This window comes from Streptomyces sp. NBC_00210, assembly GCF_045160975.1.
In the GTDB taxonomy this organism is placed as follows: Bacteria; Actinomycetota; Actinomycetes; order Streptomycetales; family Streptomycetaceae; genus Streptomyces.
In genome coordinates this window covers 2,829,943-3,058,876 of record NZ_CP108120.1, presented here as the reverse complement: position 1 = coordinate 3,058,876, position 228,934 = coordinate 2,829,943, and the positions used below count along the sequence as shown (strand labels likewise).

203 protein-coding genes, 2 tRNA genes and 2 riboswitches (1 of these 207 cut by a window edge) are annotated in these 228,934 nt (G+C 70.4%); of the genes, 121 read left to right on the top strand and 84 right to left on the bottom strand.

Features of this window, described 5'->3' with window-relative positions; genetic code table 11:
- Positions 1-147: 147 nt before the first annotated feature.
- Positions 148-1,104: a lipase family protein gene (locus tag OG729_RS13685; RefSeq protein WP_405806258.1), complete on the bottom strand. Its 957-nt coding sequence runs from the start codon at positions 1,102-1,104 to the stop codon at positions 148-150.
- Between the two features lie 1,694 nt (positions 1,105-2,798).
- Between OG729_RS13685 and OG729_RS13680 the strand changes: the two genes are divergently transcribed.
- Complete coding sequence (locus tag OG729_RS13680; protein WP_405806256.1) at positions 2,799-3,494, top strand: pentapeptide repeat-containing protein; 696 nt, start codon at positions 2,799-2,801, stop codon at positions 3,492-3,494.
- 60 nt (positions 3,495-3,554) lie between these two features.
- Here OG729_RS13680 and OG729_RS13675 read toward each other — a convergent pair whose 3' ends face one another.
- Positions 3,555-4,787, bottom strand: coding sequence for a multiprotein-bridging factor 1 family protein (locus OG729_RS13675; protein WP_405806254.1), 1,233 nt, complete (start codon positions 4,785-4,787; stop codon positions 3,555-3,557).
- A gap of 152 nt (positions 4,788-4,939) precedes the next feature.
- On the bottom strand, positions 4,940-5,302 hold the full coding sequence (locus OG729_RS13670; RefSeq protein ID WP_405806253.1) for a GntR family transcriptional regulator: 363 nt from the start codon (positions 5,300-5,302) through the stop codon (positions 4,940-4,942).
- A 186-nt stretch (positions 5,303-5,488) separates the two neighbouring features.
- Here OG729_RS13670 and OG729_RS13665 point away from each other — a divergent pair, with 186 nt between their 5' ends.
- The 13 genes from OG729_RS13665 (at position 5,489) to OG729_RS13605 (ending at position 13,976) form a co-directional block, all read left to right on the top strand.
- The gene (locus tag OG729_RS13665) at positions 5,489-5,824 is read left to right on the top strand and encodes a hypothetical protein (protein WP_405806252.1); all 336 of its coding nucleotides are present in this window, start codon (positions 5,489-5,491) and stop codon (positions 5,822-5,824) included.
- Positions 5,824-7,182 (top strand): FtsK/SpoIIIE domain-containing protein, encoded by a 1,359-nt coding sequence (locus OG729_RS13660; RefSeq protein ID WP_405811123.1) that lies wholly within the window; start codon positions 5,824-5,826, stop codon positions 7,180-7,182. The genes OG729_RS13665 and OG729_RS13660 overlap by 1 nt, the downstream gene beginning before the upstream one ends.
- 78 nt (positions 7,183-7,260) lie before the next feature.
- Positions 7,261-7,458 (top strand): hypothetical protein, encoded by a 198-nt coding sequence (locus OG729_RS13655; RefSeq protein WP_405806250.1) that lies wholly within the window; start codon positions 7,261-7,263, stop codon positions 7,456-7,458.
- 13 nt (positions 7,459-7,471) lie between these two features.
- A complete protein-coding gene (locus OG729_RS13650) occupies positions 7,472-7,660 on the top strand; it encodes a hypothetical protein (RefSeq protein WP_405806249.1) in 189 nt (62 codons plus the stop codon).
- 78 nt (positions 7,661-7,738) lie between these two features.
- The gene (locus tag OG729_RS13645) at positions 7,739-8,401 is read left to right on the top strand and encodes a DUF2637 domain-containing protein (RefSeq protein ID WP_405806247.1); all 663 of its coding nucleotides are present in this window, start codon (positions 7,739-7,741) and stop codon (positions 8,399-8,401) included.
- Positions 8,398-8,592, top strand: coding sequence for a hypothetical protein (locus OG729_RS13640; protein WP_405806245.1), 195 nt, complete (start codon positions 8,398-8,400; stop codon positions 8,590-8,592). The genes OG729_RS13645 and OG729_RS13640 overlap by 4 nt, the downstream gene beginning before the upstream one ends.
- Positions 8,593-8,616: 24 nt before the next feature.
- Positions 8,617-8,901, top strand: coding sequence for a SpdD protein (locus OG729_RS13635; RefSeq protein WP_405806243.1), 285 nt, complete (start codon positions 8,617-8,619; stop codon positions 8,899-8,901).
- 92 nt (positions 8,902-8,993) lie between these two features.
- Positions 8,994-9,230, top strand: coding sequence for a hypothetical protein (locus OG729_RS13630; protein WP_405806241.1), 237 nt, complete (start codon positions 8,994-8,996; stop codon positions 9,228-9,230).
- Entirely contained in the window at positions 9,230-10,738 is a 1,509-nt protein-coding gene (locus OG729_RS13625) for a DNA cytosine methyltransferase (RefSeq protein ID WP_405806240.1), read from the top strand. The genes OG729_RS13630 and OG729_RS13625 overlap by 1 nt, the downstream gene beginning before the upstream one ends.
- On the top strand, positions 10,738-11,181 hold the full coding sequence (locus tag OG729_RS13620; RefSeq protein ID WP_405806238.1) for a hypothetical protein: 444 nt from the start codon (positions 10,738-10,740) through the stop codon (positions 11,179-11,181). Before OG729_RS13625 ends, OG729_RS13620 begins: the two co-directional genes overlap by 1 nt.
- Positions 11,174-12,541: a replication initiator protein RepSA gene (repSA, locus tag OG729_RS13615; RefSeq protein WP_405806237.1), complete on the top strand. Its 1,368-nt coding sequence runs from the start codon at positions 11,174-11,176 to the stop codon at positions 12,539-12,541. Before OG729_RS13620 ends, repSA begins: the two co-directional genes overlap by 8 nt.
- 2 nt (positions 12,542-12,543) lie before the next feature.
- The gene (locus tag OG729_RS13610) at positions 12,544-12,741 is read left to right on the top strand and encodes an AlpA family transcriptional regulator (RefSeq protein ID WP_175289943.1); all 198 of its coding nucleotides are present in this window, start codon (positions 12,544-12,546) and stop codon (positions 12,739-12,741) included.
- Positions 12,741-13,976, top strand: a complete 1,236-nt coding sequence (locus tag OG729_RS13605) for a tyrosine-type recombinase/integrase (protein ID WP_405806236.1) — start codon at positions 12,741-12,743, stop codon at positions 13,974-13,976. Before OG729_RS13610 ends, OG729_RS13605 begins: the two co-directional genes overlap by 1 nt.
- A 135-nt stretch (positions 13,977-14,111) precedes the next feature.
- On the opposite strand, the gene OG729_RS13600 is transcribed toward OG729_RS13605, so the two are convergent.
- Both OG729_RS13600 and OG729_RS13595 read right to left on the bottom strand, forming a co-directional pair.
- A complete protein-coding gene (locus OG729_RS13600; RefSeq protein ID WP_405806234.1) occupies positions 14,112-15,701 on the bottom strand; it encodes an alpha/beta hydrolase in 1,590 nt (529 codons plus the stop codon).
- Positions 15,702-16,009: 308 nt separating this feature from the next.
- Entirely contained in the window at positions 16,010-18,712 is a 2,703-nt protein-coding gene (locus tag OG729_RS13595) for a lysylphosphatidylglycerol synthase domain-containing protein (RefSeq protein WP_360873547.1), read from the bottom strand.
- A 215-nt stretch (positions 18,713-18,927) separates the two neighbouring features.
- Between OG729_RS13595 and OG729_RS13590 the strand changes: the two genes are divergently transcribed.
- From OG729_RS13590 to nudC, 6 genes are all read left to right on the top strand, one after another.
- Entirely contained in the window at positions 18,928-19,299 is a 372-nt protein-coding gene (locus OG729_RS13590; protein ID WP_360873544.1) for an MGMT family protein, read from the top strand.
- Between the two features lie 176 nt (positions 19,300-19,475).
- Positions 19,476-22,871 carry an ATP-dependent helicase gene (locus tag OG729_RS13585; RefSeq protein ID WP_405806232.1) on the top strand — a complete coding sequence of 1,132 codons (3,396 nt, stop codon included), beginning with the start codon at positions 19,476-19,478 and terminating at the stop codon, positions 22,869-22,871.
- A 64-nt stretch (positions 22,872-22,935) separates the two neighbouring features.
- A complete protein-coding gene (locus tag OG729_RS13580; protein ID WP_360873538.1) occupies positions 22,936-23,787 on the top strand; it encodes a hypothetical protein in 852 nt (283 codons plus the stop codon).
- Positions 23,788-23,895: 108 nt separating this feature from the next.
- Positions 23,896-27,390, top strand: a complete 3,495-nt coding sequence (locus OG729_RS13575) for a UvrD-helicase domain-containing protein (protein ID WP_405806231.1) — start codon at positions 23,896-23,898, stop codon at positions 27,388-27,390.
- 10 nt (positions 27,391-27,400) lie between these two features.
- The gene (locus tag OG729_RS13570) at positions 27,401-28,813 is read left to right on the top strand and encodes a dipeptidase (RefSeq protein WP_360873532.1); all 1,413 of its coding nucleotides are present in this window, start codon (positions 27,401-27,403) and stop codon (positions 28,811-28,813) included.
- A gap of 32 nt (positions 28,814-28,845) precedes the next feature.
- Positions 28,846-29,802 (top strand): NAD(+) diphosphatase, encoded by a 957-nt coding sequence (gene nudC / locus OG729_RS13565; RefSeq protein WP_405806230.1) that lies wholly within the window; start codon positions 28,846-28,848, stop codon positions 29,800-29,802.
- A gap of 81 nt (positions 29,803-29,883) precedes the next feature.
- On the opposite strand, the gene OG729_RS13560 is transcribed toward nudC, so the two are convergent.
- On the bottom strand, positions 29,884-30,126 hold the full coding sequence (locus OG729_RS13560; protein WP_404724215.1) for a mycoredoxin: 243 nt from the start codon (positions 30,124-30,126) through the stop codon (positions 29,884-29,886).
- A 184-nt stretch (positions 30,127-30,310) separates the two neighbouring features.
- Between OG729_RS13560 and OG729_RS13555 the strand changes: the two genes are divergently transcribed.
- The 5 genes from OG729_RS13555 (at position 30,311) to OG729_RS13535 (ending at position 34,177) form a co-directional block, all read left to right on the top strand.
- Positions 30,311-32,494: an ATP-dependent DNA helicase UvrD2 gene (locus tag OG729_RS13555; RefSeq protein WP_405806228.1), complete on the top strand. Its 2,184-nt coding sequence runs from the start codon at positions 30,311-30,313 to the stop codon at positions 32,492-32,494.
- Positions 32,495-32,659: 165 nt separating this feature from the next.
- Entirely contained in the window at positions 32,660-32,986 is a 327-nt protein-coding gene (locus OG729_RS13550; RefSeq protein ID WP_405806226.1) for a hypothetical protein, read from the top strand.
- Positions 32,987-33,156: 170 nt separating this feature from the next.
- A complete protein-coding gene (locus OG729_RS13545) occupies positions 33,157-33,525 on the top strand; it encodes a WhiB family transcriptional regulator (protein ID WP_360873518.1) in 369 nt (122 codons plus the stop codon).
- Positions 33,522-33,845 (top strand): hypothetical protein, encoded by a 324-nt coding sequence (locus OG729_RS13540; protein ID WP_405806225.1) that lies wholly within the window; start codon positions 33,522-33,524, stop codon positions 33,843-33,845. Before OG729_RS13545 ends, OG729_RS13540 begins: the two co-directional genes overlap by 4 nt.
- A gap of 131 nt (positions 33,846-33,976) precedes the next feature.
- Positions 33,977-34,177, top strand: a complete 201-nt coding sequence (locus OG729_RS13535; protein WP_307661257.1) for a hypothetical protein — start codon at positions 33,977-33,979, stop codon at positions 34,175-34,177.
- A gap of 33 nt (positions 34,178-34,210) precedes the next feature.
- Here OG729_RS13535 and OG729_RS13530 read toward each other — a convergent pair whose 3' ends face one another.
- Both OG729_RS13530 and OG729_RS13525 read right to left on the bottom strand, forming a co-directional pair.
- Positions 34,211-35,575, bottom strand: coding sequence for an ABC1 kinase family protein (locus OG729_RS13530; RefSeq protein ID WP_405806222.1), 1,365 nt, complete (start codon positions 35,573-35,575; stop codon positions 34,211-34,213).
- A 65-nt stretch (positions 35,576-35,640) separates the two neighbouring features.
- Positions 35,641-36,789: a ThiF family adenylyltransferase gene (locus OG729_RS13525; RefSeq protein ID WP_360873509.1), complete on the bottom strand. Its 1,149-nt coding sequence runs from the start codon at positions 36,787-36,789 to the stop codon at positions 35,641-35,643.
- Positions 36,790-37,026: 237 nt separating this feature from the next.
- On the opposite strand from OG729_RS13525, the gene OG729_RS13520 reads away from it, so the two are divergent.
- From OG729_RS13520 to OG729_RS13505, 4 genes are all read left to right on the top strand, one after another.
- Complete coding sequence (locus OG729_RS13520) at positions 37,027-37,650, top strand: M48 family metallopeptidase (RefSeq protein ID WP_360873507.1); 624 nt, start codon at positions 37,027-37,029, stop codon at positions 37,648-37,650.
- Positions 37,651-37,758: 108 nt separating this feature from the next.
- Positions 37,759-39,384 carry a TerD family protein gene (locus tag OG729_RS13515; RefSeq protein ID WP_405806220.1) on the top strand — a complete coding sequence of 542 codons (1,626 nt, stop codon included), beginning with the start codon at positions 37,759-37,761 and terminating at the stop codon, positions 39,382-39,384.
- Between the two features lie 13 nt (positions 39,385-39,397).
- A complete protein-coding gene (locus tag OG729_RS13510; protein ID WP_360873501.1) occupies positions 39,398-40,078 on the top strand; it encodes an AIM24 family protein in 681 nt (226 codons plus the stop codon).
- A 19-nt stretch (positions 40,079-40,097) separates the two neighbouring features.
- Positions 40,098-40,853, top strand: a complete 756-nt coding sequence (locus OG729_RS13505) for an AIM24 family protein (protein ID WP_360873498.1) — start codon at positions 40,098-40,100, stop codon at positions 40,851-40,853.
- Between the two features lie 91 nt (positions 40,854-40,944).
- On the opposite strand, the gene OG729_RS13500 is transcribed toward OG729_RS13505, so the two are convergent.
- Together OG729_RS13500 and OG729_RS13495 are read right to left on the bottom strand one after the other, a co-directional pair.
- On the bottom strand, positions 40,945-41,475 hold the full coding sequence (locus tag OG729_RS13500) for an NUDIX hydrolase (protein ID WP_405806218.1): 531 nt from the start codon (positions 41,473-41,475) through the stop codon (positions 40,945-40,947).
- Entirely contained in the window at positions 41,472-42,914 is a 1,443-nt protein-coding gene (locus OG729_RS13495) for a zinc-dependent metalloprotease (protein WP_405806216.1), read from the bottom strand. Before OG729_RS13495 ends, OG729_RS13500 begins: the two co-directional genes overlap by 4 nt.
- Before the next feature lie 219 nt (positions 42,915-43,133).
- On the opposite strand from OG729_RS13495, the gene OG729_RS13490 reads away from it, so the two are divergent.
- From OG729_RS13490 to OG729_RS13475, 4 genes are all read left to right on the top strand, one after another.
- The gene (locus OG729_RS13490; RefSeq protein ID WP_360873490.1) at positions 43,134-44,261 is read left to right on the top strand and encodes an SDR family oxidoreductase; all 1,128 of its coding nucleotides are present in this window, start codon (positions 43,134-43,136) and stop codon (positions 44,259-44,261) included.
- 115 nt (positions 44,262-44,376) lie between these two features.
- The gene (locus OG729_RS13485; RefSeq protein WP_360873487.1) at positions 44,377-44,835 is read left to right on the top strand and encodes a molybdenum cofactor biosynthesis protein MoaE; all 459 of its coding nucleotides are present in this window, start codon (positions 44,377-44,379) and stop codon (positions 44,833-44,835) included.
- Between the two features lie 140 nt (positions 44,836-44,975).
- Complete coding sequence (locus tag OG729_RS13480; protein ID WP_360873484.1) at positions 44,976-45,146, top strand: hypothetical protein; 171 nt, start codon at positions 44,976-44,978, stop codon at positions 45,144-45,146.
- Positions 45,147-45,266: 120 nt separating this feature from the next.
- Positions 45,267-46,355: a PDZ domain-containing protein gene (locus OG729_RS13475; RefSeq protein ID WP_405806213.1), complete on the top strand. Its 1,089-nt coding sequence runs from the start codon at positions 45,267-45,269 to the stop codon at positions 46,353-46,355.
- Positions 46,356-47,081: 726 nt separating this feature from the next.
- Here the strand turns inward: OG729_RS13475 and OG729_RS13470 are convergent.
- Entirely contained in the window at positions 47,082-47,639 is a 558-nt protein-coding gene (locus OG729_RS13470) for a PPA1309 family protein (protein WP_360873478.1), read from the bottom strand.
- A gap of 136 nt (positions 47,640-47,775) precedes the next feature.
- Here OG729_RS13470 and OG729_RS13465 point away from each other — a divergent pair, with 136 nt between their 5' ends.
- The 4 genes from OG729_RS13465 to OG729_RS13450 all read left to right on the top strand — a co-directional run bounded on the left by OG729_RS13465 (position 47,776) and on the right by OG729_RS13450 (position 53,350).
- Positions 47,776-50,685, top strand: coding sequence for a UPF0182 family protein (locus OG729_RS13465; RefSeq protein ID WP_360873693.1), 2,910 nt, complete (start codon positions 47,776-47,778; stop codon positions 50,683-50,685).
- An 89-nt stretch (positions 50,686-50,774) separates the two neighbouring features.
- A tRNA-Met gene (locus OG729_RS13460) sits at positions 50,775-50,848 on the top strand.
- A 275-nt stretch (positions 50,849-51,123) separates the two neighbouring features.
- The gene (locus OG729_RS13455; protein WP_405806211.1) at positions 51,124-53,178 is read left to right on the top strand and encodes a sel1 repeat family protein; all 2,055 of its coding nucleotides are present in this window, start codon (positions 51,124-51,126) and stop codon (positions 53,176-53,178) included.
- Positions 53,179-53,276: 98 nt separating this feature from the next.
- Positions 53,277-53,350, top strand: a tRNA-Met gene (locus OG729_RS13450).
- A 202-nt stretch (positions 53,351-53,552) separates the two neighbouring features.
- On the opposite strand, the gene OG729_RS13445 is transcribed toward OG729_RS13450, so the two are convergent.
- Positions 53,553-53,969: a Fur family transcriptional regulator gene (locus tag OG729_RS13445; RefSeq protein WP_360873472.1), complete on the bottom strand. Its 417-nt coding sequence runs from the start codon at positions 53,967-53,969 to the stop codon at positions 53,553-53,555.
- A 128-nt stretch (positions 53,970-54,097) separates the two neighbouring features.
- On the opposite strand from OG729_RS13445, the gene OG729_RS13440 reads away from it, so the two are divergent.
- Positions 54,098-55,567 (top strand): catalase, encoded by a 1,470-nt coding sequence (locus tag OG729_RS13440; RefSeq protein WP_405806209.1) that lies wholly within the window; start codon positions 54,098-54,100, stop codon positions 55,565-55,567.
- A gap of 125 nt (positions 55,568-55,692) precedes the next feature.
- On the opposite strand, the gene OG729_RS13435 is transcribed toward OG729_RS13440, so the two are convergent.
- The gene (locus OG729_RS13435; RefSeq protein WP_360873467.1) at positions 55,693-56,094 is read right to left on the bottom strand and encodes a CBS domain-containing protein; all 402 of its coding nucleotides are present in this window, start codon (positions 56,092-56,094) and stop codon (positions 55,693-55,695) included.
- 173 nt (positions 56,095-56,267) lie between these two features.
- On the bottom strand, positions 56,268-57,068 hold the full coding sequence (gene hisN / locus OG729_RS13430; RefSeq protein ID WP_360873464.1) for a histidinol-phosphatase: 801 nt from the start codon (positions 57,066-57,068) through the stop codon (positions 56,268-56,270).
- A gap of 151 nt (positions 57,069-57,219) precedes the next feature.
- Here hisN and OG729_RS13425 point away from each other — a divergent pair, with 151 nt between their 5' ends.
- On the top strand, positions 57,220-57,864 hold the full coding sequence (locus tag OG729_RS13425; RefSeq protein ID WP_360873461.1) for a TetR/AcrR family transcriptional regulator: 645 nt from the start codon (positions 57,220-57,222) through the stop codon (positions 57,862-57,864).
- Here OG729_RS13425 and OG729_RS13420 read toward each other — a convergent pair.
- The 4 genes from OG729_RS13420 to OG729_RS13405 form a co-directional block, all read right to left on the bottom strand.
- The gene (locus OG729_RS13420) at positions 57,830-58,153 is read right to left on the bottom strand and encodes a multidrug efflux SMR transporter (RefSeq protein WP_360873691.1); all 324 of its coding nucleotides are present in this window, start codon (positions 58,151-58,153) and stop codon (positions 57,830-57,832) included. The genes OG729_RS13425 and OG729_RS13420 overlap by 35 nt on opposite strands.
- A gap of 93 nt (positions 58,154-58,246) precedes the next feature.
- A complete protein-coding gene (gene rsgA, locus OG729_RS13415; RefSeq protein WP_405806205.1) occupies positions 58,247-59,260 on the bottom strand; it encodes a ribosome small subunit-dependent GTPase A in 1,014 nt (337 codons plus the stop codon).
- A gap of 4 nt (positions 59,261-59,264) precedes the next feature.
- Positions 59,265-60,605, bottom strand: coding sequence for a 3-phosphoshikimate 1-carboxyvinyltransferase (gene aroA / locus OG729_RS13410; protein ID WP_360873455.1), 1,341 nt, complete (start codon positions 60,603-60,605; stop codon positions 59,265-59,267).
- A gap of 202 nt (positions 60,606-60,807) precedes the next feature.
- On the bottom strand, positions 60,808-61,548 hold the full coding sequence (locus tag OG729_RS13405) for a M50 family metallopeptidase (RefSeq protein WP_360873452.1): 741 nt from the start codon (positions 61,546-61,548) through the stop codon (positions 60,808-60,810).
- Positions 61,549-61,597: 49 nt separating this feature from the next.
- On the opposite strand from OG729_RS13405, the gene OG729_RS13400 reads away from it, so the two are divergent.
- From OG729_RS13400 to def, 8 genes are all read left to right on the top strand, one after another.
- Positions 61,598-62,413, top strand: coding sequence for an SOS response-associated peptidase (locus OG729_RS13400; protein WP_405806203.1), 816 nt, complete (start codon positions 61,598-61,600; stop codon positions 62,411-62,413).
- Between the two features lie 76 nt (positions 62,414-62,489).
- Positions 62,490-63,209 carry an alpha/beta family hydrolase gene (locus tag OG729_RS13395; RefSeq protein WP_405806202.1) on the top strand — a complete coding sequence of 240 codons (720 nt, stop codon included), beginning with the start codon at positions 62,490-62,492 and terminating at the stop codon, positions 63,207-63,209.
- A 237-nt stretch (positions 63,210-63,446) separates the two neighbouring features.
- Complete coding sequence (locus tag OG729_RS13390; protein WP_360873443.1) at positions 63,447-64,112, top strand: sigma-70 family RNA polymerase sigma factor; 666 nt, start codon at positions 63,447-63,449, stop codon at positions 64,110-64,112.
- Positions 64,109-64,399, top strand: coding sequence for a mycothiol system anti-sigma-R factor (gene rsrA / locus OG729_RS13385; protein ID WP_360873441.1), 291 nt, complete (start codon positions 64,109-64,111; stop codon positions 64,397-64,399). The genes OG729_RS13390 and rsrA overlap by 4 nt, the downstream gene beginning before the upstream one ends.
- 156 nt (positions 64,400-64,555) lie before the next feature.
- Positions 64,556-65,875, top strand: coding sequence for an HD domain-containing phosphohydrolase (locus OG729_RS13380; RefSeq protein WP_360873438.1), 1,320 nt, complete (start codon positions 64,556-64,558; stop codon positions 65,873-65,875).
- A 196-nt stretch (positions 65,876-66,071) separates the two neighbouring features.
- The gene (locus OG729_RS13375; RefSeq protein WP_360873435.1) at positions 66,072-67,361 is read left to right on the top strand and encodes an HDOD domain-containing protein; all 1,290 of its coding nucleotides are present in this window, start codon (positions 66,072-66,074) and stop codon (positions 67,359-67,361) included.
- 105 nt (positions 67,362-67,466) lie between these two features.
- The gene (locus tag OG729_RS13370; RefSeq protein ID WP_360873432.1) at positions 67,467-68,468 is read left to right on the top strand and encodes a hypothetical protein; all 1,002 of its coding nucleotides are present in this window, start codon (positions 67,467-67,469) and stop codon (positions 68,466-68,468) included.
- 80 nt (positions 68,469-68,548) lie between these two features.
- Complete coding sequence (def, locus tag OG729_RS13365) at positions 68,549-69,181, top strand: peptide deformylase (RefSeq protein ID WP_360873429.1); 633 nt, start codon at positions 68,549-68,551, stop codon at positions 69,179-69,181.
- Positions 69,182-69,202: 21 nt separating this feature from the next.
- On the opposite strand, the gene OG729_RS13360 is transcribed toward def, so the two are convergent.
- Positions 69,203-70,171, bottom strand: coding sequence for a GlxA family transcriptional regulator (locus OG729_RS13360; protein WP_405806199.1), 969 nt, complete (start codon positions 70,169-70,171; stop codon positions 69,203-69,205).
- A gap of 82 nt (positions 70,172-70,253) precedes the next feature.
- Here OG729_RS13360 and OG729_RS13355 point away from each other — a divergent pair, with 82 nt between their 5' ends.
- Positions 70,254-70,598, top strand: coding sequence for a hypothetical protein (locus tag OG729_RS13355; RefSeq protein ID WP_405806198.1), 345 nt, complete (start codon positions 70,254-70,256; stop codon positions 70,596-70,598).
- A gap of 151 nt (positions 70,599-70,749) precedes the next feature.
- On the opposite strand, the gene OG729_RS13350 is transcribed toward OG729_RS13355, so the two are convergent.
- The 8 genes from OG729_RS13350 to OG729_RS13315 form a co-directional block, all read right to left on the bottom strand.
- Positions 70,750-71,763, bottom strand: a complete 1,014-nt coding sequence (locus OG729_RS13350) for a ribonucleotide-diphosphate reductase subunit beta (RefSeq protein WP_360873420.1) — start codon at positions 71,761-71,763, stop codon at positions 70,750-70,752.
- Positions 71,763-74,141: a ribonucleoside-diphosphate reductase subunit alpha gene (locus OG729_RS13345; RefSeq protein WP_405806197.1), complete on the bottom strand. Its 2,379-nt coding sequence runs from the start codon at positions 74,139-74,141 to the stop codon at positions 71,763-71,765. The genes OG729_RS13350 and OG729_RS13345 overlap by 1 nt, the downstream gene beginning before the upstream one ends.
- A gap of 141 nt (positions 74,142-74,282) precedes the next feature.
- Positions 74,283-74,450: riboswitch (cobalamin riboswitch) on the bottom strand.
- Positions 74,451-74,480: 30 nt separating this feature from the next.
- Positions 74,481-74,939 (bottom strand): GNAT family N-acetyltransferase, encoded by a 459-nt coding sequence (locus OG729_RS13340; protein ID WP_405806195.1) that lies wholly within the window; start codon positions 74,937-74,939, stop codon positions 74,481-74,483.
- A gap of 40 nt (positions 74,940-74,979) precedes the next feature.
- Positions 74,980-75,648, bottom strand: coding sequence for a hypothetical protein (locus OG729_RS13335; RefSeq protein ID WP_405806193.1), 669 nt, complete (start codon positions 75,646-75,648; stop codon positions 74,980-74,982).
- A 104-nt stretch (positions 75,649-75,752) separates the two neighbouring features.
- Entirely contained in the window at positions 75,753-77,381 is a 1,629-nt protein-coding gene (gene mctP / locus OG729_RS13330) for a monocarboxylate uptake permease MctP (RefSeq protein ID WP_405806192.1), read from the bottom strand.
- Entirely contained in the window at positions 77,378-77,632 is a 255-nt protein-coding gene (locus OG729_RS13325) for a DUF3311 domain-containing protein (RefSeq protein WP_360873407.1), read from the bottom strand. The genes mctP and OG729_RS13325 overlap by 4 nt, the downstream gene beginning before the upstream one ends.
- Before the next feature lie 123 nt (positions 77,633-77,755).
- Positions 77,756-77,956, bottom strand: coding sequence for a YbdD/YjiX family protein (locus OG729_RS13320; RefSeq protein WP_360873688.1), 201 nt, complete (start codon positions 77,954-77,956; stop codon positions 77,756-77,758).
- 360 nt (positions 77,957-78,316) lie between these two features.
- Positions 78,317-79,081: a GntR family transcriptional regulator gene (locus tag OG729_RS13315; protein WP_360873404.1), complete on the bottom strand. Its 765-nt coding sequence runs from the start codon at positions 79,079-79,081 to the stop codon at positions 78,317-78,319.
- Positions 79,082-79,361: 280 nt separating this feature from the next.
- On the opposite strand from OG729_RS13315, the gene OG729_RS13310 reads away from it, so the two are divergent.
- The 6 genes from OG729_RS13310 to OG729_RS13285 all read left to right on the top strand — a co-directional run bounded on the left by OG729_RS13310 (position 79,362) and on the right by OG729_RS13285 (position 87,051).
- On the top strand, positions 79,362-80,642 hold the full coding sequence (locus OG729_RS13310) for an extracellular solute-binding protein (protein WP_405806190.1): 1,281 nt from the start codon (positions 79,362-79,364) through the stop codon (positions 80,640-80,642).
- A 75-nt stretch (positions 80,643-80,717) separates the two neighbouring features.
- Positions 80,718-81,713: a sugar ABC transporter permease gene (locus tag OG729_RS13305; protein ID WP_360873398.1), complete on the top strand. Its 996-nt coding sequence runs from the start codon at positions 80,718-80,720 to the stop codon at positions 81,711-81,713.
- Between the two features lie 23 nt (positions 81,714-81,736).
- Positions 81,737-82,594: a carbohydrate ABC transporter permease gene (locus OG729_RS13300; protein WP_405811121.1), complete on the top strand. Its 858-nt coding sequence runs from the start codon at positions 81,737-81,739 to the stop codon at positions 82,592-82,594.
- A gap of 9 nt (positions 82,595-82,603) precedes the next feature.
- Positions 82,604-84,145 carry a glycoside hydrolase family 3 protein gene (locus OG729_RS13295; RefSeq protein WP_360873395.1) on the top strand — a complete coding sequence of 514 codons (1,542 nt, stop codon included), beginning with the start codon at positions 82,604-82,606 and terminating at the stop codon, positions 84,143-84,145.
- Between the two features lie 30 nt (positions 84,146-84,175).
- Positions 84,176-85,237 carry an SIS domain-containing protein gene (locus OG729_RS13290; RefSeq protein ID WP_405806188.1) on the top strand — a complete coding sequence of 354 codons (1,062 nt, stop codon included), beginning with the start codon at positions 84,176-84,178 and terminating at the stop codon, positions 85,235-85,237.
- Between the two features lie 341 nt (positions 85,238-85,578).
- Entirely contained in the window at positions 85,579-87,051 is a 1,473-nt protein-coding gene (locus OG729_RS13285) for a PAS domain-containing sensor histidine kinase (RefSeq protein ID WP_360873680.1), read from the top strand.
- Positions 87,052-87,199: 148 nt separating this feature from the next.
- On the opposite strand, the gene OG729_RS13280 is transcribed toward OG729_RS13285, so the two are convergent.
- Together OG729_RS13280 and OG729_RS13275 are read right to left on the bottom strand one after the other, a co-directional pair.
- The gene (locus tag OG729_RS13280) at positions 87,200-87,457 is read right to left on the bottom strand and encodes a WhiB family transcriptional regulator (protein WP_003953983.1); all 258 of its coding nucleotides are present in this window, start codon (positions 87,455-87,457) and stop codon (positions 87,200-87,202) included.
- Between the two features lie 318 nt (positions 87,458-87,775).
- Positions 87,776-88,744 carry a diacylglycerol kinase family protein gene (locus OG729_RS13275; RefSeq protein WP_360873389.1) on the bottom strand — a complete coding sequence of 323 codons (969 nt, stop codon included), beginning with the start codon at positions 88,742-88,744 and terminating at the stop codon, positions 87,776-87,778.
- Positions 88,745-88,814: 70 nt separating this feature from the next.
- Between OG729_RS13275 and OG729_RS13270 the strand changes: the two genes are divergently transcribed.
- Entirely contained in the window at positions 88,815-89,243 is a 429-nt protein-coding gene (locus OG729_RS13270; RefSeq protein WP_360873386.1) for a hypothetical protein, read from the top strand.
- Between the two features lie 56 nt (positions 89,244-89,299).
- On the opposite strand, the gene OG729_RS13265 is transcribed toward OG729_RS13270, so the two are convergent.
- The 3 genes from OG729_RS13265 to OG729_RS13255 all read right to left on the bottom strand — a co-directional run bounded on the left by OG729_RS13265 (position 89,300) and on the right by OG729_RS13255 (position 91,150).
- Positions 89,300-90,238: an RNA polymerase sigma factor SigF gene (locus tag OG729_RS13265; RefSeq protein ID WP_404724170.1), complete on the bottom strand. Its 939-nt coding sequence runs from the start codon at positions 90,236-90,238 to the stop codon at positions 89,300-89,302.
- Complete coding sequence (locus tag OG729_RS13260; RefSeq protein WP_018845530.1) at positions 90,235-90,648, bottom strand: anti-sigma regulatory factor; 414 nt, start codon at positions 90,646-90,648, stop codon at positions 90,235-90,237. Before OG729_RS13260 ends, OG729_RS13265 begins: the two co-directional genes overlap by 4 nt.
- Positions 90,649-90,889: 241 nt before the next feature.
- Positions 90,890-91,150 (bottom strand): UBP-type zinc finger domain-containing protein, encoded by a 261-nt coding sequence (locus tag OG729_RS13255; RefSeq protein WP_360873380.1) that lies wholly within the window; start codon positions 91,148-91,150, stop codon positions 90,890-90,892.
- A gap of 57 nt (positions 91,151-91,207) precedes the next feature.
- On the opposite strand from OG729_RS13255, the gene OG729_RS13250 reads away from it, so the two are divergent.
- On the top strand, positions 91,208-92,803 hold the full coding sequence (locus OG729_RS13250) for a Na+/H+ antiporter (protein WP_405806186.1): 1,596 nt from the start codon (positions 91,208-91,210) through the stop codon (positions 92,801-92,803).
- Here OG729_RS13250 and OG729_RS13245 read toward each other — a convergent pair.
- Together OG729_RS13245 and OG729_RS13240 are read right to left on the bottom strand one after the other, a co-directional pair.
- A complete protein-coding gene (locus tag OG729_RS13245) occupies positions 92,785-93,759 on the bottom strand; it encodes a 1-aminocyclopropane-1-carboxylate deaminase/D-cysteine desulfhydrase (RefSeq protein ID WP_405806184.1) in 975 nt (324 codons plus the stop codon). The genes OG729_RS13250 and OG729_RS13245 overlap by 19 nt on opposite strands.
- 22 nt (positions 93,760-93,781) lie before the next feature.
- Positions 93,782-94,372, bottom strand: coding sequence for an N-acetylmuramoyl-L-alanine amidase (locus OG729_RS13240; RefSeq protein WP_405806182.1), 591 nt, complete (start codon positions 94,370-94,372; stop codon positions 93,782-93,784).
- A gap of 305 nt (positions 94,373-94,677) precedes the next feature.
- On the opposite strand from OG729_RS13240, the gene OG729_RS13235 reads away from it, so the two are divergent.
- The 4 genes from OG729_RS13235 (at position 94,678) to OG729_RS13220 (ending at position 98,043) form a co-directional block, all read left to right on the top strand.
- On the top strand, positions 94,678-96,108 hold the full coding sequence (locus OG729_RS13235; RefSeq protein ID WP_405806180.1) for a family 2B encapsulin nanocompartment shell protein: 1,431 nt from the start codon (positions 94,678-94,680) through the stop codon (positions 96,106-96,108).
- Positions 96,109-96,206: 98 nt separating this feature from the next.
- Positions 96,207-97,238 (top strand): family 2 encapsulin nanocompartment cargo protein polyprenyl transferase, encoded by a 1,032-nt coding sequence (locus tag OG729_RS13230; RefSeq protein WP_405806179.1) that lies wholly within the window; start codon positions 96,207-96,209, stop codon positions 97,236-97,238.
- 54 nt (positions 97,239-97,292) lie between these two features.
- Positions 97,293-97,553: a hypothetical protein gene (locus OG729_RS13225; RefSeq protein WP_405806177.1), complete on the top strand. Its 261-nt coding sequence runs from the start codon at positions 97,293-97,295 to the stop codon at positions 97,551-97,553.
- Between the two features lie 49 nt (positions 97,554-97,602).
- On the top strand, positions 97,603-98,043 hold the full coding sequence (locus OG729_RS13220) for a DUF6304 family protein (protein WP_405806176.1): 441 nt from the start codon (positions 97,603-97,605) through the stop codon (positions 98,041-98,043).
- A 15-nt stretch (positions 98,044-98,058) separates the two neighbouring features.
- Here OG729_RS13220 and OG729_RS13215 read toward each other — a convergent pair whose 3' ends face one another.
- A complete protein-coding gene (locus OG729_RS13215; protein ID WP_360873361.1) occupies positions 98,059-98,523 on the bottom strand; it encodes a group II truncated hemoglobin in 465 nt (154 codons plus the stop codon).
- Positions 98,524-98,598: 75 nt separating this feature from the next.
- Positions 98,599-99,273 (bottom strand): snapalysin, encoded by a 675-nt coding sequence (gene snpA, locus OG729_RS13210; RefSeq protein ID WP_360873359.1) that lies wholly within the window; start codon positions 99,271-99,273, stop codon positions 98,599-98,601.
- 209 nt (positions 99,274-99,482) lie between these two features.
- Here snpA and OG729_RS13205 point away from each other — a divergent pair, with 209 nt between their 5' ends.
- The 3 genes from OG729_RS13205 to OG729_RS13195 all read left to right on the top strand — a co-directional run bounded on the left by OG729_RS13205 (position 99,483) and on the right by OG729_RS13195 (position 102,871).
- Positions 99,483-100,445 carry a LysR family transcriptional regulator gene (locus OG729_RS13205; protein ID WP_360873356.1) on the top strand — a complete coding sequence of 321 codons (963 nt, stop codon included), beginning with the start codon at positions 99,483-99,485 and terminating at the stop codon, positions 100,443-100,445.
- A gap of 86 nt (positions 100,446-100,531) precedes the next feature.
- A complete protein-coding gene (locus OG729_RS13200; RefSeq protein ID WP_405806174.1) occupies positions 100,532-101,482 on the top strand; it encodes a hypothetical protein in 951 nt (316 codons plus the stop codon).
- Between the two features lie 213 nt (positions 101,483-101,695).
- Complete coding sequence (locus tag OG729_RS13195) at positions 101,696-102,871, top strand: low temperature requirement protein A (RefSeq protein ID WP_405806172.1); 1,176 nt, start codon at positions 101,696-101,698, stop codon at positions 102,869-102,871.
- 111 nt (positions 102,872-102,982) lie between these two features.
- On the opposite strand, the gene sodN is transcribed toward OG729_RS13195, so the two are convergent.
- Positions 102,983-103,378 (bottom strand): superoxide dismutase, Ni, encoded by a 396-nt coding sequence (sodN, locus tag OG729_RS13190; RefSeq protein WP_215095254.1) that lies wholly within the window; start codon positions 103,376-103,378, stop codon positions 102,983-102,985.
- Positions 103,379-103,528: 150 nt separating this feature from the next.
- Here sodN and sodX point away from each other — a divergent pair, with 150 nt between their 5' ends.
- Positions 103,529-103,948, top strand: a complete 420-nt coding sequence (gene sodX / locus OG729_RS13185; protein WP_360873346.1) for a nickel-type superoxide dismutase maturation protease — start codon at positions 103,529-103,531, stop codon at positions 103,946-103,948.
- Here the strand turns inward: sodX and OG729_RS13180 are convergent.
- Complete coding sequence (locus tag OG729_RS13180) at positions 103,852-104,481, bottom strand: CGNR zinc finger domain-containing protein (protein ID WP_404724156.1); 630 nt, start codon at positions 104,479-104,481, stop codon at positions 103,852-103,854. The two genes, sodX and OG729_RS13180, sit on opposite strands and share 97 nt — an antisense overlap.
- Before the next feature lie 80 nt (positions 104,482-104,561).
- On the opposite strand from OG729_RS13180, the gene OG729_RS13175 reads away from it, so the two are divergent.
- Entirely contained in the window at positions 104,562-105,335 is a 774-nt protein-coding gene (locus OG729_RS13175) for a class I SAM-dependent methyltransferase (protein ID WP_405806171.1), read from the top strand.
- Between the two features lie 62 nt (positions 105,336-105,397).
- On the opposite strand, the gene OG729_RS13170 is transcribed toward OG729_RS13175, so the two are convergent.
- From OG729_RS13170 to OG729_RS13160, 3 genes are read right to left on the bottom strand one after another with little or no spacing between them, the layout of a single operon-like run.
- On the bottom strand, positions 105,398-106,159 hold the full coding sequence (locus OG729_RS13170) for an amino acid ABC transporter ATP-binding protein (RefSeq protein WP_360873337.1): 762 nt from the start codon (positions 106,157-106,159) through the stop codon (positions 105,398-105,400).
- A gap of 1 nt (position 106,160) precedes the next feature.
- Positions 106,161-107,111, bottom strand: a complete 951-nt coding sequence (locus OG729_RS13165; protein WP_405806168.1) for an amino acid ABC transporter permease — start codon at positions 107,109-107,111, stop codon at positions 106,161-106,163.
- A gap of 43 nt (positions 107,112-107,154) precedes the next feature.
- Positions 107,155-108,120 carry an ABC transporter substrate-binding protein gene (locus tag OG729_RS13160; protein ID WP_405806167.1) on the bottom strand — a complete coding sequence of 322 codons (966 nt, stop codon included), beginning with the start codon at positions 108,118-108,120 and terminating at the stop codon, positions 107,155-107,157.
- Between the two features lie 530 nt (positions 108,121-108,650).
- Between OG729_RS13160 and OG729_RS13155 the strand changes: the two genes are divergently transcribed.
- The 3 genes from OG729_RS13155 to OG729_RS13145 all read left to right on the top strand — a co-directional run bounded on the left by OG729_RS13155 (position 108,651) and on the right by OG729_RS13145 (position 112,534).
- Positions 108,651-109,862 (top strand): NADP-dependent malic enzyme, encoded by a 1,212-nt coding sequence (locus OG729_RS13155; RefSeq protein WP_360873329.1) that lies wholly within the window; start codon positions 108,651-108,653, stop codon positions 109,860-109,862.
- 227 nt (positions 109,863-110,089) lie between these two features.
- On the top strand, positions 110,090-111,055 hold the full coding sequence (locus tag OG729_RS13150; protein WP_405806165.1) for a zinc-binding dehydrogenase: 966 nt from the start codon (positions 110,090-110,092) through the stop codon (positions 111,053-111,055).
- 33 nt (positions 111,056-111,088) lie between these two features.
- Complete coding sequence (locus tag OG729_RS13145) at positions 111,089-112,534, top strand: glycoside hydrolase family 5 protein (RefSeq protein ID WP_405806163.1); 1,446 nt, start codon at positions 111,089-111,091, stop codon at positions 112,532-112,534.
- Here OG729_RS13145 and OG729_RS13140 read toward each other — a convergent pair.
- The gene (locus OG729_RS13140; protein ID WP_405806161.1) at positions 112,512-113,357 is read right to left on the bottom strand and encodes an MBL fold metallo-hydrolase; all 846 of its coding nucleotides are present in this window, start codon (positions 113,355-113,357) and stop codon (positions 112,512-112,514) included. The two genes, OG729_RS13145 and OG729_RS13140, sit on opposite strands and share 23 nt — an antisense overlap.
- A 71-nt stretch (positions 113,358-113,428) precedes the next feature.
- On the opposite strand from OG729_RS13140, the gene OG729_RS13135 reads away from it, so the two are divergent.
- Complete coding sequence (locus OG729_RS13135; protein ID WP_018571396.1) at positions 113,429-113,638, top strand: helix-turn-helix domain-containing protein; 210 nt, start codon at positions 113,429-113,431, stop codon at positions 113,636-113,638.
- Positions 113,638-114,201, top strand: a complete 564-nt coding sequence (locus OG729_RS13130; RefSeq protein ID WP_360873316.1) for a Clp protease N-terminal domain-containing protein — start codon at positions 113,638-113,640, stop codon at positions 114,199-114,201. Before OG729_RS13135 ends, OG729_RS13130 begins: the two co-directional genes overlap by 1 nt.
- Positions 114,202-114,919: 718 nt before the next feature.
- Here the strand turns inward: OG729_RS13130 and OG729_RS13125 are convergent.
- The gene (locus OG729_RS13125) at positions 114,920-116,893 is read right to left on the bottom strand and encodes a collagenase (RefSeq protein ID WP_405806159.1); all 1,974 of its coding nucleotides are present in this window, start codon (positions 116,891-116,893) and stop codon (positions 114,920-114,922) included.
- A gap of 295 nt (positions 116,894-117,188) precedes the next feature.
- Between OG729_RS13125 and OG729_RS13120 the strand changes: the two genes are divergently transcribed.
- Positions 117,189-117,605 (top strand): hypothetical protein, encoded by a 417-nt coding sequence (locus OG729_RS13120; RefSeq protein WP_405806157.1) that lies wholly within the window; start codon positions 117,189-117,191, stop codon positions 117,603-117,605.
- 225 nt (positions 117,606-117,830) lie between these two features.
- Here OG729_RS13120 and OG729_RS13115 read toward each other — a convergent pair whose 3' ends face one another.
- Both OG729_RS13115 and OG729_RS13110 read right to left on the bottom strand, forming a co-directional pair.
- Positions 117,831-118,757: a helix-turn-helix transcriptional regulator gene (locus tag OG729_RS13115; protein ID WP_405806156.1), complete on the bottom strand. Its 927-nt coding sequence runs from the start codon at positions 118,755-118,757 to the stop codon at positions 117,831-117,833.
- A gap of 1 nt (position 118,758) precedes the next feature.
- Positions 118,759-119,610 carry a DUF4097 family beta strand repeat-containing protein gene (locus tag OG729_RS13110; protein WP_404724147.1) on the bottom strand — a complete coding sequence of 284 codons (852 nt, stop codon included), beginning with the start codon at positions 119,608-119,610 and terminating at the stop codon, positions 118,759-118,761.
- A 188-nt stretch (positions 119,611-119,798) separates the two neighbouring features.
- On the opposite strand from OG729_RS13110, the gene OG729_RS13105 reads away from it, so the two are divergent.
- A complete protein-coding gene (locus OG729_RS13105) occupies positions 119,799-120,605 on the top strand; it encodes a hypothetical protein (protein ID WP_405806154.1) in 807 nt (268 codons plus the stop codon).
- Between the two features lie 41 nt (positions 120,606-120,646).
- Here the strand turns inward: OG729_RS13105 and OG729_RS13100 are convergent, their stop codons facing one another.
- Positions 120,647-120,829 (bottom strand): DUF6104 family protein, encoded by a 183-nt coding sequence (locus tag OG729_RS13100; protein ID WP_055509879.1) that lies wholly within the window; start codon positions 120,827-120,829, stop codon positions 120,647-120,649.
- A gap of 143 nt (positions 120,830-120,972) precedes the next feature.
- On the opposite strand from OG729_RS13100, the gene OG729_RS13095 reads away from it, so the two are divergent.
- From OG729_RS13095 to OG729_RS13080, 4 genes are all read left to right on the top strand, one after another.
- On the top strand, positions 120,973-121,407 hold the full coding sequence (locus OG729_RS13095; RefSeq protein WP_405806153.1) for a CU044_2847 family protein: 435 nt from the start codon (positions 120,973-120,975) through the stop codon (positions 121,405-121,407).
- Positions 121,404-123,389, top strand: coding sequence for a trypsin-like peptidase domain-containing protein (locus OG729_RS13090; RefSeq protein WP_405806152.1), 1,986 nt, complete (start codon positions 121,404-121,406; stop codon positions 123,387-123,389). Before OG729_RS13095 ends, OG729_RS13090 begins: the two co-directional genes overlap by 4 nt.
- A gap of 186 nt (positions 123,390-123,575) precedes the next feature.
- Positions 123,576-124,577, top strand: a complete 1,002-nt coding sequence (locus tag OG729_RS13085; protein WP_360873292.1) for a MoxR family ATPase — start codon at positions 123,576-123,578, stop codon at positions 124,575-124,577.
- A 3-nt stretch (positions 124,578-124,580) separates the two neighbouring features.
- Positions 124,581-127,850, top strand: a complete 3,270-nt coding sequence (locus tag OG729_RS13080) for an SAV_2336 N-terminal domain-related protein (protein WP_405806150.1) — start codon at positions 124,581-124,583, stop codon at positions 127,848-127,850.
- Positions 127,851-127,913: 63 nt separating this feature from the next.
- Here the strand turns inward: OG729_RS13080 and OG729_RS13075 are convergent, their stop codons facing one another.
- From OG729_RS13075 to OG729_RS13060, 4 genes are all read right to left on the bottom strand, one after another.
- A complete protein-coding gene (locus OG729_RS13075; RefSeq protein ID WP_405806148.1) occupies positions 127,914-131,783 on the bottom strand; it encodes a multifunctional oxoglutarate decarboxylase/oxoglutarate dehydrogenase thiamine pyrophosphate-binding subunit/dihydrolipoyllysine-residue succinyltransferase subunit in 3,870 nt (1,289 codons plus the stop codon).
- A 344-nt stretch (positions 131,784-132,127) separates the two neighbouring features.
- Positions 132,128-133,273 (bottom strand): ATP-binding protein, encoded by a 1,146-nt coding sequence (locus OG729_RS13070; RefSeq protein ID WP_360881820.1) that lies wholly within the window; start codon positions 133,271-133,273, stop codon positions 132,128-132,130.
- Positions 133,270-134,007, bottom strand: coding sequence for a response regulator transcription factor (locus OG729_RS13065; protein ID WP_404724139.1), 738 nt, complete (start codon positions 134,005-134,007; stop codon positions 133,270-133,272). Before OG729_RS13065 ends, OG729_RS13070 begins: the two co-directional genes overlap by 4 nt.
- Before the next feature lie 91 nt (positions 134,008-134,098).
- A complete protein-coding gene (locus OG729_RS13060) occupies positions 134,099-134,785 on the bottom strand; it encodes a spermidine synthase (protein WP_405806145.1) in 687 nt (228 codons plus the stop codon).
- Between the two features lie 328 nt (positions 134,786-135,113).
- Between OG729_RS13060 and OG729_RS13055 the strand changes: the two genes are divergently transcribed.
- Positions 135,114-135,938 (top strand): rhomboid-like protein, encoded by an 825-nt coding sequence (locus OG729_RS13055; protein WP_405806143.1) that lies wholly within the window; start codon positions 135,114-135,116, stop codon positions 135,936-135,938.
- On the opposite strand, the gene OG729_RS13050 is transcribed toward OG729_RS13055, so the two are convergent.
- Entirely contained in the window at positions 135,894-136,430 is a 537-nt protein-coding gene (locus tag OG729_RS13050; RefSeq protein ID WP_405806142.1) for a protealysin inhibitor emfourin, read from the bottom strand. The two genes, OG729_RS13055 and OG729_RS13050, sit on opposite strands and share 45 nt — an antisense overlap.
- Positions 136,431-136,641: 211 nt before the next feature.
- Between OG729_RS13050 and lon the strand changes: the two genes are divergently transcribed.
- Positions 136,642-139,065 carry an endopeptidase La gene (gene lon / locus OG729_RS13045; RefSeq protein WP_405806141.1) on the top strand — a complete coding sequence of 808 codons (2,424 nt, stop codon included), beginning with the start codon at positions 136,642-136,644 and terminating at the stop codon, positions 139,063-139,065.
- A gap of 78 nt (positions 139,066-139,143) precedes the next feature.
- Here the strand turns inward: lon and OG729_RS13040 are convergent, their stop codons facing one another.
- Both OG729_RS13040 and OG729_RS13035 read right to left on the bottom strand, forming a co-directional pair.
- Positions 139,144-140,175, bottom strand: a complete 1,032-nt coding sequence (locus OG729_RS13040) for a trypsin-like serine peptidase (RefSeq protein ID WP_405806139.1) — start codon at positions 140,173-140,175, stop codon at positions 139,144-139,146.
- 26 nt (positions 140,176-140,201) lie between these two features.
- The gene (locus tag OG729_RS13035; RefSeq protein ID WP_405806137.1) at positions 140,202-141,209 is read right to left on the bottom strand and encodes a helix-turn-helix domain-containing protein; all 1,008 of its coding nucleotides are present in this window, start codon (positions 141,207-141,209) and stop codon (positions 140,202-140,204) included.
- A gap of 186 nt (positions 141,210-141,395) precedes the next feature.
- On the opposite strand from OG729_RS13035, the gene OG729_RS13030 reads away from it, so the two are divergent.
- Together OG729_RS13030 and OG729_RS13025 are read left to right on the top strand one after the other, a co-directional pair.
- Entirely contained in the window at positions 141,396-144,203 is a 2,808-nt protein-coding gene (locus tag OG729_RS13030; RefSeq protein WP_405806136.1) for a M4 family metallopeptidase, read from the top strand.
- Between the two features lie 63 nt (positions 144,204-144,266).
- Entirely contained in the window at positions 144,267-145,091 is an 825-nt protein-coding gene (locus tag OG729_RS13025) for a pentapeptide repeat-containing protein (RefSeq protein ID WP_360881838.1), read from the top strand.
- Between the two features lie 105 nt (positions 145,092-145,196).
- Here OG729_RS13025 and OG729_RS13020 read toward each other — a convergent pair whose 3' ends face one another.
- Positions 145,197-146,021, bottom strand: a complete 825-nt coding sequence (locus tag OG729_RS13020; RefSeq protein ID WP_405806134.1) for a lysozyme — start codon at positions 146,019-146,021, stop codon at positions 145,197-145,199.
- A gap of 243 nt (positions 146,022-146,264) precedes the next feature.
- On the opposite strand from OG729_RS13020, the gene OG729_RS13015 reads away from it, so the two are divergent.
- Positions 146,265-146,747 (top strand): MarR family transcriptional regulator, encoded by a 483-nt coding sequence (locus OG729_RS13015; RefSeq protein WP_360881842.1) that lies wholly within the window; start codon positions 146,265-146,267, stop codon positions 146,745-146,747.
- A 38-nt stretch (positions 146,748-146,785) separates the two neighbouring features.
- Here OG729_RS13015 and OG729_RS13010 read toward each other — a convergent pair whose 3' ends face one another.
- On the bottom strand, positions 146,786-147,574 hold the full coding sequence (locus OG729_RS13010; RefSeq protein WP_405806132.1) for a hypothetical protein: 789 nt from the start codon (positions 147,572-147,574) through the stop codon (positions 146,786-146,788).
- Positions 147,575-147,939: 365 nt separating this feature from the next.
- Between OG729_RS13010 and OG729_RS13005 the strand changes: the two genes are divergently transcribed.
- The 5 genes from OG729_RS13005 to OG729_RS12985 are packed head-to-tail and all read left to right on the top strand — an operon-like array spanning position 147,940 to position 153,667.
- Complete coding sequence (locus tag OG729_RS13005) at positions 147,940-150,834, top strand: nitrate- and nitrite sensing domain-containing protein (protein ID WP_405806131.1); 2,895 nt, start codon at positions 147,940-147,942, stop codon at positions 150,832-150,834.
- Positions 150,831-151,310, top strand: coding sequence for a roadblock/LC7 domain-containing protein (locus OG729_RS13000; protein ID WP_405806130.1), 480 nt, complete (start codon positions 150,831-150,833; stop codon positions 151,308-151,310). The genes OG729_RS13005 and OG729_RS13000 overlap by 4 nt, the downstream gene beginning before the upstream one ends.
- On the top strand, positions 151,307-151,720 hold the full coding sequence (locus OG729_RS12995) for a DUF742 domain-containing protein (RefSeq protein ID WP_360881850.1): 414 nt from the start codon (positions 151,307-151,309) through the stop codon (positions 151,718-151,720). Before OG729_RS13000 ends, OG729_RS12995 begins: the two co-directional genes overlap by 4 nt.
- Positions 151,701-152,384, top strand: a complete 684-nt coding sequence (locus OG729_RS12990; protein WP_405806128.1) for a GTP-binding protein — start codon at positions 151,701-151,703, stop codon at positions 152,382-152,384. Before OG729_RS12995 ends, OG729_RS12990 begins: the two co-directional genes overlap by 20 nt.
- Positions 152,385-152,407: 23 nt before the next feature.
- Positions 152,408-153,667 (top strand): styrene monooxygenase/indole monooxygenase family protein, encoded by a 1,260-nt coding sequence (locus OG729_RS12985; protein WP_405806127.1) that lies wholly within the window; start codon positions 152,408-152,410, stop codon positions 153,665-153,667.
- Here OG729_RS12985 and OG729_RS12980 read toward each other — a convergent pair.
- The 3 genes from OG729_RS12980 to OG729_RS12970 form a co-directional block, all read right to left on the bottom strand.
- The gene (locus tag OG729_RS12980; protein ID WP_405806125.1) at positions 153,616-154,782 is read right to left on the bottom strand and encodes an NlpC/P60 family protein; all 1,167 of its coding nucleotides are present in this window, start codon (positions 154,780-154,782) and stop codon (positions 153,616-153,618) included. The genes OG729_RS12985 and OG729_RS12980 overlap by 52 nt on opposite strands.
- 290 nt (positions 154,783-155,072) lie before the next feature.
- Positions 155,073-157,508, bottom strand: coding sequence for a PQQ-binding-like beta-propeller repeat protein (locus OG729_RS12975; protein WP_405806124.1), 2,436 nt, complete (start codon positions 157,506-157,508; stop codon positions 155,073-155,075).
- A gap of 271 nt (positions 157,509-157,779) precedes the next feature.
- Positions 157,780-158,055: a hypothetical protein gene (locus OG729_RS12970; protein WP_360881858.1), complete on the bottom strand. Its 276-nt coding sequence runs from the start codon at positions 158,053-158,055 to the stop codon at positions 157,780-157,782.
- Between the two features lie 297 nt (positions 158,056-158,352).
- Here OG729_RS12970 and OG729_RS12965 point away from each other — a divergent pair, with 297 nt between their 5' ends.
- The 7 genes from OG729_RS12965 to OG729_RS12935 all read left to right on the top strand — a co-directional run bounded on the left by OG729_RS12965 (position 158,353) and on the right by OG729_RS12935 (position 166,153).
- Positions 158,353-160,284: a hypothetical protein gene (locus tag OG729_RS12965; protein WP_405806122.1), complete on the top strand. Its 1,932-nt coding sequence runs from the start codon at positions 158,353-158,355 to the stop codon at positions 160,282-160,284.
- 147 nt (positions 160,285-160,431) lie between these two features.
- Positions 160,432-161,688, top strand: coding sequence for an ABC transporter substrate-binding protein (locus OG729_RS12960; protein WP_405806120.1), 1,257 nt, complete (start codon positions 160,432-160,434; stop codon positions 161,686-161,688).
- A gap of 140 nt (positions 161,689-161,828) precedes the next feature.
- Complete coding sequence (locus tag OG729_RS12955) at positions 161,829-162,647, top strand: sugar ABC transporter permease (RefSeq protein ID WP_360881920.1); 819 nt, start codon at positions 161,829-161,831, stop codon at positions 162,645-162,647.
- The gene (locus OG729_RS12950; protein ID WP_360881864.1) at positions 162,647-163,450 is read left to right on the top strand and encodes a carbohydrate ABC transporter permease; all 804 of its coding nucleotides are present in this window, start codon (positions 162,647-162,649) and stop codon (positions 163,448-163,450) included. The genes OG729_RS12955 and OG729_RS12950 overlap by 1 nt, the downstream gene beginning before the upstream one ends.
- Positions 163,447-164,223 (top strand): amidohydrolase family protein, encoded by a 777-nt coding sequence (locus OG729_RS12945; RefSeq protein WP_405806118.1) that lies wholly within the window; start codon positions 163,447-163,449, stop codon positions 164,221-164,223. The genes OG729_RS12950 and OG729_RS12945 overlap by 4 nt, the downstream gene beginning before the upstream one ends.
- A complete protein-coding gene (locus OG729_RS12940; RefSeq protein WP_360881868.1) occupies positions 164,220-164,972 on the top strand; it encodes an amidohydrolase family protein in 753 nt (250 codons plus the stop codon). Before OG729_RS12945 ends, OG729_RS12940 begins: the two co-directional genes overlap by 4 nt.
- Positions 164,969-166,153 carry a DegT/DnrJ/EryC1/StrS family aminotransferase gene (locus tag OG729_RS12935; protein ID WP_405806117.1) on the top strand — a complete coding sequence of 395 codons (1,185 nt, stop codon included), beginning with the start codon at positions 164,969-164,971 and terminating at the stop codon, positions 166,151-166,153. Before OG729_RS12940 ends, OG729_RS12935 begins: the two co-directional genes overlap by 4 nt.
- On the opposite strand, the gene OG729_RS12930 is transcribed toward OG729_RS12935, so the two are convergent.
- Positions 166,101-167,099, bottom strand: coding sequence for an LLM class flavin-dependent oxidoreductase (locus tag OG729_RS12930; protein WP_405806116.1), 999 nt, complete (start codon positions 167,097-167,099; stop codon positions 166,101-166,103). The two genes, OG729_RS12935 and OG729_RS12930, sit on opposite strands and share 53 nt — an antisense overlap.
- Before the next feature lie 80 nt (positions 167,100-167,179).
- On the opposite strand from OG729_RS12930, the gene OG729_RS12925 reads away from it, so the two are divergent.
- Positions 167,180-168,160, top strand: a complete 981-nt coding sequence (locus OG729_RS12925) for a dihydrodipicolinate synthase family protein (protein ID WP_405806115.1) — start codon at positions 167,180-167,182, stop codon at positions 168,158-168,160.
- 276 nt (positions 168,161-168,436) lie between these two features.
- On the opposite strand, the gene OG729_RS12920 is transcribed toward OG729_RS12925, so the two are convergent.
- The 3 genes from OG729_RS12920 to OG729_RS12910 are packed head-to-tail and all read right to left on the bottom strand — an operon-like array spanning position 168,437 to position 171,071.
- A complete protein-coding gene (locus tag OG729_RS12920) occupies positions 168,437-169,195 on the bottom strand; it encodes an amidohydrolase family protein (protein WP_405806114.1) in 759 nt (252 codons plus the stop codon).
- Positions 169,195-169,938 (bottom strand): hypothetical protein, encoded by a 744-nt coding sequence (locus OG729_RS12915; protein WP_360881880.1) that lies wholly within the window; start codon positions 169,936-169,938, stop codon positions 169,195-169,197. The genes OG729_RS12920 and OG729_RS12915 overlap by 1 nt, the downstream gene beginning before the upstream one ends.
- Positions 169,935-171,071, bottom strand: coding sequence for a DegT/DnrJ/EryC1/StrS family aminotransferase (locus OG729_RS12910; protein ID WP_405806112.1), 1,137 nt, complete (start codon positions 171,069-171,071; stop codon positions 169,935-169,937). The genes OG729_RS12915 and OG729_RS12910 overlap by 4 nt, the downstream gene beginning before the upstream one ends.
- 145 nt (positions 171,072-171,216) lie before the next feature.
- Here OG729_RS12910 and OG729_RS12905 point away from each other — a divergent pair, with 145 nt between their 5' ends.
- On the top strand, positions 171,217-172,446 hold the full coding sequence (locus OG729_RS12905) for a hypothetical protein (protein ID WP_405806111.1): 1,230 nt from the start codon (positions 171,217-171,219) through the stop codon (positions 172,444-172,446).
- Between the two features lie 42 nt (positions 172,447-172,488).
- On the top strand, positions 172,489-173,565 hold the full coding sequence (locus tag OG729_RS12900; protein WP_405806110.1) for a mandelate racemase/muconate lactonizing enzyme family protein: 1,077 nt from the start codon (positions 172,489-172,491) through the stop codon (positions 173,563-173,565).
- Positions 173,566-173,688: 123 nt separating this feature from the next.
- Here OG729_RS12900 and OG729_RS12895 read toward each other — a convergent pair whose 3' ends face one another.
- The 3 genes from OG729_RS12895 to OG729_RS12885 all read right to left on the bottom strand — a co-directional run bounded on the left by OG729_RS12895 (position 173,689) and on the right by OG729_RS12885 (position 176,147).
- Positions 173,689-174,054, bottom strand: a complete 366-nt coding sequence (locus OG729_RS12895) for a hypothetical protein (RefSeq protein WP_405806109.1) — start codon at positions 174,052-174,054, stop codon at positions 173,689-173,691.
- A gap of 378 nt (positions 174,055-174,432) precedes the next feature.
- Positions 174,433-175,161 (bottom strand): TetR/AcrR family transcriptional regulator, encoded by a 729-nt coding sequence (locus OG729_RS12890; RefSeq protein ID WP_405806107.1) that lies wholly within the window; start codon positions 175,159-175,161, stop codon positions 174,433-174,435.
- Positions 175,162-175,211: 50 nt separating this feature from the next.
- On the bottom strand, positions 175,212-176,147 hold the full coding sequence (locus OG729_RS12885) for a diiron oxygenase (protein WP_360881892.1): 936 nt from the start codon (positions 176,145-176,147) through the stop codon (positions 175,212-175,214).
- 166 nt (positions 176,148-176,313) lie between these two features.
- On the opposite strand from OG729_RS12885, the gene OG729_RS12880 reads away from it, so the two are divergent.
- The gene (locus OG729_RS12880) at positions 176,314-177,435 is read left to right on the top strand and encodes a ferritin-like domain-containing protein (RefSeq protein ID WP_405806105.1); all 1,122 of its coding nucleotides are present in this window, start codon (positions 176,314-176,316) and stop codon (positions 177,433-177,435) included.
- A 152-nt stretch (positions 177,436-177,587) separates the two neighbouring features.
- Here OG729_RS12880 and OG729_RS12875 read toward each other — a convergent pair whose 3' ends face one another.
- The 8 genes from OG729_RS12875 to OG729_RS12840 all read right to left on the bottom strand — a co-directional run bounded on the left by OG729_RS12875 (position 177,588) and on the right by OG729_RS12840 (position 186,662).
- On the bottom strand, positions 177,588-178,040 hold the full coding sequence (locus tag OG729_RS12875; protein WP_405806103.1) for a DUF3291 domain-containing protein: 453 nt from the start codon (positions 178,038-178,040) through the stop codon (positions 177,588-177,590).
- Complete coding sequence (locus OG729_RS12870) at positions 178,037-179,086, bottom strand: amidase family protein (RefSeq protein WP_405806102.1); 1,050 nt, start codon at positions 179,084-179,086, stop codon at positions 178,037-178,039. Before OG729_RS12870 ends, OG729_RS12875 begins: the two co-directional genes overlap by 4 nt.
- A gap of 33 nt (positions 179,087-179,119) precedes the next feature.
- Positions 179,120-180,592 carry a penicillin-binding transpeptidase domain-containing protein gene (locus OG729_RS12865; protein WP_405806101.1) on the bottom strand — a complete coding sequence of 491 codons (1,473 nt, stop codon included), beginning with the start codon at positions 180,590-180,592 and terminating at the stop codon, positions 179,120-179,122.
- Positions 180,589-181,974, bottom strand: a complete 1,386-nt coding sequence (locus OG729_RS12860; protein ID WP_360881902.1) for an FtsW/RodA/SpoVE family cell cycle protein — start codon at positions 181,972-181,974, stop codon at positions 180,589-180,591. The genes OG729_RS12865 and OG729_RS12860 overlap by 4 nt, the downstream gene beginning before the upstream one ends.
- A 63-nt stretch (positions 181,975-182,037) precedes the next feature.
- Positions 182,038-183,324 carry a HAMP domain-containing sensor histidine kinase gene (locus tag OG729_RS12855; RefSeq protein WP_360881904.1) on the bottom strand — a complete coding sequence of 429 codons (1,287 nt, stop codon included), beginning with the start codon at positions 183,322-183,324 and terminating at the stop codon, positions 182,038-182,040.
- Entirely contained in the window at positions 183,321-184,040 is a 720-nt protein-coding gene (locus tag OG729_RS12850) for a hypothetical protein (RefSeq protein ID WP_405806098.1), read from the bottom strand. Before OG729_RS12850 ends, OG729_RS12855 begins: the two co-directional genes overlap by 4 nt.
- A 223-nt stretch (positions 184,041-184,263) precedes the next feature.
- The gene (locus OG729_RS12845; RefSeq protein WP_360881908.1) at positions 184,264-184,572 is read right to left on the bottom strand and encodes a zinc-ribbon domain-containing protein; all 309 of its coding nucleotides are present in this window, start codon (positions 184,570-184,572) and stop codon (positions 184,264-184,266) included.
- Positions 184,569-186,662 (bottom strand): HEAT repeat domain-containing protein, encoded by a 2,094-nt coding sequence (locus tag OG729_RS12840; protein ID WP_405806096.1) that lies wholly within the window; start codon positions 186,660-186,662, stop codon positions 184,569-184,571. Before OG729_RS12840 ends, OG729_RS12845 begins: the two co-directional genes overlap by 4 nt.
- A gap of 114 nt (positions 186,663-186,776) precedes the next feature.
- On the opposite strand from OG729_RS12840, the gene OG729_RS12835 reads away from it, so the two are divergent.
- On the top strand, positions 186,777-187,601 hold the full coding sequence (locus tag OG729_RS12835; RefSeq protein WP_405806095.1) for a nuclease-related domain-containing protein: 825 nt from the start codon (positions 186,777-186,779) through the stop codon (positions 187,599-187,601).
- 86 nt (positions 187,602-187,687) lie between these two features.
- Here OG729_RS12835 and OG729_RS12830 read toward each other — a convergent pair whose 3' ends face one another.
- Together OG729_RS12830 and ligD are read right to left on the bottom strand one after the other, a co-directional pair.
- Entirely contained in the window at positions 187,688-188,593 is a 906-nt protein-coding gene (locus tag OG729_RS12830) for an RNA ligase family protein (RefSeq protein ID WP_360881914.1), read from the bottom strand.
- Positions 188,594-188,609: 16 nt separating this feature from the next.
- Positions 188,610-189,494 carry a non-homologous end-joining DNA ligase gene (gene ligD, locus OG729_RS12825; RefSeq protein WP_405806093.1) on the bottom strand — a complete coding sequence of 295 codons (885 nt, stop codon included), beginning with the start codon at positions 189,492-189,494 and terminating at the stop codon, positions 188,610-188,612.
- Positions 189,495-189,543: 49 nt separating this feature from the next.
- Between ligD and OG729_RS12820 the strand changes: the two genes are divergently transcribed.
- Positions 189,544-190,572: a Ku protein gene (locus OG729_RS12820; protein ID WP_405806092.1), complete on the top strand. Its 1,029-nt coding sequence runs from the start codon at positions 189,544-189,546 to the stop codon at positions 190,570-190,572.
- A 64-nt stretch (positions 190,573-190,636) separates the two neighbouring features.
- On the opposite strand, the gene OG729_RS12815 is transcribed toward OG729_RS12820, so the two are convergent.
- Positions 190,637-191,227, bottom strand: coding sequence for a TetR/AcrR family transcriptional regulator (locus OG729_RS12815; RefSeq protein WP_360872397.1), 591 nt, complete (start codon positions 191,225-191,227; stop codon positions 190,637-190,639).
- 45 nt (positions 191,228-191,272) lie between these two features.
- Here OG729_RS12815 and OG729_RS12810 point away from each other — a divergent pair, with 45 nt between their 5' ends.
- The 3 genes from OG729_RS12810 (at position 191,273) to cobM (ending at position 194,274) form a co-directional block, all read left to right on the top strand.
- Complete coding sequence (locus tag OG729_RS12810) at positions 191,273-192,169, top strand: DUF2867 domain-containing protein (protein ID WP_405806090.1); 897 nt, start codon at positions 191,273-191,275, stop codon at positions 192,167-192,169.
- An 81-nt stretch (positions 192,170-192,250) separates the two neighbouring features.
- Positions 192,251-193,498, top strand: a complete 1,248-nt coding sequence (gene cbiE / locus OG729_RS12805) for a precorrin-6y C5,15-methyltransferase (decarboxylating) subunit CbiE (protein ID WP_405806089.1) — start codon at positions 192,251-192,253, stop codon at positions 193,496-193,498.
- Complete coding sequence (cobM, locus tag OG729_RS12800) at positions 193,495-194,274, top strand: precorrin-4 C(11)-methyltransferase (RefSeq protein WP_405806088.1); 780 nt, start codon at positions 193,495-193,497, stop codon at positions 194,272-194,274. Before cbiE ends, cobM begins: the two co-directional genes overlap by 4 nt.
- A 106-nt stretch (positions 194,275-194,380) precedes the next feature.
- On the opposite strand, the gene OG729_RS12795 is transcribed toward cobM, so the two are convergent.
- The gene (locus OG729_RS12795; protein ID WP_405806087.1) at positions 194,381-195,532 is read right to left on the bottom strand and encodes a cobalt-precorrin-5B (C(1))-methyltransferase; all 1,152 of its coding nucleotides are present in this window, start codon (positions 195,530-195,532) and stop codon (positions 194,381-194,383) included.
- 18 nt (positions 195,533-195,550) lie between these two features.
- On the opposite strand from OG729_RS12795, the gene OG729_RS12790 reads away from it, so the two are divergent.
- Positions 195,551-196,291: a cobalt-precorrin-6A reductase gene (locus OG729_RS12790; RefSeq protein ID WP_405806085.1), complete on the top strand. Its 741-nt coding sequence runs from the start codon at positions 195,551-195,553 to the stop codon at positions 196,289-196,291.
- Here OG729_RS12790 and OG729_RS12785 read toward each other — a convergent pair.
- Genes OG729_RS12785 through cobG form a run of 3 tightly spaced genes read right to left on the bottom strand, consistent with a single transcriptional unit; the run spans position 196,270 to position 199,698 of the window.
- Entirely contained in the window at positions 196,270-197,775 is a 1,506-nt protein-coding gene (locus OG729_RS12785) for a precorrin-2 C(20)-methyltransferase (RefSeq protein ID WP_405806084.1), read from the bottom strand. The two genes, OG729_RS12790 and OG729_RS12785, sit on opposite strands and share 22 nt — an antisense overlap.
- On the bottom strand, positions 197,772-198,413 hold the full coding sequence (locus OG729_RS12780; RefSeq protein WP_360872379.1) for a precorrin-8X methylmutase: 642 nt from the start codon (positions 198,411-198,413) through the stop codon (positions 197,772-197,774). Before OG729_RS12780 ends, OG729_RS12785 begins: the two co-directional genes overlap by 4 nt.
- Positions 198,414-198,417: 4 nt before the next feature.
- Positions 198,418-199,698 (bottom strand): precorrin-3B synthase, encoded by a 1,281-nt coding sequence (gene cobG, locus OG729_RS12775; RefSeq protein WP_405806083.1) that lies wholly within the window; start codon positions 199,696-199,698, stop codon positions 198,418-198,420.
- A 110-nt stretch (positions 199,699-199,808) separates the two neighbouring features.
- A riboswitch (cobalamin riboswitch) is annotated at positions 199,809-199,901 on the top strand.
- A gap of 53 nt (positions 199,902-199,954) precedes the next feature.
- On the opposite strand from cobG, the gene cobN reads away from it, so the two are divergent.
- The 16 genes from cobN (at position 199,955) to OG729_RS12695 (ending at position 223,934) form a co-directional block, all read left to right on the top strand.
- Entirely contained in the window at positions 199,955-203,542 is a 3,588-nt protein-coding gene (gene cobN, locus OG729_RS12770; RefSeq protein WP_405806082.1) for a cobaltochelatase subunit CobN, read from the top strand.
- Positions 203,543-203,576: 34 nt separating this feature from the next.
- On the top strand, positions 203,577-204,284 hold the full coding sequence (locus OG729_RS12765) for an RraA family protein (RefSeq protein WP_405806080.1): 708 nt from the start codon (positions 203,577-203,579) through the stop codon (positions 204,282-204,284).
- A gap of 843 nt (positions 204,285-205,127) precedes the next feature.
- Positions 205,128-205,718, top strand: a complete 591-nt coding sequence (locus OG729_RS12760; RefSeq protein ID WP_405806079.1) for a carbonic anhydrase — start codon at positions 205,128-205,130, stop codon at positions 205,716-205,718.
- A 221-nt stretch (positions 205,719-205,939) separates the two neighbouring features.
- A complete protein-coding gene (locus tag OG729_RS12755) occupies positions 205,940-207,394 on the top strand; it encodes a SulP family inorganic anion transporter (protein WP_405811119.1) in 1,455 nt (484 codons plus the stop codon).
- Positions 207,395-207,949: 555 nt separating this feature from the next.
- Positions 207,950-208,225 carry a hypothetical protein gene (locus OG729_RS12750; protein ID WP_405806077.1) on the top strand — a complete coding sequence of 92 codons (276 nt, stop codon included), beginning with the start codon at positions 207,950-207,952 and terminating at the stop codon, positions 208,223-208,225.
- Positions 208,225-209,256, top strand: coding sequence for a phosphate ABC transporter permease subunit PstC (pstC, locus tag OG729_RS12745; RefSeq protein ID WP_405806075.1), 1,032 nt, complete (start codon positions 208,225-208,227; stop codon positions 209,254-209,256). Before OG729_RS12750 ends, pstC begins: the two co-directional genes overlap by 1 nt.
- A gap of 1 nt (position 209,257) precedes the next feature.
- Positions 209,258-210,637, top strand: a complete 1,380-nt coding sequence (gene pstA, locus OG729_RS12740; protein ID WP_405806073.1) for a phosphate ABC transporter permease PstA — start codon at positions 209,258-209,260, stop codon at positions 210,635-210,637.
- A gap of 133 nt (positions 210,638-210,770) precedes the next feature.
- On the top strand, positions 210,771-212,441 hold the full coding sequence (gene pstS, locus OG729_RS12735; protein WP_405806072.1) for a phosphate ABC transporter substrate-binding protein PstS: 1,671 nt from the start codon (positions 210,771-210,773) through the stop codon (positions 212,439-212,441).
- Positions 212,438-215,005, top strand: a complete 2,568-nt coding sequence (locus OG729_RS12730) for a hypothetical protein (protein ID WP_405806070.1) — start codon at positions 212,438-212,440, stop codon at positions 215,003-215,005. Before pstS ends, OG729_RS12730 begins: the two co-directional genes overlap by 4 nt.
- Before the next feature lie 97 nt (positions 215,006-215,102).
- The gene (locus tag OG729_RS12725; protein ID WP_405806069.1) at positions 215,103-216,101 is read left to right on the top strand and encodes a hypothetical protein; all 999 of its coding nucleotides are present in this window, start codon (positions 215,103-215,105) and stop codon (positions 216,099-216,101) included.
- Between the two features lie 113 nt (positions 216,102-216,214).
- Complete coding sequence (locus OG729_RS12720; RefSeq protein WP_405806068.1) at positions 216,215-217,789, top strand: Ig-like domain repeat protein; 1,575 nt, start codon at positions 216,215-216,217, stop codon at positions 217,787-217,789.
- Positions 217,790-217,949: 160 nt separating this feature from the next.
- Complete coding sequence (locus OG729_RS12715) at positions 217,950-219,833, top strand: WxL protein peptidoglycan domain-containing protein (RefSeq protein ID WP_405806066.1); 1,884 nt, start codon at positions 217,950-217,952, stop codon at positions 219,831-219,833.
- 60 nt (positions 219,834-219,893) lie between these two features.
- Complete coding sequence (locus OG729_RS12710) at positions 219,894-220,787, top strand: hypothetical protein (protein WP_405806064.1); 894 nt, start codon at positions 219,894-219,896, stop codon at positions 220,785-220,787.
- A gap of 12 nt (positions 220,788-220,799) precedes the next feature.
- Entirely contained in the window at positions 220,800-222,098 is a 1,299-nt protein-coding gene (locus OG729_RS12705) for an Ig-like domain-containing protein (protein ID WP_405806063.1), read from the top strand.
- A complete protein-coding gene (locus OG729_RS12700; RefSeq protein ID WP_405806062.1) occupies positions 222,095-223,042 on the top strand; it encodes a sortase domain-bontaining protein in 948 nt (315 codons plus the stop codon). Before OG729_RS12705 ends, OG729_RS12700 begins: the two co-directional genes overlap by 4 nt.
- A gap of 91 nt (positions 223,043-223,133) precedes the next feature.
- Complete coding sequence (locus OG729_RS12695) at positions 223,134-223,934, top strand: phosphate ABC transporter ATP-binding protein (RefSeq protein ID WP_405811118.1); 801 nt, start codon at positions 223,134-223,136, stop codon at positions 223,932-223,934.
- Between the two features lie 12 nt (positions 223,935-223,946).
- Here the strand turns inward: OG729_RS12695 and OG729_RS12690 are convergent, their stop codons facing one another.
- The 4 genes from OG729_RS12690 to OG729_RS12675 form a co-directional block, all read right to left on the bottom strand.
- A complete protein-coding gene (locus tag OG729_RS12690) occupies positions 223,947-224,798 on the bottom strand; it encodes a sulfurtransferase (protein ID WP_405806060.1) in 852 nt (283 codons plus the stop codon).
- Between the two features lie 68 nt (positions 224,799-224,866).
- Entirely contained in the window at positions 224,867-226,219 is a 1,353-nt protein-coding gene (locus tag OG729_RS12685; RefSeq protein ID WP_405806059.1) for a rhodanese-like domain-containing protein, read from the bottom strand.
- A 47-nt stretch (positions 226,220-226,266) separates the two neighbouring features.
- Entirely contained in the window at positions 226,267-227,361 is a 1,095-nt protein-coding gene (locus OG729_RS12680; protein WP_405806058.1) for a molybdopterin-dependent oxidoreductase, read from the bottom strand.
- 358 nt (positions 227,362-227,719) lie between these two features.
- The gene (locus OG729_RS12675; RefSeq protein ID WP_405806056.1) at positions 227,720-228,079 is read right to left on the bottom strand and encodes a hypothetical protein; all 360 of its coding nucleotides are present in this window, start codon (positions 228,077-228,079) and stop codon (positions 227,720-227,722) included.
- Between the two features lie 161 nt (positions 228,080-228,240).
- Between OG729_RS12675 and OG729_RS12670 the strand changes: the two genes are divergently transcribed.
- Both OG729_RS12670 and OG729_RS12665 read left to right on the top strand, forming a co-directional pair.
- On the top strand, positions 228,241-228,315 hold the full coding sequence (locus tag OG729_RS12670) for a 50S ribosomal protein bL37 (RefSeq protein WP_099504217.1): 75 nt from the start codon (positions 228,241-228,243) through the stop codon (positions 228,313-228,315).
- Between the two features lie 279 nt (positions 228,316-228,594).
- Positions 228,595-228,934 carry the start of a helix-turn-helix domain-containing protein gene (locus OG729_RS12665; protein WP_405806055.1) on the top strand. The gene runs 410 nt beyond the window's last position, so 340 of the gene's 750 nt are visible here — the first part of the coding sequence; it begins with the start codon at positions 228,595-228,597; its stop codon lies off the right edge, out of view.

Below are 228,934 nucleotides of genomic sequence, written 5' to 3'. Positions count from 1 at the left end.
ATACGGACAGTATGTGTTCGATGCAACCGTGAGGCCCCCCGCCGTGGTGTCACGTCATCTCTGGGAATCATCCAGTGACGGTTGCCGATGCTGGCTGCGAGCAGAACCCGGCTAGCGCCAGCCTAGCGAAGCATTACTGGATGTCGGTTACGGCTTGAGCAGGTTAATGATCGCCTGCATGGCCTCTGGCTGGGCGAGGTATCCGAAGTGGCCGCACGGGTCGCTCATGGTCTGGCCCTCGCCCACTGCCGTCGCAGATTTGACCGTTACGAGTAGGTCATTTGGTTGAATCGTGCGGTTTTCGATGAACAGGTTACGGCCCTGGCTATCGAGGAACGCGACACCGCGGCTGCGAGGGTTCGTGCCTTTGTGATAGGTCGCTCCGTAAGCTCGCAGCCGGAACGGGACAGGACGCCTATTAATCTCCCGAAGAACACTATTCCCCTTTGCCATGACGCTGATGCCTTCTGGGAGCTTTTTGGCGTTTCCGAAGAGGTACGTCACGAGCGGCGTCGCCGGATCGGGAGTCACTGACCTGACGGCGAATGTGGCCAACGTCGCCAGCCCGCTCAGGACCCTTCTGCTGGCATTGACAATGGGTGTTCCCTCGTGCGGTGTACCGAAGGTCACAACACGGATACGGTCGGGTGCGTACCCCGCATCTAGCAGATCATTCGCGACCCAGCGGGCAACGAGACCGCCGCGAGAGTGTCCGACAAGTACCACCTTTGCCCGTGAGTCGGCGGACAATTTCTTCCTGAGGATCCGAGACAGTTGCTCGCCGTTGTTGTCGATCGGGAGGAACGTGTCGTGCTCAAAACGCAGAATTCGCCGATGCGCGGCAACCCGAGCTAGTTCTGATTTAAGTGAGGGTAGGTTCGCGAGCCCGCAAGAGAGCGCCCCATGAATAAAGACGATCTCGTTCGCTAGTGACCGGTCCGGCAGGTCAGACACCTCTGGGTGTTCGTCAGCATCTCCTTCGAGCTTGGCGAGCCAGTGCGCTAGGCGCTTGTTGAATGTGGGATCGCGTCGCTGTTTCTCGGGGGCGCCCAGCCGCTGGAACACCGAGGCTCTGACGATGCCGGCGCGTCCGTCGTGATCCACGCCAAGGGTCCTGTTCCAGATTCGTCGTACCCTCCCTTCGCCCGCCTCGGCTGTCGTGTTATCCCCGCAATAGGCAGTCCATTCGACGACCGATTCTCCATGCCACTGCGCACGGAGGCGGTGGAGCGAGGTACCTCGCCATTCCCGTAGTATGGCCCGTCGCTGGCGACGAGAGCGAGGAGACTCTGTATAGGCGATCTCAAATCGCCTCACTCCGGGGGGAAGGTAGAAAGCCAGGACAGTCTCGTCATGCCAAGCGGCCGTGATCTGGCGGCTCCCCTCTAACCAAGCGAGTCCCGTTTCAATAAAGATAGGACGGGCGGCGTCAGGATCCTGCCCGGTCCTTTCCCATAGGTTGACGGCATGCTGGCCCCATTCGCTGATGGCATCTCGACCCGGGACCGGTCCCTGCGAACTACCGAAGTCGTCAAATAGTTCGCCTCGCTGCGGCAAATCTACGCCCATCACGGTCTCAAGGCTGCGTAGCGCCCTCATCGTGCGCTCGCCGGTGGCCGGCCCGTCAATCTCAACCATTTGAGCCGGGAATCGCTCGCCCTTGTGGCCTGTCAAGGTCACGGTCCACTTGGCTCGGCCTTCGCCGGGAGGAAGAGATGCTGGAGACTCTCGAATCAACGTCACATGAGCATGATCCCCAGTCAGCCCGGGCAGCCACCCCAACCAGGACTACTCTCGCCCGAACGAAGCAACCAATCCCCGGCTGATCCCTTGCATCGACGCGGCAGTCTGTAGCTGTGTCTTGGCAGGCCGCATAGTAGGCGCTTTTTGTGAGGTCGGTGGAACGGCTTTGGCCGGTGTCCTGCCCGGTTTGGGGTCGTGCATGATCAGGGGGCCGTACGCTTTCCGGCTACTCGGGCAGGCTTGTCCCCTGCCCGTAATGTGTCCGAGTGGCCCCCTGGTCTTGCTCGACGTGGGTCCCGGATCGGGGAGTGTGGGTAAAGCCGTGGAGCCGTCCGTCCCCACCCCCGGCCTGGTTCTTTCGCCCCCTTTGTGGGCGCGGGCGGGCGACGACGTGCGGCCCCGGTGGCGTAGACATGGAGGGGCAAGCGCGGCGGCGTCCGGCCGGCGCCGCCGCGCTGTGCGCGGCACCTCTGATCTCTGATCAGACTGCTACGCAGTTCAGGAGGTCGGGAATGCAGACGCCCGAGCGTCCAATGTGGTGTTCTCCCGAGCGTCCGCCTCTTCCCCCGGGCTGGTGCGCTGGTGTCGTTGGCGTCTGCCGGGGGCCACTCGGGCGCATGGCAGGCATGGGACAGGGCCGGTCCCGTTCGGTTGGGCTGGCAACGATCCTCGCTCGCTGACCGAACCCGGGTCGGGCAGCGAGCGCAGCGAGCCTTGATAGACGTAGGGAAACTCTGTCCGCGTCGTCTCAACTAGCTTGCTTAGCTTGCTGTCCGGACTCGGTTGATGCTTCAAGCAGTGGCTCACCCGACGTTTGGGACCGCTTGCCAAGGCAAGGACCCGGGACGCTGACTGGGTAGTCGAGCAGCCCCGGCCGAGCGTGATCGGTTAAAAGTCGCGGGTGAGAGGGTCACGCCGTTCGGCCTGCCAGAGGCTTTCATTCAGCGCGTCGCTGGGGCGGCGGCGAAATGCAATAGTTTTCCGTTTGCGATCGAGGGTCGTCAGGCGTACGACTGAAGAGAGAGTGATTTACCCACGCGCTGGGGAGGATCCCCATGCCCGTTGCAGGCCCATGGCAGTGGACTCTTGTCGGCGTACTGGTCGTGCTCGGAATCATGTTTGCGCTGCTCGCATGGAAGATGGCGGTCAAAGAGCGAGAGCAAGAGCCAAGAATCGAAGTGCTCTCCGCTGTGGGTGGCGGACTGATTACTGGGCTTGCCGTTGGTCTGGCAGTGCTATTTCTTCAGAAATCATTTGAAGAGTCACAAAAATATGCGACATGGAGAGCGAGTGTGGAGGTTGCTGAAAGCATCCCAGGGTTCGACCCAGCCGGGCGGGACATCAAGGGGATCAACTTTAGCGGCAAGAAGCTGCATGCCGCAGACTTCACCGGTGCTGACCTGCAAGGATCCAAACTTAGAGACGCCGACCTGGAAGGGGCGGTCTTCGACAATGCTGATCTCCGGGGTGCGAACCTTATAGGCGCTAACCTCAAGGAAACGAGCTTCAATGGCGCAAACCTTGAGGGCGCGCTCTTGCAAGATGCCGATTTCAGCTATGCAACTGTCTCTGTCAAGGTCCAACACGCGGAGGTAAACGCACGCACATGCTGGCCGCTCACTCTAAAGCGCGAGGTACTCGAGAAAGTCACCGTGAAATCTACTTATGACGAGAACGGCGTACAAGTAGATGACAAAGCGGATGGCCTTGTCGGGGGACAAAGATTCCCGTGCCTGCTGAGAAAGGAATAGCGATTTACCAGAACCACCCGACGTCAAGTTTTCAGATATCACCTGAGCATCGGCAGTGACTCAGCTGGCGCGGCTGAGCGTGTTCAGGTGATCCAAGTAGTCGCGGCCCGATGCTTCGCTGGCGTAGTCACGGTTGACGATCGCGGCTAGCTCTCGGCTGACCATGAGGAGCGACGGCAAGGACTGCCGATCGCCCTTGAGCGCCCATGCTCCGTAGTTCACGGCTTGGTCCAAGTCGCCCTGTCGAGCCGCAACTACCCCGAGAGTGATCCGAGCTTCTGCCATCCTCATCGGTGCGCGCTCGGTTCCGTCGAAGTCCGTCCCCGCGCGGATAACCTCGTGAGCAAGGTTCTCCGCGAAGCGGTCCTCTCCGAGGAGTCGATAGCAGTCCATTGCGTAGAAGTCGAACTTCGCCGGGTCCACCACAAAGTGGTGATCAAGGTTCTCGGGATATGGCATCCCTTCGAGCAACTTCCGACCGCGGTCGAGCGCAACTTCAGCCTGTCGACGATCGCCGACTCGGGCCCATCCCTTGGCTTCCTGCGCTGCGAGCTGGACAGCCACACCGTGACTCGGTGCGGCGTCTGTGCCTGCCTGTGCAGCGGCAAGGATGCCGCGGTAGTCGCCGGTGGTCAGAGCGAACCATGCGCGCATTTCATGAGCCCAACCGGCGATCTCCGAGTTGCCCGCCTCGTTGGCGAGCGACAGCGCGGCGCGGCGCGTGCTCTCGGCGGCTCCTCGGTCCCCCATGTCGTACTCGACGCATCCGATCAAGAGGGCGAGCCATCCAGAGAGCGTGAGTACCTCGCGGTGCTGGGCAAGGGTGAGCCGCTGTGCCTGGAGGCCGGCCACACGCTTGAGCCATTGTCGTCCCTCCATCGCCAGCTGGCCGCTCGGCAGATGCGGATACTCAGAGCACAGCCGATCAGTGGTGATCCGCAGAGCGTCCAGAGTGGCGCTGTCGACGTCGGAAGCCTGCAAGCGGCTGATGATGTCGAGCGTTTCCATGCCGCTGGCCGCGATGATCTCGGCGTTTCCGTCTCGTCGGCTGGTGACCGGGAAGATCGCGTGGGTCACCGTGCCGAAGGTTGCCGCAATGATCGGCTGGTAGAACTCGCTCGGCGTGACTTCGCCGGACTCCCAGCGCTTCCACTGCCGGACCATGTTCGCGCCCTCAGGCAGCCGCTTCGGGGCGTGTGCTCGCAGGGCGGCCACGGCCTCAGCTTGTGACCACTGTCGTGCCTCTCGCTCCGCCGCGATACGTCGCGCCCATGCCGGACGGTCGTCGCTCATGTGCCCTCCTATCGGGGTGCCTGCTTCGAGTCTGGCATCCCGGAGACCGGTGACACGGGGGGTGACAGGGGGTTGGCACCAGGGCTGTCCCCCAGTGACACCAGGCCTGTCACTAGTTGCAGGGTCACGTAGCGCGCATGGTGGGTCACCAGTCAGGCGCTGCCCTTCTGGCCAGCTCGCTTCTCCAACTCGGCTACTCGGGCGGCAAGTTCTCGGATCTCGGAGTTGATTGCGTTGATCTCGTCCCGCTTAACAGGCCCGGTCGCTTCGTCAGCGTCGATCGGAGGCGTCTGTACGAAGTACCCCCTTGTGGGCACGGACGTGATCAACCCTTCGTCCATGAGGATCTGGAGCGCGTTGCCAATGGTGACCGTCGTGACCTCGAACCTCTCGGCGAGATCGCGAAGTGATGCAAGGCGATGTCCTGTCGGAAGTCGGGCGTCTGTGATCTCGGTGCGCAACGCGTCGGCGATCTGCACCTTCTTGGGCCTCGGATCGTGGGCAGCAACGGTCATGGACCGAGGGTATCGAGCGCCAAGATCTAGCGCACTCTATTGCGCACTACCCCTTGTGCTCTAGTCTGCTATATAGCAACATGACTCATGACGCTCCAGTCATGAGAAGCCGAGAGGGCGACGCCCAACCGCCAAGTAGTTCGCCGCCCTCCCAATCCCCTGAAAGGGAGTTCCATCATGCGCAGGATGCCTCTGAAAACTGAAGCCATGACGCTGATGCTCATCCAGGCTCCGGAGAAGAAGGTCAAGAACCAGAAGACCGGTGAGATCGCGATCGACAAGCAGTCCGGCCAGGTTCAGTACAACGTGAACGTCGCCGTGATCGTGGACGGCCGGCCGGATGCAGTGACCGTCGTCGTTACCGAGGACGGTATTCAGCCGGACCTGATCCCCGGTATGCCGGTGGCTCTGCCCGGTCTGTACGCCACCAAGTGGGAGAACGAGTTCGGGCACGGCATCAGCTTCAAGGCCACCGCGGTGATGGCCGCGGAGGTTCCGGCGGCTGCGAACGGTCAGGGCTGATCGCCGTGACGGAACTGCTGCTGTGCATAGGCGCGTTAGCCGTCTTCGCGCTCATCGTTCGGGTCAAGGCTCCCGCCGTGTACTGGATGCTGTTCGGTCTTCCGGCCGCGCTGTACCGGGTCCTGTCCTCCTACCGCCGGACCATGGAGGCCTGTGAGCTCACGGTCACTCCGCCGTGGTGGCGGGTGTTCGCCCACAAGCTGTCCACCAGCGACACGGTGACCCGCCCCGGAATCCCCAAAATCCGGGGAATCCGCCCCACCACCACGGGGCTTAGGCTGCGCTTGCGGCTGGCTGCGGGCCTGGCTCCGGAAGACGTGGTCAAGTCGGCTGAGCGGCTGCGGCACGCTTGGGGCATCTACTCGGTGCACGTCGCTGAGATCAAACCCGGTGTGGTGGACCTGCGGCTGACCGGCTTCGACGTCCTGGCCCGTGTGCGAATGCCGCGCCGGCTGCCCATCGGCTCTCTGTCCGTCACGGTTGCCCTGCGGGAAGACGGACTGCCCTACGTCCGTGACTACCAGGACATCCCGCACTCCCTCACACTGGGTGCGAACAAGTCGGGCAAGTCGATGTACCAACGCTGCCTGATCAAGGGTCTCGCACCGCTGGACGTCGCCATCGTGGGCATCGACTGCAAACGCGGCGTGGAACAGGGCTCGTTCGCCCCACGTCTCTCCGCACTGGCCATCACTCCCGATCAGGCCGATGGGCTGCTGGATGCCCTGGTCGTGGAGATGGAAGAGCGTTTCGACCTGCTGTGCCTGCACCAGGGCATCACCCCGGGCACCCCGCTGGAGGACATCACCTCGGACGTCTGGGGCCTGCCGAAGAAGCTGCGTCCGGTCCCGATCGTGGTGTTGATCGATGAGATCGCCGAGCTGTTCCTGATCACCTCCAGGGCGGACGCTGCCCGGCGGGACCACATGGTCACCCAATTCGTGCGTCTGGCGCAGCTGGCTCGTGCGGTGGGGATCTATCTGGAGGTGTGCGGGCAGCGCTTCGGCTCGGAGCTCGGCAAGGGTGCAACTGCCCTGCGGGCTCAGCTGACTGGCCGTGTGGTGCATCGCTGCAACGACAAGCAGACCGCCGATATGGGCCTGGGCGACGTCAACGAACTCGCGGTCGTGGCGGCTACGAACATCGCTCCTGAGCGGGCCGGTACTGCCATCGCGGGCGACTCCTCGGGTGGCTGGTCCCGCATCCGCACCCCGAAGACCACGTTGGGTGAAGTCGCCGCGGTGTGCCGCGAGTTCGCGCACCTGACCCCGCACATCCCGGCCCTGGACCCGTTCCGCCCACAGCCCGCGGTCCCCGCCTCTGCGGCCGTGCCGATGGCGGCTCCAAGCACTCCGTAGTTCCCCGCTCCATTCCGGTTGGCGTGACCGTCTCGCGCCAGGTCCCTACCCCTGCCATGCCCGAAAGGAGAAAGCCCCGTGACCGCAGCGAAGCGCACCACCCGCCGAACGGCCAAGCCCAAGGCCGCTCCCGAGGCCGCGCCGTGTCCGGACTGCCAGACCGGTCAGGTCTCCGAGTCCTTCAAGGTCGGCGGCCGCAGCAAGCGCGAGAGCACCGACCGGCAGGAAGCCCTGTGCCTGACCTGCTTCGGTACCGGCCAGGCCCCGACTCCGTAAAGGAGCGACCGTCATGTGTCCTCACGCCCTGGACGCCAAGCTCACCCACGCACTGACGATCCTCGCGGTCGGCTACCTGATCACCCCGGATGCGGATGAACAGTTCGCCCACCTGGTCTGCGGTGCCCTGTCCACCGAGGCCGAACAGCGCACCCACGGCCTCTACCCGCCTCCCGGTCACACCTGCCCCGGCACCTACTGACCCGCTGGGACCGGGCGGCAGGACCTGTGAGCCCCGCCCGGCCCCGGCCCTCAACCCCCTTGAAGGAGGTGAAGACCCGTGACCCGCTCGATCCACCCCGATGCCGTACTCATCCAAGCGGTGATCGCCGGTGCGCTGTCCTTCGCCCACCTGCATGACATCGCTGCCGCTGCCGGACAGGACGGCTGGAAAGCGTGGGCCTACCCCATCAGCGTGGACCTGCTCCTGGTCGCTGCCTGGCGACGCCTGCGCATCCTCCGCAGTACCGGAGGGGCGGTCCGTGCCGCGTGGACCTGGTTTGCCGTTGCCCTGGCTGCATCGCTCGGTGCGAACGTCGCGACCGCGGGCCTGCTCGACCTGACGGCCGTGCCTGCCTGGCTGCGGATCCTCGTGGCCGGCTGGCCCGCCCTCGCCTTCCTCGGCGGCACCCTGCTCGTCCACACCCCCGCCCAACCGCGCACCGAGACCGTACGGACTGCCGAACCGGCTGCAGACATCGCCGTCACTCGTGACGTGCCTGCCCCGGTCCCGACTACCGAGACCGAGCCGGTTCCGGCCCTGCCGCCCGCCGTCACGGTGCCTGCCGCGCTGCTGGCTCACGCACGCAAGGTCGCCGACGCCCACCGCACCGCCACCGGCAGCCCGATCGACCCCGCAACGCTGCGCGCCCGTCTTGGTGTTGCTCCGCAGCTGGCGGACGCCATTGCCCACCAGATCACCGAAGGGACTGACCCGTCGTGACCGTCGAACTGCCCCTGATCCTTGTGGTCGCCCTCGTCGGCTACTTCGGGATCAAGCTCAGGCGTCCGCCGACCTGGCTGATCGTCGTGCTCCTCCTCGGCGGCTTCCTCCTCGCCGACACCTTCCTCGCCCCCGCCATCGAATCCGGCACCAAAACCGGTGTCGATGTCATCGACAAGACCGGCAAGTGACCTGACCCGAAAGGAAGATCCGCCATGTTCAAGCCCAAGTACCCGGTCCCCGACACCTACATCCCAACCACGCATGCCGTCGTTCCCGCTCAGCAGGGCGAGGCTCCCTCGCTCTCGTCGACTGCCGTGCCGGTGACGCGCACCAGCGCGGTCGTGGAGCTGGTCAAGAGCAAGCCGCTCGCGGTCGTGGGCGGTGTGGTGGTCACGGGTGCGGTGCTCACGTCGATGTTCCTTGCCATCGCCATCACCGCGGGATCACTCGCGCTGCTGGCCGTGGTGATCCGCTCTCTCATGAGCAACCAGCGCTGACCGGCCCTCCGGGCGGCTCCGATACCGCCAAGCATCCGCCGCCCGGACGGCCGTGCCCCTGTCCGATCTCTCAACCGGAAGGAATCTCCATCATGCCCGACCGCCCGCTGTCGACCGCGCGGATCTGCCCGGACTGCGACGGCTTCCCTGTTGTCGCCGTCACCACCGGCAGCCGCAACCTGGACGGCACCCGCACCACGCTGTCCGTTGTCTGCCCGGCCTGCCACGGCACCGGCCACGCGCCCCGCTGGCTCGTCACCACCCGCCGCCCGACCGTGAACGTCCGCCAGCTGGTTGTGGTCTCGTCCGGGCGGGAGGCACTGCGGTGATGCGCCGATCCGCCACTTCCCGCGCCACGTCCATCCATCTGTTCTGCGGTGCGGGCGGGGATTCCGACGGGTTCCGCCGGGCCGGCTTCGATGTGGTGCTGGGTGCCAACCACTGGGCACGTGCGGTCGAGACGCATGCGGCCAACTTCCCCGAGGCCGAACACCTCTGCGTGGATCTGGACCACTACGACATGCGGCGTCTGCCGAAGGCCCGGGTCCTGGTCGGTTCCCCGATCTGCACCGAGGGCAGCCCCGCCGACGGCGTCAGCCGTCCCAAGCCCCCGCCCACCCCCGGCCAACTGGACCTGCTCGAGGAAGGACCGATCCAGGACGCGGCGTGGGAGCGCACCAGGGCCACCGCCTACGACATCCTGCGCGCCGCCGAGGTCCACCACTTCGACGCCGTGGTGTGCGAGAACGTCCCCCGCTTCGCCACCGCGTGGCCGCTGTTCTCCTGGTGGCTGCACGCCTGGGAGATCCTGGGCTTTCGCCACCAGATCGTGTCGGTCACCGCCGCTCACATCGGCGCCGATGGCAACCCGCACGCCCCGCAGTGGCGGGACCGCATCTTCATCGTCTTCACGCGCAGGGAGCTGCGGGCACCTAACCTCGATGTCCGGCCGCCCGCCTGGTGCCCCATCTGCGAACGAGACGCATTAGCGGTCCAGTCCTGGCGCAACGGCCGGAAGATCGGCAAGTACCGGCAGCAGTACGACTTCCGCTGCCCCAACACTCGTTGCCGCCACCGGATCGTCGAACCCTACGTGCGGCCCGCCGCCTCCGCGATCAACTGGGCCGATCCCGGTATCCGGATCGGGGAGCGGCCCACCCAGGGCATGAAGCCTCTGGCCGCGTCCACCCTGCGCAAGATCCGGCTCGGGCTGGAGAAGCACCGGGTGCCGTCCGTGGTCACGGTCAACCACTCCGATCAGGGCGACGGCCGTGCGTTTCCCGCGCTCGCGGCCCCTCTGCCGACCTGCACGGTGCGGATCGGTGACGGGATCGCCATCCCGCCGATGCTGGTCCCGGTCGGCGGCAGCTGGAACACCGACGCCGCCGCTGTCACCGTGCCGATGCGGACCCGCACCACCCGTGAGAGCGAAGCCCTGCTGTGGCCCGGTCCGTTCATCACCGAGCACCGCGGCGGCGGCTCCACCACACGGGGAATCGGCGACCCGCTGGCCGCGATCACCGCCGGGGGCAACCACCACGGCCTCGTCATCCCCTACCGCAAGGGCGGCCCGACCACGACCGGAACCCCCCTGCACACCATCGCCACCCGCGAGTCAGCAGGCGTGGTCCTCGGCGCCGACCCCACCCCCGAAGACATCGAGGTGGAGGACTGCTACTTCCGCATGCTGTCCGCCCGCGAACACCTGCGCGCCCAGCGCTTCACCGACGACTACACCGTGACCGGCCACGGGGGCGAGCAGACCAAGCAGGCCGGAAACGCTGTGCCCGCCAACGTCGCCCAATGGATCGCCTCCGCCCTCCTGGAGGTGCTCTGATGCCCCAGCCCCATGCCCGCGAATTCGACACGGCGCCTGTCCTGGCGCTGACGATCTGGCAGCCCTGGGCAAGCGCCATCGCCTACGCCACCAAGCGGATCGAGAACCGGGACTGGCCCACCGACCACCGCGGCCTGGTCCTCATCCACGCCGGACGCACCCTCGACCCGAACGCGCACGAGGTGCCGCTGTCCCGTCCGTTCCTGCGCCGCCCGCAGCCCAAAGGCGCGATCGTCGCCGTCGCCCTGCTCGACGACTGCCACCCCGATGACGGCTACTGCACCCTGTGGTCCGCCCGCGGCCGCTACCACTGGCGACTGACCACTGTCGTCCCGCTTGCCCGGCCGCTGCCCTGGCCCGGTGCGCGTGGCCTGTGGACCCCGCCGCCCGGCCTTCTCGCCTCCCCGCCCCTCGCCGATGCGCTGGAGGTCGCCAGTGCCTGACACGCTGGATCCGACCACCCTGGGCGACCTGCTCAGGGTGGCTTCGGCCCCCGACTTCGACCGCTGGCAAGAACAGATCCGCAAGACCGGCGGCTGCGCCCAGCCCATCCACCTCACCGGCTGGTCCCTCACCCGCGACAAGACCACCGGGCAGATCCTGCACACCTACTCCACCCAGGACGAACCCGGCGGCCGGCTCCGCATCGCCTGCGGCAACCGCCGCGCCTCCCGCTGCCAGCCCTGCGCCTACCTCTACGCCGGAGACGCCTACCGCCTCGTGCGCGCGGGCCTGTCCGGTGACACCGCCATGAACATCCCCACCGCCGTCCGCGAACGCCCCCGCGTCTTCGCCACCATCACCGCCCCGTCCTTCGGACGGGTCCACAACCGCCCCGACACCGGCCGCTGCCACTGCGGCACCCGCCACCAGGACGGTGATCCTGCACTCGGCACCGCCCTCGACCCGACCACCTACGACTACGCGGGCGCGGTGCTGTTCAACAACCACGCAGGCGAGCTGTGGCACCGGTTCATCAACCGGCTCCGCCGCGAACTCGCCGCTGCCGCCGGACTCACCCAGAAGGCGTTCAAGGAATCGGCCCGGCTCTCGTTCAACAAGGTCGCCGAGTTCCAAAAGCGCGGAGCGATCCACTTCCACGCCGTCATCCGCATCGACGGACCCGATGGGCCCGACACCCTTCCCCCGACGTGGGCCACGCTCGACCTGCTGACCCAGGCGATTCGCGAAGCGCGGGAGCACCCCTACACCGCGGTGACCGTGCCCGCTGCCGAAGATGAGCCTGCCCGCACGCTGTGCTGGGGCGAGAAACTCGACGTCCGGCCGATCCAGGCCTTCGACGACGGTGACGACATCAGCGAACAGAAGGTCGCCGCCTACGTCGCCAAGTACGCCACCAAGGCAGCCGAGTCCACCGGCGCTCTCGACCGCCGCATTGGCGAACTCGCCGAACTCGACCAGCACCACGTGTCCGACCATGCTCGGCGGCTCATTCGCGCCTGCTGGGACATCGATGCCCTTTATCCCGAACGCAAGCTGTGGGCCTGGGCGCACATGCTCGGCTTCCGCGGCCACTTCCTGACCAAGTCACGCCGCTACTCCTCCACCTTCACCGAACGCCGACAGGTCCGCGCCGAGTACCGCGCAGCCGAGCAACGCCGAACCCTCGGCCTGCCCGAACCCGACACGACGCTCGTGCTCGCGGACTGGCGCTACGCCGGAAACGGCCACACCCCCGGCGAATCCGCTCTGGCCGCATCCATCGCCGAAGACATCCGCATCAACCGAGAAACCGCCCGCGAAGTCCTACTCGACCAGCTCACCAATGAAGGGGAGTACTGACCATGGCCTCAGAGCTGCCGAACCGGTTCCTGACCCCTGAGGACCTGGTCGAGATGTTCGAGCTTCCCAGCGTCGAGACCGTCTACCAGTGGCGGCGCAAGCGCACCGGGCCTCGCGGATTCCGAGTCGGTCGGCACCTGCGCTTCGATCCGGGTGACGTGCGGGCCTGGGTGGACTCCCAGCTTGGGGAGGCTGCCTGATGGCCGGGCACATCCAAGACCGCTGGTATCGGACCGAGCCTGGACCCAACGGCAAGGTCGTCAAGGTCAAGACCCAGCGGTACGGCGTCGGTCTGCGCTACCGCGCCCGCTACATCGGTCCCGACGGCACCGAGAAGTCCAAGAGCTTCCCCGATCGTCAGAAACGGCTCGCTGAGCAATGGCTCACGCAGATCGAGGCGGACATGTCTCGCGGCCAGTACATTGATCCGCAAGGCGGTCGCCTCACGGTTCGACAGCACGCCGAACGATGGTTGGCGTCGCTCACCATGGACCCCGGCACCTTCGTGGGCACCGAGCAGCGCATCCGCCTGCACGTCCTGCCGTACCTGGGCAGTCGCACGCTGGGCTCGCTCCGGCCGACGCACATCCGCGAGTGGCTGCGGAAGCTGCAGGACGGGGGAGTGGCGCCCGCCTATCAGCGAGTGATCTTCGCGAATCTTGGCACCATGCTCACGGCGGCCGTCGATGACCGTCTGATCCCCGACAACCCCTGCCGCTCGTCGTCCGTGCGTGCGCCAAAGCTCGACCTTCGCCGGATCGTTCCTTGGCCGCGAGAGCGCGTGCTCGCGGTGCGCTCGGCGCTGCCTGAACAGTACCGGCCCATGGTGGACTTGGCCGGCGGCTGTGGCATGCGGCAGGGTGAGGTGCTTGGACTGGCAGTCGACGACGTGGACTTCGTCGAGGGGTTGGTTCACGTGGCTCGGCAGGTCAAGCTCATCCGCAACCGGCCGGTGTTCGCGTTCCCCAAGGGGGGCAAGACCCGCACGGTCCCGCTGCCGGAGAGCGTCGCTCGATCGCTTGAGGAGCACATCACGCAGCATCCGCCGACTGCCGTGACGCTGCCGTGGAGGATGGTCGACGCCTCGCCGGTCACGGCCACCATGCTTTTCTACCGCGACCGAGAGCGCCCGGTGAACCGCAACGACTTCAACCGCCACGCGTGGCGCCCCGCGCTCGACGCGGCGGGCATCCCGTATGGACGGGAGAACGGCATGCATGCGCTGAGGCACTTCTACGCGTCCGTGCTGCTGGACGCGGGCGAGAGTGTCAAAGCTGTGTCGGAGTACCTGGGGCACCACGACCCGGGCTTCACGCTGCGGACGTACACGCATCTGATGCCGATCAGCGAGAAGCGGACTCGGGAGGCGGTGAACCGCGTCTTCGACGACGGCCCGAACGCGGATGACGGCCCCACCACGGCCCAGGGAGGCTGAGGGCGCAGAGAACGCGCAGGTCAGGCTGCAAGTGGCCTGACTTGCCGATCTACTGACGCAAGCCTTGTGCGATGGGCCCCGGACCGCAGTACTGGTCCGGGGCCCTTCACGCTGCTGAGGGGTGCTGCCGGGGGCCTACGTGCACGTCGTGCCGTTCGCGGGGACCTTGCCGTCCAGCAGATACGCGTTCACGGCCTGCTGTACGCACTTGTTGCCGCTGTCGTACGCGCCATGACCCTGGCCCTTGTATGTGAGCTCCACGCCGACGCCCTTGCCGAGCGCGTTGACCATCGCCCTCGCGCCTTCGTACGGGGTCGCCGGGTCGCCGGTGTTGCCGATGACGACGATGGGCGGCGCACCGGGAGCCGAGACGTCGGGCGTGGACCAGGCCCCGGGCACCGGCCATTCGGTGCAGCCCATCAGGGACCAGCCCAGGTAGTCGCCGAAGACAGGCGAGGCCGCCCGGAACTGAGGCAGCTTCGCCTTTGTCTGCTCCAGGGAGTAACGGTCCTTGAAGTCCACGCAGTTGATGGCCGCGTTGGCTGCCTGGATATTGCTGTAGTCACCGTCCTCGCTGCGCCCGTTCATCGCGTCGGCGAGTGCGAGCAGCAGTGCGCCGTTGCCGCCGTCGGCTTCGTCGAGCCCCTGCTCCAGATACTTCCAGTACTCCTTGGAGTACAGAGCCTGCGCGATGCCGCCGGTGGCCAGGGACTGGGTCAGCATCCGGTCGCCGCTGCCGGGGATCGGCTTCTTGTCGAGCTGCTGGAGGAGCGCGATGATCCAGTTCTGGATCTCCTGCGGTGTGGAGCCGGGCAGCAGGCACTTGTCGCCGCGGTTCACGCAGTCCTGGGCGAAGTTGGTGAGCGCGAGCTGGAAGCCCTTCGTCTGGCCCAGGGCGCCCTGCTCGGAGTTCTTCGTCGGGTCGACGACGGCGTCGAAGACGGCCCGGCCGACGTTCGACGGATACAAGTGGGCGTAGACACCGCCCAGTTCGGTGCCGTACGAGATGCCGAAGTAGTAGAGCTTCTTGTCGCCCAGGACCTGGCGCATCAGGTCCATGTCGCGGGCGGCGTTGGTGGTCCCGACGTACGGGAGTTCGCCTCCGGAGTGCTTCTTGCAGGCTTCGGCGAAGGACTTCAGGCTCTTCGTGAAGGTCTTCTCCTCGGCGGCGTCGTCGGGCGTCGCGTCCTGTTCGTAGTACGCGTCGAGCTGCTTGTCGTCCTCGCACTCCACGCCCGCGCTGCGGCCGACCCCGCGCGGGTCGAAGCTCACGAGGTCGTAGCGGGCGTGCAGGGCGGTGTAGTCGGGAGCGGCGGCGGGCAGATTGGCGACCCCGGAGCCGCCGGGCCCGCCGAAGTTGAAGATGAGGGAGCCGATCCGCTTGTTCGGATCACGGGCCTTGGCGCGGATCAGGGCCAGTTCGACGGTTTCGCCGTCCGGCTTGTCGTAGTCGAGCGGGGCCTCCATGAAGGAGCATTCCCAGGCGATGCCGCCGGGTAGCGGCGACGGCGGGGTCCCGCCACCCTCCGCCTCCGAGGGGGCCGGGCACGTCTGCCACTTCAGCGTCTGGGTGGCGAGTTCCTTGGCCCGGTCCTGGTCCGTGCCGCCCTTGTCGCCGCTGTCGGAGCAGCCGGCGGCGGCCAGCAGCACGGAGACCGAGGCGACGAGGGCGACGGCACGGGCGCCTGCGGAAGCGGCGCGCACCGCCGGGCAAGAGGTCGGCATGCAGCCATCGTGCGCCGCGGGGGAGGGCGGCGCCCGCGACGACGGTCCATGCGGGTGGTCCGCCTCGTGTCCTCAATCGCCGGACGGGCTCACTTCCGACCCTGTCCGGCGTTTGAGGACGGCGGGTCGGCGGGGCTGTCTGCGCGAGTTCAGGCCCGTCGGGCGTTTGAGGACGGCCGGTCAGTGGGACCGCCCGAGCGAATTCAAGCCTGTCCGGCGTTTGAGGACGGCCGGTCAGCCGGACTGCCCGCGCAAAATCAAGCCCGTCCGGCGATTGAGGACAAAGCGGCCGCCGGACGACCCCGGCACTACAGCGCGCCCTTGCGCGTCAGGTGGTTGAACGCGAACCACCCCGGCAGCACCGGCAGCCACAGCGTCATCATCCGGTACAGCAGCACCGCCGGCGCCGCGACCTCCTTCGGCACCCCGGCCACGATCAGACCGAAGGTGAGCGCACCCTCGACCGCGCCCACACCGCCCGGCGTCGGCGCCGCCGAGCCCAGCGCGTTGCCCGCCAGGAACACCACAGCGATGCTCGCGTAGCTGAGCGGCTGGTTGCCGTTGTCGAAGGCCCGGATCGACGCGTCCAGACACATCACGAACACACCGGTCAGCAGCAGCATCCCGCCGATGCCGGTGAGCAGCTTCATCGGCCGCTGCAGTACGTCGAGCATGCGCGGCACGACCCCGGCGAACAGCGAACGCAGCCGCGTCGAGACGAACTTGCGCAGGAACGGGATCGCGGTCACCACCAGCACCAGCACGGCGACCGTCAGCAGCCCCGCGATCACCGTCCTCGACGGGGTGAGCGACGCGGTCTTCTCCGTACCGGTCAGATAGCCGAAGGAGAGCAGCAGCAGGATGTGCGCGCCGAGGCCGAAGAGCTGGGAGGCGCCGACGCTGGCCACCGCGAGCCCGGGCCGTACGCCCGAGCGCTGCAGGAAGCGGGTGTTCAGCGCGACGCCCCCGACCGCCGCCGGGGCGACGATCTTGACGAAGGAACCGGCGACCTGCGCGACGACGGTCCGCAGGAAGGCCACCCGCTCCGGCACGAAGCCCAGCAGGCTCATCGCCGCCGCGAAGTAGCTGAGCGCGGAGAAGGCGACCGCGGCGGCCACCCACCCCCAGTGGGCCCGGCCGAACACGGTGCCGAAGTCGATTCCGGCGAGCTGCGAGAGCAGGAAGTACGCGGCGACCGCGCCCGCGATGAAGCTGACGAGCGTACGCGGCCTGATCCGTTCGAGACGGACCGGCTCGACCGGGGCCTGCGGCCTGATCAGCAGCATCTGGCGGCGGATCTGGGAGAGCAGATCCTCCTCGCGCGCCTCGTCCATGGCCTCGTCCATGGCCTTCTTGTCGGCCTGCTTCTCCGCGCGCTCCGTCTTGCGCGCGGACTTGGGGTCGGCGTCGGCCCCTTCCGTACGGGCCTGCTTGGCGGCTTCGGACGCCGCGAGCACCGCCTCCCGCTCGCGCTGGGACCGCTCGCGGGCGAGCTTGCGCAGCGTCGCCCGGGTCGAGCGGCTGAGCGCGATCGGCTGCAGCAGGGGCAGGCAGTCGGCGACCTGGTCGGGACCGAGCACCTCGACCGCGGTGGCGACCGCTCGCTCGGCGCCCACCCGCAGGCCGATCGTGGTGAGCAGCTGGGCGATGTCCATACGCAGCACCACGTCGCCCGCCGCGATCTCGCCGCCGCGCAGGTCCGTGAGGATCACCTTGCCGGAACGATCCACCAGAATCGCGTCGCCGGTCAGCCGCCGGTGCGCGATACGTCTCGACTGGAGCGCCTTCACCTGCTGCCAGGCCCCGCGCACCACGTCGTCGGTGACCTCGTCGTCCGCCAGGGAGTCCAGGGAACGGCCGCCCAGGTGCTCGTACACCAGCATCACGGCGTCCGGACCGAGCTCGGAGGTGGCGATCAGTTTGGGGGCGTTGGCCCCGGCGGCGATCGCCGCGTAGGCGAGCAGCGCCTCCTGCTCCAGGGCCTGGCGCAGCGACTGGATGGAGCGGCGCGTGGTGATGGAGCGCAGCGTCAGCCGGCGCCATACCCGGTAGAAGAAGCCCTGCGCCTGCTGCTCGCGGTCGACGACCGTGACATCGAGGGGCGAGCCCTCCTCCAGCGTGACCAGATAGCGGCGGCCGCGGTCGCCCTGCTCGGCCGAGTCGGGGACGTCCTCGGCGCGCATGGCGGTGACCGGGCGGAAGCCGACATGGCGCAGACCGGCCAACAGGGTCTGGCCGGTGGGGCGTACGTTCGGCGAGCCGACGGCGTACAGCGTGCCGTACGCCACGGTCCAGCCGAGCAGCACGGTGAGGATGATCGAGAACGGAGTGGTGTACCCGGCGACCAGCATCGCGAAGGCGTCGAGCAGCAGCACCACCCACAGGACCACGCGCCATCTCGGTCTGCGGGCCATGCCGACGGCCGTCATATAGGCGATGACGGGTGCGAGATAGCCGTGCACGGGATCGGTGAGGCCGCCGCCCGTCTGGGTCTGGGTCAGCGCCTCCTGGAGGGTGCTGGGCGCGGCCCGGGCGACCCAGAGGTCGGTGGCGAGGGTGACGCCGTGCGCAAGCACGGCGGCGAGGACGCCGTCCGCGATACGCAGGCCGTCCCGCTTGATCAGCCGCTCGATCGCGAAGGCGACCGGGACGAGCAGCACGGCGATGCTGGAGACCAGACCGGCGATCTTGACCAGCAGGTCGGGCGCCTGGCCGGTGCCCTTGTTGATGTCCTGTTCGAGGCCGGAGGTGGTGCCGTGCGCGAAGGCGGCGATGGCGAGCACGACGGCGATCGCGAGGATGCCGATGAGGAGGCGCAGCAGATCGGAGGGGCGGTGGACGCGGGCGGCGAGCAGCGGCTCGTCCCCCGAGACCCGGTCGACGCTGCCCACGTCGGTTTCCTCTGCTGGCTTGGGCTGGTGCTCGTGCTGCCTTCCTTCCGAGGCTACGGGGGAGGGCGCGTCCGGGTGCGACTCGGCCTCAGGGGTGCTTGCCGCCTGCTGAGGCTGCACGCCCTGCTCCTTCGCCGTCTCGGTCTCTTCTTGATCTCGTATCACCAGTCACCGCCCGCATGATGGTGGCACGACCGGAAGACAGAGGGGTGCATCAGGGTGCATCGAGGGGGCGCAAGGTGCGTAAGATACGCCCCTTTGCTTCCTGCGGTCCACTGTGTGCGCCGGGTCCGCAGGCCGGGGCGTTGTCGGTGGCGTGCGGCAGGATGGGCCGGATGGAAGAGCTGCCGGAGTACGCGGAGCGGGTGCTCGAGGTCACCGAGCTGATCCCGCCTGGCCGGGTGATGACGTACGGGGACGTCGCCGAGTGGCTGGACGAGGGAGGCCCGCGCCAGGTCGGCCGCGTGATGGCGCTGTACGGCGGCGGGGTGCCCTGGTGGCGCGTCGTGCGTGCGGACGGCACGCTGCTGCCCGGCCATGAGCTGAGCGCCCTCGCGCAGTACCGCGCGGAGGGGACGCCCCTGCGCCCGGCCGCACGCAGCTCCGAAGGCCATGTGCCGCGCATCGACATGAAGCACGCGCGATGGGACGGCGGCGAGGGTGCGGTCGAGGGCGACGGTCCCGGGGACGACAGCGCTCACATATGACAGCTTCCGCCAAACGACGGCGGCGCGGGTGCTCCGGGGACCGTACGGATTACCAGGAGCACGCGGAGTGCGCGACAGACTCACTGCGTCCCTGCCGGGCGCTGGCGTAGCGTCTCCAGCGCGCGGCACGAACCGCTCCATCACCACCAGCACACCCACCAGGACCGGCGATCCACGTGAGCTCCTCCTCCACCTCCGGGCGTACGCCGTACCGGCAACAGGTACGGCAGGGGGTCCCGTCACGCCCGCAGGGGCGTAGGGGGAGGACCCCCGGCGCGTACCGACTGGTGCGTACCCCGCCGGGACCGGGGGATCCCCCTCTCCTGGACGCAACTCAGCGCGCGGTGGTTGACCACGATCATGGGCCGCTGCTCGTGCTGGCAGGTCCGGGCACCGGGAAGACCACCACGCTGGTGGAGGCGGTGGCCGCGCGGGTGGCCAAGGGGGCGGATCCGGAACGCATCCTGGTGCTCACCTTCAGCCGCAAGGCGGCGGTGGAGCTGCGCGACCGGATGGCGCTTCGGCTGGGCGGGGCGCGGGGGCCGCAGGCGACGACCTTTCACTCTTTCTGTTACGCGCTGGTGCGCGCTCACCAGGACGCCGACCTTTTCTCGGAGCCGTTGCGGCTGCTGTCGGGTCCCGAGCAGGACGTCGCCGTGCGCGAGTTGCTGGCGGGTCAGCTCGACCTGGAGTCGGAGGGACTGGCGCGCAACCAATGGCCGGACGAGCTGCGGGCGTGCCTGACGACGCGTGGCTTCGCCGACGAGGTACGGGCGGTGCTCGCCCGGAGCCGCGAGCTGGGCCTGGGCCCGGACTCCCTGGCCCGCTTCGCGGCCCGCACCGGTCGCCCCGACTGGGGGGCGGCCGCGACGTTCCTCGCGGAGTATCTGGACGTCCTGGACATGCAGGGGGTGCTGGACTACGCGGAGCTGGTGCACCGGGCGGTCCTGCTGGCGGAGCGTCTGCAGTACGGCTTCCCCTACGACGCGGTGTTCGTGGACGAGTACCAGGACACCGACCCGGCACAGGTGCGGCTGCTCCACGCCCTGGCGGGGAGGGGCCGGACGCTGGTCGCCTTCGGCGACCCGGACCAGTCGATCTACGCCTTCCGCGGCGCGGACGTGAACGGCATCCTCGACTTCCCCGACGCCTTCCGGCACGGGGACGGAAGGCCCGCGGGGGTGGCGGTCCTGACGACATCCCGCCGCAGCGGATCGGACCTGCTGGCCGCGACCCGTCTGCTGACCCGCAGGATGCCGCTGCCCCGCCTTCCCACGGAGAAGGCCCGGGCGCACCGGGAACTGTCCGCGATCCGGGAGAGCGGCAGGGTCGAGACGTACACCTTTCCGACGGCCTCCACGGAACTCGACAACATCGCGGACATCCTGCGCCGGGCCCACCTGGAGGAGGGCGTCCCCTGGCACGACATGGCCGTCCTGGTCCGCGCCGGCGGCCGCACCATCCCCGCGGTCCGCCGGGCCCTCACCTCGGCAGGCGTCCCCCTGGCGATCGACGGCGACGACGTGCCCCTGCGCCACGAACCGGCGGTGACCCCGCTGCTGACGGCGCTCCGCGCGGTGGCGGAGGCGGCGACGGAAGGGAGTACGACGCGCGAGGCGGGGCCGCAGGACGAAGCCCCCGAAGGGTCTGGGGGGCCCGCCCTCCAGGTGCGGGAAGGGGCCGGGGAGGGGAGCAACACCTGGCTCAGCACCGAGAACGCCCTCACCCTCCTCACCTCCCCCCTCGGCGGCATGGACGCCGCCGACCTCCGCCGCCTCGGCCGCGCCCTCCGCGACGAGGAGCGCGCCGGCGGCAACCGCGTCCCCGCGCCCTCCGACCAGCTGCTCGCCCGCGCACTCGCCGAGCCCGAACGGCTCGTCGCGCACGACCCCGCGTACGCCCGCGGCGCGCAGCGGCTCGGCGCGCTCCTGCGCAAGGCGCGCGAGCTCCTGGAAGGCGGCGGCACGGCCGAAGAGGCCCTGTGGGAGCTCTGGGACGGCACCCCATGGCCGCAGCGCCTCGAGCGCGCCGCCCTCCGCGGCGGCGCGGCCGGCCGCAACGCGGACCGCGACCTCGACGCCGTCTGCGCCCTCTTCGACACCGCCGCCCGCGCCGAAGAACGAACCGGCGGCCGCGGCGCCCTCAACTTCATCGAGGAGATCGAGGCCCAGGACATCGCCGCCGACACCCTCTCCAAGAGAGCCGTCCGCACCGACGCGGTACGCCTGATGACCGCCCACCGCTCCAAGGGCCTCGAATGGCGCCTCGTCGTCGTCGCCGGCGTACAGGAGGGTCTCTGGCCCGACCTGCGCCGGCGCGGCTCCCTCCTGGAGGCCGACCGCATCGGCCGCGACGGCCTCGCCGAACCGCTCACTCCCGGCGCCCTCCTCGCCGAGGAACGCCGGCTCTTCTACGTCGCGGCGACCCGCGCCCGTGACCGCCTGGTCGTCACCGCCGTCAAGGCTCCGGCCGACGACGGCGATCAGCCCTCCCGCTTCCTCACCGAACTCGGCGTCGAGCCCAAGGACGTCACCGGCCGCCCCCGCCGCCCCCTCGCCGTCGCCGCGCTCGTCGCCGAACTGCGCGCCACCACCGTGGACCCGCAGGCGACACCCGAGCTGCGCGACGCCGCCGCCCGCCGCCTCGCCCGCCTCGCCGCGCTCATCGACGACGACGGCCAGCCGCTCGTGCCCGCCGCACACCCCTACCGCTGGTGGGGCCTTTACGAGCCCACCCACAGTCGGCTGCCCCTGCGGGACCGGAACCAGCCCGTCACCCTGTCCGGCAGCGCACTGGACCAACTCGCCAACACCTGTGCCCTCCAGTGGTTCCTGGGGCGCGAAGTGAAGGCGGACGCCCCTGCCACCGCCGCCCAGGGCTTCGGCAACGTCGTCCATGTGCTCGCGGACGAGGTCGCTTCCGGACAGACCCCCGCCGACCTGGCCGTACTCATGGAGCGCCTGGACTCCGTCTGGGACGCGCTCGTCTTCGACGCCCCATGGAAGTCGCAGCAGGAGAAGGCGCACGCGCGCGTGGCGCTCGAACGCTTCCTGCGGTGGCACGTCATGGACCGCGGCGGCCGTGTCCCCGCCGCGACCGAGCACGACTTCGACGTGACGCTGGAGGCGGGTGAGTACGAGGTACGCATCCGCGGCTCCATGGACCGCGTCGAGCGGGACGCCGAAGGCCGTGCGTATGTCGTCGACTTCAAGACCGGCAAGCAGACCCCGACCCGCGACGAGGTCGCCCGCCACCCTCAACTCGCCGTCTACCAGCTCGCCGTCCGCGAGGGCGCGCTCGACGAGGCCTTCGACGGCCGCCGTCCCGAGCCCGGCGGCGCCGAACTCGTACAGCTGCGCCAGGCCGCCGCCAAGAAGGAGGGCGGCGAAGCGCTCCCCAAGATCCAGGCGCAGGAGCCGCTCGCGGGGGAGTGGGTCGGCGAACTGCTCGCCACCGCCGCCGGCCGCGTCCTCGACGAACGGTTCACCCCGACCTCTGGAGCGCACTGCACCCACTGCTCGTTCCGTGCTTCGTGCAGCGCACAGCCCGAAGGCCGCCAGATAGTGGAATAGGCGGCGCTGTGAGGCAGATCACGAGGGCCGTTCGGCAAACCACGTGATCCACGAGGAGAGACACATGGCGGCCAAGCGGAAGTTCCTGGTCACGGCCGTGGTCTGGGCAGCCACGGCCGCCGGCCTTGCAGGTTGCTCCACCGGCGGTGAACTCAAGGCCGAGGGCAGCGTCGAGAAGAAGGACGCGGTGGCCGCCGCGACGACGAAGGCATCGGATGACCCGTTCGGCGGCCTGGGCGCCGACCAGATCGCCGACAAGGCGGTCGCGGCCACCAAGGAGGCCGCATCCATCAGGATGGCGGGCCGGGTCGTGAGCGACGGCGAACCCCTCACCATCGACTTCGCCGTGGACACCAAGGGCGCCTGTACCGGCAAGCTCGGGATGAAGGGCGGCAGGGCCGAGCTCCTCCAGGTCAACAAAGTGCTCTACATGAAGGGCGACGCGAAGTTCTGGGATGCCGCGCTCGGCGCCGAGGCCAAGGGACTCACCTCCCTGCTGAAAGGCCGCTGGCTGAAGGTGCCGGCGGGCACTGCGGGTGACATGGACGGGGTCTGCAACCTCAGGGCCATGCTCGACGGCATTGACAAGGACAAGTCGGATCGCCGGGGCATGACCAGGGGCCCCGACGCCGAGGTCGACGGCAGGCCCGCGGCGACCCTGGTGAAGAAGAAGGCCGGCGGCAAGTCGACGACCTTGTTCGTGGCGAAGGAGGGCGAGCCCTATCTGCTCAAGGTCGTGAAGACCGGCGGGGACGAGCCCGGCACGATCGTCTTCTCCGAGTACAACAAGCCGGTCAAGGCAGTCGCTCCGCCGGCCGACGAGATCGTCGACCTTCAGGACCTGAGCACGGACGCGGCGGCGGTCGCGGCCCTGGACCTGGACCTGGGCAATGCGTTCGGCGGCACCAGCGCCTGACTCGGCCGAAGGCCCGGCCTGGCCACCCGGCCCGGCGGGGGTCCCACCCGGCTCGGCCGAGGCCCGTGGGGGTCCTCGCTGTCAGTGGTCCCCACTAGCCTCACTGAGGTGACCCCACGCATCACCGATCCCGAGCAGCTCAAGGAGCTTCTCGGGATCCCCTTCACCCCGGAGCAGACGGCCTGCGTCACCGCGCCGCCCGCCCCGCAGGTCATCGTGGCCGGAGCCGGGTCGGGGAAGACGACGGTGATGGCCGCGCGGGTGGTGTGGCTCGTCGGGACCGGCCAGGTCGCACCCGAGCAGGTCCTCGGCCTCACCTTCACCAACAAGGCGGCCGGCGAGCTCGCCGAGCGCGTCCGCACGGCGCTCGTACGGGCCGGGGTGACGGACCCCGACGTCATCGACCCCGACAACCCGCCGGGCGAGCCCCGCATCTCGACGTACCACGCCTTCGCCGGACAGCTCCTCACCGACCACGGCCTTCGGATAGGCCTGGAGCCGACCGCCCGCCTGCTCGCCGACGCCACCCGCTATCAGCTCGCCGCGCGCGTGCTGCGCGAGGCACCGGGCCCGTATCCCTCGCTCACCAGATCCTTTCCGTCCCTGGTCAGCGACCTGCTGGCGCTCGACGCGGAGCTCGCGGAGCATCTCGTACGCCCCAAGCAGCTCGCTGCGTACGACGCGGAACTGCTGCACACCCTGGAGAGCGCCCGGCTCAGCAACGCCGAGCTGCGCAAGGTCCCCGAGGCGGCCGCGGCCCGCCGCGAACTGCTCGATCTCACCATCCGTTACCGCGAGGCGAAGCGCGCCCGCGACCTTCTCGACTTCGGCGACCAGATCGCGCTCTCGGCCGAGCTGGCGCTCACCAGGCCGGAGGTCGGATCGATCCTGCGGGACGAGTTCCGGGTGGTCCTGCTCGACGAGTACCAGGACACGTCGGTGGCCCAACGGCTGCTTCTGTCCGGCCTGTTCGGGCAGGGCACCGGCCATGCCGTGACCGCGGTCGGCGACCCCTGCCAGGCCATCTACGGCTGGCGAGGGGCCTCCGTCGCCAATCTCGACGATTTCCCGGCGCACTTCCCGTACTCCGACGGCCGCCCCGCCACCCGCTTCTCGCTGAGCGAGAACCGCCGCAGCGGGGGCCGGCTGCTGCACCTCGCCAACGGCCTGGCCGCCCCGCTGCGGGCCATGCACGAGGGCGTCGAGGCGCTGCGCCCCGCCCCCGGTGCCGAGCGCGACGGCATCGTCCGCATCGCACTCCTGCCCACCCACACCGAGGAGATCGAGTGGCTCGCCGACTCGATCGCCCATCTGGTGCGTACGGGCAAGGAGCCCGGCGAGATCGCGGTCCTGTGCCGTACGGCCGGCGACTTCCCCGAGATCCAGGGCGCGCTGGTCGCCAGGGACATCCCGGTCGAGGTCGTCGGCCTCTCCGGACTGCTCCACCTCCCCGAGGTCGCCGACCTGGTCGCGATGTGCGAGGTCCTGCAGGACCCGGGTGCCAACGCCTGCCTCGTACGTCTGCTCACCGGACCGCGCTGGCGGATCGGCCCGCGCGACCTGGCGCTGCTGGGCCGCCGGGCCCGGCTGCTCGTCCACCGCGAGGCGTCCGACGGGACGGACCCCGACGAGCGACTGGCCGCGGCGGTCGAAGGCATCGACCCGGCGGAGGTCATCTCGCTCGCCGACGCGCTGGACACGTTCCTGGAGTCGGCGGGCGGCGATGACGACGACCTGCCCTTCTCAGCGGAGGCACGGGTCCGCTTCGCCCGCCTCGCCGCGGAACTGCGCGACCTGCGCCGCTCCCTGGCCGACCCCCTCATGGACGTCCTGCATCGCGTCCTTGCCACCACCGGCCTTGAGGTCGAACTCTCCGCGTCCCCGCACGCGCTGGCCGCCCGCCGCCGCGAGACCCTCGCCAACTTCCTGGACACAGCGGCCGGTTTCGCGGCGCTCGACGGGGAGGCCACGCTGCTCGCGTTCCTCGGCTTCCTGCGTACGGCCGCGCAGTACGAGAAGGGCCTGGACAACGCCCTGCCGGGCGGCGAGAACACGGTCAAAGTCCTGACGGCGCACAAGTCCAAGGGGCTGGAGTGGGACGTCGTGGCGGTTCCCGGACTGGTCGCCAAGCACTTCCCGAACGACCAGGCACGCGAGGCCTGGACCTCCCAGTCCAAGGTCCTGCCGCACGCGCTGCGGGGCGACGCGGTCACGCTCCCGGACATCCCGTCCTGGGACGCGAAAGGTCTGAAGTCCTTCAAGGACGCCATGAAGGCCCACCAGCACACGGAGGAACTGCGCCTCGGCTACGTCACCTTCACCCGCCCCCGCTCCCTGCTCCTGGGCTCGGCCCACTGGTGGGGCCCGACCCAGAAGCGCCGCCGGGGCCCTTCGGAGTTCCTGCAGGCGCTGTACGACCACTGCGCGGAGGGCTTCGGCGAGATCGAATGCTGGGCCCCGGAACCGGACGAGGACGCGGAGAACCCGTCCCTTCACAAGACGAGGGGCGAGCAGGCCTGGCCGCTCCCACTGGACCCCACATCGCTGTCGCGCCGCCGCGAGGCGGCGAACACGGTGCTGTCCTACCTGGACGCGCTTTCGCAGACCCCGGACGGCGTGGATGAACCGGAGGACCGGGGGGACTTCGGGGCGCCGGACGAAGTGGAGGACCTGGGCGAGCCGGGGAACCTGGGCGAGCCCGAGGACCTGGACGAGCCCGAGGCCCTGGGCGAGCCGGAGGACCTTGAGGACATCGACTGGACGCCGTGGGACGACGACGAGCCGGTCGACCTCCCGCACCAGCGCCGCGAGTCTCCAGCGGTCCGGGGCGAAGCCCCGGTTTCGGGAACCGGCGGGTCGGGGGAACAACCCCCCACCCCCGAAGACGCGCGCACGATCGCCTCCTGGGACCGCGACCTCACCGCCCTCACGCGCGAGCTCCACCGCACCCGCGCCTCCGTCCGCGACGTCCCCCTTCCCCCCTCCCTCTCCGCCTCCCAGCTCATGCGCCTCGCCGCCGACCCCGACGGCTTCGCCCAGGAGCTGGCCCGCCCCATGCCCCGCCCCCCGCACCCCGCCGCCCGCCGGGGCACCCGGTTCCACGCCTGGGTGGAGTCGCGGTTCGAGGAACTGCCGCTTCCGATGCTCGGCCCGGACGAGCTCCCGGGGGGCGACGAGGACGACCCCGAGATCGCCGACGAGCGCGACCTGGCCGCGCTCAAGGAGGCGTTCGAGCGCACCCCGTACGCCCGCCGTACCCCGTTCCGTGTGGAGTCTCCGTTCCAGATCACCCTCGCGGGCCGAGTGATCCGGGGCCGCATCGACGCGGTCTATCTGACCGACCCCTCACAGGGCGCCCCGTACACGCACGAAATCGTCGACTGGAAGACCAGCCGCACCCTTACCGCCGACCCTCTCCAGCTCGCCATCTACCGTCTCGCCTGGGCCGAGCAGCACGACCTGCCCCTTGAAGCCGTCAACGCAGCGTTCGTCTACGTACGCAGTGGGGAGATCGTGCGCCCCGACGCTCTCCCGGGGCGCGCCGAGCTCGAGCGCATCCTGCTGGGCGAGACGGCCGACGAGACACCCACCGGCGCCCGTTAGGCTCAAGTGCATGAGCGACACCCCGGACAGCGCCGTCCGTACGTACATAGAGCGGCACCGCGCAGCCTTCCTCGACGACCTTGCCGACTGGCTGCGCATTCCGTCCGTATCGGCACAGCCCGACCACGCGGCGGACGTACGGCGCAGCGCCGACTGGCTCGCGGCCAAGCTCAAGGAGACCGGCTTCCCGGTCATCGAGGTCTGGCCCACGCCCGGCGCCCCCGCGGTCTTCGCCGAGTGGCACTCCGGCGACCCGGACGCACCCACCGTTGTGGTCTACGGCCATCACGACGTCCAGCCCGCCGCCCGCGAGGACGGCTGGCACACCGACCCGTTCGAGCCGCAGACCGTCGACGGCAGGATCTACGCCCGTGGCGCGTCGGACGACAAGGGCCAGGTCTTCTTCCACACCCTGGGTGTACGGGCCCACCTCGCCGCCACCGGCCGCACCGCGCCCGCGGTCAACCTCAAGTTGCTGATCGAGGGCGAGGAGGAGTCGGGCTCGCCGAACTTCCGCGCCCTCGTCGAGGCGAACGCCTCCCGGCTCGCCGCCGACGCCGTGATCGTCTCGGACACCGGCATGTGGTCCGAGACGACTCCCACCGTCTGCACCGGCATGCGCGGCGTCGCCGACTGCGAGATCGAGCTGTACGGCCCCGACCAGGACATCCACTCCGGCTCCTTCGGCGGCGCGGTCCCCAACCCGGCCACCGTCGCCGCCCGTCTCGTCGCCGCGCTGCACGACGCCGACGAGCAGGTCACCATCCCCGGCTTCTACGACGGCATCACGCCGCTGACCGACGCAGAGCGCGAGTTGTTCGCGGAGCTCCCCTTCGACGAGGCGTCCTGGCTGAACACCGCCAAGTCGCACGGCACGCTCGGCGAGGCCGGGTACTCCACGCTGGAGCGCGTCTGGGCCCGCCCGACCGCCGAGCTGAACGGCATCGGCGGCGGCTACCAAGGCCTCGGCGGCAAGACGATCATTCCGTCGTCGGCCCGGCTGAAGCTCTCCTTCCGGCTGGTGGCAGGCCAGGACCCGGACCGTGTCGAAGAGGCCGTCCGCACCTGGGTCGCAGCCAGGATTCCCGCCGGCATCCGCCACGAACTGACCTTCGGCGCCTCGACCCGCCCCTGCCTGACGCCGCTCGACCACCCCGCCCTGCAGTCGGTCGTACGGGCCATGGGCCGGGCCTTCGACGGGCAGAAGATCCGTTTCACCCGCGAGGGCGGCTCAGGCCCCGCCGCGGACCTGCAGGACGTCCTTGAGGCGCCCGTGCTGTTCCTGGGCATCTCCGTACCGTCCGACGGCTGGCACGCGCCCAACGAGAAGGTCGAGATCGACCTCCTCCTCAAGGGCGTGGAGACGACCGCACACCTGTGGGGCGACCTCGCCGCCGCCCTGAGCCGAACGTCGCTGAACTGACACCCAATCCACCCGGGGGAGTTGGAAGTACCGTGAGCACCAACAGCTACGCCGTCCCAGACCGCCCGATCGGTCTCACCGCGCCGAGCGGCATCGACCGCGAGGCACACCACCGCCTCGATGAGGCCTGGCTGGCGGCGGCGTGGAGCCACCCGACGACCCGGGTCTTCGTGGTCTCCGGCGGTCAGGCGCTGGTCGACGACACCCCCGACGGCCGCACCGAGCTCGTCATGACGCCCGCCTTCGAGGCCCCTGTCACCGAGACCCACCGCTACTTCCTGGGCACCGACGAGGACGGTGTGCGGTACTTCGCGCTCCAGAAGGATGCCCTCCCCGGCCGTATCGACCAGTCCGCGCGTCCCGCGGGGCTGCGCGAGGCCGGACTGCTGCTCGGCCCGCGCGACGCGGGCCTGCTGGTGCACGCCGTCGCGCTGGAGAACTGGCAGCGGTTGCACCGCTTCTGCTCGCGCTGCGGCGAGCGCACCGTCATCGCGGCCGCGGGTCACATCCGCCGCTGCCAGGCGTGCGGCGCCGAGCACTACCCCCGTACCGACCCCGCCGTGATCATGCTCGTCACCGACGAGGACGACCGCGCGCTGCTGGGCCGCCAGTTGCACTGGCCGGAAGGGCGCTTCTCCACGCTCGCGGGCTTCGTCGAGCCGGGCGAGTCGATCGAGCAGTCGGTGCGCCGGGAGGTCTTCGAGGAGGCGGGAGTCAGCGTCGGCGAGGTCGATTACGTCGCCAGCCAGCCCTGGCCCTTCCCGTCGAGCCTGATGCTCGGCTTCCTGGCGCGGACCGATCCCTCGGGGTCCTCCGAGATCAATGTCGACGGCGAGGAGATCCACGAGGCGCGCTGGTTCTCCCGGGACGAGCTGCGGGCCGCATTCGAGTCCGGGGAGGTGCTGCCTCCCTTCGGGATCTCGATTGCGGCCCGCCTCATCGAGCTCTGGTACGGCAAGCCGCTGCCGAAGCCCGGAGATGTCGCTTAGCGACTGCTCGGCGATCGCTGAGCAACCGGTGATCGCTGAGCTGTCGGTGATTGTTGAGCTCGGTGATTGCTGAGCTGTCGCTCAGACGCCGATCTTCTGCTTGACCTGGGCCAACGAGGGGTTGGTCAGCGTCGAACCGTCCGCGAAGAGCACGGTCGGCACGGTCTGGTTGCCCCCGTTGGCCTTCTCGACGAATGCCGCGGAGTCGGGGTCCTGCTCGATGTTGATCTCGACGTACGTGATGCCCTCCCGGTCCATCTGGCTCTTCAGCCGACGGCAGTAGCCGCACCACGTGGTGCTGTACATCGTCACAGTGCCCTGCATCGTCTCTCTCGCTCCTCGGTCTCGTCTCGCTGTGTCATCGGGTGTGCTCGATACGTGTTCGCTTGTGCGCACCGAGTAGGTGAACGTACGCGAACTGGCCACCATTCCCGCATTAGTACGACTGCCCCCGCCCCCCTGTGGACAACGGCCCCAGCCACCTCCCGGGACCTGGCAGCATGGCGGTGTGACAGCAGCAACGCACTCCTCCCTTTTCCCGCAGGTCCCCGAGTCGGCGGACGCGGTGCTCGACGGGCTCGACCCCGAGCAGCGCGAAGTGGCGACCGCCCTGCACGGTCCGGTGTGCGTGCTGGCAGGTGCCGGCACGGGCAAGACGCGCGCGATCACCCACCGCATCGCGTACGGCGTGCGCGCGGGCATCGTCCAGCCCTCCAGTGTGCTGGCCGTCACCTTCACCAACCGCGCCGCGGGCGAGATGCGCGGCCGGCTCCGCCAACTCGGCGCCGGCGGCGTCCAGGCCAGGACCTTCCACTCGGCCGCGCTTCGCCAGCTCCAGTATTTCTGGCCGAAAGCGGTCGGCGGTGAGCTGCCCCGGCTGCTCGACCGCAAGATCCAGCTGGTCGCCGAGTCCGCCGCCCGCTGCCGCGTCCGGCTCGACCGCAATGAGCTGCGGGACGTCACCAGCGAGATCGAGTGGGCCAAGGTCACCCAGACCGTGCCCGCCGACTACCCGGCCGCGGTCGCCAAGTCGCACCGCGACGCCCCGCGAGACCCGGCGGAAATCAGCCAGATCTACGGGATGTACGAACAGCTCAAACGCGACCGCTCAGGCATCGACTTCGAGGACGTTCTGCTGCTGACGGTCGGGATCCTCCAGGACCGGCATGACATCGCCGATCAGATCCGCCGCCAGTACCAGCACTTCGTGGTGGACGAGTACCAGGACGTGAGCCCCCTCCAGCAGCGGCTCCTTGAGCTGTGGCTGGGAGACCGGGACAGCCTCTGCGTGGTCGGCGACGCCAGCCAGACGATCTACTCCTTCACCGGAGCCACCCCCGACCATCTGCTGAACTTCCGCACCCGCCACCCCGACGCGACCGTTGTCAAACTGGTCCGCGACTACCGCTCCACCCCGCAGGTCGTCCATCTCGCCAACGGCCTGCTGAGCCAGGCCCACGGCCGGGCCGCCGAGCATCGCCTCGAACTGATCTCGCAGCGGGAGGCCGGCCCGGAGCCCGCCTACACCGAGTACGCGGACGAGCCGGCCGAGGCCGAGGGCACGGCCCGCCGTATCCGCGACCTGATCGCCGCGGGCGTCCCGGCCGGTGAGATCGCCGTGCTGTACCGGGTCAACGCCCAGTCGGAGGTCTATGAGCAGGCGCTCGCCGACGCCGGAGTCCCCTACCAGCTGCGCGGCGCCGAGCGTTTCTTCGAGCGCCAGGAGGTGCGGGAGGCCGGCGTCGCCCTGCGCGGCGCGGCCCGGGCTGGGGGCAACGACTCGCTGCTCGACGACGCCGAGGACCTCCCCGCCCAGGTCCGGGCCGTGCTTTCGACGAAGGGCTGGACCACCGAGCCGCCCGCCGGTTCCGGGGCGGTGCGCGATCGCTGGGAGTCGCTGGCCGCGCTGGTCCGCCTCGCCGAGGACTACGCCCGGGCCAAGCCGGGCGCGACCCTCGCCGATCTGGTGACCGAGCTGGACGAGCGCGCCGCGGCTCAGCACGCCCCCACCGTTCAGGGCGTCACGCTCGCCTCGCTCCACTCGGCCAAGGGCCTGGAGTGGGACGCCGTGTTCCTGGTCGGGCTCACCGAAGGCATGATGCCGATCACCTACGCCAAGACCGAGGGGCAGGTCGAGGAGGAGCGGCGGCTGCTCTATGTCGGCGTCACCCGGGCGAGGCTCCATCTGTCCCTGTCCTGGGCGCTGTCCCGCTCACCGGGCGGCCGCGCCTCCCGCCGCCCCACCCGCTTCTTGAACGGGATGCGACCGGGTTCCGTGGCCCCCGGTGCACGCGGCGCGGGTGGCGCGCGTGGCGCGGGCGGCGTCGAGCGCGGCAGCGGCGGCCGCCGCAAGCGGCGCAGCCCTGTGCTGTGCCGGGTGTGCGGCAAGACGCTCACCGATGCGGGTGAGATGAAACTGATGCGGTGCGAGGACTGCCCCTCCGACATGGACGAGGCGCTGTACGAGCGGCTTCGCGAGTGGCGCTCGGACCAGGCGAAGGAGCTGGGCCAGCCCGCGTACTGCGTGTTCACCGACAAGACCCTGATGGCGATCGCCGAGGCCGTGCCGGGTGACGAGGGCGAGCTGGCCGGGATCTCCGGCGTCGGCGGGCGCAAGCTGGAGCGTTTCGGCGCCGATGTGCTCGCCATCTGTGCAGGTCAGGAGCTTGAGGGTGCCGACGAAGAGGACTGATACAAACTCGTCGAGAAAATAGTTTGCGCCCGCCCCAGCACGCCCCATAGGTTCTTAACCACGGGAACAGCGACTTCTCTGAAGCCCTGTCCTCGTGCTGTACTTATCCGAATACGCGTGATCGGCCCCGGCCGGTCCTCGAGACGCCGAGAGGAGGCGATTCCAGTGATCAGCATCAAGACCCGCTTCACCAGCACCGACAAAATGACCGATCGCTCGGTCGTCTCCGCCTGCTCGCTCGGCTTCTCCGCGGCGCTCAACGGTACCGGTGTGTCCGGCATCTCCGCCGTGCGTCCGGTCTCCGGTCTGGGCGGACTCCCCGTCCTGGAGCGCAATGAGCGACAGACCAAGGCACTGGAAGCAGCAGTAGCAGCGGCAAAGGCTCGGGCCTATGCCTTTGCGGCGGCCAGTGCCGGCACCAAGAAGCAGCAGACGCAGCACCACACGATGTGGGCCTTCCGTGGGCTCGAACCCTGGAGTGATCCAGCCTGATCCAGATCAGGCCGGCGCCTTCAGGGCCGCGGAACCCCACCCGGGATCCGCGGCCCTTCTGTTTTCCCCGAACGGGGATGCCAGAGCGAAGGGGCCTCGGGACAAGAAGCACCCGGTACCAGCCGACACCCGGCCAACAAGCCGGACCGACCAGACGAGGAAAGACCACCGTGCAACTCGAAGCGCACGCCCCGTCCGTACCGCCTTCCGAGACCATTCCCCCGCCCGCCCTCACGGAGGACTCCACCTTGACTCCGCTCACTGCGCTGACCGCGCTCGACGACGCCATCGAGAACCTCGGCGTACCCGTCCCCTGCCGTGCCTACGACCCGGAGGTCTTCTTCGCCGAGTCCCCGGCCGATGTCGAGTACGCCAAGTCCCTCTGCCGCACCTGCCCGCTGATGGAGGCCTGCCTCGCGGGCGCCAAGGAGCGGCGTGAGCCGTGGGGCGTCTGGGGCGGCGAGCTCTTCGTCCAGGGCGTGGTCGTCGCCCGCAAGCGGCCGCGTGGTCGCCCGCGTAAGAACCCGGTCGCGGCATGAACGCCATCGGAACCATCGACCGACCCGTCACGCACGATCCCCAGAAGCTGGCCCCAATGACCCCTTCCATGAGCGAGCCGTCCGGCTCCGCGACCTCAGACGTCACCACCACCGGCGCGAACGCCTCGCGTCAGAACAGGACCCGTGAGATGCAACTCATCCCAGAAGCCATGGCACGTGCGCATATGCACGAGCGCCTGCGCGAAGCCAACGCGGAACGCCAGGCCGTGCGCCTGATCGCCGCCCGGAAGATGCAGCGCCGCGCCGAGCGTGTCTCGATGCGCGCCCGCCGCGCACTGGCCATGGCGGTCATGCACTGACCGCACACATGCACTGACAGCAGAAGCAGAAGCAGACCCGCGGGGGCCGGTCCGAACGGACCGGCCCCCGCGGTGCGTTGTCCCGGTGCGTTGTCCCTGCGGCCGGTCCCCTGCGGGGTTATCGTCACGAGGTGGACCAGCAGCAGACTCCTCACCCTGCGCAGCCGGGTGCCGAGAGCATCGTGTGTTCCCACTGCGGCGCCGTCGCCGAGGGACCACCGCCCACCTGGACCTGCTCCGTGGAGAACGGCACTCGTCACTACTTCTGCGACGACTGCGCACGCGCCAACATCAGAGCGATCGAGGGCAGGCTCGACTCCGCCTGGTGGTGACGGCCACGCGTCGACCAGGTCCCGCTGACCGGATCAGGCCTGCGCCTCGACCGCCTCGCCGTCCTCCTCGACGTCCGCCAGAAACCCGGGGAGCCAAGAGTCCAGCTCGTCGCGCAGCCGCACCGTAGCGTTCAGCTGGCACAGCACGCCGATCGTGCTCAGCGTCACGCGGTGTATGAGCAGATACGAGGGCGGCAGATTGAGCTGCTTGCCCAGCTGATGGGCGGGGGAGCGGATATCGGCGATCCGGGCCGCCTGATGGCGCATCCAGCTCCGGGTGAAGGTGAACTCCTCGGCCTCCGCGGGCTCGATGATCGGCAGCAGATACGCGAGCACGGCGTCGGGGTCGAGCTTTATGGCCTCCTTGACGAAGCCCGCCTCGCGCAGCAGCTCGTAGACCGCTTCGGCCTCGCCCTCGAGGGTCATCCGCAGACAGTCGCCGATGGTCCCCGGCAGCCCACCGGGCAGCCGGTCCACGGTGCCGAAGTCCAGCACCCCGAGCCGCCAGCCCTCGCGGTCCTCGTCGGGAAGCAGCCGGAAGTTCCCCGGGTGCGGATCGGCGTGCAGCAGCCCCGTGCGCGCCGGACCCGAGAACAGGAAGCGGGCCAGCAACTGCCCCGCCCGGTCCCGCTGCTCGTCCGTGCCGTCGGCGATCACCTCGGCCAGCGGGATCCCGTCGATCCACTCGGTCACCAGCACTTGGTCACACTGATGGACCACGTCCGGCACCACAACATCCGGGTCGTCCGCGAACTCGGCCGCGTGCTCCCGCTGTGCCTGCGCCTCCAGCTCGTAGTCCAACTCCTCCGACACCCGGTCGCGGAGCTCGGCGATCAGCGGCTTGATGTCCATCCCCGGGATCAGCGGACCGAGCAGTCGGGCGAACCGGCTGAGCTGCGTCAGATCGGACAGCAGCGCATCCCCCGCCCCCGGGTACTGCACCTTCACCGCGACCTCGCGCCCGTCGTGCCACACCGCCCGGTGCACCTGACCGATGGACGCGGCGGCCGACGGCTTGTCCTCGAAGTTGAGGAACAGCTCCCGCCACTCCTGGCCCAGCCGCTCCGTCAGGACCGCGTGGACCGTGCGCGTCGGCATCGGGGGCGCCGCGTCCTGCAGCTTGGTGAGAGCCGCGCGGTAGGGGCCCGCGATCTCCTCGGGGAGCGCCGACTCGAAGACGGACATGGCCTGCCCGAACTTCATCGCACCGCCCTTGAGCTCACCGAGGACCTTGAAGAGCTGTTCCGCCGTGCGCTGTTGCAGCTCTCTCGCCACTATCTCCGCGGACTTCCCACCGATCCGCTTGCCCAGACCCCACGTGGCACGGCCGGCGAAGCCCAGTGGCAGCGCGGCCAACTTGGCGGTCCGGGTGACCGCCTTCCGGGGAAGATCAGACATGCGCCCCTCCAAATCCCAGACAGCCGTGCCGCGTTCGCCTGATGGCTTTACCTCACTGACGGCGGTCACCCGGCCATTGTCTCGTGCGACGGCCCGAACCCTGAGGTGTGCCCCCTCTCACTTTTCCCGGCTGCCCTGCAGAGGCAGTCGAGGTGCGGTGTGATCGTCTCCGACCGCCAGTCCAGCAGAGGCAGGGATGTCTCCCACCGCACTCCCGTGCTCGCGGGCAGCTCCCCGTCGAGAAACGACAGCGCGTGAGCCGCCGTCATCCCAGCCACCGCAGTGGCCAGGGCAATATCGCAGGCCGGAGCCGCGCTGCGACGGCCGCCCGAGCGCCACTGTGCGAGCAGCCTCGCCCTGCCCGGGTCGCGCTCGGCCCGGCGCAGCTCCAGGCAGCCGGCGCAGGCCGTGCCGCCGGGCAGCACCAGCGGGCCCACCACGCCTGAGGCTTCGACAACTCCCGCATACAGATGGGGTGTGCCGGTGGTGATCCAGTCCTCGGCCGCGGCCGGCTCGGGCGCATAGGCCGCAAGCCCGTCCCGTGGAGCCACGACGACCAGCGAGAGGCCGGGCTCGGCCCCGGCCGATGCCGTCGCCGACTCGGCCGCGCGCGGCGGGCGGTCCGGCGCGGACCGCCGCACCAGCTGCCGTGCTGCCGCGTCCCGCCGTTCACCGACGGCCTCCGGCGGCAGGCCGCCGGGGGCCACGTCCCACGGCTGCGCACATCCGCCGTCCAGCACCTCGACCCGGCCCACTCCGGAGGCGGACAGCACGGCGGCGACCGTCGCACCCACCCGGCCGGCGCCCCGGACCTGGACGCGCATCGCGCGCCTCGCCGCCAGGCGCTGCATTCCGGCGCCCGGTTCCGGATGGACCACGGACAGCGATGCCAGATCGGGGCGCAGCCGGTCGAGCGCGCCTGCCCGTTTCCGTAACGCATCGGCCGCAGGTCCGCCGGCCGTCGGATCGTCGAGCAGTCCGGCATTCGCCAACCGCTTGACCAGAGCATCCACTTGTCCCTCGGGCAGACCTCTCACCCGTGCCTCCTCGCGCAAGAGGGGCAACCCCCGTGTGCCGTCCAGCAGCTCCAGCAGTGAGCCCGTCGCCGTGTCCACCGGGCCGACGGCCACCGCATGCGCAGGAGTCACCCCGAACTGCACGGTCTGCCGCTCCCGCCATGCCCGCCTCAGGGCAGGCTTCACCATCGGATGCATTTCCACTTCCCCGTTCCCCCGATCCCCCGTCGAAGTGTTGTGAAGGTCTTGTCGGATCTCTGCGCAAGATCTGCGGACTGATCTGCTGTCAGAATGCACGGTCCCGCCGACAGCTGTGAAAAGTTGTCCACAGGCACCCGGTATTAGTCGTTCAAATGGTGCACGCCATGGAGTGGATCATGCTCGAACCGTCCCGGAGTCGGGACTTCCCCCACTGACAGCGGGTAACGTCGGGGCGTGTCCGTCGACCCTTCCCCTCGCCTCGCTGGGGAGACCCCACCGCACAGCTCCGGGAGTCAACAGCGCAGCGCGATCAGCCGCCCGTCCCGCGGATCGGGGACGAGTGCGGTCGAGGTCCGCAGGAGCGCCCGGCGCAGCAGAACGGTCTCCGCCTATCGGGAGGGTGACCGGACCATCGTCCTCATTCCCGCCAGGATGTCGGAGGCGGAGGAGCGGCGCTGGGTCACCGTCATGCTCGACAAGCTCGCCGCGCAGGAGTCCAAGCGCATCCTGGGCGACGCCGAACTGACCGAGCGTGCCGAGCGCTTGTCCGCCCAGTACTTCGATGGACGGGCAAGACCGACATCCGTGCGATGGGTGACGAATCAGAACACCCGCTGGGGCTCCTGCACCCCCGCGGAGGGCAGCATCCGCCTGTCGCACCGTCTGCAGGGCATGCCCGAGTACGTCGTGGACTATGTGCTCGTCCATGAGCTGGCCCATCTTCTCGTGCCGGGACACGGGCCGCGGTTCTGGCGGCTGCTGGAGGCGTATCCCCGTACCGAGCGGGCCAGGGGCTATCTCGAGGGCGTCGTCGCCGCCGACCGGCTGCCTCACCTTCCCGCCGCGCGCGGAGAGTGATGATCGACGGTCCTGTACCGAATGGGTACCGGCTTGGCTCAATGTCGCACTCAGCCGTTAGCCTGGCGCGACGTAATCATATTTCGGGATGGGGGACGGTCGTTACGCATGGCCAGGGAATTCCAACGCGGCCACAAGGCCAAGATCAGTGATCTCACGCCGGGAACAGATCTGTACGTAGGTGTGCAGATCGCCGCTCCTGGTTTGACCTTCGACATCAGCTGCTTCGGACTCGACGCCAACGAGCAGCTTTCGGACGACCGGTACTTCATTTTCTTCAACCAGCCGAAATCGCCTGAGGAGTCCGTTCAGCTGCTCGGCGCACAGTCCGGTGACACCGAGTCCTTCCGTGTCACCCTGGACCGCATTCCGGCCAACATCCACAAGCTCTCGTTCACAGCGACGATCGACGGCGCCGGGCAGATGTCGCAGGTCGGCCCCGGGTACATCCGCATCGTCGCGGGCGGCGAAGAGGTCGTGCGGTACGCCTTCACCGGTTCGGAGTTCAGCACCGAGCGCGCGGTGATGCTCGGCGACTTCTACCTGAAGGACGTGTGGCGCTTCGCCGCCGTCGGCCAGGGCTTCGACGGCGGACTCGACGCGCTGCTGAAGAACTTCGGCGGCGAGGTCGCCGAGGAGCAGCCGGCCGCACAGCAGCCGCAGGGCGCCGCTCCGTCGTTCGCGCCGCCCCCGCAGGCGACCGCGCCCCCGGCGTTCGGCGCGCCCGCCGCGCCGCAGATGCCTCAGGCCCCCCAGCCCGCGCCCTCCTTCGGCGCACCGCCTGCTCCGGCCCCGGCGCCCGCTCCTGCGCACAACCCGCAGATGCACGCCGCGCCCACCATCGCGGCGCCGATGACCCCGCCGGGCGGCACCGTTCCGCCGCCTCCGCCCGCCCCCTCGCCGTACGGACAGCCGCCCCAGCAGCCGCAGTACGGCCAGGTCCCGGGGCAAGTCCCGGGCCAGCTGCCGGGCCAGGTCCCGCCGGGTGCGCCTTCGCCGTACGGACAGCAGGCACCGTCCCCCTACGGACAGCAGCAGCCCGCCGGCATGCCCCAGGGAGTCCCGCAGGCCGGCGCCGGTCTGCAGGCCGCCCTCCAGCCCTACCGCGAGACCCCCACCGGTCAGCGCTGGACGCCGCAGAACCAGCAGCTCATGCGGGTCGATCTGACCATGGGCGGCACGCCCGTCCTGGCCCGCCAGGGCAGCATGGTGATGTACCAGGGCAAGGTCGACTTCAGCTACAAGGGCGCCGGTTTCGCCGGTCGCATCGTCGGCAACGCCACCGGCCAGGAGATGCAGTTGATGCGCTGCTCCGGCCGCGGCCAGGTCTTCCTCGCCGAGAACGGCGCGCATCTGCACACCATCGAGCTGCAGGGCGACGGCATCTGTGTCTCCGCCGAGAACGTGCTCGCGTTCGACGAGACCCTGCAGCACGAGGTGCGCAGGATCGAGGGCCACGGCATCCCCGGCGGCGCGCTGTTCACGATGATGTTCCACGGCACCGGCACGGTCGTCGTGAAGACCCACGGCGTTCCCGTGGTCCTGCCGGTCACGCCGACGACGTTCGCCGACTGCAACGCCGTCGTCGCCTGGTCGGCCGCGTCCCAGGTCATCCTCTCCAGCCAGGTCCGGCTGCGTCGCAACGCATACCCGGGACACAGCGGAGAGACCGTCAATCTCCAGTTCCGGGGTGCTCCCGGGAACTTCATCGTCGTCCAGCCGTACGAGGTCTGAGGGAGCCCGAAGAATGAACCAGCAACTCGCGGGCTTCGCCCCGACCCCGATCGCGGCCCGGATGGAGAACCACGGCCGCGCCATGCTCAAGGTGGCCATGGCCGGCGGCCAGGACCTGTTCGCACGCACCGGCTCGATGGTCGCCTACGAAGGCTTTGTGCAGTACGAGCCGAACCCGCCCGCCGTCCGCCAGATCGCGTCCCAGTGGGTGACCGGCGAGGGCGCGCCCATCATGAAGTGCTCCGGCGACGGACTGCTCTACCTCGCCGACTACGGCGCCGATGTCGTCGTCATCAACCTCAACAACGACTCGCTCTCGGTCAACGGCACCAATCTGCTGGCCTTCGACGCGCACCTGCAGTGGGGCGTCGAGCGGGTCAAGGGCCTGGCCAAGTTCGCCGGCCAGGGCCTGTGGAACATCGAGATCTCGGGCACCGGCTGGGTGGCTCTCACCTCGCGCGGCACGCCGATCGTCGTCGACTGCGGCCGCGGCGAGGACGAGACGTACGTCGACCCGGATGCCCTTGTCGCCTGGTCCCCGAACCTCAAGGTGAAGGGCAAGCGCAGCTTCAAGGCATCCTCGCTGATCGGGCGGGGCAGCGGAGAGGCCTACCAGATGGCCTTCTCGGGCCAGGGCATCGTCGTCGTACAGCCGAGCGAGGACAGTACCGACCGCCTGCGGATCCGGAACTGAGGGGGAGCGAGAACACACCATGCAGAGTCCGCTTTTCAGCTACACGGAACAGCAGTCGCAGGACCGGTACGTCGTGCAGAACCCGCAGCTCCTGCGGGTCTCGCTGACCGGCCACGACGACATCCTCGCCCGCAAGGGCGCCATGGTCGCGTACCAGGGTCTTGTCGACTTCGACGGCGAGTACCAGACGAACAACCAGCGGCGGGCCCGCGCCAACACCGGCGAGGGCCTGGACCTGATGCGCTGCTCGGGGCAGGGCACCGTCTACTTCGCCAACCTCGCGCAGTACATCCATGTAGTGGATGTCGACCAGGACGGCATGACGGTCGACAGCGCCTATGTGCTGGCGCTCGACTCCACGCTGCACACCGAGGTCATCGCGGTGGACAGCCAGTACGGAATCTCCGGATCCGGTAAGTACCAGCTCAATATCTCCGGCCGGGGCAAGGTCGCGCTGATGACCTCGGGCCAGCCGCTGATGATGCAGGTCACGCCCGACAAGTACGTCAATGTCGACGCCGACGCGATCGTCGCCTGGTCCTCCGCCCTGCGGGTGCAGATGCAGGCGCAGACGCACTCTTCGGGCGTACGGCGGCGGCGAGGCAACACCGGCGAGGGCTGGGAGCTGAGCTTCCTCGGCCAGGGCTTTGCGCTGGTGCAGCCGAGCGAGGTCATGCCGCCGCAGAGCGCGGAGATCGGGCAGGGCCTGCGCGCGCAGTACGGCATGGGCCAGCACGGTGCCCACGCCCAGAACCAGAACAACGCCTGGAACTAGCAGGGTGTACGAGTAACCAGGGTGTACGAGTAACACGGTGCACCAGTAAGGGGCGGCCTCCATTGAGGCCGCCCCTTACTTCATGTCGTGGCTACAGCGCCGAGAGCGCCGAGCGGGTGCGATCGAGGAGTCGTACGACCGACTCGTCGGCCACGCCCGCCACCTCGTCGTACGCGAACCAGCGCAGATCGAGCGACTCGTCGCTGATCTCCGCGACCGCCCCGGCCGGAGCAAGCGCCGCGTACTGCACATCGAGATGCCAGTTGCAGGGCGCCGGAATCGCATGCCGGTCAAGGCGCACCGGACCACCGGGCAGCAGGGTCAGCCCGCCGATCCCGGACTCCTCCGTCGCCTCCCGCAGCGCGGCATCCGCGAGGGTCGCGTCACCGGGCTCGCAGTGGCCGCCCATCTGCAGCCACATGCCCAGCTTCTTGTGCAGCGTCAGCAGCACCCGAGCGCGCACCGGGTCGATGACCAGGGCGCTCGCCGTGACATGCCCGGTCTCACAGGACTTCCACATACCGTCCGGGTGCGCCGTCAGATGGTCCAGATAAAGCTGCCGCAGCTCCTCCTGATCCTCGTAGCTCTTCAGTACGAGAACGGCGTTGTCGTGCAGGCTCACTTGTCGGTGTCGTCCTTCTCGTCCCTGTCGCTTTCGTCGGCCTTGTCGCCCTTGTCGAGCTTCGGTTTCCCGCCACCTGCCGCCTCACCGAGCATCTTGTCCAGCTCGGAGAAGTCGAGCTGCTCGCGGTGGACGAAGCCGTCCGGGTCGTCCAGATCCGTGGCCGTCGGCAGCATGTCCGGGTGCTCCCACAGGCCGTCCCGCCCGTCCACGCCCCGCGCATCCGTGAGGGAGGCCCACAGCCGGGATGCGTCCCGCAGCCGTCGCGGCCGCAGCTGGAGACCGATCAGCGTCGCGAAGGTCTGCTCGGCGGGCCCGCCCGAGGCACGCCGCCTGCGCAGCGTCTCGCGCAGACGGTCCGCCGAGGTCAGCCGGGTCGACGCGGCCTCGTGCACAACCGCGTCCACCCAGCCCTCGACCAGCGCGAGGGCGGTCTCCAGGCGGGCCAGCGCCGCCTTCTGCGCCGGGGTGTCCTCCGGCTGGAACATGCCCTGCTGGAGCGCCTCCTGCAGCTGCTCGGGGTGCGTGGGGTCGAGCTGGCCGACCACGTCCTCCAGCTTGCTGGTGTCGACCTTGATCCCGCGCGCGTAACTCTCCACCGCGCCGAACAGATGCGAGCGCAGCCACGGCACATGCGCGAAGAGCCGCTGGTGGGCGGCCTCGCGCAGGGCGAGATACAGCCGCACCTCCTCCTTCGGCACACCGAGGTCCTTACCGAAGGACTCGATGTTCAGCGGCAGCAGCGCGGCCTTGCCCGCAGGGCCGAGCGGCAGGCCGATGTCGGTCGAGCCGACCACCTCGCCCGCGAGCGCGCCCACGGCCTGTCCGATCTGCTGGCCGAACATCGCACCGCCCATGGAGCGCATCATGCCGATCAGCGGGCCCGCCATCGCCTGCATCTCCTCGGGCAGCACATCGCCCATGGCCAGGCCGACCCGCTCAGCGACCGGGTCTACGAGCTGCTGCCACGCGGGCAGGGTCGCCTCGACCCACTCGGCGCGGCTCCACGCCACGGCGGTGTTCGCGCCGGAGGGCAGTGAGGTCGCGCCGTCCAGCCACAGGTCGGCCAGGCGCACGGCCTCCTCGACCGCCGTCCGCTCGGCCGGGCCGACGCTCTCGTCCTTCGCGCCGTCCGGGGTGCCCTGGGAGACCGTCTGGCGCGCGATCTGCTTGGCCATGTCCCAGTTCACCGGGCCGCCCTCGAAGCTCAGCATCTGGCCGAGCTGCTGGAATGCCGCGCCCAGGTCGTTCGGGTTCAGGGAGCCGAACATCGCGGCGAACGGATTGTCCGCGCCCTGCCCGGAGCCGAAACCGAAGGGATTCGCCGGGGAGGGCCCGTCTGCGCCCTGGCCACCGCCGGCGGGATCCTTCTTCTTGCCCTCGTCGCCGTTCTCCGGCTCCTCCGGCGGAAGGCCGAATCCGAATGGGGTGTCACTCACGGGGTTCCTCGGCTCGTAGGGCCGCCGGCTTCCTGCCGGCGGCGAATGCCCGACAACACCACCAGCCTAAGCGGCTGCGGGTCTGCCGGAGTGGCCTCGACATCCGGGCCGCATATGGGCTCGATGCTCCGCCGACTCCTGGCCTGCGGCAGGATGGACGCCACCTGGTACGTACGCGTCATTCGCTCACGTACTGAAGACAACCGCTGGAGACGCCTGGTGAGTTCCCCAGATCCGCAGGTTCGCGCAGCGCGAAACCGCTCAACCCAGACCGCAGGCCGCGGGTCGGCAGGCCGTGGTCCCGTCGTCGCGGTCACCGGAGCCGCCACCGGCGTCGGCGACCTGCTCACCCGACGGCTGACCGCATCCGCGGAGATCAAGCGGGTCATCGCGATCGACGAGCGCCGGGGTGAGGTCTCCGAAGCGCAGTGGCACGTTCTCGACGTACGCGACCCGGCGATCGCCGAGAAGCTGCGCGGCGCCGACGTGGTGGTGCACCTGGCGCTCGACCTCGACCTGGAGACCGACTCCGCCGCCCGTACCGCCTACAACGTGCGCGGCACGCAGACCGTGCTGACCGCGGCCGCGGCCGCCGGTGTGCACAGGGTCGTCCTGTGCACCTCCGCGATGGTCTACGGGGCCCTGCCCGACAACGACATCCCGCTTTCCGAGGACGCGGAGCTGCGCGCCACCGCCGAGGCCACGGGCGTCGGCGACCTGCTGGAGATCGAGCGCCTGGGCCGACGTGGGCCGCGTGCGCACCCGGGGCTCAACGTCACGGTGGTAAGACCCGCCGTCCTGGTGGGCGGTACTGACACCGCACTGACCCGCTACTTCGAGTCGCCGCGTCTGCTGGTGGTCGCCGGATCCCGTCCGACCTGGCAGTTCTGCCATGTCGAGGACCTGGTGAGCGCGCTGGAGTACGCCGCCCTGGAGAAGGTCGAGGGCGAGCTGGCGGTTGGCTGTGACGGCTGGCTGGAGCAGGAGGAGGTCGAGGAGCTCAGTGGCATCCGGCGGATGGAGCTGCCCTCGGCGGTCGCCCTCGGCGCGGCGGCCAGGCTCCACCGGATCGGTCTCACCCCGTCCCCGGCAGGGGACCTCGCCTACACGATGCACCCCTGGGTGGTCAGCGTGAGCCGGCTCCACGACGCGGGCTGGCGTCCGCAGTGGACCAACGAGGAGGTCCTGGCCGCGCTGCTGGAGGAGGTGGAGGGGCGCCACACCGTCGCGGGCCGCCGTCTCGGCCGCAAGGACGCGACGGCGGCGGGCGCCGCGGGTGCGACGGTGGCGCTGCTCGGTACGGCCGCGCTGGTGCGGCGTGCGCGCAAGGCGCGGCGCCGTCTGTAGGCGGTCGTCCGGGAGCCGACCGGGAGCCGACTGTAGGAGGCTCCAACGCGCTGCCCCGGCGGCCGGTCGAATCCGCTATTCCGCGATGTCAGTGGCGTACGGCACGATGGATGGCATGGCAAGCAGGTACGACCACCCCGGCGAGCAGGCGGCGAAGGACCCCATCCGGCTGCTCGCGATCCGTAAGACCCCGCTCTCCGTCGACGAGGTCTTCACGGCTGTCGGCGACGACGCGACAGGAGGCACCGCGCTCTTCGTCGGCACCGTGCGCAATCACGACGGCGGGGCGGATGTCGACACGCTCGGGTACTCCTGCCATCCCTCGGCCGAGGCCGAGATGCGCCGCATTGCCGAGAAGATCACGGCGGAGTTCCCCGTGCGGGCGCTTGCCGCCGTCCACCGTGTGGGTGACTTGGAGGTCGGCGATCTGGCGGTTGTCGTCGCCGTGTCCTGCCCGCACCGCGGGGAGGCCTTCGAAGCGTGCCGGAAGCTGATCGACGACCTCAAGCACGAGGTGCCGATCTGGAAGCATCAGAAGTTCTCCGACGGGACGGAAGAGTGGGTCGGCGCATAGGGCCGTCGCTGGCGCTGAAACCCGGACGGCTGCCAACCGCCCCGGTTTGCGTAACCGCACCCCTGCCATGAGCGTTGAACTTGCAGACACTAATCTGTTGATCACTCAGTTCCGCATGCTCATGGTGTAAGGAGGCCGGGATGGCGGCACTCGCTTGGCTCCTCATTCCGCTTTTCGCTGCCGTCGGTGCCGCGATATGGGGCAGTTGGGCCTCACGGAACCGGACGACCGGGGATGTGGCCGAGCTTGCCGGCTATGCGCGGTTCCGCGATGCGATGGAGAAGGCGGGCTCCGGTACCGACGCCGTATGACCCGGGTGTGACCCGGCTGATCCGAGTGTGCTCCGGCCGGGGACCGTACGCAGCTGCCAAGTCGCCCGTACGAACCGGCCCCGACGGTCCTCTGACAGACCCGTCCCGTACTGTCGTTCCATGCCACGCCGCACCGCGACGATGCTCGCCTCCACGCTGATCTTTATTGCGCTGCTCTGCGCAGGGGTGTTCATCACAGTGCCGTATTCGGAGATGTCGCCCGGACCTACGGTCAACACCCTCGGCGCGGCCGGTGGTGAACCGGTCCTGCAGATCTCCGGCCGCAAGACCTACCCGACGACCGGTCACCTCAATATGACGACGGTCAGGGTCACGGGCGCGGACTACAAAATGAACCTCGTCGAGGCGGTCTACGGCTGGCTGGCCCACGACAACGTGGTGGTGCCGCACGACACGCTCTACCCGGGCGGCAAGACGGAAGAGCAGTCGACGCAGGAGAACGCGGAAGAGTTCACCCAGTCGCAGGAGAGCGCGAAGGTCGCGGCGCTGCAGCAGCTGAAGATCCCGGTGAAGACGCGGGTGGTCGTCTCCACGGTCCTCAAGGACACGCCCGCCGAGAACCGGCTGCACGCGGGCGATGTGATCCGGGCGGTGGACGGCACGGCGGTGAAGGAGCCCGCGGATGTCGCGAAGCTGGTCGTGAAGCACAAGCCCGGGCAGAACGTCGTCTTCACGATCGTCCCTGCGAAGGATGCGGCCGCCGCGGAGAAGGCGGGCAAGGAGCCTTCGGGCACCGAGAAGGTCACGATCACCACGGTGAAGGCGGACAAGGACAACCGGGCGATCGTCGGCATCCAGGCCGGGACGGACCACACCTTCCCGTTCGGCATCGACATCAACCTGGCGGATGTCGGGGGTCCGAGTGCCGGCCTGATGTTCGCCCTCGGGATCGTCGACAAGTTGATGCCGGGGAACCTCACGGGCGGGAAGTTCGTGGCGGGCACGGGCACGATCGACGACAAGGGGAAGGTCGGTCCGATCGGGGGGATCGAGATGAAGCTGGTGGGGGCGCGGAATGCGGGGGCGAAGTACTTCCTGACGCCGAGTGAGAACTGCGCGGCGGCGGCGTCGGACATTCCGAAGGGGCTGACGCTGGTGAAGGTGAACACGATCGACGATGCGGCGAAGTCGCTGGAGAAGATCAGGTCGGGGGATACGGCGGGGTTGTTGGGCTGCGGTACGGGCTGACGGCGGGGGTTTCCCCTGACCCGCCCCTTCCCGAACTGGGGGAGGCCCCCCAGACCCCCTGCGAGCGCGTTCGGCTGCCCGCCCCCTGCGAGGCGGAGGTCGCTGCTCGGGGCCCGGCCGGCGCTTCGCGCCGTACCCGCTCGGCGTTTCACGCAGCACCTGGCCGGCGTCGCTTCGGGCTGCCGTGGGCGGGTGCGGGCTTTTCCGTCCGCCCGCCCTGTTTTCTGGGGCACGGGGTGCCCCAGGCCCCCGTGGCGCGGAGCTGCGCTCGCGCGGGGCCCCGCTCCGCGAGGCTGCGCCCCCCCCCGCGCTGTGGGTTCGGCACCCGAGCCTCCGCCCTCGCGGGTTCGTGATGCTGCGGGCCGTGCCCTTTGCGGTTGAGGCTGCCGTCATTTCATCCCGTAGGCGCTTCGGGGTTCTGTCGGGTGTAACGCCCGTTCGTCCCACTCGGCGCTTCGCGCCTTCACGGCCCGCGTTGCCCCTCGCGGTCGAAGCTGCCGCCCCTCGTCCAATGGCCCGCCAGACGAACGCGCACGCACCGTGGGCGTGCCTGCCCCGGGCCAGGCAGCGCGCTTCGTGCTGGAGCCGGGCGTGGCTCGGGCCACCTCTGGGCGCCGCGGCCCGCGCTCGCCCGCACTGCTCGCAGCTGCGGCCGGGCCACCCCACAGCGCACCGCTGTACCCGGTCCCTTGCGACCGGGTACAGCGGTGCCGTACGACGTCGCGGCTACCCCTCGAACGTTGCCGAGAGTGCCTCTGCCAGGCCCGGGACCAGGGAGCCGCCCGTGAGGACCTCCGTCGGGGAGTCCTTTTCGCGCAGGCGCAGGGCCGATTCACGGGTGCCGTCGCGGAGGACCGCGACCGTCATGCGGACCTCCTGGCGGTCCGGGTGGGACGCGACCCACTTGGTGAGGGCCTTGCCGGAGAGGCCGGCGGGGACCGAGGCCTCTGCCGAGGGCGGGAGCATCTGGCGCTCCACCGTCAGGGCGCAGCCCGAGACCGCGTCCGGCCAGGCGATCGTCGCCAGGAACTCGTCCAGCGGGGTGCCGGACGGGATCTCGTCCTGCTCGATCGGGGTCAGCGGCGCGCCCGCCTCGTCGCCGTCGAGGCCGAGCTGGGCCGCGAGACCCGGCTCCTGGGTGCGTAGTTGTGCGGTGTCGACGAGCGCGAAGAGCCTGGCCGGCTGGTCCCAGCCGAGCCCGGACGCGTACTCGTCGATTTCGAGCACCGCGCGGGTCAGTGGGCTCGCGGCCATGGGAGGGCCGGAAGAAGAAACGTTGGACATGCTCAATATCCTGCCTCCTTCCGACCCCAAGACGGGAACTAGGTAAAGCCTCAGTAAGTTGCAGTAGTGGGCTCTACGATCGCGGGGCCCGTTTCACACGACCGCGAACTTCGAGGTGCGCACGTTGGCTTTCCAGATGCCGGACCGCGGCGGAGGCCCGACCGGGCCACGGATCAGAGTGGGCCGGCCGTCCCGGCGTGTCCGCACCCTGCTCATGACACTGGGCGTGCTGGCCGTGCTGGCCATGGCGTTCGTCATGTTCGCGGGGTTCTGGACCGACTGGCTCTGGTACCGATCCGTCCACTACTCCTCCGTCTTCACCACCACGCTGTGGACGAAGATCGGCCTGTTCGCCGTCTTCGGGCTGCTGATGGCCACTGCTGTCGGCGTGAACATCTGGCTGGCGCACCGGCTGCGCCCGCCGCTCAGCGCCATGTCGCTGGAGCAGCAGAGCCTTGACCGGTACCGGATGGGCATCGCCCCGTACAAGAAGTGGGTGCTCCTCGCGATCACCGCTCTGGTCGGGCTGATCGCCGGCGCCTCCGCCACCAGCCAGTGGCGGACCTGGCTGATGTGGGTCAACGGCGTGTCCTTCGGTCAGAAGGACCCGCAGTTCCAGATGGACGTGTCGTTCTATGCCTTCGACCTGCCCTGGTACCGCTTCCTGCTCGGCTTCGGCTTCGCTGCCGCAGTGCTTTCCCTGATCGTCGCCGCCCTCACGCACTATCTGTACGGCGGGCTGCGGATCACCAGCCCCGGCCCGCGCGCGACCGGCGCGGCCACCGGCCACCTGTCGGTGCTGCTCGGCTTCTTCGTCTCGCTCAAGGCCGTGGCGTACTGGCTCGACCGGTACGGCCTCGCGGTGAAGTCCAGCGACTTCAAGGCCACCGGCAACTGGACGGGCCTGAGGTACGTCGACGCCAACGCGTACCTCCCGGCGAAGACGATCCTCTTCTGCATTGCCGTCATCTGCGCGGTGCTGTTCTTCGCGACGCTCTGGCGCCGCACCTGGCAGCTGCCCGTGATCGGCTTCGGGCTGATGGTCCTGTCGGCGATTCTCATCGGCGGTCTCTACCCGGCGATCGTGCAGAAGTTCCAGGTCCAGCCGAACGAGCAGGCCAAGGAAAGCCCGTACATCAAGAAGAACATCGAGGCCACGCGTCATGCGTACGGCATCGACAAGGCCACCCCGGAGGACTACTCCGGCAAGGGCGACACCAAGCGCAAGGCCCAGCAGCGCGCGGCGGCTCCCTCGGCGGCCAGCTATCGACTTGTCGACTCGAATGTCGTCTCGCCCGCTTTCCAGCAGCTCCAGCAGGAGCGTAAGTACTACCAGTTCCCCGCGACTCTCGACGTGGACCGGTACACCGGTCTCGACAACAAGCCGCAGGACACGGTCATCGGTCTGCGCGAGCTCAACATCAAGGGCATCCAGAAGCGCAACTGGATCAATGACCACTTCACCTACACCCATGGCTATGGTGCGATCGCGGCCAAGGGTACGAGCGCCATCACCGACCCGGACAAGGGCACTGTCGGCTCGCCCGACTTCACCGAGTCCGGGATGCCGACCAGCGGCGCGCTCCCCAAGTACGAGCAGCGGATCTACTACGGCGAGAAGACCGAGCAGTACTCGATCGTCGGCGGCCCGCAGAAGGAGCTCGACTACGAGGCGAGCGTCGGGCCCACCAAGTACACGAGCTACCAGGGCAAGAGCGGCGTCAACCTCTCCAACCCGCTGAACCGCGCGGCCTACGCCGTCGCCTTCAGCGAGCCGCAGATTCTCTACTCGGGAGCCGTCGGCGAAGGCTCGAGGATTCTGTACAACCGCACGCCCAAGGAGCGCGTCGAGGCGGTCGCCCCGTGGCTGACCATCGACGGCGACGCCTACCCGGCGGTCGTCAACCACCGGATCCAGTGGATCGTCGACGCGTACACCACGACCAACGGCTACCCCTACGCTTCGCGCACGACGCTGGGGGACACCACGGCCGACTCGCTGACCACCAATCAGCGCACGGTCGTTGCCCAGCAGAACCAGGTCAACTACATCCGCAACTCGGTGAAGGCCACCGTCGACGCGTACGACGGCACGGTCAACCTGTACCAGTGGGACACCGAGGACCCGGTGCTCAAGACCTGGATGAAGGCGTTCCCCGGCACGGTGAAGCCCAAGGGCGACATCTCGCCGGCGCTGAAGGCCCATCTGCGGTACCCGCAGGACATGTTCAAGGTGCAGCGCGAGCTGCTCACCCGGTACCACGTCACCGAGCCGGAGCAGTTCTACAGCGGCTCCGACGCCTGGCAGGTGCCGGACGACCCGACGAACAAGGACACCAGCGCGGTTCCGCCGTACTACCTGAGCCTGAAGATGCCCGGGGACAAGGCGCAGAAGTTCTCGCTGACGACGACGTTCACGCCGGCCGGACGCCCCAACCTGGGCGCGTTCATGGCGGTCGACGCCGATGCCAACAGCGACAAGTACGGCACGATAAGGCTGTTGAGAACCACCGAGACCGTGCAGGGTCCGCAACAGGTGCAGAGTGAGCTCAACGGCAATGACGACGTCGCCGAGTTCGTCAGAAACCTCAGAGGCACCGACTCGGACATCGAGTACGGAAACCTGCTCACCGTGCCGCTCGACGGCGGGTTCCTCTATATCGAGCCGGTGTACGCACGCGGTGGCAGCGCGAACTACCCGCTGCTGAAGAAGGTCGCCGTCGCTTACGGCGGAGGCAAGCCTGTCTTCAAGGACGACCTGACGCAGGCGCTCGACGCGGTCTTCGCGCAGGACGGCGCCGTGCAGCCACCGACGACGACACCGCCACCGGGCACCACCAGGCCGCCCGCGACCGGTGATGCCGCGCTCAAGGCCGCCGTCGCGGACGTCCTGAAGGCGCACCAGGACGCCGAGGCGGCGCTGGCGAAGGAGCCGAAGGACTGGGAGGCGTACGGCAAGGCCCAGAAGGACCTGGACGCGGCGCTGGCGCGGCTCGCCGCGGCGCAGTCCACACCGCCGAGCGGCACGGCCAAGCCCGGCGGCTGAGGGGCAGGGACTCGAGGATCACTGAAGGGCCACTGAGAAGGGACTGGGCAGGCACCGTCCCGCGTCGTGATACGGTTGCAACACAACGACGCGGGGTGGAGCAGCTCGGTAGCTCGCTGGGCTCATAACCCAGAGGTCGCAGGTTCAAATCCTGTCCCCGCTACTGAAGATGAAGAGGGCCCGGATCCTTTGAGGATTCGGGCCCTCTTCGTGCGTATGTGCTGCCGGTGGGAACTGCGTGCCGCGTGCGGCAAGTTGGCGTTGAGCGTGTTTGACTTATCAATCTGTGGGCATGTCGACAAAACGCTGAAGTGACCTCACTGGCTGCGGTATACCAGGTGTACGCGGGTTGCAGGTGGTGCGACGATGGAATTTATGGGGGACAGGGCAACTCTGTTGGAGACAGGGCGGTTTGTGCAGCGGCATGCCGGAAGCGTGATGGACGCGGCCAGTGCCGCTGCTGAGGACGCCCTTGACAACGTTGACAGCGCCGGCCGCGGGGCCGGCGCCGACCAGGCGGAGACCTCGGTGGAGACCGCCGGGGCCGAGGCGCGCCACCGGCGCGCGGCCGACGGCGGCGACACCGCGTCGATGAGCGTGCTCGGCGCGCTGCTGCTGCGCCGCGGCGACCTCGACGGCGCCGAGCCCTATCTGCGTGCCGCGACGGCAGACGGCGACCGCGCCGCCGCCAACAATCTGGGTGTCCTGCTCCACCAGCGGGGGTACGCCGACGAGGCCGCGGGATGGTGGCGCATCGCCGCCGTCGCCGGTTCCGCGGCCGCGGCGCATGCGCTGGGGCGGCACTTCCGTGAGCGCGGCGACGAGCCCGCCGCGGAGTACTGGCTGCGCCAGTCCGCCGAGCAGGGGCATGCGCTGGGTGCCTACGCCCTCGCCGATCTGCTGGAGCACCGCAGCGATGTGGGCGCCGAGCGCTGGCTGCGCGCGGCTGCGGAACAGGGTCACCGTGAGGGGGCTTACCGGCTCGCCCGCGCACTGGAGCGCCGGGCGGCGGAGGAGGCCCGCACGGGCGGGGGCGTGGGCCTGGTGATGGGCCACGCGGAGCCGGCGGTGCGGGACGGTGCGGTGGCCGCGGCCACCGCGTCGGGTACCGGAGCGGGCGGGGTCGCCCCGGGCGGCGCTGCTTCGGCCGGCGCTGCTTCGGCCGGCGGTCCCCGCCGTGCTGTCTCCGCTGCTCTCGGTGACATCGCTCGCGCTGCCGGTGCCCCTGCCGGGGGCGCGGCTGCGCCCGCCGCGGGTGCTGATGCCGAGGGCGGTGGGCTGTCCGTACTCGACGAGGCCGCGCAGTGGTACCGGCAGGCCGCCGCCCGTGGGCATCGGCGGGCAGCGCTGCACCTCGGCGCGATCCTCGAGAAGCGCGGCGAGCTGAAGGAGGCCGGTCGCTGGTACCTCATGTCCGCGAAGGACGGCGAGGCCCGGGCCGCGTGCGCGCTCGGTTTCCTGCTGCGGGACACGGGCGACGAGGAGAGCGCCGCGGTCTGGTGGCTGCGTGCTGCCCAGGACGGCGACGGCAACGCCGCCAACGCGCTGGGCGCGCTGCACGCCGCCCGCGGCCAGCAGCAGACGGCCGAGCGCTGGTACCGGGCCGCGATGGACGCGGGCGATGTGAACGGCGCGTACAACCTGGGGCTGCTCTGCGCCGCGCAGGACCGTACGCCGCAGGCCGAGCAGTGGTACCGACGTGCTGCGTACGCCGGGCACCGCGAGGCCGCCAACGCGCTCGCCGTGCTGCTTCTGCAGGCCGGCGACGCGACCGGCGCCGAGCCCTGGTTCTCCAAGGCCGCCGAGGCCGGAAGCGTCGACGCCGCCTTCAACCTGGGCATCCTCTACGTCGGCAGGGACGACGACCGTACGGCTCTGAGCTGGTACGAGCGGGCGGCGGCCGCCGGTCACACCGAGGCCGCGCTCCAGGTCGGCATCGCGCTGCTCCGGGACGGCGACGAGCAGGCCGCGGAGCGCCATCTGCGCTGTGCGGCGGGCGGCGGCAGCGCGGAGGCCGCCTTCCGGCTCGGCACCGTGCTCGACTCCCGCCAGCCGCCGCCGGGGCCGCCGGCGCTCGGCGAGCCGATGGCGGAGAAGAGCGAGTGCGAGGAGTGGTACGAGCGCGCGGCCGAGCAGGGGCACCGCCGTGCGCAGGTACGGGTCGGGATGCTCGCCGCCGCCCGCGGCGACATGACCGACGCCGCCCGCTGGTACCGGGAGGCCGCCGAGGCGGGCAGCCGCAACGGCGCGTTCAACCTCGGGCTGCTCCTGGCCCGCGAGGGGAACGAGCGCGAGGCCGCCCTGTGGTGGAGCCGTGCCGCCCGCGCGGGGCACGGCCGGGCCGCGCTGCGCCTTGCGCTGCTCGCGGCGCGCAGGGGCGAGCTGACCGAGGGGCAGCGGTGGTGCGCGCGGGCCGTTGAGCTGGGTCCTGCGGAGGTGGCGGAGCGCGCGGCACGGCTGCGGGAGGCGCTGCACCAGGAGCTCACGGCGTAGCTCCGGGTCGGCCCGAGGCCCGGCTCAGGGCCTGGTCAGGGCGTAGCGGATATGGATTTGCGCTGGTCGGCGGGGTGACGTAGTGTTGTGTTCACCGACGCGGGGTGGAGCAGCTCGGTAGCTCGCTGGGCTCATAACCCAGAGGTCGCAGGTTCAAATCCTGTCCCCGCTACTCAGAGTCGAAGGCCCGGATCCATCAGGATCCGGGCCTTCGTCGTATGCGCTGAGCGATCGTGTGCGCCTGCGCTGCGATCGTGTGCGCCGCGCGCGCAGTGGCGGTAACGCGAAGGGCCCGGCATCCAGAAGATGCCGGGCCCTTCGAGGCTCAATGCGTGCTCAGTGCGTGCTCGTGAGTGCGTCCGAGGCTCGGTGCGTCACGCCGACGCGCAGTTCGGGCAGGTGCCCCGGTACGTCACCTCGACGTCCGAGATCGTGAAGCCGAAGCGTTCCGAGTCCGGGAGGTCCGCCAGCGGGTTGCCCGCCGGATGCACGTCGCGGATCGCGCCGCACTGGGCGCAGACGAGGTGCTGATGCGGCTGGTGCGCGTTCGGGTCGTACCGCTTGGCGCGGCGGTCCGTCGAGACTTCCAGGACTTCGCCGAGGGAGACGAGCTCGCCGAGGGTGTTGTAGACCGTCGCCCGGGAGATCTCCGGCAGCCTCGTCACCGCCCGTGCGTGTACCTCGTCGGCCGTCAGGTGGACATGTTCGCCGTCGAGGACCTCGGCCACGACACGCCGCTGTGCGGTCATACGCCAGCCGCGTCCGCGAAGTCGTTCCAACAGGTCACTCATAAAGACAAGCCTAACAGTGGTGGAACCCAGGTCCCGAACGGATGTGACTTTGGACGTTCACTTGACTTAGACAATATCCATTGTAGGATCGGGACCGGTAAAACGCCAAAGGACAGGACGTTGCTGGAATGACGCAGGAGGCGCACGTGACGCAGGGACCGCTCACCACGGAGGCCGGGGCTCCGGTCGCCGACAACCAGAACAGCGAGACCGCTGGCGTCGGCGGGCCGGTTCTCGTCCAGGACCAGCTGCTGCTGGAGAAGCTCGCGCACTTCAACCGTGAGCGCATCCCGGAGCGCATCGTGCACGCGCGCGGCGCCGGTGCCTACGGCACCTTCACGCTGACCCGCGACGTGTCCCAGTGGACCCGCGCGAAGTTCCTCTCCGAGGTGGGCAAGCAGACGGAGACGTTCCTCCGCTTCTCCACCGTGGCGGGCAACCTCGGCTCCGCCGACGCCGTCCGTGACCCCCGCGGCTTCGCGCTGAAGTTCTATACCGAGGAGGGCAACTACGACCTCGTCGGCAACAACACCCCGGTGTTCTTCATCAAGGACGCCATCAAGTTCCCCGACTTCATCCACACCCAGAAGCGCGACCCGTACACGGGCAGCCAGGAGGCTGACAACGTATGGGACTTCTGGGGGCTGAGCCCCGAGAGCACCCACCAGGTGACCTGGCTCTTCGGCGACCGCGGCATCCCGGCCACGCTGCGTCACATGAACGGCTACGGTTCGCACACGTACCAGTGGAACAACGAGGCCGGCGAGGTCTTCTGGGTCAAGTACCACTTCAAGACCGACCAGGGCATCAAGAACCTCACCCAGGACGAGGCCAACAAGCTCGCCGGTGAGGACCCGGACTCGCACCAGCGCGATCTGCGCGAGGCCATCGAGCGCGGTGACTTCCCGTCCTGGACCGTGCAGGTGCAGCTCATGCCGGCGGCCGAGGCGGCGACCTACCGCTTCAACCCGTTCGACCTCACCAAGGTGTGGCCGCACGAGGACTACCCGCCGATCGAGATCGGCAAGCTGGAGCTCAACCGCAACCCGGAGAACATCTTCGCCGAGGTCGAGCAGTCGATCTTCAGCCCCGCGCACTTCGTGCCGGGCATCGGTCCGTCCCCGGACAAGATGCTCCAGGGCCGTCTCTTCGCGTACGGCGACGCGCACCGCTACCGCGTCGGCATCAACGCCGACCACTTGCCGGTGAACCGCCCGCACGCCACCGAGGCGCGTACGAACAGCCGTGACGGCTATCTGTACGACGGCCGCCACAAGGGCACCAAGAACTACGAGCCGAACAGCTTCGGCGGCCCCTTCCAGACGGACAAGCCGCTGTGGGTGTCGACCGCCGTCTCCGGCGCGACCGGCAACCACGAGGCCCCCTCGCACGCAGAGGACAACGACTTCGTGCAGGCGGGCAACCTCTACCGGCTGATGTCCGAGGACGAGAAGGGCCGGGTCGTCGAGAACCTCGCCGGGTTCATCTCCAAGGTGTCGCGTGACGACATCGCCGAGCGCGCGGTCAACAACTTCCGTCAGGCCGACGGAGACTTCGGTAAGCGGCTGGAGGCCGCGGTCCAGGCCCTGCGTGGCTGACGGACGCCTGCCGTAGTACGGAGGGCCGGATCCCTGTCCAGAGGGGTCCGGCCCTTTCGTAAGCGCGCCAAACCGGTTCCTGCGCGCCAAACCCGGTTCCTGCCTGCCAACCGGTTCTGTGTGAGCTAGCCGGCGAGCGTCGCCGGGTGCCGCCTCGCGGGGGCCCAGCAGCGGATGATGTCGCGTACGGAGACGATGCCCACGGGCCCGTCGCCGTCGAGCACGATCAGATGCCGGAAGCCGCCGTGTGTCATGGCCTCCGCGGCCTCCTCCAGGGTCCATGAAGGCGCGGCAAAGACGACGTCGGTGGTGGTGTGGGCGCCGGCGGTCTCCAGATCGGGGTCCTGCCCCGTACCCACCGAATTCAGGATGTCGCGCTCGGTCAGAATGCCGAGCCCGCCGGCGTCGGTGTCGAGGACGACGGCCGCGCCGACACGGCGCGCGGCCATCAGGCGGGCGGCCTGGCGGAGTGTGTGTGCGGGTCCGATGGTGAGGACCACCGTGCTCATGGCGTCACGGACGAGCATGGATGGAGCCACCTCCTTGGCGGATCGGTTGTTCGGGAACCGATTCACAAATTCACAAGTGGGGGGACTCTCAGAGTCGCAGCCCTTGGGGGCGGCAGCAAGAGGGCGCGCACGGTCGGTTGCGCGCCGGGTAAATGGGTGTATGTGCCCGTCAGTTGTTGACCGGCCACACGTCAGTAGCGCTGGTTGAGATAACCCAGCAGCTCGTCGTGGAGCAGACCGTTCGACGCGGCCGCATTTCCGCTGTGCGGACCCGGCCGTCCGTCCAGGCCGGTGAAGGATCCGCCCGCCTCCTGTACGACGATTGCCGTCGCCGCCATGTCCCACAGCGAGAGCTCCGGCTCGGCGCAGATGTCCACCGAACCCTCGGCGACCATCATGTACGGCCAGAAGTCGCCATAGCCGCGAGTGCGCCAGCAGGCCCGGGTCAGATCCAGGAACCCGTCGAGCCGCCCCTGCTCCTCCCAGCCGCTCAGCGAGGAGTACGCGAAGGAGGCATCCTGAACCCGGGAGACGTTGGAGACCCGCAGCCGGCTGGCCGAGCTGAGACTGCGCCCGGTGTACGCACCGCCGCCCTGCGCGGCCCACCAGCGGCGGCCCAGCGCCGGGGCGGACACCACCCCCACGACGGGCTGGTAGCCGCCCTCGCCCTGCACCATCAGCGAGATCAGCGTCGCCCAGACCGGTACCCCGCGCACATAGTTCTTGGTGCCGTCGATCGGGTCGATCACCCAGCGGCGCGGACCCGTGCCCTCGATGCCGTACTCCTCGCCGAGGATCGCGTCGCGCGGGCGCGCCCGCTGGAGCTGTCCGCGGATCAGCTCCTCCGCCGCCTTGTCGGCCTCGCTCACCGGAGTCATGTCCGGCTTGGTCTCGACCTTGAGGTCCAGCGCCTTGAACCGGTCCATCGTGGCGGCGTCGGCGGCGTCCGCGAGCACATGCGCAAGACGCAGATCGTCGTGGTAGTCGGGCATGGTCATCACTCTATCGGGGCTGAGTAAGGCCGTCCTGCGCCCCTGTGCGCCGCTGCTATTGACAGTGGATGGCGGCCCGTCAACTCTGAGCGCAGAGCCGCACGGCCCGGTGGGCGCACGGCCTGAGAGCCGCACGGCCTGGGAGGCGACGATGCCTACAGCGCGAGAGTCCTTGCTGAACGCCGCTCTCACGGCGCTCGCCGCACTGCCCTGGTCCGGGGTGCGGATGGTCGATGTCGCGTCCGCGGCCGGGGTCTCGCGGCAGACCCTCTACAACGAGTTCGGCAGCAAGGACGGCCTCGCCCGCGCGCTCGTGCGGCGCGAGGCCGATACGTTCCTGCATGGCGTCGAGCGGCTGATGGCCGAGCGGGCGAGAGCCGCGGACCGGCTGGTCTCGGTCGCCGAATGGACCGTGGGAGAGGCGCGGGCGAAACCACTGCTGCGGGCCCTGCTCACCGGCTGCTGGAGCGAACATCTGCCGGCGCCGCGGCCCGCGCGGCGCAACGCCGTGCTCTCCCAGGTGCCCGCCCAGCGCCGCGCGGACGCGGGGCTGCCGTCGCCGGGCGAGCTGGTCGCGGCCGTAAGGGACCGGGCGGTGGCCGCGCTGGAACACGGGCGCCGGGACAGCGGTCGTACGAAGGAGGAGTCGGCCGAGCTGGCGCACCGTTGCGAGCTGGTGGTGCGGCTCGCGCTCTCATATGTGATCGCGCCCGTCGGCGAGGGGGTCGGGGAGCTGGTGCGTACGGCCGTCACCGGAGCCGTCAGTGCGATGAGCCCGACAGCTGCAGACCGATGACGCCCATGATCACCAGCGCGATCGAGACAATCTTGAGGGTGGAGACCAAGTCGTCGAGGAAGACCATTCCGTAGATCGCGGTGCCCGCCGCGCCGATGCCGGTCCACACCGCATACGCGGGACCGACGTCGAGCTTCTTCAGGGAGAGCGTCAGCAGTCCGAAGCTGCCGAGGGCGAAAGCGGCGAATGCGATCGTCGGCCAGAGTCTGGTGAAACCGTGCGAGAGCTTGAGGCAGACGGCGAACCCCGTCTCAAGCAATCCGGCGACCACCACCAGCAGCCACGCCATGGTCTGTGCCTCCCGCATCAGTCGGTGACTGCTTCGTCGCACTTGGTGCGATTATGCACTTACCAGCAAGGGGGGACCGCAAACGTGCGCGAGTCAGTCGCCTTCGCGTCGCTCCCGCGTGGCCAGCAGCCGCCGCAGCGAATACAGCCGCGCCGGATCCGCATGCCCCTTGGCCACCCACTCGTCCAGCGCGCAGTCCGGCTCGTCATGACTGCACGCCCGCGGACAGCCCTCCGTACCCGGCACGAGATCGGGAAAGGCGAGGATCACCCGGGACGGATCGACATGGTGCAGACCGAAGGAACGCACGCCCGGAGTGTCGATCACCCAGCCGCCTTCGGCGTCGTTGAGCGGCAGGGCCAGCGCGGATGTGGTGGTGTGCCGGCCGCGGCCCGTGACCGCGTTGACCAGGCCGGTGCTCCGTCGGCGCTCCTTCGGTACGAGGGCGTTGACGAGGGTCGTCTTGCCGACGCCGGAGTGGCCGACGAACGCGGTGGTACGACCCTTGAGGTGCTCATGCACGCGCTCGGCCGCAACGCCGTCCACGAACTCGTCGCGGGTGGTGACCACATGAGGGACGCCGAGCGCGCCGTACATGTCAAGGAGCTTGTCCGGCGAGGCCAGATCCGACTTGGTCAGCACGAGAAGTGGCGTGAGTCCGCCGTCGTACGCCGCGACGATGCAGCGGTCGATCAGGCGCGGGCGGGGTTCGGGGTCGGCGAGCGCCGTCACGATCGCCAACTGGTCGGCGTTGGCGACGACCACGCGCTCGTACGGATCGTCGTCGTCGGCAGTCCGCCGCAGGACGGATTTCCGCTCCTCGATACGCACGATGCGGGCGAGGGTGTCCTTCTCGCCGGAGAGATCGCCGACGATCCCGACCCGGTCGCCGACCACCGCGGCCTTGCGGCCCAGCTCGCGGGCCTTCATCGCCATCACGACGCGATCGTCGACAAGACAGGTGAGCCGGCCGCGGTCGACTGTCAGGACCATGCCCTCGACCGCGTCCTCGTGCTTGGGGCGGATATTGGTCCGGGGGCGGTTGCCCTTGCGGTTGGGGCGGACGCGGATGTCGTCCTCGTCGGGGTTCTTGCCGTAGCGGCGCATCTCGTCAGGCCCCGAGCATTCCGGCCCACATCTGCGGGAAGTCGGGCAGGGTCTTGGCGGTCGTCGCCACGTTCTCGATCCGTACGCCCTCGACGGCCAGGCCGATGACCGATCCTGCGGTGGCCATGCGGTGGTCGTCGTACGTGTGGAAGATGCCGCCGTGCAGCGGGCGCGGGCGGATGTGCAGACCGTCGTCGGTCTCGGTGACATCGCCCCCGAGCTCGTTGATCTCCTTGGTCAGGGCCGCGAGGCGGTCCGTCTCGTGCAGGCGCAGATGGGCGACGCCGCGCAGCGTGGAGGGGGAGTCGGCCAGCGCCGCGACCGCCGCGATGCCGGGGGTCAGCTCGCCGACCTCGCCGAGGTCGACGTCGATGCCGTGGATACGACCCGTTCCGGTGAAAATCAGTCCGGCATCCGTCAGCTCGCAGGAACCGCCCATCTCGGTGAAGATCTCGCGCAGCGCGTCACCGGGCTGGGTGGTGCGCTCGGGCCAGTCGGGGATGGTGACCCGGCCGCCGGTGATCAGGGCCGCGGCGAGGAACGGCTGGGCGTTGGAGAGGTCGGGCTCGACGGTCAGATCGCGGCCGAGCAGGGCGGACGGGGAGACCCGCCAGACATTGGGCTCGCCGCCGGTCTCGGGCTCGTCGACCTGGGCGCCGACGGCGCGCAGCATGTCGACGGTCATCCGGATGTGCGGCATGGAGGGGAGCGTGCCGCCGATGTGCCGTACCTCGACGCCCTGGTTGAAGCGGGGCGCGGACAGCAGCAGGGCGGAGACGAACTGGGACGACGAGGAGGCGTCGATCTCGACCGCTCCGCCGTCGAGTGCGCCGCCGCCGAACACGGTCATCGGGAGCGCGCCACGTCCGTCGTCGTCGATACGGGCGCCGAGGACACGCAGGGCGTCGATCACGCCGTTCAGCGGGCGTTCGTACGAGCGGGGGTCACCGTCGAAGCGGATGGCGCCGTCCGCGAGGGCGGCGACGGGAGGCATGAAGCGCATCACCGTGCCCGCGTTGCCGACGTCAACCGTGGCGGGTCCGTGCAGGCCGGCGGGGATGACGCGCCAGGCCTCGCCCTCGCCGTCGTGGCTTCCCGCGACGGTGGAGCTGGACGACACCGTCTCCTCGATGCCGACGCCGAGCGCGCGCAGGGCCTCCGCCATCAGGAGGCTGTCTCGGGAGCGCAGCGGGCGGCGCAGCCAGCCGGGCTCGGCGGCGAGGGAGGCCAGCACCAGTGCACGGTTGGTGACCGATTTGGATCCGGGCACGGTGACCGTCGCTTCGACGGCCCCGGTCGCGTAGGGGGCGGGCCAGAGGGCGGGGTGCACGGAGCTTTCGGTCATGGCCATCACTTTAGTGGCTCGGTGGAGAGCCCGATCTTGATCAAATACGTCGAAATCGGGGCGTAACCATTGGGTGGTAGTGAGCTTCGGCGGAGCATCGTGGGCGTTTTCCGGCCGAGCTAGGGGCTGTCCGGTCGATCAGGCCGGATGAGTGGGGCGGGGCCGGTTGCGTGCAGGCCCTGGGGGCCGAACGGACGCAGAGCTAGAGGCCGAGCAGCCAGCGGCCGCCGCCGATCAGTGAGCAGATCGACACGGCGTGGAAGAGGAACAGCCACATCGCGGGCGGCACATGGGTCAGCCGGGAGAGCTGGTCGGCGTCCGAGTCGGGGGCCCCGCCGTGACGGCGCTTGGACTGAAGCTCGAAGGCCGGCCGTACGCCGCCGAGCAGCAGGAACCAGACGGCGGCGTAGGCGAAGCCGGCCTGCACGGCGGGTTCCGTCAGCCAGGAGACGAGGAGGAATGCGGCACCCGTGACGATCACGGTGAGTGCTCCGTAGGCATTGCGGATCATCACCAGCATCGCGATGAGCAGGGCGGTGGCCAGCCAGAGGAGCAGCGTGATGTGGTGCGCGGCGAGCAGGTATGCACCGCCGAGGCCGAGCAGCGGGGGCGCGGTGTAGCCGGCCGCGGCGGTCAGGATCATGCCGAGGCCGGTGGGCTTGCCCGCGCTGACGGTGAGACCGCTCGTGTCCGAGTGCAGCCGTATGCCGTCGAGCCGGCGGCCGGTCAGCAGGGCGACGAGACCGTGGCCGCCCTCGTGGGCGATCGTGACGGCGTTGCGTGAGATCCGCCATATCGGGTGGGGGGCCACGGCGGCGAGGGCGAGCAGGCCGGTGGCGATGACGAGCCACTTCTCGGGAACGGGCTGGGTGCCGAAGACGCGGTCCCAGAGGTCGCCGATGGAGGCGCTGCTGAGGGTGGTTGCGGGGTCGGTGCTGACCATTTCTCGGGCGGCTCCTCAGGCGTCGGGCGGAAGTGGCAGTGTGGCACTCATGTGCGGACGGTATGCAGCGAGTCGTAGGCCCGAGGATCTCGCGGGAGTCTTCGAGGTCGAGAAGTGGGAGCCGGAGGAGACGCTGGCGCCCGACTGGAACGTGGCCCCCACGAAGGAGGTCTATGCGATTCTCGAGCGCCCTGTGAAAGACGCTGACGATCAACGTCCGGTTCGCCAGCTGCGGGCGCTGAAGTGGGGGCTCGTGCCGTCGTGGGCGAAGTCGCCGGAGGGCGGCGCGCGGATGATCAACGCGCGGGCCGAGACGGTGCACGAGAAGCCGTCCTTCCGCAGGCCCTTCGTCTCCCGGCGCTGCATTCTGCCCGCGGACGGCTATTACGAGTGGGTGACCGGGTCCGGCGAGCGGGAGCTGGAGGTCGAGGGGAAGAAGAAGCGGCCGCGGAAGCAGCCTTACTTCGTGACGCCGGCGGACGGGTCGGTGTTCGCGATGGCGGGACTCTACGAGTTCTGGCGGGACCGGACGCTGCCGGACGACCATCCGCAGGCGTGGTGGGTGACCTGTTCGGTGATCACGACGGAGGCGGAGAAGGGGCCGCTGGGGGTGGCGCCGGCCGACGGGCCGCGGTCCCTGTCGGACATCCACCCGCGGATGCCGCTGATGCTGACGCCGGACCGGTGGGACGCGTGGCTGGACCCGTCGCGGACGGACCTGGAGGAGCTGCGGACGCTGCTGGTGCCGCCGCCGGAGGGGCTGATGAGGGCGTTTGCGGTGACGACGGCCGTGAGCAATGTGCGGAACAACGGGCCGGAGCTGCTGGAGGAACTGGCGGCACCGGAGGAGGGCACGCTGTTCTGACCGGCCTTGCCGCGGCGCCTGTGCTGACCGGCCTTGCCATCCGGCGCCCACCGCAGCGGCGCGGCAGGATGAAGGCGTGAGCCCCGTTGAGAAGCCGCAGCACGCACAGCACGCAGAGATCGTGGAGACGGACGCCGGTGAAGCCCGCGTCACCTGGGTGCTGGCCAAGCGCGCCCGGCTCGTCCTCGCCCTCAGCCATGGGGCCGGAGGCGGGATCGAGGCCCGGGACCTGCGGGCGATCGCCGACGCGCTGCCCGCGGACGGGGTCACCGTCGCCCTCGTCGAGCAGCCGTGGCGGGTCGCCGGCAAGAAGGTCGCCCCAGCGCCGAAGACGCTGGATGTCGGCTGGCGCGGGGTCTGGCCCGTACTGGAGAAGCCCGGGCTGCCCGTCGTCGCCGGCGGGCGCAGTGCCGGGGCCCGGGTCGCCTGCCGGACGGCGACGGCACTCGGGGCCGTCGGCGTGCTCGCGCTGAGTTTCCCGCTGCATCCGCCCGGCAGGCCCGAGAAGTCCCGCGCGGTCGAGCTCCTCGCCGCGGGCGTGCCCACCCTCGTCGTACAGGGCGGCAACGACCCGTTCGGGAAGCCCGAGGAGTTCCCGGAGGGGGAGTACGAACTCGTGGAAGTCCCTTACGGAGATCACGGCTTCGCCGTGCCCAAGCGCGCCGGGATCACGCCGGAGGAGACCCTCCGAGTGATCACGGACGCCGTGCGGACCTGGGCGCGAGGGCTACGGGGGAGTGCCGTGCCAGGGCACGCGAGCCCGGCAGGATCGGCCGGACAGGGCCTACGGGAATGAGGCGCGGGCGCGCACTGTTGTGGCCGATGTCGGGACGTGAAGTCACAGAGCATCGAGTAGGGAGTTCGTCGCATGGGTTCGACCATCTGCCCGAGCCGCGCGCACGCCGCTGACCTGGAGTGGACGGTGCTTTCCGCGGCCAAGACCGCCCCTGTTCGGGCGGCGGGCGGAGCGGATCGTCGTCTATCCTCCGATTCGAGCGGGTCCGCATTCGGGTTCGCCACATCGTTGGAGGAGGTGGGTCCGGTCACTGGGACCGACGCAGGGACCGACGACGGCCAGGCGGGGCAGTCCGAGGAGACGACTGCCGAGCGCAATGCCCGTTTCGAGCGGGACGCTCTCGGCTTCCTCGACCAGATGTACTCGGCTGCGCTGCGTATGACGCGCAACCCCGCCGATGCCGAGGATCTTGTGCAGGAGACGTATGCCAAGGCGTACGGATCCTTCCACCAGTTCCGCGAGGGCACGAACCTCAAGGCATGGCTGTACCGGATCCTCACGAACACCTTTATCAACTCGTACCGCAAGAAGCAGCGCGAGCCCCAGCGCAGCGCCGCCGAGGAGATCGAGGACTGGCAGCTCGCGCGCGCCGAGTCGCACATGTCGACCGGGCTGCGCTCCGCCGAGTCGCAGGCCCTCGACCACCTGCCCGATTCGGACGTCAAGGCAGCACTGCAGGCCATCCCCGAAGAGTTCCGTATCGCGGTCTATCTCGCCGACGTAGAGGGCTTTGCGTACAAGGAGATCGCGGACATCATGGGAACACCGATCGGGACGGTGATGTCCCGCCTGCACCGGGGCCGCCGTCAACTGCGTGGCATGCTCGAGGACTACGCCCGTGAGCGCGGGCTCGTCCCGGCCGGAGCGGGGGAGTCGAACGACGCGAAAGGCTCGGGCTCATGAGCTGCGGAGAGCCGCACGAGACGGACTGCTCAGAGGTCCTGGACCATCTCTATGAATTCCTCGACCGCGAGATGCCCGACAGCGACTGCACCAAGTTCGAAGTGCACTTCGAGGAGTGCTCTCCCTGCCTGGAAAAGTACGGGCTCGAGCAGGCCGTGAAGAAACTGGTCAAGCGGTGCTGCGGACACGACGACGTGCCGAGCGACTTGCGGGCCAAGGTCCTGGGGCGCATCGATCTGATCCGCTCCGGCCAGGCGGTGCCCGAGCAGGACATCGTCAAGGAGTAGCCGCTCTCGCACAGACGTACGGGGTGTGTCGTGGTTGTCACGGCACACCCTGTTCGTGTGTCACCCGTAGGTGCGAATAGCCGTCATCCTGCCGCCATGATTCACCCAACTCGCTAGCCTGACGCTCTATTTCAGGACAGGCGGGGAGGGCGGCCAGTGAGGGCCATTCCGGCGGCGGCACGCGTGTACATACTGTGCGCGGTGCTCTGTGCTGCGGCATGTGCGCTGCCCGCCCAGGGGGGCAATTGGGGCGCCGTGCTGCTGCTCGCCGGGCTCTACGCCACGTGCGAGCTGCCCGCCCGCTGCCGCTATGTCGGGAACTCCGTGCCGGTGGGCGCCGGTTCCTTCTTCCCCGTGCTGCTCGCCGCGGCGTTCCTGCTGCCGCCCGCCGTGGCCGTGTTCGTCGCCGTGCCCGGTGCGCTGCTGGGCCGGGTCGACCAGCGCCCCGGCGGCGTGCGGCGGATCTGGCGCGCCGCGCAGCTTGCGCTGGCGACCTGGGGCGCGGCGCAGGCGTACGCGCTCCTCGGCGGCGAACGGACCCTGCGTGCCCCGGACTTTCCGTACGCGCTGCTGCCCGCCGTGGCCGGGGCGCTCGCCTTCTGCCTGGTGCTGACCGCCCTCGACGGCGGCATACTCGCCGCCGCGGAACGGGTGCCGCTGCGGGCCGCCTGGCGCGGTCTGCTGCTGCGCTCGCCGGCGCCGCACTGTGTGCACGGGCTCGCCGGGCTGATGATGGCCGTGCTGTGGCGCAGTCCGTACGGGCCGCTGTCCGCGCTCTTCGTCCTGTTGCCGATGTACATCTCCTCCTGGATCTTCGCGCAGTACCACCGGGAGCGGGCGGCCCATCAGGCGACGATCCGCGCGCTGGTCCAGGCGGTCGACATCAAGGACGAGTACACGCGCGGGCACAGTGAGCGAGTGGGGCGGGCGTCCGTGCTCATCGCGCGTGAGCTGAGCATGGACGAGGGGCGGCTGGAAGTCCTCCGGTTCGCCGGGATCCTGCACGACGTGGGGAAGCTCGGGGTGCCGACGCGGGTGCTGCGCAAGGACGGGCCGCTGACGCCGCAGGAGCGGCGGGTGATCGAGCTGCATCCCGAGTACGGGCACGAGATGGTGCGGGGCATCGGATTCCTGGGGGAGGCGCGGGCGGCGATCCTGCACCACCACGAGCGGATGGACGGGAGCGGGTATCCGTACGGGCTCGTGGGGCGCCAGATCCCGGAGTTCGCGCGGGTGGTGGCGGTGGCGGACGCGTTCGACGCGATGACGTCGACGCGGTCGTACCGCCGGGCGCGGCCGGTGGCGGCGGCGCTGGAGGAGCTGAAGCGGTGCGCGGGGACGCAGTTCGACCCGCGGATGGTACGGGCGCTGGTGCGGGCGCTGGAGCGGCACGGGTGGGAGACGGCGGTGACGTCGGACGAACGGGAGCAGTGGGTGGGGGGCGTGCCGGCGCGGGCGGGGGGTCGGCCGCTGTGAGCGCGGGCATACGGGGCGCGGGCGGGTCTTACTCGCCTGCGACGTGCGCGGCGGCTTCGCGCCGCGGTGCTCCTCGGCCTGCGGCGGCCGGTGCGGCAGCTTCGCACTCCCTGAGCGGGCCCCCCGGGCCCTCGCCCGAGCGCGGCCCCGTCTCTCTATGCCGCATCGCACCCCGCCCTGCAGTCGGTGGCGTGTAATGGCCGGAGGTAGTGGCGGCATTCGCCGCGTCTACGGCGCCGCCGCCCTGGTTGCCGGTGTGGGGCTTGCGTGGACCCTGTGGCGTGGGGTTGATCAGCCCGGGAACGCCCTCGCGTTCGGTGCGTTCATCGCCGTCGGGGAGCTCGCCCGGTGGGGGTCGCAGCCCGGGGAGCGGGAGCCCGCGCCGCTCGGGGCCGCGGGGGCGTTGGCGTATGCGTTGCTCGGGGAGTGCGCGGGGCGGCCGACGTCGCACGGTGCCCTGCAGGTCGTCGCCGTCGTCGTCGCGGGTGTGCTCGTCGGGGCCGTCCCGCATGTGGCGCGGGGGCACGGGCCCGCGCTCGATCATGTGGCGCGGCGGGTGCTGACCGTCGGGTTCGCCGCGGCCTGCTTTCAACCGCTGTACACCTCGGGCGAGTTGGAGCGCAGAATCGGCCACGGTGCGTACTACGCGCTCTTCCTGCTTCTGCTGCTCGTCCTGACCGCCCTCTGCGACGCCGTACTCTCCGCCGCCATGCTGCGCGCCCGCACCCTCCCCCATAGCGCCAGGCGCATGGGAGGTACCCCCATTCCGTACGGACCCCTCCTGCGCGACGAGCTACGCGCCCTGCTCGGCATCGGCTCCGCCGTCTGCGCCACCGGTGCCGTGGTGGCCCTCTCCGTCGCCGTCGCCGGGCTCTGGGCGCTGCCCGTGTTCTGTCTACCGCTGCTGCTCACCCAGCTGTCCTTCCGGCGGTACGCCGCCGTGCGGACCACCTACCGGCAGACCATCGCCTCCCTCGCCCGCGCGACCGAGATAGCCGGGTACACCCAGCCGGGGCACGCCCACCGCGTAGCCGCGCTCGCCACCGCCGTGGGGCGCGAGCTGGGGCTCTCCGGGCCCGATCTGGCCGTGCTGGAGTACGCGGCGCTGATGCACGACATCGGGCAGCTCTCGCTCCTGGACCCGGTCCCGGAAGGGGCCACCGCGCTTCTCCCGGCCGCCGAGCAGCGGCGCATCGCTCTGCTGGGCGGCGCCGTCGTACGGCAGACCGGCGCCCCCGCAGCGGTCGCCGTCGTCGTCGAGCTGCAGGCCGACCCGTACCGCGACCAGCCGCTGCCCGCCCGGATTGTCCGCACCGTCAACGCATACGACGATCTCACCGGGGGAAGCGGAGGAACGGCGGGCGGGGCGCTCAGCGCACTCGAACAGCTGCGTCTCGGCACCGGGCACGACTATCAGCCAGAGGTCGTCGAATCGCTCGCCAGGGTCCTGGCCCGAGGCGGTCTGGCCCCGGTCCCGCCGGGGTAACCCATGAGTAATGAGCGAGCCTCCGACTCGGCATGGTTGGATGCGAATGAAGGCACAAGGACGTATCCGGGGGCAGTGACCCGAGCGAACCGGCAGGCAGGAATCGTGAGGATCTTCGGGAAGGTACGGCATCGGCCCTCCGCCTCGTGGCGGCAGGCCACCGACCGCGCGTTCACGCTGATCGGCGACGGCCGGTACGAGGACGCGGGCGCGTTGCTGACGCGCGCGGCGGACCTTGAGCCCTGGCTCTCCGAGTCCTGGTTCAACCTGGCGCTGCTGCACAAGTTCCGGCACGACTGGGAGCAGGCGCGCGCCGCGGGCCTGCGGGCCGTCGCGCTGCTCGACAAGGAGAGCGGTGCCCCCGACTGGTGGAACGTCGGCATCGCGGCCACCGCCCTGCAGGACTGGCCGCTGGCCCGCCGCGCCTGGCAGGCGTACGGACTCAAGGTCCCCGGGAGCCCCACCCGTGCCGGAGGCGGCGGGGGAGCCAACGGTGAGCCGGTCGGCATGGAGCTCGGCAGCGCTGCCGTACGGCTGTCGCCCGAGGGCGAGGCAGAGGTGGTCTGGGGTCGCAGGCTCGACCCGGCCCGGATAGAGGTGCTGTCCATCCCGCTGCCGTCCTCCGGACGCCGCTGGGGCGAGGTCGTCCTGCACGACGGTGTTCCGCACGGCGAGCGCATCACCAGCGCGGGCCCCTCGTACCCCGTCTTCGACGAGATCGAGCTCTGGGCGCCCTCACCCGTACCGACCTGGGTGGTCCTGCTGGAGGCCGCGACCGAGGCCGACCGGGACGCCCTTGAGCAGCTTGCTTCGGACGCCGGTTTCGCCGCCGAGGACTGGTCGTCGTCGGTGCGGCTGCTGTGCCGGGCCTGTTCCGAGAGCCGGATGCCGAGCGCCGAGGGCGAGGGCGAGCACCTCGACCCGCACGACCACAGCGAGCCGGGCCACCCGGGCCCACTGGGCCACCGCACCGAGGGCGATCTGTGGTCGCCGGAGCGCGAGTGCGGCCTCGCGGCGCCCGCCGGTCTGGTGCGCGGGCTGCTCGACGGCTGGGTCGCCGACAGCCCGGACTCCCGTGAGTGGCGGGATCTCGAGGAAGTCTGCTGACCCCTGCCCGTAGGCTGTACGGACACAGAGTGACCGGACACCGGGCATGCATCGGGTAGTGAGAAGGGCGTACGGCTGACATGGCGTCGCAGCAGGAGACGGACCAGCAGGTCAACGATGGTTTCGTCGTGGACACAGAAGACTGCGAGGAGCGTGAGCTGGCGTACCGCGAGCGCGGCACGTCCCGCCCGATCACGGTCGTGGGCAATCCGGTGCTCCACAAGGAGTGCAAGGACGTCACCGAGTTCGACGACAAGCTCGCCGCTCTCATCGACGACATGTTCGCCAGCCAGCGGACGGCGGAGGGCGTGGGCCTGGCCGCCAACCAGATCGGCGTGGACCTGAAGGTCTTCGTCTACGACTGCATGGACGACGAGGGTCTACGGCACGTCGGCGTCGTCTGCAACCCGGTGCTGGAGGAGCTGCCGGCCGAGCGCCGGGTCCTCGACGAGTCCAATGAGGGCTGCCTCTCCGTCCCGACGGCCTACGCCCCGCTGGCCCGCCCCGACTACGCGGTGGTGCGCGGGCAGGACGCCGAGGGCAACCCGATCAAGGTGCGCGGCACGGGGTACTTCGCCCGCTGCCTGCAGCACGAGACGGACCACCTGTACGGCTACCTGTACATCGACCGGCTGTCCAAGCGGGACCGCAAGGACGCGCTGCGGCAGATGGAAGAGGGCACGCCGCGGTACGAGACCGTCCCGAACGACTGATCCGGCGCGTCCTGAAGGCGGTCAGGCGGCGTCCCGCACCGGGCCTCGGAAGGTGCGGCGGTAGGCGTTCGGTGTGGTGCCGAGCGTACGGAGAAAGTGGTGGCGCAGCCCCGCCGCGTTGCCGAAGCCGGCGCGGCCCGCGATGGCGTCCACCGTCTCGTCCGTCGACTCCAGCAACTCCTGTGACAGCAGCACCCGTTGGCGCAGCAGCCAGCGATAGGGAGTGGTGCCCGTCTCCTGCTGGAAGCGGCGGGCGAAGGTGCGCGGCGACATATGTGCCCGGTCGGCGAGCTGCTCGACGGTCATCTCGCGGTCCAGATGCCGCTCCATCCAGGACAGGACGTCGCCGACCGTGTCACAGGACGTGCGCGGCAGCGGGCGCTGGATGTACTGCGCCTGGCCACCGTCGCGGTGCGGCGGCACGACCATCCTGCGGGCGATGAGGTTGGCGACCTCGGGGCCGTGTTCCTGGCGTACGACATGGAGGCTGGCGTCGATCGCGGCGGCGGTCCCTGCCGAGGTGATCACCGGGCCCTCGTCGACATACAGCACATCGGGGTCGACGAGCGCCCGCGGATAACGCTCGGCCAGCGCCTGGGCGTGCCGCCAGTGGGTGGTGCAGCGGCGGCCGTCGAGCAGTCCGGCGGCGCCGAGGACGAAGGCGCCGGTGCAGACGCTGAGCACCCGGGCGCCGCGGTCGACCGCGCGGCGCAGCGCGTCGAGCAGCTCTTCGGGATAGTCGCGGGTCGGGTACGAGCCGGCGGTGGGGACGGCGATGAGATCGGCTTCCTCGAGCCGTTCGAGGCCGTACGGAGTGCTGATGGTGAACCCGGCGTGGGTGGGCAGGACGGGGCCCTCTGCGGAGACCGCCGCGAAGTCGTAGACGGGCAGGCCGTCGTCGCTGCGGTCGTAACCGAAGACCTCACTGATCACGCCGAGTTCGAAGGGATGCACGCCGTCGAGGAGGACGGCGGCCACGTTTTTCAGCATGGAACCATTGTGGCAGTAATTCGATGGTTCATGACAGTCCTGCCACTGACTTCTTTGGCGCGCGAGGACGACAGTGGACCGCATGAACACATTCATGGAGTACCTCTTCGTCATCGCCCTCCTGGGGCTGATCATCCTTCCCTCGCTGGTGGGGCACCTGAGGGAGCGGGCTGTCGACCGCCAGCTGCGCGAGGCCGAGCTGGGCCGGGCCGACCTGCGTCGGGCCAGGGCGCGACAGGCCGAGCGGCGCCGTGCCCAGCAGCGTCAGGCGGAGCTCCTGCTGGCCGAGCGGCGTGAGGCTGAGGCCCGGCAGGCTGAGGCCCGTGAGGTCGAGGCCCGTGAGGTCGAGGCCCGGCAGGTCGAGGCCCGTGAGGTCGAGGCCCGGCAGGTTGAGTCCCCCGAGGCTGCGCCGTGCCGCGCCGCATAGCGGTCCGCGGACGCGGTGGGCATACGAAACGGCCGGGCGGAAGCTGTACGCAGCCGCCCGGCCATTCGCTTCCCGGCGCTCCCCCGTCCCCCCGGCGGGAGAGTGCCCGGACGTTCAATGCCCCGTCCGGCCGATCAGGCCGGATCAGGACCTAGAAGTCGTCGTCGAAGCCGACCGAGCCCTCGACCGCCACCTGGTAGGCGGAGGGACGGCGCTCGAAGAAGTTCGTCAGCTCCTGGACGCCCTGCAGCTCCATGAAGGAGAACGGATTCTCCGAGCCGTACACCGGGGCGAAGCCCAGACGGGTCAGCCGCTGGTCGGCGACGCACTGCAGATACTCGCGCATCGACTCGGTGTTCATGCCCGGCAGTCCCTCACCGCACAGATCGCGGCCGAACTGCAGCTCCGCCTCGACGGCCTCCTTCAGCATGTCGGTGACCTGCTGCTGGAGCTGGTCGTCGAAGAGCTCCGGCTCCTCCTTGCGGACCGTGTCCACGACCTCGAAGGCGAAGTTCATGTGCATGGTCTCGTCGCGGAACACCCAGTTGGTGCCGGTGGCCAGGCCGTGCAGCAGACCGCGGGAGCGGAACCAGTAGACGTACGCGAACGCGCCGTAGAAGAACAGCCCCTCGATGCAGGCCGCGAAGCAGATCAGGTTCAGCAGGAAGCGACGGCGGTCGGCCTGCGACTCCAGCCGCTCGATCTTCTCGACCGAGTCCATCCACTTGAAGCAGAACTGAGCCTTCTCGCGGATGGAGGGGATCTCCTCGACCGCGTCGAAGGCGGCCGCGCGGTCGTCCGGGTCCGGCAGGTAGGTGTCGAGCAGCGTCAGATAGAACTGGACGTGCACGGCCTCCTCGAAGAGCTGACGGCTCAGGTAGAGCCGCGCCTCGGGGGAGTTGATGTGCTTGTAGAGGGTGAGCACCAGGTTGTTGGAGACGATCGAGTCGCCCGTCGCGAAGAACGCGACCAGTCGGCCGATCATGTGCTGCTCACCCGGCGTGAGCTTGGCGAGGTCGGCCACGTCGGAGTGGAGATCGACCTCCTCCACGGTCCAGGTGTTCTTGATCGCGTCGCGGTAGCGCTCATAGAAGTCCGGGTAGCGCATCGGGCGGAGAGTCAGCTCGAAGCCGGGGTCCAGAAGGTTCTTTTCGGTCGAGCTCATTACTGGCAGGCCTCGCAGGACTCGGGGTTTTCCAGGGAGCAGGCGACCGCGTCGGGGTCGGCGGCCTGCGCCGGGATGGGGGCGGCGGCCGCCGAGGTGCCGGAAGCCGCGCGGGCGATCCGCGTCGCGGGACGGGAGCGCAGGTAGTACGTCGTCTTCAGGCCCTGCTTCCAGGCGTACGCGTACATCGAGCTGAGCTTCCCGATGGTCGGCGTCTCCAGGAACAGGTTCAGCGACTGCGACTGGTCCAGGAAGGGGGTGCGGGCAGCGGCCATGTCGATCAGGCCGCGCTGCGGGATCTCCCACGCCGTGCGGTACAGCGCGCGGACGTCGGCCGGGATCCAGTTGAAGCCCTGCACCGAGCCGCTGGAGTCGCGCAGCGCCTCCCGGGTCTGCGCGTCCCACACGCCGAGCTTCTTCAGCTCCTCCACCAGATAGGCGTTGACCTGGAGGAACTCACCGCTCAGCGTCTCGCGCTTGAAGAGGTTGGAGACCTGCGGCTCGATGCACTCGTACACGCCCGCGATCGAGGCGATGGTGGCGGTCGGTGCGATGGCGAGGAGGAGGGAGTTGCGCATGCCGCTCTTCGCCACCCGCGCGCGCAGGGCGTCCCAGCGCTCCGGCCAGTTGAGCTCGACGTCATAGTGGTCGGGGTGGAGTACGCCACGGGCCGCGCGGGTCTCGGACCAGGCGGGCAGCGGGCCGTTGCGCTCGGCGAGCTCGCAGGACGACTCGTACGCCGCGAGCATGATCCGCTCGGCGATCTTCGTGGAGAGCGCCTTCGCCTCGGGCGAGTCGAACGGGATGCGGAGCTTGAAGAAGACGTCCTGGAGGCCCATCGCGCCCAGGCCCACCGGCCGCCATCTGGCGTTGGAGCGCCCGGCCTGCTCGGTCGGGTAGAAGTTGATGTCGACGACCCGGTCGAGGAAGGTCACGGCGGTACGGACCGTCTCGTCGAGGCGCTCCCAGTCGATGCCGTCGCCCGCGACGAACGAACCCAGGTTGACCGAGCCGAGGTTGCAGACGGCCGTCTCGCCGTCGTCGGTGACCTCAAGGATCTCGGTGCACAGGTTCGAGGAGTGGACGACCCGGCCGGGCTCGGCGGTCTGGTTGGCCGTGCGGTTGGAGGCGTCCTTGAAGGTCATCCAGCCGTTGCCGGTCTGGGCGAGGGTGCGCATCATGCGGCCGTACAGCTCGCGCGCCGGGATGGCCTTGCGGGCCAGGCCGTCGGCCTCCGCCTTGCGGTACGCGGCGTCGAACTCGTCGCCCCACAGGTCGACGAGTTCCGGCACGTCGGCGGGCGAGAACAGCGACCAGTCGGCGTCGGTCTCGACGCGGCGCATGAACTCGTCCGGGATCCAGTGCGCGAGGTTGAGGTTGTGCGTACGCCGCGCGTCCTCACCGGTGTTGTCGCGGAGCTCCAGGAACTCCTCGATGTCCGCGTGCCAGGTCTCCAGGTAGATCGCGGCGGCGCCCTTGCGGCGGCCGCCCTGGTTCACGGCGGCGACCGAGGCGTCCAGCGTCTTCAGGAACGGCACGATGCCGTTGGAGTGGCCGTTGGTGCCGCGGATCAGCGAACCGCGGGCGCGGATTCGGGAGTACGAGAGGCCGATTCCACCGGCGTGCTTGGACAGGCGCGCGATCTGGTGGTAGCGGTTGTAGATCGAGTCGAGCTCGTCGAGCGGCGAGTCCAGCAGATAGCAGGAGGACATCTGCGGGTGACGGGTGCCGGAGTTGAAGAGCGTGGGGGAGGAGGGCAGGTAGTCGAGCCGGCTCATCAGCCCGTACAGCGCCGCGACTTCGTCCAGGGCGCGGGTGGATGAGTCCTCGGCGAGGCCGCAGGCGACGCGCAGCATGAAGTGCTGCGGGGTCTCGATCACCTGACGGGTGATCGGGTGCCGGAGCAGATAGCGGCTGTAGAGGGTGCGCAGCCCGAAGTAGCCGAAGCGGTCGTCGGCGCCGGTGTCGATGAGCGCGTCAAGACGAGCGGCGTGCAGCGTCACGAACTCGGCGGTGCGGTCGGCGATCAGGCCCTCGCGGTGGCCGACCGCGACGGATGCCGAGAAGGAGACCGCGCCCTGTCCGGCGGCCTCGTCCGCGATGTGACGGGTCAGCAGGCGGGCGGCGAGGCGGGAGTAGGCCGGGTCCTCGGAGATCAGCCCCGCGGCGGCGTCGGTGGCGAGGCTCCGCAACTCGGCCGCGTCCGACCGGGCGTTGCGGCCGCGCAGCGCGGCGGCGGCGACACGTCCCGGGTCGGTGTCCGGCAGATCGGCGGTGAGATCGGTCAGGGTCCGCAGAAGCGCGGTCCCGGGGCCGTCGCTCTCCTCGGCAGCCTGCACTGCGATGCCTGAAGCCGGATCGGCTGGCGCGATGGTCACGTGGTGCTCTCCCTCGCTCGGCTCTGGGCCGACGGGGGAGGGGGCGGGCCGCGGAGGCGTACGTACCCGGAAAGGGCAGCACACCGCACGGCGTCCACCGACCCAACCGCGAGGCCCGGACGTCTCGGCACCCGGTTCGGTCGAGCCGGATGCACCGTCGGCAGGTCTTCGGACTGGTGGGGTGCGACAAAGCACACCACAGCACACCGTTGCGGGACAGTTCCGGATTCACACCGGATTCCCCTGCGGCGACAGCGAGCATGAGCATACATGTGGGGGCGGGGAGTTGCCGCACCCACCACATGTTGTGTCGGGGCGGCTACAGCTCCAACGCGTAAGTCAGTAGGGTGATCCCGCGATGGGCCCCCAGTCCCGCTCGGGTGTTCGGACGAAGCCCATCCGCTCGTAGATCCGGTGGGCCGCGAGCATGCTGCGCTGCGTGGACAACACGAGCCGCCTGCACCCCTCGACGCCCCGGGCGCGCTCGACGCACGCCCGCACAAGGGCCTCGCCGGCACCCCGCCCACGCGCCTGCTCGGCGACGGCGAGCATCCGGAACTCGGCTTCGTCGTCCTGGGCAACATCGGCCCACGCCCCGCCGCCCGAGACAAAGGTCACGCCACCGAGCAGTCGGTCGCGACCGTCGACGGCGACGAGCACCTCGGCCTCGGCGGCCCGCCGCGCCACATCCCGCAGCACATGCAGATACGAATCGTCCTCGCCGAAGTCCAGCAGCCCGTCGCCCAGATAGGCCTGGGCGGTGATCTCGCCCAGTTCGGTGTACTCCTTCGGCCGCACTGCCCTGACGGTGATGTCCGTGGGCGCAGTGTGGACCGGATCAGCCGCTCACGCCCACCTCATTGTTGGGGGCGCCGTCGCCGGCCGGGGGCAGGTCGCCGCGCTCGACGGGCGTCTGTCCGCCGATGTCCTCGGCCTGGGGCAGGACCTCGTCCAGCTCACGGTCGTCGGCGAGATGGGCCGCCTCGGCGGCCTTGCGCAGCACGTCGCGCTCCACCTGGGTGCCGGCGCTGATCTGGATCCGCAGACCGTTCTCCGTACGGACGTACTCATGGCCGCTGTCCGAGGTGCGGTACCAGCCCTTTCCGTCCTTCGCGCAGGCTGCGCCGGACGGGCCGTCCGCGCCCGTGGCCGAACCCATGGGGATTGCGGCGCAGTTCGCGGCGTCCACCGTGCCCCGGTCGACGGCGAGGGTGATCTGGCCGCCGGTCTTGGAGACGTACGTGGCCGAGAAGCCGTCGCCGCCGATGACACCCACGGACTGCCGCGCCAGCTCGAAGCCGTCGGACCGGGTCACATACACATGCTCGGGCAGGGTCTGCAGCGCGCGGGCGCGCGCCTCGAGCGCGGAGTGCTCGGGCACGGGACCGTTGGTGCTTCCCGTACCGTCGCCGCCCCGTGAGTCGCTGTCGCCCGCCACCTGCGAACCACAGCCGGCAAGGGCGAGGGGCAGCAGCACAAGCAGCGACAAGCGCGAACCACGTCTCATGCGCACATTCTTTCGCAGGTACGGCGAGGGCCGCCGTGCTTTCCCGTGGGAAGCGCGGCGGCCCTCGACCGGTGCGGCGGCTCGGTGGCCGGATCAGTGACGGTTCAGTGCGCCGCCGTGCCCGCCGTCGCCGGCGGCAGTTCCACCTGGACGACCGGGTCACCGGCGTCCGCCGTGTAGTCCGACGGGGACGTCTCGTCCACACCCTCCGGCGCCTTCGCCGCCTTCAGCACGAACGTCAGGACCACCGTCACCGCCACGTTCAGCACGAACGCGGTGAGGCCGATGTAGCCGATCTCCCCGATGCCCGGAATCTCCGCCGAGGAGCCGCCGAAGTGCTTCTGGGTCGGGCTTGCGACTCCGTACGCCGCCGCCGTGCCGTAGATCATGCCGACCGCCCAGCCCGCCAGCAGCGCCCAGCGGTGGAACCAGCGGGTGAACAGGCCGCCCACCAGCGAGGGGAAGGTCTGCAGGATCCAGATACCGCCCAGGAGCTGGAAGTTGATCGCCACGGTCTTGTCCATCGTCAGCACGAAGACCAGCGCGCCCACCTTCACCAGGAGCGACACCAGCTTGGAGACCTTGGTCTCCTGCGCCGGCGTGGCGTCGGGCTTGATGAAGTCCTTGTAGATGTTGCGCGTGAACAGATTCGCCGCGGCGATCGACATGATCGCCGCCGGTACCAGCGCGCCGATGCCGATCGCCGCGAAGGCGACACCCGCGAACCAGTCCGGGAACATGTTCTCGAACAGCTGCGGGATCGCCAGCTGGCCGTTCTTGACCTTCACACCCGCCGCGATCGCCATGAAGCCGAGCAGCGCCAGCAGTCCCAGCATCAGCGAGTACAGCGGCAGAATCGTCGTGTTGCGCCGGATGACCTCACGGCTGCGCGACGAGAGCGTCGCCGTGATCGAATGCGGATACATGAAGAGCGCGAGCGCCGACCCGAGCGCGAGCGTGGCGTAACCCCACTGGCCCGCCTCGCCCGGCGCCAGAGCGCCACGCGGCTTCTCGGTCGCCGGGTTGATCTGCGCGAATGCATCCCCCGCCTTCGTGAAGATGTCGTCGAAGCCGCCCAGCTTGATCGGGATGTAGATGATCGCCACCGCGATGACGATGTAGATCAGGGTGTCCTTGACGAACGCGATCAGCGCCGGTGCCCGCAGACCGGAGGAGTACGTGTACGCCGCCAGCACGCCGAAGGCGATCAGCAACGGCAGGTCCTTCACGAACCAGTTCGTCGTCTCGCCGCCGCCGACGCCCATCACGTCGAGCACCGCCTGGATGCCGACCAGCTGGAGTGCGATGTACGGCATCGTCGCGAGAATGCCGGTGACCGCGACCGCCAGCGACAGGCCCTTCGAGCCCCACCGCCCGCGGACGAAGTCCGAGGTGGTGACGTAACCGTGCTTGTGCGACACCGACCACAGCCGCGGCAGGAAGGTGAAGATCAGCGGATAGACGAGAATCGTGTACGGCACGGCGAAGAAGCCCGCCGCGCCGGCCGTGTAGATCGCCGCGGGCACGGCCACGAAGGTGTACGCCGTGTACAGGTCGCCGCCGAGCAGGAACCAGGTGACCCAGGTGCCGAACGACCGGCCGCCGAGGCCCCATTCGTCGAGGCTGTCGGACTCGGCCCGGCGCCAGCGCGCGGCCAGGAAGCCCATGACCGTGACGGCCAGGAAGAAGAAGATGAAGACGGCGAGCGCGACGCCGTTCACGCCGTCCGTCACTTCGACGCACCCCCCTTGTGGGCGCGCTGGTCGCGCTGCCACAGCTTGTAAGCGACCATGGTGAGCGCGGTGGAGATCAGCACCCAGAGCATCTGGTACCAGTAGAAGAACGGAATGCCGATGAACTTCGGTTCGATCTTCGCGTAGGAGCCGACCCAGAGCATCGCCACAAAGGGCGCGAAGAGGCAGAGGGCGACGACCACGCGCACCGGCGTGATCAAGGCTCGTTTCTCATCGGTCACTTCGGACATACAGCGACTCCGTCCCCTCACCTGTCACCAGTTGTAATGGGCATGAAATCTAAGCGAGGCTTTCGCGTACCGTCACCCCTCGTCCGTATATCGGTACGGCAACGAAACGGCGGTAACCCCTCGTCAGCAGCAGTGGAACCCGCCGCGCCGGTCCGACTCCTGGCGGTCCGTCCGCATCCGCTCGAATTCCCGCCGGGACGGGACAGAGACCGCCGGATCGTGTGAACGCGCATGCGCGACATATCTGTCGTACGCCGACTCGTCCAGCAGTTCGCGTACGTACCACCGCACCGTGCCAGCGGCCCGCCGCAGCCCGATCCGCAGGGCGAGCGCGGTCCACCCTGCCGCGCCGATCTGCGCGAGAAGCGTCCGGATGACGATGGTTTGTGGGTGTGCAGGACGCACCGGGGGTCCTCCCGTCGCATGCGATGACGGGAGGACCGTAGAGCAGGAAGGCGACCCGCGCTACACCACGCGCACCGGTCAGTCCTTCGGGCGCTGAAGCCTCGCCACGCTGCAGTCTCCCGGGGGCCGTGACACAAGCGGCTGGCGCCGCGGGCCCCGGACCCCCAGCAAACTCGGGCCGGCCGCCGCGTCAGTCCTTCGGCCGTTGGAGCCTTGCCACGCTGCAGTCTCCCGGGGGGTAACCCCCGGACCCCCAGCAAACTCGGGCCGGCCGCCGCGTCAGTCCTTCGGCCGTTGGAGCCTTGCCACGAACTTGTACCGGTCGCCGCGGTACACCGAGCGCACCCACTCCACCGGTTCGCCCTGGGCGTCCAGTGAGTGGCGCGAGAGCATCAGCATCGGCAGGCCCACGTCCGTACCCAGCAGACCCGCCTCGCGCGGGGTGGCCAGCGAGGTCTCGATCGTTTCCTCGGCCTCGGCCAGATGGACGTCGTACACCTCCGCCAGTGCGGTGTACAGCGAGGTGTACTTGACCAGCGACCGCCGCAGCGCCGGGAAGCGCTTCGCCGACAGATGCGTCGTCTCGATCGCCATCGGCTCGCCGCTCGCGAGCCGCAGCCGCTCGATCCGCAGCACCCGCCCGCCCGTCGAGATGTCGAGCAGCCCGGCCAGCGTGTCGTCGGCCGTGACGTACCCGATGTCGAGCAACTGCGAGGTGGGCTCCAGGCCCTGGGCCTTCATGTCCTCGGTGTACGAGGTGAGCTGCAGGGCCTGCGAGACCTTGGGCTTGGCCACGAACGTGCCCTTGCCCTGGATGCGCTCGAGGCGGCCCTCGACGACCAGCTCCTGGAGCGCCTGCCGCACCGTCGTACGCGAGGTGTCGAACTCCGCGGCGAGCGTGCGCTCCGGCGGCACCGGCGTGCCCGGGGGCAGCGTCTCGGTCATATCGAGCAAGTGGCGCTTGAGCCGGTAGTACTTGGGCACGCGTGCGGTACGGGTCTGTGCCCCGCCTTCGTTGCCCGTGCTGCCCCCGTCCGTGGTCATGGCCCGCCTTCCCGACTCGTGTGCTGCCGTCACCGGCTCCTCCGTCTGTTGCGGCTCACATGGTGGCACGCTCCGCTCACGGGTCGTTGCCCTCCCTCAGGTGTCGGTCCGATAACGGACCCGACTGCCCTTCTTATACACCCTTGACACCCCTAAAGGTCTAGGCCAAGCTCCCGGTACTGGTCTAAACCATTAAAGGCCAGGTCCCAGCCCCACGAGTAGTACTCGTCGTATGTCTTTGCGGTGGGCAGGGGTTGCAGGCATCCCTGAGGAGGGTGGCGTGAAGCGCAAGCTCATCGCGGCGATAGGCGTCGCGGGCATGATGATCGGCCTTGCGGCCTGTGGTGATTCGGACAAGGGCGGGGACAAGGCCGGCGGTGACGCCAAGGAACTGACCGTCTGGCTCACCGTCGACGCGCAGAACAACTGGCCCGAACTGGTGAAGGCGGCCGACGACGCGGTCGTCAAGAAGCACCCCGGCATCAAGATCAAGCACGAGTACTACGGCTGGCCGGACAAGAACACCAAGCTTGACGCGGTGCTCGCCACCGACAAGGCGCCGGACGTTGTCGAGATGGGCAACACCGAGATGCTCGGCTACATGGTGAAGGGCGCCTTCGCCGAGGTCGACCCGAAGAAGTTCGATCAGTCGGACGCGTGGCTGGACGGCCTCAAGGAGTCCACCCAGTACGAGGGCAAGACCTACGGTGTCCCCTACTACGCCGGTGGCCGCGTGGGCACCTGGCGCAAGGACATCGCCGCCGAGGTCGACGTCAAGGCCGCCCCCAAGACGTACGCCGAACTCACCGCAGCCCTGGACAAGATCCAGGAGAAGAAGGGCGACAAGTTCAGCGCCTGGTACCAGCCTTCGCCGGACTGGTACGCCGCGATGTCCTTCGTCTACGACGCCGGTGGCTCCATCGCCAAGAAGGACGGCGACAAGTGGAAGGCCAACCTCTCCTCGCCCGAGTCCCTCAAGGGCCTCAATGAGTACAAGTCGATCCTCGACAAGTACATGCACGGCGACAAGACCAAGGACGAGGCCGACCGTCCGGTCGTCTTCGGCCAGGGCAAGTCCGCGACGATCTTCAGCGCCGCCTGGGAGGGTGGCACCGCCGCCGACCCGAAGAACGACAAGGTCGGCAAACTCGCCGACAAGCTCGAGAACTTCGTGATGCCCGGCCCGTCCGGCAAGCCACTGCCCGTCTTCCTCGGCGGCTCCGACCTCGCCGTCCCGGTCAAGTCCAAGGCGCAGGACGTCGCGGCCGAGTGGATCAACGCCTTCACCGGCGCCCAGGGCCAGAAGGGGCTGCTCGCCAAGGGCAACCTGCCCAACAACAAGACGGACCTGGCGACCCTGAAGAACGACCCGAAGACGGTGGTCCCGGCCACCGCCGCCGAGTCCAACTGGTTCGTGCCGATGGCACCGGGCTGGGGTCAGGTCGAGAAGGCCCAGACCCTCAAGACCATGCTGCAGGAGATCGGCACCGGCAAGAAGTCGGTCGAGGAGGCCGCGAAGGCCGCGGACGCCGCGATCGACAAGGTCATCAACACCAAGTGACCTGTGGGCAGGGCCCCGTCGCATCGACGGGGTCCTGCCGGCCGTACCGGGAGAGGGACCGCTGAGGAGCACGGGATGAGTGCCGCAGAGACAACCACCGCCAAGGTGCCGCCCACGCGGCAATCACCGCCAGCGAGAAACGCGGCGGCGCCCCCTCCAGGGCCGGGCAAGAAGCCGACAGCGGGCGGGGCCGGGGTGCCCTGGCTGCTGCTCGCGCCCTGCCTCCTCATCCTGCTGCTGGTTCTCGGCTATCCGCTGGTGCGGCTGGTCACGCTGTCGTTCCAGAAGTTCGGGCAGCCGCAGCTGTGGGGCTTCAAGGACCCGGAGTCGGTCGGCTTCGACAACTTCTCCGCGATCCTCGGGGACAGTGAGTTCTGGACCGTCGTCGTGCGGACCGCGGTCTTCGCGGTCAGTGCCGTGGTCCTGACGATGGTCATCGGCATGCTGATCGCCCTGCTGCTCCAGCGGGTGTCCGGCTGGGTCAAGACGCTGATCAACATCGCGCTGGTGGCGAGCTGGGGCATGCCCATCATCGTGGCCACCGCCATCTTCAAGTGGCTCTTCGACGCGGACTACGGCGTACTCAACTGGCTGCTGTCCAGGCTGCCCGGCGTCGACATGGTCGGCCACAATTGGTTCGCCAGCGGCCCCCAGGGCCTCGCCGTGATCATCCTGCTGGTCGTCTGGGGCGCCGTGCCCTTCGTCGTCATCACGCTGAGTGCCGGCCTCACGCAGGTGCCCAAGGAGCTGGAGGAGGCAGCCCGCCTCGACGGCGCCGGCGCCTGGGGTGTCTTCCGCTTCGTCACCCTGCCGATTCTCAAGCCCATCGTCGTCATGCTGACGACGCTGTCGGTGATCTGGGACATGGGCGTCTTCCCGCAGGTCTTCGTGATGCGCAACGGCCACCCCGAGGCCGAGTTCCAGCTTCTGACCACGTACTCGTACGACAAGGCGTTCGTCGTCAACGACTACGGCACAGGCTCGGCCATCGCCCTCGTCACCGTGATCCTGCTGCTCGGTGTGGTCGCGGTCTATATGCGCCAGATGCTCAAGATCGGAGAAGTCGAGTGAGCGCAGTGAACGTACGCAGCGGCGTGACCTCGACCAGCGCGGCTGCCGCCGCCCCGCGCCGCCCCCGCACGAGCAAGCTCGGCTGGAATCTGCTCGGCCTCCTCGTCTTCGTCACCGCGGGCTTCCCGGTCTACTGGATGCTGAACACGGCGTTCAAGCCGGCCAAGGACGCCATCGACCCCAACCCGCACTTCTTCCCCAACGTCTTCACGACGGAGAACTTCCGGCGGGCCCTGGACATCGCCGACTTCTGGGGCCCGGTCGGGCGCAGCCTCATCGTGTCGCTGGTGGTGGTCGTCATCGGGATCGCTGTCGGCATGCTGGCCGCGCTCGCCATCTCCCGGTTCGCCTTCCGCGGACGCAAGATCGTGATCGTCGGCATTCTCGCGGTCCAGATGATCCCGCTGGTCGCCATGATCATCCCGGTCTTCCTGCTGCTCAACGACCTCGGTCAGTACGACAAGCTCACCGGCCTGATCATCACGTATCTGACCTTCATCCTCCCCTTCACGGTGTGGACGCTGCGCGGATTCATCGTCAACATCCCCAGAGAGCTGGAGGAGGCGGCGATGGTCGACGGCTGCACCCGCACCGGCGCCTTCGTCCGGGTGGTCTTCCCGCTGCTCGCCCCGGGCATGGTCGCCACCTCGGTCTATGGCTTCATCCAGGCGTGGAACGAGTATCTGTACGCGTTGATGCTGATGAGCCAGCAGAACCAGACAGCGACCGTGTGGCTCGGCAACTTCACCACCAAGAACGGCACCGAGTACGCCCCCATGATGGCCGGCGCCACGATGATGGCCGTCCCCATCGTGATCCTCTTCCTCCTCGTCCAGCGCAAGATGGCCGCAGGTCTGACGGCCGGCGCAGTGAAGGGATAACGCCGACTCATGACGACTCTCGTACGTGGATCCTCGGACACCCTGACCCGCGACGCCCTCGCCGTCCTCCAGCCCGGCTTCGTCGGTACGACCGCACCGGACTGGCTGCTGCGCCGGATCGGCGAAGGGCTCTCCGCCGTCGGCCTGTTCGGTCGCAACATCGTTTCACCAGGTCAACTGGCATCCCTCACCGCACAGTTGAGGGCCGAGCGGGACGATCTGCTGGTCGCGATCGACGAGGAGAGCGGCGACGTCACCCGCCTGGAGGTGCGCACCGGCTCCTCCTTCCCCGGCAACTATGCGCTGGGCACGGTGGACGACACGGAACTCACCCGGGCCGTCGCCCGTGAACTCGGCCGCAGGCTCGCCGAATGCGGAGTCGATCTCAACTGGGCTCCGGCCGCCGACATCAACTCCAACCCCGACAACCCGGTCATCGGTGTGCGGTCCTTCGGCGCGGACACCGCGCTCGCCGCCCGGCACACCGTCGCCTACGTCGAAGGTCTGCAGGCCGCCGGAGTCGCCGCATGTACCAAGCACTTCCCGGGACATGGGGACACCAATGTGGACTCGCACCATGCGATGCCCCGGATCGATGTGGAACTCGACACGCTGCACGCCCGTGAGCTGGTGCCTTTCCGCGCGGCCATCGCGGCGGGTTCCAAAGCGGTGATGAGTGCGCATATCCTGCTGCCCGCGCTCGATCCGAACCGCCCGGCGACGCTGAGCCCGCAGATCCTCACCGGTCTGCTGCGCGAAGAGCTCGGCTACGAAGGCCTGATCGTCACCGACGGCATGGAGATGCAGGCCATCTCGTCGACGTACGGCATCGAGCACGGCTCCGTCCTCGCGATCGCCGCGGGAGCCGACGCGATTTGCGTCGGCGGCGGCCTGGCCGACGAGGAGACCGTACTGCGACTGCGCGACGCGCTGGTCGCGGCGGTACGGGACGGCGAACTGCCCGAGGAGCGGCTGGCCGACGCGGCGGCGCGGGTGCGCGCCCTCGCCGACTGGACGCGGCGGGCCAGGGGGGCTGCAGCGGAGCCGGGCGTGGCTTCACAGGTGGGGACTGCGCCCGGCTCTGACATCGGGCTGGTGGCGGCGCGGCGGGCGGTACGGGTGACGGTGGGACCGCAGCCGTACGAGCCGCTGACGAGCGCGCCCTACGTCGCAGCCTTCACTGCCGTCGCCAACATCGCGGTCGGCGACGAGACTCCGTGGGGTGTGGCGGCGGAGCTGGCGGCGCTGCTGCCTGGCACGACGACGGACACGTATGACGCCTCGGTCGATAATTCCTCTTTGTTGGCAAATGTGCTGGGTGTTGCGGCGGACCGTAGGATCGTCGCTGTAGTGCGCGACGTTCACCGCCACCCCTGGATGGCGGACGCTCTGGACGCCCTCATCGCGGCCCGTCCCGACACGGTCGTGGTCGAGATGGGTGTGGACCGGGCGGATCCGAGGGGGGCCCTGCACATCGCGACCCATGGCGCCGCCCGCGTCTGCGGACGGGCCGCCGCGGAGGTCATCACCGGCAAGGGCGCCGGGGCCTGACCGACGCGGACTGTGCACGAGGAACGCCACATGGAGGCACCCCGCATGTCCGAACAGCCGGGCCGGATCATGGCTGGTGAGATGGCAGAGCAGCCGACGGTGCTGCGGCGCATTCTGGAGGAGGGCGCGCCGAGGATCCGTGAGGTGGCGACGGCGATCGCGGCGCGCCGGCCGCGGTTCGTGCTGCTGACGGCGCGCGGTACGTCCGACAACGCCGCGCTCTACGCGAAGTATCTGCTGGAGATCCAGCTGGGTCTGCCGTGCGGGCTGACCTCCATGTCCACGACGACGGCGTACGGCGCGCGGCCAGACCTGACGGATGTCCTGGTCATCTCGGTCAGCCAGTCCGGCGGCTCACCCGACCTGGTGGCCTCCACCAGGGCGGCGCGGGACGCGGGTGCGATCACGGTGGCGGTCACGAACAACCCGGACTCGCCGCTGGCGGCGGTCTCCGAATTCCACATCGACATCCTGGCCGGCCCGGAGAGAGCGCTACCGGCGACGAAGACGTACACCGCGTCGCTGCTGGCCCTCTATCTGCTGGTGGAGGGGTTGCGGGGCGGTGACGGCGCGGCGGCGAAGGCACTGCCCGACCTCGCGTCCCAGGTGCTGTCGCGTCAGGACGAGGTACGGCACTTGGCGTCGCGCTACCGCTTCGCCGAGCGGATGGTGATCACGTCGCGGGGTTACGGCTACCCCACGGCGAAGGAGGCCGCGCTGAAGCTGATGGAGACGAGCTACATCCCGGCCCTGTCGTACTCGGGAGCGGACCTGCTGCACGGCCCGCTGGCGATGGTGGACAACATCTCCCCGGTGATCGCGGTGGTCACGGACGGCAAGGGCGGCGAGGCGCTCCAGCCGGTCCTCGACCGCCTCCGCGGCCGCGGCGCGGACCTGGTGGTGGTGGGCCCCCGCCCGCAGGTCGAGGCGGCGTCCGCGGGCTTTGTCCTCCCGACGGAGGGGGTCCCGGAGGAACTCCAGCCGATCCTGGAGATCCTGCCGCTGCAGCGACTGGCGTACGAGGTGACGATTGCGCGGGGTCAGGACCCGGATGCGCCGAGGGCGCTGGCCAAGGTGACGGAAACGCACTGACCTGCAGGGCTCCGCCCCCTACGCCCGCAAAAACACCCGCGGGCCGCGGCGCCTGACGGGACCCTCAACCCGTCCGGCACCGCAGCCCGGAGTTGCTACGGCCGGCAGGTGTGCGGTCCCGCGCGGCCGTGAGGGAGGTCTCGACGCAGTCAGGGCAGAGAGCGTCGGGTACCTCGGTCCGCCCTCCTGTGCGGGGAGGGCGGAGGCTTCATATACTCATTGTGGACTAGACCATTCTCGGATGTCCATCCATCTGCAGAGCATAGTTGTGGGCCCATCCTCCACCACGGGCGCCCGACCCACCAGGTTTACCCCCAGGTACGCTCGCAGATGTGCCCTCCATGAACGACCTCGTACGCCAGCACACAGCCCTCAGCGAATCAGACCTCGAGTGGCTCCATCTGCTGGTCTCGGAGTGGCAGCTGCTCTCCGACCTCTCCTTCGCCGACCTCGTCCTGTGGGTCCCCACCCGTGACGGCACCCGGTACGTCTCCGTGGCCCAGATGCGGCCCAACACCGGCCCCACCTCCTATCAGGACGACATGGTCGGCCATCTCGTTCCCCGCGGCCGGCGCCCGCTGCTCGACGCCGCGCTCGACGAGGGGCGGATCGTGCGCGAGGGCGACCCGGAGTGGCGCGAGGAGGTCCCGGTACGGGTCGAGTCCATCCCCGTACGCCGCGAGGGCCGCGTCCTCGGTGTCATCGCCCGCAACACGAATCTGCTGACCGTGCGCACCCCGTCCCGGCTGGAGCTCACCTATCTTCAGTCAGCCTCCGACCTCGCCCAGATGATCGCTGCAGGATCGTTCCCCTTCCCCGGCCAGCAGGTCGACATGGACGCCTCGCCGCGCGTCGGCGACGGACTGATCCGGCTCGACGCGGACGGCGTCGTCCAGTACGCGAGCCCCAACGGTCTCTCCGCCTACCACCGCCTCGGCCTCGCCTCCGACCTCGTCGGACACCACCTCGGCCAGACCACCGCCGAACTCGCCCCCTCCCGCGGCCCGGTCGACGAGGCGCTGGTCAAACTGGCCAGCGGCTATGCGCCCCGCGAGACCGAGGTCGAGGGCAACGGCGGCGTCATCCAGCTGCGCGCCATCCCGCTCAAGCCCAAGGGCACCCGGATCGGCTCTCTCGTACTCCTGCGCGATGTCACCGAACTGCGCCGCCGCGAGCGCGAGTTGATTACCAAGGACGCGACCATCCGGGAGATCCATCACCGGGTGAAGAACAACCTCCAGACGGTCGCCGCCCTGCTGCGGCTGCAGGCCCGCCGGATGGATTCGGCACAGGGCCGCGAGGCGCTCAACGAGGCGGTACGGCGCGTCGGTTCGATCGCGATCGTCCACGAGACCCTCTCCCAGAACCTGGACGAGCGCGTCGAGTTCGACGAGATCGCCGACCGCGTCATCGCGATGGTGTCGGAGATCTCACCGGGCAAGGTCGACTGCCGCCGTACGGGCCGCTTCGGCATCCTCGACGCCGAGGTCGCGACGCCGCTCGCGATGGTCCTGACCGAGGTGCTGCAGAACGCCCTGGAACACGCCTTCCCGCAGACCGAGCACGGCTCGGTCGAGGTCTCGGCCGTACGCGGCGACCAGCGCGCGGACAGCCGGCTGCTCATCACGGTCCAGGACGACGGCTGCGGGCTGCCCGAGGGCTTCGACGCGCAGCGGGCCGGCAACCTGGGGCTGCAGATCGTACGAACCCTGGTGGAGGGAGAGTTGGGCGGCACCTTCGACATGGTCCGGGTGCCGGAGCCGGGCCGTGGCACGCGGGTGGTGCTCGACATCCCCGTCCAGGGCACGAAGTAACGGGAAAAGCGATGAGCCCCGGACCGTGGTGAACGGTCCGGGGCTCGAAGCTCACGTTGCGATGCGCATCGGGGGTACTGCGCGCTGCGGCTCGGGGGCGGTGAGTGCGTACTCGCTGTACGCGCCGCCAGAGCTCAGGCTTGGGGCATCAGGCGCTGGCGTTACGCGCCCGGTTGCGAGCGGCACGGCGCTTCATCGCGCGGCGCTCGTCCTCGCTGAGGCCACCCCAGACGCCGGAGTCCTGGCCGGACTCGAGCGCCCACTGCAGGCACTGCTCCATGACGGGGCAGCGACGGCAGACGGCCTTGGCTTCCTCGATCTGCAGCAGCGCAGGACCGGTGTTGCCGATGGGGAAGAACAGCTCGGGGTCTTCCTCACGACAAACGGCGTTGTGACGCCAGTCCATGGCTGCTACCTCTCCTTGGTATTACATGCAGGTTGCTTGTGAATGTGAACGCTTTCACGAATCCCTCCGTAACGGAAGGGCCGACTGCCAGTTGCACTGGCGTGGTCCTGAGGTTTTGGGAGGGGTTCTGGCGGTCTGTGGGGCCGATGTTGCGGGCCGTCCCGATCGCCATGTAGAGATTCGCAAACCTCGGCGGCGGATACAACCCCTTCCGGAAACTTTTTTTTGATTCCTCGGTGTCGACTAGGTCACAGCCGTACTTCTATGGGGTGGAGCCCAGTCCGTACGTTCGAGATAAAGGCCTTCCGGCCCTTCTACTCACACAATCACACGCAGTGCACGGCGTACGCCTGTGAACGTCACGCTCGTACGGAGCCCGAGGTGGTCACCGTCCATCTGGAACGGGAGCGGAACCTTTGAATTCAAGGTGAAGTCCGTCTGGTCATGCAGAGTGACGGCGTGCTTGCCGCGCGGGCCGCGCTCGGGGGTGGAAGTGAGCAGCTGGGTCGCGTAACGGGCCACGGCCGGCGTCGAGAGTCTGTCCAGCGCGAGCACGTCGAGGGCCGTGTCGAAGGAGGCGTCCGGGGACGCGTACACCGGGCGGTTGCCCAGGTAGGTCCAGGGGGCGGTGTTGCAGATTATGGACAGCACGAGATCGTTGATCGGCTCCTGGCCGGGGCGTTCCAGGGTGATGGTGCCGTGCCGGCGGCGGGGCTCGTCCAGGAACTGGCGTGCCACCTGGCGCAGGTAAAGGGCGTGGGTGGACCGCTTGCCTCTCTCCCGCTGCTGCTCGACCCGGCCGATGACACCCGCGTCGAAGCCGAACCCGGCGCAGAAGGTGAACCAGCGGTCGGGGGTCGCCTCGTCCTCCGAGCCGGGGGTGCCGGCGGCCAGGCCGAGGCCGATCGTCCGCTCGGTGCGGTCGCGCAGCGCGTCCAGGATCGCGCCGGTCGCCTCGACGGCGTCGTTCGGCAGACCGAGGGCGCGGGCGAAGACGTTCGTCGAGCCGCCGGGGACGACGGCAAGACGGGGGAGGCGCTCGGGGTCGGGGCCGTGGTGGAGCAGGCCGTTGACGACCTCGTTCACGGTGCCGTCGCCGCCGAGGGCCACAACGAGCTCGATGTCGTCGGATTCGGCAGCCCGGCGGCCGAGGTCGCGGGCGTGCCCGCGGTACTCCGTGGTGACGGCCTCGAGCTTCATCTCGCTGGCCAGGGCGTGGATGAGTACGTCACGGGTGCGGGCACTGGTGGTGGTTGCTGCCGGATTGACCACAAGAAGTGCGCGCATGCCCAGCAGCGTACCCAGTGGGTGATACCTGACCCAGCCCAGGGCTTCGCCCGACGGCTACCCTGCTGGGGTGAGCACTGACCAGACCCCTGACCAGACCCCCCGCCCCGCCCGTATTGCCGTCGCGGCGGCGGTGTCCGGTCTGGAAGGCCTGGCACTGGTCGCGGGCGGCGTCTACATGCTTGTGATGGGGCTGCTCGGACGGCCGGACAGTTCGTCGCAGGCGGAGATGGGTGGAGTGACGCTGATCGCGCTCGGCACGATTCCGCTGATCGCGGCGCGGGGGCTGCTGAGGCGGCGCAGCTGGAGCCGGGGCCCGGCGATCATCACGCATCTGATGGCGCTGATCCCGGCGTGGACGCTGCTGCGGGCTTCGGGCGCGCTGATCCCCGTGGGGATCGTGCTCGCGGCAGTGGCGGTGACCGGGCTGGTGCTGCTGGTGAGTCCGACGACGACGCAGGCGCTGGGCGTCCGGGGCGCCGGCGCGCGCGACGCGTAAAGGTCCGGTCCGGCGACGACCCGCGTCCCCGGCGGCACCGGGGACGCGGCGGGGTGTTACTCCTCCACCAAGAGCTTTTCGCGGAGTTGCGCCAGCGTGCGGGCCAGCAGGCGGGAGACGTGCATCTGCGAGATGCCCACCTCCTGTGCGATCTGTGACTGGGTCATGTTGCCGAAGAAGCGAAGGAGCAGAATCCGCTTCTCCCGGGGCGGAAGGTCCTCCAGCAGCGGCTTCAGGGACTCCCGGTACTCCACCCCCTCCAGCGCCTCGTCCTCCGCGCCCAGCGTGTCCGCCACCGCCGGTGACTCGTCGTCCGTGTCGGGGACGTCCAGCGACAGCGTCGAGTACGCGTTCGCGGACTCCAGGCCCTCCAGGACCTCCTCCTCCGAGATGCCCAGGCGGTGGGCCAGCTCGTGGACCGTGGGGGAGCGGCCGTGCTGCTGGGACAGTTCCGCCGTCGCCGTGGTCAGCGCGAGCCGCAGCTCCTGCAGGCGGCGCGGAACCCGTACCGCCCAGCCCTTGTCGCGGAAGTGGCGCTTGATCTCGCCCACCACCGTCGGCGTCGCGTACGTCGAGAACTCGACGCCGCGCTCCGGGTCGAACCGGTCCACCGACTTGATCAGGCCGATCGTCGCCACCTGCGTCAGATCGTCCAGCGGCTCGCCGCGGTTGCGGAAGCGCCGCGCGAGATGCTCCACCAGCGGCAGATGCATCCGCACCAGCTGGTTGCGCAGCTCCGCCCGCTCCGGCGAGCCGTCGGGCAGCTTGCGCAGCTCGATGAACATCACCCGCGCCCCGCTGCGGTCATGTGGATCGTGGTGCTGCTTCTCGTGCACGTGCTCGCTCATACGATCCGCCTGCTCTGCCTGCGCCTGCTCCGCCGCGGCCGTCTGGCCGTCAAGTCCGTCCACCTCCGGGTGCGGCCGGGCCTGCTGTTCCGGGATGCCCGTCACTGCGGGCGGCTCGTTCCGCACGGGACCGTCCCCGTTCCTCACGCCGGCCCGGGTCCCGCGCCGCGCTGTTTGTACAGGCTGATGGAGACCGTACGGTCATCGGCGACCGATGAGTCGACCTTGCCGGCCAGTGCCGAGAGCACCGTCCAGGCGAACGTGTCGCGCTCCGGCGCCCGGCCGTCGGTCGTCGGGGCCGAGACCGTCACCTCGAGCGAGTCGTCGACGAGCCGGAACACGCAGCTGAGGACGGAACCGGGGACGGCCTGCTGCAGCAGGATCGCGCACGCCTCGTCGACCGCGATCCGCAGATCCTCGATCTCGTCGAGGGTGAAGTCCAAGCGCGCTGCGAGACCGGCCGTGGCCGTACGCAGCACGGACAGGTAGGCACCCGCAGCGGGCAGCCGGACTTCCACGAAGTCCTGAGTCCCGGGCTCGCCTGCGATCTGGGACACCCTCACCTCCAAGGTGGCACAAGCTCAATCGGGGCTACGGGAGGGTGATCCCGAAGCCGTCGCTACGTACTCGATACGTAGCCGGTACTGGCCCGGCGACGCTATCGCGATCCATGGTGCCCTGTCGCCGGGACCCCAGTCGGTAGCTGTCACTCATGGTAAGCATATGAGTACGCACAGTGGCTAGAGGTCTGCGGCGTCCAATTGCGAGGAATCAGCGGAGGGTTGACGTACCCACGCGTCAGACGATCGAACCGTCCACGAAGCACCAGCGCCAGGCCATACCTGGCTCGAAGCTTCGCATCACCGGATGCCCCGTCTCCTTGAAGTGTGCGCTCGCGTGCTGGTGGGGCGAGGAGTCGCAGCAGGCGACATGGCCGCAGAGCAGGCAGATGCGCAGCTGCACGGGGTGACTGTCGCTCGCCAGACACCCCGGGCAGGTCTCGGTCAGCGGGGACGGCTCGGGGTGGGGGAGTTCGGCTATGTGCGGACACTCGCTCATGATTGCCAGATTACGACGTTGGCGACGGACGTACGTACGGACGTGAGGGACGGCGAAATGGACGCATTGCCACTCGTGGCGCTGATCGCGGCGAGCGCCGCGATCGCCGGGGCGGCCCGCAGAACCCCGGTCCCGGCGCCGTTGTTGCTCGTGACGGCGGGGCTGATCGGCGCGTACGTGCCCGGAGTGCCGGACTACACCCTCGACCCGAACATCGTGCTGCCACTGGTGCTGCCGCCGCTGCTGTACAAGGCCGCGGTCGACAGCTCGTACCTCGATCTGCGCGCGAATCTGCGGCCCATCGCGCTGCTCTCGGTCGGCTATGTCCTCTTCGCGACTCTCGCGGTGGGTTACCTCGCCCATCTCCTTGTGCCCGATCTGCCGCTGACCGCCGCGCTGGTGCTCGGCGCGGTCGTCGCGCCGCCGGACGCCGTCGCCGCGACCGCGATCGCCCGTCGTCTCGGGCTGCCCACCCGGATCACCACCATCCTGCAGGGCGAGTCCCTGGTGAACGACGCGACCGCGATCACCGCGTTCAAGGTGGCGCTCGCCGCGGCCGTCGGCGAGGGCGCGAGCTGGGCCGGAGGCATCAAGGAGTTCGCGCTGGCGTCCATCGGCGGCGTCATCGTCGGCCTGGTGCTGATGGTGCCGATCCACTGGCTGCGCAGCCATCTGAAGGAAGCACTGCTGCAGAACACGCTCTCGCTGCTGATCCCCTTCGTCGCCTACTCGGCCGCCGAGCAGGTCGGGGCGTCCGGCGTGCTCGCCGTGGTCGTCGTCGCGCTCTATCTCGGCCACCGGGCCTGGCAGGTCGACTTCGCGACCCGGCTGCAGGAGGCGGCGGTCTGGAAGATGGTCGCTTTCATCCTGGAGTCCTCCGTCTTCGCGCTGATCGGCCTGCAGTTGCCGTACGTGGTCAAGGGCCTGGGCGGGTACAGCGTCGGCGAGACGTTCTGGTACGCGGTCGGGGTCTTCGTGGCCGTCGTGGTGGTGCGGTTCGTCTGGGTCTTCCCGGCGACGTTCCTGCCGCGCGTGCTGTCCCGGCGGATCAGGGAACGCGAGCCGGAAACCAACTGGACCGCGCCGGTGATCGTGGGCTGGGCGGGGATGCGCGGGGTCGTCTCGCTGGCGATCGCCTTCTCCATCCCGATGGCGACGGCGCACGACCAGCCTTTCCCGGCGCGGAACCTGGTGCTGTTCCTGACCTTCACGACCGTGATCGGGACGCTGGTGGTGCAGGGGCTCACACTGCCGTCGCTGATCCGGGCGCTGAAGCTGCCGGGGCGCGACGCGTACGCCGAGACGCTGGCCGAGGCACAGGCTCAGAGCGAGGCCTCGCGGGCGGCGGAGCGGCGGCTGGACGAGCTGCTCGCGGACGAGCGCAACACGCTGCCGGAGCCGCTCGTGGACCGGCTGCGCACGGTCCTTGAGCGGCGGCGGAACGCGGTCTGGGAGCGGCTCGGGGCGGTGAACGCGGTGACCGGGGAGTCGCTGGACGACACCTACCGGCGTCTTGCGGGGGAGATGATCGAAACCGAGCGTGAGGTCTTCGTACAGCTTCGGGACCAGCGTCGGATCGACGACGAGATGATGCGTACGCTGCTGCGCCGGCTGGATCTGGAGGAGGCGGCGGCCTACCGCGAGGATTCCTGACCGGTGATGAAGGATTCCTGACCGGTGACGACGGCGGCGAGCGTCGTGCCGGGCGGGAAGGTGCCTTCTTCGGCGAGGGCGAGGAGTCCGTACAGCATCTTGGCGACGTAGATCCGCTCGACGGGGAGGTGGTGGCGGGCCTCGAAGTCGTCGGCGAAGGCGGTGAGTTCGGGGGTGGTACGGGCGTATCCGCCGAAGTGGAAGCGCTCGTCGAGCCACCAGGCGCCGGCCGGGCCGCCGAAGGCCTCTCGCTGGAGGGCGCGTATCTCGTCGCCGAGGAAGCCGCCCTTGAGGACGGGAAAGCCGATGGCGCGCTGTCCGGGCGCCAGCCCCGCGGCCAGTCCCGCGAGGGTCCCACCGGTGCCGCAGGCGACGGCGACGACGTCCGCGAGGCCGCGCAGCTCGTGGCCGAGGGCGGCGCAGCCGCGGGCGGCGAGGGCGTTGCTGCCGCCTTCGGGTACGACGTAGATGTCCCCCTCCCGCCCCTTTCCCGAGAGCGCGGGCCCCGCGGAGAGTGCGGCCGTCGCCAGCGACAGGATGCGCCTGCGCACGTCCGGGGCGTCCTTCGCGCGGTATGTCGCGCGGTCGACGAAGACCAGGTGCATGCCGTCCGCCGCGCACTGGGAAAGCGACCAGTTCAGGGGGCGGGTGGCCAGTTCGTCGCCGCGGACCATCCCCGTCGTCGGGAAGCCCAGGACGCGGCCCGCCGCGGCCGTGGCGCGGAGGTGGTTGGAGTAGGCGCCGCCGAACGTCAGCAGGGGGCGGCCCGCCGCTGCCGCGAGGTTCGGGGAGAGTTTGCGCCACTTGTTGCCCGGGAGGTCCGGGTGGATCAGGTCGTCGCGCTTGAGCAGCAGACGAATGCCGTGCCGGGCGAAGCGCTCGTCCTCGACCGCTTGCAGCGGCGACGGCAGTCGCGGCCGCAGGGCCGTGGTGGGGTCGAGCGCTTCGCTGGTCACGCATCCATTGTCACTTCCGATGTCACTTCAGACGCTCGTGGATGCGTTCGCGCATGGAGTCCATCGTGAAGCCCCGCGGATCGATCTTCCCCGGCTGCCATTCGAGGTGGCCGATCACCGAGCGCGCGGTCCAGCCGTGGTGGCGGCAGATAGCCGCGGCCGCCCGCTCGATCGCCTCCAGCTGGACCGCGGGCCACGGGTCCTCGCCGTCGCCGAGGTTCTCGCATTCGAAGCCGTAGAAATGACGGTTTCCGTCGGTGTTCGCCTCGTTGTCCGGGGGCAGCACCTTCTCCGCGATGACGGCGCGCAGTACGTCGTCGTCGCCGAGACCCGCGTGGTTCGCGCGGCCGTAACCGACGAGATGGACCGTGCCGTCCTTGGCGATGACCCCGTGGCACAGCGGCCCGGGCAGGGCCTCGTAGCCGTCACGGCAGATGCGGACGGTGTCGGCGGTGCCCTCGGTGACGGTGTGGTGGATCATCACGCCGTGGACGGGGCCCCAAGGGCCCTTGTGGTTGCGGTTGTGCGTGCGCCATTCGCCGACTTCGACGACTGTGAGCCCTTCGTCGCAAAGTGCGTCGAGGAAGCTGTTTGCGGACATGGGTGAGGACATGACCATCTCCATGGGGATGCGGGGGAACTGCGCGGAAATGCGCGGCACTGCGCTTTTACCCCAACTCCCGTGGAGGGACCATTCGTTCGTACGGCGTGCGAGCCGATCCGGTCAGCCGGGGGAGCGGTGCTCGCGTGTGCCGCTGGACGTGCCGCCGGAAGTGGCGCTGCGCGTGCCGCCGGAAGCGGCGCGCAACATGCCCCGCCGACGCCGAACTAGTCCCATCCATTTGTGTAATGGCATCGGGACTCTCCGTGATGAAGGCTTGTCCGTGCAGGTCACATCCGTGATGGAGAGGGAGTCACATGTCGGTTGGTCCGGTTGGTTCGGTTGGTTCTGCCGGCGACGAGGTCCGCGAGCAGCAGACCTCGCAGCAGAGTCTCGGCACGGCCGCCGCGCGGAACCTTGCGACGACCACCAAGTCTGCCCCGCAGATGCAGGAGATCACCTCCCGGTGGCTGCTGCGCATGCTGCCGTGGGTGCAGGTCCAGGGCGGCACCTACCGGGTGAACCGCCGACTGAGCTACTCCGTGGGCGACGGCCGCGTGACGTTCGTGCAGACCGGCGACCGGGTGGCGGTCATCCCCGCCGAACTCGGCGAGCTGCCGGCCCTGCGGGACTTCGCCGACGAGGCGGCGCTCGCGGAGCTGGCCAACCGCTGCGAGCAGCAGGAGTTCGCGGCCGGCGAGGTGCTCGCCGAAGCCGGCTCGGCCGCCGACCGGATCTATCTGCTGGCACACGGCCGGGTGGAACAGATCGGCACCGGGCCGTACGGCGACGAGGCGGTCCTCGGCGTCCTCGCCGACGGCGCGTACTTCGGCGACCAGACGCTCCTCGACGAGGATGCCTCCTGGGACTTCACGGCCCGTGCCGCGACCGCCTGTACCGTCCTCGTGCTGACCAGGGCCGACGTGGTGAACCTTGCGGTGCGCGCGGACTCGCTGCGTACGCACCTGGCCGGGCTCAGCGCGCTGCCGCAGCAGCGGACCAACAAGTACGGAGAGGCGGCGATCGACCTCTCGGCCGGCCATGTCGGCGAAGCCGTAGTGCCGCACACGTACGTCGACTACGACGCGGCCCCGCGCGAGTACGAACTGAGCGTCGCCCAGACCGTGCTGAAGGTCCACAGCCGGGTCGCCGACCTCTACAACCAGCCGATGAACCAGACCGAGCAGCAGTTGCGGCTCACGGTCGAGGCGCTGCGCGAGCGCCAGGAGCACGAGCTGGTGAACAACCGCGAGTTCGGACTGCTGAACAACTGCGACTACGGACAGCGGCTGCAGCCGCACGACGGCGTGCCCGGCCCCGACGACATGGACGAACTGCTGTCGCGGCGGCGCGGGTCGAAGCTCTTCCTCGCCCATCCGCGGGCCATCGCCGCCTTCGGGCGCGAGTGCAACAGGCGCGGTCTGGTCCCCGACAGTGTGGAGGTCGCGGGCCATCATGTGCCCGCCTGGCGTGGAGTGCCGATCTTCCCCTGCAACAAGATCCCGATCACCGAGGCCAGGACCACCTCGATCATCTGCATGCGTACGGGCGAGTCCGACCAGGGCGTCATCGGACTGCAGCAGAGCGGCATCCCGGACGAGATCGAGCCCAGCCTCTCCGTGCGCTTCATGGGCATCGACGAGCAGGCGATCATCTCCTACCTGGTCACGGCCTACTACTCGGCTGCGGTGCTGGTGCCGGACGCGCTCGGCGTCCTGGAGAACGTGGAGGTGAGCCGCTGGCGGTGACCGGCCCGGCCGGGAAGCGGCAGCGCCCCGCGCCCCGGCTCACCGTTCGCCCCACCCGTCGTCCCGGCCCAATGCCTGGAAGGAACGCCCAGTTGACCATGTCGGAGATCGTCGGGGCCCGCGAGGCCGCCGTCCTCCTCGAACGCACCCGCACGGCCGTCGATCCCCAACTGCGTGCCATCGTCGAGTCGTTGCCCGGATCCATGCGCCGTGTCGCGGTGTACCACTTCGGCTGGGAGCACGCGGACGGCACCCCGGCGGCGGGCTCTGCGGGCAAGGCCATCAGACCCGCGCTCGTCCTGGCCGCGACGCGGGCGCTCGGCGGAGACCCGCAGCAGGCGGTGCGCGCGGCGGCCGCGGTGGAGCTCGCGCACAACTTCACCCTGCTCCACGACGACGTCATCGACGAGGACTCCATCCGCAGAAACCGTCCCACCGCCTGGTCCGTCTTCGGCACCGCGGACGCCATCGTCGTGGGCGACGCCCTGCTCGCTCTCTCGCTGCACATGCTCGCCGAGGACCGGCACCCGGCGTCGGCCGCCGCGTCGGAACGGCTCGCGGCCTGCGTGATCGAGCTGTGCGCGGGGCAGCAGGCGGACTGCGCCTTCGAGGAGCGCGCGCCGCACGAGGTCACGCTCGACGAGTGCCTCGCCATGGCGATGGCCAAGACCGGCGCACTGCTGGGCTGCGCCTGTGCGCTCGGGGCGCTGTACGCGGGCGCGAGTGCGGCGGAGGCCGCGGCGATGGACGCCTTCGGGCGGGAGGCCGGGCTTGCCTTCCAGCTCATCGACGATCTGATCGGGATCTGGGGCGACCCCGACCGTACGGGCAAACCGGCCGGCGCCGACCTGGCGGCCCACAAGAAGTCCCTGCCGGTGGTCGCCGCCCTGACCTCGGGCACCGCGGCCGGCGCAGAGCTGGCCGAGATCTACCGCGGCCCCATGAATTCGACAGCCGTACACCGCGCCGCCGAGGCCGTGGACCGGGCGGGCGGCCGCGACTGGGCGCAGCTCCAGGCGGCGGACCGGATGGCGCGGGCCGTTCATGAGCTCGCCCGCGCGGTGCCGGATCTGACGGCGGCGGGCGATCTGCTGGCGCTGGCGGAGTTCGTCACACGCCGTACGCGCTGAGAAGCGCAGGTCACTCGGCTGTCCTGGCTGCCCGCACCGCCATATCCTGGAGGTATGGGCAGCGAAGGACGCGGAACCGTCCGCAGCCCGCAGGCCGAGTACCGATGCCCGGCGTGCGGGGAGCCTGTCGGCACGGTCATCAAACGACGCAAGACGCTCGGGGCATTCGTCCCGACCTGGGAGCCGGGCCCCTGCCGCAATTCCCGGTGTGCACTGAGCCCCGAGTACCAGGGCGAGGAGCCGGCCGACAAGTCCGGCGGTGAACCCGGTGCTGAGCCCGGTGCTGAGCCCGGCAAGGCGGTCGGCACCGCCTGAGGCATCCCGGCTGTTCAGCGGAAGGTGCTGTACCGCTACAGTCCGCGCCATGTCATCGGAGTCGACTGAAGTCTGGGCGGGCTGGTACCGCGACCGTCGGGGCGCGGAAGCGGTCACGATCGCGGCGCACGGACGGCAACTGCGCACGCGCATCAGGGGCGTTGAGTACGAAGGGGCGACATTCGCCGCCCTGCAGCCGGCCGGGGCCGACGGAGTGCTCTCCTCCTGCGTACTGGAGTGGGACATACCGTTGCCCGTCGACCTGGACGGTGCTGTGCAACGGGCCACGCTCAGCTGCCTGCTGACGCTCGGGGAGCCGCAGCCGGACGGGTCGCTCGATCGGGCCGACCTCAATCTGACCTTGCACTACGGCGGGGCCGCGTATGAATCCGGCGTCGCCGGGGGCGACTTCGGCGACGCACTCGCCCGCATCCAGAAGCAACTGCCGCCGGGCGCGGAGCTGGGAGCGCTCAGCCCGGCCGACGCCTGAGACGGCGCGCGGGCCTCAGCGCAGCCCGTTCCAGCCCCAGCGCGGCGTCGGGCCCGGGTCGCCCAGGTCCGTGCCCTCCGGGTCGGCCGAAACCTCGCGGGCGATCTTCGTACCCCAGTCGAAGTACTCGATTACGCGTCGGCGCAGCAGCTCGTCGTCCGGGAGCTCCTTCTCCACCGCCGCGGTCATCAGCTCCATCCAGCGCAGCCGCTGCTCCTCGGTGATCGAAAGACCGAGGTGGGCGCGGAGCAGAGCCTGGTGGCCGCCCAGCTCGGCGGTGAAACGGGCCGGCCCGTCGAAGATCTCGGCGAGCCAGACGGCGACATGCTCGATATGGGTGGGTGTGAAGTCGGCGAAGACAGGGGCGAGCAGGGGATCGGTGAGGGCGGCCTCGTAGAAGGTATTGCTCAGCCGGCTCAGGGCGTCCGCGCCGCCCACGGCCGCGTACAACGTCTCGGAACGCTCACTCGGACTCGTCATGGCGCCAGCCTAAGCGCGGATACGCGGAGAGGCGCCCCCCACTTTCGGCGGGCGCCCCCAGGGCTGTCGGACCGGTTACGACACCTTGGCGATCGCCGCCGCCAGACCGTTCGCCCACAGGGCGTTCACCCGGGCGCGCTCCTGCCCGTTCGGGTAGGCGTTCTGGCAGGAGGTGCCGGGACCGCCGCCCGACATCAGCTCGCTGCACGGGCCGGAGTAGTGGTCCGGCAGACCGAGCACGTGCCCGGTCTCGTGAGCGGTGACGCGGGTGGAGTTGTACTGCTGGTTCTGCCGGTAGTCGAGGAATATGTAGCCCCGGCCGTGCCCGTCGGTGCTCGCGTACGAGCCGCGGGAGTCATTGCCCTCGTAGTACCGGAAGTCGGGGCTGCCGCCCTCCTGGAGCTTTACATTGCTCACCGAGCTGTTCCAGATCTGCGTGCTCTGGGATATCTGGCTGCGGAAGCTCGGTGCGTTGCTGGTGCTGTAGACGACGGTCACGGCCTGGGCGCCGGGGTTCGCGGCGCGCTTCTGGGCGATCGACTTCACGACGGCGTCGAAGAAGGCCTTGGTCGCCTTGGCGTCCTCGGCGGACCCCTGGTAGGCGGCGTACGAGGACGTGGCGTGCGAGGACGGGGCTGCGACGGCCGTTGGGGAGGCGGCGGTCGTGGCGGCGGTGGCGGGCACTGCGCCCAGCGCGGCGGCGAGGCCGAGACCGAGTGCGGCGGAGAGTAACGTTCTCTGGTGACGCATGGGGGGCTCCTACTACTCGTCCGATGAACTCCGAGCTCCGATGAACGGGTTCGGTAGGGCAGAGTTTCGGGGAGCCCGCCCCTCGCGCGGATGATGTCAACTGCCGATAGCACGAGCCCATCACCCCTGCTTCGACCTGTCCCGGTCCGTCCGCTGTACCCCGACTAGGGTTACTGGTGTGGCAGTTGGTGCGGCCGTACGCTCGGTTCATGGAGCTCGAAGTGAGGCACCTGCGTGCGCTGTGCGCCATAGCGGACACCGGCAGCCTGCACAAAGCAGCCCGCCAACTGGGCGTCAGCCAGCCGTCCTTGACGACCCAGTTGCGGCGGATCGAGAACTCCCTGGGCGCGGAGCTCTTCTCGCGTGAACGCACGGGCTGCCGGCCCACTCCGCTGGGCCGTTCGGTGCTCAGCCGCGCCCGCCCGCTCGTAGCCGAAATGGCCGCCCTCGTCGTCGAGGCCAAGGCCGCCGCGGCGCGCGCCGGGGGCCCCCGATTACGCGTCGGCTCCACCGCCAGCCGCGTGCTTGCCGGATGGCTGCGCAGGCTGCGGCAGCGGCTGCCGGGCACCGACATCTCGCTGCATGTGGACGTATCGGCCAACGCGCTGCTGCGGATGGTCGCGGCGGGTCAGCTCGACGTCGCCTTCGTGCACGAGGTGGAGGGCTGCCCGCTGCTCGTGCCGGACTCCCTCGCCGTACGCGTACTGCTGGATCGCGAGCCGCAGTTCGTCTCCATGGCCAGCGACCATCCGGCCGCCGCGGCCCCTGTCGTGGAACTCGCCGATCTGGCCGAGGACCGCTGGATGGTCGACCCGACGGTGGACGGTGAGTGGGACGGTCTGCGCCGAGTGCTGGTCGCGGCCGGTCTCAACCCCCCGGTCCTGCACGGGGACTACCTCACCGCCGCATCCCTGATCGCGATCGGCGAGGCGGTCGCGCCGTGCCAGCCGACATCCGGCCCCCGCGAGGACATGGCGATACGTCCGCTGCGCGGCGACCCGCTCGGGGTACGGCTGCTGCTGTACTCCAGACCCGGGGCGTGCGCGGAGCTGTACGAGGCGGTGTATGCGGACTTGGAGGCGGCGTACCGGGAGGCGGCACTGGGGGCGGCGGCGTACCGGCAGTGGCTGCGCAGACACAAGAGCCCACTGCTGCACGCGCCCGCGGCCTGACCCCTGTCACGGCGGAGGCACGGACCGGAGCGGAGGGTTTTCCACAGGCCCGGGCGAGTGTCGGCGGCGGCCTGCATCATTGCTGCATGACCGATCTTGAGTCGCCGTCCGTGCGCCGCTTACACCACAACCTGTGGTGGGCTCTGCTCATGCTCGCCATGGCAGTGACGGGGTGCGGGCTCCTCGCCGACGACGCGAAGGCTCCCTTCGCCGCAAGCGAGGAGGACATCCCCGAACTGCCCATCGACCACTACCGGCTCAGCACCAAGGAGTACCAGCGCTTCAACCTGGCGCAGGCCCGCCTTGAGCAGCGCTGCATGGTGGCCTTCGGCTTTGCCGACTTCCCTGTGGACCCGAAGGACCCGCCGCGTCGGACGCCCGTGATCATGCTTGGGCTGGTCTCTACGGGCCCCTTCGGCGTCCTCGATCTCGACCACGCCCGCCGCTGGGGCTACGGCCGGGACCCGAAGAAGAGCCTGCGGGCGGAGCCGAAGGGCCGGGCGATGACCGAGGGGGAATACGGCGTCCTCCACGGCACGGCCACCGGCATAGGCACCGGTGGCCCGGCGACGGTCCGCGGTCGCAAGGTCCCGGCGAGCGGCTGCCAGGGCGAGGCGGGCAAGCAACTGGTGCGCGGCGTCAAGGACTCCACGCAGCTGTGGTCGTACGTCTCGGGACGCGAGCAGAGCCTGGACAAGGCGGTGGCGAAGGACGAGCGGGTCCGCCGGGCATGGGACACCTGGTCGAAGTGCCTCGTGGACAAGGGTCTTTCACGGTACGAGAACCCGGACAAGGCGTTCGCCGACAAGGCCTGGGGACGGGGCCAGGACGGCAATACGACCCGTACGGACAGGGAGCGGGACACCGCGAGCGCCGACGTCGAGTGCAAGCGGAAGCACGACACGGTGAAGACGTGGTGGGAGGTCAAGGCGGAGGTACAGCGCGCCGACATCGACCGGAACAAGGCCAGGTACGAGGCGATACGGAAGGACCAGGATGTGATCAGGGCCAATATCCGGCGGGTGCTGGGCGAGTGAGCCGTCCGGGATCTCTCGCCCCGGGCGGTCGCACGCTCAGCAGGCCGGACCGCGTGGGATTCGGCTGCGGCCCCTGCGGAAATGCCTCGGCGCAATTTCGTCAAGCCCCGAGTCCGGCCATGATTTGGCCGTATCCTTCCGCGCGGAGTCGGCCGAGCCGAGTGCCGCCTCCAGAGGGGAAACGCCGTGCCGACAGGTAGAGATCGGTCCCGCATGATCGCCACGGAGGGCGGTCATCGGGTGACGCCTGCCGAGCTTTTCTTCGACTTGGTGTTCGTCTACGCGATCACCCAGGTCACCGCTCTGATGGCGGCCGACCCGTCGGCACTGCGGATGGTCGGCGCGGCCGTCGTGCTTGCGCTGCTGTGGTGGTGCTGGTGTTGCTTCGCCTGGCTGGGCAATGTCGTACGAGCCGACTCCGGTGCCATGTTCGCCGTCCTCGTCGCGGTGATGGCGGTGGTGCTCGTCGTCTCACTGACCGTCCCGGAGGTCTATGACGACCTGCCCGGAGGCCTGTACGCGCCCCTGGTCTTCGTGCTCTGCTACGGCGCCGTACGGATCCTGCATCTGGTCACGTACTGGATCTCCAGCCCCGGTGACCAGGCCCTCCATGCCACCCTGCGCCGTACCGCGCTGCTGTCGGTGGCGCCGCCCTTCGCGCTGCTCCTCGTCGGCAGCAGCCTCACCGGCGTGGCCCAAGTGCTCGTCTGGCTCGGCGCGGTCGCGATCGACTACTTCGGGATCTACCTCACGGGATCGTCGGGCTGGCGTGTGGCCTCACCGGGACACTTCGCCGAGCGGCACGGCCTGATCGTCATCATCGCCCTCGGCGAGTCCATCGTCGCGATCGGCGTCGGAGTGGCAGACCTTCCCATCTCCACACCGGTGCTGGCCGCAACCGCCGCCGGAGTGCTGGTCGTTGCCGGGCTCTGGCGGCTGTACTTCCGGCAGATCAGCGAGAGTGCCGAGCACCGGCTGACCGAGTTGGACGGCGACGACCGCACCCGCCTGGCGCGCGACGCCTACACCTTCCTGCATCTGCCGCTTGTCGGGGGGATCGTGCTCACCGCGCTCGGCATGAAGACGGTGCTTCACCAGGTCGCCGACGGCGAGCACTACGACCTCTCGGAACCGCTGCACGGCGTGGTGGCGTGGGCGCTCGCCGGCGGTGTGGGCATTTTCCTGCTGGCGGCCGCCGCGATCCTGCTGCGCACCGGTGGACGCAGGTCCCCGGTCCTCATCGTCGGAGGGCTCGGCTGCCTGTGCGCGGGCCTGGTGGTGGTCCTGATCCCCGCACTGGTTGCGCTCGCGCTGCTGGCCGCGGCGGTGACGGCCATGGTGGTCCTGCACAGCCGCAGGGCCGCGGCGGCCGAGACGGGCCCGACCTGAGCCTGGAGCTCGGCCTGAGCGCGGAGCTCGACGGGAGCGACGACAACAGCACCCGGCTCCGCGCGGATGCCGGGTGCTGCCGTTCGTACGCGATGGACGTGACCAGAAAGGTCAGGCCTTCTTGGTCTCCCAGAAGATCTTGTCAATCTGGGCGATGTAGTCCAGCGCCTTCTGGCCCGTGGCCGGGTCCGTCGAAGCCTTCGCGGCCGACAGCGCCTTGAGGGCGTCGTTGACCAGCTGGTGCAGCTCCGGGTACTTCTCGAAGTGCGGCGGCTTGAAGTAGTCGCTCCACAGCACCGAGACATGGTGCTTGGCGAGCTCCGCGCGCTGCTCCTTGATGACCGTGGCGCGGGCCCGGAAGTGCGGGTCCTCGTTGGCCTGGAACTTCTCCTGGACGGCCTTGACCGACTCGGCCTCGATACGGGCCTGGGCCGGGTCGTAGACACCGCAAGGCAGGTCGCAGTGGGCGCTGACCTTCACCTTGGGGGCAAACAGGCGGGAGAGCATTGAGCTGTCCTTCCTCGTGATCGTCTTCTCAGGTGGGACATTACTCCGTGAGTGACCTGTTTTCGCGAGTGCCCCCTAGGGCTTAGGACAAAAGTCCAGGGTCAGTATGGGACTGGTGGCGGAACATACCGTGGGACTCGGAGGTGGCGAATGACTGAGCAGGGGCGGGAGCCGAAACCGCCGTTCGGAGTCGCCGAAGTGACAGGTCCTTCCATGTACCCGACGCTCAAGCACGGCGATCAACTGCTGGTGCACTACGGGGCGGAGGTGCGGGCCGGCGATGTCGCCGTGCTGCGCCATCCGCTCCAGCAGGATCTGCTCATCGTCAAGCGGCTCGTCGAGCGGCGCGAGGACGGCTGGTGGGTGCTGGGGGACAACCCGGGGGCCGAGGGGGACAGCCGGGTGTTCGGCACGGTGCCCCATGAGTTGCTGCTGGGGCGAGTGCGCGGCAGATACCGGCCGCTCGGGGAGGATCAGCGCTCGGTGCGCGGGATCGTCTCCTGGGCGTTCTCCGCGGTGCGGCCCGTGCTGTCGGACCGTTCCGTCTCGAGGCGTTTGCGGGCGCGGTAGGCGGCCACGTTGGCCCGGGTCGCGCAGCGGTCCGAGCAGTAGCGGCGGGAGCGGTTGGTCGACGTGTCGAGGTAGGCGTTGCGGCACGGTGCTGCCTGGCACAGCCCGAGCCTGTCGACTCCGTACTCGGTGAGATGGAACGCGAGCCCCATTGCGGCGGTCGCGGCGTACCCCGCCGTCGCGTTGGAGGGATGGTCCGCCAGGTGCATGTGCCACTTGGGGCGGCCGTCCTCGTCCCGGTGGTCGTGGCCCGAGATCTGCGGGCTGACCGGGAACTCCAGCAGCAGGGAGTTGAGCAGGTCGACCGCCTGGGTCTCGTCGCCCGCGTCGGCCGCGGCGAAGACCGCGCGCAGCCGGCCCCGTACGGACCGGAAGCGCGTGACGTCCGCGTCGGTGGCACGGCGTGCGGCCTGCGAGGCCGGTCCGAAGAGTTCGCGGATGGCCTCGACCGAGGTGAGGGAGTCCTTGTTGCGAGCCGGCTCCTCGGTGTTGACCAGGCGCACGGCATAGTCAGAGTAATAGGCCAGTTCCACTTGTAGTCCTTACCGCGGCGGTCTACTGTCAACGTAACAGCTGATGGTGCTTCGAGGGTATTACGAACGGGAGGCTTCCGGTGGTGGAGACGGAGACGGTGGCCGGGGCGAGCGCCGACTGGCGGGCCTGGCAGGAGAGCTGGGACCGGCAGCAGGAGTGGTACATGCCCGACCGCGAGGAGCGGTTCCGGGTCATGCTGGACATGGTCGAGGCACTGGTCGGCCCCGAGCCCCGGGTGCTTGATCTCGCGTGCGGCACGGGAAGTATCACGGACCGGCTCCTCGGTCGGTTCCCGAAGGCCACCAGCACGGGTGTCGACCTGGACCCCGCTCTGTTGACCATCGCCCGGGGTTACTTCGAGGGCGACGAGCGCGTCACCTTCGTCACGGCGGACCTCAAGGACCCGGACTGGGCGCGGAAGCTGCCGTACGACTCGTACGACGCGGTCCTCACGGCCACCGCCCTGCACTGGCTGCGCAGCGGACCGCTGGCCACCCTGTACGGGCAGCTCGCCACGCTCGTGCGCGACGGCGGGGTCTTCATGAACGCGGATCACATGATCGACCGCACAACCCCGCGCATCAACGCCGCCGAGCGCGCCCACCGGCACACGCAGATGGACCGCGCCAAGGCGGCCGGCGCGCTCGACTGGTCCGAGTGGTGGGCCCTGGCGGCCAAGGACCCCGTACTCGCCGGGCCGACGGCCAAGCGGTACGAGATCTACGGCGAGCACGCCGACGGCGAGATGCCGTCCGTGCGCTGGCACGCCGAGACGCTGCTCACGGCCGGCTTCGGCGAGGCCAGGGCCGTCTGGGCGTCGCCGTCGGACACCCTGCTGCTGGCAGTGAAGTAGCCAGGCGGGCAACACGAGAGGGCGGTACGGACCCCTGGTCCGTACCGCCCTCTTGAGTGCCGTTAAAGGACCTTCGAGAGGAAGGCCTTCGTGCGGTCGTGCTGGGGGTTGCTCAGGACGTCGCGGGGGTTGCCGGCCTCGACCACCACACCGTCGTCCATGAACACCAGCGCGTCGCCGACCTCGCGGGCGAAGCCCATCTCGTGCGTGACGACGATCATCGTCATGCCGTCCTCGGCCAGGCCGCGCATGACGTCCAGGACCTCGCCCACCAGCTCCGGGTCGAGCGCGGACGTCGGCTCGTCGAAGAGCATCAGCTTCGGCTCCATCGCCAGCGCACGGGCGATGGCGACGCGCTGCTGCTGGCCGCCGGAGAGCTGGGTCGGGTAGTGCTTGCCCTTGTCGCCCAGGCCCACCCGGTCAAGCAGACGCTCGGCCCGCTCCCGGGCCACCGCCTTCGACTCGCCCTTGACCTGTATCGGCGCCTCCATGACGTTGGCGAGCGCGGTCAGGTGCGGGAAGAGGTTGAAGCGCTGGAAGACCATGCCGATGTCCCGGCGCTGGGCCGCGACCTCGCTGTCCTTCAGCTCGTAGAGCTTGTCGCCCTTCTGCCGGTAGCCCACCAGCTGGCCGTCGACCGAGAGCCGGCCGGCGTTGATCTGCTCCAGGTGGTTGATGCACCGCAGGAACGTCGACTTTCCGGAACCGGACGGGCCGACCAGGCAGAACACCTCCTGCGGAGCGACCTCCAGATCGATGCCCTTGAGGACGTGGGCCAGGCCGTAGGACTTGTGTACGCCCTCGGCCTTCACCATGGCGGTCATGTCACACCCCCCTGGGGCTGCTGAGGAATGTCACGTTCTTTCTGATCTTCTGCCACGGTGTGAGCGGCAGCTGGCGCAGCGAACCGCGCGCGTAGTACCGCTCCACATAGTACTGGCCGACGCTGAAGACGCTGGTCAGAGCCAGGTACCAGACCGAAGCCACCAGCAGCATCTCCATGACCGCGAAGGACGTGGAGCCGATGTTCTGGGCCGCGCGCAGCAGCTCGGTGTACTGGACCGCGGACACCAGCGACGAGGTCTTGAGCAGGTTGATGAACTCGTTGCCGGTCGGCGGAACGATCACCCGCATCGCCTGCGGCAGCACGATCCGCCGCATGGTCTTGCTGCTGGACATGCCGAGCGCGTGCGAAGCCTCGGTCTGGCCCTCGTCGACCGACTGGATGCCGGCCCGGACGATCTCGGCCATATAGGCGCCCTCGTTCAGGCCCAGGCCCAGCAGGGCGACCACGAACGGGGTCATCACGTCGACCATCTCGTCCTTGTAGAACCCGAGGTTCAGGACGGGGAAGATCAGCGCGAGGTTGAACCACAGCAGCAGCTGCACGAACACCGGAGTGCCGCGGAAGAACCAGATGTACAGCCAGGCCACCGCGCCGGTCACCGGGTTCTTCGAGAGCCGCATGACGGCGAAGACGACGCCCAGCACCAGGCCGATGAGCATCGACAGCACGCTGATCAGCAGCGTGTGCCACATGCCGGTCACGATCCGGGGGTCGAAGATGAAGTCCCCGACCGTGCCCCAGTCGACGTCGCCCTGCGAGAACGAGTAGACCAGCAGGACCAGCAGTGCCACGACCACGACACCGCTGACCCAGCGGCCCCAGTGCCGTACCGGGATGGCCTTGATCTGCTCGGGGTGAGATGCCACCTTGGCGACCGCCGAGTCCTTGGGTGGCTCGTCGGCGGGCGTCTTGTCGAACTTGTCAGTCACAGTGACTGCCCTTCAGTGAAACGCTTGAGGCTGACGCCAGGGATTACTTGCCGGCGTTGACGGTCGCCTCGGTGACGGCGCTGTTCTTGACGTCCCACTTTTCCAGGACCTTGGTGTACTCGCCGTTCTTGATGATCGCGTTCAGGGCGTCCTTGAGCGCATCGCGCAGCTGCGCGTTGTCCTTGTCGACGGCGATACCGAACGGACCGGCGCCGGTCTGGTCGCCGGCGACCTCGAAGTCGTTGCCGCCGCCCGCGGTCTTCGCGATGTACGCGGCGACCGGGTAGTCGTTGAGGTCGGCGACGGCGCCGCCGGACTTCACGCGGGTCTGGGCCTCGGCGTCGGTGTCGAACGCCTCGATGGTGAGCGTGCCCTTGCCGTCCTTGGTGCACTTGGTGGCCTGGGTCTTGAAGGTCTCCTCGTAGATCGTGCCGCGCTGGACGGCGACCTTCTTGCCGCACAGGTCGTCGAGCGACTGGATCTTGTCCGGGTTGCCCTTCTTGACCAGGAGCGAGACGCCGGAGTTGAAGTAGTCGACGAAGTCGACGCCCTGGCCGACCTTCTTGCCCTTGTCGTCCAGGCCCTGCTGGCGGGCCTTGGTGTCGCTCATGGCCGACATCACGAGGTCCTGGCGGCCGGTGTTGAGCGAGGAGATCAGGCCGTCGAAGGTGCCGTTGGTGAACTGGAACTTGACGCCGAGCTGCGTGCCGAGGGCGGCGGCGATGTCGGGGTCGATTCCGACGATCTTGCCACCCTCCTCGAACTCCATCGGGGCGTACGCGGCGTCCGTGCCGACCTTGATCACGCCGGCGTCCTGGTACTTCTGCGGCAGCTTGTCGAAGAGCGGGGCGCTGCTGGACTTGGTGCCGCCGGACTCCTTGGTGCTCGAGCCCGAGTTCGTCTGGTCACCACAGGCGGTGAGCATCAGTGACCCGGCGACCGCGATCGCGCCGACCGCGGCGATCCGGGCCCTGGTTGCGGTCGTACGAGAGGTGTTGCTTGCGGTCATGGTCGTGATCCTCCGGCGGGTGAGGGGGTTGCCATTTCGGGCATTTTGGTCGTTGTACTCATCTTCGAGTGTCGCGACCTTGAGTGTTTTCGGCATCTTGCCATTCGGGCTAGCCCGATCAGGGGGCCGCGCATGTCAAAATCGGGTAACGGGTCACCCCCGAACCCTACGAGGCCGGTACATCAAGGCCGGACCTCTTACGGGAATGCCTTCTTCCCACCGGAAGATCTGCGGTCCGTCTCGCGCTCTGGACGGTTTTCAGGGCGCGAACCAGACGTGTCCAGATATTCGGCCATGAGTCGTGTCACCGCGCGGATACCGACTCGTCTGCGGTGCCGTCCGTCCGGTAAGAAGGACGTTTACACCCCTCATCCGGGGCTCAGGGCGCGTGTGCGGCGCGCCCGCGCGTACGTACCTCCCCCTGCCAGGCGGGCCAACCGCTGAGGCAGGGCACGGACGCGGTGCCCGCCCACCCCTCCTCAACCAGGAGTGGCCACCCTCAACTGATGAAGACTTAAGGGGTCAACCAAATGGCAGCGGAGATCGTCAATCCTCGCAGCGACAGCGGTTCGGAGAGTGCTCCCGAAGAGCCCTTCGATCCGGCCTTCGCGCTGCATCGCGGCGGCAAGATGGCCGTCCAGGCCACCGTGCCGATCCGCGACAAGGACGACCTGTCCCTCGCGTACACGCCCGGTGTCGCCAAAGTGTGCAGCGCCATCGCCGAGCAGCCGGAGCTCGTCCACGACTACACCTGGAAGTCCCAGGTCGTGGCCGTTGTGACGGACGGCACAGCGGTCCTCGGGCTCGGTGACATCGGACCGGAGGCGTCGCTTCCGGTCATGGAGGGGAAAGCCATCCTCTTCAAGCAGTTCGGCGGCGTGGACGCGGTGCCGATCGCGCTCGCCACGACGGACACCGACGAGATCGTCGAGACCGTCGTTCGTCTCGCGCCCTCCTTCGGCGGAGTGAACCTCGAGGACATCTCGGCGCCCCGCTGCTTCGAGATCGAGCGCAGGCTCGAGGAGCGGCTCGACATCCCGGTCTTCCACGACGACCAGCACGGCACGGCGGTGGTCACCCTGGCGGCCCTGCGGAACGCCGCGAAGCTGACCGACCGTGGCCTGGGCGAGCTGCGCGCGGTCATCTCCGGCGCGGGCGCGGCGGGCGTGGCCATCGCGAAGTTCCTGCTGGAGGCCGGCATTGGTGATGTCGCCGTGGCCGACCGCAAGGGCATCGTCAGCCAGGACCGCGAGGACCTCACCGAGGTCAAGCGGGAGCTCGCGGAGATCACCAACCGGGCGGGGCTGACCGGCTCGCTGGAGACCGCGCTGGCCGGCGCGGACGTCTTCATCGGCGTCTCCGGCGGCACGGTGCCGGAGGAGGCTGTCGCGTCCATGGCGCCGGGGGCCTTCGTCTTCGCCATGGCCAACCCGAACCCGGAGGTCCACCCCGACGTCGCGCACAAGTACGCGGCGGTCGTGGCCACGGGTCGCAGCGATTTCCCGAACCAGATCAACAACGTGCTCGCGTTCCCCGGGATCTTCGCGGGCGCGCTCCAGGTCCGGGCGTCCCGGATCACCGAGGGCATGAAGATCGCGGCGGCGAACGCGCTGGCGGACGTGGTGGGCGACGAGCTGGCGGCCGACTATGTGATCCCGTCCCCGTTCGACGAGCGGGTGGCCCCGGCGGTCACCGCGGCGGTGGCCGCGGCGGCCCGCGCGGAGGGTGTGGCCAGGCGCTGACGACGCGCTGCCGCGTCTGACGTACGTGAATCCGACGTACGCGAACGGGCCGTGGCGCACTCCTTGAGGGTGCGGCACGGCCCGTTTTGCGGCCGGTCCGCGCATTGGTCACGGGGGCTTCGTCCGTACGGGTGGTCCCCGGGCCTCGGCAGTCCGCGCGCGACGCGGTGCGTCTCACACCGCCGTGCGGTTCCATCACGTCCCGTCCCCGCCCTATCGTCAAGGTCATGTTCGCCGCCTACGCCGCACGCCTCGACCGTGACACCCCGCTCAACGGCCTGGAGCTGGGCGAACGCCCGGCCCCCGAGGCCCGTCCCGGGTGGACCACCGTCACCGTCAAGGCCGCCTCACTCAACCACCACGACCTCTGGTCGCTGCGCGGCGTAGGCCTCGCCGAGGACAAGCTCCCGATGATCCTGGGCTGCGACGCGGCGGGCATCGACGAGGACGGCAACGAGGTCGTGCTCCACTCCGTCATCGGCCAGAGCGGTCACGGCGTCGGGCCGAACGAGCCGCGTTCCATCCTCACCGAGCGCTATCAGGGCACCTTCGCCGAGCAGGTCGCCGTCCCGGCCTGGAACGTGCTGCCCAAGCCGAAGGAGCTCAGCTTCGAGCAGGCCGCCTGTCTGCCGACCGCCTGGCTCACCGCGTACCGGATGCTCTTCACCAACGCCGGGGTCCGGCCGGGTGATTCGGTCCTCGTCCAGGGCGCGGGCGGCGGCGTCGCGACCGCGGCGATCGTTCTGGGCAAGGCGGCCGGACTGCGCGTCCTGGCCACCAGCCGCGACGAGGCCAAGCGCAAGCGGGCCCTCGAGCTGGGCGCGGAGGAGGCGTACGAACCGGGCGTCCGGCTGCCGCGCCGCGTGGACGCCGTCATCGAGACCGTCGGTGCCGCCACCTGGTCGCACTCGATCAAGTCGCTGCGGCCCGGCGGCACGCTGGTGATCTCCGGCGCCACCAGCGGCGACCGCCCCTCGCACGCGGAGCTCACCCGGATCTTCTTCCTGGAGCTGAAGGTCGTCGGTTCGACGATGGGCTCCAAGGACGAACTGGAGGACCTCCTCTCCTTCTGTGCGGCCACGGGCGTACGGCCGGTGATCGACGAGGTGCTGCCGCTGGACCGGGCCCGGGAGGGCTTCGAGCGGATGGCCGGCGGCGACCTCTTCGGAAAGATCGTGCTGACGCCCTCTTGATGGGTCGTCAGGTGCGCTGATGGGATCCGTCCCATGCGTACACGCCGAACGATCCAGGCACTTGTGGCGGTCTGCTGCACTCTCGTGCTGTCCGCGGCGGCGCCCGCCGCCGCGGATCCGGGTGATCCCGTCGGCATGTCCCGCCTCGATTCCCGTCTCGATCCCCGCCCCATTCCCCGCCTCACGGACGACCGCGGCCGGGCACTGACCCTGCGCGGCTGGAACGTCGAGGACAAGACGAACCGCGGCGAGGCGGCCCTGTCCGCCATCACCGAGAAGCACTTCCGGGACCTGCGCGCCAAGGGCTTCAACTTCGCCCGCCTGCTGGTCTTCTGGGACGACCTCGAACCCCGCGAAGGCCGGTACAGCGCCGCGTATCTGCGCAAGATCGAGCGGATTCTGGACTGGGCCGAGGCATACGACATCCAGGTGCTGATCGACGCCCACCAGGATGTCTTCGGCCCGGCCTTCGGGCATCGCGGCGTACCTGAGTGGGCGACCCGGACCGATGGGCTGCCCTTCACCCCGCACCCGGACGACTGGTTCGCCGAGTACTTCGAACCGGCTGTGCAGCGGGCGTTCACTCACCTCTACGAGGACGAGGACCTGCGGCGCGCGCAGGCGCGGATGTGGCGGGTGCTCGCCGACCGCTTCGAGCACCACCCGGCCGTACTGGGCTACGACCTGATCAATGAGCCGATGGGTGAGCTGCGCGCGGGCGAGGACCTGCCCACCGCGGCCCGGCGCATCGAGCGCGATCAGCTCACGCCGATGTACAACCGGCTTGCGGACGCGGTCCGTTCGGCCGACGGCGGCAACTGGATCTTCGTCGAGCCGACCCCGATCGTGGGCGAGGGAGTCCCGACGGGTCTCGGCAGGATCGAGGACCCGAAAGTCGTCTACGCACCGCACTTCTACAACGCCGCGATGGAGGCGGGGGCGGACTACGACCCGTCGGCGGGCTGGATCGAGTCGTACGAGGCGGCCGTCACCGCATACCCGCAGGAACAGCGGATCCCGGTGGTGGTGGGGGAGTGGGGTCCCCTGAACAACTCCCTTCCGAACATGGCCCGTTTCTACCGCGAGGCACTGGCATCCCTGAGCCGCTACAGCTCCGGCTGGGCGGGCTATGTCTGGTGCTACGGCGGCGGCTACTGCGCCGTTGACGAGCGCGGTCTCTTCCGTACGAACAAGGAACAGACCGCGGCGCCGTACGCGGCAGCCGTCGCGGGGCGGGTCGTGGCCGATACGTACGACCCGGGGTCCGGGACGTTCCGCCTGGTGTACCGGGCGCACGGGCGGCACGGCGCGACGGAGATCTCGCTGCCGCCGAGCGCGTCCGGCTGGCGTATCGCCCTGGACGGCCCGGCGTGGGCGGACACCCGGACGGTGCCCGCGGGCAGGGCGTGCACGGTGCGGGTGCCGGCGCTGCCCGGCGCGCGGATCACGGTCACCGTCAGTCCCCGTACACCACGATGAAGTCCCCGTTGTGGGCCCTGTGTTCGGCGAGGGCGTCGCGCAGCCGCCGCAGATGCGCGGTCGTCAGCTGGAGCGGGGGCTCATCCGGCTGGTGGGTGGTGCCGCGGGGGTAGTCCTTGTCCGGGGTTCTCGTCATCTCTATGTGGCAGCCGAGGATGTGGGTGACCGGGGTGGTCTCGCAGAAGGCGAGCAGCCGGTCGACGGTGGCGGCGAACACCTCGGCGTCCTGGACGTACAGCCGGCCGGGGTAGAGGGAGTCGCCGGTCAGCAGCAGCCCGGTGTGCCGGTCGTGGAAGACGACGGCCGCTTCCTGGTGTCCGGGCCCGGGCACCAGGTCGAGCACCCGCCCGCCGAGGTCCAGTTCGGCGTGGCCGTCCGGCCAGTCCGTCAGCCCGAAGAACTCCCGAACCTCGCCGAGCGACGGCCCGACGACCTCGGTGTGCGGCCGGTCCGTGAACTGGGGGTCGCCCGCGATGTGGTCGCTGTGGCCGTGCGTGTGTGCGACCACCAGCCCGTAATCCCGGCGGGGATGGCGGGACAGCCACTGCTCGATCAGCGCGTCGACGGTGGCGCGCAGGGGGAAGTAGGCGGAGTCCGGGGTCGCGCCGGTGTCCAGCAGCAGCGCCCGTTCGTTCCCGAACAGCAGGAAGAGGAACGGGGCTTCGAAGTGCACGGACTTGTTCTGCCGCAGGATCACGGTGTGTTCGGAGTAGGCATGCACCTGTATCTCCGGAGCGGGGTCGTGCTTCGGGGAGGGCCAGCCGGCGTGCCACTGGACATCGAGGCTGCCGGTCACGGGTGCGGACGTACGGAAATCGATCACAGGACCACGGTACGGCGAGATGTTGTCAACCGGGGTTGACTGTGGATAACTGTCAATGTAGGTTGACATGCATGACCGAAGCAACCGATCTCGCCGAGCGGGCGGGCGACCGCGACCCGCGGGTCGGGCTGCGAGCCGTCGCCGCGCTGCGGCGCCTTCTTGAGCAGCTCGAGGCCGTGCAGGTGCGCAGTGCCCGCAACCAGGGCTGGTCGTGGCAGGAGATTGCGGCCGAGCTGGGAGTCAGCCGACAGGCCGTGCACAAGAAGTACGGGAGGCAGTGATGTTCGAGCGCTTCACCAAGGACGCCCGTGATGTCGTCACGGGCTCGGTAGAACACTCGGAACGGGCGGGCGCGGACTCCACCACCGAGGAGCATCTGCTACTGGCCATGCTCGACCAGGAAGGGACCCGGACGGCGTTCGCCTTCGCGTCCCTCGGGATCACCGACCGGCGCGGCTCGGTGGAGAACGCGCTCGCGGACGCGCGGCGGCGCGGGGGTCTGTCCCGGGCGGACGAAGAAGCCCTCGCGGGGCTCGGGATCGACGTCGCCGAGATCGTCTCGAAGGTCGAGCAGACGCATGGGGCGGGGGCGCTGCAGGTGGGTCCCAAGTCGAAGCGGTGGTGGTCGGGGCACCGGGCCTTCAGCCCCTCGGCGAAGGACACGCTGGTGAAGTCGCTCCGCATCGCGGTGGGTCGGGGCGACCGGCATATCGGGGGCGAGCATTTGCTGCTGGCGCTGACGGCGCGGCCGGGGGTGGTGGCGGATGTGCTGGCGGAGCATGGGGCGACGTATGAGGCGGTGGAGAGGGTGATGTTTGGGGGTGGGGCGGCGCGGGCGGGGTGAGGGGGGTGTTCCCCACCTCGCCCCTTCCCGGAACTGGGGGACACCCCCAGGCCCTCTAGGCAGGTTCGGGGGCTGAACGCCCCACACCCGAAGCGGCTGCTTCCCGCCGCGGGTGGGCCGGGACCGATGCGGGCGGGGCTGTTTCCCCCACCCCGCCCCTTCCCGAAACCCTGACGGGGGCCTGGGGGCTTCGCCCCCGGGCCCCCGAGCGGCAGCTTCGCGCCGCAGCCCGCAGCCCGCAGCCCGCAGCCCGCAGCCCGCAGGTGCGGGCCAGGGCGGGGTGTGCGGGGCTGACGCCCCCACGGCCCCGCTGGCGGCAGCTTCTCGCCGCTGGCCGCTCCCGCACCTCTGGGCGGCAGCTTCTCGCCGCAGGCGCGGGCCGCGGGCGCGGGCCCGGACGGGGTGCCGGGGGCTGGCGCCCCCGAGCCCCCATTGCGGCGGCTTCACGGTGCCGGGCGCACCGAGAAGATGCCATCCTGATTTCGCAGGTCACGGGGCTGGAGTGGGGGCGGGAGTGGCGTACTCGTGCCGGCCGTGGGCGTGATCGGCGGCAGGTGATCGTCTGTCACCTCTGGACCTCGATGTTCGCCAGGACGAGCGGGGCCCGAACCGAGCCGGTCTGCGCCGGAGAGTTGAGAAGCCTGGTGTCCCGCGCACGAACGATGCGCGGGACACCAGGCTCTGCTGGCTCAGTTCTTGCCGGTGACCGAGGCCCCGGTCACCGGGCGCTCCGGGCCGGCAATTGGCCGCAGTCGCCACCGGCGCACTTGCTCAGCCAGTCGGCGAAGTCGGCGTCGTACTTGGTGCCGATGGTGTCGCGGAGCAGGCTGTGGGCCGCGTCGTACTCGCCTGCGCGGTAGTGGCCGAGCAGGGTGGCCACGTCCTCGGGGTGCGACTGGAGCATGTAGCGGACGCCCAGATAGCCCCACTGGTAGATGCGGGTGGTGTCGGCGTTCTCGTAGGTGGTCCCGAAGAGCTGGCTGAGCTTGTAGGTGTTCTTGCCCGCCTCCTCGATCGCCCTGTCGTAGGTGACGCCGCGGTACGAGTAGGAGACGTACTCGGCGAAGCCCTCGACCCACATCACGGTCGGGGTGGTCTGCCCGGCTGCGAAGTCGCCGTACATGTCGAAGCGGCCGTCGAGGTAGTGGGTGTACTCGTGGTTGAGGTTCCAGATCTGGAAGGCGCCGTCCTCGGCCCGCTGCTCGTAGGCGATGAAGCGCGGCTGGTTGCCCTCAGCGGCCGGGTCGCCCTCCAGGTACATGCCGCCGTTGTTGGTGTCGATGCCGAAGACGACACCGGCGTAGGTCTTGTAGTCCGCGCTGGAGTTGAAGGCGACGATCTCGATGCTGGTGTTGTTGTCGTCCTTGACCGGGCCGTTGTCCTTGACGATGTTGTGGAAGACCGGGTCCTGCTTGAGGATGCTGTCGCAGGTGGCCGAGAGTTCGGACGCGGTCAGCTCCTGCGCGAGGATCTTCGCGCTCGGACCGCATTCGTGCTTGATCGTCAGCACGGCGTCGCGCACTCGGTTCTGCAGGTCACAGGTGTCGTACTCGGCGCAGTTCTCCTTGTCGTACTCGCCCGTCATCTCGGCGAGGCCGACCCAGAGCGGGGCGGTGCGCCCAGTGATCTCGCTGCGGCCGAGCAGCTCCTTGACCAACGGCTTGACGGTGTCCTTGAGGCCGGCGTGCTGCAGGAAGCGAGCGAGTTCGCGTCCGGCGTTGCTGGCCAGGTAGGACTTGTCGGTGCCGAGCAGATCGTCGTGGGCGACGGCGAAGTCACGTAGTCCGGTGAGGACGCTCGGGTCGGCCTGCACGGCTTCCGCGAACTCCGGTAGCTGGTGGCCGCGGAACAGCACGGTGTAGGTGTTGTTGACCGCCGCGACCATCCCGTAGAACTCGTCGTACGACGAGTTGTAGTCCTTCTGCAGACGCTTGACCACGTCGAGGTGGCGGGCGTTCTCTCCGGAGCTGTCGATCAGGGTGACCGTCTCGGCCAGGGTTTCTCCGTTGGCCTCGGTGACGTCGAAGGCGTGGGACGAGCCGAAGAAGGCATCCAGGGCGCCCTGAATGGCGCTCTTCAGCGTCGGGCCGTATTCGCCGACGTTCTCCGGCTGGTTGTACTGGATGTAGTAGCCGGCGCGCAGGTACAGCACCACCTGGGTTGCGAAAGTGCTGTTGTCCCCCGGGTAGTTGGTCGCGACATCCTTGAGTGCGTTCGCCACCGTGACCATCTGTTCCTCGCGGAAGAGGGCCTTGGAGTCCTCACCGGTCACGCTGAACAGCGTGTTGATGCAGGTGGTTTCCGACTGCTTGATCTGCTCGACCAGGGCAGCGCCGGTCTTCGAGGTGAAGTCGCTGACGTTGCAGTCCGCCGCGGCCTTCGCCGCAGAGCGGGCCTTCTTGCGCTCTGCGGAGTTCTGGGCCGCGGGGAGCGGAGGGCGTTGCGCGGGGTTCGAGGTCTTCGTGGCCGATCGCGCGGGGTCGACGGCGTGTCCGGGTGCGAGATCGGCGGCAAGCACGGTGGCGGAGGCGGGCTGTGGGGCGGGGGCCGACCTCGGTGCGGGCTTGGGTGCCCCGGCTCCGGCCGGGGCCGCCGTGCCATTGGGGGCGAGCATGGTGAGCCCCAGGCCGGCGGCGGCCACGGTAGGTATCAGCAGTTGGACGAGTTTCCTGAGGGTGGGGGGTCGGCGCATAGCGATGGCCTCCAGGCCGGTCGGCTGCCGTGCGTGGGGCACGGCGGTGGGGGGTGCGGACCGTGATGGCAACGGAAGTTGGGCACTCCCGGAGCTGTCATGGCCGCGGAAAGTGTGACCGTACAATTTCACAGTTCACATGACAGTGAAAGAGGGTTGCAGGCAACAGAAGAAACTGATGAGCCATCAGAGATGGGTCCTGTAGGGGGCCTTGAGATTCCCGGACGGAACTACGTGATCGCTGGGCATGCTCATGCCGGTTTCGAGGGACAACCGTCGTCCCTGAGGTGAGCCGGTGCCCCTCCATCCCCACTCTGGTGCGCGGATTCCGCCCCGGACCGCGCGGGTGGTGCGGGCGAGCAATCCCGGTGGCACGACGGCGACATGGGTACGGGACCGGCTGGACGAGCAGTGGAGTGACGAGGACTTCTCCGGCCGGCCGCAGGCGAAGGTGCGGACGGCGACGGCGGCTTCAGCCTGGTATTCACCGCCGCGCTGCGGGCAATGTTTCCGGCAGGGTGAACTTCACCCTGCCGGAAACCACCGGCGGATCCTGCGTGCCGTGGAGGGCAAGGGCGGGCAGCCGGTGAAGGTGCGGGAGGTGTGTGAGGCGCTGGGCATGGGAGTGCAGCCGCAGCAGACCGAGCCGATGCGGGGCAAGCTCAAGCGGCTCGCAGCCGTAAGGCGGCGCAACTCGCGCGAAGCGCGGTGACCACGCGGCGGAGCCGCATAGCGAATGCAGCGCGGTCCAGGACACGAGCCCGGCGCGGCGGCACCGCGTTCGTGGCCTGCCTGGGCCAGGGGACGTTGGTGATCGCTGCCTGTGGTGGGTTTCGCGGGCGAACCGCGCAACCTGGGCCCGGGCGCACCCCGGACCCCCGCGCCCCGCGATGGACCCGCACCCCGGACCCCCGCGCCCCGGACCCTCGCGCGCCGGCTACGCCTCCGGCTTCCGCAGCAGCGCGCCGATATGCGCCGCCGCCGTTGACAAGTGGCGGCGGGCCTCGCCCAGTTGGTCCTCCGTCACGCCGTGGTCCCTCGCCGCGTCACGGATGTCGTCGCGGAAGCGGTCGAGCAGGCGGTCCAGGGCGCGGGCCGGGTCGTCCGCGGGCAGGGGGGCCTTCGCCCACTCCGGGGGCTCCTCGGCGGGGTCCGGCTTGGAGTACGGCGGCCACGCCGTGCTCCGCGCCAGGCCGCCCAGTTGGGTGGTCAGCTCCGACAGGCCCTCCCGCACGCCCGTCGGCCAGTCGCCCCGCGCGAAGTGGTCCTGAACCTGTTCCTGGACCTGCTTGGCGATGCGCTGCATCTCCCGGCGGGCCGACTCCTGCGCCTCCTTCGCCTGGCGGCGCGCCTGCTGTGCGTCCTCGCGGGCCCGGCGCGACTCGTCCTTCGCGCGGCGCGCCTGCTCCTTCCACTCCTGCTTGGCGCGGCGCAGCTCCTCCTTCGCCGCCCCCCAGTCCTCCGTTCCGGTCGCCTTCTGGGTCTGCGACGCCGCCGCGCGCATCTCGCTGCGCAGCTTGCCCGCCGCACCGCGCACGTCGTCGCGGATCTCCGCGGCCAGCTCGGAGACGGACTCGCGGATCTCCAGTTCCAGATCGGCCAGTTCACCGCTGCGACCGGCCAGCTCCTCGCGGCCCGCGTCGGTGATCGAGTAGACCTTGCGGCCGCCCTCGGTGGCGTGGGTGACCAGACCCTCGGCCTCCAGCTTGGCCAGCCGCGGGTAGACCGTGCCCGCCGAAGGCGCGTACAGGCCCTGGAAACGCTCCTCCAGCAGCCGGATCACTTCGTAGCCATGGCGCGGCGCCTCGTCCAGGAGCTTCAGCAAGTACAGGCGCAGACGTCCATGAGCGAAGACGGGAGCCATGTCAGAGCACCTTTCCTGCGGGAGCCGCGTCGTGCGGGTCGTCCTCCGCCGGCGGTCGGCGCAGCAACGCGATCGAGCCCGACACCGTCGTCGCCTTCAGCTTGCCCGTGCCCGCCCCCAGCGTGCCGGTGATCTTCTTCGCGCCCCACTGGCCGCTGACCCGCAGATCGTCGAAGGCGTTGGAGACCGCACCGCTCGCGGTGTTCGCCTCGACCTGCGCGTCCGCGGGGTGCGGCAGCCTGATCGCGACCTCGCCCGAGACCGTGGTCAGCCGGATGTCCGTCGGCTTCCCCGCGGGGTCCAGGTCGATGACCATGTCGCCGCTGACCGACTCGGCCCGTACGGAGGAGCCGGCGCCCTCGATCACGGTCAGATCGCCGGAGACGGAGTTGTAGCGCAGATCGCCGGTGACGGACTGGGCCTCCAGGTTCCCGGAGACCGTGTCGGCGCGGACCGCGCCGGAGAGCCCGACCAGCGTGGTGTCGCCGCTGACGCCGCGTACGGCCGTCGTCCCCTGGATCCGCGAGATGACCGCGCCCGCGCCGACGACGCCGACCTCGACGGACGAGCCGGCCGGCACGGCGAGGGAGACCACCGCGCTGCGGTGCCAGCCCTTGCGGTCGAGCCATTTGAGGAAGCCCTTCCAGGGCAGGTCCTCGTACGCGACGGTGAGTGTGGAGCCCTGCTGCGTGACGATCAGCGGAGGTCCGTCGATCTCGGTGATCTCAAGGCGGGCGGAACCTTCGTCCGTGCCAACGACGTTGACCGTTCCGTTGACGATGCGCACATTGAGTGCCGTCACGGGGTCGTCGAAGGTGAGCTTCTTCGGCTCTGAGACGGACCACTCGGACATGATGCAGACCTCCCTGGGCGGGCTGTGACGCAACATATCGCGTCTTATGCTCAACACGATATATCGCGGTTGCAGGATGTCAAGCGCTATGACGGGGTATATGGGCGGGGTATCGGGCGGGGCACCGGGTGCTGGCGTCGTCGCCCATGAGCGGTCATACGGGCACAAATTGGCCTAGCGTAAGGCGCATGAACGCGACATCCGTGGGTGCGTTGCTGCTCTGCCGGGCCGAGCCCGCCGTCGTACGACCCCCCGCCCATCTGCTCCGCGAGCAGCAGCTCCTCATCCCGGCCGGCCAGAACTGGAGCATGCTCGTCCCGGAGGGAAAGCCCTGGCTGGACGGCGGCGAACCGGTCGACCGGGTGCTCGCGGGCTGGGCGGCGGCACTCGCCGTCGGCGTGAACTGGCCGGTGCTCGCCCTGTGGTGGGACGGCGACCGCGCCGGATTCACCCTCGCGTCCGGCTTCCGCAGGCCCGTCGGCTACACCTGGCTCGCGGACGGCACGCCGGTCGGCGAGGACGAGGCGATGCGCACCTTCGCCGCCCGCCTCGGCCTCGATCCCGTACTCGACATGCAGGCGCTGGAGCCGCTCACGCTCCCCGACCCGGGGTCGGACGCGCGGACCCGGCTGCTCGGGCTGATCGCCGTCCTCGCGCGGGACGGCCTGTATCTGCCCATGGGCATGACGCCGGGTGAATCGGCCGACCGGCTGCGATCGGTCGCCCGTGCGCTGGGCGCCGAGCCGGTGGAGTGGTCGGGCTGGCGCGACGCCGTACGGGCGGAACTCGACGTGGTCGAGGGGGGCCCGCTCGGTCCATGGCTCCGCGGCCCGAAGGCCCGACTGCTGGGAGCCGCCCAGCTGGCGGCCGGGGTGCCGCTGGCGGTGTGGGGGCTGCGGCGGCGCAGCGGCGGCTGGGCGGTGGCGGGGGCGGTGCTGATGGCGCACGGGGTGCTGGGTCTTGCGTACGACCGGCTGCGCGAGCGAAGGGCCTAGGAGGGCCTACCTGCCCCTCGGCGTCGCTCGTCCCCGCCGTACTACTCGTCCTCGTCCTCGTCGTCCAGCCGCGCCAGCCACGTCGCCAGCCGCTCCACCGGGACCTCGAAGTCGGGGTTCAGGTCGACAAACGTACGCAGCTGCTCGGCGAGCCACTCGAAGGTGACCTCCTCCTGGCCGCGTCGCTTCTCCAGCTCCTCGATGCCGCGATCGGTGAAGTACAAGACATGCTCCTGGTACGGATGGAACCCAAACTCTTCAGACTCTCCAGATTACGGCGACTTCCGGCTCTCGCCTGCAACCGGGCAGGCCAGTAACGTCGTCGCCTCGGGTGCATTGGCGGTCGACCGCCAAGAGGGGGACAGCCGTGAACGGACGCGTCCAGCAGATAGAACTCCCCGGGGGAGCCGTCGTGCTCGCCCGGCTCTCCACTCCTGGCGGTGGATACGGCGAGGACGACGAGGACGTCGGCTTCGTCGAGAACGCCACCGCCAAGGTCCAGCAGCTGCAGCAGCTGATCACGGACGTCGGCGCCTCCGTACTCGAGGCCGCGGCCGCCGTCGGGCCCGACGAGGCGAGCGTCTCCTTCGGCGTCGAGCTGACCGCCAAGTCGGGGGTCGCCCTCGCCGTGCTCGCAGCGGGGGAGGCCAAGGCATCCGTCCAGGTCACCCTCACCTGGCAGCTCAAGGACCGGCGCACGGATCAGCAGAGCACGGATCAGCGCACGGATCAGGCCACCGGCCCGCCCACGGTGCCGCCCGCGCATCAGCTCACGTACCAGCCTCACCCAGACACGACATGACCGACTCCGATTCCGTCATCGATGCCCTCACCCGCGCGGCAACCGTTCACTTTACCTCCGCCCACCAGGACGCCAGCATGTGGGGCAGCGGCTTCTTCGTCGCGCCCGGCTGGGTCCTGACCTGCGCACACGTACTCGCCCCCCATCTCAAGGGCGACCGGACCCGGACCTTCCACCTCAGTGGCAGCGAGGTCAACGACGGCGAACCGCTCGCAGCCCGCCTGGAGTGCTGGCTGCTCGACGGCGAGCCGCGCGCCGAGCAGCGCGTGCCGGTCGAGCAGGATCTCGCCCTCGTACGCCTCGTCGAGTCCGGCGTCGAGCACGAGTGCGTCTGGCTCACCGACCGTACCGAGTACCCCGGCGGCCGCGGGATCGTCCAGGGCTACCGGCCCGAGGAGGATTCCGTACGGCGGGCCGTGCGCTGGAAGGCCGCGGCCAGGATCAACGGCTTCGACGACGACTACGGCATGCGATTTCGGCCAGAGGCCGAGTTCCCCAAGGGCGGCTCTGGATCCCCGGTGCTCGATGCCCACACCGGCGCCGTCGTCGGCATCCTCAAGTCCCGCCGGGTCGGCAGGGACGGCGGCATGGCCATCGCGGCCACCGCAATGCGCCGGTTCGGGCCCACGTACCAGGTCCTCATGGCCGCGCACGACCGCTGGCACGGTCAGTCCCCGAAGGTCACGGGGCACAACTGGATCGAGCGCCAGCACCAGTTACCCGGCGCCGGCCTGCACACGGGTGGCGACCAGTGGAGCCCCCGCGACCGCCGCGAGGCGCTGTTCCTGCTTGCCGCCGTGCATCCGCCCGCCGCCATCCGGCCCGTCGTCGAGCTCGCCAAGAAGGCTCGCGGCGGCGTCGCTTCGCCGCCCGGCCAGCTGCTGCCGCGCAGCTGGCGCGACGGACACGGCCTGCTGTACGAGGCGGGGCAGCCCGTCGCCGCCATCGCCGCGCTGCACTACCTCCAGCTGGTGGTGGAGTACGAGCGCAGCCGCGGCGGCGACCCCGTGGCGCTCGCCGACTGGGTGGCCCACCGGCTCCAGGACGTGCCTCGTATCGTGCACACCGTGGTCACCGAGGCCACCCTGCCGCCGGGGCTCGTCCATGCGCGCACACCCGACGGGCAGGACCGGATAGTCGTCCGCTACCCGCGGCCCGGCGACGGGTCCGCCGTTGTCATCGTCGAGCTGGAGCCCGTCTGCGACGCCCGCACCGTCCGCTTCTACTGGCGCATCCGCGTCGACGACGGCCAGGACGTGAACGAGCCGCTGCACGAGGAGCAGACCGGCGACGGTGTTCCGCCCGAACAGCTCGTCCAGAAGCTGCGCGGCCCGCTGGACGAGGTCTTCGCGTCCGTCGACTCGCCCGGTGCCCCCGCACCCCTCGAAGTCGCCCTGCCTGTCGACCACTTCGACACCGCCGTACACCGCTGGCAGCTCACCGAGATGGCCAGGCTGCACCATCCGGCGTATGTCGGCGTACGGAGAATGGTGGTGCTGCGCGACCTCGCGAGACGAGGGAAACCGGACGCCTTGTGGCAGCGCCGCTGGGAGGGCTTACTGGCCTCCGATGCGCTCACGGCCTGCCGCACCCCGCCGCAGCGACAGGTCCCACGACCACGGCACTTCGAGGACATGCCGCCGTCCGCCGTGCCCGTCCTGTGCAGGCCCGCAGGCAGCGGCGTCGGGCGAAGAGCCATCGGGATGGCACTCCAGGCCGGACTCGGCATCGCCCTGTGGCACACGGACGGCCATCCCGACCACGGCTGTACGGAGTTCTGCGAGGAACTGCACCAGGGCGCTGCCCAGCTGCTCGGACAGACCGCGGCCGCCGTTGAGTTACCCGACCGGTTGCGCCGTATCAGAGACGACATCAGCGGATCGAGGAACAGCCGGCACTGGGCGGAAGGGGTGGCCATGCTCTACGACGACCCGAGCCGCCCTCTGCCCGCCGACGACACCGGACCGGTGGATTCCCCATGAGAGGCCGCCGCCGGGGTACTCGCATGCGCCTCGCGGTGTCCGCGCCGGGCACCGTGGCCGACCCGTGTTTCCGGCCGGGGGGTCCGGGAACCGTCCCCCGGAAAATGCAGTCTGGGACGGCGGGACGGTGGGTAAATGTCCCCCACATGGTCCGCCACGGGTCCCACAGGACCTAGGGAGCGAGCGATGGACGACTGGCTGATCTACCGAGGCGTCGGCGCACCGGATCCCGACCGGATCCGCAGGCTGCCGCCCCCGCCCCCGTGGCGCGCCTTCTCCGGAGAGCCGCTGCCCGACCCGGCCCCGCCGATCGACAGCTCGTCGACGCGGCGGCTCGGCGCGCGTGTGGAGGCCCCGCCCGCCCAGGACGCCGAAGCGCTCGAACTGATCAACGCCGCCCTGTACTTGCGGCGGCCGCTCCTCGTCACCGGCGAGCCCGGCTCCGGCAAGTCCACGCTCGCCCACTCCATCGCCTACGAACTGGGGCTCGGCCGGGTCCTCCAGTGGCCCATCGTCAGCCGCACCGAGCTCAAGGACGGGCTCTACACCTACGACGCCATCGGCCGGCTCCAGGACGCCCAGCTCGCCGAGCGGGGGTCCGACGACATCGGCCGCTACATCAGGCTCGGGCCCCTCGGCACCGCGCTGCTGCCTGCCGAGCGGCCCCGGGTGCTGCTCATCGACGAGCTCGACAAGAGCGACATCGATCTGCCGAACGACCTGCTGAACGTGGTGGAGGAGGGCGAGTTCGCCCTCCCCGAGCTGGAGCGGATGGCCGACCGGCCGGGTCACGACGAGGTGCAGGTGCTCACCGACGACGGCCGCCGGGTGCCCGTGCGGGACGGCAGGGTGCGCTGCCACGCCTTCCCCTTCGTGGTGATGACCAGCAATGGAGAGCGCGACTTCCCCGCCCCGCTGCTGCGCCGCTGCATCCATCTGCACCTCGACCCGCCGCGCGACGAGCGGCTCGCGGCGATGGTGCAGGCCCACTTCGGGGCCGGGGCGGACGAGCAGAACCTCGATCTGATCGGGCAGTTCACGCGGGACGACGGAGACGGCGAACTGCGCCCGACCGACCAGCTGCTCAACGCCATCTATCTCACCCAGCACGCGGTACGCGCGGACACGGGGCGGCGCGAGGAGCTGGCCGAGCTGCTGATACGTCCCCTCGACACCCGGCAGCGCTGACCTGTGACCCCGGCCCCGCGGCCCGCCGCCGCACCGGCTCTGACCGCCCTCGTCGCGCGGCTGCGTGAGGTGGAACTGAAGCCGACCGCCGAGGAGTTGGCGGACGCCCTGTGGCTGTCGCGGTTCGTGCCGCCCGTGGCCTCCCGGCGGCCGGGCCCCGAGAGAGCGGGTCCCGTCGGGCCGCCGCCAGTGGACCGCCCGCCCGTGGAGGCCGTGCCGGGGCATGCGCCCTCGTTGTTCCCGGCCGGGCCGCCGCCACGGCCCCGCGTCGGCCTCTTCGGTCCCGCGCAGTCGGGCGGCGTGCCCGGCGGCGTACCGGCCACCGGCATGCGCAGGGTTCCCGTGCCCGCCGCCGCCGCGCTGCCGGACCCGCTCGCGCTCCAGCGTTCGCTGCGGCCCCTGCAGCGGTACCGGCCGCCCATGCGCCTGGTCCGCCGCGAGATCGACGAGGTCGCGACAGCCGACCGGGCAGCAGACACCGGCCTGGTGGTGCCGGTGCTGCGCACGGTCCGGCGGCGCGAGGCGCGGCTCGCCCTGGTCATGGACGTCTCCTCGTCGAATGTCGTGTGGGACAAGGCCCTTGACGAGCTGCGGCAGGTCTGCGAGCGCGCCGGGGCCTTCCGCGAGGTCGCCGTGCACCACCTGCGCGAGGACGAGCCGACCCCCGCCCAGCTCGGCGACCCCACCGGACGGCAGCTGACCGTGGTGCTCAGCGACTGCGCGGGCCCGATGTGGCGCGGCGGCCGGATGCAGCGGCTGCTGCACACCTGGGCCTCGACCGCGCCGGTCGCCGTCGTGCAGCCGCTGCCGCAGCGGATGTGGCGGCGTACGCATCTGCCCGCGCAGCCCGGGCTGCTGCGGAGGCGCGAAGGACCGGTCGGACGGCTGGAGTTCACCCCGCACTTCGCCCCGCAGGGCGCTGTGGAGTGGGGCATACCGGTTCCGGTGCTGGCGCTGCGCCGCTCCTCGTTCGAGGCCTGGACACGGCTGGTGGCCGGCGCGACGGGGCAGTCGCTGAACGCGGCAGCCGGTCTTGTGCGGGCCCGCCACAGGGCCGCCGCGAGCCCGTCCCGTACGGCACAGGACATCGCGGCCCCCGAGCGCGTACGGACCTTCCGCAGGACCGCATCGCCCGCCGCCACTCAGCTCGCCGTGTATCTCTCCGCGGTCCCGCTGGTGCTACCGGTGATGCAGCTCGTCCAGCGCGCCATGCTGGTGCGCAGCGGCCCCGACGTGCTGGCGGAGGTCCTGCTCAGCGGGCTGCTGCGGCGGGACGGCCACGGCCCGGACGAGCGGGAGGGCGGACCGGCGTACGCCTTCCTGGACGGCGTCCGTGAGGAGCTGCTCGGCCAACTGGGCGCCAGCAGCGCGGCGTTGGTCCTGAAGCACTGCTCCGAGTACGTCGAGTCGCGCTACGGGCGCACCGTGCGCAACTTCCCGGCCCTGGCCGCCGCCTTCCTGGCCGGCTCGGTGGACCCGCACCCACTGCCCCACGCCGCTCCCGCCGGCCACAGCCAGTGGGCGTTCGCGCAGGTCTCGGCGCAGGTGCTGCGGCGGCTCGGCGGCACGGAGCCGGCCTCGCCGCCGGGCGGTCTGCCGAAGGACGGCCCGGCGGGCCTGGTGGCGCAGGCCCGCGCCTGTCTGACGCACTTCGGCGAGTACGGCACCGTACGCGACCTGGACGAGGCGATCCGACTGCTCGGCTCGGCCACACAAGCCGAACGCCGCACTGCTCAACGGGCAGCGCTGTACGGGGAGCTGGCCGAGGCCATGCTGCGCCGCTGGCTGGTGCGGCCGCTGCCCGAGGACCTGCGCGAGGCCCTGGACGCCGCCCAGAACGCGCTCAACGGGAAACCGGGGGCCCATCTGACGCTCGCGCACGTCCTCGAGGCGATGGCCGACGAGGTGCAGGCGGGCCGGCTCAGCCCCCGCCTGATGCCGGAGTGGGTACGGGTCCAGGCGGCCGCCGCGCCCGACGACACGGGCCTGGTGGCGGCGATCCTGCTGGCGACGGCCGATGCCGGCCTCGCCGAGCTGACCGAGGACCCGCCGCGGCCCGACGCCGTGCGGGTCCTCAGGGAAGCCGCGGCGGCCGACCGGATCCGGGTGCTGCGGCGACTCGCCGTGACGGGCGCTCCGTACGGGCTGCGCGGCCCGGTCCGGCCCGAGGACTGGTTCACCGAGACGCTGCAGTGCGCACTCGGAGTCGTACAACTGCTGCTGGCCGACGAGAACCGGGAGTCCGCGCTGCTCGTCAAGGGCGGCATCCTGCTCGAACTGGCCCGCCACTACCGGGGCGAGGGCCCCGTGCCCAGGGCCACCGACGAGGAGGACCGGATCGCCTCCCGGGCCTTCGCCGACCGGGCCGACAAGGATCTGCACGCGGGCATCGACGGGCTCGACTGGGACGCCATCGCGCAGCCGGAGCTCTGCCGCGCCTGGCTGGACTACGCGGACGCCATCGAGTTCGCCCACGAGAACCCGGACGACGACGACAGGCTGCGCATCCTCCAGGCCCTGGACCAGGCGCGCCAGCACGTCGGCAAGGACGAGGAGGTGCAGGCCGACATCCTGCTGCGGATGGCCCGCGTCCTGGAGCAGCGCTATGCCTCCACCGGCGGCTGGGCGCACCGCGACTCGGCGGTGGCGGCCTGGACGGAGGCCGTGCCGCTCCTGCCCTGGCACGACCCGAGCCGTGCCGTGGTGCTCACCTCGCTGGGCAGGCAGCTGACCGAGCGCGGTGTGGACAAGAACTCCGCCGCCGACATTCACGCGGCCGTACGGGCCTTGCGCGGTGCGATCGACGAGACGGCGGCGGACGATCCCGAACTCCCGCGCCGCCGGGCCCTGCTGGGCCACGCCTACCTCGAACGCTTCCGCGCCGACGGCACGGTCGCCGATCTGCACGAGGCGGACTGGATGCTGGGCGCCGCGGCCCGGGCCGCGGCCGACCCCGAACTGGCCGCGTACGCCTGGTGGTACCGCGCCCTGGCCTCCGCACTGCTGGCCCGGCGCACGGCCTCGCACCCGAGGCTCCAGGACGCCGCTGCCCACTACCGCCGGGCCGCGGCGCAGCCCGGGGCCGGTGAGGTGCTGGAGCGGGCGGCCGCCGCCCAGTGGATGCGGGCCACCCGTCTGGAGCGCACGGCCGGCGAGGAGCGCGCCCTGGAGGAGCACCGGGCGGTGCTGTCGATGCTGATCGCCGCGGACGCGGCAGGGATACAGCCGGCGGACCTGATGCGCCAGGAGATCGCCAGACTCGAGGGCGCCTGAGCAACGCCGAGGGCCCGGCTCCGAGTCGAACTCGGTGCCGGGCCCTTTATGGCGTACGACCGGTCAGGCCTCGTAGACCTCGTTGAGCAGCTGCTGCTGCTCCGCCTGGTGGCGCTTGGCCGAGCCGACCGCCGGGGACGAGCCGTGCGGACGCGAGATCCGGCGCAGGCGCTCGGCGCCGGGGATGTCCGCGCCGACCGCAAGGTCCAGGTGGTCGATCAGGTTGAGCGCGATGAACGGCCACGCACCCTGGTTCGCCGGTTCCTCCTGCACCCAGAGGTACTTCTCGGCGTTCGGGAACTTGGCGATCTCGGCCTGCAGCTCGGTACCCGGCAGCGGGTACAGCCGCTCCAGACGGATGATCGCGGTGTCCTTGACGCCGCGCTTGACCCGCTCGCCCTCGAGGTCGTAGTAGACCTTGCCGGTGCAGAAGACGACCTTGCGGACCTCGTTCGGGTCCACTGTGTCGTCGCCGATCACCGGGCGGAAGCCGCCGGTGGTGAACTCCTCCGTCTTCGACGCCGCGGCCTTCAGACGCAGCATCGACTTCGGGGTGAAGACGATCAGCGGCTTGTGGTGCGGGTTGTGCACCTGCCAGCGCAGCAGGTGGAAGTAGTTCGACGGCAGGGTCGGCATGGCGACCGTCATGTTGTTCTGCGCGCACAGCTGGAGGAAGCGCTCCGGGCGGGCGGAGCTGTGGTCCGGGCCCTGGCCCTCGTAGCCGTGCGGCAGGAGCAGGGTGACGCCGGAGGTCTGGCCCCACTTCTGCTCGGCGGAGGAGATGAACTCGTCCACGACGGTCTGCGCGCCGTTGACGAAGTCACCGAACTGCGCTTCCCACATGACCAGCGCGTCCGGACGGGCCAGCGAGTAGCCGTACTCGAAGCCCATCGCCGCGTACTCGCTGAGCAGCGAGTCGTAGACGTTGAAGCGCGCCTGGCCCTCGGCGAGGTACAGCAGCGGGGTGTAGTCCTCGCCCGTCTTCTGGTCCACCAGCACCGCGTGGCGCTGGCCGAACGTGCCGCGGCGGGTGTCCTGGCCGGCGAGCCGGACCGTGGTGCCCTCCATCAGCAGCGAGCCGATGGCGATCGTCTCGCCCATGCCCCAGTCGATCGTGCCGTCCTCCACCGAGCCCGCCCGGCGCTGCAGCTGAGGCATCAGACGGGGGTGGACGGTGACGTGGTCGGGGATGTTGACCTGGGACTCGGCGATCCGCTTCACGACCTCCTCGGAGACCGCGGTGGTGACGGCCACGGGGAACTCGGGCTGGGCGTCCGGGACCTGCGCCGGGGCCGGGTGCGAAGTGGCCTCGCGGACCTCCGCGAAGACCTTCTCCAGCTGGCCCTGGAAGTCCTGGAGCGCCTGCTCGGCCTCTTCCAGCGTGATGTCGCCGCGACCGATCAGCGACTCGGTGTACAGCTTGCGCACCGAGCGCTTCTTGTCGATCAGGGTGTACATCTGCGGGTTGGTGAACTGCGGGTTGTCGCCCTCGTTGTGACCGCGGCGGCGGTAGCAGATGAGGTCGATCACGACGTCCTTGTTGAACGTCTGGCGGAACTCGAAGGCGAGCCGCGCGACGCGGACCACGGCCTCCGGGTCGTCGCCGTTCACATGGAAGATCGGCGCCTCGATCATGCGGGCCACGTCGGTCGCGTACATGGACGAACGCGACGACTCCGGGGCGGCGGTGAAGCCGACCTGGTTGTTGATGACGATGTGGACCGTGCCGCCGGTGCGGTAGCCGCGCAGCTGCGACATGTTCAGCGTCTCGGCGACGACACCCTGGCCGGCGAAGGCCGCGTCACCGTGCAGGGCGACCGGCAGGACCGTGAAGTCCGTGCCGCCCTTGTTGATGACGTCCTGCTTGGCGCGCGCGACACCCTCGACAACCGGGTCGACCGCCTCCAGGTGGGAGGGGTTGGCGACCAGCGAGACCTTGATCTGCTCGCCGTCCAGACCGGTGAAGGTGCCGTTGGCGCCCAGGTGGTACTTCACATCGCCGGAGCCGTGCATCGACTTCGGGTCGAGGTTGCCCTCGAACTCCCGGAAGATCTGCGCGTACGACTTCCCGACGATGTTCGCCAGGACGTTCAGACGACCGCGGTGGGCCATGCCGATGACGACCTCGTCGAGGCGCGACTCGGCGGCCGAGTCGATGACCGCGTCGAGCAGCGGAATGACGGACTCGCCGCCCTCCAGCGAGAACCGCTTCTGACCGACGTACTTGGTCTGCAGGAAGGTCTCGAAGGCCTCGGCCGCGTTCAGGCGGCGCAGAATCCGCAGCTGCTCCTCGCGCTCGGGCTTGGAGTGCGGGCGCTCGACCCGGTCCTGGATCCACTTGCGCTGCTTCGGGTCCTGGATGTGCATGAACTCGATGCCGGTGGTGCGGCAGTACGAGTCGCGCAGCACGCCGAGCACATCGCGCAGCTTCATCAGGGACTTGCCGGCGAAGCCGCCGACCGCGAACTCGCGCTCCAGGTCCCACAGCGTGAGCCCGTGCTCGGTGATGTCCAGGTCGGGGTGCTTGCGCTGGCGGTACTCCAGTGGGTCGGTGTCGGCCATGACATGGCCGCGGACCCGGTAGGAGTGGATCAGCTCGAAGACACGTGCGGCCTTGGTGACGTCGTCGTCGTGGCTGGCGTCGATGTCCTTGAGCCAGCGGACCGGCTCGTACGGGATGCGCAGCGCCTCGAAGATGTCGTCGTAGAAGCCGTCCTCGCCGAGGAGGAAGTTGGCGACGATCCGCAGGAACTCGCCGGAGGCGGCGCCCTGGATGACCCGGTGGTCGTACGTCGAGGTCAGCGTCATGACCTTGGCGATGCCCAGCTTGTTCAGGGTGTCCTGGGAGGTGCCCTGGAACTCCGCCGGGTAGTCCATCGAGCCGACGCCCATGATGACCGACTGCCCGGGCATCAGACGCGGCACGGAGTGGACGGTGCCCAGGCCGCCGGGGTTGGTCAGCGAGACGGTGACGCCGGTGAAGTCGTCCATCGTCAGCTTGTTGTTGCGGGCGCGGCGGACGATGTCCTCGTAGGCCTGCCAGAACTCGAAGAAGTTCAGGGTCTCGGCCTTCTTGATGCCCGCGACGACCAGCTGGCGGTCACCGTTGGGCTTCACCAGGTCGATGGCCAGGCCGAAGTTGACGTGCGGCGGCTTGACCAGGACCGGCTTGCCGTCCTTCTCCGTGTACGACCAGTTCATCGACGGCATGGCCTTGATGGCCTGCACCATCGCGAACCCGATGAGGTGGGTGAAGGAGACCTTCCCACCGCGGGCGCGCTTGAGATGGTTGTTGATGACGATGCGGTTGTCGAAGAGCAGCTTCACCGGGACGGCGCGCACGGAGGTGGCCGTGGGCATCTCCAGCGAGGCGTTCATGTTCTTCGCGACCGCGGCGGCGGGCCCGCGCAGGGGCACGACCTCCGCGCCTTCGGGCGCCTTGCCGGCGGCAGCAGCCGCAGGCTTGGGCGCGGCGGCAGGCTTCGCCGGCGCGGGAGCCGGGGCGGCCGGGGCCGCCTGCTGCGCGGCGGGAGCCTGCGCGGCGGGAGCGGCCTGTGGCGCGGCGGTGCCGGTGGCAGCCGGAGCCGCGCCGTTGGCGGTGGGGGTCGCAGCGGCGGCCGGGGCCGCGGTACCCGCAGCCCCCGCGGCTACGGCACCCTGGGCACCCGCCCCGGCTCCCGAAGGCGCGGATCCGTCCGCGGCGGGGGCTTCACTCACCGGCTTCGCCCCTGCGGCGGTAGCACCCGCGCCGCCCGGCTTGTAGTCGGCGAAGAAGTCCCACCAGGCACGGTCGACCGAATTCGGGTCCTGGAGGTACTGCTGGTAGATCTCGTCGACGAGCCACTCATTGGGACCGAACGCGGCGGCAGGGTTCTTACCCTGCCCGCCTTGGTCGGCCGAGATGCTCGAGTTACTGGGGGACTGAGACGACACGGCGGCAACCGCCCTCTTCCGCTTCACAAGGTGATGGACAGCGGAAATAAAGGCTACGCCTCCCTGGCCTGGAGGTGCAGGCCGGGCTGGTCATCGTCGCGCAAGTCACACCGAAGAGCGTGTTTCGTGCGAAGGAATGGCGGGAAACAAGCGTGGTTCTGCATCACCGCGGGTGCCCTTGGGTACTCCGACGGGAGCCTCGGCTCCACCGGAGCGGCTGACGCCGGGCGAAAATCTGCGGCCGCGGCCGGTCGGCTCGTACACCTGACGGGTTACTGAGCCGGATTGCGGCCACGCCCTCACTGCGTACACGCAGAACGCGCGCTTCCGGTTCGCACCCTACGTCAACCGCGCGCCGCCGGGACCCCCGGCAGGGTCACGAGAATGCGGCAGCCGCGGGACGATTCGGCCACCCCGATGCGGCCGCCGTGCAGATCGACCGCCCAGCGTGCGATCGCGAGGCCCAGGCCCGTACCGCCGTCGCTGCCCTTGCCGTGCGGGGCCGTGACGGTGCCCCGGTTGAAACGCTCGAAGACCCGGTGGCGCTCCTGCTCCGGGATGCCGGGGCCCTCGTCGACCACTTCCAGGTCCAGGGACTCGGGCAGCGGGCCGCGCCGGGCCCGTACCGTCACACGGCCGTGCGGCGGCGAGTGCTTGACCGCGTTGTCGATCAGATTGGCCACCACCTGGTGCAGCCGCTCCGCGTCCGCGTGCGCGGTCAGCTCGGGCGGCGACACATCCAGGTGCAGATGCACGTCGGTACGGGTGTGATGGCCGGACCCGGAGGTCAGACCGCGCTGGGCGGCGGCCAGATTGGCCTCCTTCAGCACGCCCGAGAGATACGGCCACACTTCGAAGCGGCGGGCCCGCAGCGGTACGACGCCGTTGTCGAGGCGGGACAGATCCAGCAGCGTCTCGACCAGCCGGCCCAGGCGTTCCGTCTGCTTCAGCGCCGTGCGCATGGTCTCCGGGTCGGCGGCGGAGACCCCGTCGACGACGTTCTCCAGGACGGCGCGCAGTGCGGCGATCGGGGTGCGCAGCTCGTGCGAGACATTGGCGACCAGCTCCTTGCGGTGCTGGTCCACGGCCTCCAGATCGTCCGCCATGCGGTTGATCGTGGAGGCGAGGTCACCGAGCTCGTCCCGGCGGTCGGCGCCGCGCACCCGGCGGGTGTAGTCGCCGTGCGATATGCCCTTGGCGACGGTGGTCATCTCGTCCAGCGGCGCGGTCAGACCGTGCGCCACGAACTGGGTGATCAGCAGGGTGGCGATCACCGAGAAGACGGTGATGAAGCGCAGCTCCGTCTGGGTGCGCACGGCCACCAGCAGCAGGCCCGTGGTGATGAAGACCGAGACGACGACGAGTGTGCCCAGCTTGGTCTTGATCGAGATGGAGACGGACCGCAGCCGGCTCCGCCGACTGGCGCGGCCGGACGGCCGGTCCCGCCGGCTCTCGCGGCCGGGACGTCGCCCCCAGCGCCGCCCTCTCATGGCGCCGGCGTCTCCAGCGCGTAGCCGACACCGTGGACGGTACGGATGCGCTCGGCGCCGATCTTCCGGCGCAGGGCCTTGATGTGGCTGTCGACGGTACGGGTGCCGGAGGCGTCGGCCCAGTCCCACACCTCCGCGAGCAGCTGCTCGCGGGAGAGGACCGCACGCGGCGTGTTCGCCAGGCAGACCAGCAGGTCGAACTCGGTGGGCGTGAGATGCACGTCCTCACCGCGCACCCGGACCCGGCGCTGGGCGTGGTCGATCTCCAGCTCGCCGAGGCGGAGGATCCCGCTGCGCGGGGTCACCGCGGCGAGAGCGGCGCGCTCCACGCGGCGCAGCAGCACATGCACCCGGGCCGCGAGCTCGCGCATCGAGAACGGCTTGGTCATGTAGTCGTCGGCGCCGACGCCGAGGCCCACGAGCATGTCGGTCTCGTCGTCGCGCGCCGTGAGCATCAGGACCGGGACCGGGCGCTGTGCCTGGACCCGGCGGCAGACCTCCAGGCCGTCGAAGCCCGGCAGCATCACATCGAGAACCATGAGGTCGGGCTGCCAGGCCTCGGCCGCGTCGACGGCGGCCGGGCCGTCCGCGGCCGTCTGGACCACAAAGCCCTCGGCCCGCAGCCGGGCGGCGATGGCATCGACGATCGTCGAGTCGTCCTCGACGACCAGCACCCGGCGCTGCGCGCCGGGCGTGGCCGCGACGCCGTTGTGCGTGGTGTGTGTCTGCTCCATGGCCCCGCCCCTGTACGCGTTCTCGCGAGCTGCATGCCGGTGTAGATCCCGTGTGTAGGTCAGCAGCGTAAGGGCATGGACGGCATCCCGGCTACGCAGGGCGAACGGCGAGGTGGACCACGTCCGGTACGCCTCGGGCAACCCGGATCTCTTCGGTTCTTACCCCGGTGAATCCGGCATTCCGCAACGCATCCTCAAAAGCGGGAGAGGGCTGCGCGGACCACACGGCGAGCACCCCGCCCGGCTCCAACCGGCCCTGGCAGGCGGCGAGTCCGGCCGGTGAGTAGAGGTTCTCGTTGTCGTCGGTGACGGTCCAGTCGGGGCCGTTGTCAATGTCCAGACATAGCGCGTCGTAACGGTCCGTGGTCGTGCGGAGGTGGGTGACGAGGTCCGTGTGGAGGATCACGCTGCGGGGGTCGGTGAGCGCGTCGCCGGAGATCCGGTCCAGCGGCCCCGAGCGGTGCCAGTCGATGATCGCCTGCTCGCGCTCGACGACGGCGATGTGCCGCCAGTGGGGGTTGGCGGCGGCGCGGGCCAGGGAGAAGCCGACGCCGAGTCCACCGATGAGCAGAGCGGGGGCGGTCCGGCCGGCGGCGGCGAGTGCGTCGTACGCGGCGTCCACGAGCAGCCGCTCGGAGCGGCCGTCGGAGGTGTCCATGAGGAAGCAGCCGTTGGCGATGATCTCGTGGTGCTCGCCGCGCTGCCGCAGCACGACCTCGCCGTGGGGGCCCTCGCGGCGGTCGAGGGTGACGGGGGCGGTATCGGCGTGCAGGGGCATCGGCGGTGACCTCCTGGGGGCGGCTAAGTGGCCATGGTCGCGGGACGGGGCGGGCGGGACAAATGGTTTGAGCCGTTTCGGGGCGCGCGGTTTGAGCGGTTTCGGGGCGCGGGGGCTGCACCCGCCCCGCCCCCTCGCGGGCCGGTTCACCGGGTGTGCCGCACAGCCCTCTCACAGCCGCTGCACAGCTGGTCGGCGCAGTCTGGCGTGGCCACGACGCCCGCGCCGGTGCGCGGGTTGCTTCGTGTGGCGCACGTCATAGACGAGGGGGATGGTGATCGCGTTGGGTGGGGGATCGTTCGGGGGCTTGACGAGAGGGGCCTCACGCGTGGACCAGCTGACGACACGCGATCCGGCCACGGGCAGGGAGCTGCTGGGCGGTATTCCGGCCCAGCGCACGGCGCCGGCGCGGGTGGCGACGCCCGCGCTGCCGCCCACGCCCCTGCCTGCCCCGTGCCTACGGCTGCCGCTCTGGCGGCGGGCGCTCCACCTGCTGCCCACGCCGACCGGGACGCCGTTCACCTTCTGCTACATCCTCGTGCTGATCGTCACCTCGCTCTTCGCGGAGTACGGCGACCCCGCAACCGTCTCCTCGCTGCTGCGTGGCTCCAGCACCGATGTCGCCCATTTGGCCGATACGCCGCTGCTCGTTCTCGGCGCGAGCGCCCTGTGGGTCGCCGGCGGCCTGGCGTCCCCGTACGCGGTCGCCTTCCTTTTCGTGCTCACCGCGCTGGAACGCCGCATCGGCGGCTGGCGCACCGCTGGGGTCTTCCTGGCGGGCCACGTCGCGGCGACGCTGGCCACCGAGGTACCGGTCGCGGTGTGGGTGGTGAGCGGGCAGCTGCCCGCCAGTTCGCTGCACCGCCTCGACTACGGCATCAGCTTCGGCCTGATGGCGAGCATCGGCGCGCTGGCCGGACTGCTCCGCCCGGTGCCACGCGTGACGCTGCTCGGCTTTGTCTTCCTGATGCTCGTCCAGGACGCGGTGGCCTTCGAGGATCCGCTCACCGTCTGGGGCCATCCGCTCGCCCTGCTGTCCGGGGTCGCCTGCTGGCCGCTGGTGCGCCGCCGGGCCCAGGGGCGCCGGTCGGTCGTCCAGGTCCGCGGGTCAGTGGTCCGGCAGCGCGGCGAATACCTCCCGCAGGGCGGCTAGCCGCGCCGTGTCGTCGGTGGTCACGGTGTGGCCTTCGTACGTGATCCGGTAGGTGAAGCCGTCCGCGACGGGGCTTTTGGTGGCCTCGCGGGGGAGATGCGCGAAGTCCGCCTTCTCCAGGGCCCGGCGCAGCGCGGCCAGCCCGGCGGGTGTCATCCGGCCGGAACGGCCGGGTCCGGTTTTCTTGTACGTCTTGTATGTGCCGTCGTCCTGGACCACGAGGCGGTCGTTGACGCCGGCGAAGCCGCCGGTGACGGTCATCTCGACCAGCGTCCGCGCCGGGACGGGCGAGGTGGAGGCCGTCGGCGAGGGTGCGCCCGACGTCGACGGCGCGCCCGACGGCGATGGTGAGCTCGCCGAGGACGTGCCCGGCGCCGAGCCGCCGTCATCGCCGCCGTCGCCGCTCGCCGATGCCCCGCACCCTGCCGCGAGCCCAAGGGCCAGCACCATGCCCACCGTCGTCGTCCGTCGTCGCACACGCTTACGGCTCATGGCCCCAGCATGTGGGATCAGGCCGCCGGAGCGCGGACTATTCCGGTGAGCGGGCCGATGTAATGACTGAACACAACGTGGGCTTATTACATCCGAGCCCTGCCGCAAGGCGTGAGCCTTGATCGCTGAGAGCGAACGGCGGCTCGGGAACATCTCACCCGCCCTGTGCATTGAGTCCGTACAGCTCAACTTCACTGCCTAAGGGGAGATCATGGCTGCTGAGTCCTCCGCGTTCACGCCGCTCACACTGCCCGTGCTGCCGCTCGACGACGAGGTCGTGCTGCCCGGAATGGTGGTGCCGCTCGACCTGTCCGACACCGACGTACGAGCCGCGGTGGAGGCCGCTCAGGCCGCCGCCCGATCCAGTGGTGCAAGCAAGCCCACGGTCCTGCTTGTTCCGCGCATCGACGGGAACTACCCCGGGATCGGCGTGCTGGGCACCGTCGAGCAGGTCGGCCGGCTCTCCGACGGCGACCCCGGCGCGCTCATCCGCGGCCGCGGCCGGGTGAAGATCGGCGCCGGCACCACGGGTCCGGGCGCGGCTCTCTGGGTCGAAGGCTCCCGTATCGAGGAGAGCGTGCCCGAACCGCTGCCCGGCCAGCTCGCCGACCTGGTCAAGGAGTACAAGGCGCTGGCCACCGACTGGCTGAAGAAGCGCGGCGCCTGGCAGGTCGTGGACCGCGTCCAGCAGATCGACGACGTCTCGCAGCTCGCGGACAACGCCGGCTACTCACCGTTCCTGACCACCGCACAGAAGATCGAACTGCTGGAGACCGCCGACCCGGTGGCCCGGCTCAAGCTCGCCACCGAGCAGCTGCGCGAGCACCTCGCCGAACAGGACGTCGCCGAGTCCATCGCCAAGGACGTCCAGGAAGGCGTCGACAAGCAGCAGCGCGAATTCCTGCTGCGCCGCCAGCTCGAAGCCGTACGCAAGGAACTGCGCGAGCTCAACGGCGAGGGCGGCGAGGACGAGTCCGACGACTACCGCGCCCGCGTCGAGGCCGCGGACCTGCCCGAGAAGGTACGCGAAGCCGCCCTCAAGGAGGTCGAGAAGCTGGAGCGGTCCAGCGACCAGAACCCCGAGGGCTCCTGGATCCGCACCTGGCTGGACACCGTCCTCGAACTGCCGTGGAACGAGCGAACTGATGACAGCGCGGCCGGGTACGACATCCAGGGCGCCAAGTCGATCCTGGACGCCGAGCACGCGGGCCTTCAGGACGTGAAGGAACGGATCACCGAATACCTGGCGGTGCGCAAGCGGCGCGCCGACCGGGGGCTCGGCGTGGTCGGCGGGCGGCGCGGGGGCGCGGTTCTCGCCCTCGTCGGCCCGCCGGGAGTCGGCAAGACCTCGCTCGGCGAGTCCGTCGCGCACGCGATGGGGCGGAAGTTCGTCCGGGTCGCGCTCGGCGGCGTCCGGGACGAGGCGGAGATCCGCGGACACCGGCGTACGTACGTCGGGGCGCTGCCCGGCCGTATCGTCCGGGCGATCAAGGAGGCCGGTTCGATGAACCCGGTCGTCCTGCTCGACGAGATCGACAAGGTCGGCTCCGACTTCCGGGGCGACCCGGCGGCCGCCCTGCTCGAAGTGCTGGACCCGGCGCAGAACCACACCTTCCGCGACCACTACCTGGAGGTCGAACTCGACCTGTCCGACGTGGTGTTCCTGGCCACGGCGAACGTCCTCGAAGCCATCCCGGAGGCCCTCGTCGACCGGATGGAGCTGGTCAGGCTCGACGGCTACACCGAGGACGAGAAGGTCGTCATCGCGCGGGACCACCTGCTGCCGCGCCAGCTGGAGCGGGCGGGTCTGGAGCCCGGCGAGGTCGTCCTGGAGGTCTCGGCGCTGCGCAAGCTGGCCGGCGAGTACACACGGGAGGCGGGCGTCCGTAACCTCGAGCGTTCGGTGGCCAGGCTGCTGCGCAAGGTGGCGGCACAGCACGAACTGGGCGAGCGCGAGCTGCCGTTCACGATCGCCGACACCGATCTGCGGGCGCTCATCGGACGGCCGCACCATGTGCCCGAGTCCGCGCAGGACCCGGCCGAGCGCCGGACCGCCGTGCCCGGTGTGGCCACCGGTCTCGCGGTCACCGGCGCGGGTGGCGACGTGCTGTTCGTCGAGGCGTCGCTGGCCGACCCGGAGACGGGCGCGGCGGGGCTGACGCTCACCGGGCAGCTCGGCGACGTGATGAAGGAGTCCGCGCAGATCGCGCTCTCCTTCCTCCGCTCGCACGGCGCCGAACTGGAGCTGCCCGTGGCCGATCTGAAGGACCGGGGCGTGCACATCCACTTCCCGGCGGGCGCGGTGCCGAAGGACGGGCCGAGCGCGGGCATCACCATGACGTCTGCGCTGGCGTCGCTGCTTTCCGGACGCCAGGTGCGTACGGATGTGGCGATGACGGGTGAGGTGTCACTGACCGGGCGGGTGCTGCCCATCGGCGGTCTGAAGCAGAAGCTCCTCGCCGCACACCGGGCCGGGATCACGACGGTCGTGATCCCCAAGCGGAACGAGCCCGACCTGGACGACGTCCCGGCCGAGATCCTGGACAAGCTGGAGGTCCACCCGGTGACGGATGTCCGGCAGGTGCTTCAGATCGCGCTCTCGCCGGCCGAGATGCCGGTGACGGCCGCGGCCTGATCCCCGGCCTGATGCCTGATCCGCGGCCTGATCCACGGCCGAAGGGCCCGGCGGCACGCCTGCCGCCGGGCCTTCGCGCTATCTGCCCGCGGCCTCTTCGTACAGCTCGCGGGTGCGGTCGTCGAAGAGGGCGGCCGTCGACTCGCTGTCGGTGTCGCCACCGCTCAGCACGCCGATGAGCCGGCCCTGGTGCTTGGCGTCCCGATAGTCCGCCAGCCAGGGGCCGCCGCTGGTGCCCTCCCAGAAGCCCGCGCACTCCATGAGCAACGTCTGAGGCAGGTCCGGGTCGGGGCGGGTGTCGGTGGTGCAGGCGATGGGGAGGTTGCCCGGGTTGTGCTGCTTGTTGGGATAGCCGACGACGGTGACCCGCCGGTCGGGCGCCGACGACCAGTCGGGGGTGGCGGCGCCGACGACCTTCTGCACCTGACGGCCCCTGGCATCCGGCGCCAGGGTCAAAAACGCGTAGTCGGCGGCATCGGCGTCCTCGGCGTCGTCGGTCCAGCGCTCGTCGAGGTGTACGGAGCCGACCTTCCAGCGCCCGTACGGATAGGTCCCCTTGCCCTGCCCCGTGAACCCGGGCGCGAACTCCAGCTCGCCCGGCTCGTAGGCGGGATCGCCACCGGCGTCCTGGAGACAGTGCGCTGCGGTGGCGATGACGTTTCCCTTGGGGCTGTTCACGACGCTGGCGGTACAGAAGTGCTCGCCCTGCGAGTCGATGAGCACGCCGACGGAGGAGGCCCCGGCGAAAGCAACCGCCGACGACCGCGGCTCGGGCGCGGCGGCGCGCGCAGCGGACTCGCCGGACCCGGTGGCCTTGGGGCGGGTGGCGGAGGACGCGGGCCCGGCACAGGAGTTCAGGGTCAGCCCGAGCAGCACGACGAGCAGAAATGGACGCGCGCGTCTGCCGCCTGCGCGGACGGCGCTGCCTGCGCGCCGCTTGCGACCGTCCGCGCGGGCCACGGCGGCCCCGTCCGGCGGGCGCGTCGCGTCGCGGTCCCGGGATGCCCGGTCCGTCGCGGCGGCCCCGTCCGCCTGGCGCGCCCCGTCCCGGCCCATGCCCCGCCCAGCGGGCGTCGTGGTTGTCGTGCTCGTACGGCTGTGCCACGTCATTCGGACATCTTGCCCGGTTGTGGCTGTCAGTCCAGCCAACCCCTCAACGTCGCCTGCGCTCCCGCCTGGAAGCGGGTCTCCGCGCCCAGTGTCTCCAGCAGGCTGCTGATCCGCCGGCGGGCCGTGTGGACGTGGACGCCCAGACGGCGCGCGATTGCCTCGTCCTTCAGGCCCGCCGCCAGCAGACCCAGCAGCTCCTTCTGCGCCTTCGGGAGCGCGGCGCACGCCCCGCCCGTGCCGCCGAGTGGGGTGGCCCGGTCCCAGACCGTTTCGAACAGCGGCATCAGCGCGTTGCGCAGCAGCGCGTCGCCCACCACCAGCGCGGTGGCCCTGGGGTCCGCCGCGTCCGTCGGCGGGAGCAGGGTGATCCGCCGGTCCACGGCGATCAGCTTGGTGGGGACCGCGGTCGCCACCCGTGCCCGCAGACCCTGTTCGACCAGGACCGTCACCGAGCGCATCCGCCCGGGAGAGGCCAGCCCGTCCCGGTCCAGGACGGTCCGTACCTCCACACCCCGGTCGAGGAGCGCTTCGATGTCCAGCCCCGGTGTGCGGGAACTGTCGTCACCCCGTGGTCCCTTCACATACGGCGGGCGGTCCAGGATCGCCACCTCCCGCTCCGCCGACGCCAGCAGATACTCCGCCCGCTCGCCGATCGCCCGCGGGCCCGTCACCACCTCGATACCGCACTCGGGCGCGCTGGGTGACCCGGACATCAGCCGGCCCGCCAGCTGGTCCGCGGTCATCCGTAATCGCTCCAACTCGGCGGAGCGTAAGTGCAGTTCGGCCTGGCGGCGGTGGATGAGCGTACGGATCGCGGCGGCGGGTGCGGCCGGATGCGGCAGCCCGTCCCCGACCGCGGGCAGCGCGAGGCCGTGCTCGACCAGCCGGCCGAGCAGCAGGTCGAGCCGTTCCCTCGGCAGCCCGAGCAGCCGTGCCAACTCCTCCGCCCCGGCGGCCCGTTCCTTGAGCAGTGCCTCATAGGTGCGTTCCTCGGCCTCCCCCAGGCCAAGGGTGTGCAATTCCCCCTCGGTCATGCCTCGGATTCTCACTCCCTCTTCACGGGCCACACAAGTGTGCGTGTCCACTTGTCAACACGTCGGCCACATTGATCGGTTGGTGTCCCCCGGGTTGCATGGCCATGACCACCTTTACGGCTTGACCAGCACGTGGGAGGGGTACGAACTGTGCGCAAGGCCAGAACAAGCACACAGAGATCGGGCATGACCAGGGGGACCGGTCTCGCCACTCTGCTCGGCGTCGCCGGGCTGTTGCTCACCGCGGTACCGGCGCAGGCGGTCACCCCGCCGGCCGTCGCACCGCCCGCCGATGTCATCCCGGGGGCCGAGACGGCCACCCCGTCGCTCGTCGACGGAATCCGGGAGGCGGCGGACGCCAAGGCCAGCCCCGCCGACGCGGCCCGCGGCCATCTCGCCGCCAAGGAAAGCCGCTACAAGATCGCCGACGCGCGGCGCGACCTCGCGCCGCTGGGCACCGTCAAACATGGCTCGGAAGAGACCGTGCGGCTGCAGCAGAAGCACCACGGCATCCCGGTGTTCGGCGGCCAGTACGTGGTCCGGATGGAGACCAAGGGCGGCAAGCGCGTCGTCACCGGCACCTCCGGCAAGTACTTCACCGGCCTGAAGACGGACACGAAGGCGACGGTCAGCAAGGAGACCGCGGAGCGCCGCGCCCTCGCGGCGACCGCCAGACGCCTCGGCGGCAAGACGCTGAGCAAGGCCGACGCGATACGCGGCAAGGGGGCCAGGTCCGCCAAGGCGGCCGCGCTCACGGCGACGGTCGGCGGCCTCGTGGTGGTCCCGCGCGGCGAGGGCGTACTGGCCCACCACGTGACCGTACGCGGCACGAACCCCAGCACCGGCGAACCGGTGCTGCAGCAGGTCTACATCGATGCCCACGCCGGCTACCCGGTGCTCCAGTTCAGCGGCATCAAGACGCTGACGGCGACGCCGAACGCGGCGTCCGGCGGCACGGCGAAGGCGGCTCCCACGGGCAGTGCCCGCGCGGCCGCGGCCGACCCCGGCACCCTCGTCACGGGCAGTGGCGTCAAGCTCGACAGCGCGAAGGTGGACCTCGACCTCTACCTCGACTCCGCCGCCAACACGTATGTGATGTCCGACCGCTCGCGGATGGTGGACACCAGCAAGAACTCCCTCACCACCTGGGACGCCCGCGGCCGCGACGTCAGCGAGGTGTCCGGCGCCTGGCCGGCCGGGCTGAAGGAGTTCAGCGGCCCGGCCAAGGAATTCGGCAAGGACGCCACCGAGGCCGGCGCGGTGGACGCCCACTGGGCGGCCGGGAAGGTCTACGACTACTACCGCAAGAACCATGCCCGCGACAGCCTCGACGGCCGCGGCATGACCATCAACTCGCTGGTCGGCGTGACCTACTTCGGCGGTCCGTACGTCAACGCCTTCTGGGACGGCCAGAAGATGGTCTACGGCAGCGGCGACGAGGAGTACAAGCCGCTCTCCGCCGACCTCGACGTGGTGGGCCACGAGATGACGCACGGTGTCGTCGAGAGCACCGCCAACCTCGTCTACGCCGGCCAGTCCGGTGCGCTCAACGAGGCGCTCGCCGACTACTTCGGCAACGCGATCGACACCACCGCCTCCGGCGTCTCGATGGACGACCCGGACGCCGGTCTGATCGGCGAGGACCTCTGCCGTACGACCAAGCCGCGCGACTGCGCCTTCCGAAACCTCAACGACGGCGCGACCACCTCGAAGAACTTCCTCGGGGTCACCTTCGCCGCCGACAACGGCGGTGTGCACCTCAACTCCACCATCTTCTCCGGCGCCCTGTGGGACCTGCGCCAGGACGTGGGCGGGCAGCTCGCCGACCGCATCGTCTACAAGGCGCTCTCCGAGTACATGACGCCGCTCGACGGCTTCACGGACGGCCGCAACGCCGTGCTCGCGGCGGCCAAGGACCTCGGCGTCAGCGCCAAGGAGCTCACCGCGGTGAAGCGCTCCTTCAACGCCCACGGCATCGTCCCCGGCTGGGAGGACGCCCTCGGCGTCGACTCCGACCAGCTCCTCGGCAAGGTCAACACGGCCGGCACCGGAGCGCAGGCGGGCGGCGGCTGGTGGACCGCCTCCCAGTCCAACGACGACGGCTCGGAGCCGTACTCCGTGTACGCGGGGCGTACGGACGGCAAGGGCGCGCCGAAGCTGATCAGCCCCAACGACGGGCGCTACCACGTGTACCCGGCGACCGACGGCAAGACGGTCGTCTGGGCGGCGTACGGCACGACCAGCCTCGACATCCTCTCCCGCCCCCTCGCGGGCGGTCCGATCAAGAAGCTCTACACCTCGACCACCGACGTCGGCGGCCTGCGGGTGGAGAACGGCGTCGTCGTCTTCGAGAGCTTCGGGATCTTCGGCGACCGGCACGTGGGCTATCTGCGCCCGGGCGACCGCACGCCCACCTTCGTGGACGGCGCGGGCTGGGAGATCCTCACCGCGCTCCCGTCGATCAAGAACGGGAAGCTCGCCTACGCCAAGCTGTATCCGACCCCGGAGGACTACAAGCTGGGCGTCGAGGTCTACGACCTCAAGACCGGCAAGGCCGCCCTCGCGGAGCAGCTCGGCGAGCCGCAGATCCTCGGCCAGACCGGAATCAACTCCACGCACGCCTTCTGGCTGGTGGACGAGAATCTGAACGACGAGGGCCAGATGGCCGTGCGCCGCTCAAGCCTGGACGGCACCGACACGGTGGACATCAGCTCCGAGAGCAAGCCGACCGCGCTGCTGGCCTTCGACCTCACGGCATCCGACACCGCGGTCACCGTGAACGGCGCGAAGCCCGACGTCGTGTTCGGCAATGAGTCGCTGTCGAAGCTGTGGCAGCTGACCACCGACGGCTCGCGCCAGGAGCGGGTCTCCTGCAACCGCGGCGAACAGCTCTCCCCGGCCGCGGTCTCCGGCCGGCAGGTGGTCTGGATCGACGGCACGACGGGCTGGACCGACCTGGTCACCCGGGAACGCCCGGCGGGCCTGTGCGGCTGACGCCCGGCAGTTGAGAGACGGACCCCCGGCGCCCGTGCGCCGGGGGTCCTTCACAATGGACCGATGGACACCGCGACCGCGAAACCCGAGGACCGGGCCCTCAAGGCCGACTGCGGGAGCTGCTTCGGGCTGTGCTGTGCCGCGCTGCCGTTCACCGCGTCGGCGGACTTCGCGATCAACAAGGACGCCGGGACGCCGTGCCCCAACCTGAGGACGGACTTCCGCTGCGGCATCCACACCCGGCTGCGGCAGAGCGGCTTTCCGGGCTGCACGGTCTACGACTGCTTCGGCGCCGGACAGAAGGTCTCCCAGATCACCTTCGGCGGCAGGGACTGGCGGCAGGCGCCTGAGAGCGCGCAGCAGATGTTCGCGGTGTTCCCCGTCGTTCGGCAGCTGCATGAGCTGCTCTGGTATCTGACCGAGGCGCTGCAACTGCCCCGGGCCCGCTCGCTGCACGGCGAGATCCAGGTACTGCTGGAGAAGACCGAGCGGCTCACCGGGCTGGGCCCGGACGAGCTGGAGAAGCTTGATGTGGCCTCGCACCGGCAGGACGTCAATGTGCTGCTGCTCGGTACGAGCGAACTGGTCCGGGCCGGAGCCGGACGCAAGAAGAAGGACCGCAGGGGAGCGGACCTGATCGGGGCGAGGCTCAGGGGCGCCGACCTCAGGGGCGCCAGTCTGCGCGGGGCGTATCTCATCGCGGCGGATCTGACGGGCGCCGATCTGCGTCTCGCCGACCTCATCGGGGCCGACCTCAGGGACGCGGATCTATCGGGTGCGGATCTGACCGGCAGCATCTTCCTCACCCAGCCGCAGCTCAATGCGGCGAAGGGCGACGCGGCGACGAGGCTGCCGGCTGGGCTGACCCGTCCCGCGCACTGGTTGTGACCAGCGGGCACGGGACGGGCCTTCGTCTGCGCTCAGCGGTTCGCCCGGCCGTTGGCCCGGCCCGCGGCTCAGCCCGTTTGCTCAGCCGATTGGCCGGCCTTTGACTCAGCCGTTGGCGAGTGCCACGACGCGGTCGAGCGCGCCGTTGAACTTGTCGTGGTCGCCGACGATCGGTCCTGACGAGGTGTACTGCCACATCGTCTGGTAGGCCCAGCCGCCCGGGAGCGTGCCCGGGGTGGTGTCGTACCGGGCGATCCACAGCGGGTTGCTCGCGCCGAAGCCGCTGTAGTTGCCGGTGCACTGCGTCCACCAGCTGGTGGCGGTGTAGATCACGGCGGCGCGCCCGGTGCGCGCCTTGTACCGGTTCAGGAAGTCACGGATCCAGGTGACCATGGCGGATGTGGTCTTGCCGAAGCAGGCGGCGCCGTACGGATTCCACTCGATGTCCAGCGTGCCCGGCAGGGTCCTGCCGTCACGGGACCAGCCGCCGCCGTTGTTGACGAAGTAGTCGGCCTGGGCGGTGCCGGACGTGGTGTCGGGGGTGGCGAAGTGGTACGAGCCGCGGATCATCCCGACGTTGTACGAGCCGTTGTACTGCTGCGCGAAGTACGGGTTCTTGTAGTAGGTGCCCTCGGTGGCCTTGACATAGGCCCACTTCACGCCGCTGCTCCAGAGGCCCGACCAGTTGACGTTGCCCTGGTGGCTGGAGACGTCGACGCCTTCCGTCTGCGCGACGCGACTGTCACGGGGGAGACCTCCCTGGCCGTCATGGGAGATGACGCCCATGCCCAGATATGCCGAACCGCGTGGGGGCGCGTCGGCGGCACCGGCAGTGCCGGGGAGGGTGAGGAGGAGGGAGAGGACTGCGAGGAGAGTGCCGGCTGCGGCGAGGCGCGAGCGGCCGGTCGTTCCGGATCTGTGCACGGGCATAGCGTGCCTCCGAAGACCTCGGTGGGGGGGATCTGACGATGTGTCGACATGTCGTGGCGCATCTGGCGGCGGACCAAATGGTGTGGACATGCCATTCATGAAGCTACGCACGTAGAGCGGCGCGCTGGAAGGGGGGCAGGGTGCTGCCGTTGGTCTAAGCCTGCGAAATACTGGCCCAGCTGCGGCGATGGGTGCCGCGGGCAGAAACTTTCAGGATCCGGAAAGCGCGCGAGGGGTGCTGACGTGCACGAAAGCGGTACGGGGAGTGAAGCGGACCCCAAGGGTGGGAGTGGTGTGGACCAGGAATTCCTCGCCCTGGAACGGGAGTTGGCGGTCTTTCTGCGCCGGGCGCGGGCGTCCTCGGGCGAGATGGCACGCGAGGTCCACCCCGAGCTGGAGCCTGCGGCGTACGGACTGCTCGTCCGTCTGGAGGAGGCGGGACAGCAGCGCGCGACGGATCTCGCCGGGTACTTCGGCGTCGGCAAGGCGACGATGAGCCGCCAGCTGCGCGCGCTCGACGAGCTGGGCCTGGTGGCGCGCGAGCCGGACCCGGCGGACGGCAGGGCATCACTCGTCCGGCTCACGGAAGAGGGCCGCGCCCGCTTCCGCCGGGTGAGGGACGCGCGGCGGGAGCGCTACGTGAGCAAACTGGCGGGCTGGGACCGCGGGGAGATCGCGGAACTGGCGCGTCTGCTGCACCAACTGAACGCCCGAGCGGAAAGCTGACCCGGGGCTTGCTGTGGGGGCTCCGCCCCCAGTTCCCGTCAGAGCTCCGCGAAAACCGCCGTCGCGTCATCGTGCAGCTTCCACCGCACCACCTCCGTCCGCTCCTGCGCCGACGCCTCCACCGCCCTCACCCGGTCGATCAGCCCCCGCGGCCCCTCCTTGCGGAGCAGGGCCACGCACTCGGTCCAGCTGCCCTCCGCGAACATGTCGACCCAGCGCGACGCCCCGTCCGTCAGCGCCGCCACCGCCCGGACCCCGGCACGCGGCGTGCTGCCCGTGACCGCGCGGGTCGACACCCCCGGGTCGGCCGCCGCCGTGAAGAAGCCGCCCTCCGCGTTGCGCAGTGCGTCCGCCGTTGCATGTGTGCGCAGTGCCTCGCGGGGCAGCCGGTCGATGCGGTCGTCCAGTACCGCCCGTACCTCCCCGGCCGGTGATTCGAGCAGCAGCGTCGAGTCGGAGAGCACCAGGTACTCCACCTCGTCCGCGGGGCCGCCCCAGCGCGCCAGGACCACCGTGGCCTGGGGAGTACGCACGTGAGAAAGGTCACAGGTGTCGCGGTGGGCGTCCGCGGTGCGCCGGATTGCCTCCGAGAGGATCTCCGACAGCGTCATATCCCGCCGCGAACCGGACAGTTCGACCAGTGCGCCACCCAGCCTCGCGGTGAACCAAGGCACACCGTGCACACATCCGTCGTCGCCCGCCGGAGGGGTCACGCCGTCCAGCACCACGAGCGTTCCGCCCTGGCCCGAGGCAGGCAGGGCCACGGATGCCCAGTCCTCATTGAGACGTTCGGCGGTGCCGGAGACGGAGACCAGTTCGATACGCATGATTCCCAGTCTGCATGACTCCTTCACGTCGCCCGCATGAGTCCGCAATCGGCCCATCCCGGCAGGTCAGGAGGGTTCACCAACCCCGGCGGGCAGGGCCGCAAAGCTGCGGGCGCGCATCCTCCCAAAGCCCGGCCGGAAGATCCAGCCCATGCCCCGCGCGCCGACGCCCGGCCCCCGGACGCGAGTTGTTTGACAACTCCTGAGTGTTGTTCACTCCTTCGGGTGGCGGAGCGGCCGTTGCACGCCTCCCTCCCAAACACGCTGGAATGGTCTGAAGCCGTACCAGGGGTGGGGCTTTCGTGTGTGACCGGTCGTCATCTCTGCTTCAGGGCTGGACGAATCAAGCAAGATTGCGAGCACCGGTGCAGAAGAAGCGGCCTCGGCGAAACGGCAGCGGCCCCTTGGAGACTCCGGGGGCCCAGGACGCCACACCCGACCCTGCCGACCGCGGCCGCACCGTACGCGTCCGCAACCGCCTGGTCGCCGGCGTCGCCGCCGTCAGCCTCGTCGTGATCGCGGCCGGTACCCCCGGCGTCCTCGCCACCTCCGCCGAACTGACCGAGTCCCAGCGGCTCGTCACCCTCGCCGGACTCAACCGCCAGGCCGTCACCCTGGCACACTCGCTCGCCGACGAGCGTGACGAGGTCACCGCGTACATCGCCGCGGGCCGTGACGCCCAGACGGGCGACAAGGACAGCCGGCGCGAGATCTCCGGCAGCCGCAGCGCCCGCGTCGACCGGCAGATCGACGAGATCCGCGGCGCCATCCCGGCGGACCACGCCGAGCTGCGCCGCGACCTGTCCGCCGTCCCCTCCGTGCGCCGTACCGCGCTGACCGGCAAGGGCACGGCCATGGAGGCCCACCGGGCCTACTCCGCCGTCATCACCAATCTGCACGCCCTCGCCGACGAACTCGCCGAGAAGACCCCGCCGCGTGCCGCCGACGGCACCCGAGCGCCCGCCGCGCTCGGCCTTGCCGTCGAGCAGGCATCCGCCACCCGCGGCCTGCTGCTGGCCGCGCTCTCCGTGCCGGGCAAGCAGAGCAGCCAGACCCTCGACCCGGTCACCGGCCTGCCCGTGCAGGAGGAGGACGAGGGCGCCGACGCGGCCGACCGGACGCGCGACGCGCTCAGCGCCGCCGCCCAGCAGTCCCGGGTGCGTGAACTCGCCGCGCTCGCCGACTTCGACCAGGCCGCCGACCCGGACGCCCGCACCTCGCTGGCCGCCACCGTCACCGGACCCGAGGTCAAGACCGCCGAGCGCTATCTCGCCCGGCTCACCGACCAGCCCGAGCTCTCGTCGGCCGACCGCAAGTCCAACCGCGAGAAGCTTGAATCCTCACTCACCGCCCGGATCGAGCAGATGCGGGGCGTGGAGTCGTCCCTCGCCACCGGCCGGATCGAGCGCTTCGAGGAGCTGCGTGACGATGATGTCACCGCGCTGGAGATCCGGATCGCCCTTCTCGGCGGCCTGCTGATCGTCGCCATCGGAGTTTCCACGGCCGTCGCCCGTACGCTGACCCGCCCGCTCGCCGTCCTGCGGATCGGCGCGGCCCGCCTCGCGGCCGACCCCGAGGCTGAGGAGCCGGTCCGCTTCACCGGCCGCAACGACGAGTTCGCCCAGGTCGTACGGTCCCTGAACTCCCTGCACGGCCGACTGCGGGACCTCGGCGTACGGGCCGAGCGGCTGGACAGCGACCGCGGCGACCTGGCCGGCGCCCGCGATGCGCTGGCCGCCGAACTCGCCGCCGGACGCGCCGAACTCCAGCAGCGCACCCACGAGCTGACCGCCGAGCTGGAACAGCTGCGGCACGCCGTCCAGCACACGTTCGTCAATCTCTCGCTGCGCACCCTCGGTCTCGTCGAGCGGCAGCTCGGCGTCATCGAGCAGCTGGAGGACCGCGAGCAGGACCCCGAGCGGCTCGCCACCCTTTTCAAGCTCGACCACCTGGCCACGGTCATGCGGCGCCACAGCGAGAACCTGCTGGTCCTCGCGGGTGCCGAGCACGGCCACGGGCATCAGGGCCCGGTCCCGCTCGTCGACGTACTGCGCGCTGCAGTCAGTGAGATCGAGCGGTACGAACGGGTCGTCATCCAGTCCCTGCCGCCGCACTCCCAGGTCGCCGGCTTCGCCGCCGACGACCTCAGCCATCTGCTCGCCGAACTCCTGGAGAACGCGACCTCCTTCTCACCGCCGGACGCCCAGGTCGAGCTCTCGGGCTGGTTGCTCGAGAGCGGCGAGGTGATGCTCTCCGTACAGGACACCGGCATAGGGATGACCGCCGGGCGGATCGCCGAGCTGAACGCGTGCCTGGAGGACCCGGAGGCGTACGGGGCGGAGACCGGCCGGGACGGCGAGGGCCTCGGGCTGCGGGTGGCCGCGCTGCTGGCGGCGCGTCACGGCGTACGCGTCCAGCTGCGCGAGCAGAAGCAGGGCGGGATCGCGGCGGTCGTCGTACTGTCGCAGGCGCTGCTGCCGGCCGGGCCGCCGGCCGCCGAGTCGCAGCCGGCGAAGACGGCCGGCGGGTCGCCGGCGCTGCAGTTGCCCGGGTCGGTGGCGGAGGCCAACTCCAATGCTCTGCCGGCCAATTCACGCCGCCTCGACCCGGCCGCGGAGGCCGCGGAGGCCCCGGAGGCCCCGGAGCCTTCGGCCTGGGAGGACCCGCTGGTGGCGGCCGCCGAGGCGGCGATTCAGGAGCGGCAGAGCGAGCCCACTGCGCAGCCCGAGGCGGTGGAGATCGAGCCCGCCGCGGTGTCGGCAGCGGAGCCGGATGCGCACGAGCGGACGGTGGACGGCGAGCCGGACGGCGCCCTGGCCGACCAGGACCAGGCGACCTTCGAGTTCCGGCTTCCGGAGCCGGAGCCGGAGCCGGGTCCGACGGCCGAGGCCGCGCTCGCACCCGAGCCGACGGCCGAGGCCCCGCTCACGCCCGAGCCGACGGACGGGCCCGAGGCCGAGCCGGCGCCCGAGCCCGAGCCGCACGCCGAGCCCGAGCCGGGACCGCACGCCGCGCCCGCGTGGGACCGCGTCACCGACAAGGGCCTGCCCAAGCGCACTCCCAAGGTCGTCAAGCCCACGTCCGCGCCCGGCGAGCGCTCCGGCAGCGTCGACGCCGAAGCCCTGCGCCGCCGCCTCGGCGGCTTCCACCAAGGCGCCAAGGACGGCCGCCGCGACGCAGAGGCGGAGATCGCCGAACAGTCTGAAGTACGCGCCGAAGCAGCAGAATCGGGGGACACAGTCGAGGAGGCACGCAGTTGACTGCGACCGGGACATTCGGCCTGAGCAGTGAAGCCCGCAATCTGCACTGGTTGCTGAGCAATCTCGTGGAGGAGGTGCCAGGGGTCCGCTCGGTCGCCGTCGTCTCGTCCGACGGGCTGCTGCTGCTCTCCTCCGACCCGGCACAGAACGCGGCCCCCGCCGCTCGCCGCCCGGACGGCCCGAGGGGCTCCAGCGCGGACCTCGCCACCATCGTCTCCGGAATCGGCAGCCTCACCATCGGCGCCGCGAAGCTGATGGACGGCGGAGGCGTCAAGCAGACGATGGTCGCGATGCAGGAGGGCAGCGTCTTCGTGATGTCGATCAGCGACGGCTCGCTGCTCGGCGTGCAGGCCACACCCGACTGCGACATGAGCGTCGTCGCCTACCACATGGCGCTCTTCGTCGGCCGCGCCGGACACGTCCTGACCCCCGAACTCCGCAGTGAGCTGCGCAAATCGTTGGAGAGCGCCAAGTGACGCCCGCTGCCGAGCCCATCCGAAGGCTCCCCGTACGCGGCGAGGGCCGCCGCCCCGCCCGGGTCCGCCCCTACTCGCTCACCGGCGGCCGCACCCGCTTCGGCCATGTGCTGCTCGTCGAGACCTTCGTGGCCGCGCTCGAAGCGACGGCCGAACGCAGGGAGCTGCCCAAGGGCGATCTCTCCTCGCGCGTCATGCCCGAGCTGCGGGCCATCGTCGAGCTGTGCCGGCGCATGCGCACCGTCGCCGAGATATCGGCGCTGCTGAAGATGCCCCTGGGCGTTGTCCGGGTGCTGCTCAGCGACCTGGCCGACCAGGGAAAGATCCGCGTCTACGGGACCGGGCACGGCACCGGCCAGCCCGACCGCGCGCTGCTCGAAAGGGTGCTGAGTGGACTCCGCCGACTCTGACACGCTCCTCGCCCGGCCTCACCCGCAGCCCGAAGAGGGACCGCGTCCGCAGTCCGCGGAGGGACCGCGCCCTCAGCCCGACGAGGGCCTGCAGGACTGGCAGTTGGACCGCACCCGCGCCCCCATCGCCACCAAGATCGTCGTCGCGGGTGGCTTCGGCGTCGGCAAGACGACCTTCGTCGGGTCGGTCTCCGAGATCACGCCGCTGCAGACAGAGGCGCTGATGACACAGGCGAGCGAGGAGACCGACGATCTCGCCGCCACGCCCGACAAGCTCACCACCACCGTTGCCATGGACTTCGGCCGGATCACGCTCGACGACGATCTGGTGCTGTACGTCTTCGGCACGCCGGGACAGCAGCGCTTCTGGTTCATGTGGGACGACCTGGTGCGCGGCGCGATCGGGGCCGTCGTCCTGGCCGACACCCGCAGACTGCCGGACTGCTTCCCGGCGCTGGACTACTTCGAGAGCAGCGGACTGCCGTACATCGTCGCGGTCAACCACTTCGAGGGTACGGAGCTGTTCGAGGCCGAAGACGTGCGCGAGGCCCTGACGGTGCCGCCGCACGTACCGGTTGTGATCATGGACGCGCGCAGCCGGATCACGGTGATCGAGTCCCTGCTCACGCTGGTCGCCCACGCCCTCGAAGCAACTCCCGAATAGCTACGCAACGGAGAACCCCCGCCATGCGGAAGATACTCATCGTCGGAGCCGGCCAGTCCGGTCTCCAGCTCGCGCTCGGCCTCCAGTCCCAGGGCTACGAGGTCACCCTGATGTCCAACCGCACGGCCGACGAGATCCGGGCCGGCCGGGTCATGTCCACGCAGTGCATGTTCGACACGGCGCTGCAGCACGAGCGCGATCTCGGCATCAACTTCTGGGAGTCCCAGGCCCCGCGCATCGAGGGCCTCGGCGTCTCCGTCGCCGCCCCCGACGCCTCCCGGCCCATCGACTGGGTCGGCAAGCTGGAGGGCTACGCCCAGTCGGTCGACCAGCGCGTGAAGATGGCCGGCTGGATGGAGACCTTCGCCCAGCGCGGCGGGCAGCTCGTCATCCACGGCGCGGCAGTCTCCGACCTGGACTTCTTCTCGCGTACGTACGACCTGGTGATGGTTTCGGCCGGCAAGGGCGAGCTCGTCTCGATGTTCGGGCGCGACGCTTCCCGTTCGCCGTACGACGCCCCGCAGCGCGCGCTGGCCGTCTCGTACGTGCACGGCCTCGGCCCGCGCCCCGAGCACCCCGAGTACGACGCGGTGCGCTGCAACCTGGTCCCGGGCGTCGGCGAGCTCTTCGTGATGCCGACCTTCACCACCACCGGCCGCGCCGACATCCTCTTCTGGGAGGGCATCCCCGGCGGCCCGCTCGATGTCTTCCAGGGCGTCAAGGACCCGGCCGAGCACCTCTCGCTCACCCTGGAGCTCATGGAGAAGTTCACGCCCTGGGAGTACGCGCGTGCCACCAAGGTCGAGCTGACCGACGCGGGCGCCACCCTCGCCGGCCGTTACGCCCCCACCGTACGCAAGCCGATCGGCCGCCTCCCCGGCGGCGGGCTCGTGCTCGGCGTCGCTGATGTCGTCGTCGCCAACGACCCCATCACCGGACAGGGCTCCAACTCGGCGTCCAAGTGCGCCGCCGCGTACCTCGCCTCGATCACGGAGCACGGTGACCGGCCGTTCGACGAGGCCTGGATGCAGGCCACCTTCGACCGCTACTGGGACACCGCCCAGCACGTCACCAAGTGGACGAACGCGATGCTCGGCGTCCCGCCGGAGCACGTACTGAACCTGATCGGGGCCGCGGGTCAGCTCCAGCCGGTCGCCGACCGGTTCGCGAACGGCTTCAACGACCCGGCGGACTTCGAGAACTACTTCTACGACCCGGCGCTCACCGACGCCTACCTGGCAGAGGTGTCGGGAGCGTCGTCCGGCGGCTCCGCCTCCCAGTAGCCGGTGTCCGGCCCCGCCGTGGCTCCTTCCGGGAGCCGCGGCGGGGTGTACTCGACCAGCGGGCGCCCGTGCGGGTCCGGGCGGACCGCGCCGAGCAGCGGATTCGCCGCGATGGGGGAGACCTTGACGGTGGCGCCGGGGCGCGGCGCGTGGATCACCATGCCGTCGCCCAGATAGACCGCCACATGCGTGGCGCCCGGGAAGTAGACCACCAGGTCGCCGGGGCGCAGCGCGGTCAGCCCTACCTTGGGGAGCTGCTCCCACTGCTCCTGGCTGGTCCGCGGGATCTCGACACCGGCCCGAGCCCAGGCCTGTGAGGTCAGCCCCGAGCAGTCGTACTCCGTGGGGCCTTCAGCGCCCCACAGATACGGCTTGCCGATCTGTTCGACCGCGTACTCCAGCGCCCGGCCGCCCTCCTGGGTGGGCATGCGCCTGCCGCCCAGCGCGCCCGAGGCGATGAGCTCTGCCTGGGCCTTCGCCGTGGCGGACTGCTCCAGTGCGGCCACTGCGGCGATCTGCTCCGGGGAGAGCGAGGCGAGCAGTTCCTCGACGTTCTTCAGCCGGTCCTTCGCGCGGTCGCGGGCCTGCTTGTGCCGGGCGGCGATCGTCTGCTCGCGGTCCAGGGCCCTGCGGGAGGCGGCCGCGAGGTCGCCGGCCCGCTTGGCGCCCCACTCCAGCCTGGCCATCGTCGCCAGCCGGTCGGTGGCAACACGCTCCATCAGATGGCCCTCGTCGAGAGCCTGCTGAGGGTTCCGGGCGAGCAACAGCCTCAGATACGAAGAGAGCTCGGACCGGCCCTGGTACTGCTCGCGGGCCAGCCGTCCCGCGTCGTCGCGGCCTGCGACGACCGCGTTGCGCGCCCTGGCGAGCTCATGGCCGAGACGTGCGGTCTCGGCGCGCTGCCTCCTGAGCTCCTGCTCCATGCGGTTGTACGTCTCCCCGGCCTCCTCGGCCTGCCGGTACCGCTTCTGAAGCTCCGTCAGCATCCTTGAGACGGTGGCGGGCGGGTCGGCGGCGGCTTTGGCGCCGGGGTCGGCTGACGCGGGGACCGCCGCGAGGGCGGTCGTGGCCGCCAGCGCCGTCGTGCAGACGGAACGGAGCAGACTGCCTGACATCTCGTCACCTCCGGCTGCGGGCGGGCCGTTCCTCCCCCAGCCGATCATGAGAGCGCGCAACGGGGGGCGCCCGGCGGGTGGTCGGTTCAGCGCAATCCGGCCACTCGTCCAGGGGGTGTCTTGTGGATCAGGCTGGATCAGTGAGCGGGGTCTGGCGTGGTGCATCGCAAGGCGGAGGAAGGAGCCGACGCGGAGCGTCGGCGACTGACGACAACGCAGCGAGGTGCCGTGCCAGGGCACGCGAGCCCAGCAAGATCCGCAAGACACCCCCCTAGGTCCCCTCCGGCGTGTCAGTCCGCGGGCAGCGCGTAGAAAGCCCGGTCCCGCTGGACGACGACAGTGCGGCCCCCGCCGGGCAGCGGCACATAGCGCAGTCCGCCCGGGGCGTCCTGCACGCCCGCCTCCTGGAACTTCCACAGCCGTCTGCCGTCGCGCGCGGCGAACGCGGTGAGCTGCGCGCCGTCGCCCGCGAGTACCGTGCGGCCGCCGGCGCTCAGGGCCGTTGCCGGGACGCCGTTCCAGACGGGGGCCTCGGTGGAGCGCCGCCAGAGCGGGCGGCCGGTCGCGGTGTCGACGGCGGACACCTGCTGGTGGCGGTTGGCGACGTACAGCACCGGGCCGCGCAGAACAGCCTTCCCGTACGGGAAGATCCCCGTCTCACCGGCCGCGGGCGTGGCCGCGGCCACCCGCCACAGCCGTGCGCCGGTACGGGTGTTGTACGCGCGGAGCTCGCCACCCGCGGCGGCGAAGACTTTGTCCGTCGCATCGCCGACGACGGCCGCAGCGGGTACGACGCCGGGCAGCGCGAACGACTGACGCAGCTTGCCCGTCGCCCGGTTGAACACGAGCAGTGTGGCGGCGCCCTTGGAGGTCTTGCGCTGCGCGGGGGTGAGCGATGCCGCGTCCTGCCGTACGACGATGTCGGCGGGGCGGACGGCGATCAGGTCGTACCGGGGGATGAGCGGGGGGACGCCGCCTGCGACCGGGGTGCGCCAGAGCCACTTGCGCGCGACGAGGTCGTACGCGAAGAAGTACGCCGCGACCGCGGCGCCCTTCTTGATGTGGCCGGTCAGCCAGAGCGTGGCGCCGTCCCAGCCGGTGATGCTGCCGAGAGTGAGCGTCTCGCCCGGGCCGACGAGGGCGGTCTTGGCGATCCGGTGCTTGATCTGCCCGTTCAGTGCGGAAATCCACAGGAACTCGGCGGCGGCGTCGACGAGAGCGAGCGCGTTGTCGACGGGCACGGCGCCGGAGGCCGACACGGCCTCCTTGAGCTGCCAGAGCTGCCGCCCGGTGCGCACATCGACGCCGACAGCCCGGTCGCTGCCGGTCAGTACGAGTACGCGGTCGCCCCAGAGGGTGGCACTGGGCGCGGCGTCGCCGTCCTTGCCGGGATGCTCGTACCGCCAGACCGGCTCAGGAGGCACCCCGACGACGCGGGTGCGCCGGGGTGCGGGGGCGGCCTTGGGTTTGGAGCCTGACTCTCCGTCACCGACGGCGTACCCGACTCCACCTCCGACCACGATCCCGGCGACACCGGCGGCGGCCCCGACGAGGAGGGCACGCCGGTCGGTCGCGGGGGCGGCCGGCAGCCCGGCGGAATAGCGCGCGGGCACCGCACCCGTGGCCGCCGCGCCCACCGCGGGCGCACCGACCGGGTACTGGGCGGGCACCGCATGCCCGGGCTCGCCCACCCGGCTCGCGGGTACCGCACCTGTGGGCATCGCGTCGACCGCAGCCTGGGGCGCCGGGCCCAGCGCCGGCGTACCTGCCGGATACTGCGCAGGCACCGCATCCGCAGGCACCAGATCCGCACGCGCCGTATCCCCGGGCGCCGCCACCCCCGCGCTCCCGCCCGACAGCAAGGACTCGGCCCTGCCCGCCTGGGACTCCACCGCTCCCACCAGGACCGGTGGCAGCCAGCCCTCACGCGCCAGCGCCGATGCGCCCTCCAGCGCAAGCTCCGCCGCCACCTTGCCCGCCGGCGGGCGGTCCTCCGGGCGCTTCGACAGGCAGCCGGCCACCAGTGGGCGCAACTCCGACGGCACTCCGGCGAGGTCCGGCTCCGCATGGGCGATGCGGTCCGCGTCGCCCAGCGGAGTCGTGCCCGTCGCCGCGTACGCCAGAAGCAGGCCCAGGACGAAGATGTCGGACGCCGGGCCCGGCTCCGAGCCCGTCGACTGTTCCGGGGTCAGATAGTTCAATTGGACCGACAGTTGCCCACCGGGACCGGCGTGCGCGACCGCCGCCGCGCCCAGCGCGCCGAAGGCCGTCAGCCGGGGGCCGTCCGCCGCGAGCAGCACCGTGTCGGGTGCCAGGCCGTGCAGCACCGCCCCGGTCGCATGCACCCGGGACAGGGTCTCCGCGAGCCCCGCGCCCAGTATCCGCACGGCACGCTCCGGCAGCGGCCCGGCGAGCGCGATCGCTTCACGCAGGGTCAGCGCCGGGACGTACGCGCTCGCCGTCCACAGCAGTTCCCCGTCCGTACGGGACCCGAGCGGCTCCTGCACCCACCCGCCGGCGAGGCGCTCCGCGGTCCGGGCCTCCGCCTGGAAGCGCCGCCGGAACGCCGGCACCGCCGCGAGCGCGGGCCTGGCCACCGACACGACCGCGATCCCACCGTCGGGCCCCTGCGCCAGATAGCGGACACTGCTCGCCGACTCTCCCATGCGCGCCAACGCGCCGTAGGGGCCGATCTGGCGCGGATCGTCCTGCTGCAGCTGCTCCATGGCGAGCATCCCCCCCCTGGCGACACGGTCCTGGGGCGTGTCGCGAAAGTCCCTCCTGGCTCGCGGCGCCTGGCACGCTCTCCCCCAGCTACCGCTGGGAGGTGCCCCCACGCGATGTTGTCGGAGTCATCCAAGTACGTCCAGTACGAGGATGACCTCCCCCAGACTTCGTCCGGGGGTGCCCCCACCGCCTTGCGATCGCACGCACCAGACGCCGCGAGCCCCGCCCTCTGGGCGGACGGAGCTACTTTCGCCACACGCCCCAGCGATCTTATGGCGCGCTGTTCGGCTTCGACCAGGGCCACTTCAGCGTGCGCCGGGCCGCGCCCTCGGGGACGTACTGGTACTTCCAGCCGCGCAGCAGGCCGAGCCGCCGGGTGTGGCCCGCGGGGACGCGCTGGTACGCGTACACCGTCGGCGGTGTGCCGTCGTCGTTCGGCACGGGGATCTCGTACCACTTCGGGGGATGACCGGTCGGCCCGACCAGGATCGGCAGCACCTGCCCGTCCAGTGGCCCTCCCTCGAAGGGGGTGTTCTCGCTTCTCACACGGGCCAGTCTCACGCAGTCCCGGCGCGTCGCCCGCACCGGGCGCGCCTGCAGTCCGAAGGATGGTCATTGCATGGGCCCAATGGAGTGCTGTCCCGTTCCCGCTCGGTCCGCGCCGTTGACGCCCCAGTGGGCGTGGCGTATCACTTTCGGCTAGTGCCGTAACTCCCGTTCTTTTCGGAGGTGTTACCACCTGTGACGACGCGACGAGCGTTTCTCGCCGGCTCGACCGCAGCACTCTCCGCCTCTGTACTGTCGTTAGCAGCTCCGAGCTCCGCGTCCGCCGAGGAGGCTCTGATGCGCGACCCCGTATCACTGGGTGTACCACTGGCCGACGTTCTCCTTCTGGGAGGCACGGTCGCACCGGGACCGGGTGGCAGTCCGGCCCTGTGGAACGTCTCGACGGGCAAGCCCGCCTATCTCAACGCCATCGACCCGGCTACCGGAAACCAGCTGGTCAGCGTCCCGCTGACCGGCGCCGACGGCTCCTGGGCGGTGGCCGCAGCGCCCGACGGCGTGTACGCGGGGACCTACGGCAACGCGCATCTGTACCGCTGGCGTCCCGGCAGCCCCGACGCCGCGGAGGACCTCGGCCTGGCGCTTCCCCGGCAGACCTTCGTCTGGTCGCTGACCTCCGACGCCGACGGCAAGATCTGGGGCGGCACCTTCCCCGAGGGCAAGGTGTTCCGCTTCGACCCCGCCACCAAGGCGTTCACCGACTTCGGACAGGTCGTCGCCGGTCAGACATACGTACGGTCCATCGCCTGTTCCGGCGGCAAGGTCTACTCCGGCTCGTACGCCGCGGCACACATCGCCGAGCTGAACCCGGCGACCGGCTCGGTCACCGAGCTCCCCAAGCCGCCGGGCCTCGGCACCATCGAGGGCAAGGCCGTCTACGACCTGGACGCCTTCGGCGGCCGGCTCTACGCACGCATCGGCTCCGACCTGCCGGGACCGCTCTTCGTCTACGACCTCGAAGCGCGCGCCTGGACCGACGAGATCCCCGACGCGCACGGCCTGAAGATCTCCCCGCCCGACTCCGGCGGCGGCGTCTACCTCGTACAGCGCAGCGAACTGCGCCGCTACGACCCGGCCACCAAGCAGCTCACCGGCACCGGACTCACCTTCACCGGCAAGGTGCAGAACACCCGGTCCATCGGCTGGGCCGAGCTGGGCGTCGCGAACTACCCGGGCCGCAGCGTCGTCGGCACGCTCTGGCGTGGCGAGATGTTCCGCTACAACCCCACCACCGGGGCGTCCGCGATCCTCGACACCAAGGTCCGCAAAGAGCCCATCGAGATACTGGCGCTGGGCGCGGGCGGACGCAAAACCGTGTACGCAGGAGGGTTCCTCAACGGCGGCCTCGGCGCTGTCCGTACGGACACCGGCGTCTCGTCGTTCCACCGCTTCGCGCAGATCGAGTCGATACTGACGGCATCGGACGGCACGGTCTGGCTCGGTGTGTACCCCGAGTCCAGGCTCTACCGCTACCGGCCCGACCAGCCCTGGAACAGCCCCGAGTACTCACCGGGCGGCCCTCCCGGCGCCGCCCCCAACCCGGAGCTGATCTTCAACCTGGGTCCGCAGCTGCAGGCCCGCAGCAAGTGTCTCGCGGAGGTGGACGACGGCAGGATCGCCGTGGGCACCGTCCCGGCCGGCGACCGGCTCGGCGGCGGGCTCGCCGTCTACGACCCGTCCTCGCGCGACTGGCACTTCACCCGCAATGTCGCGCAGGACCAGAGCCTGTTCGCCCTTGCGGCGTACGACGGCGTGGTCTACGGCGGCGGGTCGGTGACCGGCGGCCTGAGCACCACGCCGCCCACCCGCAAGGCGGGCGCGGTCTTCGCCTGGGACGTGGACCGCGCCGAGAAGCTGTGGGAGTTCGAGCCGGTCAGCACCGAGGGAACGGTCAGCGCGCTGGTCGTCGGCCCCGACCGGAAGCTGTGGGGACTCGCCGGGCACACGCTCTTCGCGCTCGACCGGGAGGACCACCGGATTCTGCACACGATCGAGCTGGGCACCCGGAGCACCGGTGGCTCCATAGTGGTTTCGCGCTCGAAGCTGTACGTGAGCGTGGACGGCGGGCTGGTCTACCGCATCGATCCGTTCGCCCCGCACCGCGACCCGGTGCTGATCGTCGCGTATCCGCACCGACGGCTGATGGCACATCAGGGGCGGCTGTACTTCAGCCGCGCCGCCGAGCTGTTCGTCGTCGATCTGCGTCGCTGACCGTGCGCCTCACCAGGTTGCTCTGACCACCCGTCATCAATCCCCCGTCAATTGGGCATTGACATGTCAAATCATGCCCGGCTACTTTCGGCCCAGGCCGAAACTAGCCGGGCTCTGGCTCCCTTCTCAGGCCTTCCGGAGGCCCCCATGAAGACAGGCTTCACGCGCGCCGCCGCACCTCTCGCGCTGTTCACGCTCGCCGCCCTGCTCACCGGCTGCGGCGGCGACAGCAGCTCCGGGTCGAAGAAGGTCACCGTCTGGATGTATCCGGTGATCGCCGACCCCAAGGCCAACACCGCCTACTGGACGCAGATCGAGAAGGACTTCGAAAAGGCGGAGTCCGGCACGCAGCTCACCATCGAGCAGCAGCCCTGGGAGAACCGCGACGAGAAGCTCGCCACCGCGCTCAGCGGCGGCAAGGGCCCGGACGTCGTGCTGCTCGGTCCCGACCAGATCCCGCAGTATCTGAGCAATGGAGCCATCCGGCCGGTCGACGGGGCGCTCAAGGGCACCGAGGGCAAGTTCCTGCCGGCCGCCCTCGAAGCCATGAAGCAGAACGGCAAGCTCTACGCCGCCCCGATCTACCACACCGTCACCACCACGCTCTACAACAAGAAGCTGCTGGAGAAGGCGGGCATCACCAAGCCCCCGGCCAGCTGGGACGAGATCAAGGCCGCCGCCCCCAAGCTGAAGCAGTCGGGCGTCGCCGCCCTCGACTACTCCGCGGGCAACGAGGCGACCCAGAACCTCAACTTCTATCCGCTGCTCTGGCAGGCGGGCGGCAAGGTCTTCGCCGACGGCGGCAAGAAGGTGGCCTTCAACGGTCCCGAGGGCGTCGAGGCCCTCACCTTCATCACCGACCTCTACAAGGCAGGTGAGATCCCCAAGTCCGCGCTGACCAACATCAACGCCGTTGCCGACCAGGCGCTCGGCAAGCAGCAGGCGGCGATGGGCTTCTCCAACACCCCGGCCGACGCGGCGACGGCGGCCAAGGCCTGGGGCGCGGAGAACGTCCTCGTCGGGCCGCCGCTCACCGGCGCCAAGCAGGTGACCTTCGGCATCCCCGGCGGGCTCGGCATCAGTGCCAAGTCCAGGAACGTCACCGGGGCGGAGAAGTTCCTCGCCTTCATGACCAGGCCCGAGCAGCTCCAGAGCATGGGCAGGGCAAGCGGCTTCCTCTCCCCGCGTACGGACGTCACGGTGCCCAGTGACGCCCCGCATGCCAAGGAGTTCCAGGCGGCTCTGGCCATGGCGTACCCCGGTGAGCCCAACCCCACCGCGCGCCAGCTGATGTCGCTGATCGCGCCCGAGATCCAGGCCGCGCTCACCGGCAAGAAGACCCCGAAGGAAGCGCTCGACTCGGCGGCCAAGCAGGCCGACGACCTGCTGGCGCGGCAGCGTTGACCAGGACCACCCTCAGCACGGCTCCCCCCGCCAAGACCGCCGCGCCGGGTCGCGGAAGTCGCGGAGGTCGCGGCGGGGGCTCGCTCAGCAAGGCCGTCCGACGGCGCGAGGCGCGCGTCGGCCTTGTGTTCGTGGCCCCGATGCTGCTGCTGTTCATCGTCTTCCGCTTCGGACCGACCCTCGGTGCGGCGTTCCTCTCGCTCACCGACTACCGGCTGAACGGCGAATGGCAGTTCATCGGGGCCGAGAACTACACCCGGCTTCTCCATGACGACCTGTTCTGGTCCAGCCTGGGCGTCACCGCCCTCTACACCGCCTTCTTCGTACCGCTGACCGTGCTGCTCTCGCTCGGCACCGCCCTGCTGCTGCACCGCACCGTATGGGCGCGCGGCTTCTTCCGCGGAGTGTTCTTCCTGCCGTACGTCACCAGCATCGTGCTGGCCGCCGTCATCTGGAAGTGGATCTACGAGGTCGAGGACGGGCTGCTCAACGCCACGCTCGGGGTGTTCTCGCTCGGCCCGGTCGACTTCCTCGGCAGCGAACACCTGGTCCTTCCGTCCATCGCGGTCACCTCCGCCTGGAAGGGGTTCGGCTACTCGATGCTGATCCTCCTCGCCGGGCTGCAGTCGATCCCGCGGCATGTCGTCGAGGCGGCCACCATCGACGGCGCGAACGGCTGGCAGCGGCTGTGGTGGGTGACGCTTCCGCTGCTGCGGCCCGTGCTGTTCTTCGTCCTCGTCATCGAGGCCATCGGCTCGTTCCAGGTCTTCGACGCGATGTATGTGATGACGGCGGGCGGCCCCGTACGTGCCAGCTACTCGCTCGTCTACCTGCTGTACGACACGGGCTTCAAGTTCTTCGACTTCGGCTACGCGAGCGCGATCGGCCTGGTGCTCTTCCTCGTCGTACTGACCTTCTCGCTCATTCAGCGCCGGCTCATCGGAAGGGACGCGGACTGATGGCGCGGCTGCGACTGCCCGTCCTGCTGATCCTGGTGGCGCTCGTGACCGTCACGCCCTTCGTGGTGATGGTGCTGGTCGCCTTCGCACCGGCCGGCGGCCAGACGCTGCCCGGCGCGTTCAACCTCACCAGGGCCACCTGGCAGAACTTCTCCGACGTCCTCGGCAGCGAGGACATCATGCGCTGGGCGTTCAACTCGCTGATCTACTCGGTGGTCTCCGTCGCGCTCATCCTGCTGTTCTCGTCCATGGCGGGATACGCCTTCGCGAAGAAACGGTTCCCGGGCCGCGAGGTGCTCTTCTGGTCGTTCCTGGCGACCCTGATGGTGCCGTTCCAGGCGACCCTCATCCCGTACTACATCCTCGTCTCGGAGCTCGGAGGCGTGGACACGTACTGGGGAATGATCGTGCCGACGCTGGCCAACTCGCAGGCGGTCTTCCTCATGCGGCAGTTCATCCACCAGCTGCCCGACGAGCTGTTCGAGGCGGCGAAGATCGACGGGGCGTCGGAGTGGCGCATCTACACCACCGTCGTCATCCCGCTGATCCGGCCGGTCCTCGCGACCCTCGGCGTGTTCGTCTTCCTCTGGCACTGGAACGACTTCCTGTGGCCTCTCGTCATCGGTCAGTCCTCCGAGATGCGCACGCTCACCGTCGGCCTCGCCACGCTCGAAGGCGAGAACGTCGCCGTCAACCAGATCATGGCCGGGGCGACCATCACCGTGATCCCCTGCCTGCTCGTCTTCGGGCTGCTCCAGCGGTATCTGACCGACTCGATCGCCACCACCGGCCTCAAGACATGACTGCGCAACACATGGGCCCGCAAGACATGGGCGCGCGCAACATGGCTGCGCCGGACATGGGTGCGCAGCACGTGACCGTCGTCGACATCAACCGGCTGCTCGGGCCGCTGCCGTACGAGGAGGTGGCGAGCCGCGATCCGGCCGGGCTCGTGGGCGAACTCGACCGGCTGCGTATCGACACGGCGTGTGTGGTGCACACCCACGCGCTGTACGGGGACCCGCGCGACGGGAACGCCGCGCTGAAGGAAGCCGACGGCGCACGGCTGCGGCCGGTGCCGGTGCTGATCCCGGGACCGCTCGGCACCGCGGAGAGCGATGCCCCGCTGGTGCGGCTCTGCCCCGCCGAGCACAGTTGGTCCCTCACCGGCGCCCATGCCCTCGCGCTCGCCGCCGCGCTCGCGAAGGCGCGCACCACCGTGCTGCTCGGCTGGGAGTCCACGACCGCCGCGGAGATCCATCGGCTGGCGAGTGCCCTGCCGACGCTGCGGATCGTGCTGACGGGCACCGGCTACCGCAGCATGCGGGAGCTCGCCGAACTCATGGACCAACACGTGGAGTTGTGCGTGGACACCTCCACGCTCGCAGGACATCTCCAGGTCGAGTGGTTCGCCGGGCGCTACGGTGCCCGCCGCGTCCTGTTCGGCACGGGCGCCCCGGTCACCGACGACGCCGGACCCCGTTACCAGCTCGACGCGCTGGAGCTCCCGGACGCCGACACGGCCCTGATCGCGGGCGGAAACGCGCTGCGGCTGCTGGGCGTTGTGGACCCATGAGGATCGTCGACGCCCATGGCCACCTCGGCCGCTGGTACGCCTTCGCCGTCACCGACGGCTCCGCACGCAGCCTCATCTCCGTGATGGACCGGTGCAAGGTCGCCACCGCCTGTGTCTCGCATCTGCTCGCCGTGGGCCCGGACGCCCGCGCCGGAAACGAGCTGCTGCTCACGGAGCTCGCACAGCACCCCGGGCGCCTGCTCGGCTATTGCGTCTTCAACCCGCACGATCCCGAGGCACCGGAGCGGCTGCGGGACCTGCTGGAGGTGCCCGGCGTCATCGGGGTCAAGCTCCACCCCGAGGTCCATGAACTCCCGCTCGACCACCCCGCATACGCCCCGGCCTTCGACATCGCCGCCGAGCGCGGCCGTATCGTGCTCGCGCACGGCCAGCACGCCTCCTCCTTCTCCGACCCGGTGCGCTTCGCCGCCGTCGCGCCCCGCTACCCCGAACTCCCGCTGCTGATGGGCCACTCGGGCCTGTGGACCAGCGGCTTCGCACCCGCCGCCGAAGCCGCGTCCCGCTGCCCCAATCTGATCCTGGAGACCTGCGGCTCCCGGATGACCGCCCGCCATCTCGGGCGCCTCGTCGCCGAGGCCGGAGCCGAGCGCATCGCCTTCGGCTCCGACGCCGTCTTTCTCGATCTGCGGACCGGCCTCGGGCGCGTGCTGCTCGCGGACATCAGCGAGGCGGACCGCGAGCAGATCCTGCACGGCACCATGGACCGCCTGCTGAAGGGGCTCCGATGACTCCTGTACGTACCAAGGGGTGGCCGCATTGGCCCCCGCAGGCGACCGACGAGCAGCGCGAGCGGCTGCTGCGGGTGCTGGAGAGCGGCGCGTGGGGAGCGACCGCGGGCAGCGAGACGGAGTCCTTCGCGGCGGCCTTTGCCGAGAGCGTCGGCGCTTCGTACGGCGTCTGTACGGTCAATGGCACCGTGGCGCTCTTCCTGGCGCTGCGCGCGCTCGGTGTGCGGCCGGGGGACGAAGTGATCGTGCCCGCCTATACGTTCGTCGCGAGCGCGACCGCGGTGGTACTGGCGGGGGCCCGGCCCGTCGTCGCCGACGTACTGCCCGACACCCTGCACCTCGACCCGGCGGCCGCGCGGCGGCTGGCGGGTCCGCGGACCCGGGCCGTCATGCCGGTGCATCTGGCGGGGGCGCCCGCCGACACCGCATCGCTGCGCTCCCTGGGCATCCCGGTGGTGGAGGACGCGGCCCAGGCGCACGGCGCGCGGCGGTACGGACGCCCGGCCGGGAGCCTCGGGGACGCCGGCTGCTTCAGCTTCCAGTCGGGCAAGGCGATGACCGCGGGCGAGGGCGGCATCGTGGTGACCGACGACCGGCGCGTGTACGAACGGCTCTGGTCGCTGCACAATGTCGGCCGCCGTGTCGGGGGCGGCTGGTACGAGCATCCGGAGCTCGGCTGGAATTTGCGGATGACCGAGTTCCAGGCCGCTGTTCTGCACCCCCAACTGGCGGTGCTGGAAGCACAGTTGGAGCACCGCTCGGCACGGGCGGCGGCTCTTGCGGGGGCCCTGAAGGAGGTCGAGGGGCTGGAGCCGGTAGGGGTCCCGGAGAGCACCACCAGGCACACCTGGCACCTGGCCATGCTGCGATACGACCGGGCGGCGTTCGGCGGACATCCCAAGGCCGCGTTCCTGGACGCCATGGCCGCCGAGGGCATCCCGCTGGACGCCGGCTACCGCTCCCTGTCCCGGGAGCCGGACACCGGGGGCGGCCCCTGTCCGGTCGCGGAGGCCGCCGAGGACACGGTCGTATGGGTGCGCCAGCGGATGCTGATGGCCGACGACGCCGCCATGGCGGACATCGGCGGCGCGGCTCTCGTCGTCCAACAGGCCTTCCGGAAGCACCCGTTCAGCCCACCAGACGCGGCAGCACCTCGGTCCCGAACGACTCGATCGCGCTGAGCGCGTCCGACTGCGGCATGCCCGGCGGCTGGATGCGCAGCACCACGCCGTCGGCACCCATCTCGCCGTACTCGCCGAGCCGCTGCACGCACTGGTCCACCGAGCCGATCACGGAGCGCGCCTCGATGTCGTCCCACTGCTGGGCATAGCGCGCGGCATCGGCCGAGGTGCGCTTCCAGTCGCCGTAGGCGTCGTACAGGCCGCGCAGCGGGCCCTCCAGGGCGACCCTTGCCTGCTTCGACGTGGCAGCGGCATAGCCCTCGCGGCAGACGATGACCTCCGCGCCGAGGCTCGCCGCGCCGCGCGGGTAGGAGCGGTACTCCGCGATCTTGCCGGGGAGTTCGGAGTCGAGCTCGTTGAAGGAGGTCGTCCAGCCGTCGCACATCCTGGCCGTACGCTCCAGAGCGGCGGAGACCCGGCCGCCGTTCCAGATCCGCGGCCGGGGCTGCTGCGCCGGCCGCGGTGAGAGAAACGCTCCGTCGACCGATGTCCAGCGCCCCTGATGGCTGACCTCGTCCTCGGTCCACAGCCGGGTGACCAGCTCCAGACACTCCTCGAAGCGCGACACGCGCTCGCGCGGCTGGGTGCCGTAGAGGGTGAACTCCTCGGGCCGGTAGCCCAGTACGAACCCGGCCGTGAGCCGCCCGCCCGACAGCACATCGATGTGCGCGAGCGTCTCGGCGAGCCACACCGGCTGGTAGACGGGTGCGATCAGTCCGGCCGTGGCGAGCCCGATCCGCTCGGTGTGCGCGGCGAGATACGCCAGTGAGGTGACGGCCTCGTGGTAGCCGGGCCGGTGCAGATGGCGTTCGCCCAGCACCACCCAGTCGAACCCGGCCTGCTCGGCGAGGATCACCTGCTCCACAGCGTCGGCGAGCCGGGGCCGGTCGGCCTTGTCCGCGTAGAGATTGACGTACAGGCCGAGACGCATGGGGCGCTGGGACATTCGCGGGGCCTTTCCTTTACGGTCCGGGCCGTAAAGGCTAGCGTGTCGGCAACGACCGCAACAGACGGGAGAGATCGCCCATGTCTGCGCCGGAGAGCCTGACGGAGAGCCTGGTGCGCAGGCTGCGCGGCACGGTGCTGCCCGCGGTGGCCACCCCCATGGATCCCCGGGGCGTCGTGGATTTCGGCGCGCTGCGCGGATACGCGGAACGGATCGCGGCCGCGCGGATCGGCGGGGTCGCGGTCTGGGCGCACACCGGCCGCGGCCTGTACCTCTCCGAGGCCGACCGCCAACAGGTGCTGCGCGTCTGGCGTGCGGCGGTCACCGGCCCGATCGTGGCCGGTGTGGGGGTGCCACGATCGGTGAGTGCCGGCACCTTGCGGGACGCCTGGGACGCGACCATTGCCATGGCCGTGCAGGCTGCGGACCTCGGTGCGGACGCGGTCATGGTCTATCCGCTGGCACAGTTCGCCTCCCGCCCCGAGGGCGAGAAGGAGGCCGTACGACTGCACGAGCGGGTCGCCGAGGCGAGCGGCCTGCCGGTGCTCGGCTTCTTCCTGCACGGCGAGGCGGGCGGCTATCCCTATCCACCGGAACTGATCCGCCGGCTGCTCGCCCTGCCGTCCGCCGCCGGGGTCAAACTCGCCACCCTGGACCGGGCGATGTCCTGCCAGGACGCGATCCGCGCGGCCCAGGAGAGCGGCAAGCTGGTCATCACGGGCGAGGACCGGATGTTCGGCCCCTCGCTGATGTGGGGCGCGGACTCGGCGCTGGTGGGCATCGCGGCGGCCCGGGTGTCGTTGACGAGCGCGGTGCTCGAAGCGTGGACGTCGGGCGATCATGCGGGCTTTGTCCGGGCGTCGGCACGGCTGGACCGCTTGGCGGAGTCGACGTTCCTGGCGCCGATCGAGGGGTATGTGCAGCGGATGCTGTGGGCGGCGGTATGGGAGGGCCTGCTCCCGGAGGGGGCGGCGCACGACCCGTACGGGCCGCGGCTCGGTGGGGGAGAGCGGGATGCGGTGGTGGCGTGCCTGGAGGAGCTGGCGAAGGAGGACGACTAAGGCGCGTCGCAATGCCGGGGCCATTGTCGGGGCTCCGCCCCGAACCGCCCTACGCCCTGCGGGCATGGGTGACCTCCACGCCTCAATCGCCGGCGGGGCTTGAAACGCCGGGGCATATCAAGCCCGTCCGGGGGTCCCCCGGACGAAGTCTGGGGGAGATTGAGGACACGCGCGAAGCGCGTACGGGGTCCGGGGCGGAGCCTCCAAGCCGCGCCGCGGGGCCCGCGCGCAGGGGTCTGAGGGCTCGCCCCCACCACGCGGCGGAGCCGCAAAATGTCACAGCGGGAAGGGGCGGGATGGGGGAAGCTCAAGCCCGAACAGATCCACCGCGTTCCGCCACAGCACCCTCTCCAGCTCGGCCGGCGCGAACCCCGCATCCCGCACCACCCCCAGCGCCACACACGGATCGATCAGCGTCGAATCCGTTCCGAACAGCAGCCGTTCCACCGGGACCCCGGCCTCGCGCGCGTACGCGATCCGGCCCGTGTCCGTCACCGTGCGGCAGTGTTCCAGGTACAGCCGGTCGCAGGCCGCCGCCGCGTGTGCCGCCTCGCGCCACGCGTCGCCGCCCGCGTGGCCCACGATCACCCGCAGCCCCGGCCGGTCGGCCAGCAGCGACGGCAGCAGGGCGACCTCCGGACCCCAGGTGTGGAGCAGCAACGGCACGCCCGCCTCGGCGATCACGTCGAAGGCCTCGCCCATCTCCCGCGACCCGATCAACCGCCCCGGATAGTGCGTGTGGATCTTCGCGCCGACGAACCGCCCCGTGTCCAGGCAGCGCCGCAGATCCTCCGCGCTCGCCTCGATACGGTTCGGGTTCACCACGGCGTAGCCGAGCAGCCGCGGATGCACCGCCAGTACCTCCCGCAGCGCGGCGTTGCCCGCGACCGCGTCGTACACCACCGCTTCGGCGGCGGAGACCAGTTGCAGGTCGATGCCGTAACGGTCCATCAACCGAAGGTTGAACCCCGCGTCGCCCGTGTCCATGTGGAACGGCCACGGGCCCACATGCGCATGCACATCGATGATCGGCATCAGCCCAGCAGCTCCTCGACGTTCCCGCCCGCGATCGCCGCGCGCTCCGCCGCCCCGATGCCCGCGTACCGCAGCCGCAGCGTCTGCGGGGAGATGTCCATGAACGGGGTGCGCGAGCCGAAGACCAGATGGCGCGCCCCGACCGTCTCGACGACCCGCTCGATCGCGTCGGGCGCGGAGAACAGCCGGGTGGTGGCCCGGAAACCCGGTTCGCCGCGGGCCAGCAGCAGGAAGTCGGCCAGGTGGTACGAGTGGACGTCGAGGAAGACGACGTCCGCGGCGCGCCCCGCCAGCGCCGGGCCGTAGCGGCGCGGGTCCCCGTCGTGGAGGAGTACGAGTCCCCGGGCGACGGCCTGCGCGACCACATGGCGGTAGCCGGGGAAGTCGGGCCCCACGTCCTGCTCCTCGGTGAACAGCCGCAGGAACCGCACCCCGTCCGCGTCCAGCGCGTCAAGCCGATCCTCGACGGCCAGCGCGTCCCGCAGATCCACCGTGCCGACGGGCAGCAGCTCGGGGCAGTCGGCGAGCTCCTTGACCGTGGCCATGTTGCCCGCGGCGTCGTCGAACAGCGCGCCGCGCGTGGACATGGCCAGCGCCCGGGAGACGGGGGAGCGGGCCAGGCGCGCCCTGACCTCGGCGAGGCCGATGTCGGCGTGGTGTCTGGGCCACGGCCCGTACAGCACGTCGACGTCCCAGCCGATGTGTTCCTCGGGCGTGGTCCGCAGCCATTCGTACGTGCTCAATGCGCACCGGCCCGGTGGTGGACGGCGCGGACCGCGCGGGCGATGCGCTCGACGTCGGCCTCGGTGTACGCCTCGTTCCAGGGGAGAGCGAGCAGCGTACGGGCCACCAGCAGCTCCGCCTGCGGGCACAGGCCCGGCGGATATCCCGGCAGCGCCGGATTGGCGTACAGCACCCGCTCCAGATAGCCCGGCGTTGCCGGGACGCCCTCCGCCTCCAGGTCCTTCGCCCAGCGTGAGTTGTCGTCGACCAGCAGCGGGAACGCCCACCAGGCGTGACCCGGCAGGGACTCGGGCACGGTGACCCGCTCCAGCCCGCCGATCGCGGCGACGAGCTGCCCGGCCCGCTCCCGGCGGCGCCGCACCACACCCGCCACCTTGGTGAGCTGCGCGCGGGCCACCGCCGCCGTGAGCTCGGTCATCCGGTAGTTGAGGCCCATCTCGCGGTGGATCCGGCCCTCCGAACGGTCCCAGCCCTTGTCCATGAACAGCCGCATACGGCGGGCCAGAGCGGGGTCGTCGGCCAGCGCCAGGCCGCCGTCGCCCGCAGTGATGTGCTTGTACTGCTGAAGGCTGAAGCAGGCGATGTCGCCGACGGTGCCCAGCAACCGGCCCTGCCCGTCCTCGCCGAGCCAGGCCTGTGCGCAGTCCTCGATGAGGACGAGCGAGTGCCGGTCGCAGATCGCGCGCAGCGCGCGGATGTCCGCGGCCGCGCCGAAGAGATGTACGGCGATGACGGCCTTGGTGCGCGGGGTGAGCGCCGCCTCGACCGCGCCCGGGTCGAGGTTCCCGTCGCAGGCGCGTACGTCGGCGAACACCACGCGCGCCTGCTGGGCCAGCACCGGCGCGACCGTGCCGAAGTCCGAGATGGGCGTGGTGATGACCTCGTCGCCCGGGCCGACTCCGGCCGCCGCGACCGCCAGATGCAGGGCCGCCGTGCCCGAACTGCAGGCGACCGTTTCCGCGCGGGAGTACAGCCTGCTCATCTCGGCTTCGAGGGAGCGTGCTTCACTGCCGAAGGCACTGCACAGCACCGCCGAATCCATAACGCGCAGCACCGCGGCCCGTTCCTCGTCGCCGAGGGTGCGGCCGCGCGGGCCGAGAACTGTGGGCAGCGGCATTTCCCGTTCGGGCATCGGGGCACTATCCTCTCCGCAAGTCTGCGGTTATGGCCTGGGCCGAAATTATGGCCGCGATCGGCGGGGCGTCAACCCCGTCCAGGCGGGCTTCAACCCGTCCAGAAGTACCTCAGAACCACTCCAGAAGAACGGAGACCGGCCGATGTCTCTCACGGTCGGCGTTGTCGGTCCCGATGACCTCGTGCACAAGGTGGTCGCCGTCGGCGGCTCCTCCGGGGCGGACCGGCTTGTGCCTCTCCCGTACCGCCACGAGAACGAGACCCTTGACGTGGTCGGCAGGGCGCAGGGTGAGGTGGACGCGCTGCTCTTCACCGGCGTCGTGCCGCATACGCTCGCCACGGCCGCCGGCGTGCTCGACCGCCCCGCCATGTACGTCCCGTACAGCGGCGCGACCCTGCTGCGTGCCCTGGTCGAACTGCTCCGCCTCGGCCATGACGTCTCCCGCATCTCCATCGACACGCTGCGTCGCAGCGAGGTCATGGAGACGCTCACCGAGGCCAAGCTGCCGACCGAGCATGTGCATGTACTGCCGTACCGGCCGGGGCTGACCTCGCAGGATCTCGCCGAGTTCCATCTCGCCGCGCGGGACAGGAAGCAGACGAGGGTCGCCCTGACCTGCCTGGGCTCGGCGTTCCATCTGCTGGACCACGAGATGCACGCGGTACGGCTCGCCCCGTCCCGGCACTCCATACGCTCCACGCTCCAGGCCCTCGTGCTGGCCACGGCGGGAGCGCACAGCGGCGACGCCCAGGTTGCCCTCGGCATCATCGACCTCCCGGCGGCCGACCTCGAACTGGCCGCCGACCTGCGGGTGCTGGGCGGCAGTCTCGCCGATCTGCCGGACGGGCAGCGGCTGGTCGTCACCACCCGCGGTGTCCTGGAGAAGGTCAGCGAGCAGTTCACCCGGCTGCCCTTCCTCGACGACCTGGCCGCGCGGCACGGCGCCGCCCATGTGGGCTTCGGGCTCGGCCGCACCGCCGCCGAGGCGGAGTCGCTGGCCAGGCGTGCGGTCAACCGGGCCCGCTCGGTGGGCGCGGTCGCCGGAGTGGTGTCGATGACCGACGACGTCGACATCGTGATAGACGCGGAACGGACCGCGGGCGCACTGTCCTCGGCAGGACCGGAGAGCAGCGTCACCCTCGCCCGGCGCGTCGGACTGAACCCCAGGACGCTGGACCGGCTGCGCGAACTGGCCGCCGAGGAAGCGGACGGCATCACCGCGCACCGCGTCGCCGAACACCTCGCCGTCCAGCAGCGCACCGCACGCCGCATCCTCAAGCGCCTGGAGCGTGCGGGCGTGGCCGTGCCGACCGGGAGCCGACAGGAGGGCCGCACGGGGCGGCCCCCGATCGTCTACCGCGTACGCCTCTGAGCCCGCCCTTACGGTCCGGGCCGTAACTCGAAGGAGCCGTGCTTGAAGATCGTCTCGGTCCACACCCGCGTCGTCAGGGCTCCGTACCGGCGCCCCTTCGTCATCAGCAGCGGAACCAGCCCCGAACTGATCAGCCTGGTCGTCGAAGTGCGTACGGCGGACGGCGAATCCGGCTTCGGCGAGGCCTCGCCGATGACCGCCTACACCGGCGAGACGCTCGCCGGTCTCGAGTCGGCGCTCACCGAGCACGCCGCCCCCGCGCTCATCGGCCGCGACCCGCGCGACCTGGTGGGTGCGCACACGGCCATGGACGCCGCGATCCGCGGCCAGCATCTCGCCAAGGCGGCGCTGGACATCGCACTGCACGACCTGGCGGCGCGGGCTGCCCTCTGGCCCGTGCACCTGCTGCTCGGCGGCTGCGTCCGCCCGCGGGTCCCCACCACCTGGGTGGTCGGCCTCGGGACGGTCGACGAGATGGTGGCGGAGGCGACCGGGTACGCCGCGAAGGGCTTCACCCATATCAAGGTCAAGGGCGGCGAGGACCCGGAGACGGATGTGCGACTTGTGCGTGCCGTACGGGACGCCGTGCCGGACGGCGTCGAGCTGTGTCTCGACGCGAACGAGGGCTACGACCCCGGGACCGCGGGCTGTACCGTCGCCAGGCTGGCCGACGCGGGGCTCGATCTGGTCGAACAGCCGCTGCCGCGCTGGGACTTGAGGGGCCTTGCGGCACTGCGCAGCAGCGGGGGTGTGCGGGTGATGGCCGACGAGAGCATGCAGTCCCTGCACGACGCCCTGGAGATCGTCCGCCGCGGCGCGGCCGACGTCCTCAACATCAAGATCCTCAAGGTGGGCGGGCTGCACAGGGCGCGGCAGATCGCCGCGCTGGCGGAGTCCGCGGGCCTGTCCGTGAAGCTCGGCACCATGCCGGAACTGGGCGTCGCCACCCTGGCCGCGGCCCATCTGGCGGCCACGCTGCCGCATGCGACGGTGCCGGCGGACCTGGTGGGCCCGCTGCTGGTGGCGGCGGAGCCGCTGGCGCCTGCGGCGTTCGCGGGGGTGGAGGACACGGGGTGGGTGGACGTGCCGACGGGGCCGGGCCTGGGCCACGACCTCTGACGCCTGCGGCGGACTTCCCCCACCCCGCCCCGTTCTCCAACCGGGGCTCCGCCCCGGACCCCTGAGCCTCGTCAACGTCACCGGTGCAGGCGGCGTTCTCCCGCTCGAGGGAGACTTTGGGCTTCAGGAAACCCGTTTGATCGTCCAGGTGTTGGGGTCATGGCTGGGCACTGCCGAGTACTGGCAGGCGCCACTGTAGAAGCGGTTCACCTGCACCCAGCCCGCCGGAGGCAGTGTGGAGGAGCAGGCGTTCACGGTGGAGCCGATGGGCATGCCGGAGACCTGCTGGATTTTCTTCATATTGGGGTTGAACGTGACGCCGCACGCCCAGCTGTTCCACCACTGCACATCGACCCAGCCGGACGGTGTCAAGGAGCTCGAGCACATGGTCGCCGTGTCTCCGGGGGAGGCCGAGGCCGATGGCGCGGAGAGCGCGACGCATGCGGCAGCGGTCAGCAGGGCCAGCGAGGCCGAACGGAGACGGACCATGGTGGTACCTCCAGATTCATCGATCTCTACGCACGAACTCCACAATTCATACCGTTCCTCCATATGTGAAGCGTAGTCAGTTATCGGACTGAGCTCATCGTGACCGAAAAGTGGGTGCCGCCCACGATCGCCGGCTCCGCCTCCTCCCGCGCCGGGACCGCCTGTTGCTTCCCGGTGGTGGATGTGACGCAGCCTTCCGCTCACTTCGTCAGGCCGTGGCAGACCGGTGCGAGCGCCGCGTGTCCTCACCGGTGTCTGAGCACGGGAAACGTGCACGCCCCCGGACGGGGCAAGCCGGGAGCCGGCCTGCCGGGGGTCCGGGCAAGGGACGACCACGGCACCGAGTTGTCGCCGGACGGCTTTGCCGCCTGACGTCGGCTAAAGCAGGCGCCCCGCGTCCGACACCACCGGACCCACCCGCCTCGCCAGCGTCCCCACCGGACCCGTCGGCGTCTCCAGCGCCACCAGGTCCCGCATCGCCCCCGCCGTCTCCTCGTCCGTCGCCGCCGTCGCCGTGAGCAGCGCGATCAGATGGTCCACCAGCCAGTCGCGCAACTCCTCCGCCGACGGCTGCTTCCCCTCGTCCAGCCAGATCAGCGACGCCGCCTCGACCGCCGCGATCCAGGTGCGCACCATCATCCGCAGCCGCGGTCCCGGCCGGTCCACGCCGATGTGGACCAGGATCTGTTCGGCCGCGGCCCGCCGTACCTCGTCCACGATCGCGGTCGTACGGGAGGTCTCGGCGACGCTCCCGCCCCGCAGCAGCGCGCTGAACCCGGCGTCGTGCTTGTCGACGAAGTCGAGGTAGCGGTCCAGCACCCGGGAGAGCCGTTCGGTGGCCGGACCGGCCGGCGGCTCGGTGAAGCACAGTTCCAGCTGGTCGGCGGCGGAGCGGAGCGCCGTCTCGTACAACTGCTGCTTGCCGCCGGGGAAGTAGCGGTAGACGAGGGGCCGGGAGACCCCGGCCGCCTCGGCCACATCGTCGAGGGAGACCTCGTCCGGCGGCTGGTGCGCGAAGAGCGTGAGCGCCGCGGCGAGGAGCTGCGTACGGCGCTCTTCGACGCTGAGCCGTCGGTACGCACGCGTCGCTGGAGCGGGACTGGTCATGCTCGCAGCGTAACCGCACGGTTCGCCCCGCACCGGGCGAGCGACGAGTATCACGCCAGCAGGCCGGAGCTCTTCCACAGCCTGCGCCCGGGCCCACGCAGGACCCCGATGTCGTCCAGGAAGTCCGTCAGCCGCTTCGCGCCCGACTGCATCACCTCTCGGCGGTGTCCGCTCTCCTTCACCTGGGCGACCGCCTCGCGCCTGTCGAGCCCGATGTTCGTGTAGACCTGCGGATTCACGAAGCACACCGAGAAGACCCGGGCTGCCTGTCCGCAGCTGATCCGGGTGAGTTCCTGTTCCCAGCGCGGCGCGGTCACCATCTGGCGGCGCAACTCCTCGCGGGCGTAGCGGACATGGCGCGCCTCCTCCACCACATGGATACGGGTGACTCCGCGCACCAGGGTCTGGACGCGCTCGTCGGGGAAGGTCAGCCGCTGCATCCAGTCGAGGATTTCCTCGCCGAGCAGCGTCGCCGCGAACGAACCCGGCGTGGTCGAGACGGTCTTCAGCACGCGCGCCAGATTGTGGTAGACCCGCGGCACGGGATAGGCGGGCGCACCGGCCTTCTGGATCATCCTGGCGAACATCATCGAGTGCCGGCACTCGTCCGCGATCTCGGTGAGTGCGTATCGCACATGGTTGCTGGTCACGGACTTGTCGTAGATGTGCCGCACCAGTAGCTGCATCAGGATGATCTCGAACCAGATGCCCAGGGAGGCGAGCGACGCGCCCTCGTGCCTGGCCAGCTCGAAGCGCTGTTCCTCGGACATCTTGTGCCACAGCGGGGTGTCGTAGAGGGAGAGCAGCTCCGGCGGCCAGAACCACTTGCCGTCCTCGATCGGGGAGTCCCAGTCGAGCTCCTTGTCGGGGTCGAAGGAGTGCTTGGCCGAGGATTCGAGCAGGCGCTGGGCGACCTGCTCCCGGTCCCGGAGCGGGCCGAGTGCGTCGCGGAGCAGCTGCACGTCGCGTTCGGTCACTGTCGTCATGGCTGGCTGCACCTCGCGAGTGGGTTACCTGGTGTCACCTGTTATGAGACTGCCTGTCAGCAAGGTCGTCAATCCCTCGCACACGACTTGTTGACTACGCGTCTACCAACGTGTGAGCCTGCCAATTGTCCTTAGTCGTTGGCGATATGAGGCGAAGGAGCCGTCAGTGTCGACGCACGATCGCTACACGAACGCCCCCGAAAGCTCGCTCTGGGAGATCCCGGCCACGGGCGCCGCCCGGTTCAGCTGGGAGTACGAAGACGGCCGGGACCGGCTCCTCGCCCTGTACCAGAAGGGCAAGGACAAACAGTGGGACGGCGCCAAGCGCATCGACTGGGACCTGGAGGTCGATCCGTACGACCCCCTCGGCACCCCCGACGAGGTGCTCAACCTGTACGGCACCCGTCACTGGGCGAAGATGACCGAGAAGGACAAGGGTGAGCTGCGCAGGCACTACACGTCCTGGCAGTTCAGCCAGTTCCTGCACGGCGAGCAGGGCGCGATGGTGTGCGCGGCGCGGATCGTCGAGTCCGTCCCCGATCTGGACGCGAAGTTCTACTCCGCGACCCAGACCATGGACGAGGCCCGGCACGCGGAGATCTACAGCCGGTTCCTGCACGAGAAGATCGGGATGCTCTACCCGATCAACGACAACCTCCAGGGGCTGCTCGGCGACACCCTGCGCGACTCCCGCTGGGACATGCCCTATCTGGGCATGCAGGTCCTCATCGAGGGGCTCGCGCTGGCCGCGTTCGGCATGATCCGCGACACCACGGACAGGCCGCTGCCCAAGCAGATCCTTGCGTACGTCATGCAGGACGAGGCCCGTCATGTGGCCTTCGGGCGGATGGCGCTGCGCGACTACTACAGACAGCTGACGGACGCCGAGCTGCGCGAACGCGAGGAGTTCGTGATCGAAGGCTGCTATCTGATGCGCGACCGGCTGCGTGGGGTGGAAGTCCTGGAGAACTTCGGCATCCCGCTCAAGGAGGCCGAGGAGATCTCCGAGCAGTCCGAGTTCCTCGCGCTGTTCCGGAAGCTGCTCTTCAGCAGAATCGTGCCGTGCGTCAAGGACATCGGACTGTGGGGCGAGCGGCTGCAGAAGGCGTATCTGGACATGGGCGTCTTCGAGATGGGCGACGCCAACCTCGACCTCCTGATGTCCCAGGACGAGGAGATCGCCGAGGAGCTCGACCGCGAACGCTTCGCGGCGGAGGAGGAGGCGCGGGTGGCGGAGGTCGAGGAGGCGATCGCGGCGGGTGCGGAGGAGGCTCAGGCAGCCGGCTGACGCGTGAAGCCCGCCGGGATGCCGGCCGAGGCCCTTCGAGTGCGCCTCCAGCAGTGTGTCGAACGATTTCCTGCCGGGCCCCGGCGGCTGCGGACGCCGGGCCCGGACCACGCGCCCGTAGCGGGCGGGGCCGACAAGTGAATCGGTGCTGATCACTCCCCTCCCGGCGGTGGGAACGACGTCCGCAGCGTGAACGCCCTCCGCGTCGGGCCGTGTTCGCGGATGTGGCGCAGGCGTTCCTCCGCCTCCGCGACCGTCGGGCGGTGGCCCGGGTCCACCCACCACAGCGTCGTCATGACCTCCTCCACCCGCTCGAAGAACTCGTAGCGGCGGCCCAGCAGCTCCCGGTGCATGCCCTGGTACATGAACGCCGTCAGCGCATTCGGGTCCCGCCACACGGAGATGTTCACCAGCAGCCAGTCGTCGCCGAAGATCCGCAGATCCGTCGCGTTCCCGCTCTCCTCCTGCATTCGCCAGATGAAACCGTCCGCCGCGTCGGCGACCGCGTTCACCGGGTCAAGGCCGTCGACGAAGGGCTTCAACTCCGGGGAGTCCAAGGGGAATCTGAGGCGGGCTATGTTCACCTGGGCGAGTTCGTGGGTCATGGGCGCACGATAATCGCGTGCGGCTCCGCCGCCACCGCCATTTCGAGGAGCGAGACATCCGAGCCACGCGGCGTCACCAGTTGCAGGCCGACCGGGCAGCCGTCGCTCGTGAAGCCGGCCGGGATGCTGGACGCCGGGTGGCCGCTCAGGTTGAAGGCCCAGGTCAGGGCCGTGGAGTAGAGCTCGCCCGGACCGTCGTGGCCGTGCGGGCGATTCGGGGTCGAGGGCGTCAGCAGCAGGTCCACGTCCGCGTAGAGAGCGTCCAGGCGGCGGTCGTTCTCCGTGCGCACCGCCGCCCCGGCCGACGGGTCCCCACGGCGCACGGACTGCCAGGCCTCGGCGGGGTCGAGCAGGGTGAGCGGGCACCCGTCGAGGCGCACGACTCCCGCCGAGGCCAGTCGTTGCGCCGCTGCCTGCGCAACCGACTCCACCTCCGGGTCCGTCCGCGCGAAGCCCAGGTCGGGCGACCAGCGCGCCCGTACGGGGTACTCCACGCGCACCGGCGCGTATTCGTCCAGTACGGAGTCCAGATACGGCCGCGCGTCCGCCGCCGAGGGCGTCAGCACGCCCGCGGACGCCAGGCCCGTGCGGTCCGGCGACGGCAGCAGTCCGTTCGTCGTCTTCAGGCCGAACACGCCGCACCACGCCGCCGGGATCCGTACCGAGCCCGCCCCGTCGCTCCCCGTGGCCAGCGGCACCATTCCCGCCGCGACAGCGACCGCCGAACCCGCCGACGAACCGCCCGGTGTGCGGTCCGCGCGCCAGGGGTTGAGCGTGCGGCCGTGCGTGCCGAGACCCCAGGTCTGCCAGTACGTGCCCGGGCCCGGCACCGAGGTCGAGCCGACCGGCACCGCGCCCGCCGCGATCAGCCGCCGGGCCGCGTACGAACGGATGCCGGCGGGGCCTTTGACCGCGAACGGCAGCCCCGCGAGGGGAAGTTCGGGGTCCGGCGCGCGGGTCTGCGCCGTCTCGGGCCACACCTCGATGAACGCGCACAGGGAGGGGTCGAGGTCCGCGATCCGGTCCAGGGCTTCTTCGACCCTCATGCCGGCATCCCTCACGGGTCAGTGCTCACGTGGTCAGTGCTCACGCGACCAGTCTCCCAGCGCCGCCTCCATCACCGCCCGCGCGATCGGCGCCGCGCTCCCTCCGCCGCTGATCTCGTCGCGCTCGAACGACGCCTCCTCGACGACCACCGCGACCGCCACCGCCGGCCGGCTCGCGCCCCGTACCTGCGCCCAGGAGATGAACCAGGCGTACGGCGTACCGGCGTTGCCCAGTCCGTGCTGTGCCGTGCCGGTCTTGCCGCCGACCGTCGCCCCCTCGATCGCCGCGTTCTCGCCCGTACCCTCCTCGACCGCCTTGATCATCAGCCGCTGGAGCTGCTGCGCCGTCCCGGGCTTCATCGCCTGCCGATGCCGCCTCGGGCTGTTCTGCGCGACGATGTCGCCGTTCGACCTGGTCACCTTCTCCACCAGATAGGGATATCTGATCTCCCCGCCGTTGGCGACCGCGGCCGACACCATCGCCATCTGCAGCGGCGTCGCCGTGGTGTCGAACTGCCCGATCGAGGAGAGTGCCAGCTGATCGACGGTCATATTGCGGTCGAAGTTGGACGGCGCGACGCCCGAAGGAATCCTCAGCCGACGGTCGTTGAAGCCGAACCTGTCCACCGTGTCCAGCATCGAGGCCAGCCCGACCTTCACCCCGATATGCGCCATCACCGTGTTGCACGACCACTGGATGGCGTACGCGAGCGAGGCGTCGTCGCAGCCGTCCGACGCGTTCGGCAGTGTGGTGCTCGTGCCCGGCAGGACATACGGATCCGGCGCGCCGCTCGGCGCGTCGACATCGGTGACCACGCCCGAGTCCAGCGCGGCCGCCGCAGTCACGATCTTGAAGGCTGAGCCGGGCGGATACGTCTGCCGGATGGCCCTGTTGAGCATCGGCTGCCTGTCCGAGGCGTTGTGCCTCGCCCACGCGTTCTTGACCTGCGCCCCGGTGCCCGAGAGCTCTCCGGGATCGTACGAAGGGCTGCTGACCAGCGCCAGAATCCGCCCGGTCGACGGCTCGACCGCGGCGACCGCGCCCCGTCGGCCGGCGAGCCCCTCGTACGCCGCCCGCTGCATCGACGGCCTGATGGTGGTGAGGACATTGCCGCCGGGCGGCCGGCCGCGGCTGACGTCGTTCCAGAACGGCAGCCGCGAGAGCATCGTGTCCGTGCCGGAGAGAACGCCGTCCTCGGCGTTCTCGATCAGGCTGGTGCCGTACGTCTGCGAGGCATAGCCGGTCACCGGCGCGTACATCGGGCCGTCGGCGTAGGTGCGTTCGTAGCGCAGCTGCTGGCCGGTGTCCTTGGAGCCGGTGACGGGCTGCCCGCCGACCAGGATGTCGCCGCGCGGCGCAAGGTAACGGGCAATGGCCACCCGGCGGTTGGCCGGGTTCTTGTCGAGCGAGGTGGCCTCGAAGATCTGCACGCGTGCGGCGTTGACGAGCAGCGCGACAAGGAGCAGCAGACACAGGACGGCCGCGCGCCGGATGTATCGGATCACCGTTCGTTCTCCAGCACCGGGGCGACGACCCCTGTCTCGACGGTGTCGGGGTGCGGCGCGCGGGCCGAGTCGCTGACCCTGATCAGCAGCGCCACGATGATCCAGTTGGTGACGACGGACGAACCGCCCTGGGCCAGGAAGGGCATCGCCATACCGGTGAGCGGGATCAGGCCCATCACGCCGCCCGCGATGACGAAGACCTGGAGGGCGATGATCGAGGCGAGTCCGATGGTGAGCAGCCGCCCGAAGGGATCGCGCAGGGCGAGTCCGGTGCGGTATCCGCGGGCCACCAGCAGCGCATAGAGCAGGAAGATCCCGGTCAGGCCGACCAGGCCGAGTTCCTCGCCCGCGGTGGCCAGGATGAAGTCGGACTTGGCGGCGAAGCCGATGAGGATGGAGTGCCCGAGGCCGAGGCCCGCGCCGAGCATCCCGCCGGCGGCGAACGCGAACAGCGACTGGGCGAGCTGGCTGGGACCCTGGCCGGCGTCGATGGTGGCGAAGGGGTTGAGCCAGTCCTGCACCCTGCTGTGGACGTGCGGTTCGAGGGCGCCGACGGCGAACGCACCGGCTCCGGCGAGCAGCAGACCCACCGCGATCCAGCCGGTCCTGCCCGTCGCGACGTACAGCATGATCACAAAGAGTCCGAAGAAGAGCAGCGAGGTGCCGAGGTCGCGCTCGAGCACCAGCACGATCACGCTGAGCAGCCAGATGGCGACGATGGGGCCCAGCACCCGGCCGGTGGGGAGCTGGAGCAGCCGCCAGACCCGGCGGCCGGTGTAGGCGAGCGCGTTGCCGTTGGCGGAGAGATACGCCGCGAAGAAGACGGCGAGCAGGATCTTGGCGAACTCGCCGGGCTGGAAGGAGAATGCGCCGATCCGGATCCAGATCTTGGCACCGTTCACGGCGGGGAAGGCGATGGGCACGACCATCAGGACGAGGGCCGCGGCCATCGAGAGATACGCGTACCGCTGCAGGATCCGGTGGTCGCGCAGGAAGACGACGGCGGCGATGAACAGCGCGACGCCGATGGTGGACCAGATCAGCTGGGTGGGCGCTGCCTCGTGGTGCGGTGTCGCCAGGTCGAGGCGGTAGATGAGCACCAGGCCGATGCCGTTGAGGAGTACGGCGATGGGGAGCAGCAGCGGATCGGCGTAGGGGGCGCAGAAGCGTACGGCGAGATGGGCGAGGAGGGCCAGCACGCCGAGGCCGGCGCCGTAGCGGGCGGCGTCCGGCGGAACCGCGTTGTTCATCGTCAGGCCCACGTCGACATAGCCGTAGACGGAGATGAGGACGGCGCAGACGAGGAGCGAGAGCTCGACGCCCCGCCGCTTGGCCAGGCGTAGTTCGGGCGGGGGAGCGTCCACCGCTGTCGTTGCGGTCATGCCACGCAACGTAGCCGCGGCTTTGCCCCGGACCCCGGTCCAAAGGAGCCGGACGGGCTGAATTCAGCCCGTCCGGCCCCCTTCCGCCGCATCGTCGTCCAGGAAACGCACGTACTCGGGCAGCGTCAGCCGGGCCACCGCGCCGCCCTCGTTCGCGTTCAGGAAGTGCAGCTGAGCGCCGATCACCGCCGACTGCCCGACCGCGATGGTCAGTCCGAGGCCGTGCCCCTTGCTGCCGCCGTCCGTGCGGAAGCGCTGCGGCCCGTGCGCCAGCAGATATTCCGGATAGCCCGGGCCGTGGTCGGTGACCGTCACCACCGCGCCGTCCACGGTGAGCACCACCGGCGGCCTCCCGTGCTTGTGGGCGTTGGCGACGAGATTGCCGAGCACCCGTTCCAGGCGGCGCCTGTCGGTCTCGACGGTGGCATCGCGTACGACCCGTATCTCCGTGTCGGTCGCGGAGGCCAGCACCACCCGCTCGGCCAGGTGCGCCAGCTCGTGCACAGCCAGGTCCACCCTCTCGCTGCCCGCGTCCAGCCGGGAGATCTCGAGCAGATCCTCGGTCAGCGAGCGCATCGCCCGCACCCGGTCGCGCACCAGCTCGGCCGGACGCCCCTCGGGCAACAGCTCGGCAGCGGCGGTCAGCCCGGTCAGCGGGGTACGCAACTCGTGCGCCACATCGGCCGTGAAGCGCTGCTCGCTCAGCAGCTTGCCCTGCAGGGACGAGGCCATCGTGTCCAGGGCACCGGAGACCGTCGCCACCTCGTCCTGGGGGCGCGAAGGATTCCTGGTACGCGGGTCGTTGACGCGTGCGTCCAGATCGCCCGCGCTGATCCGCCGCGCCACCTGCGCGGTCAGATGGAGCCGGCGCGTGACCCTGGTGACGGCGAACGCGCCCACCAGCAAGGTCGCCCCGATGGCGAGCACCGAGGAGCCGACGATGGCCCGGTCGAGGCCGTTGATCGTGTTCGCGCTGGTGGTGTAGTCGACGCGGACGGCGATCGCCCGGCCGTCGGCGGGACCGGCGGCCCACATGACGGGGCGGCCGCGGAAGGTGGCCACCATCGTGCCGCGCCGTCCGCGGACGGCGAGTTCGCGCAGCGAGTCGGGCAGGCCCGGCGGGTCTATGCCGCCGTGTCGCGGCACCGGCTCACCCGACTCGTACTCCCGGGTGACCTCGACCAGCCGGCCCAGCGCCTTCTCGCGCGACTGGTTCACCGTCTGCTCGGTGACCGCGGCGTGCACCAGGGCGCCGAGCAGCGCGGCGAGGGCGCAGCACATCACCGTGATGAAGACCGCGGCCTTCCAGGTGAGGGTCGCGGTCCAGCGGGGCAGCCGAAGCCGCCTCACTGTGCGGCCGCCGAGGGCTTGGGTTCGGGGGAGCGGGACGGCTTGACCCGGACGATCTCGTCGCGCGTGGGCAGCATCGCGCGCTGATGACCGTCCCAGGACCAGGCGGTGCGGTACTCGTATCCGGGAATGCCCGCCGAGACCGACCGAAGGATCACGTCCCGGCCCGCCAGATCCACGCTGACGAGCTGGTCGGCCGTGGACATGATCCGGGTGAGGCCGTTCCTGCCGGGCATGTAGCAGCGCACCGCCGTCTGCTGCTCGGGCATCCTGATGCCGATGATCAGCTCCTCCCGGCCGTCGCCGGTCAGATCGCGGTGGTACGGCTTGAGTACCGGGCAGGACTTCGGCTTCGGTCCGCACGCGCCGATCTGCTTGACGGTCTCCTGGTAGAGCCCGTCGATGCCGGTGAACGAATCGGGGTGCGCCTTGGCGTCGGCCTGGACGACGTCGACGGGGTCGAGGGCGCGGACGTCCTGGCCCGGCACCTTGATGCCGGGCACGAGCTGGGTGTCCGACTCGCCGTAGTCGTACGGCGGCGCGGTGACGGGCGGCAGATCGGGCCACAGATGGACGGGGCCGACGGCCGTGGGGGTCTCACCCGCGCTCTTGATCCGTCCCTCGTCGCCGCAGCCGGACAGCAGTCCGCACAGCGCTGCGGCTGTGGACGCCGTCAGCAGGACGGCGTACCGCAGGCGGTGCGGGCTCGGGCTCAAGGTTCTCCTCGCCGGGCGGGCACCCGGGGCGCTGCGCTCCTTCACCGGGCGGGCGAAGGAGATGGTGTGGTCGGTGTTGCGGCTGCCCTTGACGGGGGCGCCGGGTGATCAGGCGCAGACGGTCGTGGAGCCGCCCCGGCCGGCCTCGATTGTGTCACCGACCTGCACGTTCGCGATGGCGCCGGGTGCCCGGCCGCGGCCCCCGGCCCCCGCCCGGGCCTCGTCAGTACTGGTACGGCTGTCCGCCGGGCTGCTGCTGCGGCTGCGGCTGCCCGTACGGCTGACCGCCGGGCCCGCCCGCGCCCTGCATCTGCAGCTGCTCCCCCTGCTCCTTGCTGATCTGCTGCTCCATGCCGCAGAACGTGCACTGCGTCGCGTACTTCGTCGAGAACGGGAACAACGGCACGAAGAACAGCGTGAACTTGGTGACGCGCTTCCTGAGCGTGTGCGCGGAGGGATTGCCGCAGTGCCCGCACACCAGCGTCAGTATCGCCAGCTGGTAGAGGTAGCCCCTGGTGCCAAAGATGATCATGCTGGTGGTCTCTCCCTCGTCAGTGCTCGCCGGCACAGAGCCAGCAGCTTCTCGTCCGTAAAGATGTCATGGCTGCCGTAGCCGCCGTCGATCGCGTTATGACGTCGTACGGATCCGAGCTCCGCGCGCAGAACCGGTTCCGCTCCCTCGGCCGCCAGCTCCACCAGGCACTGGGCGATCGGAACACGCGTGTACGGCAGCCGCTCCCAGGCCGACAGCAGCACCGGCCATGCCCTGACGCCATCGCCCGTCACCCGCCACAGCGCGATCGCCGCGTCCACCCGGGTCCATGGCTCGGCCACCCGCAGCAGCTCACCCAGCGCCGGAGCGGCCTCCTCGCCCGCCGGTCCCAGCGCGCCCAGTGCCGTTGCCGCCGAGCGGCGGCCGCCGATGTCCGCCCCCGACAACGCCGCGCACAGCACCGGCAGTACGGCCTCGGCATCACCCTCTATCGCCCACAGCGCCCCCGCCGTGCGCGCCGCGAGGGACGCCGACAGGCCGGAGCCGACGCCGATGCGGCGCATCAGCGCGCGTAGATCCGGCACAGCCTCGTGCGCCGCGGGGCCGAAGGCGGTGAGCGCCCGCAGCGCCGACTCGGCCACCCACTCCTTGCGGTACTCCGGCGCGCCCCGCAGCACACGCAGCACCTCCGGCACGGCATCGGCGGCCCGCAGCTCCGCAAGTCCGTACAGCAGCGTCCCGGCCAGGTCGTACAGCCTCTCGTCGAGATCCAGCTCGCCGAGCCGGCGGCGCAGGGCGGGCGCGAGCGGCGCCGCGGCCGGGCCGAGATGGCCGAGCGCGTACCCCAGGTCGCGCGGCGCCTCGGGCAGTTCCAGCGTCCGCGCGAGCACCGGCACGGCCCGCCGGTCGCCCGTCCGGGCCAGCGCCAGGACCGGGCTGCCGAGCGAGGGCGGGCCGTCGTTCCACTGACGCACCCAGGCCCCGGGCTCCGCGGCCACCCGGTCGGCGAGCGCGTCCGCGGCGGGCGCGGCCAGGCCGAACAGCTCCGCCAGCGCATCGGCGGCCGCGTCGCCCAACCGTTTCTCCGGGTCGGCCAGCTGCTCCCCGACCAGGCCGACCAGCTCCTCGTACGCACCGCGCCAGGTCCGCAGCAGCCCGCTGCTCATCCGTACGGCGTCTATCCGCTGCCCCCAGTCGGGGCTGCACAACTGGTCGGCGAGGAGCGCTATCCGGTCATCGACACGATCGCCGAGACCGGAGTGGAGCGTGCGCAGCAGATCCGCCGTCCAGGGCGCACCGCGGCCCACGGTGTCCTCCTCGTGCGCCTCGCGCAGCCGCCCGAGCAGCGTGGGCGTCGACGGTCGTTCGGGCACGGGCTCCGCGACCGGGGCGGCCACCGGCTCGGCGCGCAGCTCGCGCAGCAGGCCCGTCACCCCCGGCACCACATCGGCGGGCAGCGCTCCCGGCGCGCAGCGGGCGAGCTGGGCGAGCGCGGCCAGCCGCAGCCCAGCTCCGTACGGCACCCGGGTCAGCCCGGAGAGCCACCCCACCACCTCGGGCGCGAGCTGCCGGTGCCGCAGGGCTATCCGGCCGGCGGCCTCGACGCAGGCGAACCGCACCTCGGCGTCCGGTTCCGTGCCGAGCCGCTCGCGCAGCAGGACGAGCACCAGCTCGGGGTCGTCGTGCAGCGTGGCAAGAGCGAGCGGGGCGGCGAGCCGCACCCCGCGGTCCCCGTCGTCGACCAGCGCGAGGAAGACGTCCGCGCCCGCGGTCACGGCCGACGCGGCCATCGCATAGTTCGCGGCGTACTCGAACTCCTCGTCGTCCGGGTCCAGTTCGTCGTCGCCGTCCAGATCGATGCCGCCGATGCTGGTGAGCAACTCGACGATGCCGCCCCGGTCCTGGACCGATGGATCGGCCACCAGCTCCAGCAGGAAGGGAATGCAGGCGAGCGTCGAGTCGTACACATCGCCCTGGTGGTGCACCGCGCCGTACATCCCGTCGAGCGCCGTCTCGCGCTCGGCGGGGTCCGCGGACGCCAGCCCGTACAACAGGTCCGGCACATCGTCGGCCGGCCCGTAGGCGTGCCCCATTGACGCCCAGTCGACCTCGTCGATCCCCCCGAACACGCTTGCCCCCTCCCAAGAACTTGCGCTTGGGGAGAGTGTGCACCACCGCTGAGCCATCGCGTGGATATTGCCCCGAAGGCCCCCGGGCTGTTCCCATGGTCGGGGGGTGGTGGCATGACGGAACTGCGCGTGACACCCGCACGGGAGCAGGGCCGGGAGAGGCTGTACGTCAGTCTCCCGGACGGCCGTCATGCCGCCTGGTACGACCAGGACAGCGGCCGGGTGAGCCTGGTCCTCGAGTCCCGGCGGGCCGAGGTGCTGGCGGCGCTCGCGCCGTATCTGACGGGCGATGTCAGCGTCGGCCCGCCGCCCGTGCCCACCTCCGCCGACCTCGCCAGGCTGTCCCTGCACCCGGACGACGACCTGGCTCCCAACCGTCCCGGCGAGGCGCTGCACGCCGCGCTCGACTCCCTCCCGGTGAGTCCCCGTTCCCTCCCCGTGAGTCCCCGGCGCCTGCGGCAGGACCCGCGCCGCGGCGAACTCGCCGCCCAGCAGCTGCTCGGCGAGGCGCTCGACCGGCTGGAGGGCGCGGGCTGGCGGATCCTGCACTCGGTGCCGCTGCCCGGCGCCGACCACATCGACCATCTGGCCGTCGGACCCGCCGGGGTGCTCGCCGTGCACACCCTCGCGGCCCGCCGGCAGCGGGTGCGGATCGCCGACCCGATGGTGCGGGCCGGCCGCGGCGGGCCGAGTCCGCTGCTGCGGCTGACCCGCCGCCGGGCCGAGCGCGCAACCCTCGCGCTGGCGACGGCGGTGCGCCCGGTGCTCGCGGTGGTCGGGGCGACGCGGCTGGATCTGCTGCCCGCGCCACCGGACGTACGGATCCTTACGGACGACGAGGTGCCCGCGCTGGCCGGGCTCGGCGGCGTGCTGAAGCCCGCGGACATCGAGGCGCTGTACGCGACGGCCCGGGACCGCCGGACCTGGCTGCGCGTATAGGCCCTGTCAGCCAACCCGGGCCGGGTCGGCGGAGGTTGTCGCCCAGCCGGAACGGTATTCCCGATCCCTTGACTAATCAAACTTGATTAGTCATGATCCTCGGGGAGGCGCAGCCGGAGCACCGTGGTGACGGTGTGCCGTGTCGTGCCCTGCTCCACCTCGGCGGTCAGCCCCGCCGCCACGGCCTGGTACCCGACCTCGCCCACGCCCACGGCGATCGCCGTCCCGGTCCCGGTGCTCTCCAGGCCCGCGAGCGCGGCCGCCGCCTGTGCCCGCAGCGCAGGTGCCAGCGGGCTGGAGACCAGCGGGGTGTCGTCGTCCGGCAGTACCAGCACCAGCGCGGACGGCCGCGCCCGCGGCCCGGTGAAGCCGACCACCGCCGCGTCGCGCGCGTAGGTGTGCCGAAGCTTCAGCCACGCGCGCGTGCCGCTGCGGTACGTCTGGTCCAGCCGTTTGACCACCAGCCCCTCGACACCGATGGCGGGCAGGGTCTCGAACCAGGTGGCTGCCTCGTCCGGGTCCAGCGTCATCGGCACGGGCTGCAGCGGCGGCCCCAGCGGGCCGAGCAGCGCGACCAGCCGTCTGCGCCGTTTCTGGTACGCCAGCGGGCGCAGGTCCTCGCCGCCCTCGGCGAGCACATCGAAGGCGGCGTACGAGGCGGGCAGCCGGCGCGCGAGGGCGGGGGCGCGCCCCGGCGTGGCGGCCGCGCGCCTTTGCACGGCGGCGAAGTCGATGCGGCCCTCCCGCCAGACCACGACCTCGCCGTCGAGCACCGTGCCGTCCGGCAACTGCTCTGCCGCCTCGGCGAGATCGGGGAACGCATCGGTGACGATCCGTCCCGAGCGGGCCTGCAGCAGCACCTTGCCGCCGAGCCGGAAGACCACCATCCGGTGGCCGTCGAATTTCGGCTCGTAGGCCAGACCGCGCCCGCGCGGCAGCACGTTCACCGACTCGGCGAGCGCCACCTTCAGGGGCGGCCGGGGTGCGTTCACGGCAGCGGCCGCGCCTTCATGGCAGCGGCCCGGCCCGGCCGGGATCGAAGAGCGGGCCGAGCAGATCCCCGTACCGCTCGAGCCGTGGCGCGATGTCGTCGATCCGGAAGACGAGGTCCGCCGGCGACCCGGCCTCCTCGACCTCCTCCCAGGAGACGGGCGCCGAGACGGTGGGCTCGGTACGGGCGCGCAGCGTGTAGGGGGTCGCCGTCGTCTTCTTCGAGGAGTTCTGACTGTGGTCGACGAACACCTTGCCGGGCCGCAGGGAGCGTTTCATCCGGTGCAGGATCAGCCCGGGCTCCGCGGCCTCGCCCTCCACGGCCAGGGTCTTCGCGTACGCCGACACCTGCTCGGAGGGGGTGCGCTCCAGCGGCACGAGGATGTGCAGCCCCTTGGAGCCGGAGGTCTTGGCGTACGCGTGCAGCCCGTCGGCCGCCAGCCGCTCGCGCAGCCACAGCGCGACGGCGCAGCACTCCACGACGGTCGCCGGGGCGCCCGGGTCGAGGTCGAAGACCATGCGGTCGGCCATGCCCGGCTCGTCCGCCTGCCACTGGGGCGTATGGAACTCCACCACCAGATTCGCCGCCCACATCAGCGAGGCCAGGTCCTCCACGACGACCTGGCGCGCTTGCTTGTCCTCGGAGCGCGGCACTTCGACGGTCCGTACCCAGGACGGCGTACCGGGCGGCGGATTCTTGGTGAAGAACACCTCGCCGTCCGGCCCGTCCGGATATCTGAGGAAGGAGAGCGGCCGGTTGCGCAGATGGGGCAGGATCGCCTCGGCCGTGGTGGCGTAGTAGTGCAGAATCTCGCCCTTGGTTGTCCCGGTGGCGGGGTGGATGACCTTCTCCAGGTTGCTGAGCGCCAGCCGCCGCCCCTCCACGTCGGTGATCGGCGTCATACGATGAGAATCCCACGAATCCTGAAATTTCGGATGAAAGGGATCAAACGTGCGATCCATATGGAACGGCGCGATCTCCTTCGGCCTGGTCAGCATCCCGATCAAGCTGGTGAACGCCACGGAGAACCACTCCATCTCCTTCCGCCAGATCCACACCGCCGACGGCGGCCGGATCCGCTACCGCAAGGTCTGCGAGCTGGAGGAGAAGGAAGTGCCGACCGAGGAGATCGGCAAGGGGTACGAGGCCGCGGACGGGTCGATCATCCCGATCACGGACGAGGACCTGGCGGCTCTGCCGCTCCCCACGGCGAAGACGATCGAGATCGTGGCGTTCGTCCCCGCGACGCGGATCGATCCGCTCCAGATGGACGCGGCGTACTACCTCGCCGCGAACGGCGTCCCGGCCGCCAAGCCGTACACGCTGCTGCGTGAGGCACTCAAGCGCAGCCAGAAGGTCGCCATCGCCAAGTTCGCCCTGCGTGGCCGGGAGCGACTTGGCATGCTGCGGGTCGTCGACGACGTGATCGCCATGCACGGGCTGCTGTGGCCGGACGAGATCCGTTCCCCCCAGACCGTGGCCCCGGACACCGAGGTGACGGTGCGGGAGGCCGAACTCGACCTGGCCGACGCCTTGATGGACACGCTGGGTGAGGTCGACCTGGACTCGCTGCACGACGACTACCGGGCGGCGGTGGAGGCGATGATCACGGCCAAGGTGGAGGGCGGCGTACTGCCGGAGGTCGAACCGGCGGAGCGCGGCGGGCAGGTCATCGATCTGATGGCGGCCCTGGAGAGCAGTGTGCGAGCGGCGAAGGAGGCGCGGGGGGAGGAGGGCGCGGAGGTCGCCGAGGTCACGTCGATCAAGGGGCGTAAGCGGGCGGCGAGTGCGCCGAAGGCGTCGGGCGGGAAGAAGTCGACGACGGGGGCTGCGAAGAAGACGGCGGCGAGCAAGTCGGCGGCGAGCAAGTCCACGGCGGCGGGGGCGAAGAAGGCGGCCGCGAAGAAGACCGCGGCGAAGAAGGCGGCGGCGAAGTCGACGGCCAAGAAGGCGACCCCGAAGAAGCGCGCCTCGGCCTGACCGCGCCGGGCAAATCCGCCCGAGCCTGCCAATGCCCCGTCCGGCAAGATCGCCCGGACAGGACCTAGCTGCGCCGCAGCAGGTTGTCCATCACCGATTCCAGATAGCCCCGCCGCTCCGGACCCACCGGCAGCGCCTCCGGCACCGCATGGCTCAGCTGCGTGTGTCCCAGATAGCTCGTGTACGCCAGCAGCCCACGCCGCCGCGCCTCTTCCGGCGGAAAGCCCAGCTCCTCGAAGAGATGCGCGACGTAACCGATCCGACGCTCCGTCACCCGCTGCAGTACGGGTGCGACGTGGGGGTCGTCGGCGGTGGCGAGCAGTGAGACCTCGAGCGGGTCCTCCGCGGCCAACGCCGTCGCCTGCGCGAAGAGGGTACGCAGCCGCCGCTCCGGGTCCGGCTCGGCCTCCAGCGCGGTGATGATCTCCTCGGTGTCGATCTCCTCCCAGCGGGCCAACGCCGCCTCGATCAGTGCGTCCCGGTTGGCGAAGTGCCAGTAGAAGCTGCCCTTGGTGGTGCCGAGACGGGCGGCCAGCGGCTCCACGGCGACCCCGGCGAGACCGCGCTCCCCGATCGCGGCGAGCGCCGCATCGGCCCAGTCGCGTGCCGTGAGCCTCTTGCGGGACTGCCCCGCCCGCTCTTCCCTCATGTCCATACGCTACCGTACGGTGAAACATACGCCACCGTATGGAGGTGCGTCATGCGCACGGTACGGAACGTCCACGAACGCAACGTCGACGCCCCGGTCGAGGTGGTCGGCGCCCTGCTCGACCGCGTCTCGTCCCCGGACGACCCGCTCAGCCCGAGCCCTGTCTGGCCCCCGATACGCTTCGACGGCCCCCTCGCCGTCGGCGCGGCCGGCGGCCACGGCTTCATCCGTTACTCGGTGGGTGCATACGAACCCGGGCGCCGCATCCGTTTCGACTTCGCCCCGCCGTCCAACGGCTTCCACGCCCTTGAGCTGGAGCCGCTGGACGGGGGCGGCTGCCGGGTCCGCCATGTCCTCGAACAGAAGCAGGGCCTGAAGTCGTCGCTGCTCTGGACGCTGGTGATCCGCCCGATGCACGACACGATGATCGAAGAGCTCTTCGACAACGTCGAACGCGCCGCGACCCCCGGCGCCCTGACCCGGCCCTACCAATGGACCCGCCGCGCGCGCCTGATGCGCCGTCTGATCTGGGACAGACCGGTGGCGACGGAAGTCCCCACCGCGGCCACGCTGGCCCACCAGGCCTTCGCCCGTCCGGACTTCGCGGACGCCTGCCGCATCCCGCTGGCCCCGGGGATGCCGCGCGACCCCGTGGCCTGGCACGGTGTCCTCCCGTTCGAGATCAAGGCGAGCGCCCCGAACGAGCTCCTGCTCGGCGAGGACGCCGGTCATCTGGACTTCCGCGCCTCGGTGCTGATCGCCGACGACAACGTCACGCTCACCACGGTGGTGAAGTTCCACAACTGGCGCGGCAGGCTCTATTTCGCCGTCGTACGCCGCTTCCACCCCCTGATGGCCCGCATGATGCTGCGCCGCGCCCACCGCCGGCTGGCCTTCGCGGCTCCACCGGCCCCCGACCGGACAACGCCCGTGCGAACGGACGGCTGAAGGCAGGGCACGAGCAACAGGCCACCCGACCGCCCAGTAGAGTGCGCCTTCGTTCTCTCTCCGTCCCCGAGGTGTACGTCAGTGAGTCCCGCTTCCCCCACCACACCGGCCGTGACCGTCGTCGGGATCGGTGCCGACGGGTGGGAAGGACTTCCCGCTCTCTCGCAGAACGCCCTCGTCGACGCCGAGGTCGTCGTCGGCGGACCGCGTCAGCTGGAGTTGCTGCCCGACGCGTGCGCGGGGGAGCGGGTCGGCTGGCCGTCGCCGCTGCGGCCCGGCGTGCCCGGACTGCTCGCCGCGCATGCCGGGCGGCGCATCGCCGTGCTGGCCAGCGGTGACCCCATGTTCTACGGGATCGGGCGGGCGCTCACCGAAGTGCTCGGCGCCGACGCGCTGCACGTACTGCCGCACCCGTCCTCCGTGTCGTACGCCTGCGCCCGCCTGGGCTGGCCGCTGGAGGACACCGAGGTCGTCACCCTCGTGGGCAGGCCCATCGCGCAGCTCGGCGCAGCCGTGCACGACGGGCGACGGCTGCTCGTACTCAGCGCCGGGGCCGCGACGCCCGCCGAGGTCGCCGACTTCCTGCGCGAGAAGGGGTTCGGCCCCAGCCGGATGCGCGTCCTTGAACAGCTCGGCGGCGAGCGCGAGGCGCAGGCGGACGGTACGGCCGACGGGTGGGAGCGGCTGCCCGGCAACCCGCTGAACGTCATCGCCGTCGACTGCCGCCGCGCGGCCGGCGCCCTGCGGCTCGGCGCCGTGCCGGGGCTGCCGGACGCCGCGTACGAACACGACGGGCAGCTCACCAAGCGCCATGTGCGGGCCGCCACGCTCGGCGCGCTCGCGCCCGCGCCCGGCGAAACTCTCTGGGACATCGGCGGCGGCTCCGGCTCCATCGCCGTCGAGTGGATGCGTACGCACCGGTCCTGCCGGGCCGTGACCGTCGAACGCGACCCGGTGCGGGCCGCCCGGATCGCCCGCAACGCCGAGAAGCTCGGTGTCCCCACGCTGCGGGTGGTCACCGGAGCTGCACCCGCTGCCCTGGCCCAACTCCCCACGCCGGACGCCGTGTTCATCGGCGGCGGCCTGACCGTGCCCGGCCTCGTCGAAGCGTGCTGGGAGGCGCTGCCCGCCGGCGGGCGGCTCGTGGCCAACACCGTGACCCTGGAGTCCGAGGCGCTGCTCGCCGACTGGTACCGGCGGCACGGCGGCGAGCTCGTACGCCTGGCGGTCGCGCATGCCGTCCCCGTCGGCGGCTTCACCGGCTGGCGACAGGCCATGCCTGTCACCCAGTGGGCCGCAACCAAGTCTGGATCTGGAGAAGAACGATGACCGTGTACTTCATCGGCGCGGGCCCCGGCGCCGCCGACCTGATCACGGTGCGCGGCGCCAGGACGCTCGCGGCGTGCCGGGTCTGTCTGTACGCGGGCAGCCTGGTGCCGCGCGAACTGCTCGCCGAATGCCCGCCGGACGCCCGTCTGGTGGACACCGCGCAGCTCAACCTGGACGAGATCACGGCCGAGCTGATCCGCGCGCACGAGGAGGGCGACGACGTGGCGCGGCTGCACTCCGGCGACCCGTCCGTCTTCAGCGCCGTCGCCGAGCAGATGCGCCGCCTCGACGCGGCGGGTGTGCCGTACGAGATCGTGCCGGGGGTGCCTGCGTTCGCGGCAGCGGCCGCCGCGCTGAAGCGGGAACTGACCGTGCCGACGGTCGGCCAGACGGTCATCCTCACCCGGATCGCCAACCGCGCCACGGCCATGCCTCAGGGCGAGGACCTGGCGACGCTGGGCCGCAGCGGGGCGCTGATCGTGCTGCATCTGGCCACGCGGTATGTGGACCGGGTGGTTGAGGAACTGGAGCCGCACTACGGGTCCGACTGCCCGGCGGCGGTGGTGGCGATGGCGAGCCGCCCGGACGAACTGATCCTGCGCGGCACACTGGCGGACATCGCGGACCAGGTGAAGGCGGCGGGGGTGCTGCGGACGGCGGTGATCATGGTGGGGCCCACGCTGGGGGCGTCGCAGTTCGGGGACAGTCACTTGTACTCGGCGGAACGGGAGAGGCGGGGGTTCTGCGCGCCGGTCCCGGGTGCGCCGGTCGCCTGAGCCTTCAAGCCCGTCCGGCGTTTGAGGACGGACACAGAGGGCCACGAAGCGTCCGCGGCGCACGGTCAACCGCGTCGGCTCCGCCACTGGACGCCTGGGGGCAATTTCAAGCCCGTCCGGCGACTGAGGACGAACCCCCCGGCCCCCGCGCAGTGCAGCGGCCCACCACATCGCCCCCGCGGTCGATGCAGACCACGTCCACCTCCACCGGCGCTCCCCGCAGCACCCCCAGCGCCTGGTCCCGCGCCGCCACCGCCACCAGGTCCCCCAGGGGGACGCCGTGCGCAGCGCACAACTGGAGTGCGGCCAGGCCCGTGTTCGCGGTGGCCACCTCCGCCGCCAGGGAATCGGACGCGCCGCCCGCCCGAGCCAGTTCCGCCAGGAAGCCCTTGTCCACCTGGGAGCGGGCCGAGTGCAGGTCCAGATGGCCCGCCGCCAGTTTGGACAGCTTGGCGAAGCCGCCGCAGAGCGTGAGCCGGTCCACCGGATGCCTGCGCACGTACTTCAGCACCGCGCCCGCGAAGTCCCCCATGTCCAGCAGCGCGTCCTCCGGGAGGTCGTACAGAGCCGTGACCGTCTTCTCGGACGTCGACCCGGTACAGCCCGCCACATGCGTACGTCCCGCCGCCCGCGCCACATCCACACCGCGCCGGATCGAGTCGATCCAGGCCGAGCAGGAGTACGGGACGACGATGCCGGTCGTCCCCAGGATGGACAGACCGCCCACGATCCCCAGGCGCGGATTCCAGGTCGAGCGGGCGATCTCCTCTCCGTGGTCGACGCAGACCGTGATCTCGACGTCGCCCGTCCCGCCGTACCGCTCGGCGACCAGCGCGACATGCTCGCGCATCATCTGCCGCGGCACGGGATTGATCGCGGGCTCGCCGACATCGAGCGGCAGTCCGGGCCGCGTGATCGTGCCCACACCCGGCCCGGCGGCGAACACCACCCCGGCCCCGCGCGGCGCAGCCCGTACCGTCGCGCGGATCAGCGCGCCGTGTGTGACGTCCGGGTCGTCACCCGCGTCCTTGACCACGCCCGCCATCGCCCGGCCGTCCGCCAGTTCCTCCGCGGCCAGCGCGAAGGACGGCGTCTGCCCCTTCGGCAGCGTGATCGTCACCGGGTCGGGAAACTCGCCGGTCAGCAGCGCGGTGTACGCCGCGGTCGTCGCCGCGGTCGCACAGGCCCCGGTCGTCCAGCCGTGCCGCAGCCCGGTGTGCTTCAGTTGGGCGCTGCGCCCGCCCTTCGCTTCACTCATGAACGGACCCGAGACCCGATGCACGTACTGATCCTCGGCGGAACGACGGAGGCACGGCGGCTCGCCGAGATCCTGCCCGGGAGGGTACGCGTGACCTCCTCGCTCGCCGGGCGGGTGGCGCAGCCGAGGCTGCCCGCCGGCGAGGTCCGTATCGGCGGCTTCGGCGGCGCCGAGGGCCTCGCCCAGTGGCTGCGCGCGCACAACGTGGACGCCCTCATCGACGCCACCCACCCTTTCGCCGGGACGATCAGTTTCCATGCGGCCGCTGCCGCCGCCGAGACCCATGTTCCCCTGCTCGCCCTGCGCCGCCCCGGCTGGGTCGCAGCCGAGGGCGACGACTGGCGCCCGGCCGCGTCACTGCAAGAAGCCGCCGCGCTGCTGCCGGGCCTCGGGCAGCGGGTCTTCCTCACCACCGGCCGGATGGGTCTCGCCGCCTTCGCGGACCTCGCCGAACCGTGGTTCCTCGTTCGGTCCGTGGACGCCCCCGAGCCCCCGCACCCGCCCCGCATGCAGGTGCTGCTCGACCGCGGCCCCTTCACCCTCGACGGCGAGCGCGAGCTGCTGGCCCGCCATCGCATCGATGTCATGGTCACCAAGGACAGCGGAGGGGCCGCCACCGCCCCCAAGCTCACCGCCGCCCGGGAGGCCGGACTGCCGGTGGTCGTCGTGCAACGGCCCCCGGTCCCGCCCGGCGTCCCGGTGGCGGCCACCCCCGACGAGGCGGCCGGCTGGCTCGCTCAGCTCCCGCTCTCCGGATAGCGCCGCGGCGTCCAGACGATCTGCTCGCCGTCCCCGCGCCGTACCGTCTGCGTCTGCGAAGAGCCGACGATCAGGATCGTGCGCATGTCGACCTCGGACGGATCGAGTTCGGCGAGCCGCACGATGCGTACGCTCTCCTGTGCCCCGCCGACGTCCCGGCCCAGCACCACGGGCGTGTCCGCCGCCCGGTGCTCAAGGAGCAGGTCGCGCGCCTTGCCGACCTGCCAGGTCCGGCTCCGCGACCCGGGGTTGTAGAGGGCGAGCACCAGATCGGCTGCGGCGGCCGCGCGCAGCCGTTCCGCGATGACCTCCCACGGCTTGAGCCGGTCGGAGAGCGAGATGGTCGCGTAGTCGTGGCCGAGCGGCGCACCCGCGCGGGCGGCAGCCGCGTTCGCGGCCGTCACCCCCGGCAGCACCCGCACCGGCACGTCCTTGTACGCGTCCTGTCCGGCAGCCTCCAGCACGGCGGTGGCCATGGCGAAGACGCCCGGGTCGCCGCCGGAGACGACAGCGACGCGCCGCCCGCGCCGCGCGAGGTCGAGCGCGAACTCGGCACGCTCGGACTCGACCCGGTTGTCGGAGCCGTGCCGAAGCTGGCCGGGGCGCACCGGCACCCGGTCCAGGTACGTGGTGTAGCCGACGAGATCGTCGGCCGCGGCCAGCGCGCCCCGCGTCTCGGGGGTCAGCCACAGCGGACCCGCGGGCCCGGTACCGACCACGACGACCTCGCCCCGCTCCCGTACCTCCGTCGGAGCGTCGATACGGCTCGGCAGCACCGCCACCGAGAAGTACGGCACCGACTCCGGGTCGACGTCCGCCAGTTCGCCCGTACGCTCCCCGGCCATCGTGGCCCGCTCGACATAGCGCGCCTCGTCCAGTCGCCCGGAGCCCTCGATCGCCCGGCGCACCTTGGTGAACGTACGGCCCAGCTTCATCACCACCGCCGAGTCCGTCGAGGCGAGCCGCGCGGTCAGCTCCTCCTCCGGCAGCGTGCCGGGCAGGATCGTCAGCACCTCCTCGCCCTCGGCCAGCGGTGTGCCGAGCCGGGCGGCCGCGGCGCTCACCGAGGTGACTCCGGGGATCACCTCCGTCGGATACCGGTCGGCCAGCCGCTTGTGCATGTGCATGTACGAGCCGTAGAAGAGCGGGTCGCCCTCCGCGAGCACCGCGACCGTGCGGCCCGCGTCGAGATGCACGGCCAGCCGGGCAGCGGCCTCGGTGTAGAACTCCTCCATCGCGCCCCGGTAGCCGCCGGGATGGTCGGTGGTCTCCGTGGTGACCGGGTAGACCAGCGGCTCTTCGACATGGTCGGCACGCAGGTGCTTCGCGGCGATGGAACGCGCGATGGAACGGCCGTGCCGGGCGCTGTGGTACGCGACCACATCCGCCTCGGCGATGACCTCCACGGCACGCAGGGTCATCAGGGACGGATCGCCGGGCCCGAGCCCGACCCCGTACAACCGGCCGGTCTGCTTGGTGCTCATTCCGCCTCGCTCGCTATCGCGTTGATCGCGGCCGCGGCGATGGCGCTGCCGCCACGGCGTCCGCGCACCACCAAGTGCTCCAGGCCCGCGGGGTGTTCGGCGAGCGCGTCCTTGGACTCGGCGGCGCCGATGAAGCCGACCGGCACACCGATGACCGCGGCCGGGCGGGGAGCGCCCTCCTCGATCATCTCCAGCAGCCGGAACAGAGCGGTGGGGGCGTTTCCGACGGCCACCACCGCCCCCTCCATGCGGTCGCGCCACAGCTCCAGGGCCGCGGCGCTGCGCGTGGTGCCGAGCTTTGCGGCGAGGTCCGGGACCGAGGGGTCGGACAGCGTGCACACGACGTCGTTGTCCGCGGGCAGCCGCCCCCGGGTCACCCCGCTGGCCACCATGGCGACATCGCACAGGATGGGCGCGCCGGCCCGCAGCGCCCGACGGGCGCGGGCCACGACCTCCGGCGTGAACGAAAGGTCGCGTACCAGGTCGACCATGCCGCAGGCGTGGATCATCCGGACCGCGACCTGGCTGACGTCGGCGGGCAGCCCCGTGAGGTCCGCCTCCGCGCGGATGGTGGCAAAGGACTGGCGGTAGATCGCCGCGCCGTCCTTCTCGTAGTCGAACACTGTGCTCTCGCTCATTTCGTCAACGCGTCACGGCGGTCGTGCGCGCAGCCGCCACGGTGGCGGCGAGTTCTGAGGGTGCGGTGACGCCGGTGTGCCGGCGCTCGCCGCGTACGCAGACGTCGTAGCCGTGGGCGGTGGCCACGACGTCGACCCGGTCACCGTGCGGGTGGCCGCAACGGCGCTCGCACCCGGACCAGTACACGGGCAGCCCGGAGAAGTCCGGGCCGAGTGCCGCCGCCGCGTCGGCGCGTACGTCGGCGAGGGACTTGGCACATCCGGGCCGTCCGATGCAGGCGCCGACGCCGAGCCAGGGGGAGGCGGGGGAGGTGATGAGCCCGGCGGAAGCGAGGTCGGCGCCGGGGCCGTCGCACCCGGGAAGGATCACGCCGCGCCAGGGAGTGAGACGCAACTCACCGCTGCCGCCGCGCTCGGCGACGGCGGCCAGCAGCCGCCACTGTGCGCCGGTGAGCCGGCCCAGGGGAGCCAGGACCGACAGCGAGGTGCGCCCGCCCGGACCCGCGACGACGCCGGGAGCGGGCGCGGACCCGGCGGCCGGGGCAACGGCGGACAGTCGGCCACGGACCCCTTCCGCGGCCAGCCGATGTGCCACGTTCCGGGTCAACTCCGCGGTACCGCCGGGCAGTTCACTCACCCGCCAGGTGCGGGAGCCGACGGCGTCCAGAAAGACCTCGGCGGCGAGCAGCGCGGCGCGCGGCGCATCCTCCGCACGTACCGACAGCGCCGCATCATCCGCTCCCAGCCGCAGCAGCGCATCCGCATCGCCGGCCGCGACGATCGTCACATCCGCGCCCAGCGTGGCCACGTCCCCGCGCCCGTCGTCGCACGCGAACAGAAAGCGTCCCGACAGCCCGAGTGCCGCCTCGCTCGCGCACAGCAGCCGGTCCAACTCCCGTGCCCAGGGCTGCACATCGGCATTTCCCAGCCCGTCGAGACCGGAGAGAGGCGAGGCGACGATGTTCCGCACCCGCTCGTGCCGGGGCGAGGGCAGCAGCCCCGCCGCACCGAGCAGATCCGCCAGCTCCCCGGCACACCCCGTCGCGAGCCCGCGCAGCTGCACATTGCCGCGGGACGTGAGGTGCAAAGACCCGTCTCCCAGGCGCTGCGAGGCATCCGCAAGAGCCAGCGCCTGCCGCACGGTGAGCACCCCGGCCGGTATCCGCACCCGGGCGAGCGCCCCGTCGTCAGCCGTGTGCAGCCGCAGCGCGCCGGGGCATGCGTCACCGCGATCCCGCAGGGGGGACGTCGCCCCGGTCGTGCGGGGGCCAGGGGCCGTCGGCATGGCGGCGAGCATACCGACCGCCCGCTCGCCGCCCGTACGCCCTCCACCTGCGGCTCGGGCCTTACTGCCCGAGCCTTACTATGCTCATCGACGGGCCACCCGGCCCGTCATCGCCTGCGACGGCGACATGGAGGAAGCCCGGTGCGAATCCGGCGCGGTCCCGCCACTGTGAGCCCGGTCCACACCGGGTGAGCCAGGAACTCCTGCCGTCCACACCGCCCGGGGCGCGGACACCCCGAGGAAGGCCTCCGCACGCATGCTTCTGCTGCTGTCGACCTCCGACACCGACCTGCTCAGCGCTCGCGCGGCAGGGGGCCCGGTCGAGTACCGCCTCGCCAATCCGACCCGGCTGGACCTCGCCGGGCTGCCCGCCCTGCTGGACGGCGCACAGCTCGTCGTCGTACGTCTCCTCGGCGGCGTACGGGCCTGGCAGGACGGACTCGACCAGCTGCTGGCGGCCGGGCTGCCGGTCGTCGTACTCACCGGCGAACAGGCCCCGGACGCCCAGCTGATGGAGGCGTCCACGGTCCCGGTCGGCATCGCCGCCGAGGCGCACGCCTACCTGGCTCACGGCGGCCACGCCAACCTGGAGCAGCTGGCCCGCTTCCTCTCCGACACCGTGCTGCTCACCGGCCACGGCTTCGAGCCGCCGGCCCCCGCGCCCACCTGGGGCCCGCTGGAGCGCACAGCGCGCGAGGTGAGCGGCCCGACGGTGGCGGTGCTCTACTACCGGGCCCACCACATGAGCGGCAACACCGCCTTCGTGGATGACCTGTGCGGTGCGATCGAGGACGCGGGCGGCCGGCCCCTGCCGCTGTACGTCGCGTCGCTGCGCGCCCCTGAACCCGAGCTGATCGACGCGCTGGGCGCTGCCGACGCGATTGTCACGACGGTCCTCGCCGCGGGCGGCACCCGCCCGGCCGACGCATCCGCGGGCGGCGACGACGAGTCCTGGGACGCGGGCGCGCTGAGCGGTCTGGACGTGCCGATTCTCCAGGCCCTGTGCCTGACCGGCTCGCGCAGCACCTGGGAGGAGAACGACGAGGGCGTGTCGCCGCTGGACGCCGCGAGCCAGATCGCGGTGCCGGAGTTCGACGGCCGTCTGATCACCGTCCCGTTCTCGTTCAAGGAGATCGACCAGGACGGTCTTCCGGCGTACGTCGCCGACCCCGAGCGGGCCGCTCGGGTCGCCGGAATCGCCGTACGCCACGCACGTCTTCGCCATATCCCGGCCGCCGAGAAGCGTCTCGCACTCGTGCTCTCCGCGTACCCCACCAAGCACTCCCGTATCGGCAACGCGGTCGGCCTGGACACCCCCGCATCCGCGGTCGCCCTGCTGCGCCGGCTGCTGGCGGAGGGCTACGACTTCGGTACGGAGGAGGTCCCCGGCCTTGCGTCGGGCGACGGCGACGAGCTCATCCACGCCCTCATCGAGGCGGGCGGCCACGACCAGGACTGGCTCACCGAGGAGCAGCTGGCGCGCAACCCGGTCCGTATCCCGGCGGCGGACTACAAGCGCTGGTACGCCACGCTGCCTCAGGAACTGCGATCGTCGGTCGAGGAACACTGGGGCCCGCCGCCCGGCGAGATGTTCCTGGACCGCAGCCGCAACCCGGAGGGCGACATAGTCCTCGCGGCCCTGCGCCGCGGAAACCTCCTCATCCTCATCCAGCCGCCGCGCGGCTTCGGCGAGAACCCGATCGCGATCTACCACGATCCCGATCTGCCGCCCTCGCACCACTACTTGGCCGCCTACCGCTGGATCGCGGCCACGCAGTCCGACGGCGGCTTCGGCGCCGACGCCATGATCCACCTGGGCAAGCACGGCAACCTGGAGTGGCTGCCCGGCAAGAACGCGGGCCTGTCCGCCGCCTGCGGGCCCGACGCCGCGCTCGGCGACCTCCCGCTGATCTACCCCTTCCTGGTCAACGACCCGGGCGAGGGCACCCAGGCCAAGCGCCGCGTCCACGCCACCCTCGTCGACCACCTCGTACCGCCGATGGCCCGTGCCGAGAGCTACGGCGACATCGCGCGCCTGGAACAACTCCTGGACGAATACGCCCAGATCTCCTCCATGGACCCGTCGAAGCTCCCGGCGATCCGTGCCCAGATCTGGACCCTCATCCAGGCCGCCAGGCTCGACCACGATCTGGGCCTGGAGGACCGCCCGGACGACGACGGCTTCGACGACTTCCTGCTCCATGTCGACGGCTGGCTGTGCGAGGTCAAGGACGCGCAGATCCGCGACGGACTCCATGTACTGGGCAACGCCCCTTCGGGTGCGGACCGCGTCAACCTCGTCCTGGCCATCCTCCGGGCCCGCCAGATCTGGGGCGGCACGGCGTCGCTGCGGGGGCTGCGGGAGGCGCTGGGCCTGGACGAGTCGGCGGCCACACGTACGACGGCGGACGAGGCGGAGGACAAGGCCCGCGCCCTGGTCCAGGCAATGGACGATGCCGGGTGGGACCCCGCGGCAGTCCCCAGCGAGTACGGGGAGGAGGTCGCCGCGATCCTGGACTTCGCCGCCCGGGAGGTCGTCCCCCGCCTGTCCGCCACCACGGCCGAGCTGGACCACACGGTTCACGCGCTGAACGGTGGCTTCGTGCCGGCCGGCCCCTCCGGCTCCCCGCTGCGCGGCCTGGTCAACGTCCTCCCGACGGGCCGCAACTTCTACTCGGTCGACCCGAAGGCGGTCCCGTCCCGGCTGGCCTGGGAGACGGGCCAGGCCCTGGCGGACTCCCTGCTGCACCGCTACCGCACGGACAACGGCGACTGGCCGCCCTCCGTCGGTCTCTCCCTGTGGGGTACGAGCGCGATGCGCACGAGCGGCGACGATGTCGCGGAGGCGCTGGCGCTGCTGGGCATCCGCCCGGTCTGGGACGAGGCATCGCGCCGCGTCACGGGCCTGGAGCCGATCCCGTCGGCGGAGTTGGGCCGGCCCCGTATCGACGTGACGCTGCGCATCTCGGGCTTCTTCCGGGACGCGTTCCCGCACACGATCGCCCTGCTGGACGACGCGGTCCGCCTCGCCGCGTCCCTGGACGAGCCCGGCGACATGAACTTCGTACGGGCCCACACCCAGGCGGACCTGGCGACCCACGGCGACGAACGCCGCGCCACGACCCGTATCTTCGGCTCCCGCCCGGGCACGTACGGCGCGGGCCTGCTCCAGCTGATCGACTCCCGCGACTGGCGCACCGACGCCGACCTCGCCGAGGTCTACTCGGTCTGGGGCGGCTACGCATACGGCCGTGAGCTGGACGGCCGCCCCGCCCGCGCCGAGATGGAAACGGCGTACAAGCGCATCACGGTCGCGGCGAAGAACACCGACACCCGCGAACACGACATCGCGGACTCGGACGACTACTTCCAGTACCACGGCGGCATGATCGCCACGGTCCGCGCCCTGCGCGGCACGGCCCCCGAGGCCTACATCGGCGACTCCACCCGCCCGGAAACGGTCCGCACCCGCACCCTGGTCGAGGAGACCTCCCGCGTCTTCCGCGCCCGCGTGGTCAACCCCAAGTGGATCGAGGCCATGCGCCGCCACGGCTACAAGGGCGCCTTCGAACTCGCCGCGACGGTGGACTACTTGTTCGGCTACGACGCGACGACGGGCGTGGTGGCCGACTGGATGTACGACAAGCTCACCCAGACATACGTCCTGGACCCGACGAACCGCGCATTCCTCCAGGAGGCCAACCCCTGGGCTCTGCACGGCATCGCGGAGCGGTTGCTGGAGGCCGAGTCGCGCGGCATGTGGGCAAAGCCGGACCCGGAAGTCCTCGCGGCCCTGCGCCAGGTCTTCCTGGAGACGGAGGGCGACTTGGAGGGCGAAGACTGAAGGGCGAGGGCCGAAGTGTGAGAGGAAGGACACCATGGATCCTCAAGAGCTTCGGCGGCGGTTCGAGACCCTGACGACCGCCCATCTGGCGGACGCATGCATTCGCGCTCGTATCCCGGTGCACTGTGCGCCTGCGCCTGTGCACGCCGTGGTGCCCGGAAGCCGCCTGGTCGGCCGTGTGTCCCCTGCTCGGCATGTCGGCAGCGTCGACATCTTCCTGGAGGCGTTCGAAGGGGGCGCGCCCGGCGATGTGCTGGTGGTGGACAACGGCGGACGACTCGATGAGGCGTGCGTCGGCGATCTCGTCGTTCTGGAGGCTCAGGCTGCCGGTCTGGCGGGAATCGTGATCTGGGGCCTGCATCGGGACACGGCCGACATTCGGGCAATTGGCCTGCCGGTCTTCAGCCTTGGAGCGATCCCCACCGGCCCGCTGAGCCTTCAGGCCCGTCCCCACGATGCGTTGGAGTCCGCCCGCGTGGGCGACTGGACGGTGAGTCGTGAGGACGTGGTCCTGGGCGATGACGATGGCGTGCTCTTTGTGCCGGCCGCCCGCGCCGCGGACATCTTCACGCTTGCGGAGACGATCCGCGACACCGAGCGGCGCCAGGCGGAACAGATCCGTGCCGGTGTCTCTCTGCGCAGTCAGGTGCAGTTCGACACCTACCTCGCCCGGCGCCGGCAGACGCCTTCCCTGAGCTTCCGCGAGCATCTGCGAGAAGTGGGCGGGGCGATCGAGGAATAGGGCGGCATCGGGTCCTGCGGGACGCGAACAGCGCCTCAACTGGGGTGACCCCGGGTAGCGCCGGCATGCGTCTGCTGTCAAGTGGTGTGACGCTCACGAATGTTTAACGAATCGCTGACTTTTGCGCCGTCGTGCTGTCACAGTGACTGACGAGACTGGTGTTACTGACCAGTTGGACCAATCGCTGAGATGAAGCCAAGGACGAAGTCGGGGAGGGACCGTGACAAGGCGTACCGCAGCACCGGATGCACTCGGCACACTGTGCTCCCTGTTGCTCACGGTCCTTCTCCTCTGCCAGTCGGCCGTATCCGTGGCCGGGGAAGTGGAGTTGGGCGCCGGAGGGACTTCCCGGGAGGCCGACTCCTCACCCGAGTCACCGGACGACCTCGAATCGCCAGGTGCCCCCGAGTCGACCGGTGATCCCGAGTCGACCGGCGCACGGGACCCGGCCGGTGAGCCCAACTCGCCCGACGAACCCGGCTTACGCGTCTCACCCGTCGACTTGCCCTGGGATGATCCGGATGCCCTGGACGAGCCGCCCCCGTCCCGCAACGGCGGCCGGCCCAACAGGCTGCCGACCGCCCACGCCCCGCCCACAGGCAATCGGCCTTCCCCGGCCACGACGGGTGAGGACGGCTCCGCCGCCTCCTGGGTGCTCCGCCGCCCCCCGACGGGTGCACCTCCCGGTCCACCCGGACAGCCCCCCGCAGCACGGCTCCCCGTTCTGCAGGTGTTCCGTCTCTGATCGTTTCGTCGCCCGCACGGTTTCCCCCACTCCGTTACCTGCGATTCGACATGACGACTCACCACCGCGTGCCCTGGGCGCGCTGGAGGAACACCCCCATGTACATGCTCATGAAGAATGCCCGCGCCTTCCGCGAACGGGCCGCCGCCCGCGCCGACGAGTTCGGCCGCCTCGCGGACGGTCAGTCCCCGCAAGCGCTGTTCATCACCTGCTCCGACTCACGGGTGATCCCCTCGCTGATCACCGGAGCCCGCCCCGGCGAGCTCTTCGAACTCCGCACGGCGGGCAGCATCATCCCCGAACACGACCCCGACCGTCACTCGAGCGAGGCGGCCACCATCGAGTACGCCGTCGAGGTGCTCGGCGTCGCCGACATCGTCGTCTGCGGCCACTCCCACTGCGGTGCCGTCGGCGCGATAGTGCGCGGCGAGGATCTCTCCGCCGTACCCGCGGTCCGCGGCTGGCTGGAAAGTACGTCACCCCCACCCCTCTTCACCGACTCGTCCCCGGCCATCGCCGAGGCCGTACAGCACCATGTGCTGCGCCAGCTCGGGCGGTTGCGCGACTACCCCTGCGTCGCCCGCCGGGCCGCGGAAGGGCGGCTGATGCTGCACGGCTGGTTCTACGAGATAGACACCGGCTCCGTGCTCGCCCACCGGCCGCACGACGACGCGTTCCTTCCGCTGTGAGCGCCGCCGACACCCGCGAACGCGACGACCGCGAACGCGACACTCACAAACGCGACGCCCGCGAACGCGACGCCCGCGAACGCGACGCCCGCGAACGCGACGCCCGCGAACGCGACGCCCGCGAACGCGACGCCCGCGAACCCGACGCCCCCGAACGCGGCAACCGCGGACGCCACCGCCGGGCGGCGGCGCAGCGCGCGGAGCGACCCTCCGCCTCGACGCTGCGAACCGATCTCACCGCGTCCGTCGTCGTCTTCCTCGTCGCCCTGCCGCTCTGCGTGGGCGTGGCCGTCGCCTCCGGCGTCCCCGCCGAACTCGGCCTGGTCACCGGCATCGTCGGCGGGCTCGTCACCGGACTGCTCCCCGGGAGCAGCCTCCAGGTCAGCGGACCCGCCGCGGGGCTGACCGTCCTCGTCCTCGAAGCCGTCAACGAATTCGGACTCGGGGCCCTGGGCGTCTTCGTCCTCACGGCGGGCGTGCTCCAGCTGGTCATGGGCGCGCTGCGACTGGGCCGCTGGTTCCGCGCCATCTCCATCGCCGTGGTGGAAGGGATGCTCGCCGGGATCGGCCTCGTACTGATCGCCGGTCAGCTCTACGCCATGGCCGACGCGAAGGCGCCCGGCTCGGGCCCCGCCAACCTCATCGGTCTGCCCGCGCTGCTCGTCCGTACGGCCGGCTCGCCGCAGGCGCTGACCGCCTTCGGTCTCGGCGCGGTCACCGTCGCGATGATGGCGCTCTGGAAGCATCTGCCGGCGAAGGTCCGGCTGGTCCCCGCACCGCTGGCCGCCGTGGCTCTGACCACCTCCGTGGTGGGGCTGTTCGGGCTGTCCGTGAAGCGGGTCGACGTACAGGGGCTGCTGGGCGCGATCCGGCCACCGTCCGCCGACGACCTCGGCAGGATCGCGGACGCCGGAGTGGTCGGGGCCATGGGCACGGTCGTCGCCATCACGCTCATCGCGTCGGCGGAGAGCCTGTTCAGCGCCGCTGCCGTCGACCGGCTGCACACCGGCCCCGGCACCGACTACGACAAGGAGCTGATGGCGCAGGGGGCGGGCAACGCCGTCTGCGGAGCCCTCGGGGCGCTGCCGATGACCGCGGTCATCGTGCGCAGCGCGGCCAATGTGCAGGCAGGTGCCCGGACCAAGGTGTCACGGGTGCTGCACGGCGTATGGCTGCTGCTCTTCGCGGCGCTCGTACCCGCCGCGCTCGGTCTCATACCGGTCGCCGCGCTCGCCGGCATCCTGGTCTTCTCCGGCTGGAAGCTCATCCCACTGAAGGAACTCGGGCCGCTGTGGCGCGAGCACCGCGGGGAGGCGCTGATCCTGGTGGCGACCGCGGTCGCCATCGTCGCGACCAACATGTTCGAGGGCGTGCTGGCCGGGCTGCTGCTCGCCGTCGCCAAGACGGCGTGGGAGACATCGCACGTCCAGGTGCACGTCGATGAAGGCGCCGACCGGAGCGAGCCACTTCGCGTGGTCGTCTCGGGCAACGCGACCTTCCTCCGGCTGCCCCGGATCCTCGACACCCTCGAGGGACTGCCGAAGGACCGGCACATCGAGCTCGACCTGCTCGAGCTGCGCCATGTCGATCACGCGTGCAGTACGGCCCTCACCAACTGGGCCGACCGGCACAACTTGGAGGAGGGGGCCACGAAGGTACTGATGCCCGCGGTCTGACCCGCCTCGGCACGGTCCGGTCCCTACGGCGCACCGACCGGCCGCTGTAGGGACCGGGCCAAGCCCGGGCACCTCCGCCTCGCCCGTTTTCACGCGGCGAGGCGGAGTCATGTCCGCCCTCTTGATCTGCCGGGCCTCGCGGGAGCGCACAGCGTCACCAGAATCTTGATCACGATTACCTTGGGTTCATCGGAGCTTTCCATTCACCTTCCCCCCGTTCGGCCTTCACCTCGCTGTGCACACAGGCCCTACACAACCCGCCACTGTCAGGGGCGCTTGGGGCGGTCTTTCGGCCAGTGGCGAAAAGCGCAGAGGCGAAAGACGGAGGGGTGGGTGGTTTCGATGGTTCGGCCGCGCTTTTTGTACGCAGTACGAGTATCGCCACAGAGACCGGAAGAAGGGGAGAAACCGGTCGGATGGCGGCTGGTCGGGGCGAACAACCGTGAACTGGGTCGCAGCGCTGAAGCGTTCGGCAGCCTCGCGACGTGTCAGGCAGCGGTGACCCGGCTCCGGGAGCAGATCGCGCAGGCCCGTGGGTTCCTCACCATGTCGGACATGACGGGCAGTTGGACATGGCGACTCGAACTGGAGGGGCGGGCTGTCGCCGTCGCCGGACGGGCCTACCAGCGCCATCGCGAGTGCCAGTACAACTTCAGCCAGTTCCTGGCCGCGGTCCCGGTGGCCCAGCTGACCGAGGGAATGCCGAACCGGCCCCGCCCGCGCGGGCTGCCGCTGCGCGGTCCTGCGCGGTCCAGGTCCACCCGTGAAGGGCCGGACGGCGAAGGTCACACCCTTTCGCGTACCGGTATCGGCGCCGGGACGAGTGCGTGATGACAGTTGCCGTACCTGGGCTCGGACGTCCGTCCGAGCCGGGCCCGGACCCCGTGGACGTGCCGCGCGCGCTGCGCGGCAGGGGTGAGCCGGCGGACCGCCTCTTTCGTGGGGCGGCGCGCGGGAGCGGGGCCGTTGTGCTGGCCATCATGCTGCTGGTCGGTGTCTTCCTCACCTACCGCGCGTCTCAGGCGCTCGATGTCGCCAAGGGTTCGTTCCTCACCACGTCCGCGTGGGAGCCGGATGCCCACCGCTTCGGGATCGCGGCGGTGCTCACCGGCACGGTGCTCATCGGCCTCGTGGCGATCAGCATCGCGGTGCCACTGGCGCTCGGCACCGCGCTGTACATCGCGGAGTACGCGCCGCGGCGGCTGAAGCGGACGTTCGTCTCCCTCGTGGACCTCATGGCCGCGGTGCCGAGTGTGGTGTACGGGCTGTGGGGCGCCTTCTTCCTGCAGGGGCATGTGGTGGGGCTCTCCCGCTGGATCGCGACGTACTTCTCCTGGATCCCGGTCTTCAAGGTCGACGGGAGCGACCCGCACGACCCGCTGGAGACGACGACCGTCTACACGTCCTCCACCTTCATCGCGGGCATCGTCGTGGCGCTCATGGTCACGCCGATCGCCTGCTCGGTGATGCGGGAGACGTTCTCCCAGGCGCCTCCGGGAGAGCGCGAGGGCGCGTTCGCGCTCGGGGCGACCCGGTGGGGAATGATCCGCGCGGTCGTGCTGCCGTTCGGCTGGGGCGGCGTGATCGGCGGCACCATGCTCGGGCTCGGCCGGGCGCTGGGCGAGACGATCGCCGTCTACATGATCATCTCCCCGGTCTTCGCCGTACAGCCGCACATCCTGCAGAACGGCGCCAACTCGGTCTCGGCGCTGATCGCACTGCGCTACGGATCCGCGAGCGCCTTCGGGATGTCGGCCCTGATGGCCGCGGGACTCGCGCTGTTCCTGATGACCCTTGTCGTGAACTTCATCGCTTCCTCGATCGCGGCCCGCAGCCGCTCGGGCAGCGGGGCGGAGGCCTGAGATGACCGACCTCCTGGACAAGCGGCCGGCGGGGACCGTACGGCCGACCACCGAAGGACGGGACGAGACCCCCGAAGTCCGCCGGAACACCTCGTCGGTGCACGGGTCGGACGTGCTCGCCCTGGCGGGCGCCGCCGTCGGATCTCTCGCCCTGACGGTGCTCCTGTTCACCTGGATCGCTCCGTTCGACTCGATGCTGGGCTTCGCGGTCGTCGGCTACGTGCTCTTTCTCGGCGTCTACGCCGTACTTGTCTCCTTCGACGAGAACGGCGTGGCGGTACGGGACAAGGTCGCGGCGGTGCTGTGGCAGAGCCTCGCCACGCTGCTGCTCGCGGCGCTGGTCCTGGTGGTCGTGTACACCCTGTGGCGCGGCAAGTCCGCTCTGGTGCACCTCAACTTCTTCACCCAGGACATGTCGCGCACCGGCCCGCTGCAGCCGCTCACCGACGGCGGCGTCGTGCACGCGATCGTCGGCACGCTGGAGCAGATCGCCATCTCGCTGGCGATCACTGTGCCGCTCGGGCTGGCGTGCGCGGTGTTCCTCAACGAAGTGCCGGGCCGGTACGCCCGGTTCGTACGGACCATCGTCGAGGCGATGACGGCGCTGCCGTCGATCGTGGCCGGCCTGTTCATCTACGCCACGGTGATCCTCATCCTCGGCGTCGACAAGTCCGGGTCCGCCGCCGCCCTTGCGCTCAGCGTGATGATGCTGCCCATCATCATCCGCGCCTCCGACGTGGTCATCCGGCTGGTGCCGGGCTCGCTGCGCGAGGCGTCCTACGCGCTGGGCGCGAGCCAGTGGCGCACGGTCTGGACCGTGGTGCTGCCCACCGCACGCTCCGGGCTCACCACCGCCGTGATCCTGGGCACCGCGCGCGGGATCGGCGAGACCTCGCCGGTGCTGCTCACCTCCGGCTTCACGGCCGACCTGAACACCAACGCGCTCAGTGGTCCACAGGTCTCGCTGCCGCTGGCGACCTTCCAACTGGTGGGGTCCCCGCAGCCCAGCCTGATCGCCCGCGGGTTCGGCTCCGCAGCCCTGCTGATGGCTCTCGTGCTGCTGCTGTTCATCGTGGCCCGGGTGGTCGGCGGACGCGGTCCCGGTGAGCTGACCCGTAACCAGCAGCACCGGCGCGTGGTTGCCTCGCGGCGCGACGTCGAGCGCATGGGCAAGCGCGCACGGCTCCGGCCGGTAGCGGCGGGGGTGTCCGGGGGCTTCCCGAACTCCGCACCAGACGCTGCACCGGACATCACACCAGACGCGGTGCCGTACGCGGCGCCGACCGCCGGGTCGGTCGCCGGGTCGGATGTCGCGCCGGACCCTGGGTCCGGCCCCGAGCCGGGCGCCCCGTCCGGCGCCCCCGGCAGCCCCTCCGGCTGAGACCCGTCGAGCCGCACGGCTCCCACCCCGCCCCGCGGATTCCGCACCGCCCTGTACCGACGACACCGACCAGGAGTCACCAGCCATGCCCGGATCACCTCCGGCAACGTCCGCACGCTTCCGCCTGAGAGTCGTGACCGCCTTCGCCCTCTTGGCCGCCCTCCTGTTCGGCGCCGCGCTGCCGGGTGCCGAGCCCGCCGCCGCCGCGACGTACGTCCCGATCTCGGGTGCCGGATCCACCTGGAGCCAGAACGCCCTCGACCAGTGGCGGGCCAACGTCAAGCAGTACGGCATGACGGTGAACTACAACGGCACCGGGTCCTCCGACGGCCGCAACCAGTTCCGCAACGGCACCGTGGACTACGGCGTCTCCGAGATCCCGTACGGCATCAAGGACTCGGGCGTCGTCGACCCGCCGCCGTCCCGCAAGTACGCGTACATGCCGATCGTGGCCGGCGGTACCTCGTTCATGTACAACCTCACGATCGGCAACAGGCGGGTGACCAACCTCCGGCTGTCCGGAGAGGTCATCGCCAAGATCTTCACCGGGCAGATCAAGACCTGGAACGACCCGGCGATCAAGGCCGACAACCCGGCGCTCGCCTCGGCGCTGCCCGCCCGCCGGGTCGTCCCCGTGGTCCGCTCCGACGGCTCGGGCACCACCGCGCAGTTCACCACCTGGATGAGCAAGCAGTACGGCTCGCTGTGGGACGCCTACTGCCGCCGGGCGGGACGCACCACTCCCTGCGGCGCGACGTCCAACTACCCGCTCGTACCGGGCAGCGGCTTCGTCGGCCAGTCGGGCTCCAACGGTGTGTCCGGCTATGTCGCCCAGGGCGGCAACGTCGGCACGATCACCTACGTCGAGTACTCGTACGCGGTGTACACGACCGGATTCCCGGTGGCCAAGGTGCTCAACGCGGCCGGGTACTACAGCGAACCGACCGCGAAGAACGTGGCGGTGGCCCTCACCAAGGCGCGGATCAACGAGAACAGCTCGTCGCCCGGCTATCTGACGCAGATCCTCGACGACGTCTACAACGACCGGGACCCGCGCGCCTATCCGCTCTCCAGCTACAGCTACATGGTCATCCCGACCGCGCTGGAGTCGAACTTCAACGCCCAGAAGGGCAAGACCCTCGGTGCCTTCGCGTACTACTTCCTCTGCCAGGGGCAGCAGCACGTGGACAACCTCGGCTACTCACCGCTGCCGATCAACCTCGTGCAGGCCGGTCTGAAGCAGGTCCGCAGGATTCCCGGGGTCGACGTCGAGAAGATCAACATCAAGGACTGCCACAACCCCACCTTCTCCAGCGACGGCAGCAACACCCTGGCCAAGAGCGCCCCTTACCCGCCCGCCTGTGACAAGAAGGGCGCGGCGCAGTGCAACACCGGCACGGGCGGCGCGAAGACGCCGACCAACGTCAACGGCTCCGGCTCCTCGGGCGGTTCGGCCGGGTCCGCCCAGGGGGCGACGGGCGGCGGAGGCACCGGCTCCGGCGGGTCGGCCTCCGGCGCGGGCGGCAAGGGTACGGGCGGGACGACGTCCGGCACCGGCAGTGGTGGCGCAACCGGCGGCCCCGGCGGGGCCACGATCGACCCGGACACCGGACAGGTCATCGGGGACAACGGCGCCGCGGCCTCAGGCGGCAGCGGTGATGCGTTCGCCGTCCCCGTCACGACCTCCCGCAGCATCAGCGGGGGCATGCGGAGCGCGCTGATGGCGGTGGCGGGGGTGATGCTGCTGGTGCTCACGGTCGGGCCCCCGCTGCTCAACAGACGGCTGAAGCGGGGCAGGTCATGATCGCCGCACTCCACCGGTTCCTCCGGACCACGTCAGCTGTCGCGTTCGTCCTCCTGGCCTTGATCGTGGCCGTCGTCCTGGCGACGGCTCCCGGTCCGGCCGACGCCGCCGACCGGAGCAGCTCCGGCGCCGGGTCCGCGGTGACCGTCTCCGGGCGAGGTCCCTACGCGGACCTGAAGGTGACCGTCAGCCAGACCCGGAACCTGGTCAACCAGGTGGTGAAGATCTCCTGGAAGGGCGGCGCCCCCACGGTCTCGGACACCACCTACGCGGCCAACTACCTCCAGGTCATGCAGTGCTGGGGGGACAAAGCAGGAGGGCCCGACCCCGAGCAGTGCCAGTTCGGCGGCTCGTCCGCGCTGGGTGCCGGCGCGGGCAGCCAGGCCGCCGGCGCGTACACCAACACCCGGCAGCTGACCTACGGCGCACTGAAGGATCCCGACCAGCAGCTTGTGCCGGCGACCGGCAGCGGCATCTCGTACGTCCCGTTCAGGTCGGCGACCGGCGATGTGATCACGAAGGGGAACTGGAACGAGTTCTACGACGTGAACACAACGAACGAAGCCCCCTACGCCCGCAGCGGTCCCGACGGCAGAGGTGAGGTGTACTTCGAGGCCCAGACGGCGCTTGAGGCGCCCGGCATGGGCTGCGGCGAGGTGCCGGCCGGAGCCTCGAACACGACGGCCGGCCGGCCCTGCTGGCTGGTCATCGTGCCGCGCGGCGAGAGCGAGGTGGACGGCGGCTCGTACCGCTCCCAGCCCAGCGGGCTCCTGCAGTCCTCGCCCCTGACCGCGAGCAACTGGAAGCACCGTCTCGTCGTGCCGCTGCGCTTCGAACCGATGGGCCGCTTCTGCCCGCTCGGCGCCGACGAGCGGAGCACGCTCGGCGACGAGATCGTCGCCGAGGCCATCGCCCGCTGGCAGCCGGCCCTGTGTCAGTCCGCGAGCAGGACGATCTACGGCTACGCACAGGTGACCGACGACACCGCCCGCGCCAAGCTCGTCTCCGGAAGGCCCGGACTGGTCTTCCTGGGCCGCCCGGCCGCCGGCGGCCAGGTGCCGGCCGGCCTGCGTCCTGTCTACGCACCCCTGGCACTGTCCGGGCTGACCATTGGCTTCTTCGTCGAGAGCCAGGCCGGCTTCAACGCACCCGATGCGGTCAAAGCGCGCGACGGAGCCCGGCTGACCGGCCTCAACCTCACCCCGAGGCTGGTCGCCAAGCTGCTCACCGAGTCGTACCAGGACGGGAATTCGCGCTTCGCGCCGAGCACCGCCGACAACCCGTTCAACCTCGTCCGCGACCTGGAGTTCCGCAAGTTCAACCCCGCCTACAAGGACCTGGACTTCGGCGGCAGCCTGGGCGACGCGCTCGTACCCGAGGCGCTCTCCGACGCGGCCGGGCAGCTGTGGAACTGGGTGGCGAAGGACCCGGCCGCCCGGGAGTTCCTGAGCGGCACCGCCGACAACAAGGGACGGTACGGCGACGCGGCCTTCTCGGGCATGAGGATCAACCCGCACTACAAGAACCTCAAGCTGCCGCTGAACGACTTCCCCAAGAGCGACCCCTACTGCCAGCAGTTCGAGGACCACCAGGACCACCCCCTGTGCATCCAGGACAAGCATCCGTACGCCTCCGACATGCACGCGGCCGCCCGCGCCGCCGCCCGTGGTGACACGCTGGCCCGCGCCAGTTGGGACAACACCACCACGCCGCCCGGCTACAAGAAGAACCCTCCGCAGCCCATGGGACGGCGGGCGGTCCTGGCCGTGACCGACACGGCGACGGCGAGCCGCTACGGGCTGGTGACGGCGAAGCTCCAGAACGCCGCGGGCCGCTTCGTGGGCCCGGACACGGTCGGCCTGCTCGCCGGCCAGGCGGCGATGAAGCCCAGTGGTGTCCCCGGGGTGGTGAGCCCGAACCCGGCCACGACGGACAGTGACGCCTACCCGCTCACCCTCCTCAGCTACGCCGCCACCGTGCCCGAACAGCTGACCAAGAAGGAGGGCCAGGACTACGCGGCCCTCCTGAAGTACGCGGCGGGCAACGGACAGCGGCCGGGTGTGGCGGCCGGAACTCTCCCTGAGGGGTACGCGCCGCTGCCGAAGACCGTGCGCGCGCAGACCCTCGCCGCCGCCGACGCCATCGCATCCCGGGCCGGCACCCCGCCGTCAACTCCCGGCCCCGGCGATGACCTCGGCAGCTCCACCGCGGGCTCGGGCTCGTCCGGCGGCGGCGCGGCAGGCAGCGGCGGTGACGCAAGCACCGGAGGCGGGTCGCCGGGCGGGCAGTCGAGCGCGGCCGGTGGCGCCGGGTCGTCCCCGTCCGCGACCACAACGCCGTCCGGTTCGCCGTCCGCGGCGGCAGCCGCCGCCTCCGACGGCCCGATCCTCCGCACTCCGGCCTGGGCGCTCGGCGCTGTGCGCTACGCCCTTCTGATCGCCCTCATCGTCGGGCTCGCCGCCGCGGTCAGCGGCCCCCTCCTGCCGAGGGTCGTGCCGCGGCTGTCGGCAGGCCTGTCGGCCCGGCGCGCCGGGGCCAAGAAGCCGGGCGGCGAAGGGAGGTGATGCCCGAACTCGAACCAGCGACAGGTCCGCGCCAACGAACTGTCTGAACATCGCGCCGGGCACCACCCGGCGAAAGCCTATCCGAGAGGTAACGCACGTGAACAAGAGGAAGATAGCGGTCGCCGCTGTCGGCATCACCGGTCTGCTCACCGGCACCGTCTGCGCCAGCCAGGCCGTCGCCGACCCCTCCGGTCCGCCGCCCTACCGCCAGCTCTCCGGCGTGGGCTCCGACACCACGCAGGGCGTGATGAACGGCCTCGCCAACGTCATCACCATCAACGGCACCAAGGTCATCGGCTCGTACGACGCCGTCGGCTCGGCGCAGGTCACCACGAAGGACCCCGCCACCACCCCGGGCTGCACCATCAACCGCCCGAACGGTTCCGGCGCGGGTCGCACCGCCCTGCTGAACTCGCTGCAGGCGGGCAACGGCTGTCTGGACTTCGCGCGCTCCTCCAGCCTCAACCTGGGCGCCGCGAACCCCGGCCTGACCTACGTCCCGTTCGCCGTGGACGCGGTGAGCTATGCGATCACGCCCACCAGCACGGTGCCGCGCAAGCTCGCCCTGGCCGACCTCAAGGCCATCTACCACTGCGACCCCAACTACGTGGGAACCGCTCCCAACTTCAGCCTCACCGTGTACCTGCCGCAGGCCGGCTCCGGTACGCGCAGCTTCTGGGAGTCCACGATGGGCATCACCGACGCCGACGTGGTCGCGGGCGTCTACCCCTGCATCAAGGACACCAAGGGCGGCGCGCCCGTCGAGGAGCACGACGGCCGTGTCCTCGACGACAAGTCGATCACCCCGTTCTCCATCGCGCAGTACAACGCGCAGAGCTCGCAGACCATCGCCGACCTCCGCGGCCGGGCGATCTTGGGCACCATCGACAACCTCTCGCCGAACACGCTCAACAGCAACTTTGCCGTGAAGCGCGATGTCTACAACGTCATCCCGACCAGCAAGATCGGGACCGCGCCCTACAGCACCGTCTTCGTCGGCTCGAACTCCCTCGTCTGCCAGCAGTCGGGCCTGATCAACACCTACGGCTTCGCGACCAACGCGAACTGCGGCGACACCAGCAAGCAGACCCCCTGAGGCTGCCTCCTGACCTCGCACCAGAGCACCTCAAGCACCTCAAGCACCTCAACCCCCCATGCCTGACTTCGCTTTCGTCACTTTCGAATCCTTCCAAGAAGGAGAGCACGACTGTGTGGAAGAACAAGCTCTCGCGGACCCTGGCGGGCGGTCTCGCGAGCCTGGTCGCCGTGCTGGCCGGCGGCCTGATCCTGGCTCCCTCGGCACACGCCGCCGACATCGGCACCGCGGTGGTCACTCCGGCCACCGGCTCCGACACCTCCAGCATGACGCTGACCACGTCGGGCGCCTGCCCGGCCAACGCCACCAACATCATCGTCTCGGTGACCGGTTCGGGCTTCCCGGCCGGCGGCCAGAACGTGGTCGGCAACTCGCCGATCGACACCTACGGATCGACTGCGGACGGCGGGCTCGTCATCCCGCTGTCCCAGACGATGCGTGACTACGCCAACACGGCCGGCTTCACCAATCTGACGGGCAAGTACAGCTTCCTCGTCACCTGCCGTACGGCCTTCAACGGCACCAGCCTCGGCGACTTCCCCGGCGCGGTCTGGTTCACCTCCAACACGGCGTACCAGAACACCGACCCGGCCGTGAAGACCGACACCACCACCTCCCTCGCGGTGTCCCCGGCCAGCCCGGTCACCGCGGGCACGCCGGTGACCCTGACCGCGACCGTCGGCCCCGCCGGCGCCGCGGGCTCGGTGCAGTTCCGCGACAACGGCGCGGCGCTGGGCAACCCGGTGACCGTGTCCGGCGGCCAGGCGCAGCTCACCACGAGCAGCCTGGGCACGGGCAACCACTCGCTGACGGCCGCCTTCACGCCGAGCGGTACCTCCTACAACCCGTCCACGTCCGCCGCGGTCTCGTACACGGTCAACGCCGCTGCGGCGACCGTGACGACCACCGCGCTGGCCGTATCGCCGGCCGGCACTTCGGCCCAGTTCAGCCCGGTCAGCATGACGGCCACGGTGTCGCCCGCCTCGGCGGCCGGTTCGGTGAAGTTCCAGGACACCGTGGGCGGCACCACCACCACGCTGGCCACGGTGCCTCTCTCGGGCGGTCAGGCGGCCTTCACCACCAGTAGCCTCGCCGCCGGTGACCACTCCTTCACGGCGGCCTTCGTCCCGACGAACTCCGCCGCGTACGTCGGCTCCACCTCCGGTGCCGTCCCGTACGTGATCGGCGCCTTCGCCGGGGTCACCGCCTCGCAGGACATCACCACGACCGTCCAGTCGGGTGCGCTGGTCATCAGCGTCGACAACCCGCACGTCACCCTGCCGTCCCCCGAACTGAACGCCAACGGTGACCTGCTGACCACCACGGGCGCGATCAACCCGGTCACGCTCACCGACACCCGGGCCGGCAACCCCGGCTGGTCGGTCAGCGGCCAGCTGACCGACTTCTCCGACGGCGGTACGCACCAGATCAACGGTCAGAACCTCGGCTGGACGCCGAAGGTGATCGACAAGGGCGCGTCCCAGACCGTCACCGCCGGTGGGGCCGTCGCCGCGGCCAATGGTGTCGCCCCCGCGGACGCGGGCACGGCCGGACTCAAGTCCTCCCGTTCCCTCGCCAACGGAACCGGCCTGGGCACCGCCCACGTCGGGGCGGACCTGGCCCTCAACGCGCCGACGTCGACCGTCGCCGGCACCTACACCGCAACGCTCACCCTGACGGCCATCTGACCCGGTCGGATGCTCGCGGGGCGGCCCCCCACTTCCCCAAGCAGCCGCCCCGGGTCGGGACGGGCAGCGATGCCCGTCCCGACCTCCCACCCCGCTCCTGACACCCCACACCCCACACCACCCCGCTCCGCCCGTCCCGCGCCCGATCGGACGACCCGACATGATCACGACCTCAGCCCGCCGCATGGCCGCAGTCCTGGCCGCCTGCCTCCTCGCCGTCCTCCCGGCCGCAGCCGGAGCCGCGTCGGCCGCCGCCACGGTTGTGGCCACCCGGCCGGGCGACGGCGGCCAGGGGCGTACGACCTTCGGTGTCCAGCCGTCGGCCGCGAAGAAGCCGGACGCGCGGCCGCACTTCTCGTACGGGGCGACCCCGGGCGCCGCCGTCAAGGACCACATCGCCGTCTTCAACTACGGCAAGGAGCCGCTCACTCTGCGGGTGTACGCCGGCGACGCCTTCACCACCGCCGACGGGGGCTTCGACCTGTTCGCGGCGCACCACAGGTCGACCGACGTGGGCTCTTGGGTGAAACTCGGCAAGAACCTCCTCAGCGTGCCCGGCCGGTCCCACGTCGTCGTGCCCTTCACCCTGACCGTTCCGCGGAATGCGACCCCCGGGGACCACACCGGCGGCATCGTCGCGTCGCTGTCGGCGGTACGCAGCGACAAGAAGGGCAGCAAGGTCGCGGTCGACCAGCGGGTGGGGGCGCGGATCTATCTGCGGGTGGCCGGGGAGCTCAGGCCCCGGCTGACCGTCGAGGGCCTGCACACGAGCTACCACGGCACGGCCAACCCCTTCGGCACCGGCTCCGCGACGGTCACCTACACCGTGCGCAACACCGGCAACGTCCGGCTGGCAGCCCATCAGGCCGTGCGTATGCGCGATCTGTTCGGCGGCAAGGCAACGGTTTTTGGTGCTCACGACATCGCGGAGCTCCTGCCGGGCGACGCCGTGAAGGTAACGGCCTCGGCGACCGGCGTCCTCCCGGCCGTGCGCGATACCACCGTGGTCACCGTCGACCCCAGGCCCGTACGGGGCGACATCAAGCACCGTGTGCTGCCGCGTGTCACGCGGGTCGAGGACTTCTGGGCCGTGCCGTGGGCGCTGCTGGCCCTGCTGCTGGTCGCCGCGGGAGCCTTGACGCTGCTGCTCGTTCGCAGGCGTCGGCGGCGCGGAGCGGGCCCGGGCGCCCCGGACCAGCGCCCCGCCGCGGCCCGGTCGAAGCAGGCGGTCGGCCTGGCGGCGATACTGCTGACCGCAGGAACGGTCGTGGCGGGCGCACCGGCCGACGCGCAGGCGGCCGAGGCCGGCGGGCTCGCGGCTGAGGCCGGCGGGCTCGCGGTCAGCCCGGCGCGGGGGAGCGACACCCAGCCCATCACCCTGCGCGCTGTCGCGCCCTGCCCGGCCAGGACCTCCAACGTCATCGCCCGCGTGAGGGGCGCGGGATTCCCTCGCGATGGCCAGATCGTCGTCGGCAACGCCCCGCTCGCCACCTATCCCAAAGCGCCGGGCGGCGGCCTGTCGATCCCGCTGACGTACACGATGCGGGACTACGCCGGCACGGCAGGCTTCACCACGTTGCGCGGCACCTACACCTTTACGGTCAGCTGCCTCAGGGGCGCTTTCGACCTGACGAGTCTGCGGGACTTCACGGGGTCCCTGCGGTTCACCGCGAAGGACGCGTACCAGGACGGTACGCGGGTCGCGGTCAAGGCCCCGGGCGCGAAGACGCCGGGGCAATCGGAGCAGCCCGTACCGCCGGATGTTTCGGGCGGCGGTACGGGCGCGGGGGCCGGGAGCCCGGCGGGCGGGGCGGGCGCTGCGGCACCTTCCGCGCCCGCGAACGGCTCCGGCACCCCCGGTACGCCCGTCACGGCGGCCGATGCCGCCGCCGGGGACTCCAACACCTCGTTCATCGCCTGGTCGGTGGGCGGGTTCGCCGTCGGCCTCCTGGCACTTCTCACGGGCGTCGTCCACTGGGCGCGAGGCCGCCGAGCCCGCTGCGAGCGACTGAACCGACTGAACCGACAACGACTGAACGACTGAACGACTGAACACAGCCACCACCAGCAGCACTTGATCCATCAGCCACAGGGAGAGAACACCGTGTCCTTCACACTCACGTCCCGCACTCTGATATCCCGGCCGACCGCCGTCCTCCTCGGATCGCTGATCGTGGCGTCCGGTGCGGCCGGGCTGCTCGCCGCGACCGCAGCGCACGCCGATGCCGCCGGTTCGATGGAGGTGACCCCGGCCACCGGCACGGACACCAGCGGGATTTCGCTGACCACGGCGAAGGCGTGCCCGGACGCGGCCACCAACCTCATCGTCGCGGTGAAGGGTTCGGGCTTCCCGGCCGCGGGACAGAACGTGGTGAGCAACTCGCCGATCAGTACGTACGCGACCACGCCGGGCGGCGGCATCGTGGTGCCGCTGACGCAGACGATGCGGGACTACGCCAGCACGGCCGGTTTCACCACGCTGCAGGGGCGTTACGACTTCACGCTGACCTGCCGCACCGCCTTCAACGGCACCAGCCTCGGCGACTTCGCCGCGCCGATCTGGTTCACGTCCAACACCGCGTACCGCAACACCGACCCCGCCGGGCCGACGGCCACACCGTCCTCCTCGTCGCCCTCCAACACCGGCTCCCCGTCGCCCACGGAGACCGCGTCCCCGACCGACACGGCGAGTCCGACGGACACCGCCTCGCCGACGGACACCGCCACGCCCACCGACAGCGCCTCACCCACCGACACGGCGTCGCCGACCGACACGGCACTGCCGACGGACACCGCGACCCCGGGCGGCGGCTCCCAGGGCATCTCCACCGACGTCAACGGCGGTTCCTCGGGCGGCAAGGGATCTCTGGCGGCCACCGGCACCGACGTGGCCATGGTCGGCGTGGCTTCCGCCCTCCTCCTCGCCGGGGGCATCACCGTCGTCCGCCGGACCCGCAAGCGCGAAGAGTTCCCCGTCGCCGAAACCCTGAACGTCTGAGACGGAGAGACCATGAAATTCTCCACTGCACGCCGACCTCTGTCGGTCGCTCTCGCATCGCTCCTCGCCGCCGGCGCCCTCGCGTTCGGCACCGCCGGGGCCAGGGCGGATGTCCTCGGCTCGATGGAGGTCACCCCGGCCACCGGCACGGACACCAGCGGGATCACGCTGACCACCGCGGGCCCGTGCCCGGCTGAGGCGACCAACCTCATTGTCTCCGTGGCCGGTTCGGGCTTCCCGGCCGAGGGACAGAACGTGGTGAGCAACTCACCGATCGAGACGTACGGCTCCACGGGCAACGGCGGCATCGTGGTGCCGCTGACGCAGACGATGCGGGACTACGCCAGTACGGCCGGTTTCACCACGCTGCAGGGACGCTACGACTTCACCCTGACCTGCCGGGCCGCGTTCGGTTCGACGACGTACGGCGATTTCACCGCCCCCGTCTGGTTCACCTCCAACACCGCGTACCAGAGCGCCGCGCCCGCCGCCGCGACCACGACCACCCTCGCGGCAGCGCCTGCCGGCCCGGTCGTCGTGGGCACCGCCGTGAAGCTGACGGCGACTCTCGCCCCGGCCGAAGCTGCCGGTTCGGTGCGTTTCCTGGACGGAGCGGCCGAGCTCGGCGCCCCTGTCCCCGTGTCCGCGGGAACGGCCACCCTGACCAGCAGCGGCCTGGCCGTCGGCACCCACTCGCTGAAGGCGGAGTTCACGCCGTCCGACCCGGCGGCGTACGGCACTTCGGTCTCCGCCGCCCTGTCGTACACGGTCAAGATCAAGCCCCCGGCGGTCACGACGCCCGCGAAGGTGACCGGCACCGCGAAGGTCGGCTCGACGGTGACCTGCACCGTGGCATTCGGCGGCGCGACCTCCGTCAGGTACGTCTGGCTCCGCGACACCGCCGTCATCAGCGGGGCGACCGCGCGTACCCGCCCGCTCGTCGCCGCCGACTACCCGCACAAGACCTCCTGCCGGGCGATCGCGACCAACAGCACGGGCAGCACCACGGCCACCAGCCCGGCCGTGACCGTGGGCCTCGGCCCGGCCCTCAGGAACGTGACCAGGCCCTCGATCACCGGGACGGCCAAGGTGGGTTACCGGCAGACCGCCAAGCCGGGGACATGGACCCCCGCGGCCACCACGTACAGCTACGTCTGGAAGCGCGACGGGCGAGCGATCAGCGGTGCCACACGCGTGACGTACTACCCCACCAGGGCCGACCGCGGCCACCTGATCACCGTCACCATCACGGCGAAGCGCCCCGGATACGCCTGGGGTTACGCCACCTCGGCCCAGCGGAGGATCGGATGACGGCACCGGTTGCCGTGGCCGACGCCGCGCCCCGGCACGCCCCGTCGCCGGTCGACAGCAGGCCACCTGCCCCCTCGCCACCCCGCCGCCCGGCCGCCGGCCCCGGACTGCGCGTCGTCGGCGCCGCGCTGAGCATCCTCGCCGCGCTGCTGCTCGGATTCGTCGTCGACGCAGGCCTCGTGGGCGACCTCCGGCACGCCCGCGACCGGCAGGTCGACTACGCGGACTTCCGGTCCGCGCTCGCCAACGGGGTCGCTCCGGTCGGCAGATCCGCCGGCGGCGGTACGGCTCCGGTGCCCGGCGAACCGGTGGCGCTGCTGGAGATCCCCGCGCTCCATCTGCGCGAGGTGGTCCGTGAGGGCACCACGGCGGGGGACCTGGCCCGGGGCGCGGGCCACCGCCGGGACACCACGCTGCCGGGCCAGGCCGGAGTCAGCGTCATCATGGGCCGCCAGGCGACTTATGGGGGGTCCTTCCGGCTCCTGGGCGACCTGACCGAGGGGGACCGGTTCACCGTGACCACGGGTCAGGGGAAACACACGTACAAGGTCATCGGCCCGCGTCGGGCCGGCGACCCCCAGCCGCCGGCGCTCACCGCGGGCCGGGGCCGCCTCACGCTCACCACCGCCGACGGCACCCCGTTCATGCCCCGGGGCATTCTGCGCGTGGACGCGGACCTGGTCTCGGACGCCCAGCCCACACCGCCGGCTGCCGTCCCGCCGGGCGCCCTGCCGGAGGACGAGAAGCCGATGGCCATGCAGCAAACGGCCTGGCTGCCGCTCGTGTTGTGGGGCCAGGCCCTGGTGCTGGCGGCCGCGGCCGTCGCCTGGGCGCATGCGCGCTGGGGCCGGCCGCACACGTGGGTGGTCGGCGTTCCGCTGCTGGGCGCCCTCGGCCTCGCGGTCGCCGACCAGGCCGCGCTGCTCCTCCCCAACCTTTTGTAACCGAGCCTCCGCCGAACAAGGACGTGCCGTGACCGACCAGACCACCCAGATCGAGACGACCCTCCCGCTTCCGGCACACGCCGACGGCTCCCTGAGCAGCGGGGCCACCGGGGTAACCGGGGCCACCCTTGAGGCCCGCCGGATCTCGGCCTGGTTCAGCGACCACAAAGTCCTCGACCGCGTGTCGCTGACCATGCCGACGAGCCTGGTCACGGCCCTCATCGGCCCCTCCGGATGCGGCAAGTCGACCTTCCTGCGCATCCTCAACCGCATGCACGAACTCGTCCCGTCGGCCTCACTGGCGGGCGAGGTGCTGATCGACGGTCAGGACATCTACGCGACCGGCCAACGGCTGACCGAGGCGCGGCGCCGGATCGGCATGGTGTTCCAGAAGCCGAACCCGTTCCCGGCGATGTCCATTTACGACAACGTCACCGCCGGCCTGAAACTCACCGGCATCCGGGTGGGCGGGGCCGCCAAGGACGACCTCGTCGAGGAGTGCCTGACCAAGGCGGGCCTCTGGAAGGAGGTCCGCAACCGCCTTCGCCAGCCCGGCGGCGCACTCTCCGGCGGCCAGCAGCAACGCCTGTGCATCGCCCGCTCCCTGGCCGTGCGCCCCAAGGTGCTTCTGATGGACGAACCGTGCTCGGCGCTCGACCCGACGTCCACCCGCCGCATCGAGGAAACGATCCGCGAACTGGTCCACGAGGTCACGATCGTGATCGTCACCCACAATATGCAGCAGGCGGCGCGGGTCTCCGACCAGTGCGCCTTCTTCCTCGCGGAACAGGGCACGCCGGGCGCGATCGTCGAACACGGCCCCACGTCGGCGATGTTCTCGGCGCCGTCGGACCCGCGGACGGCGGACTATGTGGAGGGCCGCTTCGGGTAGCTCTCAGGTGCGTCACCCCATTTCGACAGGAGCGCGCACCAGCGAGCCGTACTCGGTCCAGGAGCCGTCGTAGTTCTTGACATCCGGGTAGCCGAGCAGCTCGTGGAGCGCGAACCAGGTGTGCGAGGAGCGCTCTCCGATACGGCAGTAGGCGATGATCTCGCGGTCCGGCGTGATGCCCTGTCGTGCGTAGAGTTCCTTCAGCTCGTCGGCCGATTTGAACGTCCCGTCGTCGTTGGCGGCCTGCGCCCAGGGGATGTTGGCCGCGCCGGGGATGTGGCCGGGCACCTGTGCCTGCTCCTGCGGCAGGTGAGGCGGCGCCAGCTTCTCGCCCCGGTACTCCTCCGGCGACCGTACGTCGACCATGCGAGCGGTGGACCCCAGGCCTTCCAGCACTTCGCCGCGCAGCGCGCGGAACTGCGGGTTCTCCTGTCCCGTCACCGTGAAGCCGGTGCGCGGGTGGTCCATGACCTCCTGAGTCATCTCGAGGCCTTCCAGCTCCCACTTCTTCCGGCCGCCGTCGAGCAGCTTCACCTTGTTGAAGCCGCGCAGCCGCAGGATCCAGTAGGCGTACGCCGCAAACCAGTTGTTGTTGCCCCCGTACAGCACCACGGTGGTGTCGTCCGCCACTCCGGCCGCGGCCAGCAGCTGCCCGAGCGCGTCCCGGTCCAGATAGTCGCGGCCCACGGCGGTGTGCAGATCCTTGGTCCAGTGCCAGCCGACGGAGCGTGGAATGTGGCCCTGTTCGTAGGCGGTGGTGTCCTCGTCCACGTCGATGACCCGCACTGTCCCGTCGTCGAGATGGGCGGCCAGCCAACCGGTGTCCACCAGCGTCTCGGGATGGGAGTAGCCGGTGTTGCCCATGATCGTCTCCTCTCTCACGCGCGTGGCTCTCAGGCCTCTGTCTCTCAGTTGTGTCAGGCAGCTGTCCGTCAGGTGTGAGCCATCAGGTCCCCCACGCCACCGCTGACCACCGCCGTCACGGGGATGCTCACCCGGTCGAGCAGACTCGCCGCGATGGTGGCCCGTCGCCCGCTCTCACAGACCGTCCAGATCTCGCGGTCCCTGGGCAACTCGCCCAGCCGCCTGGGCAGTTCGGCGAGTGGCACGGCGAACGTTCCCGGGATTCCGCCCTCGGGGCGCTCCGGCCGTACGTCGAGCACCCGCCGTTCGGCGATGTGCCCGGCCAGTTCGGCCACGTCCGCGGTACGGAAGGAACGCAGCGGCCGACCGGCCGCCTGCCAGGCGTCGACGCCACCCGCCAGATACCCCGCGATGTTCTCGTATCCGATCCGCAGCAGCTGCACAAACGCCTCGCCGGCCGCTTCCCCCTCCGGCTCCGGCAGCACCAGCACCAGGCGCGCGCCGAACGGCACGACCTCGCCGACCAGGCTCGCGAACCGGTCGTCCAGCTCGTCGCAGAGCGACCCGGGCAGATGGCCTGCGGCGAAGGTTGTGCGGTCGCGCCCGTCGATGACTTGCGCACCGCCTCCGACCAGCCCCTCCACCACGCTCGGTGTGAGCGGCCGCAGTGTGGGCGGGCCACCGAGCACCTGTGGTCCGGACCGGTTGATCGGCGCCATGTAGCGGTAGTAGGCGGGGTACGGCGGCAGACCCGACAGCCGCCGGCTGACGAACCCCTCCTCGTCCTGGATGGTCAGCGAGGGGTTGGTGCGTCGCTCGACGCCCACGGTGGTGGTCCGGTCTCCCGACACCGGCCCGGCCGCGCAGGAGCTGCCCGCTCCGTGCGTCGGCAGCACCCGGGTGGCGTCCGGCAGCAGCGAAAGTCGCCTCAGCGAACGGAACTGCGCCCTGGCCAGCTCCTCCGTACGGTCGTCACCGGACAGGTCGGTGCGGCCCGCGCTCCCGACGAGCAGACTGCCTCCGGTGAAGACGGCCGTCGGCGCCATGCGTGTGTCGTCGAAAACGAGGTACGAGGTGTGCTCCGCCGTGTGCCCGGGCGTCTCCATCGCCCGTACGGTCACATCGCCGACGACGATCTCGTCGTTCTCCGCCAGCGGCAGATGATCGAAGGCGTACGGCGCGCGGGCCGGCCCGGCCACCGTGGCGCCGGTCGCCGCGCGGACCTCCAGCGCCCCGGATACGTAGTCGTTGTGGACATGCGTCTCCAGGACGTACCGGATCCCGACCCCCCTGGACGTACAGGACTCCATCAGCCCCCAGCTGTCCCGCTGTGGGTCGACCAGCGCGGCCTCGTCACCGCTGACGAGGAGATAGCTGGTGTCACCGAGTGATGGGGTGGTGATGATCTCGATCTCGCTCATACCGTCACCTCTGGTACCTGTTCGGGGGCTGACTGTCCCGGGCGCCCTCACACGACGACCACTTCCACCGATGCCACTGGGTTGCAGCCGTAGCCGTGGGCGTTCCAGGGCGCCCGTGGCGGCTGGGTGTCGCCGTGCTCGTCCGTCGCGCGGGCCAGCAGCCGGTACTGACCGGGCCGCCGCGGCGTCCACGGGTACGACCAACCCGTCCAGGCGTACGGACCGGTCGGCGTTTCGAGCACGGCGTCGCGCCAGTCCCCGTCCTCGACGCCCTCTTCGTCCTCGCACTCGACGCACACCTCGACCCGCCGCACGGGCACCCCGGCCCCCGACCAGGCCCGACCGCGTACGGCAGTCTCCGTGCCACGGCGGACGGCCGAATCCGGCTCGGGTGTGGTGATCAGCGACTTGACCCGTACGGTCGTCACGGGCCCGTCGGTGGTGCCACGCGACGCCACATAGACGTACTCCTCGGCCTGAAAGACACCGACGAACGGCTCTGTGACGGCCCGCGCCCCGATCAGCCACTTCACGTCGGCGACCGCATACCGGCCGGGGACCACCAGCCGTACCGGCGCTCCGTGCTCGGGCGCGAGCGGCTCACCGTTCATGTGCGTGACGAGGAGCGTGTCCGGGTGCAGCGCCACGCTGAGCGGAAGGCTGCGCTCGAAGGCCAACCGGCGGCCGTGCACGGTGCCGGAGTCGGCTCCGGCGAAGACGACTTCCACGGCATCCGGCCCGATCCGGGCCCGTTCGGCGAGAGAGCGGAACGGCACGCCCGCGAAGTGTGCGCAACCGACGGCCCGTTGCTCCCACTGCAGACCTGGTGGGCGGGGTGTCATCAGGCTGCGGCCGTTGCCCGCGCATTCCAGTACGACGTCGAGTTCCCGCCGTGCCATCGCGAGCAGCTCGCCGTAGCCGACGTCGAACGGCGCGTCCACGGCACCCCCGAGCCGCAGCCGCCACCGCTCTCGTGTCGTCCGCGGAACACCGAAGTGGTCACGAACGAAGAAGGCACCCACGGGTGTCACCGGCTCGGCCAGCGCGGCCCACGGTGTCTGGGCGTTGTACGGCTCGTCCGTGACCGTCTCGGGTGCCCAGGTCGTGGCACCCGGCCCGCGTGGAATAGCGGATGCGGTCATTGGCGGCACCTTCCGCCAGGCTCATGGCGAGCGCGACGAGGGTTGCTTCCAGCGTACGACCGGGATCCCGCGGGAGATATCCGCAGATATTAGAACAAAAACCTTGACTCATGCGAAATATGGAGGAGACTCATTAATACACCGGACAACCGGAAAGAGCCGCACCGCCTGAGGAGACGTCCGAAGGCCCGAGTGACCCTTGTCCAGGCTCTGGCCAGGCCCCCGGCAGATTCTGTCGGTGAAGGAGCGTCTAGCGACGACTGAGACGCTTCGCATCGACAAGAACCGCCGGGGACTGTCGTGTCCGCACCTGTGCGTGCCTTCGTGGCCGGGCCGTGGCGCGCATCCTCTGGCTCCATCAACGGCAGGACGCCGGAGCATGCACGGCAACCACGTGCCCTTGCGCATCTACTGTCAGCGCGGCCCGCTCGAACTTGTTCGTCACGCTGAGAGCGACCCACACGAAGGCCCACAAAAAACAGGTGACGAGGCTGAGGATGGCGTGCAGCACATGGTTCACCGGCTCGCCGCGGACCAGGATGGCCTGCGTCTCCGAGCGGGACTCCACCCGCCATCCGCTCGCGATCCGCTGATTCACCGCCCAATCGAGGATGAGACGCCGCTGCGTTTCATCGGGCACGCCGCCGTCGAATCCGAAGTAGCCGGGTGGCGGCTGGAGAGGCTCCCCCCACCCGGGTGGCACCTTGCGGAGCTTCATGAGCTCACCTCCAGATGCACGGCCATATGTCCAGGGTGCGTTCCGTGGCCGGACACAGCACGCCGAGATCGACACGTGTGTCGCACAGCTGAGGCGGACCTCGCGGGCCGACTTTAGAATGGCGAAAACGCGGAAAGTCCTGAATTAGGGAGATGCGCACCATGGCTAAACGAGGCAATAAGCGACGCGGCCGCAAGAAGAAGAAGGCCAACCACGGCAAGCGCCCCAACGCCTGAGCGGCCCGAGCGCACCGCCCCCTGAATTGCGCGTGCGTGCGAGATGAGAGCCGGACCTGGTGGGACTGGGTCCGGTTCTTGATGTCTGTCGCTTCGCCTGATCAACGGGCCGATGCCGTCCGCCCCGGCCAGGGTGACCCCGCCGAACCATCGCGGTCGCGCAGTTGGTGATCCCTTGCGTGTTCCCTCTCGGTTTCGAGAGGTTTGACGCAAGCCGTTCGAGGTACCACACTGGTTGCGTGTTCTCTCTTGCTTTCGCGAGAGAAGACGCAAGGAGGTGTGATCGTGGAATTTGTGTCTGTGAGGGAGGCCGCCGAGGGCTTGGGCGTGCATGACTCGCGTGTGCGTCAACTGCTCCAGGCCGGCAAGTTGCAGGGTTCGAGAGTCGGGGGCCGCTGGCTCGTTGACGCCAACAGTCTGCGGGAACGCAAGAAGTTCGCCCCTGAGCCGGGTCGGCCTCTGTCGGCACGCAACGCCTGGGGTGCCCTGGCCATACTCTCCGGCTGTCGCCCGCCCGGGTTGTCAGACCCTGAGCGCTCCCGCCTTCTGGCACGGCTACGGGACATTGCCGCGCACGGGGAAGTGCCGGCTGCGCGCATCCAAAAACTTCTCGCATCGA

What these genes read in the sequence shown, in the direction of transcription:
- OG729_RS13680 (WP_405806256.1), top strand. Translation starts at nt 2,799, where the DNA reads ATGCCCGTTGCAGGCCCATGGCAGTGGACTCTTGTCGGCGTACTGGTC.
- OG729_RS13675 (WP_405806254.1), bottom strand. Translation starts at nt 4,787, where the DNA reads ATGAGCGACGACCGTCCGGCATGGGCGCGACGTATCGCGGCGGAGCGA.
- OG729_RS13670 (WP_405806253.1), bottom strand. Translation starts at nt 5,302, where the DNA reads ATGACCGTTGCTGCCCACGATCCGAGGCCCAAGAAGGTGCAGATCGCC.
- OG729_RS13665 (WP_405806252.1), top strand. Translation starts at nt 5,489, where the DNA reads ATGCCTCTGAAAACTGAAGCCATGACGCTGATGCTCATCCAGGCTCCG.
- OG729_RS13650 (WP_405806249.1), top strand. Translation starts at nt 7,472, where the DNA reads ATGTGTCCTCACGCCCTGGACGCCAAGCTCACCCACGCACTGACGATC.
- OG729_RS13635 (WP_405806243.1), top strand. Translation starts at nt 8,617, where the DNA reads ATGTTCAAGCCCAAGTACCCGGTCCCCGACACCTACATCCCAACCACG.
- OG729_RS13630 (WP_405806241.1), top strand. Translation starts at nt 8,994, where the DNA reads ATGCCCGACCGCCCGCTGTCGACCGCGCGGATCTGCCCGGACTGCGAC.
- OG729_RS13625 (WP_405806240.1), top strand. Translation starts at nt 9,230, where the DNA reads ATGCGCCGATCCGCCACTTCCCGCGCCACGTCCATCCATCTGTTCTGC.
- OG729_RS13620 (WP_405806238.1), top strand. Translation starts at nt 10,738, where the DNA reads ATGCCCCAGCCCCATGCCCGCGAATTCGACACGGCGCCTGTCCTGGCG.
- OG729_RS13610 (WP_175289943.1), top strand. Translation starts at nt 12,544, where the DNA reads ATGGCCTCAGAGCTGCCGAACCGGTTCCTGACCCCTGAGGACCTGGTC.
- OG729_RS13605 (WP_405806236.1), top strand. Translation starts at nt 12,741, where the DNA reads ATGGCCGGGCACATCCAAGACCGCTGGTATCGGACCGAGCCTGGACCC.
- OG729_RS13600 (WP_405806234.1), bottom strand. Translation starts at nt 15,701, where the DNA reads ATGCCGACCTCTTGCCCGGCGGTGCGCGCCGCTTCCGCAGGCGCCCGT.
- OG729_RS13590 (WP_360873544.1), top strand. Translation starts at nt 18,928, where the DNA reads ATGGAAGAGCTGCCGGAGTACGCGGAGCGGGTGCTCGAGGTCACCGAG.
- OG729_RS13580 (WP_360873538.1), top strand. Translation starts at nt 22,936, where the DNA reads ATGGCGGCCAAGCGGAAGTTCCTGGTCACGGCCGTGGTCTGGGCAGCC.
- OG729_RS13570 (WP_360873532.1), top strand. Translation starts at nt 27,401, where the DNA reads ATGAGCGACACCCCGGACAGCGCCGTCCGTACGTACATAGAGCGGCAC.
- OG729_RS13560 (WP_404724215.1), bottom strand. Translation starts at nt 30,126, where the DNA reads ATGCAGGGCACTGTGACGATGTACAGCACCACGTGGTGCGGCTACTGC.
- OG729_RS13540 (WP_405806225.1), top strand. Translation starts at nt 33,522, where the DNA reads ATGAACGCCATCGGAACCATCGACCGACCCGTCACGCACGATCCCCAG.
- OG729_RS13530 (WP_405806222.1), bottom strand. Translation starts at nt 35,575, where the DNA reads ATGTCTGATCTTCCCCGGAAGGCGGTCACCCGGACCGCCAAGTTGGCC.
- OG729_RS13525 (WP_360873509.1), bottom strand. Translation starts at nt 36,789, where the DNA reads ATGCATCCGATGGTGAAGCCTGCCCTGAGGCGGGCATGGCGGGAGCGG.
- OG729_RS13515 (WP_405806220.1), top strand. Translation starts at nt 37,759, where the DNA reads ATGGCCAGGGAATTCCAACGCGGCCACAAGGCCAAGATCAGTGATCTC.
- OG729_RS13510 (WP_360873501.1), top strand. Translation starts at nt 39,398, where the DNA reads ATGAACCAGCAACTCGCGGGCTTCGCCCCGACCCCGATCGCGGCCCGG.
- OG729_RS13505 (WP_360873498.1), top strand. Translation starts at nt 40,098, where the DNA reads ATGCAGAGTCCGCTTTTCAGCTACACGGAACAGCAGTCGCAGGACCGG.
- OG729_RS13485 (WP_360873487.1), top strand. Translation starts at nt 44,377, where the DNA reads ATGGCAAGCAGGTACGACCACCCCGGCGAGCAGGCGGCGAAGGACCCC.
- OG729_RS13480 (WP_360873484.1), top strand. Translation starts at nt 44,976, where the DNA reads ATGGCGGCACTCGCTTGGCTCCTCATTCCGCTTTTCGCTGCCGTCGGT.
- OG729_RS13475 (WP_405806213.1), top strand. Translation starts at nt 45,267, where the DNA reads ATGCCACGCCGCACCGCGACGATGCTCGCCTCCACGCTGATCTTTATT.
- OG729_RS13470 (WP_360873478.1), bottom strand. Translation starts at nt 47,639, where the DNA reads ATGTCCAACGTTTCTTCTTCCGGCCCTCCCATGGCCGCGAGCCCACTG.
- OG729_RS13465 (WP_360873693.1), top strand. Translation starts at nt 47,776, where the DNA reads ATGCCGGACCGCGGCGGAGGCCCGACCGGGCCACGGATCAGAGTGGGC.
- OG729_RS13455 (WP_405806211.1), top strand. Translation starts at nt 51,124, where the DNA reads ATGGACGCGGCCAGTGCCGCTGCTGAGGACGCCCTTGACAACGTTGAC.
- OG729_RS13445 (WP_360873472.1), bottom strand. Translation starts at nt 53,969, where the DNA reads ATGAGTGACCTGTTGGAACGACTTCGCGGACGCGGCTGGCGTATGACC.
- OG729_RS13440 (WP_405806209.1), top strand. Translation starts at nt 54,098, where the DNA reads ATGACGCAGGAGGCGCACGTGACGCAGGGACCGCTCACCACGGAGGCC.
- OG729_RS13435 (WP_360873467.1), bottom strand. Translation starts at nt 56,094, where the DNA reads ATGCTCGTCCGTGACGCCATGAGCACGGTGGTCCTCACCATCGGACCC.
- hisN (WP_360873464.1), bottom strand. Translation starts at nt 57,068, where the DNA reads ATGCCCGACTACCACGACGATCTGCGTCTTGCGCATGTGCTCGCGGAC.
- OG729_RS13425 (WP_360873461.1), top strand. Translation starts at nt 57,220, where the DNA reads ATGCCTACAGCGCGAGAGTCCTTGCTGAACGCCGCTCTCACGGCGCTC.
- OG729_RS13420 (WP_360873691.1), bottom strand. Translation starts at nt 58,153, where the DNA reads ATGGCGTGGCTGCTGGTGGTGGTCGCCGGATTGCTTGAGACGGGGTTC.
- rsgA (WP_405806205.1), bottom strand. Translation starts at nt 59,260, where the DNA reads ATGCGCCGCTACGGCAAGAACCCCGACGAGGACGACATCCGCGTCCGC.
- aroA (WP_360873455.1), bottom strand. Translation starts at nt 60,605, where the DNA reads ATGACCGAAAGCTCCGTGCACCCCGCCCTCTGGCCCGCCCCCTACGCG.
- OG729_RS13405 (WP_360873452.1), bottom strand. Translation starts at nt 61,548, where the DNA reads ATGGTCAGCACCGACCCCGCAACCACCCTCAGCAGCGCCTCCATCGGC.
- OG729_RS13400 (WP_405806203.1), top strand. Translation starts at nt 61,598, where the DNA reads ATGTGCGGACGGTATGCAGCGAGTCGTAGGCCCGAGGATCTCGCGGGA.
- rsrA (WP_360873441.1), top strand. Translation starts at nt 64,109, where the DNA reads ATGAGCTGCGGAGAGCCGCACGAGACGGACTGCTCAGAGGTCCTGGAC.
- OG729_RS13375 (WP_360873435.1), top strand. Translation starts at nt 66,072, where the DNA reads ATGGCCGGAGGTAGTGGCGGCATTCGCCGCGTCTACGGCGCCGCCGCC.
- def (WP_360873429.1), top strand. Translation starts at nt 68,549, where the DNA reads ATGGCGTCGCAGCAGGAGACGGACCAGCAGGTCAACGATGGTTTCGTC.
- OG729_RS13360 (WP_405806199.1), bottom strand. Translation starts at nt 70,171, where the DNA reads ATGCTGAAAAACGTGGCCGCCGTCCTCCTCGACGGCGTGCATCCCTTC.
- OG729_RS13355 (WP_405806198.1), top strand. Translation starts at nt 70,254, where the DNA reads ATGAACACATTCATGGAGTACCTCTTCGTCATCGCCCTCCTGGGGCTG.
- OG729_RS13350 (WP_360873420.1), bottom strand. Translation starts at nt 71,763, where the DNA reads ATGAGCTCGACCGAAAAGAACCTTCTGGACCCCGGCTTCGAGCTGACT.
- OG729_RS13335 (WP_405806193.1), bottom strand. Translation starts at nt 75,648, where the DNA reads ATGAGACGTGGTTCGCGCTTGTCGCTGCTTGTGCTGCTGCCCCTCGCC.
- OG729_RS13325 (WP_360873407.1), bottom strand. Translation starts at nt 77,632, where the DNA reads ATGTCCGAAGTGACCGATGAGAAACGAGCCTTGATCACGCCGGTGCGC.
- OG729_RS13315 (WP_360873404.1), bottom strand. Translation starts at nt 79,081, where the DNA reads ATGACCACGGACGGGGGCAGCACGGGCAACGAAGGCGGGGCACAGACC.
- OG729_RS13305 (WP_360873398.1), top strand. Translation starts at nt 80,718, where the DNA reads ATGAGTGCCGCAGAGACAACCACCGCCAAGGTGCCGCCCACGCGGCAA.
- OG729_RS13295 (WP_360873395.1), top strand. Translation starts at nt 82,604, where the DNA reads ATGACGACTCTCGTACGTGGATCCTCGGACACCCTGACCCGCGACGCC.
- OG729_RS13290 (WP_405806188.1), top strand. Translation starts at nt 84,176, where the DNA reads ATGGAGGCACCCCGCATGTCCGAACAGCCGGGCCGGATCATGGCTGGT.
- OG729_RS13285 (WP_360873680.1), top strand. Translation starts at nt 85,579, where the DNA reads ATGAACGACCTCGTACGCCAGCACACAGCCCTCAGCGAATCAGACCTC.
- OG729_RS13280 (WP_003953983.1), bottom strand. Translation starts at nt 87,457, where the DNA reads ATGGACTGGCGTCACAACGCCGTTTGTCGTGAGGAAGACCCCGAGCTG.
- OG729_RS13275 (WP_360873389.1), bottom strand. Translation starts at nt 88,744, where the DNA reads ATGCGCGCACTTCTTGTGGTCAATCCGGCAGCAACCACCACCAGTGCC.
- OG729_RS13255 (WP_360873380.1), bottom strand. Translation starts at nt 91,150, where the DNA reads ATGAGCGAGTGTCCGCACATAGCCGAACTCCCCCACCCCGAGCCGTCC.
- OG729_RS13250 (WP_405806186.1), top strand. Translation starts at nt 91,208, where the DNA reads ATGGACGCATTGCCACTCGTGGCGCTGATCGCGGCGAGCGCCGCGATC.
- OG729_RS13240 (WP_405806182.1), bottom strand. Translation starts at nt 94,372, where the DNA reads ATGTCCTCACCCATGTCCGCAAACAGCTTCCTCGACGCACTTTGCGAC.
- OG729_RS13235 (WP_405806180.1), top strand. Translation starts at nt 94,678, where the DNA reads ATGTCGGTTGGTCCGGTTGGTTCGGTTGGTTCTGCCGGCGACGAGGTC.
- OG729_RS13230 (WP_405806179.1), top strand. Translation starts at nt 96,207, where the DNA reads ATGTCGGAGATCGTCGGGGCCCGCGAGGCCGCCGTCCTCCTCGAACGC.
- OG729_RS13225 (WP_405806177.1), top strand. Translation starts at nt 97,293, where the DNA reads ATGGGCAGCGAAGGACGCGGAACCGTCCGCAGCCCGCAGGCCGAGTAC.
- OG729_RS13220 (WP_405806176.1), top strand. Translation starts at nt 97,603, where the DNA reads ATGTCATCGGAGTCGACTGAAGTCTGGGCGGGCTGGTACCGCGACCGT.
- OG729_RS13215 (WP_360873361.1), bottom strand. Translation starts at nt 98,523, where the DNA reads ATGACGAGTCCGAGTGAGCGTTCCGAGACGTTGTACGCGGCCGTGGGC.
- snpA (WP_360873359.1), bottom strand. Translation starts at nt 99,273, where the DNA reads ATGCGTCACCAGAGAACGTTACTCTCCGCCGCACTCGGTCTCGGCCTC.
- OG729_RS13205 (WP_360873356.1), top strand. Translation starts at nt 99,483, where the DNA reads ATGGAGCTCGAAGTGAGGCACCTGCGTGCGCTGTGCGCCATAGCGGAC.
- OG729_RS13200 (WP_405806174.1), top strand. Translation starts at nt 100,532, where the DNA reads ATGACCGATCTTGAGTCGCCGTCCGTGCGCCGCTTACACCACAACCTG.
- OG729_RS13195 (WP_405806172.1), top strand. Translation starts at nt 101,696, where the DNA reads ATGATCGCCACGGAGGGCGGTCATCGGGTGACGCCTGCCGAGCTTTTC.
- sodN (WP_215095254.1), bottom strand. Translation starts at nt 103,378, where the DNA reads ATGCTCTCCCGCCTGTTTGCCCCCAAGGTGAAGGTCAGCGCCCACTGC.
- sodX (WP_360873346.1), top strand. Translation starts at nt 103,529, where the DNA reads ATGACTGAGCAGGGGCGGGAGCCGAAACCGCCGTTCGGAGTCGCCGAA.
- OG729_RS13170 (WP_360873337.1), bottom strand. Translation starts at nt 106,159, where the DNA reads ATGACCGCCATGGTGAAGGCCGAGGGCGTACACAAGTCCTACGGCCTG.
- OG729_RS13160 (WP_405806167.1), bottom strand. Translation starts at nt 108,120, where the DNA reads ATGACCGCAAGCAACACCTCTCGTACGACCGCAACCAGGGCCCGGATC.
- OG729_RS13155 (WP_360873329.1), top strand. Translation starts at nt 108,651, where the DNA reads ATGGCAGCGGAGATCGTCAATCCTCGCAGCGACAGCGGTTCGGAGAGT.
- OG729_RS13150 (WP_405806165.1), top strand. Translation starts at nt 110,090, where the DNA reads ATGTTCGCCGCCTACGCCGCACGCCTCGACCGTGACACCCCGCTCAAC.
- OG729_RS13145 (WP_405806163.1), top strand. Translation starts at nt 111,089, where the DNA reads ATGCGTACACGCCGAACGATCCAGGCACTTGTGGCGGTCTGCTGCACT.
- OG729_RS13135 (WP_018571396.1), top strand. Translation starts at nt 113,429, where the DNA reads ATGACCGAAGCAACCGATCTCGCCGAGCGGGCGGGCGACCGCGACCCG.
- OG729_RS13130 (WP_360873316.1), top strand. Translation starts at nt 113,638, where the DNA reads ATGTTCGAGCGCTTCACCAAGGACGCCCGTGATGTCGTCACGGGCTCG.
- OG729_RS13125 (WP_405806159.1), bottom strand. Translation starts at nt 116,893, where the DNA reads ATGCGCCGACCCCCCACCCTCAGGAAACTCGTCCAACTGCTGATACCT.
- OG729_RS13115 (WP_405806156.1), bottom strand. Translation starts at nt 118,757, where the DNA reads ATGGCTCCCGTCTTCGCTCATGGACGTCTGCGCCTGTACTTGCTGAAG.
- OG729_RS13110 (WP_404724147.1), bottom strand. Translation starts at nt 119,610, where the DNA reads ATGTCCGAGTGGTCCGTCTCAGAGCCGAAGAAGCTCACCTTCGACGAC.
- OG729_RS13105 (WP_405806154.1), top strand. Translation starts at nt 119,799, where the DNA reads ATGAACGCGACATCCGTGGGTGCGTTGCTGCTCTGCCGGGCCGAGCCC.
- OG729_RS13090 (WP_405806152.1), top strand. Translation starts at nt 121,404, where the DNA reads ATGACCGACTCCGATTCCGTCATCGATGCCCTCACCCGCGCGGCAACC.
- OG729_RS13085 (WP_360873292.1), top strand. Translation starts at nt 123,576, where the DNA reads ATGGACGACTGGCTGATCTACCGAGGCGTCGGCGCACCGGATCCCGAC.
- OG729_RS13070 (WP_360881820.1), bottom strand. Translation starts at nt 133,273, where the DNA reads ATGAGAGGGCGGCGCTGGGGGCGACGTCCCGGCCGCGAGAGCCGGCGG.
- OG729_RS13065 (WP_404724139.1), bottom strand. Translation starts at nt 134,007, where the DNA reads ATGGAGCAGACACACACCACGCACAACGGCGTCGCGGCCACGCCCGGC.
- OG729_RS13060 (WP_405806145.1), bottom strand. Translation starts at nt 134,785, where the DNA reads ATGCCCCTGCACGCCGATACCGCCCCCGTCACCCTCGACCGCCGCGAG.
- OG729_RS13050 (WP_405806142.1), bottom strand. Translation starts at nt 136,430, where the DNA reads ATGAGCCGTAAGCGTGTGCGACGACGGACGACGACGGTGGGCATGGTG.
- lon (WP_405806141.1), top strand. Translation starts at nt 136,642, where the DNA reads ATGGCTGCTGAGTCCTCCGCGTTCACGCCGCTCACACTGCCCGTGCTG.
- OG729_RS13040 (WP_405806139.1), bottom strand. Translation starts at nt 140,175, where the DNA reads ATGACGTGGCACAGCCGTACGAGCACGACAACCACGACGCCCGCTGGG.
- OG729_RS13035 (WP_405806137.1), bottom strand. Translation starts at nt 141,209, where the DNA reads ATGACCGAGGGGGAATTGCACACCCTTGGCCTGGGGGAGGCCGAGGAA.
- OG729_RS13030 (WP_405806136.1), top strand. Translation starts at nt 141,396, where the DNA reads ATGACCAGGGGGACCGGTCTCGCCACTCTGCTCGGCGTCGCCGGGCTG.
- OG729_RS13025 (WP_360881838.1), top strand. Translation starts at nt 144,267, where the DNA reads ATGGACACCGCGACCGCGAAACCCGAGGACCGGGCCCTCAAGGCCGAC.
- OG729_RS13020 (WP_405806134.1), bottom strand. Translation starts at nt 146,021, where the DNA reads ATGCCCGTGCACAGATCCGGAACGACCGGCCGCTCGCGCCTCGCCGCA.
- OG729_RS13010 (WP_405806132.1), bottom strand. Translation starts at nt 147,574, where the DNA reads ATGCGTATCGAACTGGTCTCCGTCTCCGGCACCGCCGAACGTCTCAAT.
- OG729_RS12985 (WP_405806127.1), top strand. Translation starts at nt 152,408, where the DNA reads ATGCGGAAGATACTCATCGTCGGAGCCGGCCAGTCCGGTCTCCAGCTC.
- OG729_RS12980 (WP_405806125.1), bottom strand. Translation starts at nt 154,782, where the DNA reads ATGTCAGGCAGTCTGCTCCGTTCCGTCTGCACGACGGCGCTGGCGGCC.
- OG729_RS12975 (WP_405806124.1), bottom strand. Translation starts at nt 157,508, where the DNA reads ATGGAGCAGCTGCAGCAGGACGATCCGCGCCAGATCGGCCCCTACGGC.
- OG729_RS12965 (WP_405806122.1), top strand. Translation starts at nt 158,353, where the DNA reads ATGCGCGACCCCGTATCACTGGGTGTACCACTGGCCGACGTTCTCCTT.
- OG729_RS12960 (WP_405806120.1), top strand. Translation starts at nt 160,432, where the DNA reads ATGAAGACAGGCTTCACGCGCGCCGCCGCACCTCTCGCGCTGTTCACG.
- OG729_RS12955 (WP_360881920.1), top strand. Translation starts at nt 161,829, where the DNA reads ATGCTGCTGCTGTTCATCGTCTTCCGCTTCGGACCGACCCTCGGTGCG.
- OG729_RS12950 (WP_360881864.1), top strand. Translation starts at nt 162,647, where the DNA reads ATGGCGCGGCTGCGACTGCCCGTCCTGCTGATCCTGGTGGCGCTCGTG.
- OG729_RS12945 (WP_405806118.1), top strand. Translation starts at nt 163,447, where the DNA reads ATGACTGCGCAACACATGGGCCCGCAAGACATGGGCGCGCGCAACATG.
- OG729_RS12940 (WP_360881868.1), top strand. Translation starts at nt 164,220, where the DNA reads ATGAGGATCGTCGACGCCCATGGCCACCTCGGCCGCTGGTACGCCTTC.
- OG729_RS12935 (WP_405806117.1), top strand. Translation starts at nt 164,969, where the DNA reads ATGACTCCTGTACGTACCAAGGGGTGGCCGCATTGGCCCCCGCAGGCG.
- OG729_RS12930 (WP_405806116.1), bottom strand. Translation starts at nt 167,099, where the DNA reads ATGTCCCAGCGCCCCATGCGTCTCGGCCTGTACGTCAATCTCTACGCG.
- OG729_RS12925 (WP_405806115.1), top strand. Translation starts at nt 167,180, where the DNA reads ATGTCTGCGCCGGAGAGCCTGACGGAGAGCCTGGTGCGCAGGCTGCGC.
- OG729_RS12920 (WP_405806114.1), bottom strand. Translation starts at nt 169,195, where the DNA reads ATGCCGATCATCGATGTGCATGCGCATGTGGGCCCGTGGCCGTTCCAC.
- OG729_RS12910 (WP_405806112.1), bottom strand. Translation starts at nt 171,071, where the DNA reads ATGCCCGAACGGGAAATGCCGCTGCCCACAGTTCTCGGCCCGCGCGGC.
- OG729_RS12905 (WP_405806111.1), top strand. Translation starts at nt 171,217, where the DNA reads ATGTCTCTCACGGTCGGCGTTGTCGGTCCCGATGACCTCGTGCACAAG.
- OG729_RS12895 (WP_405806109.1), bottom strand. Translation starts at nt 174,054, where the DNA reads ATGGTCCGTCTCCGTTCGGCCTCGCTGGCCCTGCTGACCGCTGCCGCA.
- OG729_RS12890 (WP_405806107.1), bottom strand. Translation starts at nt 175,161, where the DNA reads ATGACCAGTCCCGCTCCAGCGACGCGTGCGTACCGACGGCTCAGCGTC.
- OG729_RS12885 (WP_360881892.1), bottom strand. Translation starts at nt 176,147, where the DNA reads ATGACGACAGTGACCGAACGCGACGTGCAGCTGCTCCGCGACGCACTC.
- OG729_RS12875 (WP_405806103.1), bottom strand. Translation starts at nt 178,040, where the DNA reads ATGACCCACGAACTCGCCCAGGTGAACATAGCCCGCCTCAGATTCCCC.
- OG729_RS12870 (WP_405806102.1), bottom strand. Translation starts at nt 179,086, where the DNA reads ATGAGGGTCGAAGAAGCCCTGGACCGGATCGCGGACCTCGACCCCTCC.
- OG729_RS12860 (WP_360881902.1), bottom strand. Translation starts at nt 181,974, where the DNA reads ATGACCGCAACGACAGCGGTGGACGCTCCCCCGCCCGAACTACGCCTG.
- OG729_RS12845 (WP_360881908.1), bottom strand. Translation starts at nt 184,572, where the DNA reads ATGATCATCTTTGGCACCAGGGGCTACCTCTACCAGCTGGCGATACTG.
- OG729_RS12835 (WP_405806095.1), top strand. Translation starts at nt 186,777, where the DNA reads ATGACGGAACTGCGCGTGACACCCGCACGGGAGCAGGGCCGGGAGAGG.
- ligD (WP_405806093.1), bottom strand. Translation starts at nt 189,494, where the DNA reads ATGACGCCGATCACCGACGTGGAGGGGCGGCGGCTGGCGCTCAGCAAC.
- OG729_RS12815 (WP_360872397.1), bottom strand. Translation starts at nt 191,227, where the DNA reads ATGGACATGAGGGAAGAGCGGGCGGGGCAGTCCCGCAAGAGGCTCACG.
- OG729_RS12810 (WP_405806090.1), top strand. Translation starts at nt 191,273, where the DNA reads ATGCGCACGGTACGGAACGTCCACGAACGCAACGTCGACGCCCCGGTC.
- cobM (WP_405806088.1), top strand. Translation starts at nt 193,495, where the DNA reads ATGACCGTGTACTTCATCGGCGCGGGCCCCGGCGCCGCCGACCTGATC.
- OG729_RS12795 (WP_405806087.1), bottom strand. Translation starts at nt 195,532, where the DNA reads ATGAGTGAAGCGAAGGGCGGGCGCAGCGCCCAACTGAAGCACACCGGG.
- OG729_RS12790 (WP_405806085.1), top strand. Translation starts at nt 195,551, where the DNA reads ATGCACGTACTGATCCTCGGCGGAACGACGGAGGCACGGCGGCTCGCC.
- OG729_RS12785 (WP_405806084.1), bottom strand. Translation starts at nt 197,775, where the DNA reads ATGAGCACCAAGCAGACCGGCCGGTTGTACGGGGTCGGGCTCGGGCCC.
- OG729_RS12780 (WP_360872379.1), bottom strand. Translation starts at nt 198,413, where the DNA reads ATGAGCGAGAGCACAGTGTTCGACTACGAGAAGGACGGCGCGGCGATC.
- cobG (WP_405806083.1), bottom strand. Translation starts at nt 199,698, where the DNA reads ATGCCGACGGCCCCTGGCCCCCGCACGACCGGGGCGACGTCCCCCCTG.
- cobN (WP_405806082.1), top strand. Translation starts at nt 199,955, where the DNA reads ATGCTTCTGCTGCTGTCGACCTCCGACACCGACCTGCTCAGCGCTCGC.
- OG729_RS12765 (WP_405806080.1), top strand. Translation starts at nt 203,577, where the DNA reads ATGGATCCTCAAGAGCTTCGGCGGCGGTTCGAGACCCTGACGACCGCC.
- OG729_RS12760 (WP_405806079.1), top strand. Translation starts at nt 205,128, where the DNA reads ATGTACATGCTCATGAAGAATGCCCGCGCCTTCCGCGAACGGGCCGCC.
- OG729_RS12750 (WP_405806077.1), top strand. Translation starts at nt 207,950, where the DNA reads ATGACGGGCAGTTGGACATGGCGACTCGAACTGGAGGGGCGGGCTGTC.
- pstC (WP_405806075.1), top strand. Translation starts at nt 208,225, where the DNA reads ATGACAGTTGCCGTACCTGGGCTCGGACGTCCGTCCGAGCCGGGCCCG.
- pstA (WP_405806073.1), top strand. Translation starts at nt 209,258, where the DNA reads ATGACCGACCTCCTGGACAAGCGGCCGGCGGGGACCGTACGGCCGACC.
- OG729_RS12730 (WP_405806070.1), top strand. Translation starts at nt 212,438, where the DNA reads ATGATCGCCGCACTCCACCGGTTCCTCCGGACCACGTCAGCTGTCGCG.
- OG729_RS12715 (WP_405806066.1), top strand. Translation starts at nt 217,950, where the DNA reads ATGATCACGACCTCAGCCCGCCGCATGGCCGCAGTCCTGGCCGCCTGC.
- OG729_RS12705 (WP_405806063.1), top strand. Translation starts at nt 220,800, where the DNA reads ATGAAATTCTCCACTGCACGCCGACCTCTGTCGGTCGCTCTCGCATCG.
- OG729_RS12700 (WP_405806062.1), top strand. Translation starts at nt 222,095, where the DNA reads ATGACGGCACCGGTTGCCGTGGCCGACGCCGCGCCCCGGCACGCCCCG.
- OG729_RS12690 (WP_405806060.1), bottom strand. Translation starts at nt 224,798, where the DNA reads ATGGGCAACACCGGCTACTCCCATCCCGAGACGCTGGTGGACACCGGT.
- OG729_RS12685 (WP_405806059.1), bottom strand. Translation starts at nt 226,219, where the DNA reads ATGAGCGAGATCGAGATCATCACCACCCCATCACTCGGTGACACCAGC.
- OG729_RS12680 (WP_405806058.1), bottom strand. Translation starts at nt 227,361, where the DNA reads ATGACCGCATCCGCTATTCCACGCGGGCCGGGTGCCACGACCTGGGCA.
- OG729_RS12675 (WP_405806056.1), bottom strand. Translation starts at nt 228,079, where the DNA reads ATGAAGCTCCGCAAGGTGCCACCCGGGTGGGGGGAGCCTCTCCAGCCG.